Consider the following 226305-nt stretch of genomic DNA (forward strand, 5'->3'; position numbering starts at 1 on the left):
TAGGCAAGTCCGCCTAGGTTATCGGCACGGATGATCGCGTGAATATGGGCATAGCCCAGGTCACGGGCAGCTTGCTTGGTCTGTTCAAACAGTGCTGAGCCGATGCCGAAACCCGTCTCTCCTACCCGCACAAAGGTTGCGACATCCACGCCGCCCTTGGGCAGGTCGGGGTGTGGTTCAATGTACTGAAAGCCTTTCAGCGCGCCGCGCTCATCCTCGGCCAAGTGCCATGCACTGTCCGAGGCGGTCATCCAACCTTGCAACTCGCGCGGGGTGACGGGGGTGACCATGGCGGTGGTGCCCCCTTGGCGATGATCGCGTTCAGCAAGTCGGCCAAGGCGCGGGTATCAAGCGCCCCGGCACGGCGGACATGGATCACGCCATCTCGCGCAGCAGCGCCTCATGGCGTTGGGTAAACTCGGCCCGTACCTCGACCGGTGGGCGCAGCAGGATGCCCAGCCCCTCCATCAGCGCCGCGTCGGGGCGGCCAAAAAGCGCGTCGCCTCGGTTTCGGAAAAGCCTGCGATCTGGCTGGCCTCCATCCAAGCACTGACGCGATCCGCCTTTTTGATCTGTTGTTTGACGCGCGCCGGCAAGTTGGCAGGCAGGCCAAACCGGACATGCACGGCAGTGGTCAGCCGGTCATCCAAGGCGCGATAGTCCGGCCCCACAGCAGCCTTCACGGGCGAGATCATGTCCCCGATCACATATTCCGGTGCGTCATGAAGCAGCGCGGCCAAGCGCCATTTCGCAGGCGCACGGGGGGCGATCCGGGCAAATATCGTTTCGACCAATAGCGAATGTTCGGCCACCGAATAGGCATAGTCGCCCCGCGTCTGCCCGTTCCACCGCGCGACAAAGGCCAAGCCATGGGCGATGTCTTCGATCTCGACATCGACCGGGGTGGGGTCGAGCAGATCTAGCCGTCGACCTGACAGCATCCTTTGCCATGCACGTGGTTTCTGCGCCATCCGCCGGAGTCCTTACCTCGTGATCCTTGGGAACAAATCCCTGTCAAACCTGTTCATCCCACGAAGGAGATAATCATGAAACCCGTTTTTTCCGGTACGATACTTGCAGTTACCTTGGCCACCCTCGCAGGTGCCGCGCAGGCGGAAGAAGTCTGCATGCCCGCCAAGGAAATGAAGTCGGCTCTGATCGATTGGTACGGCGAAGAGCCTGTGCCGGGTCAGCGGGACGACAACAGCCAACTCTGGGCGTCGGATCAATCGGGCACATGGACCTTGGTCAAGACATTGGCCGACGGCAATGCCTGTGTGCTGGCCCAAGGCGATGACTGGATGGCGGGACTCTCGGGCGATAAGCAACTGGCCGCTCTTCAGCGTTGACCCTGCGGGGGTCATTCCCCATTCACATTGAGAATTCGCGGCGAAGGTGCTAACCGCCCTGCAACACTTCAAACAGGAGCGCCGCATGGCCCACGACTATATTGTTAAGGATATCAATCTGGCGGCCTACGGGCGCAAAGAGCTGGACATCGCCGAGACCGAGATGCCGGGCCTGATGGCGCTGCGCGATGAATACGGTGAGAGCAAACCGCTGAAAGGCTCGCGGATTGTCGGATCGTTGCACATGACCATCCAGACAGCCGTTTTGATTGAAACACTGGTCGCGCTTGGTGCCGATGTGCGTTGGGCGTCTTGTAACATCTTCTCGACCCAAGACCACGCTGCTGCGGCGATTGCTGAATCAGGCGTTCCGGTCTTCGCGATCAAAGGCCAGTCACTGGTTGAGCATTGGGATTACCTCGACAAATCCTTCATGTTCCCCGAAGGCCCGAACCTGATCCTCGACGATGGCGGCGATGCGACGCTCTATATCCTTTTGGGCGCACGGGTTGAAAACGGCGAAGACGATCTGATCGCCATTCCCAAATCTGAGGAAGAAGAAGCGATCTTTGCTCAGATCAAAAAGCGTATGGCGGAAAGCCCCGGCTGGTTCACCAAGATGCGCGAGCAGATCAAAGGCGTATCCGAAGAAACCACCACCGGCGTGCACCGTCTTTATGATCTGGTGAAGCAAGGTCAACTGCCCTTCCCCGCGATCAATGTGAACGACTCTGTCACCAAGTCGAAGTTCGATAACAAATACGGCTGTAAAGAGAGCCTCGTGGACGGTATCCGCCGCGCCACCGACACGATGATGGCCGGTAAGGTTGCTGTCGTCATGGGCTATGGCGATGTGGGCAAAGGCTCTGCCGCGTCGCTGAGCGGTGCTGGCGCGCGCGTCAAGGTCACCGAAGTCGATCCCATCTGCGCGTTGCAAGCAGCGATGGACGGTTTTGAAGTCGTGCTGCTGGAAGATGTCGTGGCAACTGCCGATATCTTCATCACCACCACCGGCAACAAAGACGTGATCCGCATCGAGCATATGCGCGAGATGAAGGACATGGCGATTGTTGGCAACATCGGCCACTTCGACAATGAAATCCAAGTTGCCGCGCTGAAGAACCACAAGTGGACCAACATCAAAGAACAGGTGGATATGATCGAGATGCCGAACGGCAATCGTCTGATCCTGCTCTCCGAAGGGCGTCTGCTGAACCTTGGCAATGCCACCGGGCACCCGTCCTTCGTGATGTCCGCCTCCTTTACCAACCAAGTGTTGGCGCAGATCGAACTGTGGGAGAACACCGACAAATACGGCAACGACGTTTATATCCTGCCCAAACATCTGGATGAAAAAGTCGCCCGTCTGCATCTGGACCGGATCGGCGTGAAGCTTTCGAAACTGAACCCGGAACAGGCCGCCTATATCGGTGTGACGCCTGAAGGCCCGTTCAAGCCCGAGCATTACCGCTACTAAATCGCAAAGAGTTCCCTCTTTGGTAAGGTTTCAACGCCGCCCCGCAGACCGTCGGGGCGGCGTTTTTGTATTAAAGTTCTGAAACTCCTCAGGAAATGCGGCCCATCGGCGGATTCAAGCACATATCTGCCGGTAGCAAATGGCGGGCGGAACATAGTCACCCGGGCGGTGTTTCTTCCCCAGACCACTGAAAAGGAGTATCGAAAATGAAACGTACATTCCTGAAATCCACCGTCGCCGCCCTTGCACTGACTGCGGGCACCGCATTCGCTCAGACTGCCGACACCGAAGCCGGTGCAGCAGCAGAGGCCGAGGCCACAATCTCGGGTGAGAGCGTAAGCGACACCGCCAACGATTTGACCGCCACTGTTGAGAAACAGGCCGAGCAAACCGCTGAGATGTCGCGTGAGAATTCTGACGATTACGAGGGAACCAACGACCCCAACAAAACCGACGAGATTCTGACCGCCCCGACGGAGAGCGCGGAAATCGAAGGTGATACCGAAGTCGACAACGAAGCGGAGCTGACCGCCGAAACCGATGGCGTGACCCCGTCGACGGATGCCGAAGCCGATCTGGCCGGGAACTCGGATTCAGAGTCGAACTCGACCCTGAGCACCGACACCAGCGGCACTGTCACAACAGAGACAGACACCGATCTGGCAGCCGATGAAGACGCCGATATCGACAGCGAAATGACTGCCGAGATCGAAGGCGAAGCTGAGACCGATCTGGAAGAGAATGTCGCTTCGGACACCGAAGCGAACATGGAAACAGACGTCACACGCACCGACACCGGCATGAGCAATGCCTTCTCCGGTATGGTTGTGGGTGATCTTGTCGGCCTGACCGTCGTCGAAGCGGATGGCGACACCATCGGTGACATCGACTATGTGATCAAAACTGACGCTGGCTATGCCGCTGTCGTTGGTGTGGGTGGCTTCCTTGGCCTTGGCGAACACACCGTCGCCGTGCCGCTTGAGGAAATCTCCATGGCCGCCGAAAACGACCTGAAGCTGAGCTCTTGGACCAAAGCCGAGCTGGAAGCCCAGCCGGAAGTTGATGAAGATACAATCGAAGGTCTCGAAGACGACGTCCGTCTTGACGACGCATCCTAAGCGACCCGCGATATCGAACTCAGAGGCGCCCCATCGGGCGCCTCTTTGCGTATGGGGGCGTGGCTGCCGGGCGTGGTCGACGGGGGCAGTCAGCCGGGGTCGCGAAATAAATCTTTTGCAAAACAGGGTTATGGCCTTAGGCTCCGGTTTCAGGAACCCCTGAAGCCGAAGTTACTGTTGGAGAGATTTATGGGCAAGCGTGACGAATGGATCGCGAAATACGCCGAGGACCTGAAGAATAAATGCGGCATGGACCCGGATATGGACCTTTTGACCAAGGTGACCATTGGTTGCGGTCCGTCGATCTACAACGCCGACGCGCAAACGGTGTCTGCCGGTGATACGGCTGAATTGAACACCGTAAAGGACAACTTCCTTATCAAGAAACTCGGCCTGCCGGATGATGAGCACCTCATGGGCGGCATCCAGAAAGTGATTGAAACCTATGGCCGGTCAGAGCGGAACAAGTACCGCGCCGTGGTCTATTACATGCTGGTCAAACATTTCGGCAAAGAGTCGGTCTACGGCTAATCGCCGGAAAGACTTACCAAAACTTTACCTCGGACGCGCGCTTGGTTAAGCGCGCGTTTCGTTTTTGATGGGGCTTTGACACAGTAGAAAGTTGAGAAATTCAATGACTTCTGCTATCAGTCTTATATCGGCTTGATGCGCTGATAAGAGTTTAAAGAACATGTGTGGTGGTTTTGGGAGCACATGGGGTGAGAAGGGTTCTGGCGGGGTGCCGGAACCCTTTTTCGTTTCCCAACCGTTAATTTTGGCCGGTCTCAGGGCCCGACCCTAGGGCGCAGTCTTACCCAAACCGCAGATAAGGTCCCATTCCGCTTCGGTCACAGGTTGCACCGAGAGGCGGGAGTTTTTCACCAGCACCATATCCTCCAGCCGTGGGTCGGCCTTGATCGTATCCAGTGTCACAGGCAGGCTGAACGACCGCACCGCTTTGATATCCACACATTCCCAACGCGGGTCATCGGTGCTGCTGTCGGGATGCGCTTCTGCGCAGACTTCGACGATGCCGACAACCTCGCGGTCTTTCTGAGAGTGGTAGAAGAACCCCAGATCGCCAACCTTCATCTCGCGCATGAAGTTGCGCGCTTGATAGTTGCGCACGCCGTCCCATTCCTCGCCCGCGTCACCTTTGGCCTTTTGGTCGGCCCAGCTCCATGTTGCGGGTTCGGATTTGAACAACCAATAGGCCATTAGCCGATCACCCGGTTCCAATGGGTCAGGGTCACGCTTTGGAACAGACCGGCCTTGGCATAGGGGTCATGCGCGGCCCAATCCTCGGCTCCGGCCATATCTGGCACATCCAGAATGATGAGCGAGCCGATCATGCCGCCTTCGGCATTCAGCAGCGGGCCAGCTTGGGCTACGGCATCGCTGGATTTGAGATAGGCCAAATGGTCGGGCCGGTTTTCCTGACGGATCGGCAGGCCATCGGCTTTGTCATGGGCGGTCAGGGCAACAAACATATCATTCTTCCTTTAGGGGGCGGGTCAGTAGTAATTTCATGGCGCCAGCCACATCTAACTGGTTGTCGAGCAGCCCGGCAACCGCACGTGTAATCGGCATATCGAGCGCAGCCTCGCAGGCAAGTGCATCCACAGCGCGCGCGGTGGCGGCTCCTTCGACCGTGGTCGACGGGTCAAACGGCGTGCCTTGGCCCAGCGATTGGCCCAGCCGGTAGTTGCGCGATTGCTCTGAGGTGCAGGTCAGCGTCAGATCGCCAAAGCCCGAAAGCCCGGCCAGCGTTGTCGGCTCCGCCTTCAGATGCGCGGCGAGGCGCTGCATTTCGGCATAGCCGCGCGTCATCAGCGCGGCCCGCGCGCTTTCCCCCAGCCCCGCCCCAATCGCGGCCCCGCTCGCGATGGCGACGACGTTCTTCAGCGCCCCGCCCAGTTCCGCGCCAATGGTATCCGTGGTGCGGTAGAGCCGCAGGTTCGCCGTGGTCAGTTCCGCTTGCAGGTATTTGCCCGCCGCCGCATCGCCACAGGCCAAGGTCAGCGCGGTGGGCAAGCCGCGGGCGATATCAGCGGCAAAGCTTGGCCCCGTCAGGATCGCGGCCGTGGCATCGGGGATGGTTTGGGTGATCACGCTCACCGGTCCGACACCGCTGCTGAGTTCGATCCCCTTGCAGCAGGCCACCAGATGTTTCCCGTGAAGCGCGCCTTTGTGGTCTTCCAAGACACTGCGCAGCCGTTGCATCGGCACGGCCAGCAACAGGATCTTGGCCGCGCTCGCTTGGTCAAGGCTATCGGTTACCGTGAGCGTATCAGGGAAAGGGCACCCCGGCAGGCGTTTGGTATTCTCACGGCGCTTGGCCATATCCCCCGCATCGCGCGCCCAAAGCGTCACCGGCCCTTTGCCCGCCAGCGAGATTGCCAGCGCCGTGCCGAATGCCCCTGCGCCAAGGACGGAAACGCTCATGCCTTGGCCCCCTTCTTGCCACTGCCCAGCATCGAAGGCCGTGCGGTATCCAGCGGCCAGCGTGGACGTGCCGAGAGTGTCAGATCATCGGCCCCGCGCAGGGCGGCTTGCTCTCCAGCAGCGAAGGCGATCATCGCGGCGTTATCGGTGCAAAGCGCCAGCGGCGGAGCGACGAAAAGCGCCTGCTGTTCCGCTGCAACAGTCTCTAACGCGGCACGGATGGACTTGTTTGCCGCCACCCCGCCTGCCACACAAAGGCCCCGCGCACCCTCTGCCGGATACTCCGCAAAGGCGCGGCGCGTCTTATGGGCAAGCACATCCACCACGGCAGCCTGAAACCCTGCCGCCAGATCCGCCTGATCTTGTCGGGTCAGCCCGCCACGCTCTGCCACGGATTTATCGCGAGCGCGCAGCACGGCGGTTTTCAGGCCCGAAAAGGACATGTCGCAGCCGTCACGATCCAACAACGGGCGCGGCAGGGCGAAGCGATTGGGCTCGCCCTCCTGCGCGCATTTTTCAATCGAAGGCCCCCGGGCTGCGGCAGACCCAACAGCCGCGCAACCTTGTCAAAGGCTTCGCCCGGCGCGTCATCAATGGTGCCGCCAAGACGGTCAAAACTCTCCGGCCCGCGCACCAGCAGAAACTGGCAATGTCCGCCCGACACCAGCAACATCAGATAGGGATAGGGCACATCATCGGTCAGCCGCGGCGTCAGGGCGTGGCCCGCCAGATGGTTCACCCCATAAAGCGGTTTGCCCGTCGCTGCCGAAAGTCCCTTGGCACACATCACGCCTGAGACAACCCCGCCGATCAGCCCCGGCCCCGCAGTGACGGCGATGGCATCGATCTGCGGCAGGCTGATCCCGGCCTCGGCCAAGGCCTCTTCGACACAGTGATCCAGTTTTTCCGCATGGGCGCGAGCCGCAATTTCGGGAACGACACCGCCGAAGTCAGCGTGCAGCTCGGTCTGCCCTGCGACGACCGAGGCCAGCACCGTGCCGCGCCCATCCTCACCCATACGCACCACGGCGGCAGCGGTATCGTCGCAACTGCTTTCCAAACCAAGGATCAAGCGGGTCTGAGGTTGGGTAGAGGGCATGGGGGCTTTCCGTTGCAAGGCACCTGTACCGCAGGTAACACCGCTATCACGCGCAAACAATGCCGGAGCCTTGCGATGCCACAGCCAAGATTGCTTCTGACACGTCCACATCCCGGTGCCGCGCAGTTTCTGGATCGGCTCTCGCCCGCGCTGCGGGACGGGGCGGTGATTTCCCCTTGATCGAGATTGCCCCGACCGGTGTAGAGGTCGATCTCGCGCCCTTCGCCGGGGTGATCTTTACCTCGGCCAATGGTGTGGCCCATGCGCCAAAGGGGGACGGGCGGCCCGCCTTTTGTGTCGGCCCGCAGACCACGGCGGCGGCAGCGAAAGCGGGCTGGCAGGCGCAGATGGCCGGGCTGGATGCCCAAACGCTGATCGCGACCCTCTCGGGGCAGCCGCAGATTGGCCCGCTCTTGCACCTTGCCGGACGCCATCGGCGGGCGGATGTTGCTGCAATTTTAGGCGCTTCGGGTCTGACCGTTGATGTCGCGACGATCTATGAACAGAACCTTTTGCCGCTCTCCGCCGCGGCGCAAACCCTTTTAAATGGGCCAAGTCCTGTCATCGTGCCGCTCTTTTCCCCCGCAGCGCGCAGCATTTCGCCCGCGAGGCCAGTTGCACAGAGCGGGTCATCGCCCTGTCGATCAGCCCCGCCGCCGCGCAGGCGCTTGAAGCTCTGCCGCTCTATGCGCATGATGTCGCTGCGGAACCCACTGGCGAAGCCATGGCGGAGGCCGTTGAAAAACTTTTCCGCTGCACCACCTTGCCTTGAGGGGCATAGGTATGCCGGGTAAGCTCGCCACTGCGAGCGGATGATAGGTTCAGAATCGAAAGGCGTACGGCGTGGCAAAACCCAAAAAGACGGTCAGCAAAAGCGAAGCGGACAAGACCACGGCCGAACAGACGCCCCCGCAGGCGGATAAGGCAGTAGCGGCAGAGAAAGCTGACGCGCCGAAACCATCCGAGACCGATGCCAAGGGTACGGACACGGTGAAACCCGACGCGCTGAAGACCGAAGATGTCAAACCGGACGCAGCGAAAGCCGAGCCCGGGCAAACCGACTTGGGCAAAACCGAGCCGGGCAAAACAACCAGCACTCTGCCCGTGCGGGACACTGCGCCCGCAGCGGAGAAAGCCACGGCGAAGCCGACCGCTGCAAGCGACGCGGTCAAGCGTGATGACAAGGCACCGGCTAAGGCGGAGAGCGCCTCTACCGCCAAAGATACGACACCAAAGACGCCCTTGCCCAAGGATGACCCTAAACCAACGTCCAGCGTCGTTGCGCCCAAGGACAAACCGGTTTCCCACGACAAACCAGCGACCGATCCTGCGCCTTCGCGGGCGTCGGCAGCCGCGTCTAAGCCGGGTGACAGCACGTCGAAGCCCGCGCCGACCAAGACCGAAAAGCCAAGCGCTACGACCCCCAAGCCAACCCCGACACCGACCCCCGCGCCCGCGCCGAAGGAGCGCAGGCGGAGCGTGTTTTTCCCCATGCTGCTCGGTGGGGCCATTGCCGCCGGACTGGGGTTTGCCGCATCGGAATACGACGTTCTTGGCACCCGCGCGCAGGGGGCTGCGGAATTGCAAAACGCGATCGAAGCGCAGCAGGCCCGCATCGCAGACTTGGAAGCCCGCGCTGATGAGCCTGCGGCCCTACCGGAAAGCCTGCCGCAGGTCGACGCGCTCAGCGCAGAGTTGACCGCCGCACGCGAAGAATTCTCGGCGCTTCAAAGCCAATTGGCCGAGATCGACAGCCGCCTCACCACGGTTGAGAAACAGCCCGTAAGCGGTGGCGAAAACGAGATTGCAGTCGCGGCCTTTGAGCGTGAAATGGAAGCCCTGCGCGTCTCTGTCGCTGAGCAGCGCCGCGAAATCGAAAGCCTGCTGGATAACGCCCAAACCGCCGAAGAGGCGACCGCCGCCGCTGCAGAAGCGGCCCGCGCCCAGACCGGCATCACCCAGATGAACGCCGCGATCAGCGCCGGACGCCCCTTTGAGGCCGCGCTGGCCGAGTTGCAGGAAGCCGGGGTTGAGAACATTCCTCAAGCGCTGACTGAGACCGCTGCGGGCGGTGTGGTCACCCTCGCCAATCTGCAGGCGCGTTATCCCGACGCCGCGCGGCAGGCCTTGGCCACCGCCCGTGCCGCCGTGCCGGAAGAAGGCGAAGGCGGCTTTGGCAGCTTCCTGAAACGGCAGCTTGGTGCCCGCTCGGTCGCGCCCCGCGAAGGGACGGACCCCGATGCTGTCCTCTCCCGCGCTGAAGCGGCGGTGCGCGATGGCCGTTTGACCGATGCGCTGGCCGAGATCGAAACGCTGCCGGCCCCTGCGCAGGACGCGATGGCGGAATGGCTTGCCGATGCCCGCGCGCGTCAGGCGGCTGAAACCGCCGCCAATGAACTCTCCCAACGCCTGACGGCCAACTGAGGAACGAAAAATGCTCTGGTCTCTTATTAAAATCGTTCTTTTCGTCGTGCTCGTCGCCGCTTTGGCATGGGGTGCGGGCTTCTTGCTGGAAAGCGAGGGCGGCATTCAACTGACCGTGGCGGGCACCGAATATACCCTCGGGCCGCTGCAATCGGTCATCGCCGTTTTGCTTTTGATGTTCGCGGTCTGGGTGCTGCTCAAGATCGTGGCGCTGCTGTCGGCGGTCTGGCATTTCCTGAACGGGGATGAGACCGCCCTGTCGCGCTACTTTGACCGCAACCGCGAACGGAAGGGCTATGAGGCGCTGTCGGACGGGCTGATGGCGCTGGCCAGCGGTGAGGGGCAGGTTGCGATGGCCAAGGCCGCCAAGGCGGACCGCTATCTCAAACGCCCGGCGCTGACCAATCTGCTGACTGCGCAGGCCGCAGAGCTTGCAGGCGACCGCCGCAAGGCAGAGCGGACCTATCGCAAGCTGGTCGAAGACGAAAAGACCCGTTTCGTCGGCGTGCGTGGCATCATGAAACAAAAGCTGGCCGATGGGGATACCGAGACCGCGTTGAAACTGGCCGAGAAGGCCTTCGCGCTGAAGCCCAAACACGAAGAAACCGGCGATACGCTGCTGAAGTTGCAGGCCGAAAAGCATGACTGGACCGGCGCGCGCGGCACCTTGCAGGCCAAGTACAAAAACGGCCACCTGCCACGTGATGTTCACAAACGCCGCGATGCGGTGCTGGCGCTGTCGGAAGCCCGCGAAGTCATCGCTGAGGGCAACAGCATTGAAGCACGCGAAGCCGCGATCGAAGCCAACCGCCTGTCGCCTGATCTGGTGCCTGCCGCCGTAATGGCCGCGCGCAGCTATATCGCGCAGGACAAACCGCGCTATGCCTCGAAAGTGCTGCAAAAAGCGTGGAGCGTGCACCCGCACCCCGACCTTGCCGCCGCCTTTGCCGAGGTTCAGCCCGATGAGACCCCGCAGCAGCGCATCAAACGGTTCCGCGCGCTGACGAAATCACAGCCCGACCATCCCGAAACCAAGATGCTGCTGGCCGAATTGCACATCGCCAACGAAGATTTCCCCGAAGCGCGCCGTGCGCTTGGCAATCTGGTTGAGACCGATCCCTCCGCGCGTTCCGTCACGCTGATGGCCGCGATCGAGCGGGGTGAGGGCGCGTCTGATACGGTGGTCAAAGGTTGGCTGACACGCGCGCTCAATGTCTCGCGCGGGCCGCAGTGGATTTGCGAGAATTGCCACCACATCCACGCCGAATGGAAGCCGATCTGCGAAAACTGCAAGAGCTTTGACACATTGGAATGGAAGACCCCGCCGCTCTCGGAAGTCGCCATGCCAAGCGGTGTGCAGATGCTGCCGCTGATCGTCGGTGCCCCGGAAACGACACCGCCAGAAGGCGCGCTGACAACCCGGACCGACGACATCGAAGAGGCAGAGTTGGTGACTGACCCAGACGAGCCGACCAATCCCGAGGCCCCGAAAAAGGCGCCTGACCCTACAGCTTGATGTCGTAGGTGACCCAGTTGGTCCGGGTGGCCAGCTTGTCATACACCCCACGGCCGCGGTAATTATCCTCGGCCGTGATCCAGCGCACGAGGCTCCAGCCGCGTTTCTGGGCGATCTTTTTCACCTCACCGATCAGCGCGTCGGCAGCCCCGCTGCCGCGTGCTTCGGGAGCCACGAATAGATCGTCGAGGAAGCAGCCCGTCGCCGCCGCCAAGGGGCGCGCGAAATGGCGGAAATGGGTCAGGCCGATCACCCGTCCTTCGGCGTCTTCGCAGACCAGCCCTTCGACTTCGGTCAGCGGATCATGCAGCCAAGACCAGACCCGCGCGCGCATCTCTGGCGTCTGCTCGACTTTGTAAAATTCGGCATAGCCTTGATAGAGCCGCTCCCAATCGGCGCGGTCATGGTCTTTCACGGTTCGGATGGTAAGGTCGGACATGGCGGGGCTCCCTTCGCTGGCTGCGCGATCTTTGCGCCAGTTGGTTCAGAAATCCAGCCCAAGGTCCAGCGTTGTCGCAGAATGTGTGAGCGCGCCCATGGAGATATAGTGCACCCCCGTCGCCGCGACCTCGGCCAGGCGGGGCAGGGTCATGTTACCCGAAGCCTCAAGCACGATGCGCCCATTGGCAATTTCCACAGCCTGAAGCAGCGTCTTTGTGTCCATATTGTCCAACAGCACAACATCCGCGCCGCCTTCGTCCAAGACCTCTTCAAGCTGCGCCAGCGTGTCGACTTCGATCTCGACGCGGATCATATGCGAGGCGTTACTTTTCACTGCTTGCAAGACAGGCCGAATGCCACCGGCTGCCGCAATGTGATTGTCTTTGATCAGGATCGCATCCGAGAGGGAAAAGCGATGGTTGAACCCGCCGCCATGCAGCACCGCCTGTTTTTCGACCATCCGCAGCCCCGGCGTGGTCTTGCGGGTGCAGGTGATGCGGGCCTCGGTGCCCTCGGTTTCGGCCACGCAGGCTGCCGTCAGCGTGGCGATGCCCGACAGCCGCCCGGCAAAGTTCAACGCCACACGTTCTGCCGACAGGATCGCGGCGGCAGAGCCTTCGATCTCCATCAGCGTGTCGCCTTTGGCGATCGTGCTTCCGTCTTCTTTCAGCGTGCGAACATCAAGCGATGGGTCGACGAGATGAAAGGCCAGCCGTGCGATCTGCATGCCAGAGACGACGCCCTCTGCGCGGGCGCGCAGCTGCGCCGCATAAGTCGTGCCCTCGGGGATCACGCTGCGCGTGGTGACATCGCCATAGGTGCCGAGGTCTTCCATCAGCGCGGCGCGGACCAGCGGCTCAAGGATCAGGTCGGGCAGGGCGGTGGTCATGCGGGAAGTTCCTCATGGTTGGAGCGGAATGCGGTCGCCTCGGCCAGTGTCAGAAAACTGCGCGCGGCTTCGGGGAGCGTGTCAGGATAATCAGTGCGGCAATGCGCGCCCCGGCTTTCGCGGCGCGCGAGGGCGGCGGCGGTGATCAGTGTCGCGGTGGCGGTCATGTTTTGCAGCTGGGCGCAGTCGGGTTGTGCGGCTTCGATCTGTGCAATCGTGGCAAGGGCACGTTGGAGCCCTTCCGCATCGCGCAGAACGCCGACATGGGCGGTCATGGTTTGGCGTAACTGGGCGACGAGGGTCTCAGCGGGTGTTTCGCCAGCGGGCAGGTCTGGCAGGGCCACCGTTCCGCTGTCGCCGGTGCTGCATTCCTCAAGCATGTCCTGCGCCGCGCGGCGGGCAAAGACCAGCGCTTCGAGCAGCCCGTTCGATGCAAGCCGGTTCGCGCCGTGCAGCCCGGTCGAAGACGCCTCTCCACAGACCCAAAGCCCGGCGAGGCTGGAACGCCCATGCGCATCCGTGGCCACGCCGCCCATATGGTAATGCGCGGCGGCGGCCACGGGGATCGGTTGGATCACCGGGTCAATGCCGTTGCGGGCACAGGCGGCTGCGACGGCGGGATACTCGGCCAGCACCGCAGGGCCCAAGGCCGCACGGGTGTCGAGCATGGGGCGCTGGCCCGCTTGGGTCTGGGCAAAGATCGCGCGGGCCACGATGTCACGCGGGGCGAGTTCGGCCAGCGGGTGGACCTCGGTCATGAACCGCGCCCCCTCGCTGTTGATCAGATGCGCGCCGGCGCCGCGCAGGGCTTCGGTTGCCAAGGGGCGGGGTCTTCGCCGCAGTCGATGGCGGTGGGGTGGAACTGCACGAATTCTGCATCGGCGATGAGCGCGCCTGCCCGTGCCGCCATCCCGATCACCTGCCCGCGAATGCGAGCCGGATTGGTCGTCAGCGCATAGAGCCCGCCCGAACCGCCACCCGCCAGCAAGACCCCCGCGCCGCGCAGCAGGACGGGGGCGGAGCCTTCGGCTCGGGCCAATTCAATCTCAACGCCGGTGACTTTGCTGCCGTCGCTGTCCAATCCGCGCGCCAACACGCCTTCAAGCACTTGGATCGACGGGGTATTGCGCACCCGCTCGATCAAGGCGCGCATGATCTCGGCCCCGGCCTGATCGCCCTGCACCCGCACCACACGCGCGAAACTATGCGCCGCCTCGCGGGACATGACATAGCCGCCATCGGCGCTGCGGTCGAAAGCGGTGCCAAAGTCTGTCAGGGCAATGATATGGGCGCTGGCCTCTTCCGTCACGGTCGCCGCGACGCGCGCTTCTACCGTGCCAGCACCGGCGGCGATGGTGTCCAGCGCATGCGCCTCGGGGCTGTCGGCCTGCGCCATCGCGGCGGCCACCCCGCCCTGCGCCCAAGCGGAACTGGCCCCTGATCCCAAGGGATCAGGCGAGATCAGCAAAACGGGGCGCGGCGCAAGACAAAGCGCGGCATAAAGCGCGCCGAGGCCCGCACCAACGATGATGATCCTGCCGGTTGTGATCTCTTGCACCGGCGCGGCCCTCAGAGGCCGAGTTCGCGGGAGAGGTCGATCATCCGCTGCACCGCGACGCGCGCTTTTTCAGAGACTTCCGCCTCGACCTCGACCGCGCCAGACATGGTGTGCAGCGACCATAGCACCTTTTCGAGCGTGATCTTCTTCATGTAGGGGCACATGTTGCAGGGGCCGACGAAATCGACTTCGGGCAGCTCATCCGCGATGTTCGACGCCATGGAGCATTCGGTGACCAGCATCGCTTTCGCCGGTTTCTCGCGGTGCACATAGTCCAGAATGCCGCTGGTCGAGCCCGAAAAATCAGCCTCGGCCACCACATCTGGTGGGCATTCGGGGTGCGCGATGATGCGGGTGTCGGGGTTCCACTCGCGGTAATCGGCGATATCCTTGGCGGTATAGCGTTCGTGCACGATGCAGGCCCCGTCCCACCAGACGATGCGTTTCTCGGGCACCTGTTTGGCGATGTTCTGAGCGAGGTATTTGTCGGGCGTCATGATCACCGTGTCGCTCTCCATCGCGGCGACGATCTGCGCGGCGTTGGAGGAGGTGCAGCAGATGTCCGACGCGGCTTTTACCTCGGCCGTGGTATTCACGTAAGTCACCACCGGCGCGCCGGGGTATTGCGCGCGCATCTGTTCGACACCCTCGGCGGTGATGCTTTCGGCCAGCGAACAGCCGGCTTCCATGTCGGGGATCAGCACGGTTTTCGACGGGTTCAGGATTTTCGAGGTCTCGGCCATGAAATGCACACCGCATTGCACGATCACATCGGCCTCAACCTCGGTCGCTTTGATCGCCAGTTGCAGACTGTCGCCCACGAAATCGGCGATGCCGTGGTAGATGTCAGGCGTCATGTAGTTATGCGCGAGGATGACCGCGTTACGCTCTTTTTTCAGCTTGTTTATCGCGGCGACATAGGGCGCGTGAATGGCCCAATCGGGGGGCGAAACGACACGGTCCATCTTGGCGTAGATATCGGCCATTTCAGCCGCCAGCGCTGGCGATGGCGCGAGGTCATAATGGCTCTCAAGCTCGCTGGGCGAAAAGATTTCATCACGCATGGTCGGTCCCCCTCCGGCCTTGGCGCGTGTCACGGCACCGCGCTGGACACCACACCCGGCGTGCTGGCCATAGACGACTGGCGGGGTTTGGGCAAGCCAATACCCTTTATGACAGGGCGCTCGGCCTTTGTGGATCAGGTGAATTTGCGGAACAATCGGGTCTGATCGAACATCTCTTCCAGCCGCTCGGCCCGGTCTTTGGTGTCGGCCCAGTTGATGTCCTGCATGGCCGAGATCACGCTTTCCACCAGCAAAAGCGTCGCCGCCGCACTGTCCCAAGCCGAGGGCGCGACGATCCGGCTGGAGAAACAGATATCGGCAAGGCTATGCACCGGAGAGCGCCACTGGTCGGTAAAGAGGATGATCTTGGCCCCCGCGCATGGGCCATCTCAGCCAGTTTCAGGGTGTTGTTCTCATAGCGGCGCACGTCAAAGATGACGAAAACATCGCCTTCGCCCACGTCCAGGAGGTAATGCGGCCATGCGTTGGAGGTGGACTGGATATGGGTCACTTTCGGGCGGATGATCTGCGCGTGCAGAAACAGATATTCCGCCATCGTATGCGTGATGCGCCCGCCCACAATATAAAGCGGGTGCGCGGTATCGGCGATCATGGCGCAGGCACGATCAAAGGTGGCCGGTTCAATCTGGCCGAGGGTATGACGGATATTGTCGATCACCGCGTCGGTGAAACGGTTCAGCACATGGCCCGAGGGCGCGCCTTCGGTCCATGTGTCGTGTTTGGCGATGGGGTTCTTGGCCTTGGCCTTTAGCTCTTCGCGCAACTCGTTCTGAAACTCAGGGTAGCCCTTGAACCCCAGCTTTTGCACCATTCGCGCCACGGTGGGGGTAGAGACATTGGCATCCTTGGCCAGCGCCGTCAGCGGGCCGAGGCCAGAGGCGGGGTAATTCTCAAGAATCGAATGGGCAAGTTGGCGTTCCGCACGGGTCAGCCGGTCCAGTTCTTGCTGGATACGGTCGGAAATGGTCAGCGTCGGTTCAGCCATGGATGCCCCTCTTTTGACGAGTAATAACACAAACTGAACGGCGTTGTAATAAATTTGACATTATTCTGTTGACAGAAGCCCCCGCCCGAATGAGGTTTGATCAACTGAGGGGGACAAGGTGTCAGAGCAGACAGATCTTTCGAATGAAGCCGTCGAGGTAATCAACGCCGGAGCCAAGGCGCCGCTGGTGTTGGTCTGCGAACATGCGGCGCGTGAGATACCGGCCTGCTTTGACGGTCTTGGTCTGGATGCTGCGGCCCGCGAAAGCCATGTGGCGTGGGATCCCGGCGCTCTGGCCGTGGCGCAGACGATGGCGCAGGATTTAGACGCCGTGCTGGTTGCCGGGCGCGTTTCGCGGCTTGTTTACGACTGCAACCGCCCGCCCGAAGCCCCCGGCGCGATGCCTGCCCAGAGCGAGATTTTCGCGATCCCCGGCAATGCCACGCTTGATGACGCGGGCCGGGCCGAGCGGGTGACGCGCTATTACGAGCCCTTCCGCGCGACCCTTGCCGCGACGATCAAGCGGGTCGATGCGCCCGCGATCGTGACGGTGCACAGTTTCACGCCCATCTACCACGGCAAACCGCGCCGCGTGGAAATTGGCATCCTGCATGACAGTGACACACGGCTGGCGGATGCGATGCTGGCGGTGGCGCCAGAGTTCACGGACCTAACGGTCGAGCGCAACGCGCCCTATGGCCCCCAAGACGGGGTAACCCATACGCTCAAGGAACACGGTTTGGCGCATGGCCATCCGCATGTCATGCTTGAGATCCGTAATGACCTGATCACAACCGAGGCCGAGCAACAGCAGATGGCCGCGATGATCAGCAATTGGTTGCGTGCCGCGCTGATGCGGCCCGAAATGAATGACGCGATGAAGGACGCCAAACCATGAAATTCATGCGTGGCTATATCCGGGGCATCGACGCGATGAACCGACGGATCGGGCGGATCATGATGTATGGCATCTTTGTCCTGATGGGGGTGCTTTTGTGGTCGACGGTCAGCAAAGCGTTTTTCGTTCCCTCGCTTTGGACGCTGGAAATGGCGCAGTTTGTGATGGTGGGCTATTATATCTTGGGCGGGCCCTATTCGATCCAACTGGGCTCGAACGTGCGGATGGACCTGCTCTATGGCGATTGGTCGCTCCGCCGCAAAGCGTGGTTTGACCTGTTCACTGTTTTCTTCCTGATCTTCTATCTCTGCGTGCTGCTCTATGGGGCGGTCAGTTCCACCGCCTATTCGCTGGGCTATTGGGGGACCGAGCCGTTTAGCTTTTTCGGTGGGTTGGTCACGGGGACCGAAGAGATCGGCCATATGGAGAAATCCAGTTCCGCTTGGCGGCCCTACCTCTGGCCCATCAAGGTCGTGATGATCGTCGGTATCTTTCTGATGCTGCTGCAATGTCTGTCCGAGCTGTTGAAAGACGTGCTGCGGCTCAAGGGTGAGGCCATCTGATGTCCTATGAAATGATTGCGACATTGATGTTCTCATCGATGATGCTGATGCTGCTGACCGGCCAGCGGGTGTTTGGCGCCATCGGCTTTATCGCCGTGGTCTCGGCGCTGCTGCTTTGGGGTGACAAGGGCGGATATGACATCGGCTTTGCCGCCGCGATGAAGCTGATGAAGTGGTATCCGCTGCTGACCCTGCCGATGTTCATTTTCATGGGCTATGTGCTGAGCGAGAGCCGCATTGCCGATGACCTTTACAAGATGTTCCACGTCTGGATGGGCGGCGTGCGCGGCGGGCTGGCGATTGGGACGATTGGCTTGATGGTGTTGATCTCGGCGATGAACGGGCTGAGCGTGGCAGGCATGGCGATTGGCTCGACAATCGCGCTGCCGGAACTTCTCAAACGCGGCTATGACAAGCGCATGGTGACGGGGGTGATCCAAGCGGGGTCGAGCCTTGGCATCCTCGTGCCGCCCTCGGTGGTGCTGGTGCTTTACGCGATGATCGCGCGGCAGCCGGTGGGGCAACTGTGGCTCGCGGGGGTGATCCCGGGGCTGATGATGGCCGCGATGTTCATTGCCTATATCGTGATCCGGTGCCGCATGAACCCTGAGCTTGGTCCCATCCTCTCAGCCGAAGATCGCGACATCCCCCGCGCCGAAAAGCTGCGCCTGCTGCGGGCTGGCATCCTGCCGCTGGTGATCTTTGCGGTGATGATGGTGCCGTTTGTGCGCGGCTGGACCAGCCTTGTGGAAAGCTCTGCCATTGGGGCAGGCGCGGCTTTTCTTGCCGCCGTTCTGAAGGGCCGAATGACCCGCGAGGTTTTCGAGAACTCGGTGCGCAACACGTTGGGCATCACCTGCATGTTCATGTGGATCATCCTCGCCGCCTTGGCCTTTGGCGCGGTCTTTGACGGGCTGGGCGCGGTCAAGGCGATTGAGAGCCTCTTTACCGAGAAGATGAACCTCAGCCCCTGGATGATCCTGATCATGATGCAGCTCAGCTTTATCATCATGGGCACCTTCCTTGATGACACTGCGATGCTGGTGATCGTGGCCCCGCTTTATGTGCCGCTCGTCGGTGCGCTGGGCTTTGATCTGATCTGGTATGGTATCCTGTACACGATCACCACGCAGATCGCCTATATGACGCCGCCGTTTGGCTATAACCTGTTCCTGATGCGCGCCATGGCGCCGCCGGAGATTACCCTGCGCGACATCTATGCTTCGATCACGCCCTTCGTGCTGGTGATGGTCTTGGCGCTGATACTCGTCATGGTCTTCCCGCAGATCGCGACTTGGCTGCCGGATTACATCTACGACAAATAACAACGAGAGCCGCGCAAAGACGGCCTGATATTGCAACAAAGGAGAGACGTATGACCACTCGCAGAAAGTTCTTATCCGGGGCCGCCGTCGCCGCCCCAGCGGCCCTTGCCGCGCCGTCCATTGTCCATGCCCAAGCGCCGATCAAATGGCGCATGCAGACCTATGCCGGTGCTGCCTTGGGCGAGCAGGTGACCAAACCCGCCGTCGATTACATCAACGCCGCCGCCAATGGCGAGATGGAGATCGAACTGTTTTACGCCGACCAGATCGTGCCCACCGGCGAGCTGTTCCAAGCCATGCAGCGCGGCACCATCGACATGGTGCATTCCGATGACGACTCCATGGCATCGCCCACGCCCTTGCAGCAGTTCGGCGGCTATTTCCCCTTTGCCACCAAGCACATTCTCGACGTACCGGTGCTGTTCAACCAATATGGGTTGGCCGACATCTGGAAAGAAGAATACGCCAAGGTCGGCGTCGAATGGCTGTCGGCTGCGGGGCAGGACCCCTGTAACTTCAACACCACCAAAGAGATCAAATCGGTCGCCGATCTGGACGGTCTGAAGCTCTATACCTTCCCCACCGCGGGCCGTTTCCTGTCGAAGTTCGGCGTGGTGCCGGTGAACATCCCCTACGAGGACGCCGAGGTCGCGGTGCAAACCGGCGAGCTAGACGGCATGGCGTGGTCGGGCATCACCGAAGACTACACCGTCGGCTGGGCCGATGTGACCGACTACTTCCTGACCAACAACATCTCAGGTGCTTGGATTGGCTCCTTCTTCGTCAACCAGCAGCAATGGGCCGATCTGCCGGATCACCTCAAGCAGTTGGTCATGGCGGGGATCGAAGCGGGCCACACCTACCGCAACCAATGGTACTGGGGCGGCGAGGCGCGTCTGCGCGCACAGGGTGACAAGCTCAAGCTCAGCACCGTGCCTGCCGACGAATGGGCCGAGGTCGAAAACGCGGCCAAGGACTTCTGGACAGAGATCGCCGAAGAAGGCGAAGTGCACGCCAAGATCGTGCAGATCTTCCGCGACTATAACGACGTTATCAACAAAGCCGGTCCGCCCTACACAAACGGCTGAACCGACAACCGGGGGCGTGCTATACGCGCCCCCGCCTTACCTCTTGAAGTGGACTGAACATGCCCGGCACCCTGACATTCGATGCGCTGAAGAAAATGGTCAAAGACGGCTCGGTGGATACCGTCCTTGCCTGCCTTGTGGACATGCAGGGCCGGCTGATGGGCAAGCGTTTCCACGCCGTGAACTTTGTTGAGACCTCCTACAAAGAGACCCATTGCTGCAATTACCTGCTGGCGACGGACCTTGTGATGTCCACGCCCGAAGGCTTTGCCTCTACCTCATGGGAAGCAGGCTATGGCGACTATGTCATGCAGCCTGACCTTGAGACGATCCGCCCAGTGCCGTGGCTGGAAGGGACCGTGATGGTGCTTTGCGATGTGCTGGATCACGATACCCATGCGCCGGTGCCCCATTCCCCCGCGCCATGCTGAAAAAGCAGATCGCGCGGCTGAAAGAACTGGGCTTTGACGCGATGATGGCCACCGAATTGGAGTTCTTCCTTTTCGAGCAGAGCTTTGACGCGTTGCGCAAAGATGGCTACCGCAACCTCGTGCCGTTCAGCGGCTACAACGAGGATTACAACATCTTCCAGACCACCAAAGAAGAGAACGTGATGCGCCCCGTGCGCAACCACCTCTTTGCCGCCGGTCTGCCGATTGAGAATTCCAAAGGCGAGGCCGAAGCGGGGCAGGAAGAGCTTAACATCCGCTATTCCCCGGCCCTTGATTGTGCCGACTACCACACAATCGCGAAACACGCGGTCAAGGAAATCGCATGGCAGCAGGGGCAGGCGGCCAGCTTTTTGCCCAAGTGGGACAAGGACCGGGTGGGCTCCTCCAGCCATGTGCACCAGTCGCTGTGGAAAGACGGCAAGCCGATGTTCGTTGATGGAGACGATGAACTGGGCATGTCCGACCTGATGCGCCACTACATGGCCGGCCTGATCGCCTATGCGCCGGAATACACCTATTTCCTCGCGCCCTATATCAACAGCTACAAGCGTTTCGCCAAAGGCACCTTTGCCCCGACCAAAACCGTCTGGTCCGTCGACAACCGCACCGCTGGGTTCCGCCTATGTGGGGCGGGGACCAAAGGCGTGCGTGTCGAATGCCGTATTGGCGGATCGGACTTGAACCCCTATCTGGCACAGACGGTCATGCTGGCCGCCGGGATCAAAGGGATCGAAGACAAGATGGAACTGGCCCCGCCCACACGCGGCGATGCTTACGGCGAATCCGATGCTGTCGATATCCCCCAGACCCTGCGGGCAGCAACCGAGACCCTGCGCGGCTCGACGTTCCTGCGCGAGGTCTTGGGCGACGATGTAGTGACCCATTACACCCGCGCGGCGGAATGGGAGCAGGAAGAATATGACCGGGTGGTGACCGATTGGGAAATCGCCCGCGGCTTTGAAAGGGCCTGAGAATGACGACGGTAAAATGTATCTCTCCGATTGACGGTTCGGTCTATGCGGAACGCGAAACCCTGAGCAATGACGCGGCGCTTGAGGCTGTAGCCCGCGCCCGCAAAGCGCAAAAGGCATGGGCGGCGCGGCCTTTGCAGGAGCGCGTTGATTTGGTGATGGGCGCGTTGAAAGAGATCGAGAATTCGACCGACCGGATGACCGAGGAGCTGGCCCATCAGATGGGCCGCCCGGTGCGCTACGGCGGCGAATTCGGTGGCTTGCAGGAGCGCACCAGTCACATGGCAAAGATCGCAGCCGATGCGCTTTCGCCAACGGTGATCGAAGACAGCGCGGCCTTCTCGCGCAAGATCATGCGCGAGCCGCATGGCGTAGTCTTTGTCGTGGCACCCTGGAACTACCCCTATATGACCGCGAACAACACCATCGCGCCTGCGCTCATTGCCGGGAATTCGGTGATCCTAAAGCATGCCTCGCAGACCATTTTGGTCGGTGAACATCTGGCCGATGCCTACCGCGCGGCGGGCGTGCCCGAGGATGTGTTTCAGAACGTTGTGCTGAGCCATGACACCACATCGGCGCTGATCGCGGACAATGCGTTCGATTTCGTGAACTTCACCGGCTCCGTCGGTGGCGGGCAGGCGATGGAGCGCGCGGCGGCGGGCACCTTCACGGGCGTCGCGACAGAGTTGGGCGGCAAAGACCCCGCCTATGTCCGGGCCGATGCCAATCTCGACGCGGCAGTCGATGGTGTGATGGACGGCGCGATGTTCAACGCGGGCCAATGCTGCTGCGGGATCGAGCGGATTTATGTGCACGAAAGCCTCTATGACGCTTTCGTCGAAAAGGCCGTGGCATGGGTGAACAACCTAAACCTCGGTAACCCATTGGAAGAAGCCACGACGCTTGGCCCGATGGCCAATGTTCGCTTTGCCAATGAGGTCCGCGCGCAGATTGATGAGGCCGTTGCGGCAGGTGCCAAGGCGCATATCGGAAAGATGCCCGCCGACGATGGCGGTGCCTATCTGACGCCGCAGGTGCTGACGGATGTCACCCATGAGATGCGCGTCATGCGCGACGAAAGCTTTGGCCCCGTGGTCGGCATCATGCCAGTCAAGGACGACGAAGAAGCCATCGCGCTGATGAACGACAGCCAATTTGGTCTGACCGCTGCGATCTTTACCGCTGACGCTGATGCCGCCGAAGCCATTGGCCAGCGGTTGGAAACCGGCACCGTCTTCATGAACCGCGCCGATTACCTCGACCCGGCGCTGTGCTGGACCGGCTGCAAGCAGACCGGGCGCGGCGCGGGCCTGTCTGAACTGGGCTATCACGCGCTGACACGCCCTAAATCCTACCACCTCAAGAAAGCCTGAGACATGTCCCTGACTGCCAATTGGTCTTACCCCACCGCCATCCGCTTCGGCGCAGGCCGAATTAAAGAGATCGCCGAAGCCTGCGCCGCCGCAGGTATCAAAAACCCGCTGTTGGTCACCGACAAAGGGCTGGCCTATCTGCCGATCACCCAGTCCACGCTCGACCTGATGGAGGCGGCTGGCCTTGGCCGCGCGATGTTCTCGGACGTTGACCCGAACCCGACCGAGATGAACGCCGAAGCGGGCATCAAGGTCTACCGCGACGGCGGCCATGACGGCGTGATCGCCTTTGGCGGCGGCTCGGGGCTTGATCTGGGCAAGGTCATCGCCTTCATGGCAGGCCAAACGCGCCCCCTGTGGGATTTCGAAGATATCGGCGACTGGTGGACGCGCGCCGACCCCGATGGCATCGCGCCGATCGTGGCCGTGCCGACGACGGCTGGCACCGGGTCGGAAGTGGGCCGCGCCAGCGTGATCACCAATTCCCAAAGCCATGAGAAAAAGATCATCTTCCACCCTAAAATGCTGCCCGCCGTCGTGATCTGCGACCCGGAGCTGACCGTCGGCATGCCACCGATGATCACCGCAGGCACCGGGATGGATGCTTTCGCCCATTGCCTCGAAGCCTTCTGCTCGCCGCATTACCACCCGATGAGCCAAGGCATGGCGCTGGAAGGCATGCGTCTGGTCAAGGAATATCTGCCGCGCGCCTATGCCGATGGTACTGATCTTGAGGCGCGCGGGCATATGATGTCTGCCGCGGCCATGGGCGCCACGGCGTTCCAAAAGGGTCTGGGCGCGATCCATGCCATCAGCCACCCGATTGGCGCGGTGCATCACACGCACCACGGCACCACCAACGCGGTTGTCATGCAGCCCGTCCTGCGCATGAACCGCCCCGCGATTGAGGGCCGTCTGGCCAAAGCGGCAGCCTATCTTGATATCGTCGGCGGCTTTGACGGGTTTTACGATTTCGTCGGCAAGCTGAACGAAGAGTTGAACATCCCAAGCTCGCTGACCGCCCTTGGTGTGACGGACCCGGATATCGACGCGCTGGTGGCCTCGGCCCTGCAAGACCCAAGCTGTGGCGGCAACCCGATTGAACTGACCAAAGAGAATGTCACGCAGCTGCTGCGCGACTGCCTTTAAAACGCAAAACGGGGGCCGGATCATCGGCCCCCGTTGATATAAATCAGTGAAACGTCGGATTATTCGGTCGTTTTGGCTTCTTCCATATCCGCTTCAGTAACCTCGGGCCCGACCGAGACCAGATACGCCCAAACATCCTTGGCGTCTTCTTCATCTTTCAGACGGTAAGACATCTTGGATTTGGCGCGGTTCGTGTCGAGATAGCTGGCCAGAAACTTCTTGGGATCGGCAACATATCCGGTGAAGTCTTCTTCGTTCCACGCCAGCCCGGCTTCGCCGGCTTCAACGATGGAATCGCCATAGCGGTAGTCTTCGACCGACCCCGCCACGCGGTTGTAGATTCCATAAAGGTTCGGCCCGGTGCGGCCGCCTTTTTGGATGTCATTGCCCTCATCATCTTGGATCATGTGGCAGCTTTTGCATTTACGAAAGACCTTTTCCCCGGCTTCGGCATCACCGGAGGCATGGCTTTCCGCCCAAAGGGGTGTGGCCCCGAGGCAAATGGCGAAGATCGACGCGATACGCATGTTCATTGTGAGTTCCTTTGTCTGGCTGATTTGAAACTAGCGTTTGGGGCGAGGGGGTAAAGCATATCGGCTGCGCCAAAAGGTAGCACGGGCGGGCTGCGGGCCGGTTAGCGGTTGAGACCAAGAGGAATTCCTCCGATAACTGCCGGTGAATTTCTTCTGCTTCGAGGGTGAGATGAACACAACGGCGAGCCGCCTCTGATGGAGATCATGGTCCCCGCTTGGGTCGACGGCACCCTGCAACCGGTTGAAAAACTCGCCGCGCATGAACGCGGTTTGCGGCATATGGCGGTTTCGGTCTTTGTCATCGCCGAGGGCAAGATGCTGCTGCAGCAACGCGCGCTTGGCAAATATCACACGCCGGGCCTTTGGGCGAACACCTGCTGCACGCACCCGCAATGGGACGAGCCGCCCAACGTCTGCGCCACGCGGCGGTTGGACGAAGAACTGGGGATCACCGGACTGGACCTTCAGCATCGCGGCCAAGTCGAATACCGCGCCGATGTTGGTGGTGGGCTGATTGAGCATGAGGTTGTTGAGGTCTTTCTCGCCCATGCAGACCGGGCACTGTCGATCACGGAAAACCCCGAAGAGGTAATGGCGACGCGCTGGATCAGCCTGAGCGATCTGCACACCAATCTCGCGCAGAACCCCGAAGAATATACGCCTTGGTTGCGGATCTACATGGCCGAACACGAAGGTCTGATCCTCGGCGGCGGGGCGATTAAATAACAGCAAAGGCGGGCCAGAGATGACCGAAGACATGCAAGACCAAAAGACACGCGCGGCAGATTGGTTCCGCAAGCTGCGCGATGACATCGTTCAGGCGTTTCATGACATCGAAGCACGTCATGTGGGCGAGGAGGAGGCCGGGCGGTTCGTGGTCAGCAACACCACCCGCACCGCGCCTGACGGATCAGACGCTGGCGGCGGTGAGATGTCCGTCATGCGCGGCGGGCGCGTGTTTGAGAAGGTGGGCGTGAATATCTCCACCGTCTACGGCACCTTGGGCGAACGGGCGCAGGCAGCGATGGCCGCGCGCAAAGGGCTGCCGGGCATGGCCGATGATCCGCGCTTCTGGGCGTCGGGGATCAGTCTGGTTGCGCATATGCAAAACCCGCATGTGCCTGCCGTGCACATGAACACCCGCATGTTCTGGACCCCTCATGCATGGTGGTTCGGCGGCGGGGCGGATTTGAACCCTTGCATCGAATATGACGAGGACACCGCGCATTTTCATGCCGAGATGAAGGCGGCCTGTGACCCCCATAGTGCCACGCTCTATGACGAGTTGAAGACTTGGGCGGATGAGTATTTCTACATCCCGCACCGCAAACGCGCGCGGGGTGTGGGCGGGATTTTCTATGACGACCGCAACAGCGGTGATTGGGCGGCGGATTTCGCCCTGACGCAGGATGTGGGCCGGGCATTTCTGCCCGCCTATGTGCCACTGGTCGACAAACGGCGCGAGATCGAGTGGGACATGGACGATAAGGACGTGCAACTGCGCCACCGTGGGCTCTATGCGGAGTATAACCTCGTCTATGACCGGGGGACGAAGTTCGGGTTGGAGACGGGGCATGACCCCGATGCGGTGCTGATGAGCCTGCCGCCTATGGCGAAGTGGGTTTGAGGTAGCGTTCAGCCCGGAATCAAGCCGCAGGCGCCGGGCCATCGCCTGCCCGCCCGTCACGCCGGAGGCGTGCCGTGTTTTATGCGCACCTTCGGTACGACCGGGTAGGCGATTTGGTGAGGCTGGGCGTAACCTCGTGAGTTCGCACCAAGGCTGAGGCATATAGTGGCATGAACCAACGTGACATCGCCCACCCGCGGGCAGGCGATGGCCCTCATCTCTTAGCGCGAGTGTTCAGCCGCGCGTCCCGCGCACGGTATCAATCATCAATTGTACATTCTCCGGGTCCGCATCCGGCGTAATCCCGTGGCCAAGATTAAAGATATGCGGCCCCTTCGACAACGCATCGACAATCGCCCGCGTCTCCTCGACCAACGCATCCCCGCCCGTCACCATATGCGAGGATTTCAGATTGCCCTGCACACAGCCATGCGGCTGCACGTTCTCGGCGACCCATTCTGCGCTCACCGCATCATCCACGGCAATGCAGTCCGCCCCAGTCGCGGCATGCAGATTGGCAAACCGCGCCCCGGCACCGCGCGGGAAGGCGATGATCGGTACGCCCGGATGGCGGGCCTTCAGCGCACTGATAATCTGGCGCAGCGGCTCGGTCGAATAACGGTCGAAATCGGTGCCTTGCAGCGATCCGGCCCAGCTGTCGAAGAGCTTCACCACCTCGGCCCCGGCTTGGATCTGCATATCGAGGTATTCTATCGTCGCCAGCGTAATCCGCTCCATCAGCGCATCGAACACCTCGGGGTTCTCATCTTTCAAGGCATGGGCTGGCCCCTGATCCGGCGTGCCTTTGCCCGCGATCATATAGGTCGCCACGGTCCAAGGTGCGCCGGCGAAACCGATCAGCGTGGTTTCCTCGGGCAGTTCGCGCGACAGGATGCGCACGGTCTCGTAAATCGGGGCGAGGTGGTCGTGAATGGCATCCGCCGGTTTCAGCGCTTCCATCTCGGCCTTGGTGGTGATCGTCGACAGACGCGGCCCTTCGCCGGTGACAAACCACAGGTCCGCGCCAAGCGCCTGCGGCACCAGCAGGATGTCGGCAAAAAGGATCGAGCCATCAAACCCATAGCGGCGGATCGGCTGCAACGTCACCTCGGCGGCAAGTTCAGGATTGTAGCACAGCGACAGGAAATCCCCGCTTTGGTCCGCGTCGCGCGGTACTCCGGCAGGTAGCGCCCAGCTTGCCGCATCATCCAGATCGGTGGGGTCGGCAGGGTTTCGCCCGCAAGGGCGCGCAGGATGGTCTTATTCGCAGTCATTATGGCGTTCCTAATTGTGGCAAACCCGTAGGTAGCGCAGGTACAGCAGTTGTCAGTTCATGTCGACGGGGGTAGGGATGCGTCATGACGTATCAGCTCCCCACCCCGGCCCGGCCCCTCAACATCGGCACACGCGGATCGCTTCTGGCGCTCGCGCAAGCGAATGAGGTGCGCGACCGGCTCGCCGCCGCCTTTGACCTGCCGTTTGAAGCGTTTACGATCGTGGTGATCAAGACCACCGGCGACAAGATCATCGACCGCCCGTTGAAAGAGATCGGCGGCAAGGGGCTGTTCACCCGCGAGATTGAGGCCGCGCTGCTCGACGGCTCCATCGACATCGCGGTGCATTCGATGAAGGATATGCCGACGCTGCAACCCGGTGGGCTGTTGATCGACACCTATCTCCCGCGCGAGGATTGCCGCGATGCGTTTATCTCGCCGCATTTGAAATCCATCGCCGACCTGCCGCAGGGCGCGGTCGTTGGCACCTCCAGCCTGCGCCGTCGTGCGCAGGTCAAACTGCGTCGGCCTGATCTGGAAGTGGTCGAGTTTCGCGGCAATCTGCAGACCCGTTTGAAAAAGCTGGATGACGGCGTGGCCGAAGCGACATTCCTTGCCATGGCCGGGCTGAACCGGCTGAAAATGGACGATGTGCCGCAGGCCGCCGTGCATCCCGATGACATGCTGCCGGCCATCGCCCAAGGGGCGATTGGGGTTGAGCGCCGCATCGACGACAGCCGCGCCGCCGACATGTTGGCGGCGATCCATGACCGCGCCACGGGCGAACAACTGTCCGCCGAACGCGCGTTTCTGGCGACGCTTGACGGCTCTTGCGAGACGCCCATCGCTGGGCTGGCCGAACTCAACGGCACCGAGATGCGCCTGCGCGGCCAGGTGCTGCGCCCGGACGGGTCAGACGCCATCGGCGACGACGTGACCTGCGCCATTTCCGACGGCGCCGCGGCGGGCGAGGCGATGGCCCGCAAGCTTCTGGCCGAGGCCGGACCGGGTTTCTTTGACTGGCGCGAATGATCGGCAATCTCTTCACGCTGAAACAGCTTGAAGCGCTGATCTGGGTCGCGGACCTTGGCAGCTTTCGCCGCGCCGCTGCACATCTGAACACGACACAGCCCAATATCTCGGCCCGGATCTCCGGGCTGGAGGCGACGCTGGGCGTTACCCTGATGCAACGCGACGCCGGGTCGATCCGGCTGACCGAAAAGGGCACCGCCCTGCTGGCCCAAGCCCGCCGCGTGCTGCGCGAAGCCGAGGCACTGGTCGAGACCGCCGCGCGGCCTGACCTGATCGACGACAGTCTGCGCCTTGGGGTGACCGAAGTGGTCGCCAGCACATGGCTGCGCCCCTTCCTGCGCGCATTGGCCGAGGTCTATCCCAATCTCACCGTCGAACTTACCGTCGATCTGTCACGCGATCTGGATCAGGAGCTTGCCGCCCATGCGCTTGACCTGACGTTGCAAACCGCGCCCTTCTCGACCCCCGCAAGCGGGCAGGTGGACTTGGCGACCTATGACTACATCTGGGTCGCTGCCCCTGAATTGGCCGCGCAGATCGGCCCCGCCCCCGACTTTGCCGCGATGCTGCGCCATCCGGTGCTGGGCCATGCGCGGCACACGCAGGCCCATTCCGATTTGATCCGCCGTTTCGATGGCACCACCGCGCCCAAGGCCCGTTTGGTGCCTTCGAGCAGCCTGTCGGCGGCGATGAACATGGTGCTCGACGGCATGGGCGTGGCGGTAATGCCGCGTGTCATGGTGGCAGGCGCTCTGGCCGATGGGGCGTTGCAAACCCTGCCCGCCGCATGGCATCCGCGCCCCTTGCAGGTCGCCGCGCGCTATCACGCGGATCGCACGCCCGCCTATGTCACCCGCGCCGCCGAACTGGCCCGTGACTGCGCCCGGGCTTTCGATGCAGAGGATCGAAAAAACCTTTCACACCCATAGAATATAATAATTTGCACCGATGCTGCGCCCGCCCCTATCCTGCGCCCAAACAGGAGAATGACATGGCGGCATCAACCATCCGACTGGGCGTAGACATCGGCGGCACCTTTACCGACGTGGTGCTGGAAAAGGGCGGAGAGAGCTTCTCGACCAAGGTGCTGACCACCTATGCCGCGCCCGAGAACGCGATCATCGACGGGATGCATCAGGTCTGCACCAAGGCCGGGGTCACCCCTGCCGACCTGACCCAGATCATCCACGGCACAACGCTGGCCACCAACGCGCTGATCGAGCGGCGCGGGGCCAAGACGGCGCTGATCACGACCCAAGGTTTCCGCGACGTGATCGAGATGCGCACCGAAAGCCGGTTCGAGCAATATGACCTGAACCTCAATCTCCCCGAACCGCTGCTGCCACGGCAGATGCGCTACACGGTCAGCGAACGTGTCGATGCCACCGGGGCCGTGCTGGTCCCGCTGGACCGGGCCGAGGTTGAGGCGCTGGCCGACCATATCGCGGACGCCGGCTATGACAGTGTCGCCGTGGGACTGATCCATTCCTATCTGAACGACACGCATGAGCGGATGATCCGCGAGGTGTTGGAAGAGCGCCTGCCGGGGGTCATGGTCTCGATCTCTTCCGAGGTCTCACCGCAGATGCGCGAGTATGAGCGGTTCAACACCGTGGTCGCCAATGCCTATATCAAGCCTCTGATGAAGAGCTACCTCGGGCGGCTTGAAGGGCGGCTTCAGAAGGAAGGTGTCTCTTGCAACATCTTCCTGATGCATTCGGGCGGCGGCATCATCTCGATCGAAAGCGCCGCCGAATTCCCCGTGCGGCTGGTGGAATCCGGCCCGGCGGGGGCGCGGTCTTTGCCGCCAACATCGCCGCCGGCTACGGGCTCGACAAGGTGCTGAGCTTTGACATGGGCGGCACGACGGCCAAGATTTGCCTGATCAAGAACCAGACACCCAAGACCAGCAGAGTGTTCGAAGTGGCGCGGACTTATCGCTTCAAGAAAGGGTCGGGCATGCCGATTTCGATCCCGGTGATCGACATGGTCGAGATTGGTGCAGGGGGCGGCAGCCTTGCCCATGTGGACGCCATGCGGCAGATCCGTGTGGGGCCGGAAAGCGCGGGCTCCGAGCCCGGCCCCGCCTGTTATGGCCGGGGTGGCGCGAAACCCGCGGTGACCGATGCTGATCTGGTGCTGGGCAAGCTTGACCCCGACAACTTCGCGGGCGGCTCAATCCGGCTGGATACCGCAGGTTCCGAGACGGCGTTGCATCAGGTCATTGGGCAGGAACTCGACATGGACGCCGCCACCGCCGCCTTCGGTTTGGCCGAGGTGGTGGACGAGAACATGGCCAATGCCGCGCGGGTCCATGCGGTGGAAAACGGCGAGGATCTCAGCGACTACACGATGATCGCCTTCGGCGGTGCGGCTCCGCTGCACGCGGGGCGGCTTTGCGAGAAGCTGGGCGTGGAACGCCTGCTGGTGCCGCCCGGTGCCGGGGTCGGCTCGGCGATCGGGTTCCTGCGCGCGCCCTTCAGCTTCGAGGCCAACCGCTCGGTCTATATGAAGCTGTCGGATTTCGATGCGGATCGCATCAAGACGCTGCTGGCCGAGCTACGCGACGAGGCCACCGGCTTTGTCCGCAACTGCGACGCCGGGGCGGAGATTCTGTCGGAATACAAAGTCTACATGCGTTACAGCGGGCAGGGCTGGGAGATCCCCATCGTGCTGGATGAGGCAGACGCCCTAAACCCCGATGCCGTCCGGTTCGAGGCGCTTTTTGAGGCGGATTACGCCAAGCTTTTCGGTCGTACCGTCGAGGGGTTGGATATCGAGATCACGGTCTGGTCGGTCAATGCCACCACCCCGCCCGAGGCGGTCGCCCGCACCGCAGAGCAGTCCCCGGGTACGGCGGCAGATGTGGCTCTAATACGGCGTATGTTCGACCCGGCGCTCGCCGAATACTGCGATGCCGACGTGGTCCTGCGCGCCCAGATGGCCCCCGGCCAGACCGCCCAAGGCCCCGCCGCGATCACCGAGGATGAGACGACGATCATCCTGCCCGCGTCACGCCGCGCCATTTGCCAGCCGGACGGCTGCATCGACATCACCGTGAAAGGGTAAGCCCATGGCACAGACACATTCCAACGTCGCCTATCAGGTCATGTGGAACCGGCTGATCTCGGTCGTTGAGGAACAGGCGCAGGCGCTGGTGCGCACCGCCTTTTCGACCTCGGTGCGCGAGGCGGGCGATCTCTCGGCCGGGGTCTATGATACCGACGGTCAGATGCTGGCGCAGGCGGTCACCGGCACGCCCGGCCACGTCAACGCCATGGCCGACGCGGTGGCGCATTTTATCCGCCGCATCGGGCGGCAGAACATCCTTGAGGGCGACGTTTATATCACCAACGACCCTTGGGAGGGGACGGGCCATCTGCATGACATCACCATGGTCACGCCGTCTTTTCACCGTGGCAAGCTGGTCGGCTTCTTTGCCTGCACCGCGCATATCGTCGACATCGGCGGGCGTGGCTTTGGTGCGGATGCGGCGAGCGTCTACGAAGAAGGGCTTTACCTGCCGATCATGAAATTCGCCGATGCGGGCAAGGTCGACGCGACACTGGTGCGGATCATCCGTGGCAACGTGCGCGAGCCGGATCAATTGGTCGGCGACATCTACGCGCTGACCACCTGCAACGAGATCGGCCACCGCCGGTTGATCGACATGATGGAGGAGTTTGCCCTCGACGATCTCACCGGCATCGCGGGTTTCATCCTCGACAATTCCCGCCGCGCCACGCTGGAGCGGATCGCGGCGCTGCCACGCCAGCAGGCGACCGGCGAGATGACGATCGACGGCTTCGACACGCCGATCACGCTGAAGGTCACGGTGAGCATCAAAGAGGATCACATCCTGTCGGATTTCGCGGGCACCAGCGGGATCGACAAGAAGGGCATCAACTGCCCGCTGGTCTATACCAAGGCCTATGCCTGCTACGCGTTGAAATGCGCCATCGCGCCGGAGATTCCCAACAACGCCGCCTCGCTAGAGCCGTTTCGGATCACCGCGCCCGAAGATACCATCGTAAACGCCGTGCACCCGGCACCCGTGGCCCTGCGGCACATCGTGGGTCACTTCGTGCCCGATACGGTCTACGCGGCGCTGGATCAGATTCTGCCCAATCTTGTCCCTGCCGAGGGGGCGGGCTGCCTGTGCAACTTCCAAGTCAGCCTGCGCCCCCGCACCGATGCGCAGGCGCCTAAAGGTGCGCGCCGGGCCGAGGTGCTGACCTTCAACTCCGGTGGTTCGGGCGCGCGGCCGCAGCATGATGGGCTGAACGCCACAGCCTTCCCCTCGGGCGTGATGACCATGCCGGTGGAGGCCACGGAACATGCCGGTCCTGTGGTGATCTGGCGCAAAGAACTGCGCCCCGACAGCGGCGGCGCGGGTCGCCAGCGCGGGGGCTGGGGCAGTACATGGAAGTCAGCGCCCGCGCGGGGCATGAGTTCGACATGCAGGCCATGTTTGACCGCGTCGATCACCCCGCCCGTGGGCGGCAGGGCGGCGCCCCCGGTGCCCCGACCACCATCGCCCGCGACGATGGCACGCCGATGCGCGGCAAGGGCAAACAGTTCGTGCCGCATGGGGCAAAGGTGATGATGGCCTTTCCGGGGGCGCGGGCTACGGCCCCGCCATCGAGCGCCCCAAGGACTTGGTGAAACGCGACCTTTTGCGCGGCTATATAAGCGCCGAGGTGGCTGCGGCGGACTATGGGCTGAGCGCCGAAGACATCCGCGAGGTGCAAGAGGCGATCCGCAAGGGCACGGACCTGTGAAAGAGTTATCGCTCAAGGGTTTATAAGCGCACGGGGGTCATTGACTGTTACAAAGCGCGGGTGTTCCTTGGCCCCATCATGCCAAGAGGAACCCAGTGATGTATGTGATTGAACCCCCAAAGCAAAGCAGCCTTGCCGTTCAAGGCACCAGCGACCGTTTCCCGGTGCGCCGCGTCTTTTGCGTGGGCCGTAACTATGAGGCGCATGTGCTTGAGATGGGCAATGACATGCGCGACCCGCCGTTCTTTTTCACCAAACCCGCCGATGCCACGCTGGATACGCCCTGCACCGTGCCCTATCCGCCGCTGACGGAGGATTTCCACTTCGAGGCAGAGCTTGTCATCGCCATCGGCAAGGGCGGCGCAAACATCGCAGAAGCGGATGTAATGGATCACATCTGGGGCGCATCTGTGGGCATCGATTTCACCCGCCGCGACCTTCAGGCACAGGCCAAGAAGATGGGCCGCCCGTGGGACTGGTCCAAAGCCTTTGACAATTCCGCGCCCATCGCGCCGATCCTGCCCATCGCCGATGTCGCCTCGGTGGAGAAGGGCCGCCTATGGCTGGCCGTGAACGGCGAGATGAAACAGGAGGCCGATCTGTCACAGATGATCTGGTCGGTGCGCGAACATACCGCGACCCTGTCGCAGGCCGTGACACTGGCACCGGGTGACATCATCATGACCGGCACGCCCGCCGGTGTCGCGGCGGTGAAGCCCGGCGACGTGATCACCGGAGGTGTCGATGGCATCGCCGAATTCGAGGTCACCGTCGGCCAGCGCGGCTAAGGCGCGGCCCGGTCTAGGCCCCGGCCAGCGTGCGTTCTGCACGCGCGCGGGCTTGGGCGGCCAGATCGGGCAGGCCAGTCTTTTCATATACGTCGCCCAGCATCAGGTTGAGCGGTACGCCATCGGGGTCATAGGTCCGGCGCATCTCCAACACCTGCTGCGCGGCGGAGGCCCGGCCATCGCGCACCAGCGCATCAAGGTGGATCTGCTCGAAAAGATCGCGCTGCGCATGGCTGCCACCGCATTCGGCCATGCGGGGCAGGGCCATGCCAAGCTCACGGATCGCTGTGGCCCAATCCCCCTTGGCATGGGCGGCGATGCCGCGGGCGGCGGGCAGCGCGACCTCGGCCCATGCGGCATGGTCATGGGCGGCAGTCTCACTCGCGCGGGCCTTGATCGCAGCAACCATCTCTGCCGCCTCGGGCCGCCCTGTGCGGCAAAGGGCATAGAGATATTGCAGCGTCAGGAAGGGGCTGACCGTATCCGCCCCCGTGCCGCCACATGGTCGGCCACATCGCCCCAACGGTCGCCCACATCGACGCCCGCGAACTCCATCCGCGCCAGCAGGGACACCGCGCCGACTTGGTCTTGGGAATAGTCTTTCTCAAGCCCCCAGATATGCTGGTCATAGGCGGCGCGCACGTCGTCATGGCGGCCTTGCGACAGATAAAACAGCGCCAGATGCCACCAATTGTGGCTGCGCATGAACGAGTTCAGATCAGTCCATGTCTCGGCCACGCTTTCCATAAAACGCGCGCCTTCCGCCACGCGGCCTTGCGTTAGCATCACATGGGCCAGCGCGTGATGCGCCCAGGGCTCATCGTGGCGCAACTCCATCGCGCGGCGGGCGGCGGCCTCGGCCCGGTCAAGCAGGTGGCACTGCTCGTAGCCAAAGGCGATCATGCCGTGGGTATAGGCGATGTCTTCGGCCTCGGGCAGGGATTTTAGCGCCATGCGCAACATTCCGGCGGCATCGCCTGAGTTGAACAGGTGGTATTGCGCCAGTTTGAGCATCGCCAGATCGCGCGGCCATTTGTCGGTGATGGCGTCACAGGCAGCGACGAGGGCGGGCACATCGCCGTGGATCCAGTGGCTTACAGCGCGGATGATCTCTTGCTCCCGGGCGTTGGCCCCGGTCGCGGCTGTGGCGCGTTCCAGATAGGGGCGGGCTTTTTCCGGAGCGATGGGGTGCTCAAGGAACATCCACAAAAGGGCGGCATAGGCATTGACCAGCGGCCCCTCCGGGTCGGCATCGGCTGCGGCGATGATGCCTGCGGCTTTGGGCTGGTAGGACAGAAAGCCGTGGATGAAATCGTTGATCGCCTGCAGGGGTTCCGGGCGGCTGGCAGAGGTTTCCAATCCGTAAAGGTCTTGTGTCATCTCGGGTCTCCGGCGGTGGCGTGGAATTGGCGCAGGTGTTGGGCGACAGCTTCGGCAGCGTCCCAATGGATCGAGTGGCCTGCGTTTGGCAGGGTGGTCTGCGTCACGTTCGGGATCTGCGCAAAGGCGTCCTCGGCGGCGGCGCGGGGATCAGCAGGTCTTCGGCGCCGTGCAACACTTGGGTTGGGCACCGAAGATCGGCAGGGCGCACCGTGGGGCGAAAGCCGCGCAGCGCTTCGAGCTGATGGGCCATGGCATCCGCGCTTTGCGCATGGGGATAGGCCAAGGCGGCGGCAAGGGCGGTCTCAGTATTTGTCGGATCGGAAAAGAAGCCGGGGGTAAAGACCCAAGGGTAGAGCGCGCGCAGCCAAAGCTGCGCCCCTTCCGGTGCGCGGCGCACGGCCAGCAGCGCGTCGAACACCGCCATGGTGCGCGGCGCACGGACCGGTGCAGAGGCGAGGATGCTCATCGCTTGGATGCGCTCGGGCGCAAGGCTAAAAAGCTCCATCGCCATCAGGCCGCCCATGGAATGGCCGACAACGTGAAACTTTGCGTGCCCCAGTTCATCCATCAACGCCAGCGCATCACGGGCCATCTGCCCGACGGAGGTTTCTGCGTCCCAAGGCGTTGTGCGCCCGGTGCTGCGGTTGTCAGGCCGGATCAGCGTGAAATGATCCGAAAGCAGCGGTGCCAAAGCGCCCCAGCTTGCACTGTCGCTGAGCATGCCTGCCAGCATCAGCAGTGGCGGGCCGCTGCCGTCGACCTCGTAATGAAGGGAGATATCGGAGAGGGGTAGATCAGGCATTCAGCGTGCTCCAACAAGGCAGAAGATCCCCTTGGGCGGGGGAGGCGGCATAGATCGCGCGGGCAATGGCGCGCGACAGGCAAAGCGCGGCGGCATGGCCGATCATCGCCACATCCCCCGCAGGTCGCGCCGCGGTCGAAAGGGAGAAGACCAGATCGCCGTCATTTGGCATATGCGCGGGCACCACCGCGCGGGCGATTCCGTCATGGGCGGCCACGGCAACGCGCTGGCATTCGGCTTTGGTCAACGTGGCATCGGTGGCAACGATGGCGATGGTGGTATTGGCGCGGGCCGACATGGCCGCCATCTTGCGGCTTTCAAAGAAGAGGCCCAGCCCGGCGGAGGGGTCGGGCCCCAGCCCGCCAAACTCTCCTTCGATCTCAAAGGGGGCGGCGTGGAAATGGCGGTCGCCGGGGGTGGTGACGGCGCCCACCGGATTGGCCCCCACCAGCGCACCGACCATGCTGCCATCGGGCAGTTGCAAACTGGCCGAGCCGAGCCCGCCTTTGACCATCGCGCTGAGCGCGCCGGTGCCCGCGCCGACAGAGCCTATTTCAAACTCTTCGCCGGCCGCTTCCATGGCCTTGCGGCCCAGATCGGCATAGGGGTTCTGCGCCCAATCCTTGTCTCCGCCGTTGAGCAAATCAAACAGGATCGCGCCGGGCACCAGCGGGATCAGCGCGTCTCCCACGCGAAAGCCGCGGCCCTGTGCGCGCAGGGCATCCACCACCCCCGAACAGGCATCCAGGCCATAGGCAGAGCCGCCCGAGAGCACTAGCGCATCGACCGCCGCCACGGTCTTGTCAGGGGCCAGCAGGTCGGTCTCGCGCGTGCCGGGGGCACCGCCCATGACGTGGACGGAGGCGGTGAAGGGCGTGTCGCCGATCAGCACGGTGCTGCCGGATTTCAGCCGCGCGTCCTGCGCGTTGCCGACCTTCAGCCCTGCCACATCGGTGATCAGGTTGCGCGGGCCGGGGCGCATCGGCGCGGTCATTGGGCGCATCCGCGGGCTGCCGCGCTATTCACGTGAAACATCCCCGTAATGGTGCAAATGGGCGAGGGGTCTAACAGTGGCATCGTCACTCCGGCATTGATTTCAGGCGGAGTTTGCGCGCTTCCCCAGCGGATGCCAAGGCCTGTGCTGCCAGAGATCTGCCCCACCAGTTGCGCGCCATAAAAATGGGCGCGCAGGTTGCCCCGCGCGCCCGATCCCTCCGGCATGGCCGGTTGGTTTATTTTTGCTCTTCGGCGACAGCGGCGGCGACGGCTTCTTCAAAGATCGCGAGGCCCTCTTCGACGATGGCGTCAGATGCGGTCAGCGGAACCATCACGCGCACGGCGTTGCCATGCATGCCACAACTCAGCAGCAGCAGGCCGCGCTTGAGGGCGTGGGCGATGACGCGCTTGGTGAAATCGGCATCGGGTTTGGCGCTGTCAAAGTCGGTTACGAATTCGACGGCGACCATGGCACCAAGGCCGCGGATATCCCAGAAGCGGTAGGGCGCCGACCGCGCGCCGATTTCGGCAAAGCGGGCTTTGAGCGTTTCGCCCATCGCGGTGGAGCGGGCCAGCAGACCTTCGTCTTCGATCGCCTCAATCGCCGCCAGCGCTGCAGCACAAGCCACCGGGTTGCCGCCATAGGTGCCGCCCAGACCGCCGGGGGCCATCGCGTCCATCACATCGGCGCGGCCAATCACACCGGCCAGCGGGTACCCACCGGCCATGGATTTCGCCACGGTAATCAGGTCCGGCGCGACGCCGGAATGCTCAATCGCGAACCATGTGCCGGTGCGGCCAAACCCGGCCTGCACTTCGTCGGCGATCAGCAGGATGCCGTGCTGGTCACAGATTGCGCGCAGTTCTTGCAGCATGTCGAAAGGCACAGGGGTATAGCCGCCTTCGCCGAGCACTGGCTCGATGATGATCGCGGCAACGCGCTCGGGTTGGGCATCGGTGAGGAAGAGGTTCTTCAACCCGGTCAGCGCGTCCTGCACGGTGATCCCGTCGCGCACCGAAGGGAAAGGCGCACGGAAGACATCTGCCGGGAAAGGGCCCACGTCTTTTTTGTAGGGCGTGACCTTGCCGGTCATGCCCAGCGTCAGCAGGGTGCGGCCATGGTAGCCGCCGGTGAAGGCGATGATGCCCGGACGACCGGTGGCAGCGCGGGCGATTTTCACTGCGTTCTCAACGGCTTCGGCGCCGGTGGTGACAAGCAGCGTCTTTTTGGGTGCCTCACCCGGGGCCAGCGCGTTCAGTTTCTCAGCCAGTTCGATGTAGGGGCCGTAGGGCACGACCTGAAAGCTGGTGTGGGTATAGTGATCTTCTTGCGCCTTGGCGGCTTCGACCACTTTGGGGTGGCGATGGCCGGTGTTCAGCACGCCGATGCCCCCGACGAAATCGATGTAGCGGTTGCCTTCGACATCCCACAGTTCGGCATTCTCGGCGTATTTCGCATAGATCGGCGCGGCAGAGGCCACACCGCGCGGCACGGCGGCGTCGCGGCGCGCGACGAGGTCGGCATTCGTCTGACCGTCGGGTTTGGTGGCGGGATTTGCTTCGACCACTGTCATCTGCGGCGCGGCTTTGGCCTTGGCAGAGGATTTGCGGTGCGATTTCTTGACGGTGCTGGACATGGAACAGATACCTTATTGCGAAAGAGAGAGGGGCAGTGACGTGTCGTTTAAAAAATCCATATTCCGTTTAATATAATTGTCAATCGCGAAGGCAGAGCCTATCTAACAATTCCCAAAATCATCGGTTGCCCCTCCGCCACGATGCCCGGTCGCAACGCCGATGCCCACAAAGGACAAGTCATTGAACGTCGGCGATAAACTTAGAGCGATCCGCAAGAAACATGGGTTGTCCCAACGTGAGCTTGCGGCCAAGGCCGGGCTGACCAATGGCACGATCTCGCTGATCGAAAAGAACCGGACGAGCCCATCAGTCGCATCGCTGAAAAGTCTGCTGGACGCGATTCCCATCAGCATGGCGGAGTTCTTCTCGATCCTTGAGGAGGACGACAGCGCCAAGGTTTTCTACCGCGCGCAGGAACTGACCGAGATTTCGCCAAGCCATCAGGGCGGCGTATCGCTGCGCCAATTGGGCAATGCCGCGCATCACGCGCTTCAGGTGCTGCATGAAACCTATGAGCCCGGCGCGGATACCGGGCCGGAGTTTCTGAGCCATGAGGGCGAAGAAGCGGGCGTGGTGGTGCGCGGCAGCATAGAGGTGACGGTCGACGGCGCAGTCAGCCTGTTGAACGCCGGGGATGGCTACCTGTTCGACAGCCGCCTGCCACATCGGTTCCGCAATATTGGCACCGACCCTTGTGAGATTGTCAGCGCCTGCACGCCGCCCAGCTTCTAAAAGGCACCCTATAAATATCGACCGCCCCGAGCGTTCTGCTCGGGGCGGTCGATAGGGGTGTCAGGTCTTAGTAGTCTGACCGGTAGTTCGACCTTTGGGTCTCCGGTTGCTGTTTGTCGCGCCCGGCACGGTCCTCATCTGGATGAAGTTCCCGTCGGCCCGTCGTGAGGGCCAAGATGATGACCGCGGCTAAGGTCAGGATGGTCAGACCGCCGAGAAAGAGCTCTGTGGTCATCTCCGTGTTCCTTTTTGCACTGCGTTTCAGGTGCTCAACCGCGCGCAAGCCAAAGGGTTCCGACAAATTTTTCGCCTGTAACGAGTCTGTGACCTGCGGGCCACGTTTCCGGCCAGATTCCGCTGACCGATAGCGCGTCAGTAGTCGTAGATCATCTTGCTGTCGGTCGGGACGTGGAAATTAACCCGGATTTGGTATACGCCATCCGTGGTTTCAACCTCGACCTGACCGTTCAACTGGCGGGTAAAGGCAAGGATCAAACGAGAGCCGAGCCCGGTGCCGGATTTCACCTCTTCGGGGTTGCCGATGGTGTTGCGGACTTCAATCATCGCCTGTTCCGGCCCGGTCTGGATCAGCTTGAGCGAAATGAACCCTTTGCCATGTTCGACCGTCGAGACGTATTTCAGCGCGTTGGTCAGCGCCTCTGACACCAGCAGGGTGAGGGGGCCGCATCGTCGGCGTCAATCTTGATCGGCTCAAAGGATTGCTCAACCTGCACGCCCGAACCAGAGGCCAGCCCGACCGATAGCATCTGGCCTACAATCTCGTTCAGCAGTTCGCTGGCGTTGACCCGCACCAGATCGTCATTCTGGTAGAGGTTCTTGTGCACGGTGGCGAGGCTGAGGATACGATCCTGCAAGCGCCGCAGAACAAAACGCGCGTCTTCGCTTTTGGCCTGCCGGATCTGCATGTTCATGATCGACGAGATAAGCTGAAGGTTGTTTTTGACCCGGTGGTGGACCTCTTTCAGCAGGATGTTCTTTTGCCGAAGACTGTCTTCGAGCGTCGCCTCATCTCGCAGGATCGATTCCGCCATGCCGACAAAAGCGGATTCCATCTCGACCAATTCGGTGGGCACCGAGGGGCCAAGCGTCCCGCGCGGCAGGGTGCGGTTCAGCGCAAAGCGACGCATCTGCCGGCCAAGCTTGCGAATGTGGTTGATCGCCAGCCGGTTCAACGCCCAGAAGGCCACGATCAAGCTGGCCAGCCACATGACGATGGGCAAAAGCGCGCTCAGGCGGGTGGAAACGCCCGTGTCCAGAAACGGGGTGTTTTTGGGCCACACGCTCAGCGCAAAGACCGTGTCTGGCACGATTGGGACGATCACATAGGCGCGGTCTTGGCCATCGAAATTCTCTGAAAGGAAGACGTTGGGTTCTTTGGTGGTCAACAGCGACAAGGCGACATCGCTGGGGTATTCCTTTTTGGCAACGGCCAGCCCGTTTTCCGTGGTCAGGATGTGGCCCATCTTGTTGAGGGTCATCATCGCGACGCTGCTGTGTTTGCTCTTGGGTTCGCGTATCGCGTTGATAGCGTCTTCGGGAATGCTGAGCGCCATGAAGCCGATCAATTCGCGCTCTTCGTAGACCGGCGCGTTGATCAGCGTGACCATCTGATTGCTGACCGCCCCTTGCAACACCGGCATCGCACGACGGACCGGTGTTTCCACCAGTGTTTGAAAGTTCTCATCCTCGGAAAAGTCATGATCCTGCCCCGTGTAGGAGCAGGTCATTTTCCCGTCTAGCCCGATGAAACCCACAAGCGAATAGATGTCTGACGCTTGTTTGTATTCCTTAAGGAAGGCGGTGCATTCCTCTGGGTCGTCCCGCCTGAGACGCACGATAGAGGTAAGCGCTTCGGCGGCGCCGAAAGCCTCTTGGATCACCCGGCGTTCCGCGGCAGAGGCCTGTTCTGTGACGGCGATCAGCGATAGCTCTGCGCTTTGGCGGCTTTGATCCGCAATCTGCCGTGTCTGCACAACCGCGATCAGCCCGATGGGCAAAAGCGCGAGAGACAGAAACAGCAGAATACGGATCGTCAGCCCACGCATCAGATCACCGCTGAAGAAGCCAGACGTCATATTTAGAAAGAAGAAACTTTAGAAGCGGATAGGACTGACATTGTCGCGTCATCGGTCATTTCAAGCGACTCGTCGTCATGGTGACCCAGCAGTTCAGCAAGGCGGGCACGAGCCCGGTTGGTGCGGCTTTTGATGGTGCCTACGGCAACGCCACACATGTCTGCAGCTTCCTCGTAGGAGAAGCCAGAGGCCCCCACAAGAAGCAGCGCTTCGCGTTGCTCATCCTTAAGCAGGGCAAGCGCCTTGCGGAAATCCGTCATCTGCATGTGGCCATCATGTGCAGGCTTTTCGGCCAACCCATCGGTCAACACGCCATCAACGTCTGAGACTTCACGTTTCGCCTTGCGGCGCGAGGAATAGTAAGTGTTCCGCAGGATCGTGAAGAGCCAAGCACGCATGTTCGTGCCCTCTTGGAACTTTTCGATGTTGGTCCACGCCTTGACCAAGGTGTCCTGCACCATGTCGTCTGCCGTGGCACCATTGCGTGTCAGGCTGATGGCAAAGGCCCGCATGGCCGGCAGATGTTCTACCAGCTCGTCGCGCGGATCGGGACGGGTCATTATGACGTTCCTTTTTCTGAATCCTGTTCCTTCAACTTCTGAAGCAGATCCTTGAAACGATCAGGGATGCCTTCATCGAGCGTCTCATCGAAGACACGCTTGAGGTTGTCGTCGATGACGCGCTCGCGCTCGTCCTTGTTTCCTGAATTCACTAACATCACCTCTGGCATCGTCGTCTCGTTTGAATAATTATGTACGCATACTGGAACCAAACACAATGTGGACGTGTTTGGTTCCAAGAAAAGTAAAAAAGGATCGACTAGATGAACGATGCGACACAAAAGACCAGCATCAGCGATGAACTGGGTGCCAATATCCCCTACCTTCGCCGGTTCGCGCGGGCGATGACTGGCAGCCAGACCAGTGGTGACACCTTCGCCGCGGCGGCGCTGGAAGCCATCCTGGTTGATCGCTCGGTGCTCGATGGAGTAGACACAAAGACGGGTCTTTTCAAGGTTTTGTACGGTATCTGGGCCAGCGCAGGTGCCCCGGTGGAAGAAGGCGAAAGCGGCCCCCGCGCCAAGGCGCAGCGGCATCTGTCGAGCCTGACCAACAACAGCCGCGAAGCGCTGCTGCTGCACACGATCGAAGGCTTTTCGCATGGTGAAATCGCCAAGATCATTGGCGTGGATGAGGCCGAGGCCGATGAGCTGATCCAGATCGCACACCGCGAAATGGCCGACAGCACCTCCGGTTCGGTGATGATCATCGAAGACGAAGCCATCATCGCGATGGACATCGAGTCTATCGTTGCCGAGATGGGCCACCGGGTGACTGGTATCGCGCGCACCCGTGATGAAGCGGTGAAACTGGGCAAAGCCGATGTGCCGGACCTGATCCTCGCGGACATCCAATTGGCCGATAACTCTTCGGGTATCGATGCAGTGAACGATCTGCTGAACGAGCTTGGCATGCGTCCGGTGATCTTTATCACAGCCTTCCCCGAGCGTCTGCTGACCGGTGACAAGCCAGAGCCTGCATTCCTGATCTCCAAACCCTATTCGGTGGATCAGGTCGTCTCGGCTGTCTCGCAAGCGATGTTCTTTTCCTCCACGGAAACGCTCAACGCCTAAGCCGGGCCAGAAAAACAGGGTTCCCCGCGCTTTGCTTTGCGCAGGGAACCCTTTGCATTCAGCGCCCGCGCTGCCTATCGTCAGTCAAACATTCAGGAGGCCCACATGGCCAAGACCCCGACCGCTGCCGCAAAAGATCTGACCATCGACGATCTGTCGGATCAGATCGCGCTTCTTAAAAAAGACATCGCATCGCTGACCGAAACCCTGGGCGAATACGGCAAGGCCAAGTCGGAAGAGATGCGCGACAACGCCCGCAACGCGGCGAATGATTTTGCCGACACAGGGCGCCTGAAGGCGATGGAGGCCCAAAAGCAAGCCGAGGAATTCCTGCAAGCCCAGCCCGGTACCGCCCTCGGCATCGCCGCAGGCATCGGTTTCCTTGTCGGTCTTGTGACGGCCCGCCGCTAAGATGCTTTCCTCGGTGATGAACCATCTGCGCGGCTCCCTGCGGCGTGCGCTGCGCACCGCGATGCTCAGCGCCGGGGCCGCGCTCTTTCTGCTGATCGGGCTGCTGTTTCTCACGCTTGCGGCATGGCTTTATCTCATCACCGTCACCACAGCGCTCACCGCCGCGCTGATCCTCGGCGCGGTCTATTTTGGTGTTGGTTTTCTCTTGCTTGCCATGGCCGGATCCGATCGCGCGCCCGCCGCTCAGGCCCCCGTCAGGAAGACCCCTCCGCGACCGAACATGACGGTCTCAAGAACTTGGTCATGGCATTTCTGGCTGGCATAACCGCGGGTCAGAAAGCGCGCCGTTAACAGCGCTGAGCAGATTGCCACTGGAAAAGGGGCGGGTGATGAACCTCAGCCTCCTTTCGGCCTCCGCCAATCGGGGCGTATCGTTCATGATACAGACGATTGGAAACCACTCCCGCAGGTTCGACAAATCCGACAGATGCTGGTGCAACTGATCGCGCCGCAGCGACAGGACCGCGAATTCGATGTTGTCGATGTTTTCCACCAGCTTGCTGAGATCAAACGTCTCTAAAAGGCGAATTTGCGATTGCGGAAACGCAGCAGAAAGCGTTTCATTTATGTCTGAACAGACCAACGGGTCCGGTTCGTAGATCAAAATCGACATGGTCTTCCCCCGGGTTAGCAAAGTTGTCGATTTAGGGGCGCGCCACGAGGGCGCATTAAACTAAGACATAAGAAGGCAAATTTTATCTGATGACGACACAATGCCGCTATTGCCCTCTCCGTCGCAAAGATGCCTTCCTGCCGATGTCGAAAGATGAAGTGAACTTCATGGAGAAGTTCAAGTCCGGTGAGCTGACGGTTGAGCCGGGCACGCCGATCCTGCTTGAGGGGTCAAACTCACCCCAGCTTTACACGGCCCTGACCGGGATGGGCATCCGCGACAAGACCTTGGAAAACGGCAACCGGCAGGTCATCAGCTTTGTCTTCCCCGGCGATTTCATCGGCCTGCAGGCAGGCATCATGGGTGAAATGGGCCATTCCGTCGAAGCCCGGACCCATATGCGGCTTTGCGTTTTCAACCGCAGCGAGTTCTGGAATTTCTTCAAAAACCACCCCGAACGCGCCTTTGACATCACTTGGTTGGCCGCGATCGAAGAGCATTTCATGGGCGAAGTCCTTGCCACCATTGGCCAACGCACCGCGATGCAGGCCATCGCTTGGGCGATGGTCAAGATTTTCGAACGTGGCCAGTCGCTGGGGATGGTCACCCACAACCAGATGCTGCTGCCCTATTCACAACGCGATCTGGCCGATGCGCTTGGCCTGTCGGTAGTGCACACCAACAAAACCCTCGGTGCCCTGAAAGAACGCCAGTTGCTTTCGTGGTCCGACAGGGTGCTTCAGATCAACGACCTCGCCGCCTTGGCGAAAGCGGGGGTGACCGAACTTGAGGGTCGCCAAAAGCGCCCCCTGCTTTAACAGCTACTCTTGCGTGATATCGATAAAGGTATCTGCGGCCTCGGCCCCACGTTGCCCGCGCGGTTTGGCCGGGCCGATGGTGCTGTCCGGGCGCGTCCGGCGTTCGACCTGCGCGTTCAGGGCCGCGCCGAATAGGATCAGAAAACTGCTGATCCAAAGCCAGACCAACATCGCAATCACAGCCCCGATCGAGCCATAGACCTGATTGTAGTTGCCGAAATTGGCGACGTAATAGGAAAACCCGATCGAAAGCACCGCCCAAGACATCACCGCCAAAATCGCCCCGCTGCTAAGCCAAGGCAATCGCGCCGCGCGCCGGTTCGGCCCGAAACGGTAAAGCACACCCACACCGGCAAACAAAACCGCCGTCGCAACGGTCCAGCGCAGCAGGTCGGCCACGGCGTTGCCAAAGGGTCCAAGCGGGATGAACGCCAGAATGATGGGTGCGACCACCACCGCCAGCAGCGCCACAATTCCGACCCCCACAAGGCTCACCGTCAACATCAAGGCATGCAGGTAATGTTTCGCAGCATTGCGGTTGCGCTCGTTATAGACAGCGTTCAGACCGATCACCATGGCACCCACACCGGCCCGCGCAGACCACAGCGCCACCAGCAGCGATACAATACCGGCCCAACCCAAGGTATCGGCCCGCGCGGTAACCAGCCCGGTCACCTGCGTATTGATAATGTCATAGACATCATCCGGCAGCAGCCCGCGCACATCCTCCAACTGGGCAATGACCACAACAGGGTCCGAGATCAGCCCCAAAAGCGCAATCAGCGCCGCCAGCGCGGGAAACAACGACAGCATCGCGAAAAACGCCACCCCGGCCGAGATCAGCGCAAGGTTATCGTCGGCCGCTTGCTTTAGGCTCGCCTTGAAAGCATCCCAATAGATCGCCGGTCGGGTCGGAGGTCTGCGCAGCACCAATGCCAATCCTTTCAATTCGGCCCCGGCCAAAACCGGGACCGCTTCGCGTTAGCTGTCCTCCACATCGTCGCGGACCTGCCCCCAAGCAACAAGGGTGAAGATCAACGTGCCGCCGATGATGTTGCCGACAAGCACCGGCAGGAAGAAGCCAAAGATCGCCTGACCAAGCCCCAGCCCGCCATGCAGAATGAGCGCTGCCATCTCGACTGACCCGGCGACGATATGGGTGAAATCCCCCGCAGCAATAAGCCAGGTAAAGGTCAGGATCAGGAAAAACGCCGCCTCATCCGCTTCGGGCAGCATCCAGACGATCAATGCCACGATGACCCCCGCCGGAATGGCCCGCCAAAACCCCTCCGCCGCCGGCATGCCCGTCGCGTGTTCCGAAAGGCTGATGATGGCGGGCAAAACCTCCGCCGGGATGGCGGGCGTATAGATAAACAGCGCGGCCGCCGCGAAGGCCCCGATCACATTGGCCCCCAGCACAACGGCCCAAAGCCGCATGAGCCTGCACAGAATATTCAGGCTACGTTCCTGCATCAGGGGCAAGACCGTGGTGATGGTGTTTTCGGTAAACAATTGCATCCGGCCCATGATGACCGCGATGAACCCCAATGAATAGCCGAGGTTCTCCAGCAGAAAACGCCAGCCTGCATCTGGCAAATAGGTTCGGAAAATCGCCTCCCCCAAGACCGAAAGACTGATCAGCATCCCCGCGGATATCCCCGACCAGATCAACGACCGGTTGGTGCGGTTCAACTCATCGCGCCCCTCGCGCCGGATCACCTCATAGATCAGCTTGGGCGACAGCGCCGCCGCCTCACTGACAGAGCGTTCTTCCGCCTCTTCCTGCACGGCAGAGGTAGGGGGCTTTTTCTGGATCAGTGGGGCCATTCGCGTTCTTCCTGAAATTCATGGACATGATGAACATAGCCCGCCGAAGCCCCCTGCACAGTAAAAAGCCCCAGGCTGCTTAATCCGCGCGCCCCAAACAACAACGCCCCGCCAATCTCGCCCCCACCGGGGGGAGTGTCCCCCCTTCAACTTCATCCTTTCTTAAATACCGATCCCGCACCCTCAATCAGACGGATCAGCCGCGTTCTCCCCCACCGGCACTCAACGCCAACCCCTCGACAATAGCCGTCAGCGCCGCCCCCCGATGCCCTTCCGCGTGCGGAAAGCGTGTGCGCATTTCGGCCTCGACCACCTCCATCAGGCTCGACCCGCCGACAAAGATCAGCCGGTCCACGGCGCCGGGCGCGATGCCTGCGTTCCGCGCTGTCGTCTCCGCTGCATCCCCCATCTGTGCGGCCAGTTTCGAAAGCCGCTTGCGCATCCAGTCACGGGGCAGGGGCAAAGTTGCGCGGGGTTTGAGCATCGACACGTCGATTACCGGCTCTGCATCCCCTCGGCCCCTGCGCCATTGGCGCGGATTTTGCCCGCTTCGACGGCAAAAGCAAGATCATGACCAAGCTCTTCATCAAGCACTTTAACCAATCGTGCCAGACGCTTGGGGTGTTCGGCAAACTTATGCAATTCCGCCGCCGCCTTGCGGGTGTCAGCGCCGTAGAGAAACGGAATTTTCGCCCAAGTGGCCAGATCGTTGAAGATCGCATTGGGCGCGATGTGGGTGTCGCCTCCGAAAGCATGGCGAATTTCGCTGCCCATCCCAAGCTGCGGCATCACCCGCCCGATGGACAAGGACCGGTCAAAATCGGTCCCGCCAAGGCGGATGCCGTGGCTTTCCAAAATGTCGATCTCATCATTCCCGCGCTGGCGGAAAAGCGTGAAATCAGAGGTGCCGCCGCCGATATCGATCACCAGCCCCAGATCCCCCGGTCGCAGCGCGGCGCGGTTGGCAAGCGCGGCGGCTTCGGGTTCGTTCATGAAATCCACATGGTCGAAACCGGCCCGGCCATAGGCCTCGCGCAGGTCTGTCAGCGCTTGCGCATCGCGCGCGTCATCGGCTGAATGAAAGCGCACCGGACGGCCAGAGAGTGCTGTGTCGAACTGCATCCCCGTGGCGGCTTCGGCTTGCGTTTTCACCCGCGCCAGAAACCGCGCCACGATGTCGATAAAGTCCAGCCGTTCACCTAAAAGCACCCGCCGCTCGCGCATCAGCCGGGTGCCAAGCAGGCTTTTCAGCCCGCGCATATAACGGCCCTCGGCCCCGGCCAGCAGCGCGTCAGAGGCGGCGGCGCCGATCCGCATTTCACGCGCTTCGAAATCAAAAATACCGCCGTCGGCAGGGTCTGCGCCTCGGCCTCTAGTGCGATCAGTTGCGGGGTGCCGTTGACGGCGATGCCCGCCGCGGTGTTGGACGTTCCAAAATCAATCCCCAGCCTGGCCATGACGTTCTCCTAATGCCTTCTCACGGGCGGTCCGATGCGCAGCGCGCCCGTGCAAAGCACCCGCGATACCCTTCTCGCGCGGGCTTGGCAACGAAGGCTGGCGCGTCGCGCGGCTTTTGGCTAGCCTCGCAAAAAAATACGCCAATATGGGAGAACTTCATGAACCGTTTGAACCGTTTGATGACCGGTGTGGCCAGTGCTGCATTGGTTGTCGCCGCCACCAGCGCCTTCGCCAAGGACGACATCACCGTCGCCATGCAGCTTGAGCCGCCGCACCTTGATCCGACCTCTGCCGCGGCCGGGGCCATCGACTCGGTGCTTTATACCAATGTCTTCGAAGGGCTGACCCGTTTCATGGGCGATGGCTCTGTCGTGCCGGGCTTGGCTGAGTCCTGGGAGATTTCCGAAGACGGGCTGACCTATACGTTCAAGCTGCGCGAGGGGGTCACCTTTCACGATGGCACCACGATGGACGCCGAGGACGTGAAATTCACCCTCGACCGGATCAACGCCGAAGACAGCGCCAACGCGCAAAAGACGCTCTATGCCGCAATTTCCGAAGTGAACGTCATTGACCCGCAGACCGTTGAGGTCAAACTGAGCGAACCGAATGGCAACATGCTGTTCAACCTCGCTTGGGGCGACGCGGTGATCGTCGCACCTGAAACGGTCGAGGCGATCAAGCAAACCCCGATTGGCACAGGCGCGTTCAAGTTTGAGAACTGGAATCAGGGCGACAAGATCACTCTGACCCGGAATGACGACTATTGGGGCGAGGCGCCCGCGCTGGCCAGCGCGACCTTCAAGTTCATCTCGGACCCGACAGCGGCTTTCGCTTCGGTCATGGCCGAGGATGTCGATGTTTTCACCGGCTTCCCCGCGCCGGAAAATATCCCCCAGTTCGAAGCGGACCCGCGTTTCCAAGTGCTGATCGGCTCGACCGAGGGGGAAACGATCCTATCGATCAATAACAAGCGCGAACCTTTCGATAACGTTAAAGTCCGCGAGGCCGTGGCCCATGCCATCGACCGTCAGGCAATCATCGATGGGGCAATGTTTGGTTATGGCACGCCCATCGGCACCCATTTCGCGCCGCATAACCCGGACTACGTCGATCTGACTGAGATGAGCAGCTACGACCCTGAAAAATCCAAGGCGCTGCTGGCCGAGGCCGGTTTCCCCGATGGGTTCGAGACGACGTTGCACCTGCCGCCCCCATCCTACGCCCGCCGCGGCGGAGAGATCATCGCAGCCCAGCTGGCCGAAGTTGGCATCAAGGCGCAGATCACCAATGTCGAATGGGCACAGTGGTTGGAAACGGTGTTCAAAGGCAAGGATTTCGGTCTGTCGATCGTCAGCCATACAGAGCCGATGGACATCAACATCTACGCCAACCCGGACTATTACTTCCAATATGACAATGCTGAGTTCCAGTCGCTGATAACCGAGTTCAACAAGACGGCAGAACCCGCAGCGCGGACCGAGATGCTGGCCAAGGCGCAGCGCATGATCGCCGAAGACTATGTGAACGGCTATCTGTTCCAGCTCGCTTTCCCGACGATTGCCAAGGCGGGTGTCGAGGGGCTTTGGGTAAACGCGCCCACGCAGGCCACCGACCTGACCGGTGTAAGCTGGGCGGAGTGATCCATAGGATCGCGTTTAAGCATTAAAGAAGGGCGCGCCGTGAGGCGCGCCCTTCTTAATTAAATGCGAAGACCTATTAGTCTTTGCCACGCAGGTTTGCTGCGGCTTCGCTAACCAGCGCGTCGGGGTTCTGGTTACAGACGACCATGAAGTCTTCCATTTCCTGCTCCATTTCCGTGTCGGCCATCTCGTCAGCTTCTTCGGAATCTTCGACGGCTTTTGTATCGTCGATCAGGGAATCTTCGGTTTCTTCAGCGTCTGTCGCTTCAGCAGCAGAGATGTCGCTCGGCTCGGAACCGTCGTTTTTGGTTTCGGTGATCATGGAGCCACCGTGGTCGCCATCTTCCAGCTCGGCAATTGCCATGGAAGCGACTTTCATTTTGTCTTCATCGCTCAATTCTTGGTACTGGGCGCAGGTCATGGTGGCCATGTCCATGTGAGCAGCGGCGAAGGCGGGTGCGGAAACGGTGCCCAGAAGGCCGGCGATCGCAAGTGTTTTCAAAGTCGTTTTCATTTTTATTCTCCAGTTTTATCTGTTCTCCCGAAGACAACACCGCATAACGGATATGGTTCCAGCGCATAGCGATTAGGAACGGGAAAACGGCAGTTTCAGTGCATAACATGCTCACAATGCTGGATTCTTTCGATGTGCACCCCGGCCCCGCGCTGCCTGGGCCTTAAAAATTCAGCATTTCTCTCTTTCTCCTCTGGGAAACTGCACGCGGGCTCTGGACCCTCCCGAGCGTGCCGCCTAACCTCCGCGCTATGTTGCGCTATGCGTTGAAAAGATTTCTCTCCCTGCTCATCAGTCTCGCGGTCGCGTCGCTGGTGATCTTTATGGTGATCGAGGTCGCCCCCGGCGATCCGGCCTCCTTCATGCTGGGCCTGAATGCACAGCCAGAAACATTGGCCGCGCTGCGCAGTGAACTGGGGCTCGATCAGTCCCGACCGGAGCGTTACCTTGAGTGGGTCGGTGGCATGCTGCGCGGCGATTTCGGCACATCCTACACCTATCGCACCCCGGTGACCGAGATGATCGGTGACCGGCTTTGGGTCTCTGTGCCCTTGGCGCTTTATGCGCTTTTCCTCTCTGTCATCGTGGCCTTTCCGGCGGGCATCTACGCCGCCTCCCGCCGGGGGCGGGCGGGCGACGTTGGCGTCATGGGGGCAACGCAATTGGGCGTGGCGGTGCCGAACTTTTGGTTCGCCATGATCCTCGTGCTGATCTTTTCGATCAACCTGCGCTGGTTTTCGGCAGGCGGTTTCGTCGGCTGGGACAAGGGGCTTTTCGCCGGGCTGCATGCGCTGACCCTGCCTGCCATCGCGCTGGCCTTGCCGCAGGCGGCGATCCTCGCGCGGGTCATGCGCTCGGCCCTTCTGGATGTTCTGGGCGAAGATTTCATGCGGACCGCGCGGGCCAAGGGGCTGACCGCGCGACAGGCGCTTTGGCGGCACGGGCTGCGCAATGCGCTGATCCCGGTGCTGACGATCATCGGCCTGCAGTTCTCTTTCCTGTTGGCCGGGTCGATCATCATTGAGCAGGTTTTCTATCTACCCGGCCTTGGGCGGCTGGTGTTTCAGTCGATCTCGGCGCGGGATTTGATCGTGGTCGAGTCGGTGGTGATGCTCTTGGTCTTTTCGGTGATCTTGGTGAATTTCCTTGTCGATCTGGCCTATGCCGCCGTCGATCCCCGGCTGAGGGCGCGCACATGAACCGCAATTTGATCCTTGGTGCTGCGCTGACTTCGGTCTTTCTATTGGCTGCGCTGATTTCCTTTGTCTGGACGCCCTATGACTATGCCGGGCTCGACATCGCGAACAAGCTGCACAGCCCTTCGCTGGCGCATCCCATGGGCACCGATCACTTTGGCCGCGATATCCTCAGCATGATCATGGTCGGCGCGCGGACCTCTATCGCCGTAGCGTTGGTGGCGGTGGGCATCGGCATGGGCGCGGGCGTGCCGCTGGGGCTTTGGGCCGCAGCGCGGCGCGGGAGCCTCGTGGATGAGGTCATCATGCGCGGCAATGATCTGGTCTTTGCCTTTCCGGCCATTGTCATCGCCATTCTGATCACGGCGGTCTTTGGCGCCGGGGCGATCAATGCGATCATTGCCATCGGCATCTTTAACATCCCCGTTTTCGCCCGGATCACACGCGGGGCGGCGCTGTCTTTGTGGCAACGTGAATTCATCCTCGCCGCGCGGGTCGCGGGCAAATCCGCCGCGCGGATCTCGGCTGAGCATATCCTGCCCAATGTCGCCAATCTGCTGATCGTGCAGGGGACCATCCAATTCTCTCTGGGTATCCTTGCCGAAGCGGGGCTGAGCTACGTCGGCCTTGGCGCGCAGCCGCCGGTGCCGTCATGGGGCCGGATGTTGGCCGATGCGCAGACGATGGTCAGCATCGCGCCGCATATGGCCTTGATGCCCGGTTTCGCAATCATTCTGACGGTGCTGGGGTTGAACTTGATGGGCGACGGGCTGCGGGACATGCTTGATCCCCGCCTGAGGGTGGCACGCACATGACGCTTTTGACTGTCTCCAATCTCTCGCTGTCGATCCACGGGCTGCGCATCCTCGACGGGGTGACCTTCTCTGTCGCACCGGGAGAGATCGTGGCCGTGACCGGGGAAAGCGGCTCGGGCAAGTCGATGACCGCGCTGGCGGCAATGCAACTGCTGCCAAAGGGGGCCACGACCACCGGCCATATAATGCTGGGCGATGATGACCTGAGCCAGATGAGCGAAGCGGCCCTGTGCGGCGTGCGCGGCAATGACATCGGCATGGTGTTTCAAGAGCCGATGACCGCGCTGAACCCGGTGCAGACCATTGGCCGCCAAGTGGCCGAAACCATCCGCGTGCATGAACCCGGCGTGTCGCGCGCCGAGGCTGAGACCCGCGCCGCCGATACGCTGACCCGCGTCGGCTTGCCGCAAGATCGTTTCCCCCTGTCGCGCTATCCGCATGAGCTGAGCGGCGGGCAACGTCAGCGGGTGGTGATCGCCATCGCCATCGCCCTGCGCCCCCGTCTGCTGATCGCCGATGAGCCGACCACGGCGTTGGATGTCACCACGCAGGCACAAATCCTTACCCTGCTGACCCGTCTGGCGCGCGAAGACGGTATGGGGCTGTTGATGATCACCCATGACCTTGCCGTCGTGGCCGATATGGCCGACCGCATCATCGTCATGCGCAAGGGTCAGATCGTCGAGCAGGGGGAAACCCAAACCCTGCTGCATGACATGCGCCACCCCTATACCAAAATGCTTTTCGACGCCTCCCGCCATGAGGTGAACCTGCCCGAGCCGCCCGCGCCCCAGCCGCTGTTGGAGGTCAAGGGCGTCTGCCGCGATTACCATCTGCCGCGCAAAACGCTGTTTGGTGCGCCCGGCACATTCCGCGCGGTGAACAACCTCAGCTTTACCCTGAACCGGGGGAGCGTTTGGGGCTGGTCGGGGAATCCGGTTGCGGGAAATCGACCCTGACTCGGGCGATTTTGGGTCTGGAACAGGTGCAAGAGGGCAGCATCACCGTCGATGGTCAGCCCGTCTTCACCGGGACCAAGCCGAACCTTGCCGTGCGCCGCAAGATGCAGGTGGTGTTCCAAGACCCTTTCGGCAGCTTCAATCCGCGCCACCGCGTTGATCGGTTGGTGACCGAGCCTTTCCACCTGCTCGACAGCGCGCCGCAGGGGGCGGAGCGGACCCGCGCGATTGACGAAGCGCTGACCGCCGTGGGGCTGCGCCCCGCAGATGCGCGCAAATACATTCACGAATTCTCGGGCGGGCAGCGGCAGCGGATCGCCATTGCCCGCGCGCTGATCATCCGGCCAGAGCTGATCCTTTTCGACGAGGCGGTCAGCGCGCTGGATGTCTCAGTCCGCGCGCAGATCCTTGATCTGCTGGCCGAGCTTTGCAGCCATTATGATCTGACCTATCTCTTTATTTCGCACGACCTGTCGGTGGTGCGCACGGTGACGGACCGGGTGCTGGTGATGCAGTCCGGCAAGATCGTAGAGGCCGGAGAGACCGCGCTGGTCTTCGATGCGCCGCAGCATGAATATACCAAATCACTCATCGCCGCCGCGCCGGTTCTGCCGGATTTGCCCCAGCCTGTAGGGTAGGCTTTTGGGGTCGGGTTACGCCATGAAAGGGAGTTGCATTGATCGCGATGGCAATCCGACCTAACCTGAATTCGGGGATTCCCGCCACAAGGGCATGTCTGCTTGGGCCTGAACGGCGCGTTAGAAATTTCCCTGCCCAGTCAATTGCCTAAAGGCTGCGGCGCTCTACTTGTGCATGCAATGGTGTCCGCCTAAAGGGTGGTCCGCCAATATAACAATGGGAGACATCTTATGAAAATGTTCAAAATGCTCGCAATGACCGGTGCCATGGTGGCCGGCACTGCGGCCATGGCGCAGGAAAAGTTCATCACCATCGGCACCGGTGGCCAGACGGGCGTTTACTTCGTCGTCGGTCAGTCGATCTGTCGTCTGGTGAACCGCGGCACAGCGGACCACAACCTGAAATGCACCGCGCCGTCGACCGGCGGGTCCATCGCCAACATCAACGCGATCAAAGCGGGCGACATGGATATGGGCGTTGCCCAGTCCGACTGGCAGTTCCATGCCTATAACGGCTCCTCGCAGTTCGAAGGCGACAAGTTCGACAACCTGCGCGCGGTCTTCTCCGTGCACGGTGAGCCGTTCAACGTCATCGCCCGTGCCGACAGCGGCATCGAGTCCTTTGATGATCTCAAAGGCAAGCGCGTCAACATCGGCAACCCCGGTTCCGGTCAGCGCGCCACCATGGAAGTCGTGATGGACGCCAAGGGCTGGACGCTGGACGATTTCGCACTGGCTTCCGAACTGAAACCAGCCGAGCAGGCCGCCGCTCTGGGCGACAACAAAGTGGATGCGATCATCTACACCGTTGGCCACCCGAATGGTTCCATCCAAGAAGCCGTGTCGACCATCGACGCCAAGCTGATCCCCGTGGATGGTGATGCGATCCAAGGTCTGATCGACGACAACCCCTATTATGCCGAGGCCACCGTGCCGGGCGGCATGTACAAGGGCACCGACAGCGACATCAAAACCTTCGGCGTGAAAGCGACCTTTGTGACATCCGCTGATGTGGATGACGATGTGGTCTATCAGGTCGTGAAAGCTGTCTTTGACAACTTCGACCGTTTCAAGCGTCTGCATCCGGCGTTCGAGAACCTGACCCAAGAAGAGATGATCTCGGGCGGTCTGTCTGCGCCGCTGCACCCCGGTGCAGAGAAGTATTACAAAGAGCAAGGTTGGATCGAGTAATCTTCGCGTGACATGATAGCTCTGGCGGCGGTACGCTGCCGTCAGAGACCCGAAAAAAACAATATGCGCATCCACCCCAAGGTGGAGCCGACAGGGGACGATATGTCTGAGAAGGACCAGCAAAAGGCGGCGGCTGTCGAAACCGCCGCAACCGGTGACCGAGGCGGACTGAGCCAGGCGGAACTGGACGAACTTGTCGCTTCTTCTGATACGGGCGGCCGTGCTGTAAGCGGGCTGATGGGCACCTTGCTGCTGTTGGTGGCACTGGCTTGGTCGCTGTTTCAACTCTACATCGCGTCACCCATTGGTCTGTTCAATGATACGCTGGCCCGCTCCATTCACTTGGGCTTTGCTGTATTCCTTGGCATCATGGTGTTCCCGGCCACGCGCACGAGTTTTCAGGTGGCACTTGGTGTCATCGTTCCGGCCGTTCTTGCCGCGCTCTTTATGGTCAGCACCAAAGATTCGACCGCGATTTGGTGGATCCCGATCCCCGCACTTTTCGTGATTGCGACAGTGCTGCTCGGCTCGCCCAAGAACCGCGTTCCAATCTGGGAATGGGCATTGGCGATCGTTGGCACCTTTTGTGCGCTTTACCTCTTTATCTTCTACCGCGAAATCGCCAACCGCGTCGGCGCGCCGATCCTGCCAGACTATATCGCAGGGGTTACCGGACTGTTAATCCTGCTCGAAGCCACCCGCCGCGCGCTTGGGCCTGCGTTGATGATCGTGGCGAGCATTTTTCTTTTCTACACCGTGCTTGGCCCTTCTATGCCCAGCATCATCGCCCATAAGGGCAATAGCCTGTCGGAGATCGTGAACCACCAGTGGATCACCACCGAGGGCGTCTTTGGCATCGCGCTTGGTGTGTCGACCTCTTTCGTGTTCCTCTTCGTGCTGTTCGGCTCGCTGTTGGACCGTGCGGGCGCGGGCAACTACTTCATTCAGGTCGCGTTCAGCCTCATGGGCCACATGCGCGGCGGTCCGGCGAAAGCGGCGGTTGTGGCATCGGCCATGACCGGCCTGATTTCGGGCTCCTCCATCGCGAACGTTGTGACCACCGGCACATTCACCATTCCGCTGATGAAGAAAGTGGGCTTCAACTCCGAGAAAGCAGGCGCGGTCGAGGTGGCCTCTTCGGTCAACGGTCAGATCATGCCGCCTGTGATGGGCGCTGCGGCGTTCCTGATGGTCGAGTATGTCGGCATCCCCTATTTCGACGTGGTCAAACACGCCTTCTTGCCTGCGGTTATCTCTTACATCGCGCTGGTCTACATCGTGCACCTTGAAGCGATGAAAGCCGGGATGCAGGGTCTGCCCCGCGCCTATACGCCCAAGCCGCTGGTGCAGCAGTTGATCGGCATCGCCTTTGCGATCATCGCCATCTGCGCCCTGTCTTTCGCGGTTTACTACCTAATGGGCTGGATCCGCCCGGCCTTCCCTGAGACGGCGGGCTACATCATCTTTGTCTTCCTCACGGCGGTCTATGTTGGTCTGCTCTATGTCGCCAGCAAAGAAGAGCCGCTGAAGCTGGACGATCCCAATGCTGAGGTGACATCGCTGCCGATGCCCGGACCGACCGCGCGGTCGGGGCTGCATTTCATCCTGCCCGTGGTCGTGCTGGTCTGGGCGCTGATGGTCGACCGTCTGTCGCCCGGCCTCTCGGCCTTTTGGGCGGCGGCTTACATGATCTTTATCCTGCTGACACAGCGCCCGCTGATGGCGATGTTCCGCGGCGAAAGCCAGTTTGTGAACGACGTGAAGGCGGGTGTTCTTGACCTGATCGACGGGTTGGTCACCGGCGCACGCAACATGATCGGTATCGGCATCGCCACGGCAACGGCCGGTATCATCGTGGGCGCGGTGAGCCAGACCGGCGTCGGCTCGGCGCTGGCGGATGTGGTTGAGGTGCTCTCGGGCGGCAATATCCTTGCGATCCTCTTCCTGACCGCGGTCCTGTCGCTGATCCTTGGCATGGGCTTGCCCACCACTGCGAACTACATCGTGGTTTCGGCGCTGTTGGCGCCAGTGATCGTGACATTGGGTCAGCAGAACGGGCTGATCGTGCCGCTGATCGCTGTGCACCTCTTTGTCTTCTATTTCGGCATCATGGCCGACGTGACCCCGCCGGTGGGTCTGGCAAGCTTTGCCGCCGCCGCCGTTTCGGGCGGTGATCCGATCCGCACGGGTCTCGTGGCCTTCTTCTACTCCCTGCGCACTGCGGCGCTGCCGTTCCTGTTTATCTTCAACACGGAACTGCTGTTGATCGGGGTCACATGGGGGCAGGGGCTGTTCATCTTTGTCGTGGCAACTGTGGCGATGTTGCTTTTTGCCGCCGCGACCCAAGGCTGGTTTTTGGCGCGTAACCGTTTCTATGAAACCATCGCGTTGCTGCTGATTGCCTTTACCCTGTTCCGCCCGGGGTTCTGGATGGACATGGTCTATCCGCCCTATAGCGAAGAAGCGCCGACCGAGATCGTGCAGGCGGCTGAGGAAACGCCCGCCGGTGAGCGGCTGCGCCTGCGCGTTGCGGGAGTGAACGATCTGGGCGATCCGCTGGAATTCGTCGCGCTGCTGCCGATTGGCGCGGGCGAGACGGGGGCCGAGAAGCTGGAAGCCGCAGGTCTCATGTTCCGCGAGGATGGCGACAAGATGATCATCGACGATGTCCTCTACGATAGCCCTGCGCAGGGCGCGGGCCTTGATTGGGACCAAGAGGTGCTGCGCGTGCTGAAACCGATGCCGCAACCCAGCAAATATTGGATGTTCATCCCCGCGCTGTTGCTGCTGGCACTGGTCGTCTTCCTGCAACGGGGCCGTGCCGCGCGTGACACCCGCAAGCCCGCGACAGCCTGAGGAGGGCGCACCATGTTTGACAATATCTTGCTGACTGTTGACCTGAGTGACCCAAAATCATGGGAGAAAGCGCTGCCGCAGGCGGTGGATATGATCCGCCTGTCCAAGGGCACCCTGCATATCCTGTCGGTCGTGCCTGACATGGGCACGCCGCTGGTCGAAGGGTTCTTTCCCGCAGATTACGAAAAACAGGCCACAGGCCGTGCGGCCAAGGCGCTTGAAAAGCTAGTCGAGCGTGAAGTGCCTGATGACGTAAAGGTGAAGCAGCACCTCAAGTTCGGCAAAATCCACCGCGAGGCGCTGAAAACGATAAAGAAATCAAACGCCGATCTGGTGGTCATGGGATCAGAACACCCCGACAGCCTGCGTGAATTCCTCGTTGGCTCCAATGCCGACCGCATTGTGCGTCGTTCGCCTGTTTCCGTTTTGGTCGTGAGGGCGTAAGACACGTGCGTCGCGGAGATAAGCAGGGAAATGGTCCATTGCGCCGCGTTGTTCGGAGTATTCACGCATGACCCCTTTCGCGATTGCCGGCGTGCAGATGTACGTCAATGCCTTGCAGCCCAATGTCGATGGCATGATCCAGCGGCTCGACATTCTGATGGCACGCTTCCCTTGGACGCAGATGGTGCTGTTCTCTGAACTGGCGCCTTTCGGCCCGCTCGACCGGTTTGCCCTGCCGCCCGAGAACGAGACGATTGAACAGTTTCAGGCCGCCGCGCGGCGGCACCGCGTCTGGCTGATCCCCGGTTCGATGTTCCTAAAGCATCCCGAAGATGGCCGGGTCTATAACACTTCCGTCGTCATCAACCCCGAAGGCGAAGTGGTGCGCCGCTATGCCAAGATGTTCCCATTCCGGCCCTATGAGGCCGGGATCGCGGCGGGCAATGAATTCTGCATCTTCGACGTGCCAGATGTGGGCCGCTTTGGCCTGTCGATCTGCTATGATATGTGGTTCCCCGAGACGACGCGCCAGCTGACCTCTCAGGGTGTCGAAGTGCTGTTGCACCCGGTTTTGACTGGCACCACGGACCGCGACGCAGAGCTTGCCATCGCGCGGGCCACGGCGGCGCAGTTCCAGTGCTATATCTTTGACGTGAACGGCCTTGGCGCTGGCGGTGTGGGCAAGTCCTGTGTCGTTGATCCGACCTCGATGGTGCTGCACCAGTCGGCAGGCCAAGAAGACATGTTCCCGATTGAGATCGATCTCAACATGGTGCGCCGCCAGCGTGAGACGGGGATGAAGGGCTTGGGCCAGTTGCTCAAATCCTTCCGTGATCGCCCGACCGATTTCCCGGTCTATGACCGCGACAGCGGCGCGGATGCTTTCCTGCACACCCTCGGCCCGCTCGAAGTTCCGCAGCAGGGCAGCCGCGCGGGGCTGCATGTCGATGTGCCCGCCCAGCAGGTGCCTGCCGAGATCCCCGCCTATAAGGGCAAGAACGGTTTCCCGCCGGAACCGCTTGCCAGCGCCACCGCCGGCACCGCGCCGGAAGTGGCACAGACACCGGCGCCCGCGGCACCTGCTGCGGCCATGCCAGACCCACAAACAACGCCCGAAACACCCGGGCAGAACGACAATACCAGCGGCTAGGCCGAGGTTAGGTTCGCACACAGCGGTACCTAGGCATCGGTCGGCCCTCCAGCAGAGGACGACTGATGCATTCTATGAACGACTATTCCTCGGCCATTCAACTGCGGTCGGATCGGTGGAGCGCCCTGCGCGCCGCCGCCGCCGCCATGTCGCGTGACCCTAAGGGCAAAGGCGCGGCGCAGGGCCGCAAGGAAATCGAGGCGCTGTTCGACTCGCTGGCCCTGATCGAGCCCTATTGGGCCTTTCCGGGCATGTCCGCCTTTGACCACATGCGCCGTCAATTTGCCCATGGCAATTTCGAGGATCTGGCCTTTGCCGTGAACCGGGTGACCCGTGCGCTGACCACCGGCGCTTACCGGCGGCGCACGATCCCGCTGGAACGCGACAGTCTGGATCAAGACGAACATGACGACGAGGCGATGCTCCCACCCGAGGCGCGCGCTCTGGCCAAGCCCTATTTCGAAGTGCTTATCGTTGACAATGTGAACGAACAGCAAGAGCGCTGGCTGCGCAGCAATGTCACCCGCATGCGCCGCAGCGAAGACCCGTTTATCTACGAAGCCGTCGTGGTGCCGAGCCTCGAAGACGCGCTGATTGCGGTGATGTTCAACCACAACATCCAAGCCATCGTCGTCCGCCCCGGCCTGACATTGAAATCAAAGGTCGATCAGCAGATCCTGACACGCTACCTCGCCCGCGCGGGGGCAGGATGAGATCGACGCGCTTGAACCTGAAAGCTATGGCCCCGAACTTTGCCGGATGATCGCCAAGGTCCGGCCCGAGTTGGACGCCTATCTGGTCACCGAACGTTCGGTCGAGGATATCGCCGGGCTGGATCTGGGAATTTGTCGGCGGGTTTTCTACAACCAAGAAGACTTCATGGAGTTGCACCTCAATATCCTGCGCGGGGTGCAGGCGCGCAACAAGTCGCCCTTCTTCACCGCGCTGGTGGAATATTCCAAGCAGCCCACAGGCGTTTTCCACGCCATGCCCATCAGCCGCGGCAAGTCGATCACCCGCAGCCATTGGATTCAGGACATGGGGGCGTTTTACGGGCCTAATATCTTCTTAGCGGAAACTTCCGCCACGTCCGGCGGTCTCGACAGTCTGTTGGAACCGCATGGCCCGATCAAAGAGGCACAGGAACTCGCCAGCCGGGCTTTCGGCTCTAAGCAGACGTTTTTCGCCACCAACGGCACCTCAACCTGCAACAAGATCGTCGTGCAGGCGCTGGTGCGGCCCGGTGACATCGTGCTGGTCGACCGCGACTGCCACAAGTCGCATCACTACGGCATGGTGCTGGCCGGCGCGCAGGTCAGCTATCTCGACAGCTATCCGCTAAATGAATACTCGATGTATGGCGCGGTGCCCCTGCGCGAAATCAAGCACCGGCTGCTGGAGCTGAAAGCGGCGGGCAAGCTTGATCGGGTGCGGATGCTTCTGCTGACCAACTGCACCTTCGACGGGCTGGTCTATAACGTCGAGCGGGTGATGGAGGAATGTCTGGCGATCAAGCCCGATCTGATCTTCCTCTGGGATGAGGCGTGGTTCGCTTTCGCCCGGTTTAGTCCCACATATCGCCAGCGCACGGCGATGAACGCGGCCAACACCCTGCGCGAGAAATTCAAGTCTGACGCCCATGCCGACGCCTATGAAGCGCAGCAAAAGACGCTGAAAGACGCGGATGATGAGACCCTGCTCAACACCCGGCTGATCCCGCCACCGCAGGCGCGGGTGCGGGCCTATGCCACGCAATCGACCCATAAAACCCTGACCTCCCTGCGGCAGGGGTCGATGATCCATGTCAACGATCAGGACTTCAAAGGCGAGGTCGAACAAAGCTTCCACGAAGCCTATATGACGCACACGTCAACCTCGCCAAACTACCAGATCATCGCCTCGCTGGATGTGGGGCGGCGGCAGGTCGAACTTGAGGGCTTTGAGTTCGTGCAGCGGCAGGTCGAAGCGGCGATGTCGATGCGCCGCGCGATCAGTGAACACCCCTTGCTGCGCAAATATTTCAAGGTGCTGACCGCAGGCGACATGATCCCCGAAACCCACCGCGAAAGCGGGGTGACCAGCTATTACGACACCGAACAGGGCTGGACCGACATGTGGGATTGCTGGGAACAGGACGAGTTTGTCCTCGACGCCACCCGCGTGACGCTTGCCGTGGGCGGCACCGGCTGGGATGGCGATACCTTCAAGACGCAGATCTTGATGGATAAATACGGCATCCAGATCAACAAGACCTCGCGCAATACCGTGTTGTTCATGACCAACATAGGCACCACGCGCTCTTCGGTCGCCTATCTGATCGAAGTGCTGGTCGAGATCGCCAAATCGCTCGACGATCTTTTGGACGATGCCAGCCGGATGGAACGGCTATCGTTCGATCGGCGTGTCACCAACCTGATGGAAAACTACCCCCCGCTGCCGGATTTCAGTTGCTTCCACGAAGCCTTCCGCGCCGCGGATACGCCAGAGGGGGACATTCGCACGCCCTTCTTCCTCGCCTATGATGAGAAAAACTGTGACTACCTCGACCTGAACGGCTCACTCCAAGAGGTGATGGACGCGGGCGATACCGTTGTCTCGGCCAGTTTCATCATCCCCTATCCGCCCGGCTTTCCGATCCTTGTCCCCGGACAGGTCGTCAGTCAGGAAATTCTCGACTTTATGCGTGCCTTGGACGTGAGCGAGATCCACGGATACCGGCCCGATCTGGGCCTGCGCGTCTTTACCGCGGAGGCGCTGAAACGCGTGCGCCGCAAAGACCTTTCTTCTTCACCCGTTTGACCAAAAGGACCCACGACATGGTAAAAATTCTCAAGAATATCTCCGAAATCCGCCGGTTCTTTCACCGAAACGAGGACCCGGTCTATTTCATCTCGGCCACCAACTTCAATCTGTTGGGCCTTGATGAATGGGTGAAGAATTTCAAATACATCTGCTATATCGACTGCTACGGCGGTAAGCACCCCAACGTCTTTTGCCCCTCGGAACAGCCCCATGCAGAGTTCCAGAGCATCGAGGACATCAACAACTACTTGCTGCAGCACAAAGAGGTCATCGACTTTATCAAGCGCCGCGGCGGCAAGCCCAAGTTCGTCTTTTTGATGTTCGACGAAGAGACCGAGCGTCTCAGCAAGGAGTTGGGCGCCGAGGTCTGGTTCCCGAAAGCCAAGCTGCGCCAGTCGATGGACAACAAGATCGAAACCGTGCGCATCGGCAACAAGGCGGGCGTGCCCTCGGTGCCGAACGTTCTGGCCGAGGTGAAATCTTACGACGACCTGAAAAAGACCTGCGAGAAGGCCGGGATCGGCCATGATCTGGTGTTGCAGTCGGCCTATGGCGACAGCGGGCACACGACCTTCTTCATCAAGTCCGAAGCCGACTTCCGCCGCCACGAGAGCGAGATCATCGGCGAGGGCGAGATCAAGATCATGAAGCGGATCGATTGCCGTGGCGCGGCGATCGAGGCCTGTGCGACCAAGGAGGGCACCATCGTCGGCCCGCTGATGACCGAACTTGTGGGTTTCAAAGAACTGACCCCCTATCGCGGCGGCTGGTGCGGGAATGAAATCCTCGCCACCGCCTTCCCGCCGAAGGTGCGGGAGAAGGCCCGCGATCTGACCTTCAAGTTCGGGGAGCAGCTGCGCAAGGAGGGTTATCGCGGCTATTTCGAGCTCGATTTCCTGATCGACAAAAAGACCGGCGATCTGTGGCTGGGTGAGTTGAACCCGCGCATCACAGGCGCGTCTTCGATGACCAACCACGCGGCCTTCGCCCATGCCGATGCGCCGCTCTTCCTGTTCCACCTGTTGGAGTTCAGCCGCAAGAAGTTCAACCTCGACGTGGATGAGTTGAACGCCCGCTGGGCCGATCCGGACAACATCGACGGTTGGAGCCAGATGGTCATCAAACACACCGATGACAGTGTCGACATCTGCACCGAAGCGCCCGAGACCGGCATCTACAAGATGAAGGAAGACGGCAGCGTGGTCTTTGACCGCTTCGACTATCACCGCCGCGCGGTGGAGAGCGAGAACGAAGCCTTCTTCCTGCGCATCCTGCAACCGGGTGATTACCGCTACGAAGGCGCGGATATCGGCATCCTTGTGACGCGGGGGCGGTCGATGACCAAGTCTTTCCAGTTGAATGAGCGCGCGAAAAAGTGGATCCATGGGATCAAACGCAGTGTGGACGGCAAACCCCTGCCCACCGCGTCTGCTGGTCCGGAGCTTTCTGATCCGGCGTTCAAGATCCTGTAGCAAGATGAAAGGCCGCGATGTACTGGCGCGCAATGTCCGAAGATCAGCCCGGCCCCAAGTGGGCCGGTCTCTTCGCAGCCTATTGGCCTGACTACCATGCATGGTGGCTGAAGGAAGGGGAGGCCGCGCGCCCGACCTATGCCCAATGCCGTCGCGCCTTGGGCAAACATATGCCCGAGATGCTGCCGCTTTATGATGAGCTTTGCACCCTCGCGGGCGGCGGCGATCACGCGGCGCGGTTTCTGAGCTTCTATTGCCCGCCGCCCTATCTCTCGGCCTGTTCACAGGCGATCTGGGCCGGGAAAGAACCGGTCATGGTGCGCAACTATGACTACAATCCCAATGCATTCGACGCGATGGTGCTGCGCTCGGGCTGGCAGGGGCGGCAGGTCATGGGCACATCGGATGGGCTATGGGGGCTGGTCGATGGGGTGAATGATGCGGGGCTGTCGATCTCGCTAACCTTTGGCGGGCGTCGTGTGGTAGGCGAAGGGTTCGGCGTGCCGCTGATCCTACGCTATGTGCTGCAGACCTGCGAAACCGCGCAAGAGGCGGGAGAGGTGCTGGCACGGGTGCCGACGCATATGAGCTATAACGTCACCGTGCTCGATCGGAAGCGGAGCTACCTGACCGCGATGATGGCCCCTGACCGCCCGGCTGTCACCACCCGCGCCGCGGTGGCGACCAATCACCAGGAAAATGTGGAATGGATCAGCCACGCCCGTTTTACCGCCACGGTCGAGCGGGAGCGCTATCTTTTGCAACGTCTGCGTCTGCACCGCGATCCGGAAGAGAAATTCATCGGCGCCTTTCTGAAACCTCCGCTTTATTCCACGGCATTCAACGCCGGGTTCGGCACGCTTTACACCGCTGTTTACCGTCCACGAAAACGCGAGATGGAATTGCGCTGGCCCGGCACGACCTGGGCGCTGTCGCTGTCGGATTTCACCGAAGGCGCGCGGCAGGTCTTGGTACCGGGGGCGGCATGAGCAGGGCGGCGCGCAAAGGGCCGCTGTCGTCGCTGCGGGTGGTGGAGTTCTCCGGCCTCGGCCCCGCCCCATTGGCGGGGCAACTGCTGGCTGATCTGGGCGCGGATGTCATCACGGTCGACCGCAAAGCCGCCCCGGCGGACCCGTCCGATATCAACCGCCGTGGCAAGCGGTCGGTGGTGGTGAACTTGAAAACCCCCGAAGGGATCGCGGCAGCGCGGGCGCTGATTGCCTCTGCCGATGTGCTGATCGAAGGGTTTCGCCCCGGCGTGATGGAGCGTTTGGGCCTCGGCCCAACAGATTGCTCTGACAAGCTGATCTATGGCCGCATGACCGGCTGGGGTCAGACCGGCCCATGGGCGCAGACGGCGGGGCATGACATCAATTATCTGGCTCTAACAGGGGCCTTGCACGCCATGGGCAGCGCGGGTGCGCCCCCGGTGCCGCCTTTGAACATGGTGGCGGATTACGGCGGCGGCACGATGTTCTTGCTGTTTGGCATCCTCTCGGCAGTGATCGAGCGGGGGTGACCGGCAAAGGTCAAGTTGTCGATGCTGCGATGGTCGACGGGGTGCCTGCGATGATGGGGTTGATCCACGGCATGTTGGCCCAAGGCACATGGACCGAGGAACGCGCTACCAATTGGCTTGACGGGGCCGCGCCCTTCTACCGCTGCTACACCTGCGCCGATGGAAAATTCATCTCTGTGGGCGCGTTGGAGCCGCAGTTCTACGCGATCCTGTTGGAGAAGCTGGGTCTGCCTGCGGACCTAGCCGCCAGCCAGAACGACCGGGCGACTTGGGAGGCGCGGACCGCCGAATTCGCCGCGATATTCGCAACCCGCGCCCGTGATGACTGGGCCGCGCATTTCGACGGTTCGGATGCCTGCGTGGCCCCCGTGCTCAGCTTTTCCGAAGCGCCGGACCACCCGCAGATGGCGGCACGCGGCAATGTGGTGCGGGTAGACGCCGTGCTGCAATCGGGCCGTGCGCCGCGTTTTGGCGCAACTGCGCCCCAGATGCCCAGCCCCCGCGTGCCATCGGGGCGGACACCGATGCGGTGCTGGCGGAGCTTGGCCTACGTTTGGACCGCGCATGAAAAACCCCGGCGCGAGGGCCGGGGGTCAATCTTGGAACGAAAGCTCAGGCTTAGGCCGCTTTGCGGTCGTGTTTGCCTTCTTCGATCTCCTCGACGATCTTGGCGACGAATGCGTCGAGATCCTCGGGCGAGCGGCTGGTCACGATGCCTTGGTCGGCCACCACTTCGCTGTCTTCATACTGCGCGCCAGCGTTCTTCACGTCGGTCGCGATGGAGCTAAAGCAGGTTGCCTTGCGGCCCTTGATAATGCCCGCTTCGATCAGCAGCCATGGGGCATGGCAAATCGCGGCGACGGTCTTGCCGCTGTCGTGGAACTTGCGGATCAGGGCCACAGCGTCATCGTTGGCGCGCAGCAGGTCAGGGTTGATCTGGCCGCCGGGCAGCACGATGCCTTGGTAGTCATCAACATTTACGTCCCGAAGGGCGAGGTCTGCGGGCACGGTGTTGCCCCAGTCGTCTTCGTCCCAGCCCTTGATCTCATTCCCGTCGGGGGTGGCCACATGGACAGTGGCGCCGCGGTCGCGGAGATCGTTCAGGGGTTTTTCCAGTTCGGACTGCTCAAAACCGTTGGTGGCGAGGATCAGGATCTTTGCATTGGTGATATCGGTCATTGCTTTCTCCTTTGTGATTTCTGCTGGACCAACGATGTGCATGGTCCCCTGTTCCGCTCACATTCGCGCGAGGGCAGTGATCCGCCGGTGCAGATGCGCCACAGGGCCGCGAATATTTGTTGATACAGCCAAGAGCGGCATCATATATGCGTTCAGAATGGATCACCCCGACACCCCCTCGCCGAACTGCCCATGGACGAATTGATCGTCTGTCCGCAATGCGACGCCGTCTACCGGCTACGCCGCCCCGCCCATGGGGAACGCGCGGCTTGTGAGCGGTGCCACACGGCCCTGATCACGCCGCGCAGGAATGCAGGTTTGCAAATCATCGCCGTGGCGGTTGCAGTCATGGTGTTGATCATCGGGGCGGCGGTCTTTCCCTTCCTTACGATTGACGCGGCGGGGGCCCGCAACGCGGTGTCGGTGCTGGATGCGGCGCTTGCCTTTTCAGGGGGGCGATGATCTTTCTGTCGCTGGCCACGGCGGCGCTGATCTTTTTCATTCCGCTTTTGCGGGTATTGCTGACGCTCTATGTGTTGATCCCCGTGGTGCTGGATCGCCCGGCCGCGCGGCATGCCGTCGCCGCCTTTCGCCTGTCAGAGGAACTGCGCCCTTGGTCGATGGCCGAGGTCTTTGCCATCGGCTGTGCGGTGGCGCTGGTTAAAGTGGCCGATCTGGCCGATGTCGGCTTTGGCCCGGCGTTTTACATGTTCGGCGCGCTGGTGATCCTCGTCATCGCGCAGGACAGATTCTTATGCAAATGGTCTGTATGGAACTCTCTGGAACATCCCAAGACATCCTGAGCGCGCGGGAATTGGGCGTCGTGGCCTGCACCCGTTGTAGCAAGCCCGCGCCGATGGGCACGCAGACCTGCAGCCGCTGCGGCAGCAAGCTGGTCTCACGCGATCGGTTGAGCCTTCAGCGTGTCTGGGCGTTCTGGACCGTTGGGCTGATGTGCTACATCCCCGCCAACACCTACCCGATGCTCAAGACCCGGACGCTGTTTCAGGTCGAGGAAAGCACCATCATCGGCGGCGCGGTGGAACTGGCGCAATACGGCAATTGGGGGATCGCCTTTATCATCCTCTTTGCCTCTGTTGCCATTCCGCTGGCCAAGTTCATGGCCGTGGCCTTTCTTGCGATCAGCGTCAAACGGCGCTCTGTCACCTCGCAGCGGCAGCGGCACTACCTTTACGAAGTGGTTGAGTACATTGGCCGCTGGTCGATGATCGATATCTTTGTGGTTGCGATTTTATCCGCTCTGGTGCAACTCAAGACACTGGCCGCCATCAATCCCGGTACCGCGAGCATCTTTTTCGCCCTCTCCGTGATCTTTACCATGCTGGCGGCGCAAGCGTTTGATACCCGCATGATCTGGGACGCTCAGACCAAGGACGAGGGCCTGAAAACCGATGACTAAGACGCCTCCCGACGTACCGATTTCTCCGACACGCAAGATGTTCCTCAGCGGGGCGTCGGTGATCTGGATCATCCCGATCCTTGCCCTGATCGTGGCGCTCTTCGTGGCGTATCGCTCTTATAGCGAACGCGGCCCGGTGATCATTGTGGAGTTCGAAGAGGGCGCGGGCATCTCTGCTGGAGAGACCGAATTGCGCTTTCGCGATGTGACGGTCGGTGTGGTCGAAAAGGTCGGCTTCACCTCGGATCTGGACCGGGTGACGGCGCATATCCGGCTCGACAAAGATGTGGCCCCCTATATCGACAACGGTGCGGTCTTTTGGGTCGTACAGCCCGAAGTCACCGCGCAGGGCATTACCGGCCTCAGCACGGTGCTGAGCGGTGTCTATATCGAAGGGTCATGGGACCAGCAGGTCGGCCCGGCGGCGCAGCGTTTTCAGGGGTCATCGACCGAGCCTTTGATCCGTGGCGGTCAGGGCGGGCTTGAGATTGCCTTTCGGTCCACCGCCAATGGCCAGCTGACCGACAATGCGCCGATCCTTTACAAGGGCATCGAAGTGGGCCGCGTAGGCTATGCCAAGATTGCCCCGCGGGGCAACTTTGCCATTGTTGAGGCGCTGATCTTTGAAGAGCACCGCCAACTGATCAATGAATCCACCCGTTTCTGGGACGCCTCCGGCTTTAGCGTCAACATCGGCCCGGCGGGGGCCGAGATTGACTTTTCCTCGCTCGCTACCCTCGTGGGCGGCGGCATCACCTTTGACACCTTCGTCTCGGGCGGGGCGCAGGTGTCTGACGGGACGGTGTTTGAGATCTACCCCGACAAGGAAACCGCGCGGAACTCTGTCTTTAACGCTTCCGAAGTGGATCCGCTCAAGTTGAGCGTTGTGTTCGACGACAATATCTCAGGGCTGATCGTCGGCGCCCCGGTTGAAATGAGCGGGCTTGAGATCGGTGAGGTCGAGACCCTGTCGGGCCTCGTGGATTTCGAACGCTTTGGCGATAGCCGGGTTCGGCTCAACGCGATCTTGTCGATCCAACCGGCGCATCTGGGGTTGCAAGACGACGTAACCGCCGAAGCCGCGCTGGCCTTCTTACAAGAGCGTGTGGAAAACGGCCTGCGTGCGCGGCTGGCCTCGGCCAGCTTGTTGACCGGCGGCTTGAAGGTTGAGTTCGTGACGGTGGAAGACGTGCCTGAGGCATCGTTGGAAGCGGCTGATAACGGTCTTGCACTGATGCCGACCACTGAAAGCGATGTTTCCGATGCGGCGGCCACGGTCGAAGGGGTCTTTACCCGCATCAACAGCCTGCCGATCGAAGAGTTGCTCAACAGTGCGATTACTTTCCTTAATTCGGCAGAGGCTTTCGTCTCAGACGAAGACCTGCGCGAAACGCCGCAGGATGTGCGGACCCTTTTGGGTGAACTGACGGGGCTGGTCTCCTCCGAAGAGGTCAAGAACGTGCCGGTCGCCTTGAACGGCACGCTGGTGCGGATCGAAGAACTGGTGGCCCAGCTTGAGGAAGAGCGGATCGCCGAGCGCCTGTCCACCGCGCTTGAAGGGGCATCGGAGGCGGCGAACGCGGTATCGTCTTCGGTTGAGGGCGTGCCAGAGTTGGTAGAGCGCATTCAGGCCGTGGCGGCCAAGGCCGAAACACTGGAAGTCGAAGAGTTGGTCGTCGCGCTGACGGACCTCACCGAATCCGCCGATGCGGTGATCGGCACTGAAGACGCGGTGGCCCTGCCGGGCGCGCTCAAGCGAGCATTGGATGAGGTGAACGCCACGTTGGTAGAATTGCGCGAAGGCGGCGCGGTTGAGAATGTGAACCGCACCTTGGCCTCGGCCCGCAATGCGGCGGATAGCATCGCCGTCTCGGCCCGCGATCTGCCGCAGGTGGTCGAACGTTTGACCGCGCTTTTCGCGCAGGCCAGCCGCACCATAGAAGGCTATAACCAAGGCGAACAGCTAAGCCGCAGCGCCGAGCGCACCCTGCGCGACATCCAGAAAGCCGCCGATGCGCTTGCATCTTTGGCGCGGACCATCGAACGTAACCCCAATTCTCTATTGCTGGGACGGTAAAGCATGAATGTTGCAAGACCTCTGATCACCCTCGGCCTGCTGGCAGCCTTGGCGGCCTGTGGCGGCGCTGCTGAGCGTTTCACCGTGCGCGCCCCGGCGGTCACAGAAAAGACTTCGATCGCTTTTAGCTCGGTTGAGGTGCGCGACGTGTCCCTGCCAACCTATGCCGCCGCCGAAGAGATTTCGCTGCAGATGGCCGACGGCAGTCTGGTCAGTTCGACCGATGTGCTGTGGGCCGATGCCCCCGAACGGGCCGTGGCGCTGGAGCTGAGCCAAAACCTCGCGCGGATGACCGGGCGGCGCATCGCGTCTGAGCCTTGGCCTTTTGAGGCTTTCCCCGATGCCCGTCTCGAAGTGCGCTTTGCCGAAATGGTGGCCACCGAAGCCGGAGAATTCCGCGCCTCTGGTCAGTATTTCGTGGCCGTCCCCGATGACCGTCGGGAGCGTTCGGGCCTGTTTGACCTCAGCGTGCCGTTCAACCCCGAAGGCGGGGCCAATGCCATCGCCACAGCGCGCGGCCAGCTTGTGCTCGATCTGGCCCGCTACATCGCGCAAAACGGGTTGAAGTAGGGCAGTTCGCCCGAAAATGACCTTGCGGCATGTCGTGTTCAGTCTGTTCGGAATTTTCTGAATAGACTTGATTTGTGCCGGGCCTTGTTTATCTACCGTCAACGCAGCGTGTCGTTGACGGGGAACAGATGGATACCACAGACCAAATCGACCAAGTCCGCGATGATTTCATCACGCGCATGGGCGTGATCGCCATGGGCGAGGGCCTGCCGCGCATGTCGGGACAGGTCTTTGCCATGCTCGTTTTCGAGGGCGAGCCGATTGCCTTTGGCGCGCTGTCGCGCCGTTTGTCCGTCAGCCGCGCCACGATCAGCACATCAATCCGTGTGCTGGAAGAGCGGGGCCTGATCCGGCGGGTGAACAAAACCGGCGACCGGCAGGACTACTTTCAACTTGCCGATGACGCCTATGCCGCGATGACAAAATTCGCGCTGGCAGGCACGCGCCACGCCAAGGCCGAGATTAGCGACACGATCAGCAAACTGCCCGAAGAGGCCGACGGCGTACGCGCGAGGCTCGATTCCTTTGCCGAGTTTTACGACGCGATCAGCACCGCGCTTGCTGATGTCGCAACCCGGGTGAGCAAACCCAAGAATTGACGCGCGACCTGCAAACAGGAACGCGGTGATGGAGTTCGATCAATGAGTGACACATCTCAAGAGCGCCAGACGCTTTCATTCGACAGCGATGCTGGCTCGAAACGGTCGAAATTCATCGCCGGTGGAATCGCGCTGTTGATCGGACTTTGGATGGGCAGCGGCTATATCATTCCCGCCGAAGAAACCGAGGAAGCCGCACCTGCCCCCTCTCGCCCGAGGCGGTGACAGTGGCCGTGCGCGGCTCTCAAGCCAAAAGTGTGACGCAGGTCTTTGTGGCCGAAGGTCAGGCCCTGCCGGACCGCGACACGATGGTCCGCGCCGAAGCAGGCGGAGAAATCGCCGAGGTGCTGGTAGCCAAGGGCGATGTGGTCGACGCGGGTACGTTGATCGCGCGTCTCAGCACCACGGCGCGGGATTCCGATCTGGCCCGCGCCCGCGAGGAATTAAGCCGCGCACAGCGGGAATACGACAATGCCGAAGCCCTACTGGACCGGGGCGTCTCGACCGTGGACCGGGTCAGCCAAGCGCGGGCGACCTTGGCCGCCGCGCAGGCGTCGGTCACTTCAGCCGAAGAGGCGCTGAACAACACCGAAATCCGCGCCCCCTTTCCCGGTCGGTTAGAGATGCTGGATATCTCTGCCGGAGAGTTCGTCTCCACTGGTGAGGAAATCGCACGTCTGGTCGACAACTCCCCGCTGACGATCCAAGTGCAGGTGCCTCAGCAGTCGCTAAAAGACATCAAGGAAGGGCAAAGCGCCGAGGTCGTGTTCATCACCGGGACAGAGGCGCAGGGGAAGGTGCAATTCGTCTCAAGCAGCGCCAGCGCCGAAACCCGGACCTTTACCGCCGAGGTTAGGGTCGAAAACGCCGATGGTGCGATTCCTGCCGGTATCTCGGCCCGCGTGCGTATTCCTACGGGCGAGACCCGCGCGCATTTCGTTTCTCCGGCGATCCTGTCCTTGGACACCAATGGCACATTGGGTGTCAAAACCGTGAATGACGAGGACAAGGTCGTTTTCAACAAGATCGCGATCGTGCGTGCCCAGACCGATGGTATCTGGATTGCGGGCCTGCCGGATGAGGCCGAAATCATCACCATCGGGCAGGGTTTCGTGAACGACGGAGAGACCGTTAACCCCCAGCCCGAAACCGGCACGGATTCAAGCCCCGAGGGGCAGCCGATGGCGGGCGTGCCTGAGATTGACGAATTGGAGGAACAGCCAACCGGTGACGGGCAGATCACCGGCAGCGCCGATGCCGCCCAGCCGGAGCAGGTGGAATGAACGCGCTGATCGACGCCGCTTTCAGCCGCGCCCGCGTGGTGATCCTGAGCTTGGTGATGATCTTGGCCGTCGGTGCCTATGCCTATATCGGCATCCCCAAGGAAAGCTCGCCCGAGATCCGATCCCGACACTCTATGTCTCGACCTCGCTCGAAGGTATCTCTCCGGAAGATAGCGAACGGCTATTGGTCGAACCGCTTGAGACCGAACTCAGTGCCATTACCGGGCTGAAACAGATCACCTCCAACGGCGCCGAAGGTCATGCCTCGGTGCAGTTGGAGTTCGAGCCGGGTTTTGATTCCGACGAGGCGCTCGACAAGGTGCGCGAAGGCGTGGACCGGGCCAAGTCGGACCTGCCCGAAGACGCCACCGATCCGGTCGTGACCGAGATCAACACCGCGCTTTTCCCGATCCTGACAGCGATCCTGTCCGGCCCGGTGCCGGAACGGACGCTCAACACCATTTCGGAGGAGTTGAAGGACGCGATTGAGGGGCTGTCAGGCGTGCTTGAGGTCGATGTCGGCGGTGAGCGTACGGAACTTCTGGAGGTGCTGATCGACCCCACAGTGTTCGAGACCTACAACATCTCTTTTGAAGAGCTGATCAGCCAGATCAACCGCAACAACCGCCTGATTGCGGCGGGGGCGATTGAAAGCGGCGCGGGGCGGCTGGTGCTCAAAGTGCCGGGGCTGATCGAGAATGTCGAAGATGTCATGTCGCTGCCGATCAAGGTGCGTGGCGATACGGTGGTGACCTTCGCCGATGTCGCCGCGATCCGCCGAACCTTCAAAGACCCCACCGGTTTTGCCCGTATCGACGGCCAGCCCGCACTGGCGCTTGAGATCAAGAAACGCTCCGGCGCGAATATCATCGAAACAGTCGCCGCCGTGCGTGAGTTGATCGACGAGATGCGCGCGGAATGGCCCGACAGCATCACAGTCAAATACACCCAAGACGAATCCGAGCAGGTCCAAGACATGCTCAGCGATCTTGAGGCCAATGTCATTGCGGCGGTGATCCTTGTGATGATCGTGATCGTCTGGGCCTTGGGCGTCCGCTCGGCGCTGCTGGTGGGGCTGGCGATTCCGGGGGCGTTTTTGGCCGGGGTCACGGCGCTTTGGGTCATGGGCTATACGATGAACCTTGTGGTGCTCTTCTCGCTGATCCTTGTGGTGGGGATGCTGGTGGACGGGGCCATCGTGACCACCGAACTGGCCGACCGCCGCCTGCAAGAGGGGCATGCGCCCCGCGCTGCCTATGCCCATGCCGCCAAGCGCATGGCATGGCCGATCATCGCCTCTACCGCCACGACGCTCAGCGTGTTCTTTCCGTTGCTGTTTTGGACCGGCACGGTGGGCGAGTTCATGAAGTTCCTGCCCATCACCGTGATCCTGACCCTGACCGCATCGCTTTTCATGGCGCTGGTTTTCATTCCCGTGGTTGGCGGGATCATCGGCAAACGGCCCCCGCAATCCGCTAAGGATAAGGCCACGCTCTATGCCGCCGAACAGGGCGATCCGCGTGACCTGAAGGGCTTCACCGGCGGCTATGTCAAACTGCTGCAATTCGCCATTCTGCGGCCATGGATGACGCTGATCCTTGCCATTGCCATGCTGATGGGCGGCTTCACCGCCTATGCGCAATTTGGCAACGGCATCACCTTTTTCCCAGAGGTAGAGCCTGATTTTGCGCAGGTACAGGTGCGCGCGCGGGACAATTTCTCGATCTACGAACAAGACGCGCTGGTGCGGCAGGTCGAGCAACGTCTCTTTGCCTACGACGAGATTGCCAGCGTCTATGCCCGCACCGGCAGCAGCAACCGCGACAGCGCCGACCTGATCGGCACCATTCAGGTTGAGTTCACCGAATGGGACGAACGGCGGACCGCTGCCATGATCGGCGAAGAAATCCGGACCGAGATGGCGGCCATTCCGGGGATCGACGTACAGGTGCAGACCGCCTCGAACGGCCCATCGGCGGGCAAGCCGGTCAATCTGCGGGTCCAAGCCCATGATCCTGAGGTGCAGCAACAGGTGGTCGACCAAATCCGCGAAAAGATGGCCGATATCGGCGGCTTTACCGACGTGACCGACTCGCGCCCCCTGCCGGGGGTGGAATGGCGCATCGCGGTGAACCGCTCTGAGGCGGCGCGGTTTGGGGCCGATATCTCGACACTGGGGCAGGCTGTGCAACTGCTGACGCGGGGCATCACCGTGGCGGATTACCGGCCCGATGATGCCGAAGGGTCCATCGACATCAACGTGCGCTTTCCATCGGATGAGCGCACGCTGGAAGAGTTGCAATCGCTGCGGGTGCCGACCTCGGCGGGGCTGGTGCCGATCTCGAACTTCGTGACCTTTGAGCCAAGCCCCCGCACCGGTACGATCACGCGGGTGGATCAAGAGCGGGTGGTGACGATTGAGGCCAATGTCGCACCGGGCGTTCTGGTGAACGACCAAACCGTCGCCCTACGCAGCGCGATTGACGCGATGGACCTGCCGCCGGGTGTCGAAGCCTCCTTCGCCGGGGAGGCGGAGGACCAGCAGGAATCGATGATTTTCCTCGCGGGGGCGTTTATTACCGCGATTTTCCTGATGTTCGTGATCCTCGTGATCCAGTTCAACAGCTTCTACCAAGCCTTTGTCGTCATGTCGGCCATCGTGTTTTCGATTGCCGGGGTGCTGTTCGGCCTGTTGATCACCGGGCGGCCCTTTGGGGTGGTCATGGGGGGATCGGTGTGATCGCCTTGGCGGGGATCGTGGTGAACAATAACATCGTTTTGATCGACACCTATAATGACCTCAAAAAGCGGGGCTGTCGCCGCTGGAGGCCGCGCTGCGCACCGGGGCGCAGCGTTTGCGTCCGGTGGTGCTGACCTCGGTCACCACGGCGCTTGGCCTGATGCCCATGGTGATCGGCCTCAACATCAACTTTTTCACCCGTGAGATCGTTTATGGCGCGCCCTCTACCCAATGGTGGACCGAGCTGAGTTCGGCCATCGCGGGCGGTCTGGTGGTGGCCACTGTGCTGACGCTGGTGGTGACACCGGCGATGCTGATGTTGGGAGAAAAGAAAGCGAAACGCGCCGAGCCGACCCCGCAAGAGCCGGAACCGGTCGCGATCTAAGCCAAGGTCATGCGGCCCAAGATCAGGCGGCCCAAGATCAGGCGGCCCAAGATCAGGCGGCCTTGTCGGCCTTGTCCTCGGTCAGGATGGTGTAAAGCGTGGCCGGGTCGGGGTTCGACCGCAGCTTGGTGCAGATGCTGGTGTCGCGAAGCGTGCGGGCCACCAGCGCCAGCGCCTTGAGGTGCTCCACCCCCGCATCTTCGGGGGCGAAGAGGGCAAAGGCCACATCGACTGGCTGACGATCGACCGAAGAGAAATCAATCGGTTTGTCCAGCAGCACGAAAGCACCGACAACCTTGTCGATCCCGTCCATCCGCGCATGGGGCAGGGCGACGCCGTGGCCGACACCGGTCGGCCCGAGGGTTTCGCGCGTCATCAGCGCATCCACCACTTGGCCGGCCGGCAGCCCATAGGCTTGCTGGGCGAGTTCGCCGATATCCTGCATCAGACGCTTCTTGCTCGAAGCCGAAGTCAAAACCTTCACGGCCTCTGGCTTGAGGAGTTTGCCGAAATCCATTCCGCTCGCCCTGCTCTTTGGCGGATATTACCGCCGTGGGTTACGAAGGGTCGATCCAGCCGATGTTGCCGTCTTCTCGACGGTACACGACGTTCATCCCTTCCTGGCCTTCCTTGCGAAACAGCAGCACCGGGTCGCCCGACAATTCCATCTGCATCACCGCTTCACCGACAGACAAAGTTGGCACCTTCGTCTGCATCTCTGCAATGATCATGGGTTGGAGGGTATCAGGTTCCTGCGCATCTGAATCGCTGTCTGACGCGAGGATATAGGAGGACGCACCCAAAAGTTCAACCGGTTCGGCGCGTTCTTTGTGATGGTCCTTCAGGCGGCGCTTGTAGCGGCGCAGCTGTTTTTCCATCTTTTCGCAGCAGCTATCGAAGGCGGCATAGATCTCTGTCGCCTTGGCCTTGGCCGACGCATTGAGACCGGTGGAAAGATGCACGGTGGCCTCGCAGGCAAATTCGTGACCTGTTTTGGAAAACACCACCAGAGCATCTGTCGGGCGTTCAGCATATTTGCTGACCGCCTCGTCCAGTTCGGTCCGGACATGTGTCCGGAGCGCATCGCCAATGTCGATCTGTTTGCCACTGATCTGATACCGCATATCGTCTCCTTGTCTTTCTTGTTCCGAACATTGCCAAACGGTCCACATGCGTGGAGCGCGACAACTTTCAGATATGGAGGAATGGTGCTGCGACCAGGATGATTTTAACCGTTCCTTCGCGGGAAGGGCGATGCAGGATCAAACAGGAACGCGATGTCACCATAGGTCAATGAGGCCGCGTTTCCGTTTGAAAGTCAATGGCGCCGATGCACCCGCCATTCTTTTATCGCTACAATCAGAGCGGTTTTCCGCAAAGTGCAGGCAGGGCCCTGCCGAGGGCTGAAAGGCCGGGCGAAACGCGCTAAGTCTTAGGAAATACGGAAGTTATCGCCAAGGTAGACGCGGCGCACATTCTCGTTTTGCACAACTTCTTCGGGCGTTCCGGACATCAGAACTTTGCCCTCATGCAGGATATAGGCGCGGTCCACGATCTCTAGGGTTTCGCGGACGTTGTGGTCGGTGATCAGCACGCCGATGCCACGTTTTTTAAGGTCGGCAACCAATTGCCGGATGTCCCCGACTGAGATTGGATCGACCCCGGCAAAGGGTTCGTCAAGCAGCAGATAGTTGGGATTGGCGGCCAGACAGCGGGCGATTTCGACCCGGCGACGCTCCCCACCCGACAGGGCCAGCGCAGGCGCGCGGCGCAGGTGTTCGATGGAAAACTCGGTCAGCAGCTCTTCGAGCCGTTCGCGGCGCTGGTGACGGTGTTTGACCCGGATATCGAGAATCGCGCTGATGTTGTCTTGCACCGACAGCCCGCGAAAGATGCTCATTTCCTGCGGCAGATAGCCGATTCCCAACTGCGCGCGGCGGTACATCGGCAGGGTGGTGACATCCTTGCCATCCACCGTGACGCGCCCGCCTTCGGGCGTGACCAGCCCGGCCACCGCGTAGAAAGTCGTGGTCTTGCCCGACCCGTTCGGCCCCAGCAGCGCCACGACCTCACCCCGGTCAAGCTCCATCGAAAAGTCGCGGATTACCGCTTTCTTGCGATAAGACTTGCGCAAATGCTGAATGCGCAGGCCGGATTCGCCCCCGGCGACTTTAAGCTCGGGCGGCATCAGTTGCCGCTGCCGGGCTGCAAAATGGTCTTCACGCCGCCTGACATCTGCGCCGTGCCGTCGTTTAGGTTTACCGTCATTTCCTGCGCGCTCAGCGCACTTGGGCCTTGGGTCATCAGCACATCGCCGCTCATTACCAAGGTGCCTGCGTCGATATCATAGTCGGCCCGCTGCGATTCAGCGGCGTCTTCACCCGCGACCAAGACCACGCCGCCGGTTGCTTCCAACTTGGCGATGCCTTGATCCGACGCGCGATAGATCACCTCGACCTTGCCGGCGGACAGGGTCATTTCGCCCTGCGAAATCAACACATTGCCAGTAAAGACCGCGGTGCCCGTGGCGTTGTCGACCGATAGGTTGTCGGCGGTCACTTCGACGGGCAGGCTGGTATCTTGCTCTAGCGCGCCAAAGGCCACATCGGCAGATTGGGCAGAGACAGGGGCGGCATGCAGCGCGAGAAACAGCGGCAGCATCAAAATAATCAAATGTCTCAAGGCAGTTACTCTTTCGTTGCTTGCGGCGTGTATATCAGTTTCACACCCTTTGTGAAAAGCAATTGCGATCCGGCGCTGTTCTGGCGGTTGGTGATGGCCATGCGCCCGGCGGTGATCTCGCCCACGGGGCTGGTGGCTTTGACCGGGCCGGGTGATAGCAGATCTAGTGTGGTGAGGTTCGAAGTCATCCGGTCCGACAGAATCTGGTAGCCGGTTGAGGTGCTAACCCGCACATCGCCCGCCAGTTCCGCTTCTTCCGCGCCGGTGTCAAACCGACCTCTGTTGGATTGCAGAGTGATCTTGGCACCGCCCTGCAGGTCCAGCGTCGCCTCGATCTCTTCGGCCTCGTTGGTGCCGGTTTCCCCGCCGGGGGTGGTCAGCTTTTCCGCCGAGAATGAGATCAGATCGCCCTCCGCCGTGGTGCCGGAATAGAAGGGGCCGGTGATCTGCTGGTCGCGCAGCCGCTCTTGCACTTCTTTATCTGCAAAGGGGATCACCGCCTGCGGTTCAATCGCGCGCGACAGCAAAAACAGGGTCGACAGCAGCGCCAGCGCGATCAGCGGAAAGAGCACTTTCAGCCAAGAGACGACGCGAGAGTGGCGGTCACCCTTCATCGCAGGCTACCCCAGCCCAACGCGCAGGCAGTCGTGGATATGCAGCAGGCCCACGGGCGATTTGCCGTCGTCCTGCACAGGGTCGGTCACGACCAAGCAAGTGATCTTGCGGTTGTTCATCACGCCCACGGCTTTCTCGGCCAGTTCGTCGGGGCCGATGGTAACTGGGGCCGGGGTCATGACCTCACGCGCGGTCATGGTCATCAACCCGTCAAGGTGCCGCGCGAGGTCGCCCATGGTGATGATCCCGGCCAGTGCGCCAGCGCCATCGGTCACGCAGACCACGCCAAAGCCCTTGCGGCTCATCTCGCTCAGCGCGTCGGGCATCGGCGCGTCGGCTGCGACCAGCGGCAGGGCATCGCCCACATGCATCAGATCGGCCACGCGGCTCAGCCTTGCGCCCAGTTTGCCGCCGGGGTGGAAGTCGCGGAAATGCTCGGCGGTGAAGGCGCGGTTTTCCATCAGGGCCACGGCCACCGCATCGCCCATCGCCAGCGTCAAGGTGGTTGAGGTGGTCGGCACCACGCCGGTGCCGCAGGCCTCTGCCGCGCGGGGCAGTTCCAGCACCACGTCACTGTGACGGCCAAGGCTGCTGTCGGGGCGGCTGGTGATGCCGATGAGCGGGATCGCATAGCGGCGCGAATAGGCGATGAGGTTCGCCAGTTCCGGTGCCTCGCCCGAGTTTGAAATCGCCAGCACCACATCAGCCGCAGTGATCATCCCCAGATCGCCGTGGCTCGCCTCTGCCGGGTGCACGAATTGCGCGGGCGTGCCGGTAGAGGCCAGCGTCGCCGCGATCTTGTTGCCGATATGGCCCGATTTGCCGATGCCGGTGACGATCACGCGGCCCTTGCAGGCGCGCATCAGATCGACCGCGGCGCGAAAGCGGTCATCAAGGCTGTCGGCCAGCAGCGTCAGCGCCTCGGATTCGCAGCGGATGACGCGGCGGGCAGTGTCGAGGAAAGGTGTGTTCATGCGTGTGCGAAGATGTCCGTGTCCGGCCATCCCTCCAGATCCAGCCGGGCGCGCATCGGCAGGAAATCGAAACAGGCCTGCGCCATGTCCATCCGACCTTCGCGTATCAGGCGTTTGTTAAGTTCATCGCGCAGACGGTGCAGATAGAGCACATCCGACGCGGCATAGTCGATCTGCGCTTGGGTCAGCTTTTCAGCCCCCAATCGCTGGATTGTTGTTGTTTCGAGATGTCGACGCTCAGCAGTTCTTGGCACAGCTTCGCCAACCCGTGCCGGTCGGTATATGTGCGCACCAGACGGCTGGCGATCTTGGTGCAATAGACCGGCGCTGCGGTGGCGCCAAAGGTGTTGCGCATCGCGGCGATGTCAAAACGGCCGTAGTGGAACAGTTTCAGCACATGCGGATCTTCCAACAGCGCGCAGAGGTTCGGCGCCTCGGTCTGGCCCTTGGCGACCTGCACCAGATGCGCGTGACCATCGCCGCCCGAAAGCTGCACAACACAGAGCCGGTCGCGATGCGGATGCAGCCCCATCGTTTCGCAGTCAATGGCGACCATCGGCCCAAGGTCGAGGTCATCCGGCAGGTCGTTCTGATAGAGGAAATTTGTCATGAGCACGTCTATATCGTGCTTGTCCGGCATGGGAAAGCGGAGGCTTTGCCCCGGGTCAGGCGGTGGCCAGATCCTGCAATGCGGGGCGGGGATAGCGGCGCAGCAAGCGGTCGACCAGTAGATGGCACCGGTAGCCGGACCACTCGGGGCGGATCAACCCGCCGGGCAGGGCGGGGTGTTTCAGCACCAGCCGCCGCCAGTTGTGCACGATCAGACAGCGCAGAACCGCGACATCCAAGGCGCTCAACCTGTCTGCATCCGGCAGTTTGGCGTCCAAGGTAGAAAGCGCAGCCAGCAGCGCGGCATAGTCGGCCTCAAGCTCAGCAGGCTCCACCGCGCGGCGCAGCCAGTCGGGCGGCGGCGTGCCGGGCAGGGCAAGACAGCCTTTGGGCACCGCGCTATCGGCCCGCCCGACATAGGCGCGGGGCAGGGCGGCGATAAAACCCGCGCCCCGCAGGGCGCTGTCGGTCTCGCGCCCGTTCTCTTCGGTCACCACCATCTGCCATGGCTCTGACAGGTCGGGCGGCGTGGCGTAGATGCGGGGGCTGGCGGCGGCACTTTCCGCGCGGCCTTGGGCGGTCAGGCTGTGCTGGCTGATCCGGCCCACTTTATGGGACTGCAACCAGCCGTCATTCCGCAGCCTGTGCAGCGCCACGCGACTCGCCTCTGGCCGCACGTCGAGCGCGCCCATGATCGTCGAGAGCACCGGCCCGTCGATCGCATCACCCTCTCCCTGCGCCAGATCGCCGAAAAGGCTGACCATCAGCGACCAGACGCGCTGGCCCCCAAGCCCGCAAAGGCCGCGATGACGGGAAGGGAGGGATCAGAGGGCATTCATCGTCAGCAGTTCATATTCCGCGACCGCCTCCTCGCGTTGGTTGGTCAGGGTCACATGCCAGCGCACCTCGCCATATTCCTCGTTGCGCGGCGTCTTGTGCTTAACCGAGAGCCGCACCTTGATGCTGTCGCCTGCCGAGACAGGCTCAAGAAAGCGCAGGCTGTCGAGCCCGGTATTGGCCAGCACCGGGCCGGGGTCGGGCTGCACGAAAAGGCCCGCGGCGAAGCTGAGCAAGAGGTAGCCGTGTGCCACGCGGCCCGGAAAGAAGGGGTTCGCGGCGGCAGCCTCGTCGTCCATATGAGCGTAGAAAGTATCGCCGGTGAAATGGGCGAAGGTCTCGATATCCTCCAGTGTGACTTCTCGGGTGGGCGAGTTGAAGGTCTCGCCCAGATCCAGCTCGGTGAAACGGCGGGTGAAGGGGTGCGCGCGGTCGGTGATCTCTTCCGCCCCCGGAACCCACTGTTTGCCGATGGCGGTGAGGATGTCGGGGCTGCCCTGAATGGCGGTGCGCTGCATGTAATGCATCACGCCGCGAATGCCGCCCAGTTCCTCGCCGCCGCCTGCGCGGCCCGGTCCGCCATGCACCATATGCGGCAGCGGCGAGCCGTGGCCCGTGGCCTCCCCCATCGACGTGCGGTTGTTGAAATAGAGCCGTCCGTGGAAGGCTGCCGAACCCATCGTCAGCTCGCGCGCCACCTCACCGTCATTGGTGATGATCGAGGCGACAAGAGAGCCTTGGCCGCGGTTCAGCAACTGCGAGGCATGGGCCAGATTGCGGTAGGGCATGAGGGTGGAAACGGGGCCGAAAGCCTCGGTGTCATGCACGCGCTCGGCGCTGTCGGGATCAGCGCAGTGGAACAGCATCGGCGGCAGGAAGGCGCCTTTGTCTTTGTCGGCGCCGTTGACGGTAAAGTTGTCGGGGTCGCCAAAGACCCGTTCCGCCTCGGCACTCAGCAGCCCCACCTTTTCCAGCACATCGCGTTTTTGGCTGCCCGAGACCAGCGCGCCCATGCGCGTATCCTCGGCGCGGGGGTCGCCGATGGTGGTCTTGGCGAGGCGTTCTGACAGAGCAGAGATCACCGCGTCGACCTGCGCCTGCGGCACCATGATGCGGCGGATGGCGGTGCATTTCTGCCCCGCCTTCGCAGTCATCTCGCGCTGCACTTCCTTGACGAAGAGGTCGAACTCTGGCGTGCCGGGAACGGCGTCGGGGCCAAGGACCGAGGCGTTTAGACTGTCTTGCTCCGAGGTGAAACGCACGGAGTTCTGCAGCAACAAGGGATTGCTGCGCAGTTTCAGCGCGGTATCGGCAGATCCGGTAAAGGCCACGGCATCCTGACAGTCGAGGTGGTCGAGCATGTCGCCCAAGCCGCCGCTGACCAGTTGCAGCGCGCCCTTCGGCAGCAGCCCACTGTCGAGCATCAGCCGCACGCAATGTTCGGTGACGTAGCAGGTTGCGGTGGCGGGTTTGACAATGGCGGGCACGCCAGCCAGCAGCGTGGGCGCGAGCTTCTCAAGCATACCCCAGACCGGGAAGTTGAAGGCGTTGATATGCACCGCCACGCCCTGCAGCGGGGTGCAGATATGCCGCCCCATAAACTGCCCGGCGCGGCCCAGTTGCTCGGGCGCACCGTCGAGATAGACATGCGCGTCCGGCATCTCGCGCCGGCCTTTGGAGGCGAAAACCAGCATGGTGCCGATGCCGCCGTCCACGTCGATCTTGTGGTCCGACAGCGTCGCGCCGGTGTCGTAGCTCAGATCATAAAGCGCCTGCTTGTGCTCCATCAGGTGCAGCGCCAGCGCCTTCAGCATGCGCGCGCGGTCGTGGAAGGTCATGGCGCGCAGGGCGGGGCCACCGTGGTCGCGGGCAAAGCCGAGCATGGCCTGCGCGTCGAGCGCATCGTTGCCGGCCTGCGCGATGACCTCGCCGGTGATGGCGCTGGCGATGTTGCGGGCGCCCGCGCCCGGGGCCAGCCATTCGCCTGCCGCGTAACTGTGAATATCGCGCATGTCGGCTCCTTTAGTGCGTGTCGTAGTCGATGGTGAGCGTGTCGCTCAGCGGGTAGCTCTGGCAGGTCAGCACATAGCCGCGCTCGACCTCGTAATCCTCCAGCGCGTGGTTCGAGAGCATCTCAACCTCACCGTCGAGCACCTTGCCCATGCAGGTCGAACAAACCCCGGCCTTGCAGGAAAACGGCGCTTCCTGCCCGTTCTCTAGTGCGGCTTCCAGCACCGATTGGCCCTTCTGCATGGTGAAACTGCGCCGCGCGCCGTCGATGATGACGGTGATTTCGGTGCCGCTTTGGCCCTCGCTGCGCTTGGCCATTTCCTGTTTGGCCAGACGGCCCTGCTGGCTTTCGCTGAAGAGTTCAAATTTGATCTGTTCGTCGGTCAGCCCATTGGTCTTCAGCGCCTCGGCAATCGCCAGCATCATCGGTTCGGGGCCGCAGATGAAGGCGGTGTCGATATTGTCGATCTGAATCCAATGTTTAAACAGCGCATCGCATTTCGCTTGATCGATACGGCCCTCAAACAACTCCATATCCTGACCGGATTCGAGGATGTGGATCACCGTCAGGCGGCCCATGTAGCGGTTTTTCAGATCCTCCAGCTCCTCGCGGAACATGATCGTGTTCACCGCGCGGTTGGCATAGACCAGCGTGAAGGTCGAGTTCGGCTCGCGTTTCAGCACGGTTTTCAGGATCGACAGCACCGGCGTGATGCCCGACCCGCCCGCAAAGCCGAGGTAGTTTTTCGCCACCTCCGGCTCGATCGCGGTGAAGAATTTGCCCTGCGGCGGCATGGCGTGGAGCGTATCGCCGACCTTCAATTCGGTATTGGCATAGGTCGAGAATGCCCCGCCATCGACGCGCTTAATGCCGACCTTTAGCTCGCCATCGTCCAACCCGGCGCAGATCGAATAGTTGCGGCGCAGCTCGGTGCCGTCGAAATCCTGCTTGAAGGTCAGGTATTGGCCTTGGGTAAAGGCGAAGGCGCCGGGGTCCTCCGGCTTTAGCGTCAGCACCACCGCGTCGCGGATGGTGTGGTGGATATCAGTCACTAATAAGGGGTGAAACTGGCTCATCGGGGCCTCAGATACATTTGAAATAGTCGAAGGGTTCACGGCATTCGGTGCAGCGCCACTGCGCCTTGCAGGGGGTCGAGCCGAACTGGCTGATCCGCTCCACCGCGGTAGATTTGCAATGCGGACAATGTTGCGGCCCACCGGCGGGACGGGGTGGCGCGATGCCGTAGGCTTCCAGCTTGGCGCGGCCGGTGTCGGTCATCCACTCGGTGGTCCAGGGCGGGGAAAGCTGGCGTTTCAACTCCAGCTTTTCGATCCCATGGCCGTGCAGCGCCATCTCGATATCGAGGTTGATGATGCTGGTGGCCGGGCAGCCCGAATAGGTCGGCGTGATGGTCACGACCAGCGAGTTGCCCTGCCACGCCACATCGCGGATGATGCCGAGATCGGTAAGCGAAATGGCCGGGATCTCCGGGTCCGGGATCGCCGAAAGCCATGCCCAAACCGTCTCTAACGTGGGCTTTCCGGCCAACGCGGCACCGCGCGGGGCGGTATCGCGCACCACCCCCGGCACCGGCGCGGGGGCCGGCCGGCTGTGGGGGCTGGGTTTCACCATGTGGCGTCCGGGTAGGCGCGCTGCAGCCATTGCATCTGGGTCAGCATATGGCCGAGATGTTCGCTGTGCCGTGCGCCGCTTTTCCCGCCTTTGTGGGCGAAATCGTCTTCGGGTTTGGTCAGGGTCGCGGCTACCAGCGTGTCGCCGACGAGTTGGTCATAGCTCGCGCGCAGGCTTTCCGGTTCGGGCGCGATGCCCGCCTCGACCATCGCCGCGTCGACGTCATCACCAAGGAACATCTCACCGACATAGGGCCAGAGCAGATCAAGCGCCGCCTGCATGCGGCGGTGGCTCTCCTCGGTGCCGTCGCCAAGGCCGATCACCGTGTCCGAGGAGCGTTCGAGGTGGTAGGTCACTTCCTTCGCCGATTTCTCGGCGATGGCAGAGATTTCCTTGTCGCTGGAATCGATCAGCGCGGTCAGCTGCGCCAGATGCCATGCGTCGAAGAGGAACTGCCGCATCATGGTCTGGCCGAAGTCGCCGTTGGGCTGTTCCACCAGCAGGACATTGCGGAAATCCCAAACGTCGCGGTGAAAGGCGAGCTTGTCCGCATCGCGGCCTTCGCCCTCAACCTCGCCCGCCAGACCCAGCCACAACTGCGTCTGGCCGATCAGGTCGAGCGCCACGTTCGCCAGCGCGATGTCTTCTTCCAGCACCGGGGCCACGCCACACCATTCGGAGACGCGGTGGCCGAGAACCAGCGCGTTGTCCCCCATCCGGCAGAGGAATTCGAACTTAGGATCGGTGCTCACATCGCCCCCACTTCATCGGGAATGTCGAAAAAGGTCGGGTGGCGGTAGACCTTGTCGTTGGCAGGCTCATAAAGCGCGCCTTTTTCCTCGGGCGAGGAAGCGGCGATGGCGCTGGCCTCGACCGCCCAGATGCTCACGCCTTCGTTGCGGCGCGTATAGACATCGCGGGCGTTCTTGATCGCCATTTCCGCGTCCGCCGCATGCAGGCTGCCGACATGGCGGTGGCTCAACCCGTGCTGGCCGCGGATGAAGATCTCCCACAGGGGCCATTCGGTGGTCCGCGCCTTGCCGTGCGGGGCGGCTTCGGTGCCGTCGTATTCACTGGATTCAGGGCTGCTCATGTCGCTTACTCCGCTGCCATTTGTCTGCTGCGCTTTTTCTCGGCGTGGGCCAAAAGCCCCTCGCGCACCCAACGGCCTTCGTCCCAAGCCTTGTTGCGCGCCGCCAGCCGTTCGGTGTTGCAGGGGCCATTGCCCTTGAGCACCTGAAAGAACTCTTCCCAATCCGGCTCGGCGAAATCGTAATGGCCGGTTTCCTCATTGAACTTGAGGGTTTCGTCGGGGATCGTGAGACCGAGGTATTCGGCCTGCGGCACCGTCTCGTCGACGAACTTCTGGCGCAGCTCGTCGTTGGTGTTCATCTTGATCTTCCACGCCATCGACTGCGCGGAATGGACCGAATCTTTGTCTGAGGGGCCGAACATCATCAGCGCCGGGAACCAGAAGCGGTTCAGTGCGTCCTGAGCCATTTTGCGCTGCGCTTCTGTGCCGTTGGCCATCTTCATCATGATGTCGAAGCCCTGCCGCTGGTGGAAGGATTCCTCTTTGCAGATCCGCACCATCGCCCGGGCGTAAGGACCGTACGAGGTCCGCTGCAGCGGCACTTGGTTCATGATCGCGGCGCCATCGACCAGCCAGCCCACCGCGCCCATATCGGCCCATGTTAGGGTCGGATAATTGAAGATTGACGAGTACTTCATTTTGCCCGACAGCAGGTCGCGGGTCATCTGGTCGCGGGTCACGCCCAGCGTCTCGGCCGCGCAATAGAGGTAGAGCCCGTGGCCCGCCTCGTCCTGTACCTTGGCCAAGAGGATTGCCTTGCGCTCCAGCGTGGGCGCGCGGGTGATCCAGTTGCCCTCGGGCAATTGGCCGACGATTTCGCTATGCGCGTGCTGACCGATCTGGCGGATCAGGTTCTTGCGGTAGCCGTCGGGCATCCAGTCCTTGGGCTCGATCTTGCCGCCCGCATTGATGCGCTCCTGAAAGGCGCGTTCTTCGGGGTCCATCTCGTCGAGGGATTTGATGCCCTTGCCGGTGGATTTGATCATCTGTGCATACATCGTTCTGTTCCTTTCTCGGAAAGAAGTCTCAGCCTGCGTTTTCGAGGATCAGTGCAACGCCCTGACCCACGCCCACACACATTGTACATAGCGCGTATTTGCCGCCCGTCCGCTTGAGTTGCAGCGCCGCCGTCATCACCAGACGCGCGCCGGACATGCCCAAGGGGTGGCCGATGGCGATGGCGCCACCGTTGGCGTTCACATGGGGCGCGTCGTCTGCCACGCCCAAGGCGCGCAGGGTGGCGAGGCCTTGGCTCGCGAAAGCCTCATTAAGTTCGATCACGTCCATCTGCTCGATGGTGAGGCCCGCGCGATCCAACACCTTGCGCACCGCCGGGATCGGGCCGATGCCCATGACGCGGGGCTCGACACCTGCGGCAGACATGGCGACGACGCGGGCGACGGGGGTGAGTCCGTGGTCCTTCACGCCTGCCTCTGACGCCAGCAGCATCGCCGCCGCGCCGTCGTTGACGCCCGAGGCATTGCCTGCAGTCACAGTCAGGTCAGCGCCATTGATGCCGCGCAGTTTGCCGAGTTTTTCCAGCGTGGAGCCGGGGCGGGGGTGTTCGTCGCGGTCGACGATCACATCATCGCCTTTGCGCTGCGGGATGGTAACGGGGGCGATTTCCTCGGCAAAGATGCCTTTCTCATCCGCATCGGCCCAGCGTTGCTGGCTGCGGGCGGCGAAAGCGTCTTGGTCCTCGCGCGACACATCATGGTCGGCGGCGACGTTGTCGGCGGTTTCGGGCATGGAATCGACGCCGAACTGCGCCTTCATTTTGGGATTCACAAAGCGCCAGCCGATGGTGGTGTCATAGACGGCGTTGTTGCGGGAAAAGGCGGTTTCGGCCTTGGGCATGACGAAAGGTGCGCGTGACATGCTCTCTACCCCGCCTGCGATGGCCAGATCCATGTCACCCGCGCGGATCGCACGGGCAGCGGCACCGACGGCGTCCATGCCGCTGGCGCAGAGGCGGTTGATCGTGGCGCCCGGCACGTCGACGGGCAGACCGGCCAGCAGGGCGGCCATGCGCGCGACGTTGCGGTTGTCTTCGCCCGCTTGGTTGGCGCAACCCATGATGACATCATCGACGCGCGCCCAATCCACCGAAGGATTCCGCTCCATCAGCGCCTTCAACGGGGTCGCGGCCAGATCGTCGGCGCGAACCGAAGAGAGTGCGCCGCCGTAACGGCCAATGGGGGTGCGCTGCGCGTCGCAGATGAATGCCTGCATGGGGGTGCTCCTGTTGTTGCCCCACAATTTACACATCAGGGCGATTCGTTTCAATCAAAATGTTACTGAATAGAATTGCGGAGTTAATTTCGGTAACACGTTACAGCGCTGTCGCCAAAGCTTTGCCAAAGAGTCACGCATCTGTCGGCGCTCTGTCACGCGGCGGGGGTTCTGTGCGGCCATCGCCACCCTCAGAGGAAGCCAAAGATGACCAAATTGATCCGCCCGACCCGTCGCGCTGTGCTGGCGGGCTCCACCGCCTTTGCCGCAAGCCTTGCCATGCCCAGCCTCAGCCGTGCCGCCTCGCGCCCGGTGTTTACCCATGGGGTGCAATCGGGTGATGTCGACACGCAATCCGGCATGATCTGGACCCGCACCGACCGCCCGGCACGGGTGCAGGTTGAAATCTCTACAACCGAAAGCTTCGCCAACGCCCGGCAGCTTGCACCGATGAACGCGCTGCCGAACCACGATCTGGCCGTGAAACGTCTGGTCGAAGGGCTGCCGTCGGATCAGGATATCTTTTACCGCTTCACCGCTGCCGACCTGAGCGACATCAACGCCACTTCAGAGCCGATCATCGGCCAGTTCCGCACCGCGCCCACCGCGCGCCGCGACGTGCGCTTTGCCTGGTCGGGCGATACCGCCGGTCAGGGCTGGGGCATCGACGATGAGGGCATGCGCACCTATGCGACCATGGCCAAACACCGCCCCGATTTCTTCCTGCATTCCGGTGACACCATCTATGCCGATGGCCCGCTTGAGGATGAGGTGCAGCTTGAGGATGGCACGCTGTGGAAAAACACCACGATCATCGATGAGAAACGCAAAGTGGCCGAGACGCTGGACGAATATCGCGGCCAGTGGAAATACAACCTGATGGACGATCATGTGCGCGAGATGAACGCCCATGTGCCGACCTTCATGCAGTGGGACGACCATGAAGTCGTGAACAATTGGTCCTCTTCGCGCAGCCTGATGGAAGACGACCGCTATAGCGAAAAGTCGATCCACGTCCTCGCCGCCCGCGCCTCGCAGGCCTTTCACGAGATGACCCCGCTGCGTATCACCCCCGCCGAGCCGGGCCGGGTTTACCGCAAGATCAACTACGGTCCGATGCTGGATGTCTTCTTCCTTGACCTGCGCAGCTACCGGGGGCCGAACAGCGAGAACATGCAGACCGAGATGTCGCAGGCCACAGAGATCCTCGGGGCCGAGCAGATGGCATGGCTCAAGCGGGAACTGACCAATTCGTCGGCCACATGGAAGGTCATCGCCTGCGACATGCCCATCGGACTGGTCGTCGGCGGCGGGGCCGAAGCGGTAGCCAATGGCGACAACGGTGCCGCCAAGGGGCGCGAGCAAGAGATCGCGGGGCTGCTGCGTTTCATCAAGACCGCGCAGGTCGACAACGTCGTCTGGTTCACGGCAGATGTGCATTACACCGCCGCGCATTACTACAACCCCGACAAGGCGCAGTTTCAGGATTTCGACCCGTTTTGGGAGTTTGTCTCGGGCCCGCTGCACGCAGGCACGTTTGGCCCGAACGAATTGGACGGCACCTTTGGCCCCGAGTTGAAATACGTCAAAGCGCCGGAGGAGGGTCAGGTGAACCTGCCGCCTTCTGCTGGTCTGCAATTCTTTGGCTTGGTCGATATCGACGCCAAGACCCAGCAGATGAAAGTGCGCCTGATGGACCGTGCCGACACCGAGATCTACTCGGTGACGCTCGACCCCAAGGGGGCCGCGATCTAAAGACCCGTTTGAGCGGTCGGATTGAGAGGATCGCCCAGAAGCGGGCGATCCTTTTCGTTTCAGTAGTCGACGCCGCGCTGTGCTTTGATGCCTGCTTTGAACGGGTGTTTGACCTCTGACATCTCGGTCACCAGATCGGCATAGTCGCAAAGCTCGGGCCGGGCGTCGCGGCCTGTCAGCACGACCGCTGTGCGCTTGTCGCGGGCATCAAGCCCGGCGATGACGTCTTCGATCTTGAGGTATTCATAGCGGATGGCGATGTTGATCTCATCCATCACCACGAGGTCATAGTCCCCGCTCGCCATCATCTCGCGCGCCTTGCCAAATGCGGCCTCGGCGGCGGCGATGTCGCGGTTGCGATCTTGGGTGTCCCAGGTGAAACCTTCGCCCATCGTGTGCCATGTCACCTCATCGAGTTGTTCAAAGAACAGCCGTTCGCCGGTCTTCCATTTGCCCTTAATGAACTGCACCACACCGACGCGCTGTTTCCAGCCAAGCGCGCGTACGACGACCCCGAAAGCAGAGGAGGATTTGCCCTTGCCCGGCCCGGTATGGACCAGCACAAGACCCTTGTCAGGGTCTTGCAGCTCGGCCACCTTGGCGCGCTGTTCGGCCTGACGCTGCTGCATCTTTTCCTTGTGGTCTTGCGGATCCGCGTCGCTCATCGGTCATCTCCTCTATCCGGTTTCGGGGCACCATAGGGAGAGGGCGAGCCGGGCGAAAGCCCGCAATGAATCACGCCTTGGGATCGGTGACAGACCGCGCTTTGCCGCGCTCCATCCCCAACTGCCGCTCGCGCCAGATCACCAGCGCGCCCGCGCTGATCACCAGCGCCGCGCCTGCCAGCATCATCATCGTCGGCAGTTCGGCAAAGAAGACGTAGCCCAGCAAGATGGCAAAGAGCATCGAGGTATAGTCGTATGGCGCCAGCATCGAAGCCGAGCCAAAGCGATAAGCCGAGGTGATAAGAATCTGCGCCACTCCGCCGATTAACCCTGCCAACACCAGCAAGCCAAAGGTTTGCAGATCAGGCATGACCCAGCCGAAGGGCAGGGTGAAAAGCGCCAAGACCGATGCAGTGACGGAAAAGTAAAAGACGATCGCCGCCGTGTCTTCGTTCTGCACCAATTGCCGGATGTGGATCTGCACAAGGCTGCGCACCATCGTCGCCATCAGGATCAACAGCGCACCAATCGTGGCTGTCTGTTCCATCGTACCGATGCTGCTGAAACGCGGCCAGAGGATGATCATCACCCCGACCAGCCCGATCGCCACGGCAGTCACGCGGATCAGACGGATCTGTTCGCCCAGCAACACGGCGGCAAGGATCACAGTGAAAATCGGTGTGGCAAAGCCGATGGCGGTGACCTCGGGCAGGGGCAGCAGGCCAAGGCCGGTAAAGGTCAGCCCCATTGCCGTGGTGCCGAAAAGCCCGCGCCAGACATGGCCCATCGGGTTTTTCGTCTTCAGCCCGCTTTTCAGTTTGCCGCGTTGCGCCAGCCAGATCAGGATCACCGGAATGGCAAAGAAGGAGCGGAAGAAGACCGACTCGCCCGCGGGCACATCGTCGGCCAGCGATTTGATGATCGCAGACATGCAGGTAAAGAGCAGGATCGCCGTGATCTTCAGCCCGACGCCAAGGGCGGGGCGGGCGGAGAAATCATCGACTTTCATGCTCTGGTCCTCATGCTTCGGGGCCGATCCGTCCGCGGTTAGTGCCGATCTGACCGCGGTGCAGCAGCAGGTGATCCAGCAGCACGCAGGCCATCATCGCCTCGCCCACCGGCACCGCGCGGATACCAACACAGGGATCATGGCGGCCTTTGGTGATGATCTCGGTCTCTTCGCCTTGTTTGGTGATGGTGCGCCGCGTGGTCAGGATACTTGAGGTCGGCTTCACCGCGAAACGCACGACCACATCCTGCCCGGTGCTGATCCCGCCCAAGATGCCGCCCGCATGGTTGGAGGAATATTCCGGCCCCTCTGGCCCCATGGTGATCTCGTCCGCGTTCAGCTCTCCGGTCAGCATCGCGGCTGACATGCCTTCGCCGATTTCCACGCCTTTGACGGCATTGATGCTCATCATCGCGGCGGCCAGATCGGTGTCGAGCTTGCCATAGACCGGCGCGCCGAGCCCCGCAGGCACGCCGCGCGCGGTGACTTCGATGATCGCACCCACGCTGCTGCCGGACTTGCGCAGCCCGTCGAGATACGCGGCCCAGTCGTCCGCCGCCTTGGCATCGGGCACCCAAAACGGGTTCTGCTCGATCTGGTCCCAATCGAACGCATCCCGGTCGATCTTATGCGGACCCATCTGCACCATATAGCCGGTGATCTGCAGGTTCGGGGCCAGCGCCTTGATCGCCTCGCGCGCCAGACCGCCCGCCGCCACCCGCGCCGCCGTTTCGCGCGCCGAGGAACGCCCACCCCCGCGATAGTCGCGGATGCCGTATTTCTGGAAATAGGTGATGTCGGCATGACCGGGGCGGAACTTGTCCTTGATATCGCCGTAGTCTTTGGAGCGCTGATCGGTGTTTTCGATCATCAACTGGATCGGCGTGCCTGTCGTGACGCCCTCAAAGGTGCCCGACAGAATCCGCACCTCATCCGCCTCACGCCGCTGCGTGGTGTATTTGTTCTGGCCCGGTTTGCGCTTGTCCAACCACTGCTGGATCATGCCCTCGTCAATCGGCACGCCGGGGGGCAGCCATCAATCGTGGCGCCAAGGGCGGGACCGTGGCTTTCGCCCCATGTGGTGACCCGGTAAAGATGGCCAAAGCTGTTGATCGACATGGGCGGACCTCCTGTTGTCAAACCCTTAGCCGGGGCAGCGCCCTGCCTCAAGGGGATTTGCCTTGCCAATTGTGTGGGGGGCATCTACCCCTGACGCTACCTCGGGGGCCTTTGGGCTGAGATGTACGTGTTGTGCGGACCCGTTGAACCTGAACCGGTTAACACCGGCGGAGGGAAGGTCCGGACAGACATCCACCTTTTACCTTTCGCCGCAAAAGGAGGATGCAATGAAGTATCTTACACTTGCTGCGGGCGTCTTGGGCGCATCGGCTGCATGGGCCGAAACGCCTGAATTGACGGTCTATACCTACGACAGTTTCGTCACCGAATGGGGCCCCGGCCCGGCCATCGAAGAGGGGTTCGAGGCCGAATGCGGCTGCGACCTGAAATTCGTTGGCATGGGCGATGGCGCGGCACTGCTGGCGCGGCTCAAGCTTGAGGGCGCGCGCTCTGACGCGGATATCGTACTGGGGCTCGACACCAGCCTTGTCGCGGCGGCGAAGGAGACTGAGCTGTTCGCGCCGAGCGGGTTGCAGGCTGACTATGATCTGCCGATCACTTGGGAAGATGACGTCTTCGTCCCCTATGACTGGGGCTACTTCGCTTTTGTCCATGGCACGGACCTCTCCGCGCCCACCGATTTCAAAGCGCTGGCCGAGAGCGATTTGAAGATCGTCATCCAAGACCCGCGCTCCTCAACCCCCGGTCTGGGTCTGCTGATGTGGGTCAAAACGGCCTATGGCGATGAGGCGCCCGAGGTTTGGGCGGGGCTGGCCGACAATGTCGTGACCGTGACTAAAGGGTGGTCCGAAGCCTACGGTTTGTTCCTCGAAGGCGAGGCCGATATGGTGCTCAGCTACACCACCTCGCCTGCCTATCACCTGATCGCAGAGGAGGATGACAGCAAGACAGCGGCGCTGTTTGACGAAGGCCACTACATGCAGATCGAAGTGGCGGGGAAGCTCGCGGGGTCGGATCAGCCGGAGCTGGCCGATCAGTTCCTGCAATACCTCGTCTCTGACGCCGCGCAATCGGTGCTGCCGACGACCAACTGGATGTACCCCGCCGTGACGCCCGAAGGCGGTCTGCCCGAAGGGTTTGACGGGATGATCCAGCCCGGCAAGGCGCTGTTGGTGCCGAACGGCGAAGTCCCCGCGCTCCGTAAAGAGGCTTTGGACGAATGGCTGACCGCGCTGTCGCGTTAAGCGGCAAGACGGGGCTTTTCGCCGCCGCACTGGTCGCGGGCCTGATCCTTGCTGCGTTGGTTGCCGTTTTCATGGCAGCCGATGTGGCGGCGGGGCTGGGGGCGGCGGATTGGGCGGCGGTGCGTTTTACCGTCACGCAGGCGGTGTGGTCGGCGGTGCTGTCTGTGCTGCTGGCGGTGCTGGTCGCGCGGGCCTTGGCGCGGCGGCGGTTTTGGGGGCGTGGGGCGTTGATTACATTGCTCGGCGCGCCGTTTATTCTGCCGGTGATCGTGGCGGTGCTGGGGTTGCTCACGGTTTTTGGGCGGTCTGGTGTGCTGAACCAGTTTGGCGCGGCTCTGGGCCTGCCACCGGTGTCGATCTACGGGCTGCACGGCGTGGTTCTGGCCCATGTTTTCTTTAACCTTCCGCTGGCAACACGGCTTTTGCTGCAAGGCTGGCAGAGCATACCGTCCGAGCGGTTTCGACTGGCCGGGCAGCTGCAGATGACGCCCCGTGCACTGTTTCTGGCGCTGGAATGGCCGATGCTGCGGCAGGTTCTGCCCGGCGTGGCGGCGCTGATCTTCGTGATTTGTCTGACCAGTTTTGCCGTGGCCCTGACACTGGGTGGCGGGCCACGCGCGACGACGATCGAGCTGGCGATCTATCAGGCGTTTCGGTTTGATTTTGACCTTGGGCGGGCGGCGCTTTTGTCGGTGGTGCAGCTTGTGCTCGCGGGTGCTGCGGCGGTTGCGGCGCTTTGGCTGATCCCGCCGATCAGCTTGGGCGGTGGGCTGGACCGCCCCCTGCGCCGCTGGGATGCGCTGGGCGGGGGGCAGCGAGCGTTGGATATCGTCGTTATCACGTTGGCGGCGCTGTTTCTGCTGCTGCCACTGGGGGCTGTGGTGCTGCGTGGTTTGGCGGGGGTAGGGCAGTTGCCACCCTCGGTTTGGCAGGCCACGTTGAATAGCAGTCTGGTTGCGGGCCTCAGCGTGATAGTACTCGCCGCACTGGCCTTGCCGATGGCAGGCTGGATCGCCACCCGGCGGCGCGGCGGGGTGGAGGCGATTGGCCTGATGGGGCTTGCGGCCTCTCCGCTGATGATCGGCACGGGCTGGTTCATTCTGATCAACCCGGTGCTCGAACCGGCGCGGCTGAGCCTCCCCGTTACGGCCCTCGTGAACGCGCTGATGGCGCTGCCTTTCGTGCTGCGCATTCTGGTGCCGCGGCTGCGTGAGACGTTGCAGGATTATGGCCCGCTGACGCAGACCCTCGGCATGAATGGTTGGGCGCTTTGGCGTCTGTTGGTCTTGCCGCGCTTGCGTCCACAACTGGGCTTTGCCGCCGGGCTGACCGGGGCGCTGTCGGTGGGTGACCTCGGCGTGATCGCGCTGTTCGCCGATCAGGACCGTGCGACGCTGCCCTTACAAATGTACCGTCTGATGGGCGCTTACCGGATGGAGGCCGCAGCAGGTGCGGCGCTGTTGCTGCTGGTCTTGGCGCTGGCGGTGTTTTTCATCTGCGACAAATGGGGGCGCTGGCATGCTGACGCTTGAAAAGATGCGCATAGAGCGGGGCGAATTCAGCCTTGTCGCCGATATGACCCTCGCACCGGGGCGCAGCTATGCGGTGATCGGCCCCTCTGGGTCGGGCAAGTCGACGTTGCTGGCGGCGATCTGTGGGTTTGTGCCGGTGGCGGCGGGGCGGTTGTTGCGGGATGGCGCAGACATCACCGAACAGCATCCCGGCCAGCGCGGCATGACGATGCTGTTTCAGGATAATAACCTGTTTCCCCATCTCACCGTGCGGCAGAACGTCGGCCTTGGGCTGCGCCCTGACTTGCGGCTGAAGGCGGCGGATCAAGGGCGGATCGATGCCGCCCTCGCGCGGGTGGGGCTGAGCGATCACGCCGCCAAACGCCCCGGTGCGCTGTCGGGTGGGCAGCAAAGCCGCGTGGCGCTGGCGCGGGTGCTGGTGCAGGCGCGGCCTTGGGTGCTGTTGGACGAACCCTTTGCCGCGCTCGGCCCGGCGCTGCGGATTGAGATGCTTGATCTGGTCCAAGACCTCGCCCGAGAGACCGGGGCGGGGCTGATAATGGTGACCCATGCGCCGGATGACGTGCGGCGCATCGCGGATGAGGTGATCTTTGTCGAAGGCGGGCGCGCCCATGCGCCGGGGCCAGCGGCGGAGCTTTTGGACAACCCGCCTCCGGCCCTGCGCGCCTATCTCGGCTAGGCGGCGGAAATTTTTGAAATTTCCGGGGCGTTTTCTTTTGAAGAAAACACCTCCAGCGCTTGGGTCATGCCGAGGGCGGCTTGGGCGGCCTCGCGTCCTTTGGTGACAAAATGCGCGCGGTAGATCGCGTTGTGGTGGTCGGTTTCCTGATAGTGATGCGGGGTGAGCGAGACCGACAGCACCGGCAGGTCGCAGTCCAGCCCCACGCGCATCAGCCCATCGACCACGGTCTGCGCCACGAAGTCATGACGGTAGATACCGCCATCGACAACGAAGGCCGCACAGACCACGGCGTCATAGCGCCCCGTTTTGGCCAAGCGCTGTGCCATCAGCGGCAATTCAAAGGCACCGGGAACGGCAAAACTGTCGACCTGCGCGGCGTCGATAATTTCGGTAAATCCGTCATAGGCGCGGTCGACGATATCCGCATGCCAACTTGCGCGCACAAAGGCGAAACGGGCGGAACGATCTTGTGTCATGGTGATCTCCTTTAGGTTCAGACACGTCCACCCAAGGCGATCACGAGCATAGGCAGGGCCAAGGCCCCACATCTGTTCGCATTCTCTTCCATCCGGACTGTGACCGTCGGCTCTGGAGTCGCACCAGATCTGCTGACACCCCGTGGGGCCGCTCGCGGGCTTGCGGGAACCGCTTACCGCCGGTGGGGAATTTCGCCCCGCCCTGAGAATGATGCTAGGTTGCCAAGTTGGGGAAGGCTCTGCAATACCAAAAGAAACGCCCGAGGAGCCGCCATGCATCCCAACCCGATCTACCGCAAAGAGGGCCGAGACAGGAACCTCGCTTTTGCCCGCGACATGGGCTTTGGCGTGCTGGCGATCAACGCCGCCGACGGGCCGCTGATGGCGCATGTGCCCTTCATTCTGAACGCTGCCGGGGATCTGGCGGAGCTGCATCTGGTGCGCTCAAACCCCATCGCGCGGGCGCTGAAGGCCCCGCAGCCGGTGCGATTGGCGGTGACCGGGGCCGACAGCTATGTCTCGCCCGATTGGTACGGCATCGAAGTCCAAGTGCCGACATGGAACTACGTCGCCGTGCATCTGACCGGGATGCTAGAGGTGCGCCCGGCAGAGGAACTGCCCGATCTGCTGGCGCGGCAATCGGCGATCTATGAGGCGCGGCTGGCGCCCAAGACCCCGTGGACGATGGACAAGATGACCCCCGAGGCGCGCGACAAGATGCTGCGTATGATCGTGCCCTGCCAGATCCGCGTGACCGGAATCGACGGCACATGGAAGCTGGGCCAGAACAAGGATGAGGCTGTGCGTCTGGCGGCGGCGGATCAGATGGCGGCGCATGGGTTCGGGACAGAGCCTGCGGTGATGGCGGCATTGATGCGGGGCGCTTGAACGCCGTTGCGTCAGGCGCGGCCCCGTTGAATAGTGCGGGCAACCAAGGGGGACTTCACGTGAAACTATTTTATTCTCAAACCTCGCCCTATGTCCGCAAGGTCATGGTGCTGCTGCACGAAACTGGCCAGCTTGATGATGTCGCGCTGGAGCCGACCTCGGGCACGCCGCTGGCCCCGGCCGAGGGCTTTGCCGTGCGCAACCCGCTGACCAAAGTGCCCGCACTGGAGCGACCGGACGGATGCACGCTTTATGACAGCCGGGTGATCTGCGCCTATCTGGATGACCGCGCCGGAGCGGGCTTTACCCCCAAGGCGCAAGCAGGTGGGACACTTTGACGCTGGAGGCCACGGCGGACGGGATGCTCGATGCAGCGCTCGCCATGGTCTACGAAGGCAAGCTGCGCCCCGAAAACAAACGCATGGCGGAATGGGTCGAGGGCCAGTGGGGCAAGGTTGAACGCGCCTGCAAGACGCTGAACAATCAATGGGCAGCGCATTTGGCGGGGCCATTGGATATGGGGCAAATCGCGATTGGCTGCGCGTTGGGCTATGTCGATTTCCGCCATGGCGCACGCGATTGGCGTGCTGGAAACCCTGATCTGGCGGCCTGGTTCGATGCCTTTGATTCGCGTCCCGCGATGATGCATACGGCGCCGCCGCAGTAATCGGGCCGTAATGATATTGCCACAATCGCGGTATTTTTGCCGCGTTGTGGCGCGGTTGATCCCAGATGCGCGGCTTTGACATCTGGACGGGCGCGGTCCATCCCGGTAGATAGCGGCGAGAAGTCAGGTGGCAAGGTGACGCCACCCCTATGTCTGACGGCCAGATTTGGCCAAGAATTGGAGTAAACCCGTGTCCCAAGCAGAAGAACACGCAGGCACCCGGAGGGATTTCCTGTATTACGCGACAGCCGGTACAGGTGCCGTCGCCGTTGGTGCCGCCGTCTGGCCGCTGGTCAACCAGATGAACCCCTCTGCCGACGTAAAGGCGCTGTCGTCCATTCGTGTGGATGTGTCCGGCGTTGAAGTCGGGACGCAGCTGACTGTGAAATGGCTGGGCAAGCCGGTGTTCATTCGGCGCCGCACCGAAGCCGAGATCGAAGAGGCGAAAGCCGTCGATGTATCGACGCTGCCCGATCCGATCGCGCAGAACGAGAACCTTAGCGGCGACGTGCCTGCCACGGATGAGAACCGCGCGCTGGATGAAACTGGTGAATGGCTGGTTCAGATGGGCGTTTGTACGCACCTTGGCTGTGTGCCTTTGGGTGATGCGGGTGACTTTGGCGGCTGGTTCTGCCCTTGCCACGGGTCGCACTACGATACCGCAGGCCGCATCCGTAAGGGGCCGGCCCCACGCAACTTGCCGGTGCCTGTCGCCGAATTCGTGGACGAGTCCACGATTAAACTGGGTTAAGGGAGCGGAAGAGAGATGTCTGGAATTCCTCACGACCATTACGAGCCGAATTCGAACGGCGAAAAGTGGCTGCACCGCCGCCTTCCCATCGTTGGCCTTTTGTACGACACATTGATGATCCCCACGCCCAAGAACCTGAACTGGATGTGGATCTGGGGCATCGTGCTGACTTTCTGTCTGGCACTGCAGATCATCACCGGCATCGTTCTGGTGATGCACTACACGCCGCATGTCGATCTGGCCTTCTCGTCGGTTGAGCACATCATGCGCAACGTGAATGGCGGCTATATGATCCGCTATCTGCATATGAACGGCGCGTCGCTGTTCTTTATCGCGGTCTATGCGCATATTTTCCGTGGTCTCTACTATGGCTCCTATAAAGCCCCGCGTGAGATCACATGGATCATTGGCATGCTGATCTACCTGCTGATGATGGCCACCGGCTTTATGGGCTACGTTCTGCCTTGGGGTCAGATGTCCTTCTGGGGCGCGACCGTGATTACCGGCCTCTTTGGCGCGGTGCCCTTCGTCGGTGAAACACTGCAGACATTCCTGCTGGGTGGACCTGCCGTTGATAACGCGACGCTGAACCGCTTCTTCTCGTTGCACTATCTGCTGCCCTTCGTGATTGCGGGTCTTGTGGTTCTCCACATCTGGGCCTTCCACACGACCGGCAACAACAACCCCACCGGGGTCGAAGTGCGCCGCACCTCGAAGGAAGACGCCAAGAAAGACACGCTGCCGTTCTGGCCCTACTTCGTGATCAAGGACTTGTTCGCGCTGGCCGTGATCCTGACGCTGTTCTTCGCGGTTGTTGGCTTCATGCCGAACTATCTGGGCCACCCGGACAACTACATCGAAGCCAACGCTCTGGCGACGCCTGCACACATCGTGCCGGAATGGTACTTCCTGCCCTTCTACGCGATCCTGCGGGCCTTCACGTCTGAGGTTTGGGTTGTGCAGATTGCGTCCTTCGTGACCGGTGGCATCATCGACGCCAAGTTCTTCGGCGTGCTGGCGATGTTCGGTGCGATTGCCGTGATGGCGCTGGTGCCGTGGCTGGACACATCCTCTGTGCGTTCGGGCCGGTATCGTCCGATGTTCAAATGGTGGTTCGCTCTGCTGGTGATCGACTTCTTCGCCCTGATGTGGCTGGGTGCGATGCCCGCAGAAGAGCCCTATGCGAGCTTCTCACTGATCGCTTCGGCCTATTGGTTCGCCTACTTCCTCGTGATCCTGCCCCTCTTGGGCGTGATCGAGAAGCCGCTGGCGCAGCCTGAAACCATCGAAGCCGACTTTGACGCGCATTACGCGCCCAAGGCAGGCGGCACCAAGACGCTTGTGAACCCGGCGGAATAAGGATCATGACCATGATGAAGACCAACCTCCTTTCTGCCGTGGTAACTCTGGGCCTTGCCCTGCCGGGAACGGCGGTGCTGGCGCAGGACACAGCGACAGAAGAAGAACTGCTAACAACTCCGGCGGAAACGCCGGAGGCCGAAGCCGAAACCGCGCCTGCTGAAGCGCCAGCGGCGGAAGAAGCACCTGCCGAAGCTGACACCACCGCAGCCGAACCCGAGGTCGACGCGGCCCCGGCAGAGGAACCCGCGGTTGAGGCAGCTCCTGCTGAGGACACCGCAACCGAAGAGGCACCTGCTGCCGAGGCTCCGGTTGAAGAAGCTCCAGCTGAAGAGGCGACAACCGAGGAAGCTCCGGCTGAAACGGTGCCTGCCGAGGAAGCACCAGTAGCGGAAGAGGCCCCGGCCGAAGAAACCGCCACTGAGGATGCTGCCACCGAGGAAGTGCCCGAAGAGGTTTCCGCCGAAGACGCAGAAGAAGCACCTGCCGAGGAAGTCGAAGCCTCGGACGAAGCGCAATCGACAGCCGAGAAAAACGCTGAAAACGAAGTGATCGTCGAAGACGACGTCGACGGCCAAGCGCATGGCGATGACCCCAACGTTGGCGTCATGGAAGCGGATGATCACGGCGAAGAGCACGCCTCGGACGATCATGCCGGTGACGATGACCACGGCGGCGATACCCACGCCACACCGCATATCGACAACATCGATTTCTCTTTCGATGGTCCGTTCGGCGGCTATGACGTAAACCAGCTTCAGCGCGGTCTGCAGATCTACACCGAGGTTTGCGCGGCCTGCCACGGTCTGGAGTATGTCGCGATGCGGACATTGTCGGACGAAACCGGTCCGAATATGCCCGAAGAGCAGGTGATCGAATACGCTAAAGGCTATGACGTCTATGACGCCGAGCTGGACGATACCCGCCCCGGCACCCCGGTTGACCACTTCCCCGGGTCCAACCTGCCGAACGCACCTGACCTCTCGCTGATGGCCAAGAAACGCGCCGCGTTCCACGGCCCCTACGGTCTGGGCATCAACCAGTTCCTGAAAGGGATCGGCGGGCCGGAGTATATCACCGCGCTGCTGACCGGTTATACTGGCGAAGAGAAAGAGCAAGCAGGCACGGTTCTTTATGAGAACACTGTCTTCCCCGGCGGCTGGATCGCCATGGCGCCCCCGCTGTCGGATGAGCTCGTCGAGTTTGCGGATGAGCATGCCAACGACGTGCAGCACATGGCCGAGGATGTCTCTGCCTTCTTGATGTGGACCGCCGAGCCAAAACTGGGCGCGCGCAAGCAGGCTGGCTTTGCCGGGGTTGTGCTGTTGGGTCTGTTGTCGGTGCTGCTGTACCTGACCAACAAAAAGCTCTGGGCGCCGGTCAAGAACCGCCGCAAGGACGACTGATCGGGCCACGGCTTTTGGAAATGAGAAGGGCGTCGGGAAACCGGCGCCCTTTTTTGGCCATGGGTAATGACGGCGGCCATTTGGCCAAAAACCTCTCAATAGGGTCCCCCGGTGGCACACCGGGCATCGCCCTCCCTCCCCCGGAGGGCGATTTAGCGAGGTTTCATGATGCGGAGTCGTTTCGAGTACGGCAGCCGTTCCGACGACAGCCTCGTTCCATCGCCCCCAGGGAGGGCGATGCCCTTCGCGCTAGGCAGTCAGCTGCGCGCCTGAAATTCCGGTGATCTCGGCCCGCACGATGTCGCCCTCGACCTGTGGCGCGGCAAAACTCACCTCGGTGAACTGCGCCGTGCGCCCCATGTGAGGGTTCTCCATCAGCACATCATGCGTTTGCCCCACCTGCGCCTCCAGATGCCGCTGCACTTGCCGCTCTCCCGCCGCGCGCAGCCGTGCCGCGCGGGTTTTAATCGCAGCACCGTTCACCGCGGGCATCCGCGCCGCGGGGGTGCCGGGGCGGGCGGAATAGGGAAAGACATGCAGCCACGTCAGGTCGCATTCCTCGACGAGCTTCATCGAGTTTTCAAACATCGCCTCGGTTTCAGTCGGGAAACCGGCGATGATGTCGGCGCCGAAGGTCATGTCGGGACGCAGGGCGCGGGCCTCTTGGGCGAAACGGATCGCATCGTCGCGCAGGTGGCGGCGTTTCATGCGCTTGAGGATCATGTCGTCGCCGTGCTGCAACGACAGGTGCAGATGCGGCATCAGGCGTGGCTCAGTCGCGATGGCCTGCATCAGGTTCTCATCCACCTCAATCGAATCGATCGAGGAAATCCGCAGCCGCGGCAGATCGGGCACCAGACGCAAGATCGCATCACCAGATCGCCGAGCTTTGGCGTGGCGGGCAGATCGGCCCCCATGATGTCAGGTCGACCCCGGTCAGCACCACCTCGTTAAAGCCTTTGTCGACCAGCCGCTTGATCTGATCCACCACGACCCCTGCGGGGACCGACCGGGAATTGCCGCGACCGTAAGGAATGATGCAGAAAGTGCAGCGGTGGTCGCAGCCGTTTTGCACCTGCACATAGGCGCGGCTGCGGGTGCCGAATCCGTCGATCAAATGGCCTGCCGTTTCGGTGACTGACATGATGTCGTCGACCTGCACGGTCTCGGTCTCACCGATGAAATCGGCGGCCATGCCCTGCCATGTCGCGCCCTGCATCTTTTCGGTGTTGCCGATCACGGCGTCGACCTCGGGCATGGCGTTAAAGGTCTCGGGCTCGGTCTGTGCGGCGCAGCCGGTGACGATCAGCCGCGCATCGGGGTGCGCCTTGCGCAGCTTGCGGATGTCTTGGCGCGCTTTGCGCACGGCCTCGGCGGTGACGGCGCAGGTGTTGACCACCACGGCGTCTTGCAACCCGGCCTGTTCGGCCAGTTCCTTCATCGCCTCGGTCTCATAGGCGTTGAGACGGCAGCCCATGGTGCTGAAGATCGGGGCGCTCATGTCAGGCTCTCCAGAAAGTCGGGGGTGAAGGTGCCGGAAAAGACATGGGCGGTCGGCCCCGTCATCCAGACGCCATCCTCGCGCCAATCGATGTGCAGTGTGCCGCCGTCGAGGTCGATACGCACGGCGCGGCCCGTCAGGCCCCGGCGCGCGGCGGCCACGGCGGTGGCGCAAGAGGACGAGCCCGAGGCCAGCGTCACCCCCACGCCGCGCTCCCAAACGCGCATGCGGATGTGATCCGGCCCGACGATCTGCGCGACTTGCACATTGGTGCGCTCAGGGTAAAGCGGATCATGCTCGGCGCGGGGGCCGAGATCGGAGAGGTCCATCGCCTCGGCATCATCGACGAAGAAGGTGCAATGCGGGTTGCCCATGCCGGTGGCGACGGGGTCGCCGTTTATCGGCAGGTGCAGCGTGTCCATTTCGCGCGCCAGTGGCACCTCGTCCCAATTCAACTGCGGGTGGCCCATGTTGACGGAGGTCAGGCCGCCCCCGGCGTCTTTCGCTGCCAGATCGCCCCGCGCGGTGGTCAAATGCAGCGAATCGCGCCCCGACTCATCCATCAGGTAGCGCGCGATGCAGCGGGTGGCATTGCCGCAGGCAGCAGAGAGGGATCCGTCGGAATTGTAAAAGGTCAGATGCGCGTCGCCCGTGCCTTGCGTGATGACCGCAAGCTGATCGAATCCCACACCAAATTGCCGGTGCCCGATGGCCTGCGCCATCGCCGGGGTCACGTCGATTGCCTCCGCGCGTGCGTCAAACACGACGAAGTCATTGCCTAGCCCATGCATTTTCATGAAGGGCAATCCGGGGGTCTGATCGCTGTACATTCGGGGCATATAACCCCGGCATGAAAACTAATCCAGCATCTCGCAATATTTTCGCGATTAAGGGCTTGACCCTGCCGCCCGTAATTTCTAGTTACCCGCCTAGTGGGCCGTTAGCTCAGTTGGTAGAGCAACTGACTTTTAATCAGTAGGTCGATGGTTCGAACCCATCACGGCTCACCACTCATCCTCCCCCGAATATGGTTGTGGATCAGGTGTTTGGTGCCGCCCGCGGGCGGTTTCGCCTATTCCTGACCGCGCAGCCGCGCCGAGCGTCGGCGCAGGGCTTCCAGCACGAAAAGCATCGTCGCCGAGAGCACCACCAGCAGCGTCGCCACCGCTAGAATCGTCGGGTTGATTTGCTCACGCAGGCCCGAGAACATCTGTCGCGGAATCGTGCGCTGTTCGGGGCCTGCCAGGAAGAGCACCAGCACCACCTCGTCAAAGGATGTGACAAAGGCAAAAAGCCCGCCCGAGATCACGCCGGGGCGAATGAGTGGTATCACCACGTCCCAGAACACTTTGATCGGAGAGGCCCCAAGGCTCAGCCCCGCCACGAAGAGTGAGCGGTCAAAGCCGCTGAGCGTGGCGGTGACGGTGATGATGACAAAAGGCACGCCGAGCGCCGCATGGGCGATGATCAGCCCGGTGAAGGTGCCGACCAGATTGAACTGCGTGTAGAAAAAGAACATGCCCGCCGCGATGATGATCAATGGCACGATCATCGGCGACAGCAGCAGCGCGGTGATGACCCGTTTGAACGGCATCCAAGGCGAGGCGAGGCCGACGGCGGCCAGTGTCCCCAGCACCGTAGCGATGCTTGCCGCAGCGATGCCGACAAGGAAGGAGTTGCGGATCGCGATGCGCCATTTCTGGTCATCCACAATCTCTTGATACCAGCGCGTCGAATAGGCGTCGGGGTCGAGCGACAGCATGCCTTGGGTAAAGGTAAAGAACGGCTCGGCATTGAACGACAGCGGCATGATCACGAGGATCGGCAGCATCAGAAAGATGAGCACCAAGGCCGCCATGACGCGCAGGCCGTAGTGGCCCGCTTTGTGCCAGATCGTGTAATAGTCGGGCAATGGGCTCATGGCGTCATCCCAGCTTGAGGTTGTCGGTGCCGACGAAACGGTCGAACAGCCAGTAAAGGACAAGGATCAGGATCAAGAGGAGCGAGCCAAGCGCCGCCGCCAGTTCCCAGTTGTTTGAGACCTGCATGTGGAAGGCGATGATGTTGGAGATCATCTGACCATCGGTGCCGCCCACCAGCGCCGGGGTGATGTAGTAGCCGACCGAGATGATGAAGACCAACAGCGCCCCGGCAGACAAGCCCGGCAGGCTCATCGGCAGGTAGATTTTGTACCACGCGCCGATGGGGTTCGAGCCCATCGAAATCGCGGCGCGCATGAAGCTCGCGTCGATCCCGCGCATCACCGCATAGAGCGGCAGCACCATGAAGGGCAGCAGGATGTGGGTCATGGCAAGGATCGTAGAAAACTCATTGTAGAGCAGTTCAATCGGCTCATTGATCAGCCCCGCCCAGATGAGCGTAGAGTTCACCACGCCGCCCGCTTGCAACAGCGCGATCCAAGCGGTGGTGCGCACCAGAAGCGAGGTCCAGAACGGCAGTAGCACAAAGACCATCAGGAAGTTCGCCGTCGCCGGAGAGGCTTGGGACATATAGAACGCCAGCGGATAGCCCAGCAACATGGTCAGCCCGGTGATGATCAGCGCCATCTTCAGCGTCTTGGTATAGAGCTGTTTGTAGATCTGCGTGTCGCGCATGACGATCTCGCCCTCGGCATCGTACTCCAGATCGACGGCGGTAAGATAATAGCTCGAGGTATAGGCCTGCCCGGCGCTGCGGATTGCGCGCCATGTGGCGGGCTTGGCCCAGCGGTCATTCTCGGCCAGCAGCATCTCGGCCCCGTTGGCGGCGAGTTCCGCATCATCGGCACGGCGCAGACCGCGGGCGGTGGATTTGATCACGCTCGACATGCCCGGCAGGGCGCGGTTGATCTCATCGGCGAATTTGCCGGAGGTGCGGTTGCCCGCCATGCGCTTCATGTCGATGGCCATTTGCGTCACCACAGCCGGATCGGGCAGGGTCTCACCCTCCCAGTCTTCCAGCATGGTCAGCGTCTCAGGCACCAGTTCGGCGACGGTCGGGTTATAGACACTGCGAAACAGCATCGTGGTGATCGGGGCCACAAAGGCAAAGAGGATAAAGACCAGCAGCGGCACCACGAACAAAAACGCCTGCGTGCGGCGTCTGCGCAATTGGCGACGGGCGTTGGCGGCGTCTTCGGAACTGAGGCTGGGCACGCGATTACTCATCTGTAAGGTGTGGGGTCCCCGCGCCCGGAAAGGCGCGGGGCAGGGTGCTTATTGCAGCAGCCATTCGTTGAACTTCTCGCCAAGGCTTTCGCCATAGTCGGCCCAGAAGATACCATCGGCCTTCACGCCCTCATCAAGATGCGCCGTGGGCAGGTCTTTCTTGACCTCTTCGGGCAGCAGCGCCTGAGCAGAGGCGCGGGTCGGGCCGTAGGCCACGTCTTGCATCCCCGAGAGCGGCACGGTGCCTGTGGCGAACTTGATGAACTCCATCGCCTCTTCTTTCTTCTCGGTGCCTTTCATGATCGCCCAGACGTCGAGGTCATAGATGTGGCTGTCCCAGACGATCTCGAAGGGGGCGCCATCGTCCTTGATCGCGGCAAAGATACGACCGTTGGCGGATTGCACCATGGTGGCACCGCCGTCGTTCAGCAGAACGGGGGCCTGAGACCAGCTGTCGTACCAAGTGATCTCATCCTTGATGGTGTCGAGCTTGGCAAAGGCTTGGGCTTGGCCCTCTTCGGTGGCCAGCACCTCATAGACTTCCTCGGGGGCAACGCCATCGGCCAGCAGCGCCCATTCCATGTTCACTTGGGGGCGTTTGCGCAGACCACGTTTGCCGGGGAAGGCTTCGGTGTCAAAGAAGTCTTCGATGGTTTTCGGGCCTTCGCCGTTTTCTGTGTTCACCGCAAAGACGACGGACCAAACGATGTTACCCACGCCACATTCATTGGCCAGCGCGTCTTCGATGAAGTCATCCGCCGCTGCGGTGCCATCGTCGCCATCGGGCAGGACGGATTGGTCGATCACTTCCAGATAGCCTTCGGCGCAGGCGCGCTCGAGGTCGATCACTTCGATGTCGACCACATCCCACAGGATGTTGCCAGCTTCGACCTGCGCCTTCATCTCGGCCACGCCGCCGCCGTAGTCTTCGAACAGCACGTTGGTGCCGGATTCCTTCATGTAGGGTTCAATCATGTGCTCCATCTGTGCCGCGCCATAGGCGCCGCCAAAAGATGTCACTGTCAGATCCTGGGCCAGAACAGGGCTGGCAAGCAGCGCCGTCGTGGCCAGATACGTCAGATGTTTCTTCATCGGGTCTCTCCTTGTTGTGTCCAGGTCTTTTGCGGGGCCCCGGTTTGCCCTCGGTCGCCTTTAATTGGCAAAGGCGATGCAATCTTTCGTCAGGGACAACAGCTGCGCCGTCGCGCCGTCTTCGAATTCTGGCGCGGACAGATCGTTGAGCACTTTGACGATAATGTCGGTGCCGTCGGGCAGGCGGAAATAATAGCGGATGAAATCGCCCACATAGATGCGCGTGACAAAGGTCGCCGTCAGCGCGTTGTCATGGGCGTGGGTCGTGGGGTGAATGAACAGCTTCTCAGGCCGGATCGACACGCGGCATTGTGCACCTTCGGTCAGCCCTTCGGAGGTCTGGGTGGTGATGGTGCCGGTGTCTGTCTCAACCTTGGCAAGGTCGCCATCGATCTTGCTGACCTTGCCCTGCACGAAGTTATTCTCGCCGATGAACTCGGCCACGAAGGCATTGACCGGGCGCTCATACAACTCCGCCGGTGGGGCGCATTGTTGCACGACGCCATCGTTGAAGACCGCGATCCGGTCCGACATCGACAGCGCTTCGGTTTGGTCGTGGGTGACGTAGATCACGGTAAAGCCGATCTGCTTGTGCAGGCGGGTGATTTCAAACTGCATCTGTTCGCGCAGGTTCTTATCAAGGGCGCCCAAAGGTTCATCCATCAGAATGAGCGTCGGCTGGAAAATCATCGCGCGGGCCAGCGCCACACGCTGCCGTTGGCCGCCGGAAAGCTGACCGGGGCGGCGGTCGCCAAAGGCCGAAAGCTCGACCAATGCGAGATATTCGGCCACGCGCTCCTTGATATCCGCCTTGGACATTTTGCGCACGCTGAGCGGATAGGAGAGGTTTTCGGCCACCGTCATATGCGGGAACAGCGCGTAGTTTTGGAACACCATGCCGATGTTGCGTTTGTTGGGCGCAGTCTTGTTGATCGATTTACCGTTGATGGCGATATCGCCCGAGGTGACGCTTTCAAACCCCGCCAACATCATCAGAACGGTGGTTTTGCCCGACCCGGAGGGGCCAAGAAGGGTGATGAACTCCCCTCCTGCACATCCATGTCGAAGCCTTTGACGACGAGGTTTTCCTGATCGTAGCTCTTCTTGACGTTGTCAAAACGCAGAAAAGTCTCTGCTTTGGTGTCTTTCATTGTGTCGCGGCTCTCCCTGTCGCTGGGGGAGTTAAGCAGGTGCGATGATTCTAAACAATATCTTGTATCGTTTAAGAGAATCGGCCCCGCGCTTTGAGCGCTTATCGGGTGATCATGTGACCATTTTGGCGGCACAGTCGGCGGGTTTTGGCATCCCGGGCGGGAAATTTATGCACCCGCGCCTATGTGGATAGCCAACCGCAAGGGCAAGATTGTCCGGCAGACTGGGATGACCACAAGGAGACAGCACCGATGGGCAAACGTATCGCAATCGTAGGGGGCGGGTATCTGGGGGCGGAACTGGCCAAGGCGATGGACGACATCGCCGATGTCACATTGATCGAACCGCGCAGCCATTTTGTGCATGCCTCTGCGATGATCCGCGCCGTGGTCCAGCCCGGTTTGGTCGAGGACTCGCTGATCCCCTATGACCGCTTGCTGAAGCGCGGCCGCGTCGTTGCGGCGCGGGCGACGGGTGTGGATGGGGAGGGTGTGACCCTCGATAGCGGCGCGCGGGTCGACGCAGATTACATCGTCGTCGCGACCGGCTCAAACTATGCCGCACCCTTCAAGCCCAAAGGCGCAGACATCGACGGGCTGCGGGCCGCGAGCCAAGCCGCGCATGAAAAGCTGCAGGCGGCCAAGACCGTCGGCATCATCGGCGCCGGGGCTGTGGGGGTTGAGCTTGCGGGCGAGATCGCCGAGGCCATGCCCGACAAAAAGATCACCGTGATCACCATGGACGACAAGCTCTTTGCGGCCAAGCCGGACAGCCTTGGGGTTTCGCTGAGCAAGAAGTTAAAGGCCAGCGGGGTGGAGCTTATCCTCGGCAAAAAGGTCGAAGGGCTCGCCTCTATGACAGAGCCGCATGCGGGCAGTGTGACCCTCGAAGGGGGACCTGAGCGCGCATTCGATCTGATCTTTCCCGTGTTGGGGGCGCGCGCTTGTTCTGACCTGCTGAAGAACCTGCCCGGCGCAGAGGTCACCGCCGCAGAGCGGATCAAGACCGATGGCCATCTGCGCCCCTCGTCCTTGCCCAACGTCTTTGCCGCCGGGGACGTGGCGGACCCCGGTGACAACATGACCATCGTCGCGGTCAGCCGGCAATTGCCTTGGTTGAAAAAGACCCTCACCGGGCTGATCACGGGCCGCAAACTGGCGGATATGAAAACCTATCGCCCGTGGGGCACGGAGGCGCCGATCGTGCTGCCCTTGGGGCCGGAACGCGGCAATAGCTTTTTGATGCTGTTCACAGCAGGCGATTGGATAACGAAAAAGGTGAAAGGCGCGGATCTGTTCGTGCCAAAGTACCAAAAGCTGCTGAACCGTCGCTGACGGGGCGCTTTTCGTGGTCTGAAAGTGACGTGGCATATACCTAAGAATAGGGCCGTTATCCTGACGCCAGCAGGCATTGAGCGGCGACATGTGTGAAGGTTGATTAACGTCAACTCAGGAGCACAAGCCATGTCCATTCAGTTCAGCCACAGTTTCGATGCCGCCCAAAACGTCACAGAGATGACCCCGATCACCGCCTGCGTCAGCATGGGCAAATACGCGACCGCGCAGGGGGAGCTTGTCTGGCAAAAGGGTGAGATCGCCTGCATCCGTTCCGACACTGCGCTGTTTGTCGGCAAACGCATTTAAGCATTCACACGATATTAAGTGCCGCACCGCTACGGTGGCCCTCGGGGCGTTATTTAGAATGTAAGGTGCGGTGAAATGAACTGGAATGCTATCGTTATCGACGATTCAGAGATTGCGCGGCAGTTCATTCAGGCGTCCCTCGCCGAAGTCGGATTTTCATGCGTGGCGGATTATGGATGCCCCGCCCAAGCCTTGGATGCGCTGGCGAAGGAGCGGATCGCGACAGACGTGATCATCACGGATTTCATGATGCCCGCGATGGACGGGCTTGAGTTCTGTAGCCATGTCAGAGGTCTGCCATTCTACCACGGCGTTCCGGTCGTCATGATCTCAACTCGAAAAGACGCAGATCTGCTGCGCCGCGCTTTGGCCGCGGGGGCAAGCGACTGTTTGAAAAAGCCTTTTAGTCTGCCAGAGCTTGAAAGACGGCTGCAGATATGTCTGAAAAACGCAGGCATTGCCGTGCAATAGGGGTGCGTCTGCACGCAGACTGGGCGGCATAACGCCCCTTGCGGGGCGCGTATCATCGGGGTCGGTTAAGACCTGATCTACAGTCAATCATCTGTCGGGGAATATTGGTGCCCAGGAGAGGACTCGAACCTCCACACCGTTGCCAGTACTAGCACCTGAAGCTAGCGCGTCTACCATTCCGCCACCTGGGCACGTATCGTGTGGGGTGCTCTAAGGCTCAGCCGGGTGACTGTCAATCGCAATTTGAGCGAAATCTAGAAAATCCTGCGCGGGGATCGCTACAACCGGGGGTTTGGCCTTGTGACAGCGGCGGCGCACGGGTACATCCTGTCAGAGAATTTATCTACAGGAGCGGCAGAATGTCTAAGCTGGTCACGATTTATGGCGGTTCGGGGTTTGTCGGACGCTATATCGCGTATCGCATGGCCAGAGCTGGTTGGCGGGTACGGGTGGCGGTGCGCCACCCCAACGAAGCGCTCTTTGTGCGGACCTATGGTGTGGTTGGCCAAGTCGAACCTGTTTTGTGCAATATTCGCAACGATGGCTCCGTGCGCGACGCTCTGCGTGGGGCGGACGCGGTCGTGAACTGCGTCGGCATTCTGGTCGAAACCGGCAAGAACAGCTTTGACGCGGTGCAATCCGAAGGGGCGGAGCGTATCGCCCATATGGCCGCAACCGAAGGAGTTGCGCGTTTCGTGCATGTCTCTGCCATCGGCGCGGATATGGAGGCCGAGAGCGACTATGCCCGCACCAAGGGCGAGGGCGAGGCCGCCATTCTCAAACATATGCCTGAGGCCGTGATTCTGCGCCCCTCGATCATGTTTGGCCCCGAGGATGAGTTCTTTAACCGCTTTGCGGGCATGACCCGCACCGGCCCGATCCTACCGGTCGCCGGTGCCTCTACCCGGTTCCAGCCGGTCTTTGTCGATGACGTTGCCAAAGCGGCCGAAAAGGCTCTGGAGGGGCAGGCCCCCGCGGGTGTCTATGAGCTTGGTGGCCCTGATGTGGATACTTTCCGCGGCCTGATGCAGCGTATGCTTAAGGTGATTCACCGTCGGCGTTTGGTGCTCAACATGCCGTGGTTCTTAGCCAAGATCGTCGCCTTTGGGTTCGACATGGTGCAGGCCGCGACCTTTGGTCTTTTCACCAACAAGATGCTGACCCGCGATCAGGTCAAAAACCTACGCAATGACAACGTTGTGGCAGAAGGGGCGCGCGGCTTTACCGAGCTTGGCATCACCCCCACCGCGATGGACGCGGTGCTGCCCGACTATCTCTGGCGGTTCCGACCCTCGGGGCAATATGACGCCATCAAAGCATCGGCACGTAACCTGCGGCAGGGATAATGGAACAGTCGACCACTCTGATCGCCGCCTTTCTGGGTTTGCTGGAGGGGCTGACAGAGTTCATCCCCGTATCTTCGACCGGGCATCTTCTGTTGGCCGGTCACTTCTTGGGCTTTGAGAGCGCCGGGCGGACCTTTGAAGTCGTGATCCAATTGGGCGCGGTGCTGGCGATCCTGACGGTTTATTCCGCACGGCTTTGGGCGGTATTCTCGGCCGCGCCGCATGATCCGCAGGCGCGGCGGTTTATCTGGTCGGTGCTTCTGGCCTTTCTGCCTGCGGTGTTCATCGGGGTTTTGGCCCATGATTTCATCAAGACGGTCCTGTTCGAAACACCTTTGCTGATCGCCATCATGTTGGTGCTGGGCGGGGTGGTGCTGTTGATCGTGGATCGCATCGCACCTGCGCCGACCTATTCCGACGCGACCAAATTCCCCCTTTCCATGGCGTTCAAGATCGGCGTGATCCAATGTCTTGCCATGGTGCCGGGCACCTCGCGGTCGGGGGCGACGATCGTTGGCGCCCTGTTGCTGGGGGCCAGCAAGCGCGCCGCGGCGGAATTCTCGTTCTTTTTGTCGATGCCGACGATGGCGGGCGCCTTTGCCTATGACATCTACAAGAACCGCGACGTGCTGGATGCCTCTGCCATGGGCGAGATCGCCGTGGGCTTTGTCATGGCCTTTATCTCTGCCGTCTTCGTGGTGCGTTGGGTGCTCGATTACATCAGCCGCTATGGCTACGCGCTTTTTGGGTGGTGGCGAATCCTTGTGGGTGGTGTCGTGATCATCGCGCTTTGGGCGGGGTTTTGATAGTTAGGTCCGCATCGGACCTTAAATGACGCATAAAAATGACCTCCGGGCGTTCCATTTGCCCGGAAAGAGGTAAATAGGTCAGCGCTGCTGTCTTTTATTTACTTGGTGGCTCTCGTATACGAGCCTTCTGACGGAATTTGTCGAAGGAACGGGTATATGGCGAAGCAGGTCATGCTAAAATTTACAGACATTGCGCGGGATATGCCCGAAAAACGCCCGCCTGATTTGCGCCGGACGGATTTCGACGAAATTTATGCCGAATATGCGGATGCGAAAGCGGCTGAACAGTCCAGCCGGTGCAGCCAATGCGGCGTGCCCTACTGCCAGACCCATTGCCCTTTGCACAATAACATCCCCGACTGGCTTCGCCTGACTGCAGAAGGGCGTCTGCAAGAGGCCTATGAGATCAGTCAGGCGACCAATACCTTCCCCGAGATCTGTGGCCGCATCTGCCCGCAGGACCGCCTGTGCGAAGGCAACTGCGTGATCGAGCAGTCGGGCCATGGCACCGTCACCATCGGCTCGATCGAGAAATACATCACCGACACCGCATGGGAGCAGGGCTGGGTCAAACCCGCCGCCCCGCGCGAAGAGCGCGCTGAAAGCGTTGGCATCATCGGCGCCGGCCCCGGCGGTCTGGCAGCGGCGGACATGCTGCGCCGCGCGGGGGTGCAGGTCACCATCTATGACCGCTACGACCGTGCGGGCGGCTTGCTGACCTATGGCATCCCCGGCTTCAAGCTTGAGAAAGACGTGGTCGAGCGCCGCAATGCGCAGCTTGCCGAAGGTGGCGTGACCTTTGAATTGAACTGCGATGTGGGCGTCGACCTTAGCTTTGGCGCGATCCGGGGCAAACATGACGCGGTGATCATTGCCACCGGCGTTTACAAAACGCGCGAGATCGAAGCCCCCGGCGTGGGTGGTTTCGGCGTGGAGCGGGCGATCGACTTCCTCACCGCCTCCAACCGCAAAAGCTTTGGCGACTCGGTCGATGAGTTCGAAAACGGTCGCCTGAACGCCGCGGGTAAGAAAGTCGTTGTGATCGGCGGTGGCGACACCGCGATGGACTGCGTGCGCACCTCGATCCGCCAAGGCGCGGAGAGCGTCAAATGTCTCTACCGTCGGGACCGGGCCAATATGCCGGGCAGCCAACGCGAAGTGCAAAACGCCGAGGAAGAAGGCGTGATCTTTGAATGGCTCAGCGCACCCAAGGGCTTTGTCGGTGACCCGGTGACCGGGGTCATGGTGCAAAAGATGCGCCTCGGCGCGCCGGATGTCACTGGCCGTCAGGCCCCGAGGTGATCGAAGGCGCGGATTACGTCGAAGACGCCGACCTCGTCATCATGGCGCTTGGGTTCGAGCCCGAAGACCTGCCGACCCTTTGGGATGAGCCGGAGTTGCCGGTGAACCGCTGGGGCACGATCAAAGCCGATTACGTCACCGGGGCAACGGCGCTTGATGGTGTCTATGCCGTGGGCGACATCGTGCGCGGGGCGAGCCTTGTGGTCTGGGCCATCAAGGATGGCCGCGACTGCGCGCAGGCGATCCTTGATGATTTCAACGGGGCGCAGCGCATCGCTGCGGAATGAGATGAGTGCTGGTGCAGCCATCAAAGCGGACAACGCCATGGGGGTGAAGCACACCACGGCCACTGTCTGTGTGGCGCGGTCACGGTGGATGTGACCGGGCCGTTGGCTGCGATTTCGGCCTGTCATTGTGACCTCTGCACCCGGTGGAGCGGCTCTGTCCAAATGGGGATCGAAGTGCCACGCGCGCGGGTTTCCTACAAGGGGCCGATCCGGACCTATGCCTCATCCTCCTTCGCCGAGCGGGCGTGGTGCGAGACCTGCGGCACGGCGGTTTGGTTTGCCGATACCGAAGGCGAGAACGCGGAGCTGCTGGAACTGGCTCCGGGGCTCTTCGACGGGTTTGGCGGGGCAAAGCTGGCGCGTGTGGTCTATGCCGATCGCGCCCCAAGCAACTTTGCCCTGGCCGGAGAACTGGAGCGGGTGAGCAAAGCCGATTACGAGGCCCGCGCCCTGCATGTGGAGGACAAGCGATGAGCCTTTTGAGCGGTCATTGCCTTTGCGGGGCGGTCACGGTCAGCTTTGAGCCGTTGAAAGACGCGCTTGGTGCCTGCCACTGCGAGATGTGCCGCCGTTGGACCGGCAGTGCGTTCCTTGAGATTGACGCGAAACCGGGCAGCCTGACCTATGACGGCCCGGTGAAATCCTATGCCTCTTCGGACTGGGCTGAGCGGGCATGGTGCGACAGTTGCGGCAGCACGCTTTGGTATCACCTCACGCTGCCGGGGCATGACTATTACTCACTCTCTGCCGGATTGGTGGAGAATGCGGGCGGCCTGCCGCTCAAGACCGAGATTTACATAGATGTGAAGCCCGACGGCTATGCCTTTGCCGGGGACCACGAGATCAAAACCAAGGCCGAAGTCGAAGCAGGATTTGCGGCGTTTGTGGAAGGAACCAAGCCATGACCAAATATGATGACGCCTGGGTGGCCCGCGAAGAAGCCAAACGCGCGATGATGGCCGATAAGGGCATGTATAGTTTCGAGGAAGAGCATTCTTCCTGCGGCGTGGGCCTTGTGGTCAACATCAACGGTGAGAAGACCCGCGAGGTCGTGCTGAACGGGATCAACGCGCTCAAGGCGATCTGGCACCGCGGCGCGGTTGACGCAGATGGGATGACCGGCGATGGCGCGGGCATCCACGTGCAGATCCCTGTGCCCTTCTTTTATGAGCAGGTCCGCCGCACCGGCCACACCCCGCGCGAGAACGAGTTGATCGCCGTGGGCCAAGTCTTCCTGCCGCGCACCAACTTTGCCGCGCAAGAAACCTGCCGGACCATCGTGGAGACCGAAGTGCTCCGCATGGGCTATTACATCTACGGCTGGCGGCATGTGCCGGTGGACATCTCCGTGTTGGGCGAAAAGGCCAATGCGACCCGGCCCGAGATTGAGCAGATCCTGATTTCCAACGCCAAAGGTGTCGACGAAGAGACCTTTGAGCGTGAGCTTTATGTCATCCGCCGCCGCATCGAGAAAGCCGCCATCGCCGCGCAGGTGCCGCAGATGTACATCGCCTCGATGTCCTGTCGCAGCATCATCTACAAGGGCATGATGCTGGCCGAACAGGTGGCCGAATTCTATCCCGACCTGAAAGACGACAAGTTCATCAGCGCCTTCGCGATCTATCACCAGCGTTACTCCACCAACACCTTCCCGCAGTGGTGGCTGGCGCAGCCTTCCGCATGTTGGCCCATAACGGTGAGATCAACACCCTCAAGGGCAACATGAACTGGATGAAGAGCCATGAGATCCGTATGGCCTCTGCCACCTTTGGTGACATGGCCGAGGACATCAAACCGATCGTGGCCTCGGGGTCCAGCGACTCTGCCGCACTGGATTCCGTGTTCGAGGTGCTGGTCCGCGCGGGCCGCTCCGCGCCGATGGCCAAGACGATGCTGGTGCCAGAATCGTGGTCGAAACAGGCGGTGGAACTGCCTCAAGCATGGCGCGACATGTATTCCTACTGCAACTCCGTGATGGAGCCGTGGGACGGCCCCGCCGCATTGGCGATGACCGATGGCCGCTGGGTTTGCGCCGGGCTTGACCGGAACGGCCTGCGCCCGATGCGCTATGTGGAAACCTCCGACGGCATGTTGATCGCCGGGTCCGAGGCCGGGATGGTGCCGCTGGACGAGGCGCGGGTCGTGCGCAAAGGCGCGCTTGGCCCGGGGCAGATCATCGCGGTCGATATGGAAGAGGGCAAACTCTTCAACGATACCGAGATCAAGAACAAGCTCGCGTCGAACCAGCCCTTCGGCGAATGGGTCGGCAAGATCACCGAGATGGATGATGTCCTCGGACGCGTCACCGAAAAGCCGCTGTTTGACGGGGCCGAACTGCGCCGCCGTCAGGTGGCTGCGGGCTATACCATCGAAGAGTTGGAACAGATCCTCGCGCCCATGGCCGAGGACGGGAAAGAGACGCTGGCCTCAATGGGCGATGACACGCCCTCGGCGGTCTTGAGCGGCCAGTACCGCCCGCTGAGCCACTTCTTCCGTCAAAACTTTAGCCAGGTTACCAACCCGCCGATCGATTCCTTGCGCGAATTCCGGGTGATGAGCCTCAAGACGCGCTTCGGCAACCTCAAGAACGTGCTCGACGAAGACAGCTCCCAGACCGAGATCCTCGTGCTCGACAGTCCCTTCGTCGGCAATGCGCAATTCGAAGAACTGATGGCGCAGTTCAAGGTGCATACCGTCTCCATCGACTGCACCTTTGAGGCGGGCAACGGCAATCTCAGCGCCGGGCTGGCGCGGATTCGGGCCGAGGCGGAAGACGCCGTGCGCTCTGGCGCGGGCCATCTGGTGCTGACCGATCAGCACAGCGGGGCCGACCGGGTCGCGATGCCGATGATCCTTGCGACCAGCGCGGTGCACAGTCACCTCGTGCGCAAGGGTCTGCGGACCTTCACCTCGCTCAACGTGCGCGCGGCGGAATGTGTCGATCCGCATTACTTTGCGGTGCTGGTGGGCTGCGGCGCGACCGTGGTGAACGCCTATCTGGCCGAAGATTCCTTGGCCGACCGGATCGAGCGCGGGCTCTTGGACATGACTCTGACGCAGGCGGTGCAGAAATACCGTGAGGCGATTGACCAAGGTTTGCTCAAGATCATGGCGAAGATGGGGATTTCCGTGATCTCGTCTTATCGCGGCGGCCTAAACTTCGAGGCCGTGGGCCTTTCGCGCGCCATGTGTGCCGAGTACTTCCCCGGCATGACCAGCCGTATCTCCGGCATCGGTGTCGTCGGCATTCAGCGCAAAGCCGAAGAAGTTCACGCCAAAGGCTGGCAGGGCGACGGGGTCGTGATGCCGATTGGGGGTTTCTACAAGCAGCGCAAGACGGGTGAAAAACACGCTTGGGAGGCGAGCAGCATGCATATGCTGCAAATGGCCTGCAACAAGGCGTCCTATCAGATGTGGCAGCAGTATTCGAAAAAGATGCAGAGCAACCCGCCGATCCATCTGCGTGACCTGCTCGACATCAAGCCCAAGGGCACGCCGGTGCCATTGGAGGAGGTGGAGAGCATCACCTCGATCCGCAAGCGTTTCGTAACGCCGGGCATGTCGCTGGGCGCGCTTTCCCCAGAGGCGCATAAGACGCTGAACGTGGCGATGAATCGTATTGGCGCGAAATCTGACAGCGGCGAGGGCGGCGAAGATCCGGCGCATTTCGTGCCAGAAAGCAACGGCGACAATCCGTCGGCCAAGATCAAACAGGTCGCCTCGGGCCGCTTTGGCGTGACGGCGGAGTATCTGAACCAATGCGAAGAGTTGGAGATCAAGGTCGCACAGGGTGCCAAGCCCGGTGAGGGTGGGCAGCTTCCCGGCATGAAGGTCACCGATCTGATCGCGCGGCTGCGGCATTCGACCAAGGGCGTGACGCTGATCTCGCCCCCGCCGCACCACGATATCTACTCGATCGAAGACCTTGCGCAGCTGATCTATGACCTCAAGCAGATCAACCCGCGCTGCAAGGTGACGGTCAAGCTGGTGGCGTCGAGCGGTGTCGGCACGATTGCTGCGGGCGTGGCCAAGGCCAAGGCCGACATCATCCTGATCTCGGGCCATAACGGTGGCACGGGGGCCTCGCCTGCGACCTCGATCAAATATGCGGGTCTGCCGTGGGAGATGGGCCTCACCGAGGCGCATCAGGTTCTGTCGATGAACAACCTGCGCGACCGGGTGACATTGCGCACCGATGGTGGCCTGCGCACCGGACGCGACATCGTCATGGCTGCGATGATGGGGGCCGAGGAATATGGCATCGGCACCGCCGCGCTGATCGCTATGGGCTGCATCATGGTCCGCCAGTGCCAGTCGAATACTTGCCCCGTGGGTGTTTGCACACAGGACGAAGCTCTGCGTGGCAAGTTCACCGGCAATGCGGACAAAGTGGTGAACCTCATCACCTTCTATGCCACCGAAGTGCGCGAGATTCTGGCCAGCATCGGGGCGCGCAGCCTTGATGAAGTCATCGGCCGCGCGGACCTGTTGACGCAGGTCAGCCGAGGTTCGGCGCATTTGGATGATCTGGACCTCAACCCGCTGTTGATCACCGTCGATGGCGCACATGAGAACGTCTATGACCGCGACAAACCGCGTCAGGTGGTGCTTGATACGCTTGATGCGCAGATCGTCCGGGATGCCGCGCGTTTCCTTGAGGACGGTGAGAAGATGCAGCTGTCCTACGCCGTGCAGAACACGCACCGGACGGTCGGCACGCGGGTTTCGAGCCATATCGTGAAACGCTTCGGTATGCGCAATTCCCTGCAGCCGGACCACTTGACGGTGAAGCTGACCGGGAGTGCCGGACAATCGCTCGGCGCCTTCGCGGCACCGGGGCTGAAGCTCGAAGTCTCGGGCGATGCCAACGACTATGTCGGCAAGGGTCTGTCGGGCGGTACGATTGTGGTGCGGCCTTCGATGGCGAGCCCAGTGGTGGCGTCGGAGAATACGATCATCGGCAACACGGTGCTTTATGGTGCGACGGCGGGCTATCTCTTTGCCGCGGGCCGGGCGGGCGAGCGTTTTGCGGTGCGCAACTCGGGCGCGCATGTGGTGATCGAAGGCTGCGGCAGTAACGGTTGTGAATATATGACTGGCGGTGTGGCGGTGATCTTGGGCGAGATCGGCGCGAACTTTGCCGCCGGGATGACCGGGGGATGGCCTATCTCTATGACCCCGACGGGCTGGCGCCGAAGCTGATGAATGCCGAAACAATCGTGACCTGCCCGGTCAGCGTCGAGCATTGGTTGGACCAGTTGCACGGGCTGCTGGAGCGTCATGTCGCCGAGACCAACAGCCGCAAGGCCGCCGATATTCTTCAGCATTGGGAGACTGAGAAGCACAACTTCCTGCAGGTCTGCCCGAAGGAGATGCTGGTGCATCTGCCCGCGCCGCTGTCGGTGGAAGAGACAGCAGTTCCAGCGGAGTAAGTTATCCCCCGCGCGGCTTCGGCCGCGCGGGAGGGACATCGCCTGCCCGTGGGGTGGCGATTGAAACGCCGCTTCGGGCCACTTTATGGCGCAGCGATGATGTGTGTTCGCGAAGGTTCGCCCAGCCTCACCAAATCGCCAGCCCGCCGGGACGGGCAGGCGATGGCCCGGCGCCTGCGGCTTGATTCCGGGCTGGGGTGGTATTCAAAAGTGTCTGCGCTACCTCTGCCTCTCCACGGGAGGCAGATCATGCGAGAAATTCTAGCGGTATTGCTGATAGTCACAGGCCTCAGCGCCTGCACCGACACCGCACCGCGTGGCGGGGGCGATATCCTCGTGCTGGGCGATTCCATCATGGCGTGGAATGGAGGCCGCTCCATCCCCGATGTCATTGCCAACCAAACGGGCCGCAGCGTCACCAGCCGTGCCGTGCCCGGCGCGCAGTTCGACAATGGCTCGACCATCGCCTCTGCCGTTGGCTTTGATATCCAGCAGCAGTTCCCCGGCGGGCGCTGGAACTGGGTGGTGGTGAATGGCGGTGCCAACGATTTGAGCGCCGATTGCGGCTGCGGGGCCTGCGGGGCCTCGGTGAATGCGCTGATCGCACCGGACGGTCAAAGCGGCAGCATCCCCGCCTTCTTGCAACGCCTCCGTGCCCAGACCGGGGCACAGGTCATGTGGATGGGCTATTACGCAGGCTCCGGCACAGGCTCCTTTGCCGGATGCCGCGATGATCTGGTCGAAATCGAATCCCGCATCGCCACTTTTGCCGCAGGCCGCCCGGGGATCCATTTCGTTGATTCCGAAGACGTGATCGACCGGGGGACCGCGGTCTATTCGCCGGGGACAACGTGCATCCCTCCGCCCGTGGCTCTGCCTGGATCGGTGCCTACCTCGCCCAAGAAATCACCGCGCGCGAGAACCGTTCACAAAAACCCGCAGACGGCCTATAGCTGATCCATGGCGACACGGAAAAAGACCGCCCCCAAGGGCAAGAAATCGAGCAAGGCAAGCCCCCGTTGAAGAAACGCGCGGGCCGCTGGGTGGTGCGTGCCTTGGCGCTGGCCTTTGTCTTGGCTGTGCTGCTGGTGTTGCTGTTCCGCTTCGTCAACCCGCCCACTGGGGTCTACATGCTTTCGGAATCGCGCCGTCTGGGTGGGGTGCAGCGCGACTGGGTGCCGCTTGAGCAGATCGCCCCCGTGATGGCCCGCGCGGCTGTCGCGGCAGAGGATGCGAATTTCTGCAACCACTGGGGCTTTGACATGCAGGCGATCCGCACCGCGATTGAAAATGGCTCTGCCCGCGGGGCGTCCACGATCAGCCAGCAGACGGTCAAGAACGTCTATCTTTGGCATGGGCGCTCGTGGCTGCGCAAAGCACTTGAGGCCGGGATGACCCCGCTGGTCGAAACCCTTTGGCCCAAGCGCCGGATCATCGAGGTCTATTTGAATGTGGCCGAGTTCGACGAAGGTGTCTTTGGCGTTGGTGCTGCGGCCCCGCATTACTTTGGCGTCGCGGCAGCAGACCTGAGCCCGACGCAGGCCGCCCGGCTTGCCGCGATCCTGCCCGACCCGAAAGAGCGTTCCGCCTCCCGGCCCGGTGACTTTACCCGCAAGCGCACGGCCCAGATCATGGACGGGGCGGCGACCATCCGCGCGGACGGTCGTGCCGCTTGTTTCGAGAGTTGAAAATCCTCCCGCCAGCAGGCATGGAAGAGTGCAATCCCTTTAACCACACGGACTTTATATGACGGCTCGCTTGTTTCACGTTCCCTTGTCCCCCTTCTGTCGCAAGGTGCGGCTTAGCCTTGGGGAGAAGAAGATCGAGGTGGAACTGGTCGAGGAGCGCTATTGGGAGCAAGACCCCGATTTCCTGCGCCGCAATCCGGCGGGCAAGGTGCCTGTGCTGCGGCTTGACGGGATCATGATGGCGGAAAGCGCCGCGATCTGTGAGTATATCGAAGAGACCCGCCCAGAGGCGTCATTGCTGCCCAGCGACCCGGTGCAGCGCTTGGAAGTGCGCCGTCTGGTCAGCTGGTTCGACGACAAATTCCACGACGAGGTGACCTCGAAACTGCTGTACGAGCGGGTCAACAAGAAGGTCACCAAACAGGGCTACCCGGACAGCAAGAACGTGAAGGCCGGGGCCAAGGCGATCAAATATCACCTCGACTATATGGCTTGGCTGCTGGATCACCGCCGCTGGCTGGCGGGTGACGTGATGACGCTGGCCGATTTCGCCGCCGCCGCGCATCTGTCGTCGCTCGACTATATCTCGGACGTGGATTGGAACCGCTCTGACGTGGTTAAGGACTGGTACGCCAAGATCAAATCGCGTCCCGCCTTTCGGTCGATCCTCGCCGACCAGTTGCCGGGCTTTCCGCCGCCGGTGCATTACAACAACCTCGACTTCTGATGCCCGCCGCCCCCGCGCCGACCCCGGGCCGGAGGCCCTCAAGGCGCGGGTGGTGGCTCGGGCGCTTGAGGAAGGCTTTGTCGCCTGCCGTATTTGCCGCCCCGAAGACGTGCCCGAAATGCCCGAAAGGCTCGCCCGCTTTGTCGAGGCGGGGTTTCACGGGCAGATGGGCTGGATGGAAGAGCGGATGCATTGGCGCGGCAATCCCGCAGCACTCTGGCCCGAGGCGCGGTCGGTCATCATGCTGGCCGAAAGCTACACCCCCGACCATGACCCCCGCGCGGTGTTGGAGCATCCCGACAAGGGGGCGATCTCGGTCTATGCGCAGGGGCGTGACTACCACGATATCGTCAAGAAACGGCTGAAACGGCTGGCGCGTTGGCTGATGGAGGAGGCCCGCGCGGCTGACCCTGAGGTGAAGGTTTTCGTCGATACCGCCCCGGTGCCGGAAAAGGCGCTGGCGCAGGCGGCGGGGTTGGGCTGGCAGGGCAAGCATACCAACCTGCTGAGCCGGCAGTTCGGCAATTGGGCCTTTTTAGGGTCTGTTTTTACCACGCTTGATCTGGCCCCTGATGCGCGAGAGGTGGATCACTGCGGGTCATGCCGCGCCTGCCTAGATGCTTGCCCGACAGATGCCTTCCCCGCGCCCTATCAACTCGACGCGCGGCGCTGCATTTCCTATCTGACGATCGAACACAAAGGGCCGGTCGATCTGGACCTACGTGAGAAGATGGGCAACCGGATCTATGGCTGCGACGATTGCCTTGCCGCTTGCCCGTGGAACAAATTCGCCGTGGCGGCCAGTGATATGCGCTATCACGGCCCCGCTGTGCAGCCGGCGGATTTGGCAGAGTTGGCGGCGCTGGATGATACCGCGTTCCGCGCGCGCTATTCCGGCTCTCCGATCAAACGCATCGGGCGGGATCGCTTTGTGCGCAACGTGCTCTATGCCATCGGCAATTCCGGGCTGGCGCGGCTGCGCCCGGTGGCGCAATCTCTGACCGAAGATGCTGACCCCACCGTGGCCGATGCCGCGCGTTGGGCGGCAGAGCTGTTGGCATAGGAGGCACGCCCATGGCGGTTTTATTGGGCGTGGACACGGGCGGCACCTATACCGATGCGGTGCTGATCCGCGATGAGTCAGAGGTGATCGCTTCGGCCAAGGCGCTGACGACCCGCGCCGATCTGGCTGTTGGCGTGGGCAATGCGGTCAGCGCAGTGCTGGCGCAGTCCGGCGTGGCGGCGGATCAGATCGCCATGGCTTCGCTCTCCACCACGCTGGCGACCAACGCGCTGGTCGAAGGGCAGGGCGGGCGCGTGGCGCTGATCTATGTCGGATTCCGCGCTCCTGATCTTGAGGCGCATGGGCTGTCAGAGGCGCTGCGGGGTGACCCTTGCCTGCTGCTGGCTGGTGGGCACGACCATGCGGGGGCCGAGGTTGCGCCGCTGGACGAGCCAGCCCTAATCGCCTTTTTAGAGACGCATAGGGCCGATGTAAGCGGCTTTGCCGTGGCCAGCCAATTCGCCACGCGCAATCCGGCACATGAGCAGCGGGTCGCGGAACTGGTGGCAGAGGTCACGGGGCGTCCGGTGTCGGCGTCTCATAGTCTTTCAGCCAAGCTGAACGGGCCGAAGCGGGCGCTGACGGCTTTGCTGAACGCGCGGCTGATTGGCATGATCGATCGGCTGATTGGCCGGGCCGAGGATCAGTTGCGCAGCTTGGGCATCAGCGGCCCGATGATGGTGGTGCGCGGCGACGGTGCCTTGATGTCGAGCGCGCAGGCCCGCGAGCGCCCGATCGAGACGATTCTCAGCGGCCCTGCTGCGTCGCTCGTGGGCGCGCGCTGGTTGACCGGGGCAGAGACGGCGCTGGTGTCGGATATCGGCGGGACGACGACCGATGTAGCGCTGTTGCGCGACGGTCGCCCGGCGATTGATCCGGCGGGTGCGCAGGTTGGCCCCTATCGAACCATGGTAGAGGCGGTGGCGATGCGGACCCATGGCTTGGGCGGTGACAGCGAAGTGCATTTCACGTCCCAAGGTCTGACCGCGGGCGTGACCCTAGGGCCGAAGCGGCTGCTGCCGGTCTCTCTCCTCGCGGTGGAGGCGGGCGAGGTGGTGCATAGAGCCTTGGACGCCCAACTGCGGCGGAGTGTGGTGGGAGAGCATGATGGCCGTTTTGTGCGGGCCGTGTCGGGTCAGGAGGTCGAAGGTCTGGCCCCGCGCGACTTGGCACTGCTGGAGCGGATCGGCACCGATGTCTGGCCCTTGGGCGACGTGCTGCGGAACCGGGTCGAACAGGGCGCTTTGAACCGGTTGGTGGCGCGCGGACTGGTGCAGGTGGCGGGGGTTACGCCCAGTGATGCGAGCCATGTCGCCGGGCATCTTGTCGCATGGGACAGCGCGGCTGCGCATAAGGCGTTGGCGTTGTTCGGACGCAAGCGCGGCGGCTCGGGCCTGCGGTTCTGCCCCGAGCCCGAGAGCCTTGCCAAAATCATCATCGACCAGCTGACCGATCAGACCGCTTTGGCCCTGTTAGAGACTGCGTTTGCCGAAGAATCCCCGCCTTTGACCTGCCGCCCGAGATCTTGGCACGGCATGTTTTGATGCAGCGTGGCCTGTCGGGGCATCGCGGCGTGCTGCGGATTGATGCGGGTCTGAACTTGCCTGTCGTGGGCTTGGGCGCTTCAGCGGCGACCTATTACCCGGCGGTAGGAGAGAGGCTGGGGAGCGAGATGATCCTGCCCGACCACGCCCATGTCGCCAATGCCATCGGTGCGGTGGTGGGGCGGGTGACCATGCGTGAAAGCGGCACTGTCACCGTCCCGCACGAAGGGGTGTTTCGCGTTCATCTGGCCGATGGCCCACAGGATTTCCCGAATGCCGAACGCGCTCTGGCCGAAGCAGAGACTGCTTTGACCGAAACCGCCCGCGCGCGGGCCCAGTCAGCCGGGGCCGCACAAATCGAGTGTCATGTGACGCGCGATATTCGTATGGCCGAGATTGAGGGGCGGGAGGTGTTTGTCGAGGCCGCGCTTACCGTCGAAGCCTCGGGGCGGCCGCGCGTGGCGGCGGGCTGACCCCCGGCGCGGTGCCGGGGGCAGCATCGTTACTCAGCCGCTGCGCGTTTGGGCAGCACCCAATCGGCGCGCGGGAAATGGCAGGTGTAGCCATTGGGCAGACGTTCCAGATAGTCCTGATGCTCTGGCTCTGCTTCCCAGAAATCGCCAACGGGTTCGATCTCGGTCACGACTTTGCCCGGCCACAGGCCAGAGGCTTCGACATCGGCGATGGTATCTTCGGCGACCGCTTTTTGTTCATCGTCGACATAGTAGATCGCGGAACGGTAGCTCATCCCGCGGTCATTGCCCTGACGGTTCATCGTGGTGGGGTCGTGGATCTGAAAGAAGAACTCCAGCAGCTCACGGTAGGAGGTCTTCTCGGGGTCGAAGTTGATCTCGATCCCCTCAGCATGGGTGCCGTGGTTGCGATAGGTCGCATTGGGCACATCGCCGCCGGTATAGCCGACGCGGGTCGAGACCACACCGGGGCGGCGGCGGATCAGATCTTGCATCCCCCAGAAACAGCCACCGGCCAATACTGCGCGTTCGGTTGTCATGTCACATTCTCCACTTGGTTGAGATACTCGCCATAGCCTTCGGCCTCCATGTCGTCACGGTGGACGAAGCGCAAAGAGGCGGAGTTGATGCAATAGCGCAGCCCGCCGCGATCCGGTGGGCCGTCGGGAAAGACGTGGCCAAGGTGGCTGTCGCCGTGTTTGCTGCGCACCTCGGTGCGGACCATGCCGAGCGAGGCGTCTTCCAACTCTTCGACATAGGCAGGCACGATCGGTTTGGTAAAGCTGGGCCAGCCACAGCCGCTTTCGTATTTGTCACCGCTGGCGAACAAAGGCTCGCCCGAAACGATGTCGACGTAGATGCCCGGCTCTTTGTTGTTCAGGTATTTGCCGGTGCCGGGGCGTTCGGTGCCGCTGCGCTGCGTGACGTGGAATTCTTCGGGGCTCAGCGCATCAATCGCGGCGTTGGTTTTCTCGTATTGGGGCATGGGGTCCTCCATTCATGGGCTTGGCCTATTAGATGGTGTGTGGCGGTGAAATTCAAAGGGTTTGCGGCTCACACTGGCGTTACGCCTTGCGTTGCCGCGAGACCTGCACGGCAAGGATGCCGCCTGCGATGATGGCGACACCAAGGATGTCGCGCGGACCCAGCGTTTCGCCCAGCAGCAGGGCCGCGATGGCCACGCCGAAGAACGGGTTGAGAAAGTGGAAGGTCGCCGCCCGCGTGGCGCCGATGCGGTTCACGAGCCAGAACCATACCACGGTGGCGGCAAGGCCGGGGACAAGGCAGGTATAGGCGAAGGCGAGCGTCAGGCGCAGGCTGGGGTCGATGCGGGGTGTCTCAAACAGCAGGGTGGCGATGGAGAGGGCCACGCAGCCGACAAGCATTTGCAAGCCGACGACCATGAGGAAGTTGCCGCCCGAGGTCGCGCCGCGCACCAACAGGGTGGCTGCGGTGAGGGCCACCACGCCGATGGCGCAAAGGATGAGACCATAGAGGTCGACTTGCCCGCCGAGGCGCGCGCCCATGATGATGGCGACGCCAATGACACCGGCAAACAGTCCCGCAATGCCCAAAGGGCGCAGCTTCTCACCCAAAAACGCCCATGCGGCGAAGCCCACAAGAAGCGGCATGGTGGAGGCGATGATCGCGGCGAGGGACGCCTCGATGGTCTGCATGGCGATGAAGTTAAGCCCAAGGTAAACCGCGTTTTGTAGCACGCCAAAGATGATCGTCGCCCGCCACTGCGCGGGGGTGAGCCGCCAGCTTTGCCCCAGGGCCAGCGCGATGCCGACGCCGATCAGGCCAGAGATCAGGTAGCGTAGAGAGAGAGCCAGCAGGGGCGAGGCATCCATCACGATGATACGGGCAGAGGTGAAGGCCGAGGACCACATCACGGCAAAGGCCAGTCCCATGAGAATTGCGCGGATGTCCATGAAATGCCCCCTGTGCTGAACTTGCTAAGCAATGGCGGGTTTGAAGGGGGAGGGCAAGGTGGGTTTGGTGAGTTGAAGAATACCCAAGCTTTAGGAATTCGACACTGCCCGGAATCAAGCCGCAGGCGCCGGGCCATCGCCTGCCCGCCCGCCACGCCAGAGGCGTGCCGTGGTAGTTCGGGCGCACCGCTGGTGCGACCGGGTAGGCGATTTGGCGAGGCTGGACACGACATTGAAAGCGCACATTATGGCTGAACCATAAAGTGCATGGAGCGTCTGTTGGATCGCCGACCCGCGGGCAGGCGATGGCCCTGCGAAACGCAAACCTCAAACGGGAAAACGCGAGATCGCTAATCTGTGTACTGGCGCGCGCCTTCCTCCCCCAAACGAAAAAGGGCCGCCCGAGGGCGACCCTTTCGCAAACATTCAGCCCAAGGCTTACTCGTTCACGCTGTCCTTCAGCGCCTTCGCGATGGTCATTTTGACCACTTTGTCGGCGTCTTTCTTGAACTGCTCGCCAGTGGCGGGGTTGCGGACCATCCGCTCGGGGCGCTCACGGCAATAGATTTTGCCAACGCCCGGCAGGGTTACGGCACCGCCGGCGGACACTTCACGGGTGATCAGGTTGCAAACGGCGTCGAGCGCTGCGCCTGCGGATTTCTTGTCGGTGTCCATCTCTTCTGCCAGAGCAGCAACGAGCTGGGTCTTGGTCATCGGTTTTGCCATTTTATTCTCCTTAGACTGCCCGCTTTTTAGGGCCTCATGGCCGGAATGTAACGGTATGTTGTGGGATAACACAACGAATTGTGGCGCTCTAAACGTGAAAACATGCGATTTTCCGCTGTTTTAGCCCCTATAGGAACGCCGTTTCGTCGAAGGATCGAAGTTTCCGGCTGTGGATCCGCTCCAGCGGCATGCGGCGCAGCAGCTCCATGGCGCGAATGCCGATCATCAGATGGCGCGCGACTTGGGTCTTGTAGAAGTCCGAGGCCATGCCGGGCAGTTTCAATTCACCATGCAGCGGTTTGTCCGACACACACAGCAGCGTGCCATAGGGCACCCGAAAGCGATAGCCGTTGGCGGCGATGGTGGCACTTTCCATATCCAGCGCCACGGCGCGGGATTGGCTCAGCCGCTGCACCGGGCCGGATTGGTCGCGCAGTTCCCAGTTGCGGTTGTCGATGGTGGCGACGGTGCCAGTCCGCATGATGCGTTTCAGCTCATAGCCCTCCAGCTGCGTGACCTGCGCCACCGATTGCTCCAGCGCGATCTGGATCTCGGCCAACGCCGGGATCGGCACCCAGACCGGCAGGTCGTCATCCAGAACGTGATCCTCGCGCAGGTAGCCATGCGCCAATACGAAGTCGCCCAGAGCCTGCGTATTGCGCAGCCCGGCACAGTGGCCGACCATCAGCCAAGCATGGGGGCGCAGCACGGCGATGTGGTCCGTCGCCGTTTTAGCGTTGGACGGCCCCACGCCGATATTGACCAGTGTGATGCCCGAACCGTCGGCGCGTTTCAGGTGATAGGTCGGCATTTGCGGGGTCTTCAGCGTCTCTGCCAAAGGCGCATCGGGATCGGTGATCTCGGCATTGCCGGTCGAGACAAAGGCGGTGTAGCCGCTCTCGGGGTCGCGCAGCATCTCGCGGGCGTATTGCTCAAACTCGGTCACATAGAACTGGTAGTTCGTAAACAGCACATGGGTCTGGAAATGCTCAGGGTCCGTGGCGGTGTAATGCGCCAGCCGGGCGAGGGAGTAATCGACGCGCTGCGCGGTAAAGGGCGCGAGCGGGCGCACGTCGTCCTCAGGCACGTAGGTCCCGTTGACGATATCATCATTGGTGGTCGACAGGTCCGGCACGTCAAAGACATCGCGCAGGGTGAAATCGGCGGCCCCTTCTTGGGGCACGTTCAGCGCATTATCACCCGACATGGCGAAATGTACCGGAATCGGTGTGGTCGACGGGCCAACGATCACTGGCTGGTCGTGATTTTCAATCAGCAGGCCGATCTGCTGGATCAGATAGTTCCGAAAGAGATCAGGCCGGGTGATCGTCGCGGCGAAGGTGCCGGGAGAAGAGACATGGCCGAAGGACAGGCGCGTATCGACATGGGCATAAGACGAGGTGCGAAACCGCAGTTCGGGATAAAAGGCACGCACGCGGGCATCGGGGGCCGAAGTCTCCATCGCCTTGGCAAAGGCATCATGCAGGAAGGTCGTGGCCTGCTGATAAAGTTCGGTCAGGCGGTCCACGGCAGCTGTCGCATCGCGGAAGCTTTCCGGGTTCGGGGTGTCCGGGGTCAGGATCGTTGTCATGTTTGCGGCTCTAACAATGGGATGATTTCAAATTTCTGCACATCGACCAGCCCGAGGTCCGAGATCCGCAACTCAGGGATCACCACAAGGGCCAAAAGAGAATGCTGCATATAGGCGTTGTTCAGCTTGCAGCCACAGTCGATCATCGCCTGCACAAGGGCTTCGGCATCGGCGGCGACTTCAGCGGCGGGGCGGTCAGACATCAACCCGGCGATGGGCAGGGCGACAAGCGCCAGTTCCTCGCCTTCGCGGAAGATCGTGATGCCCCCGCCGACTTCGCGCAGTCGGTTGGCGGCCAGCGCCATCTGCTCGGTATCGGTGCCCACGACGATCATGTGGTGGCTGTCATGCGCCACGGTCGAGGCCATGGCCATGCGCCCCTCATAGCCAAAGCCCGAGACGAAAGCGTTGGTTACCGTTCCGGTGGCGCGGTGGCGTTCGACCAGTGCGATCTGGCAAACCTCGCCAGTGCCCTGCACGCGGCCTTCGGTCACGGGCAGTTCAAACTTCAGCGCGCGTGTGGGCGCTTGGTTTTCGACCACGCCGATGACATTGGCGGTGACTGCGTTCGCGCCTTCGGGTGCGGCGATGTCGAAGTCATCGGCGCTCAGGTCTCGGGCCATGTTTACGGTCTGGCGAGCATTGTTAGGCCAGTCGAAATGCGGGCAATCGACAAGGCATTTGCCATCTTCCGCCACCACGTCGCCGCGTGCGATCACCGTCTCTACCGGGAAGCTCGCAAGATCCGATGTCAGGATCACATCAGCTCGGCGGCCCGGCGTCAGTGAGCCGATCTCCCGCTCCAACCCGAAATGCGTCGCGGTGTTGATCGTCGCCATTTGCAAGGCAATTAACGGATCGCAGCCGCAGTCGATGGCATGACGCACCACCCGGTTCATATGCCCTTCGTTGGTGATGGTGCCCGAGTGGCTGTCATCGGTGCACAGGATCATGTTGCGCGGATCGAGCCCTTTTTCGGTGATCGCGGTGATCTGCGTCTTCACGTCATACCACGCCGAGCCGAGCCGGATCATTGAGCGCATGCCCTGCCGCATCCGCGCCACGGCGTCGGCTTCGCAGGTGCCTTCGTGGTCATCCGCCGGACCGCCCGCCACATAGGCGGCAAAGACGGGGCCGAGGTCGGGGGAAGCGTAATGTCCGCCCACGGTCTTGCCCGCCCGCTGCGTCGCCGCGATCTCGGCCAGCATTTGCGGGTCGGCGTTGCTGACGCCGGGGAAATTCATCATTTCGCCCAAGCCGACGATGCCGGGCCAGGCCATCGCCTCGGTCACATCCTCGGCGGTGATCTCGAATCCGGTCGTTTCCAGCCCCGGTGCCGAAGGTGCGCAGGAGGGCATTTGGGTAAAGATGTTAATGGGCTGCATCAGCGCTTCGTCATGCATCATCCGTACGCCGGTGAGCCCTAGTACATTCGCAATCTCATGCGGGTCGGTGAAGGCCGATGTTGTGCCATGCGGGATCACCGCGCGGGCGAATTCCGCAGGGGTGAGCATGGTGCTTTCGATATGCATATGCCCATCGCAAAGACCGGGGATCATATAGCGGCCATTCGCTTCGATGATCTGGGTGCTGTCGCCCCGGCAATGGCCTGCATCCGGCCCGACAAAGGCGATGCGCCCGGCGGCGATGGCGATGTCGTGATCGGGCAGGCATTCGCGGGTGTGCACATTCACCCAAATGCCGCCGGTGATGATCGTATCGGCCGCGCGCCGCCCGGCGGCGACCTCGACCAATTGTGCGGCCACATCGGGCCAAGTGGGGAACGTTTTATCTGTCATGTCCAAAGGTGCCATAGGGCCGGGGGAGGTTCAAGCGGGCCCGCGATATGAAAGGGCGCGGGATGTTGCCAGAACGCGCCGCTTGCGGCTAACTGGGGCCCAAGGCATTTACGGAACCATCTGATGAATTTTCTCTTTGTGCACCAGAACATGCCCGGCCAATACCGGGAGTTGGTGCAATGGCTGGCGCAGGCGGGCGGGCATCGGATTTATTTTCTGACCCAGCGTCAGAACGCCCCAAATCTGCCCGGCGTCGAAACCCGGGTCTACCGCCCCCATCATCGGCCCGACGACAAAGCCTATGGGCTCTCGCGCGTTTGGGAAGAAGCCTCGGGCAATGGTTTCGGGGCCGTCAGCGCGGCCCGGCAGATCGAAACGCAAGAGGGCTTTCGCCCCGACATCATCATCGGCCACGTCGGTTGGGGGAGTTAAGCTTTTTCAAAGAGCTTTGGCCCGATGTTCCGATCATCGGCTATTTCGAGTATTATTATAACATGACCGGTGGGATGGTCGGCTTTGATCCAGCCGAGAAAATTTCGACCCATGCGCCTTATCTTAACCATGCGCGCAATATCGTGCCGCTGGCCAATATCGAAACCGTCGATCTGGGCCACTGTCCGACCCATTGGCAACGCGACCGTTTCCCCGAAAGCTTTCACCGCAAGCTTTATGTCTGCCACGATGGCATCCGCACCGATCAACTATTGCCCGACCCGGATGTCAGCCTGCGGTTGGGGCGTTTGGCAGAGCCCGTGACGCGCAAGGATGAGATCATTACCTATGTCGCGCGCAATCTGGAAAAGACGCGGGGCTTTCACACGATGATGCGCGCTCTGCCGCGTATCTTGGCCGAGCGGCCCTCTGCGCGGGTGGTGATCGTCGGCGGCAATGAGGTGTCCTACGGCAAGCAAAGCGACCATCCCGGCGGGTTGCGCGGAGAGATGGCGGCAGAACTGCAGGGCAAGGTCGATTGGGAGCGGGTGCATTTCGTCGGCAAAGTGCCATACCCCGATTTCAAGAAGCTTGTGCAGATCAGCCGCTGTCACATCTATCTGACGATGCCCTTTGTGCTGTCTTGGTCACTGCTCGAAGCCATGTCGATGCAAGCCACGATCGTGGCCTCTGATGTGGCCCCGGTGCGCGAGGCGGTGAGCCATGGCAAGACCGGGCTGCTGGTGGATTTCTTTGACCCCGATGCGCTGGCGGCGCAGGTGGTGGAGGTGCTTGCCAATCCGCAGGATCACGCCCATCTCGGCCCGGCGGCGCGGGCGCATGTGGTTGAGCATTACGATTTCCTTACCCGCTGCCTGCCCGAACACCTCGCGCGGATCAACGCATTGGTGCCCGACAGCAAACGGATAAGCTAGCGAGGATCAGTTGCCAAGGTTTCCAGCGGTGTTCACCAGCCCAAAGACCGATCCGACGAGGCCCAGAATGGTGCGCGTGTCCGACAGTGGGCTTTCGGTTGCAAGCACCAGATCGCCGGATTGAATGTGGAAATTCCGCGCCGAGAACAGCCCGTCAGATGTGGTCAAATCCAGTGTGAACACCACCCGCGTGCGGCGCGGGCCGCGCACCCCGGCGCTGACCGCGCTGGCGGGGTATTCGCGCAGGATCAAAATGCCCTCGGGGTCGGCGCGGGATTCGTTTACCCCACCGATGATCGCCAGCGCATCCAGAGCAGAGACCTCATCGCGGTTGAAGGGAAACTGTGCCTCCCTTCCGGCGGCACCCAGCGACAGGAAGTAACGGCGGTCATCCTCGATGATCAGTTTGTCGCCCCCGATCAGCCGGGTATCAAGGCTGGGGTTTTCGTAAAGCCGGTCGATCGACGTGGTATAGATGTTTGGGCCGCGCAGCAGTTTGACCTGCGGGTTTTCGATGCCGCTTTGCACCCCGCCACCAGCCGAGATCGCCGCCAGCACGGTAAAGTTATTGTCGGGCATCAGGATGTTGCCGGGGCTGCTCACGCCGCTCACCAGATCGACGGAGTTGCTGCGCCCTTCGGTCATGGCCAGTTGCACCTGTGCCGAGGGCACGATCGTCTCAAGCCGACGCTGAAGCAATTGCCGCGCTGAATCCGGGGTCCGGCCCGAGACCTGAACCTTGCCGATATAGGGCATGAAAATCGTCCCGCTCTCCGAAACGCGAATGCCGGACAGGGTGGCAACCTGTTGGCTTGGTGAAGTCAGCAGCGAGTTATCGCTGCTGTCCCAAACCAGAATGTCCAGCCGATCACCGGGGCGGATGACTTGGGCGCTCGACCCTCGGCTGGCACCGATCCAGCCATGGCGTCTTTCGCCGGTGCGGGGCCACTGAGCAACACTGGGCAGAAAGGCACGGGTGACGGGATAAACGGCGATATCGGCATCCGGCGCGGCCGCTTCCTCTGTGACCTCTTTTTGGATGGCTGCACCACGCGGAAGGTTGCTGCATGCCGCCAGCGAGAAGGTCATCAGGGCCAAGAGGAACAGTTTGCTCAGGTGCTTCATGAGATGCGCAGTCGCTTTCTGGTGTTTCACCGGTAAACCGGGGTACTTGTGCCTGTATGCAGTGTTAATTGGCGGCTTGCAAAGGATGTTGTAAACCCGGCCCCCATCCGAAATTCTAGCCCCTCAGGATAGAGGCTGAACCTATGGCGTCAATGACTACAAAAGACAGCGCGGTTTCAAGCGGCCCGGCGGATTTTGACGGGGTTCTCTTGTTGGGCGCGACGGGGCGTTTGGGCAGCATGCTGCGCCGTCATTGGCCTGAACCGCAGGCTCTGCGCAGCCAGTCGCGGCAGCCTCGACCCGGATTTTACAATTTCGATCTGCCAGCAGCGGGAGAGGGGCCAAGTGATGCGGCGATATCCACCGCGCGTGGGGCGCGGGCGGTGATCGCTTTGGCCGGGGTGACCCCGGCCCGGGCGGGCCTGCGGCGCACCGTTGGAGGACAACGTCACCCTCGCCCTCGCCGCGCTGAAATTGGCAGAGGCGGCGGCGGTCCCCCGGTTTTTTGTCGCCTCTTCGGCAGCGGTCTATGGCGCGCAAGACGGTCCGCTGCGAGAGGATATGCCCTGCGCTCCGCTTTCGGAGTACGGCAGGCAGAAGCTGGCGATGGAGCAGGCGGTGCGAGAAGCACAAGGCAAGACCGCCATCACCGCGCTGCGGATCGGCAATGTGGCCGGCGCGGATGCGATCCTTGGCGGCTGGCAACCGAAAATGCAGATTGATCGCTTCCCCGATGGCGCCACGCCAAGCCGCAGCTATATCGGGCCGGTGACCTTGGCGCGGGTGCTCTGCACGCTCTGCCATGTGGACGACCTGCCGCCTGTTTTGAATATCGCGGCCCCCGGCGCGGTGCAAATGGGGGCGCTGCTCGATGCGGCGGGGCTGGCGTGGCAGCCCAAACCGGCCCCGGCCACCGCCATTCCTGAGGTGCGGCTGGATACGAATGCGCTTGAATGCCACGTCGATTTCACGCCAGAAACTCAAACGCCCGCCGGTATGGTACGTGAATGGCAGCAGGATATGAACAAACGATGAAGACCCTTCAATGACGTGGCGCAAGCGCATCTTCGATCTGTTCTTCGCCAGCCTGCTTGTCATCATCTTGGGGCCGATCCTGCTGGGGTTGCTGGTCTGGTTGCTGCTGAAAGAGGGGCGGCCGCTTTTTCATGTGGCCGAGCGGATGAAAACGCCTGAGCAGAGTTTCAACCTTTGGAAACTGCGTACGATGACCGTGGCAGAGAAGGATCAGGGCGTATCGGGCGGCAACAAAGCCGCGCGGATCACCCCCACCGGCGCATGGCTCAGGGCGCGGCGCTTGGATGAGTTTCCCCAGCTTTGGAATATCCTGCGCGGCGATCTAAGCTTTGTCGGCCCGCGTCCGCCGCTGCGCGAATATGTGGAGCGTTTTCCCGAGGTCTATGCCGAGGTTCTGAAATCCCGGCCCGGCGTGACCGGGTTGGCCACGATCCGGTTTCACAAACATGAAGAACGGCTGCTGTCGCGCTGCGAGACCCCGGAAGAGACCGACCGTGTCTATTGTCGTATCTGCGTCCCGCGCAAAGCCCAACTAGATCTGATTTATCAGCGCCATCAAAGCACATGTTACGACTTCGATTTGGTGTTTCAAACTATCAGCAACCTTTTTAGACGCAGATGAAGGTGGCGGTGGCCCGCGGCGTGACCGGGGGCAAATAGTTAAAAATTGGTGTTTTTTACAAAATCGTGGCATTGTTTGCTGAAAATTTAAGCGAATCCAGATTCGATTGATGACACATTGAGCGCTATTTACTGTTTTTACGCTTGCTGGTGCTCAGAAAGAGCTCCATGGACGAAAGAGAGCTACTAATACGTTTCGGGCGCATCGCGGTCGCTAATATACACGTAGACAGGAGACGGCGCATGCTGAGCATCATCAAGTCGCTGACCAAACGGCAAAAGCGCGTGATCATGTTGGCGCTCGACTCCTTTTAATCGTTGTCTCCACGATTGCCGCCTTGGCTGTGCGCGGGCTGCCTGAGCATCTTCTCGAAACACTCGCCAACTATGCCCCGGTATTACCTCTTACCCTGATTGTTGGTGTGCTCGTATCGATCCGCTTGGGGGTCTGTAGCACACAATTGAACGCCTATGAGACCGCAGCGGTCGGTAGCACCGCTATTTTGGGGACCACCCTGGCGGGCGTATCCCTGCTGGGCGCGTCCCTTCTGGGGCTGGATTTCCCGCTGGGCGTGCATATCATGTTCGGGGCGATCTTTTTCTCTCTGGTGGTGCTGTCGCGGGTAATCTTGTTGCATATCGTGCTGCAAATCTACCGTACCGGCGACGCGCGCTGCCGTGTCCTGATTTATGGCGCGGGCACCACGGGGACACAGCTGGTCTCGGCGCTGCGCGGCCATGAAACGATTGAGCCTATTGCCTTTGTCGATGATAACATTGCGCTGCAAGGGCTCAACGTCTCAAAACTGCCGGTCTATTCCTCGCGCGGCATTGCTGAACTTGTCGTCGAGAAACAGATCGACCGCGTGTTGCTGGCCGTGCCCTCGCTAAGCACCCCAAAGCAGGCGCAGATCGCCCGACGGCTGGAGAAGCTGGGTCTGGAGGTGCAAACCCTTCCGTCCTTCGCGCAATTGATCGGGGAAGAGGCTTTGGTCGACAAGCTTTCCCCCGTTTCTCCGCGTCGGTTCCTGAACCGCGATGAAATCACCCCTTTGATCAACGAAGGCGGAGAGAGCTATGCCGGTAAGGTAGTTTTCGTCTCAGGTGCGGGCGGCTCCATCGGGTCGGAGCTTTGCCGTCAGGTTCTGCTTTGTCGGCCCACCAAACTGGTGCTTTTCGAACTGAGCGAACTGGCCCTCTACAACGCCGACATGGAGATCCGGCAGTTGGCCGAGGGCAGCGACATCGAAATCGTCTCGGTTCTGGGTACGGTCACGGATACCCGGCAGCTGCGCAAAGTGCTGTCGCAGCACGGGGTCAATGTGATCCTTCATGCCGCCGCCTATAAGCATGTCCCGCTGGTCGAGGCGAACCCGCTTTCGGGGCTGGTGAACAATGTTTTGGGCACACAGGCGCTGGCCGAGCAGGCCGCCCGCGCAGGCGTGGAGCGTTTCATTCTGGTATCAACCGACAAGGCCGTGCGCCCGACAAATATCATGGGTGGGTCCAAGCGGCTTGCCGAACTCGTCATTCAGGATATGGCGCGCAAATATGGCGGCGAGGGCGGTGTCATCTTTTCGATGGTCCGTTTTGGCAATGTGTTGGGGTCGTCCGGGTCTGTCGTGCCGCTGTTTCAAGAACAGGTTAGCCGCGGCGGCCCGTTGACGGTGACGGATCGGGGCGTGGCGCGCTACTTTATGACGGTGGAAGAGGCCGTGCGTCTGGTTTTGCAGGCTGGATCGCTGGCCCAAGGAGGCGAGGTCTTTGTTCTGGACATGGGCAAGCCCGTGCCCATCTTGAAACTTGCGCGGCAAGTGATTGAAACGGCTGGTTATACCGTCCGGGACGAAGACAACCCCGATGGCGATATCGAGATCGAGATCACCGGCCTGCGCCCCGGCGAGAAGATGACAGAGGAGTTAACGCTGAGCGGTTTGCTCATCAACACGGCGCATCCCAAGATCTATTCCGCGCGGGAAAACGGATTGAACGAACTGGAAATCGCCTCGGTCCTGCGGGACTTGCGCGAAGCACTTGTTGCCAATGACGAAGATCTGGCCCGTCAGGTTGTCTACCGCTGGGTCGAAGGCTTCGCCCCGCCCGAGGCGCTGAGAAAATCCTCCTGACCGGACCGTCACATGTCGCGATATTGCCGCGGTCGCGGCGCGCGGCAAAACGGTGGCGGGACAGAGATTGATTTGCAGGGGCTGTCCGTGCCAAATCTAGCCAACAATATCGCAGGTAAGGGGCGCTTTGTGGATCAGCGGACGAAATTAGGAATGCGTAGGCTGAACCGTGGGCCGCTGGTGTCGATGCTCTTGGCGGGGGTGGCGCTGCCCGGTGTTGCGCTGGCTGATCCGACTTACGACATCTTTGAAACCCTCGAGCGTCCTTCGCTCAACTTTTACGGCTCGCCGGGGCTGGTCGATATGCCAACCGCCCATGCACTGCCGGATGGGCAGCTTGCCATCGGGGTCTCAAACTTTGCAGGCATGACGCGCACCACCTTGACCTTTCAGGCCACACCGCGCCTGTCGGCCAGCTTTCGCTACGTTGGAATTCGGGATTGGACCGATGTCGTTCCCGGCAATTTCGATACCTATCGCGACCGAAGCTTTGACCTGCGCTATATGCTGAAAAAGGAAGGCGCTTTCTGGCCTGCGATCACCGTAGGTTTGCAGGATTTCGCAGGCACTGGGATCTACGCGGGCGAATATGTCGTCGCGACCAAGACTTTCGACAACACGCTGCTGCCCGGGCGCGTCAAGGTGACCGGTGGTCTGGGCTGGGGGCGTCTGGGCAGCTACGGCAGCATCGGTGCGCCCTTTGGTGGCAACCGTGGCTCCTTTGTCGGAGGCAGCACGGGGGGCAAACCTTCGTTTGATCAATGGTTTCGCGGGTCGGCTGCGCCCTTCGCCGGGGTAGAGTGGGCGGTGAATGACCGTTGGACCCTCAAGGCGGAATACAGTTCCGACGCCTATGAGACCGAAGACGGCTCGCGCGAGATCTTTACCCGTAAATCGCAGTTCAACTTCGGCACCGAATACCAATATTCCGACGGGCTGCGGTTGGGGGCCTATTATCTCTATGGGTCCGAGATCGGGGTGAACCTGCAATACCAGTTGAACCCCCGCAAGCCGCTGACGCCGGTCAAGATTACGCCGGTCGCGCCGCTCAAGGTACGCCCCAGCCGCGCGACCTCTCCGGCGGCTTGGGATACGCAATGGGCCGCCAGCACCAACCAGCAGCGCAGCCTGCGCGATCAGGTGAAAGAGGTGCTAGATGCCAGCGGTCTTTCCCTCGTGGCGCTGACGCTTGATTCCGCCAAGGCCGAGTTGCGGTTGCGCAATGACCGGTATCAGGCCCCGGCGGTTGCTGTGGGGCGTGGTGCGCGCGCGCTGGCTTGGGTGCTGCCCGCCTCGGTTGAGACCTTCCGCATCGTCTTGGTCGAAGAGGGTTTGGCGCAATCCGCCGTGACCCTGCGCCGCTCTGACCTTGAGGCTTTGGAGTTTGACCCGCAGGCCGCCGACGCGCTGCTGGCGGTGGCGGGCATCGGTGAGGCCACTCCCCGGCTGCCCGGCGCGATGGAAAATGACGACCTCTACCCGGATTTCGCCTGGTCCATCGGCCCCTATCTGTCGCCCAGCTATTTCGACCCGGAAGAGCCGGTCCGACTGGATGGCGGCGTGGAGGTCACGGCCAGCTATCGCCCCGCGCCGGGCTGGACCGTCGCAGGCGGTCTTAAGCACCGTCTTTTTGGCTCAGTGGGCGATAAGACGACGCCGAGCAATTCAAGGCTTCCGACCGTCCGCACCGAGGGGCCGCGCTATGCCCGCGAAGGCGAGACGATCATCGACAATGCCTATGTGAGCAAGCAATGGAAGCCCGGCAATGACCTCTATGCGCGGGTCACAGCAGGCTATCTTGAACGGATGTTCGGGGGCGTCTCGGCCGAATTGCTGTGGAAGCCTGTCAACAGCAATCTCGCTCTTGGGGTTGAGGCGAATTACGTGAAGCAGCGCGATTATGACGGTGCTCTGGGCTTTCTCGATTACAGCGTGGCGACGGGCCATGTCTCAGCCTATTACGCCTTTGGCGGCGGCTATCATGGTCAATTGGACGTGGGCCGCTATCTAGCCGGTGATGTCGGTGCGACCGTGACCCTGACGCGCGAATTTACCAACGGCTGGAAGGTCGGCGGCTTTTTCACCATCACGGATGTCTCGGCCGAAGAGTTTGGCGAGGGGTCTTTTGACAAGGGCATCAACCTGACGATCCCCATCGGTTGGTTCTTGGGCGAGCCGGACAAACGCAGCTTGTCTACCACGATCCGACCGATCCAGCGGGATGGCGGGGCGCGGCTTCAGGTGCCGGGCCGGCTTTATGAACAGGTGCGCAGTGGCCATCGCAATTCACTGGAAGATCAATGGTCGAGGGTCTGGGAATGAAGCATTTTGCAACCGGTCTTTTGTTGATCGCCAGCCTTACCTTGAGCGCCTGTGCGGGCGGAGGGCGCGAAGAGGAACGCAGCCCGCTGCTCAGCGCGGGCAGCACGTTGTTTAGCATTCTCAAAGACCGCACCGGGCCCGATGCGCCAGCCAAGGGGCGGGTGACAGTGACCCGCACGCTGCTGGATCAGACGCCCGGCGCGGTCATGCAGGTGGTGCCGGAAAACACCGGGCTGCAGGACTTTCTGAAACGTGTCGCTCGGCGGTCTGATGGCACGCCGGGGATGGTTGAGGTCTGGCAATCCACGGATCAGGCTCAGATCGTCCTGCGCGAAGGCGTGCTGGTCGGCACCAAGGGGCTTGGTGGCGATATGCGCTCGGCCCAAGCGCAAACGGTGATTGCGGCGCTGGACGGGCAGGGCGGCGGCGGCGAAAGGCTGATCACGCTGGCGCGGCTGGATGGCACGGCACAGACGGTGCCCTTTGCCTGCGATGTGACCCATCTGGGGCCGGAAACGATCCAGATCGTGGACCGTCGCCTGTCCGTGCGTCATTTTCGTGAGGACTGCGTTTATGGCGCAACGACCTTCAGCAATGACTATTGGGCCGAGGTCGGCACCGGCAAACTCCGCCGTTCGCGGCAATGGGCCGGGCCGCAATTCGGCTATATGGCGATCGACCTTCTGAAAGATTAAAATCCCTGCTTGGCGCTTGTGATCGCAGCCCGCGCGGGCCAATTTGGCGAGATGGATAAAACGCTTCTTTCCCTTGGGCATGGCTATAGCGCACGCGCATTGGCCGCCCGGTTGATCCCGCAGGGCTGGCGCATCATCGGCACCACGCGCAGCCCCGAAAAGCTTAAAGAGATTGCCGCGACGGGGGTGGAGCCGATGCTCTGGCCCGGCGACGATCTGAGCGCGCTTTTGCAAGAGGTGCCGAACTTGCTGGTCTCTGCCGGGCCGGGGCCGGAGGGCGATCCGGTCCTGCTGGAGTTGCAGGATCAGATCACCGCCGCCGCCCCGCATCTGCGGTGGGTGGGCTATCTGTCGACCACTGGTGTCTACGGCGACCACGGCGGCGATTGGGTGGATGAGACCACGCCGCTTGCCCCCTCTACCCGACGCGGCGCGGCGCGGGTGCAGGCCGAGGCGGCATGGGGCGCGATCCCCGATCTGCCGCTACATATCTTTCGGCTGGCGGGCATCTACGGCCCCGGACGCGGGCCATTTGCCAAGGTGCGCAAGGGCACGGCGCGGCGCATCATCAAGCAGGGCCAAGTCTTTTCGCGGATCCATGTGGAGGATATCGCTCAAGCGCTGGAATTGTCGTTGGCAAAACCGCAGCCGGGGGCGATCTACAACCTGTGCGACGACGACCCCGCTCCGCCCCAAGATGTGATCGGCCATGCCGCCGCGCTTTTGGGCCTGCCGTTACCCCCGGCGGTGAACTTCGACGAGGCCGAGATGACCCCCATGGCCCGCAGCTTTTATGCGGAGAGCAAGAAGGTCCGGAACGATCACGCCAAGGCGGCGTTGGGCTGGCAACCGATCTACCCTGATTATCGCTCGGGTCTGGCCGCGCTGCTGGGGGCGGATGACTGAACCCGTGGCACCGCCCGAGGCACCGAATGCGTCAAGACGAACACACGTTGGCCTATCTGCTCGACAGTATGGAGCGCGCGGCAGAGAAGGAGACGGTGTCGATCAACGATGTGCTGCATGAGATCGGCGACCGTTCCATCACACCGCTGATCCTGATTGTCGCCTTGCTGCTGGTCTCGCCCCTGTCGGGAATCCCCGGCGTCTCGACCCTAGCGGCGGTGACGATCATCCTTTTGGCGGTGCAGGCCGTTACCGGGCGGCGCAGGCTTTGGATGCCGCAGTTTTTGCTGCGGCGCGAAGTGGCGGGCCATCGGTTAAGCGGCTGCGTGCGCTTTTTGCGTCGTCCCTGCGCCTTTGTCGACGGGCGCTGCAAGCCGCGTCTTCAGTTCCTCACCACCGGTCCGATGCGTTTCATCACGCTTGTCGTGGTCACGATCATCCCGCTCGGCTGGCCCTTTATGGAGGTCTTGCCGATGATGTCGTCGCTCGGCGCTGGCACCGTGGCGTTACTGGTTTTCGGCCTTTTCACTCGCGACGGGCTGTTCGTGCTTTTGGGCTATCTCTGCGTGGCGATCACGCTGAGCGCGGGCGCCCTGCTGGTGTTGACCGCCGCCAGCAGCTAGGCGCGCTGCGCGTCCAGATCGCCGATACCGAGCACCTCAAGCACTTTGGCGATGATCTGTTCCGCGTTCATACCGGCCACCGCATACATATCCGCCGGGCTGGCCTGATCAATGAAAGTATCGGGCAGCACCATGGAGCGGAATTTTAGCCCCTTATCAAAAACAGCCTCATCCGCCAGCAGTTGCGCCACATGGCTGCCAAAGCCGCCCACGGCACCCTCTTCGATGGTGATGAGCGCTTCGTGGTCTGCGGCCAGTTTCAGGATCATGTCGCGGTCCAGCGGCTTGGCAAAACGCGCATCGGCGATGGTGGGGGTGATGCCCTTGGCCGCAAGCTGCTCTGCGGCTTTCTCAACTTCTTCGAGCCGCGTGCCAAAGGACAAGAGCGCAACCTTGCTGCCTTCCCGGATCATCCGGCCCTTGCCGATTTCCAGTGGCGTGCCGCGCTCTGGCATCTCGACCCCGCGCCCTTCACCGCGCGGATAGCGGAAGGCGATGGGGCCTTCGTCATGGGCGGCGGCGGTGGCGACCATATGGCGCAACTCGGCCTCGTCTGCGGCGGCCATCACCACGAAACCCGGCAGGTTGGCAAGGAAGGCCACGTCGAATGCGCCCGCGTGGGTCGGCCCATCAGCCCCCACCAGCCCGGCGCGGTCGATGGCGAAACGCACCGGCAGGCGCTGGATCGCGACGTCATGCACGACCTGATCGTAGCCGCGCTGCAAGAATGTTGAATACATGGCGCAGAAGGGCTTCATCCCCGCCGCCGCAAGCCCCGCGCAAAAGGTCACGCCATGCTGTTCGGCGATACCTACGTCGAAACAGCGGCTGGGGTAGCGTTCGGCAAAAAGATCAAGCCCGGTGCCATCGGGCATGGCGGCGGTCACGGCGCAGATCTTGTCGTCCTCGGCGGCCTCGGCCAGCAGGCTGTCGGCGAAAACGCGGGTATAGCTCGGCGCGTTGGAGGGGCTTTCTTTTGCTCGCCGGTCACCACGTTGAACTTTGCCGTGGCATGGCCCCGATCACGCGCGGCTTCGGCAGGGCCATAGCCCTTGCCCTTTTGCGTCTGGATATGGATCAGGATCGGCCCCGTCGCGCGTTGATGAACGGTGCGCAGCACGGGCAGCAACTGGTCCATGTCGTGCCCGTTGATCGGGCCGAGGTAGGAAAAGCCGAGGTTCTCGAACAGGGTGCCGCCGACGGCCATGCCCTTGAGCATATCCTTGGCGCGTTTGGCGCCTTCGCGGAACGGTTCGGGCAGCAGGCTCACCGCGCCTTTGGCGGCGGCTTTGAAGTCCTGAAACGGCGCTTCGGCATAGAGGCGGCTGAGGTAGCTCGACATTGCGCCGACGGGCGGGGCGATGGACATCTCGTTGTCGTTGAGGATGACGATCAACCGTTTTTTCAGGTCGCCCGCGTTGTTAAGCGCCTCATAGGCCATGCCCGCGCTCATCGCGCCGTCGCCGATCACGGCAATCGCGTCGCCCAATCCTTCGGGGATCACGCCACCCAGATCGCGGCCGACGGCAAAGCCGAGCGCGGCCGAGATCGAGGTCGAGCTATGCGCCGCGCCGAAGGGGTCATAGGGGGATTCGCTGCGTTTCGTGAAGCCCGACAGCCCGTCCTTCATCCGCAGGCTGCGAATACGGTCGCGGCGTTCGGTGAGGATTTTATGCGGGTAGCATTGGTGGCTGACGTCCCAGATGATTTTGTCGCGCGGGGTGTCAAAGACCGCATGCAGCGCCACGGTCAGCTCCACCACGCCAAGCCCTGCGCCCAAGTGTCCGCCGGTTTCCGACACGGCCGAGATCGTCTCGGCCCGCAACTCGCGCGCGACTTGGGTCAGTTCGGCATCGGACAGGCGTTTCAGGTCCGCAGGGCGGGTGACCTGATCAAGCAGGGGGTGGCGGGTTTGTCACTCATCGGGGCCTCTCTGGTGCCGCATTGGCGCATGTGCCGCCCGGCTAGCTGTCGCGGGCAATAACGAAGGCGGCAGCGGCTCGCAAGCTCTGCGCCTCTGGTCCATATTCAGATAGAGCGTCACAGGCCATGTCCACCAATTCGGCGGCACGGGTTTTGGCCCCGGCCAGACCGAGGTGGGACACAAACGTGGCTTTGCCCGCCGCGTCGTCCTTGCCGACGGCCTTTCCGACCGTTTCAGCGTCGCCTTCGACGTCAAGGATGTCATCGGCGATCTGAAAGGCGAGGCCGAGGTGTTTGGCATAAGCGCCAAGGGCGGTGGCATCGGCCCGGGCCATCCGTGGCCCGGCCATGGCAGACCATTCGATCAATGCGCCGGTCTTACCGGCCTGAAGCGCCGTGATCTCGGCCAGCGAGAGCGGCGCGGAGGCGGTTTCGGCGGCGATGTCCAGCGCTTGGCCGCCGACCATGCCGCCCACACCTGCCGCTTGGGCAAGGCTGGTCATCAGGGTCAGACGCGCCTCTGCAGGGCAGGGCGCTTGCCCGAGCAATTCAAAGGCCAGCGTTTGCAGCGCGTCACCGGCCAGAACGGCGGTCGCCTCATCCCACTTGCGGTGCACCGTGGGCTGGCCCCGGCGCAGATCGTCGTCGTCCATACAGGGCAGATCGTCATGCACCAGCGAATAGGCATGCAGCGCCTCAATGGCCGCAGCGGCTGGGGCAGCCATACCGGGGGCGATGCCATGCAGCCGCGCAGATTCGATCACCAGAAAGCCGCGCAGCCCTTGCCGCCGCCGCAGGCATAGCGCATCGCCTCGGCCACCGGGCCCTGGCGCTCGGCCAAGGCCGCTTCGATCTGCGCTTGCGCCAGATCACGGGCATGGGCAAGCGCCTCTGCCAAGGGAAGGGGGTGGGCTGGAAGGTCATGCAGGCGGTCAAAGCCCTTCGACGGGTTTCAGCCCATTGGGGTTGCCATCGCCATCAAGAGTGATCGCGGCGACCTTTTCTTCGGCCTCTTTCAGCTTGGTCTCGCAGCGCGCCTTAAGCTTGGCCCCGCGTTCGTAAAGCGCAATGCTTTCGTCCAGCGCGACATTGCCATTTTCAAGTTGGCCCAGCACTTTTTCAAGCTCGGCCATGGCGGTCTCAAAGTTCATCTCTTCTACGGGTGTGTCAGACATTGCGCGCCTCGTTGTCGGAATTTCGCGCGACAATAGTGCTTCGCGCCGGGCATTGCCAGCGGGCTGGCATTATGAATTTTACCTATGTGTTTCGCTAAAAGGGCCGGGTCAGTCCGGGGCCAGCATATAGCCCGCGCCGCGCACGGTTTGCAGGTATTGCGGCTGTTTCGGATCGCTTTCGATCTTGCGGCGCAGGCGGGTGATCTGAACATCAACCGCGCGTTCCTGCGCTTGGCCCCGGTCGCGGCCCAATTCTTCGACAAGTTTTGACCGGCTGAGCGCGACACCGGGCTGCGCGGCGAAAATCTTCATCAGTTGCACTTCGGTCGCGGTGAGACGTACCAGATCGTCGCCCTGCCACATCTCACCCCGCTCCATGTCATAGCGGATCACGCCGAGCGACAGGACTTTTGGCGCGGCGTCGGCGGCTGAGGTGTCGGGCATACGGCGCAGGATCGCGTTGATGCGCAGCAGCAGTTCTTTGGGTTCAAAAGGTTTGGGCAGGTAATCATCCGCCCCGGCCTCCAACCCTTCGATGCGGTTGTCGGTCTCGCCCTTGGCGGTCAGCAGCAAGATCGGCGTTTGCAGGGTTTCGCGTAGGGATCGGGTCAGCGCCATGCCGTCTTCGCCGGGCATCATCACGTCGAGCACGATCAGATCAAACTCTAGCCCCGCCAGCACCCGGCGCGCATGGGCCGCGTCGCGGGCCGTGCTGACCAGAAAGCCGTTCCGCATCAGGAATTTCTTTAGCAGGCTGCGGATGCGCTCATCGTCGTCGACAACCAACAGGTGCGCGTCAAGCTCGTTCATGGGGCGCTTTCGCGGAGCCGGTCAAAGCTCTGGCGCATTTCGGGGTCCATCATGGCCTCCAATACCGTTCTGAAACCTGCCACGGCTTCGGGCCCGGCGGTGCGAAAGGCCAGCCGCATGCGCGCGCGCTGAGCATCGGAAAGCTCTTGTTCCAGCTTGCGACCATCGTCGGTCAGGAACAGATGCCGCTCGCGCTTGTCATTGCGGCCAACCTTGCTTTGCACCAGACCATCGGCGATCAGCGTGCGCAAGACACGGTTGAGCGATTGTTTCGTGACCCCGAGGATGTTGAGCAGGTTGTTCACCGTTGTGCCGGGGGCGCGGTTGATAAAGTGGATGGCGCGGTGATGTGCGCGGCCATAGGCCATATCGGCCAGAATCCTGTCGGGATCGGCAGTGAAGCCGCGATAGGCAAAGAACATCGCCTCGATCCCTTGCCGCAGTTGTTCGTCGGTCAAAAACAGCAGGCTGTCGCCGCTGCTTGGGGCCATCATCCGCCCGTCAGCCATAGTATCTCTCATTCTCTCTCGGGCCTGTTGGGGATCAGTTTACGTCAGCGTTGTTGACATTCCAATAGTGAAAGGCTATCGAATCCCGTGTTTCGCGCAATTAAATGTCTGCATATGCCGATTTTTGCGCAATTTTTGAAAAGATAGCGCGTCATTTGGGAGGGAAATACCATGGCAGGCGGATATGACAACCGAGATGGGCACATCTGGATGGATGGCAAAATGGTGGACTGGCGCGAGGCCAATGTCCACATCCTGACCCATGCGATGCACTATGCGTCTTCGGTGTTCGAGGGCGAGCGCGCCTATAACGGCAAGATTTTCAAAAGCCGCGAGCATTCCGAGCGCCTGAAGCGGTCGGCCGAAATGATCGATTTTGAGATCCCCTACACCATTGATGAGATCGAAGCCGCCAAGGCCGAAGTCCTCGCCGCCTCTGGCCTGCAAGACGCCTATGTGCGCGCGGTCGCATGGCGCGGTGTGGGCGAAGACATGGGTGTCGCCTCGGCCCGCAACCCGGTGCGCTTGGCCATCGCGGCATGGGAATGGGGTGCCTATTACGGTGACGCCAAGATGAAGGGCGCCAAGCTCGACATCTCCAAATGGAAGCGCCCCTCACCAGAGACGATCCCGAGCCACGCCAAGGCGGCAGGTCTCTATATGATCTGCACCATGTCCAAACACGCCGCCGAAGCGAAGGGCTGTTCGGACGCGATGATGTACGACTACCGCGGCTATGTGGCCGAGGCGACGGGCGCGAATATCTTCTTCGTCAAGGATGGCGAAGTGCACACGCCGACGCCCGATTGCTTCCTTAATGGCATCACCCGGCAGACCGTCATCGGCATGCTGAAGGACAAGGGGATTACAGTCCACGAGCGCCACATCATGCCCGAGGAACTCGAAGGTTTCGAGCAGTGCTGGCTGACCGGCACCGCCGCCGAAGTGACCCCGGTGGGCCAGATCGGCGACTGGAAATTCGAGGTGGGCGCGATCACGCGCGAAATCGCCTTGGACTATGAAAAGCTGGTGCGCAGCTAAACGCTGCCGCCGAACTTTGCCAAAGTTACCCCGCCGTCCTGCAAACCCTTGCGGACGGCGGTTGCGATTTGAACGGCCTCTGCCGTGTCGCCATGCAGGCAGATCGTGTCGATCCGCGTGGGGATGTGTTTCCCGCTTTCGGTGATGATCGCGCCGGCTTTGACCATCTCGACCATTCTGGCGGCGGCGTGATCGGCGTCATGGATCACCGCGCCCGGTTTGCTGCGATCGACCAGCGTGGCGTCGTCGTTATAGGCGCGGTCGGCGAAGATTTCTCCGGCCCATTTGCAGCCCAGTGATTTCACCGCCTGTTCCTGCGCCGTGGCGGCCAGCACCATGACGATGAGGTCAGGGGCCACGCTGAGCGCCGCTTCATAAAGATCACGGGCAAGTCCCTCATCTTCGGACGCCATATTCGCCAGCGCCCCGTGCAGTTTCAGATGCCTCACCTCGGCTCCGACGCTTCGGGCCATGCCGGTGCTGGCGGCGACCTGATAGCGGATCTGGTTCTGCAAGGTCCCGCGCGGCACCGAGAGGCGGTTGCGCCCGAAGCCAACCAAATCCATGAATCCCGGATGCGCGCCGATGCCGACGCCGTTTTCATCCGCCATGCGCATGGTCGCCGCCATCACATCCGCATCGCCCGCATGGCCGCCGCAAGCGATGTTGGCCGAAGTTACGACCTGCAACAGCGCCGCGTCGTCGCCCAGTTTCCATGGCCCAAAGCTTTCGCCCATGTCGGCGTTGAGATCGACGGTGGTCATGTCTTGTCCTCTTCGAAAGGGTCGGCGGTGGCCGAAACCACGCCGGAGATCAATTGGTATGCCAGCAGGTCGCGGATACGTGCGGGATCGCGCAGCAGCGGCTGACGTTGTTTGGGCAGGGCGGCGAGGTCGGCGCGGTGGCGTGTCTCGGCGGCCAGCGCTTCGTCGAGGTCGATGAACTCGAACCGCAGCGCAGCGCCGGGCTGCGCCTGCGCCACGATGGGCAGGTCACAGGGGATCACCGTGCCGATGCGGGGGTAGCCGCCGGTGGTCTGACATTCACACATCAGCACAAAGGGCGCGCCATCGCCGGTAATCTGGATATCGCCGGGGGTGATGACCTCTGAGACGATGGTCAACTGCCCGCCGGTGGCGAAACCTTCGCCCTCGTGATCCATCCGTGCGCCCATGCGGTTGGCGCGAGCGTCACGTCGAAAGGTGGTATCGGTAAAGCGCGCACGGGTTGCCTCGTCAAAGGCGTCGGTCTGCATGGAGACGACGATGCGCACACGCTCCGCGCCAAAGCGGCTGTCACGGGGCAGGGTCAGGTTCGTCTCTCCGCCCTTGTCCGCCCCCAGCGGCAGGGTCTCCCCGCTTTGCAGCAGGGTGCCGATGCCAGCGGCCAGATGGCTGGAGCGCGACTCCATCACCGGCTCAACATCAAAGCCGCCGCCCACATGCAGGTAACCATAGGCCCCATCCCGCGCACCGCCGATGGTCAGTTTGGCCCCCGCAGGCAGCAGGTGGCTGGCGTTCCATGCAATCGGCTCGCCGTCGATGCTCACTTGCATCTGCGCCCCGGTCAGCGCGATGCGGATGTCTACATCGGCTTGGAAACTGCCACCGCTGCCCGCCATCTCAAGCGCGGCACAGTTTGGGTCTTGCCCCAACAGGGCGGCCCCTTCGTGCAGGGCGGTCGGGTCCGCCGCGCCGCCATGGGTCAGGCCAAGGGCACGGTAGCCGGGGCGGCCAAGGTCTTGGACCGTCATCGCCGGGCCAGCTTGGAGGATGGTCAGCGTGCCGCTCATGTCTGCGCCTCCCGCTCGGCCCCGCCGGTGGGGTCATCGGCGATACGGTCGAACTCTTGCCGGGTGATGGATGGGAAAATCAGCTCATCGCCCGGCGACAGGGGAAGGGCATGTCGCTGCCGGGGCGGAAGGTGCGAAAGGCGGTCTGGCCGATGTGCCGCCAGCCGGTGGGGGAGGCATTGGTGAAGATGATCAACTGCCGGATCGCCACGACCAGCGCGCCGGAGGGCACGGATTTTGTCAGCCCCTGCTGGCGCGGGATGTCCCAATGCGAGGGCAGTTCACCCATATAGGGCTGGCCGGGGGCAAAGCCGATGGTGAGGACGCGCACGCGAGCCTGCGACAGCTCGGCTATGGCCGCGTCGGGGTCGAGGCCCGCGGCCTCGGCGGCTTCCTCCAACTGCGGGGCGAGGTCGGTGCCATAGACGGTCGGCACATGCCACAGGCTGCGCCCGGCGGGCAGGGCTTCGGCGAACCAATCGCGGGTTTCAAGCAAGTTGCGCAGGCGGTCGGTCATCTGTGTGATGGCGTCTTGGCTGACCTCAAACTGCACGAAGGTTGATACCAGCGAGGTGCTGGTCTCGCGCACCTCGGGCCAGTCCTGTTCCTCGACCGCCGCGCGAAAGGCGAGGGCGGCGCGGTTGGCCGGTTCGGACATCTTCTCGGCGAAGGTGATCAACAGGCCAGAGAGACCGACGCTGCGGATGCGGGGCCAGTCAGTCATTGGAGAGCATCCTTTCGTAAATGCGCGGCAGCAGCACCGGGGTCAGATACATCGGCAGTTGCCAGCAGCCGATAAAGATCATCAAGGGCGCCAGAACCTCGGGCGGGAGTGCGACGAGGAACAGCGCAATATTGCGGTTGCCCGCGCCGATCGCCAGCGGGCCGGCCACGGCATGCAGGGGGCCACGGCGCGTCAGAAGCAATGTGCCCGCCTGCAACAGATAGCTTAGGGCGAAGGCCAGCACCGTCCAGCCCGCCACCGCCCAAGGATCGCTCCGCAGCGCGGGGTTGAGTGCCGCCATGAGCCCGATGACGTTGACCGAGAAGGCCAGCACCGACGCCCCGTCGAGCGCCTCGATCTGACGCGCTGAGGGGCGCGGCAAGAGGACATGGCGCAGGGCAAAGCCCAAGCCCGTCGCCCCAAGTATCACCGCCAACAGACGCAGCGCGGCTTGGGCCACGTCCGAGGCTGGTCCGAGTTGCGGCAGCAAGGCCAAGACCGGCAGTACCGTCAGCGGAAAAGCCGCGGTGCCCAGCACCATCAGCTGCATCATCCGCCCGGCGTCGAGCCGCAGCAACAGGGCAAGGTTGACGCTGCCCGTCAGTGCCGGGGCCGCGGCGGCCAGCGTCACCGCCAGTGCCGCAGGGGTCTGCCCCAGCCCGGCCAGCACGAAGCCCCCAAGCAGCGCCAGCGGCAGTGCCGTCTGCAATGCCAGTACCGAGGCCAATCCCCAAAGCAGATCCCGTACAGCCCCAAGGGCCTCGCGATGCCCGATCCTGAGCGCGGTGATCGTCAGCAGCGCGGCGACCATCTGCGGCAACCACTCGGCCAGCGCCGCCGCAAGGTTGGGTAGTCCCAGCCCCGCCAGCAGCCCCACGATCAGGCAGGCCCGCGCATGGCGCGAGGCCAGTCTGAGGATATGCAGCATGATGGATCACCCGCTGGCCGGGCCGCTGCGCAGGTTTTCAGGCAACCACGTCGCCACTTCGGGGAACCAGATCAGCACGAAAACCATGAAAACCATGATCGCAAACATCGGCAGCGCGGCCTTGGTGATATAGCCCATTTCGTGATCGGTCATGCCTTGCAGCACGAAAAGGTTAAAGCCAATCGGCGGGGTGATCTGCGCCATCTCAACCACGACCACAACGAAGATGCCGAACCAGATCAGGTCGATGCCTGCGCCGCGCACCATCGGCTCCACCACGGCCATGGTCAGCACGACCGAGGAAATCCCGTCGAGGAACATACCCAGCACGATATAGAAGACCAAAAGCGCCATCAGCAGCTCAAACCGTGACAGCTCCATCGCCGCGATTCCGTCGGCCAAGGCACGGGGCAGGCCGGTGAACCCCATCGACAGTTTCAGGAACGCCGCGCCCGCAAGGATCAGCGCGATCATGGCGGAGGTGCGCATCGCGCCCATCAGGCTTTCGCGGAAGCTGTGCCAGTTCAGCGAGCCTTGGAACAGCGCCAGCGTCAGGGAGCCGATCACGCCGATCGCGGCGGCTTCGGTCGCCGTGGCAAAGCCGAGGTACATGGAGCCGATCACGACCGAGATCAGCGCAAAGACCGGCAGCAGGAAACGCGAGTTGCGCAGCTTGTCGGCAAAGCTCATGTCGGTCTCGATATCGGGGTTCCAGTCTTTCGACAGCTTACTGGTGATCGCGACATAGCCCATGAACATCAGCGCCAGCAGCAGGCCGGGCATGACGCCGGCAAAGAAGAGCTTGGTGATGCTTTCGTTCACCGTCACCCCGTAGACGATCAGCGCCAGCGAGGGCGGGATCATCAGGCCCAGTGTCGCGGCCCCGGCCAGCGTGCCGATGATCATCTTCTCAGGATAGTTGCGCGCCCGAAGTTCGGGGATCGACATTTTGCCCACGGTCGTCAGCGTCGCGGCGGAAGAGCCGGAGACGGCGGCAAACACGGTACAGCCCACGATATTGGTATGCACCAACCCGCCCGGCAGTTTCGCGAGCCACGGCGACAGCCCGCGAAACATGTCTTGTGACAATCGCGTGCGGTAAAGGATTTCGCCCATCCAGACAAAGAGCGGCAGCGCGGTCAGCGTCCAGCTAGAGGAGCTGGCCCAGATGGTGGTGATCATCGCGTCGCCAACAGGGCGCGTGGTGAACAATTCCATCCCGACCCATGCAACGCCCATCAGGGCCAGCCCGACCCAGACACCGGTGCCGAGCAGGAAAAACAGGACCATCAGAAATAGGGCGATGGCGTAAATCTCGGTCATGGCGTCATTCCCCGAAGCTTTGATCGACAAGATCACGGGTGACGCGGTGGTCGCCCTTAAAGATGAGATGCAATAGGTTGTCTGTCAGCGCGATGGCGAGGATCCCGCCGCCGATCACCATGACCGATTGAGGCATCCACAGCGCGGTGGCATCTTGGTCTTGGCTAACCTCGTTGAACTTCCACGACCAGTAGACGAACCAATAGGCGTAATAGGTGAAGTACCACGCGACCGCCGCCGCCACGGCGAAACACCAGATATCAAGCAGCCGCTTCCCGCCCGTGCTCAGCGCATTGAGCAGGATCGACACGCGGATATGCGAGCCGCGGTTCAGCGCATTGGCAAAGGCGAGGAAGCTTGCCCCGGCCATGGCATAGCCCGCATAGCTGGCTGCGCCCGGAAAGACATTGCCGGTCCAACGGGCGACCATCTGGGCCACGATCAAGGTGAGGATGGCCACCAGACAGAGCGCCGCCAGCGCCCCCGCCCCGATGTAAAGCCCGTCCAATAGTCTGCGCAGCGCCTTCATCTGGCTCTCCCTCAGTCAAGTCATGCCCCGGCATGAGAACGGCGGCCCGAATAACGGACCGCCGCAGGTTTCGTGATTATTGCATCGCCTTATAGTCGTCGACGATCGCCTGACCGTCTTCGCCCGCGGCTTCGAGCCATTCTTGCGTCATGGTCTCACCCACTTCGCGCAGGCCGGACATCAGCTCTTCGCTGGCAGGCTCCACGTTCATGCCGCCTTCGCGCAGCCCGTCATAGGTGAACTGGGTGTAGTCCTTGGAGGCTTGCAGGCCACGTTCTTCGGCCTCGGTGGCGCAGGTGGTGATCGCCTCTTTGTTGGCGTCCGTGACTTCGGCCCAGACATCGGCGTTCACCATCACGTAGTTGCGCGGCAGCCAAGCGTCGACCTCGTAGAAATGCGTCAGGCTTTCCCAGACCTTCTGGTCATAGCCGGTGGCCCCCGACGAGATCATCGATTCCGCAACGCCCGTGGCGAAGGCTTGGCTGACTTCGGCGGCTTCGATGGTGACGGGCGACATGCCGGTCAGTTCGGCCAAACGCGCGGTGGTGTTGTTGTAGGAGCGAAACTTGACGCCCTTCATATCCTCGACCGAGCCGACTTCTTTCTTGAAGTAGAGCCCTTGAGGTGGCCATGGCACGTTATAAAGCAGGACGAGGTTCTGCTCTTCCAGCACGGCTTCGACTTTGGGCTTGGCGGCTTCCCAGAGCTTCGCGCTCGCCTCGAAAGAAGGCGCGAGGAAGGGGATGGAGTCAAAGCCGAAGACCGCGTTCTCGTTCTGGTGGCCAGAGAGCAGACGCTCCCCGATCTGAACCTGACCGGTCTGGATCGCGCGTTTGATGTCGGCCCCAGCGAAAAGTGCGCCGCCCGGATGCACAGTGATCTCGATCTCGCCGCCGGTGGCTTCGGTCACGCATTCGGCGAATTGCACGCCGTTCTCGGAATGGAAGTTCGAGGCCGAATAGGCCATCGGCATGTCCCATTTCTCGGCCGCGAAGGCAGGCATGGCGGTGCCGAGTGTCAGGGCGGTCATCGCCGCGCCGGCCATCAGTCTTGCTGTCAGTGTCATGTGGTTTCTCCCTTGTTTATTTGCGTGCGCGCTTGGCGTTATCTGTCAAAGCGCTGGGGGTGATACGGGGTCAGATCCGTGTTTGGCGGCTGCCCCGTGATCAATCCGGCGATCAGTCGGCCCGTTTTCGGCCCGCCCGTCAACCCGATGTGGTGATGCCCGAAGGCGGTATAGACCCGGCTCGTCCCGATCTGCCCGATCAGGGGCAGCGAGTCGCTGGGGGCGGGTCGGTGCCCCAGCCATTCGATCTCTTCCTCGGCGGTGAGGTTGGGAAAGGCGGCCTTGGCCTGACGGCGCAGCAGCGCCAGTGGCGCTTTGGATGCGCCCGCCTTCAGCCCGCCGAATTCGACGATCCCGGCGCAGCGCAGCCCCTCGGCCATCGGCGTGGCCACGAATTTGCCCGCTGCCATCATGGTGGGGCGCGACGGGCCGCCCTCAGCATCCTTAAACACGATATGATAGCCGCGTTCGGATTCCAGCGGCACATTGATCCCCAGCTTGCGCATCAGCGGTTTCGACCAGACGCCGGTGGCCAGCAGCACGTCGTCGCAGGGCAGGGGGCCTTGATCGGTGAGGACCGAAGTGACCTCTTCATCAAGGACCGTGATGTCCTCAACCTCGGCCCGTCTAATAGTGCCGCCCATCCCCTCAAACGCTTTTGCCAAAGCCCGAACATAGCCGCCGGGGTCGGCGATGAAACCGTGGTCGGCCAACCGGGCGATGCAGGTGATCTGCGGGCCATAGGCCGGGTCAAATTCCCTGACCGCGCCGCCTTCGATGATCTCCGGCTCGAAACCCGCCTCGCGGCGGAGCGCCCATGTATAGGCTTCGGCCTCAAATGCCGCGCGGCTGGTATAGGCAAAGCAATAGTCGCTGTCGCGCACCCAATCGGCCAGCCCCAGATCGGCGCAGAGGGCTTTGTGTTGCGCCACGCTGTCGCTCACGATGGGCACCAGCCCGGCAGAGATGCGGCGGGTGTCGGCATCGTTGGCGTGGCTCATGTAGCGGCGTAGCCATGGCAGCAGACGTGGGAGATAGGGCCAACGCAGGAACAGCGGAAACTCGGGGTCGCGCAGCATCCCCGGCGATTTCCGCATCAGGCCCGGCCCGGTCACCGGCGCGACGCCCGCCGCCGCCAGCACGCCGCCGTTGCCATGCGAGGTGCCCCGCCCCGGCTCAGACCGGTCCAGCAGCGTCACTTCCGCCCCGGCGCGGCGCAGCCAGATCGCGGCAGAGACGCCGACAATTCCGGCGCCGATGACGACGACATGCTGGCTCATGGGTGGCGGCTTTCGTTTTCGCGTTGGGTCATGGCTGGGTTCCTTTGGGGCATCTTTACACAAAAAATCACCACGTCAACAAAATGCTGATAAAATGTCATCGTTAGGGTTTCGCTTGTCTCGCGCTGCCCGCAAATGCACCCTGCGCCCAAACGGAGGGCATATGGCAAACGAGACAGGCGCGCGGCTGGGGATACTGATGCTCGACACGCGGTTCCCCCGCATTCTGGGCGATGTCGGCAATGCGGGGAGCTGGCCCTTTCCGGTGCGCTATGCCGTGGTGCCGGGGGCCACGCCCGAAGCCATCGTTTGCGATGATATCGAACCCTTTGTGCAGGCATTCATTGCGGTGGGGCGGGACTTGGTCGCGGAAGGCTGCACTGGCATCGCCACCACCTGCGGGTTCTTGGCCCTGATCCGGCCCCGTCTGGCCGAGACGTTGGACGTGCCCGTTGCCGCCTCGGCGTTAGAGCAGGCCGAACAGATCGCGGCCTGCCTGCCGCCCGGGCGCAGGGTGGGGATTTTAACGATCTCGGCCAGCACCCTTTCGCCCGCCCATCTGCGCGCGGCGGGCGTGCCCGAAGGCAGCCCGGTGATGGGGTTGGAAGGCAGCAGTTTCGCCCGGACGATCCTTGGCAATTTGCCCGACCTTGAAGTGCCGCAGGCGCGTGCCGAGATGGTGCAGGCGGCGCAGCGGTTGGTGGAGGCCCATGCGGATGTCGGCGCGATCCTGTTGGAATGCACGAATATGGTGCCCTACGCCCCCGATATCGCGGCGGCGACCGGGCGGCCCGTGCATTCGATCCATAGTTATCTCAACTGGTTTCACGCAGGGTTGCAGCCTCCCCGCTTCGCCTAGACCGGATCGCGCAGCCAGTTGTCGGCAAAACAGACTTGGCTCACCCCGGCGAGCGGCAGGAGACGGTGCACTTCCGCCTCAAACGCCACCTGCCGTCCCTTGCCCCAGCGGATGCCACGCTCGGGCCACAGCGCAGTGATGCGCAGCTCATCCGCGTCTCGATGCGCTTTCATATCAACGCGGCCCACCAGCCGGTCGCCCTGTAGCAAGGGGAAAACATAGTAGCCGTATGTACGCTGCGCCTCGGGCACGAAGACTTCGATCCGATAGTCAAAACCGAAGAGCCGTGCCGCGCGTTTGCGGTCGCGCAGGGCGGGGTCGAAAGGGCTGAGCACCCGAAGCCGTTTGGGCGGTTCGCGGGTAAGGGCGGGGTCTTCGGCCCAACCGGGGCGAACAAAGGCAGGGCGCAGGCTGCCATCGGCGGCCTCGATATCAATCTCCTCCAACCGCCCGGCGGCCTGTTCGGCCGCGCACCATCCGCGCGCCTCGGCGGGAGAGATATGGGCCCAGAAGGCCGCGAGCTCCCCCGCCGTGGCAAAGCCTAAACGCGCCAGCGCCTGATCGCAGCACCAGTCGATTGTCTGCCCTGTGTCGGGGGCATTGGCCGGATCGTGCAGCACGGCGGGCACCGCACGTTCGGTCAGATCATAGCGTTTGCGAAAGCCCTCGCGCCCGGTCACCGCCAGCGCGCCGCTGCGCCACAGATATTCCAGCGCGGTTTTCGACGGATGCCACTGCCACCAGCCCCCGCTGCTGCGCGGCTCGTCCCGGCCCACATCTGATGAGGTGACGCTGCCCTCCGCGCGGACCTGCGCCAGCACGCTTTGCATCTGCGCTTCGAAATCATGGCGCTGCCAGTCCTTCCAACGGCCCAGCAGCTTTGCCGCATCGCGGGTGCGGCGCAGGTGCCACTGGGGGTAGAATTCCATCGGGATGACGGCGGCGTCATGGGTCCAATGCTCAAACAGCGCGCGGTCTTTTTCATAGAGCCGTTTCAGGGCGGCGGGGCGATACCGAGGACGCCGTGCAAAGAGGATCAGATCATGCGCCCGCGCCACGGTATTGATGCTGTCGAGCTGCACAAACCCCAAGTCATGGATCAACTTGAGCAGTGCCGCGCCCTTGGCCGGGCCCTGCGGCGGGTCGGACAGCAGGTGACGCGCCAAAAACAACCGCCGCGCGGCGGCATTGGCGAGCCTTGGGCGGCTCACCCCTGACGGCGGCGGCGCAGGGTGTCGCCCAGCGACAGCGTCGGGGTCAGGGTGATCTGGGTCTGCATTTCCGGGTCCGGCTCGGGCTGGGTCTGGTTGAGGATGATCCGCGCCGCTGCCTGACCGATCTCGTTCCGGCAGGCATCCATCGTCGCCAATTGACGCGGCAAACCTTGCAACAGTTCGACGTTGTTGAACCCCGCCAAACCGATCTGACCGGGGATATCGATGCCTTGATCGATCAGATGCAACAGCCCGCCTGCGCCAATCATGTCATTGGAGTAATACAGGAAATCGAGGTCGGGTGAGCGTTCCAACATTTCTTGCGTCATCTCACGACCCTTGGCCAGCGCGGAGCCGCCGGAGTAAAAGGCGCGGTCTTCGATCTCCACCCCTGCCTTGGCGAGCCCTTCGGTGAAACCTTCGAACCGTTTGCGGGCGCGGTGATCCAGCGGCATTTTCGTGCCCATGAAACCGATCCGCTCATAGCCTTCGCGCAGGATCGCCTGCGCCATCTCGCGCCCCGCGCGACGGTGTGAGATACCCACCATCGCATCGACGGGTTTGCCGTCGGTGTCCATGATCTCGACCACCGGAATGCCTGCATTGCGCAGCATGGCGCGGGTGGCGTCGGAATGTTCCAGCCCCGCGATGATCACCCCCGAAGGCCGCCACGAGAGCATCTCATAGAGCACCCGCTCTTCCTTCTCGGGGAGGTAGTCCGTCACCCCCACGACCGGCTGCAGCGGGGTGTCTTCGAGCACCTGATTGATGCCGTTCAGGACTTCGGGAAACACCATATTGCCCAGCGACGGGATCACCACCGCCACAAGGTTCACGCGCTGGCTGGCCAGCGATCCGGCGATCTGGTTGGGCACATAGCCGAGCGCCTTGGCGGCGGCGAGAACACGGTTGCGGGTGGCCTCTGACACGTCGCCGCGTTTGCGCAGGACACGGCTGACCGTCATCTCGGAAACGCCACAAGCATCGGACACATCGCGTAGGGTCAACGGGCGTTTGGGGGTGTGGTCAATTTGGTTTTCCTGTTTGCCTCACCCATAGGTAGCGCGAAGCGGGACGCGCGATCAAGCACTGCCGCAGTCTGGCCGTGCAGTCAGGTCGTGCAGTCGGGCCGGGGCGCCGCACCAATCGGTGGCCATTCTGCCGATGACATCGCCCCCTGCTTGCGCTAAACCGCCCCTGTCGGCCCCGTGGCTCAACTGGATAGAGCAGCCCCCTCCTAAGGGGCAGGTTGCAGGTTCGAATCCTGCCGGGGTCACCATGCGCCTTGCGCGATGCCAACATCTGCCCCATTCACCCCGTTGTTGCTTGAAATCCCCAACCGGTCTGTCAGATTGCGCGGGATATAATCAGGAATGGCAGAGGCTTTGATGAAAACAGGAACTTTTGTGATCGGGGCGGCCTTGCTGGCTGTTGCCGGATGTACGGTGCCCGCGACCGCGCCACAGGGCGGGTCGGCACGGGTGGGCAATCTGCCAGAGTCGGTGGTGCGCCTTGCCGCGCCGAACCAAGACCTATCCACGGCGCGTTTGCTGCCCGAAGATGGCTGCTATTGGTATCAGCACAGCGGTCCGGTTGAGACGACGATGGTGCCGCTGCGGGCGGTGGGCGGCAATCCGATCTGCACCAAACGTCAAGCCTAATGAGAACGGGGACCGCCTGTTCGCGGTCCCCGTCCTGCGTCGCGGCTTAGCTGCGCGCGACGACGCTTTCTTCTGCCGAATAGAGATAGGCCGTCGAGCCGGTCCGCACATTCGGGTAGAGTTGGTTAATATGCGCCATAATCATCCGCACACAGCCAGAGCTGGCCCGCCCACCAATGCTGCGCGGCTCGGGTGTGCCGTGGATACGCAGATAGGTGTCACGGTTGCCTTCGAATAGATAAAGCGCCCGTGAACCGAGGGGGTTCTCAGGGCCGGGGGCACGCCGTCTTCGAGGCCCGCGTAAAGCTCGGGATCGCGCTTGATCATGTTCTGGGTGGGCGTCCAATGCGGCCATTCCACCTTGCGCTTGATCGTATAGGTGCCCGGCTCATAAAGGTTGCCGCGCGCAATCGCCACGCCGTAGCGCATCGCGGTGCCGCCTTCTTCGATATGGTAGACATAGCGTGCAACGGCATCGACGTGAACGTCACCGACGCGCAGATTGTCGTTCGCCACAACCCGCTGAGGCAGGAAACGCGGGTGGACGCCCCAAGGGTTGCTGGTCGCCGGATCAAACCCTGTCGGGGTGATCCGCGCGTCCCATGCGGCTTTCTCCGCTTCGCTGGGGCGGGTGCGTGCCATCAAAGGAGTGGCAATCGCGCCGGAAAAAAGCGCTGTGGTGGTCTGGATGAAATGACGTCTTGTCAGCATGTGGTCGCTCCGTGGTTGACCTCTCTGCGCAGGGCAGGGTCGTATGCGTGTATGAAAGACTAACGGCCTTTCCCCGCCGGAGGTTCAAGGAAGAAGGCCGTTGCTAAAGAGAATGTGATCTAAAACACACGGTTTTCACGAAAACAGGGGCGCGCAGGGGGCCGCGCGCCCCGAAGGCACTGGGGGTGAGGGTGGGGTTGGCGGTGCCCGCTCAGCCACGGCCCCGGTAGGGCGGCACGCCCTGATCGGGGATCCAGACGCCCTCGGGCAGGGGGCCGGTCTGCCAGAACACATCGATGGGGATGCCGCCGCGCGGGTACCAATAGCCGCCGATCCGCAGCCATTGCGGATCAAGGAAATCGGCCAAGCGGCGCGCGATGGAGACCGTGCAATCCTCATGGAAAGCGCCGTGATTGCGGAACGAGGTCAGGAAGAGTTTGAGCGATTTGGATTCCACCAGCCACGGGCCGGGCACATAGTCGATCACCAGATGCGCAAAGTCCGGCTGGCCGGTCATCGGACAGAGCGAGGTGAACTCGGGCGCGGTGAAACGCACGTTATAGGCCACATCGGCCTGCGGGTTCGGCACCCGCTCCAACTCGGCCTCTTCGGGGCTGGCGGGAATGCGGGTCTCACCGCCGAGTTGTTTGAGATTGCTGTAGATGTCTTCGGACATAGGTGTCTCCATCGGTCAGACGCCGCGCTTGTTGCCCCAGATCAGGACATGAAGCTGCGGCAGGATGCGGGGGCGAACCAGTGATCGGTCATGGCAAGGTCGGTCAGCCAACCAAGACGGTCGGCCAGCGCCTGCGGGTCAACCGGCGTGGCGGGGTCGACCTCGGGATTGCCGGGCTGGAGGTAGAGCGGGATATCGGGGTGATGCGCATGCACTTCGCGGGCCCAGTGGTAGTCGATCTCATCGAAGATCACGATCTTCATCACCTGTTGGCGCGCCTGAGCGCCGAAGGCCCGGCAGGCGTCGAAGGCATCCCAATCGACAGTCTCACCGCTTGAGGGCGGTTTGGGAGAGAGCACCAGCGTATCAAGATCGGCAAACCATGGGCGCGCGATGGAGCCTTGGGTCTCGCAGGCGAAACGGTAGCCCGTGGCCTGCCCCATCCGGATCAGCGGGCCGAAATCCTGAATTGCCGGGTTGCCTCCGGAAAGGGAAACGGTCAGCGGTTGATCCTTGGAGAGTTTGCGGATCCGGCGCCAGATATCCTCGGTGGACATGGGGGCCCAGCTATGGCGGTATTGGCTGTCGACGGCGTGCAGGCTGTCGCACCAGCTACACCGATAGTCACAGCCGCCCGCGCGAACGAATACCGTCGGTTCCCCGATCAGCGCGCCTTCGCCCTGAATGGTGGGGCCGAAAATCTCGGCTATGCGCAGGCTCATGGCCGGTATTCCGCCCATGTCTTGGGGGTCTCGCTGACCAGCACGGCACTGGTCTCAGGCCAGCGTGCAGCGCACCAATCATAGAAGTGTTTTGCCATGTTCTCAGCGGTGGAGGGGCCATTCATGACATCGTTCAGATGCCGGTGATCAAAGTGATCGTCGATATAGATCTTGAGCGCCTTCAGGTCGTGATAATCGCGCACGAAGCCATCGGCATTCAGCGCCTCGGCGGCCAGTTCGACCACGACGATATAGTTGTGCCCATGCAGCCGCGCGCATTGGTGGTCGTCGGGCAGGTGGGTCAACTGGTGGCTGGCGGAGAAGTGGAATTCCTTGCGAATACGGAACATCAGCCTTCCCCTCGTGTGGCGAGTGCCGTGGTCCAATAGTCCGGGTCGGCATAAACCGTCGGGTCGGTGACCTCGGCCAAATGAAAGGCTTCGCGCCGCTCGACACAGGTGCCGCAGCGCCCGCAATGGACCGCGCCGCCTTTGTAGCAAGACCACGTCTCGGCGAAAGGCGTGGTATGGCGCGCGCCTTGGCGGACGATCTCGGCCTTGCTTTGCTCGACGAAGGGCGTGCGCAGGCGCACATTGGCATAGCCGTCGAGTGCGGCCTGCTGCATCGCGTCGAAGGCGCGGGTGAAGCCGGGGCGGCAGTCAGGATAAATGAAGTGGTCGCCACCATGCACGGCGGTCGCCACGGCCTCATCGCCTTGCGCTGCCGCGATGCCAAAGCCGATCGACAGCATGATCGCATTGCGGTTTGGCACGACGGTGATCTTCATCGTGTCTTCGGCGTAATGCCCATCGGGCACGTCGATATCATCGGTCAGGGCGGAGCCTGACAGCGCAGCACCGATGCCGCGCATGTCGATCAGGTGGAACGGCACGCCAAGCCGTTTGGCGGCGGCTTCGGCGAAGTCGACCTCCTTGCGGTGGCGTTGACCATAGTCGAAAGAGACAAGCCGGGTGAGGTGATGCTCAGCGGCGGTGATATGCGCAAGCGACACGGAATCGAGTCCGCCTGAGCAGATGACAAGTGTTTTCATTCTGGGGCCCTTGTTTTGATGTCCGGGTAGGCTGCGACCGGATGGCGGGGCTTATTTCAGAATTTTCAGAGATTGCAAGGCTTCCGGGCAGCGGCGCCGGGTCGCAGGCATAAGGGCAGGAGGGTCGCTGTCGGAGCCCGTTAAAATAAGGGATTTGGCCTTAACGATTAAACCTAAGTTAACTTTAGCCAGGTCCGAATCCGCGCTAAGGTGAGGATATGTTGAAAAGCAGCCAAAGCGTCACGCTTGACGCCAGCCATTATGAATTGATCGAGGCGATGACCGACGAAGTGGTCATCCTTGACGCCACCGGCGAGATTGTCGCGGTAAATATGGCGTGGAAGATCTTTTGCGAAGAGAACGGCGGGGACGCCGGGTCGCATTATGTCGGGGCCAATTACTTTGACATCTGCAAAGCGGCGGTGATGGATTCCGTGGTGCAGGCGGAAACCGTTCTGGACGGGCTGCGACAGGCATTGAGAACCGGTGCCGCCTTTGAGGGGGAATACCCCTGTGATGGGCCGGGCGTGCGGCGCTGGTTTCAGCTGAACGCCAACCGCATGACAATCCAAGGCGCGCCCTGTCTGCTTTTGCAGCACCGCAATGTCACCACGCGCCGCATGGCCCATGACGATATCGAGCGTGCCCATGTGCGTGCTGAAACCTTTGCCGCCCTCGTCGCCACCACGGGTGAAGCGATCCTGACCTATGATATGGATGGCCGTATCATCAGCTGGAACCCCGCCGCCGAGCGGCTTTATGGTTATACCGAAGAGGAGGCATTGGGCCGGTCGGTCGAGCTTTTGTATCCGCTGGATTGGCCGACACGGGTGCTTGAATATCGCGATCAGATTATGGCGGGTAAGTTGCGCCAGTTCGATGCGGTGCGGGTCGCCAAGGACGGCACCGAGCGGCATGTCACAATCGCCTGCACGCCCATCCGGACGCTGTCGGGGGATATCGTTTCAATCTCGAATATCCACCACGATGTGACCGCGACGCGCAAAGCCGAAGAGGTGCGCGATCTCGTCTCGCGCGAGGTCATCCACCGCGCCAAGAACATGCTGTCTTTGGTGACTGCGATGCAGCGTCAAACGGCGAGTTCGGCCGCCTCGCTGGCGGAGTTCAACAAATCCTTCGGGGACCGTATTCAGGCGCTGGCCCGTTCAACCGATTTGCTGGTTGATGGTGGATGGTCCTCTGTGGACCTTGCACAACTGGTCCGGGCGCAATTGGACCCCTTCTTGCATTTGCAAGGCAAGGGGGTGGATGTGGCAGGCCCCACCGTCGCATTGGGGCCGCAGGCTTTGCAATTGATCGGCATGGCGCTGCATGAACTGGCGACGAATTCCACCAAATACGGTGTGATGAGCGGCGGGCGCGGCGATATCCGGTGCCATTGGTCGCACACCGAAAAGGGCGGTCTGCGTTTCCAGTGGGTCGAGACCGGCATCACATTTGATTCTTCCGCCAAAAAAGCGTCTGGCTTTGGCAGCAAGGTGCTTTCCGTATTGGCCCCCGCCATGGTCAATGGCTCGGCGGATACGGTGACCAGTGAAGACGCGCTGACTTGGACCGTGACGATCCCCGCCGCGCATCTTGTCAAGGTGACCTGAAGGTCACGAAACCTTGCTCCTCGGGGGATGTATGCCCGCAAGGGCCGTTCCCGGTGGCGCAAAATGGCGCTTTTGCGGAACTCTCCTGCGCTGGAAACTTGTTCCTTCCCCAGACACGTCGTTTGGAAAAGCAATAGGAGGCTAGGATGGCCGAAGGACAGGACAAGACCGCAAAGCTTTACCGCATGGTGATGGAGCAGCACCTCTGTCCCTTTGGGTTGAAGTCTAAAGACCTGCTGGAGCGGCAGGGCTATCACGTCGAAGATCACCACCTTACCACGCGCGAAGAGACCGACGCCTTCATGGCAAAAGAGGGTGTGGAAACCACGCCGCAGACCTTTATCGATGGTGAGCGGATAGGCGGCTACGACGATCTGCGTGTGCATTTCGGTCTGGACAAGCCCAAGGAAGAACAGTCGGACACCAGCTATCAGCCCGTCATCGCCATTTTCGGCGTGGCCTTCCTGATGGCACTGGGCCTTTCTTGGTACGCCTTCGACAGCATCTTCACCCTGCGGGCATTTGAATGGTTCATCTCGATCTCGATGTGTTTCCTCGCCGTACAAAAATTGCAGGACATCGAGAGCTTTTCCACGATGTTCCTGAACTACGACCTGCTGGCGCAGCGTTGGGTGCCCTATGGCAAGGTCTACCCCTTTGGCGAGGCGCTGGCCGGTATCCTGATGACAGCCGGCGCGCTGACATGGCTGTCGGCCCCCGTCGCGATTGTCATCGGCGCGATCGGCGCGGTGTCGGTGATCAAGGCGGTCTATGTCGACAAGCGCGAGCTGAAATGCGCCTGTGTGGGTGGCTCAAGCAATGTGCCGCTTGGGTTCGTCTCGCTCACCGAGAACGTTATGATGCTGGGCATGGGGATTTGGATGTTAATCAAGGTCTACGGCTAAGCGGAACGGGGCGCGCCGAGGTTTGGGCGTAGGCTGGTATCAGGGGGATATCTGGTCGGGCTGAGAGGATTCGAACCTCCGACCCCCTGCTCCCGAAGCAGGTGCGCTACCAGGCTGCGCTACAGCCCGACCGATGTGCAGCGCATAGCGCAGCGTGGCGTAATTGGCAATTGGTCAGTTGTAGGGATTTTGCGGTGCGGATGGGGAGATCGGGCGCAGTTGGGGGCGCTGCCCCCGCAGCCTTTGGCTGCTCCCCCGCGGGTATTTGAGAAAGAATGAAGGGGAAGCGGCGGGGCGTGAACCCCGCCGCGGTTCTTTAGAGGCTCGCGTCGAGCGCTTTGAGGATCGCGTTACCCATTTCTTCGGTCGTGATGGGAGTGCCGCCTTCGGGGCCCATCAGATCGGGGGTGCGGGCGCCGTCGGCCAGTGCCTGTTCGACGGCTTTTTCCAGGCGCGCGGCTTCTTCGCCTTGGTCGAAGGAATAGCGCAGCGCCATGGCGAAGCTGAGGATGCAGGCGATCGGGTTGGCTTTGCCTTGGCCCGCGATGTCGGGCGCGGAGCCGTGGACGGGCTCGTAGAGGGCTTTGGGCCGGCCATCGGCATTGGGCGCGCCGAGGCTGGCGGAGGGCAGCATGCCGAGGCTGCCCGTGAGCATGGCGGCGCAGTCGCTGAGGATGTCGCCGAAGAGGTTATCGGTGACGATGACGTCGAATTGTTTGGGGGCCCGGACCAGTTGCATGGCGCCGTTGTCGGCATACATGTGGCTAAGTTCGACATCGGGATATTCGGCGTCACGAACCCGTTGGGTGACTTCACGCCACAGGATGCCGCTTTCCATGACATTGGCTTTTTCCATGGAGCAGACTTTGTTGCCCCGGCGGCGGGCGAGTTCAAAGGCGGAGCGGGCGACGCGCTCAATCTCGCTTTCGGTGTAGCGCTGCGTATTGATGCCGACGCGCTCGTTGCCTTCCTCGAAGATGCCGCGCGGTTCGCCGAAGTAGACGCCGGAGGTCAGTTCGCGCACGATCATGATGTCGAGGCCCGCGACGATGTCTTTCTTGAGCGAGGAGAAATCGGCCAGCGCGTCAAAGCATTGTGCCGGGCGCAGGTTGGAGAAGAGGTCCATTTCCTTGCGCAGGCGCAAAAGGCCGCGTTCGGGTTTGACCGAGAAGTCGAGGTCGTCGTATTTCGGGCCGCCGACGGCGCCCAGAAGCACCGCGTCGACTTCGAGGGCGCGGGCCATCGTGTCGTCGTGCAGGGGCGTGCCGTGTTTGTCATAGGCCGCACCGCCGACCAGATCATGCTCTACGTCGAAGGCCAGATCGCGCTTTTCGCCGAACCAATCGATGATGCGCGTGACCTGCGCCATAACCTCGGGACCGATGCCGTCGCCGGGGAGGATGAGCAAGGATGGGTTGGCCATGGGAAACTCCTGAAAATACGGTTGGAGATTGGGTAGCCTGCGGGTTCCGGAGGGTCAAGATAGCGGCGCGTCAGCGGGTGAGGTCGACCCAGACCAGTGCATGGCGGCTGGCGTCTTCCCCTCGGGCCAAATGAGGCCAGCGTCGAGCACCTGCCAGTCGCGGGAGGGCAGGATGTAGTCGACGCGCATCGGGCCGGTTTGCGACCAGTCGACTGTAGATTGGTCGGGCAGCGGATCTTGCAAGGTGGGGTGAGCGAGCAGCCTGGCGATGGCGTCACCGCGTCCTTCACCGCGCGTAGGATCAAGGTTGGCATCGCCGAGGAGGATGAAAGCATCTTGGGGCGGGGTGCCGATCACTCCGGCAAGGTGGTGAGACCAGAAGGCTGTTTCATCGTGGTTGCGGCGGCCGTTGCGGTCTTCGGGGCCGTCGAAAACGGGTGGGGTGGCGTGGTAGGTCAGCAGGGTGACTGGGCCGTCGGGCAGCTGGACGGGCAGGGCCCAGTGGCTGTTGGACGACAGACGTTGCGTGGCGTGGGCCTCGGCTCCGGCGAAGGGCTTGCCGTCGATCATCGGGTAGAGCGAGCCGGGGAGGTCGCGCCAAATGAGGGTGCTGAAGTCCTGTAGGTCTTCTGTCAGGATCGGGTGGCGTGAGAGGAGCGCCATGGCGCCTTGGCCAAAGAAACGGCCATAGCCTTGGGCGTCGCGCGGGCCACCGAGCTTGCCGTCACCGTTCAGATCTACATCGCTTTGGCGGCCTGCGTTGGGGGGTGCGGCAAAGCGGTGGGGGTAGGGCGCGCCTGCGGCGGTGAGGGCATCGGCGAGGGCATTAAGGGCGCTGCGTTCGAGATCGTAGTCAATGCCTTGGAGGGCGATGATATCGGGATCGGCGGCGGCGATGGTCTGCACCACCGAAGCGATGCTTGGGTCATCGCCGCGCAGGATGTCGCGCAGCAGAATGCCCGGCCCTTTGCGTGACAATTCGGTGTTGAAGGTGGCGATGCGCAGCGGCTCGGCCTGTGCGAAACCAGTCAGCAGGAAAAACGCCAGCAGCAGTCTGATCAGGCGGCCTGCATATGCGCTTCGGCGTAGGCGCGGCGGCGTTTGTCGTGGATCATCTCGGCCACGCGCCCCATGGCGATGCCCCGCATAATCATACTGGCCGGAAGGAATGCCCATGCGCTTATTGTCCAGATCATGGTTTGCGGATTGCTGAGTGAGATCGGATCTAGCAGATCGGCAGTGGCTTTGACCACTGCGGGGATGATGAAGGGCAACAAGAACCCAAGCGCGATGTTGATCCGTGCATCGCGTTGCAGACGGTAAAGCACGTCGCCCCCGGCGGTCGGATCAAAGAGCGGCAGATTCACCCAGACGTTAAAGGCGCCTTGGCGGGCGGGCCAGCCCATGACCCGCACCAGCACCACGAAGGTCGCCAATGCGATGAGCGAAACGAGGTAGGCCAGCCCCGCTGCCGTGCGGATCAAATTGACCGCCTCATAGGGGGCATCGGCGGGCATCATCAGCACGACCAGCCGCACCGGAGAATAAGGGAAATCGAGCGCGTTGCCCAAGATCACGCCGAGCGAGGTCAGTGCGCCTGTCAGCAGGGTGGGGGCCGCTTGGCCCCGTGCGATCAGTGACAGAACGACGATGGTGAACAGCAGGCTGATGAAGCGCAGCCGATTGAAGGGTGGCGCATCGCGAAATTCGACGATGCTCGGTTGGCGCGAGTTGTATTCCATGAAGGTCAAAATCGACGCGATACAGGCGAGGAGCAGGGTGATCTGGCTCGATTCCGCATCGGCGCCCGGCAAAAGGAGCGCAGGTGTGGCTATCAATAGCGCCACCAATAGGCCACGCGTCGCCGCGCCTGTCATTCGTCCGATCACTGCTCTGCCCTTCCAAACTGGCCAGACGCGATACATTGCCGCGTGCTTGTTCCAACTTGATGGCCCCGGTTGCTGGGGCTCGCCTCATTATTGTCCAATTTTTGCCTTCTTTCCGCGCGCGCCTCAAGGCTCCGCGTGGAGAAGAGCAGGGTTATGGGGTATTTTGAGGGAAAGGGTGGTGCGTTCTTGCATCAATTTCGTGGCAGGTTGATGGCAGGCCGCAACATCTTGTGGGCGCTGGATTTACGCCCACAAGTTGAGTTTAGAAATGGCCCTTAGACCCAAGGACGGCTCTGGTTGAGCGAATCCTCATAGGTGTCGATCGCCGTGCCCTTTTCAAGCGTCAGGCCGATGTCGTCCAGACCGTTGAGCAGGCAGTGCTTTTTGAAGGCATCGACTTCGAAGGGGAACTTCTCACCGTCCGAAGTGGTGACAGTCTGGCCTTCCAAATCAATGGTCATCCGCGCGTTGGAGCCCTTCTCGGCGTCCTTCATCAGCACGTCGACTTGCTCTTGCGGGAGAACGATCGGCAGGATGCCGTTCTTGAAGCAGTTGTTGTGAAAGATGTCCGCAAAGCTGGGCGCGATGACGCAGCGGATGCCGAAATCCTTGATCGCCCAGGGCGCATGCTCGCGCGAGGAGCCGCAGCCGAAGTTGTCGCCTGCGACAAGGATTTGCGCGTCGCGGTATTGTGGTTGGTTCAGCACGAAATCGGGGATTTCGTTGCCTTCGCGGTCATAGCGCATTTCGTCGAACAGGTTCACGCCAAGGCCCGAGCGTTTGATCGTTTTGAGAAAGACCTTGGGGATGATCATGTCGGTGTCGATGTTCACCAGCGGCATGGGAGCCGCGGTGCCGGTGATTTCTGTAAACTTTTCCATCGGGTTATCCTTCGGAGATTGCGGGAACCGCGCCGCTGACCGGCGCGTTCTAGGCAAATGGGGTATCAGGAGGGCATGGCATGTCGTACCAAACTGGCACGAAAGTGGAATGGGACTGGGGCAATGGCACCGGGACCGGCAAGATCGTCAAGAAATACACGCAGAAGATCACGCTGAAGCTGCAGGGCAGCGAGGTGACCCGCAAAGCGAGCGATGACGAACCGGCCTATAAGATCGAACAGGACGACGGCAGCGAAGTGCTGAAGTCTGGCAGCGAGTTGCGCAAGGCCGACTGAGCCCTGCGCAACGCGCCCGGTATCCACGCCCCGGTCGGTCACGCCAATTCGCGCACGTCGGTCAAATGACCGGTGAGAGCAGCCGCCGCGGCCATGCCGGGCGATACGAGATGCGTGCGCCCTTTATAGCCCTGACGCCCCTCGAAGTTGCGGTTCGATGTGGCCGCGCAGCGTTCGCCGGGGGCAAGCTGGTCGGGGTTCATCGCCAGACACATCGAACAGCCCGCAAGACGCCATTCGAAACCGGCCTCGCGGAAGATGTCCGCCAGACCTTCTTCTTCGGCCTGCGCACGCACGAGGCCTGAGCCGGGTACGACCATGGCCCGCAAACCGTCTTTGATCTTCTTGCCTTTCAGCACGGCGGCAGCGGCGCGCAGGTCTTCGATGCGGCCATTGGTGCAGGAGCCGATGAAGACGGTGTCGATCTGGATGTCGGTCAGTTTCTGGCCCGGTGTCAGGTCCATATACTCCAGCGCGCGTTTCACCGCGTCGACCTTGCCGCCTTTAAAATCCTCGGGCGCAGGAACGACCGAAGTGATCGGCAGCACGTCCTCGGGCGAGGTGCCCCACGTGACGACCGGCGCGATGTCTTCGCCTTTCAGCGTCACGACCTTGTCCCAATGGGCGTCTTCGTCAGAGAAGAGCGTTTTCCACCAGTCCATCGCCGCTTCCCATTGTGCGCCTTTCGGGGCGTGGGGGCGGCCTTTGCAATACTCAAAGGTCTTTTCGTCTGGCGCGATCAGCCCCGCGCGCGCGCCGCCCTCGATCGCCATGTTGCAGACGGTCATGCGGCCTTCCATCGACAGGTCGCGGATCGCTTCGCCGCAATATTCGATGACATAGCCGGTGCCGCCCGCGGTGCCGGTGGCGCCGATGACGGAAAGGGTGATGTCCTTGGCCGTGACGCCGGGGCGCAGCTTGCCGGTGATCTCGACCTTCATGTTCTTGCCCTTGCGCTGGATCAGCGTCTGGGTGGCGAGAACGTGCTCAACCTCCGATGTACCGATGCCATGGGCCAAAGCGCCGAAAGCGCCGTGGGTCGCGGTGTGGCTGTCGCCGCAGACGACGGTCATGCCGGGCAGGGTCCAGCCCTGCTCGGGGCCGACGATATGCACGATGCCTTGGCGCACATCCGAGACGGGGTAATAATGCACGCCGAACTCGCGCGCGTTTTTGTCGAGCGCGGAAACCTGAATGCGGCTGTCCTCGGTCATCGCCTCGGGGTCTTCGCGGCCTTCGGTGGTTGGCACGTTGTGATCCGGCACGGCGATGGTTTTGTCCGGCGCGCGCACGGTACGGCCCGACATGCGCAGCCCTTCAAAGGCCTGCGGGCTGGTCACTTCGTGGACGAAGTGACGGTCGATATAAAGCAAGCAGGTACCGTCATCGGCTTCGTGGACGACATGGGCGTCCCAGATTTTATCGTAAAGCGTCTTGGGGGACATGATGGTCCTCTCCCGTGGTTTGGAATGGCTATGGGTGTGGCTGAGAGGGCTGGCTTATAGTCGGGCCAGAACGCTATGCGTCGCGCCGAAAAAGCGTTCGCGCAGACGCGCACGGTCGCAAAGATCAAACACCAGTATCATGGGGCCTTGGATATAGACCCTGAGCGAGTCTCGCAAGGTGGCATCGTGGGGCGGTGTGCGGGGCCGGTCGCGCGGCGGTTCTTGCTCTGGCGAGGAGCCTGTGCAACCGTGATCTTCCTGAGTTGCAAAGGCCGTACATGATCCCTGAGTCCCACCCTTTCTCGAACTTCCTTCTATCGCTTCAGGCTTTGTTCGATGGGGTGCTCGGCTTTGGTGAGAGCGTCCTAAGCCCCGGTTGGCGGCAGAACCAGATTTTGATCTTGCTGGCCTTGGTTGCGCTGGCGTGGATCCTGCATCGGGTCACCGGCGTGATGCTGCAAAACTGGGTCCGCTCGCGCGAAGGGTGGTCCAAGTGGCAGTTGCGGGTGGTGGTGCAGGTCAAGCGGCGGCTGGGGCTGATGTGGTTCGCGCTGCTGGCGGGGCTGTTGTATCAGGTGATGCAGAACGTCACTTGGCCATCCCGGTCTTATCTTATCGGCTTGGCGGCGACATTGGCGGCGATCTATGTCGGCATCGCCTTTGCCGCGCGTCTGGTGCGCAACCGCCCCCTACGGCGCATGGTGACATGGGGGCTGTGGATCTATGCCACGCTCTACATGCTGAATGTCGCGGACGATGTGGCGGTGTTTCTGGATGACGTGGCGCTGACGATTGGGGAGTTCCGGCTGTCGGTATTGACCGTCCTGACGGCTTTGGTGGTGGTCGGCGCGTTGCTGACCATGGCGCGGCTTGCCAGCACGACAACCGCCGCGACGATCCGTAAAAACGAAGACATCAGCCCGTCGATGCAAGTGCTGGCGGTAAAGGGCGTGCAGATCCTGCTCTATGGTTTGGCGTTCTTTATCGGTGTGCGGGCCGTGGGGATTGATCTGACGGGGCTGGCGGTGCTCTCGGGTGCGATCGGTGTGGGCCTTGGTTTTGGTCTGCAAAAGGTCGTGTCGAACCTCGTCTCGGGCGTGATCATTCTGCTCGATAAGTCGATCAAACCGGGCGACGTGATCAGTCTGGGGGAGACCTTTGGCTGGATCCAGACACTGGGCGCGCGCTATGCCTCTGTGGTCACGCGGGACGGCAAAGAATACCTGATCCCGAACGAAGACCTGATCACCGGGCAGGTGGTGAACTGGTCTCATTCCAATGACTTTGTGCGCCTCGATATCTATTTCGGCACAGCCTATTCGGATGATCCGCATGTGGTGCGCAAACTGGCGGTCGATGCGGCCAAGGGCGTCGACCGGGTGTTAAGCTACAAGGCGCCCGTTTGCCATATCGTCGGGTTTGGCGATTCGTCGGTGGATTACATCCTGCGCTTCTGGATCAAGGATCCGACCGGCGGGCTGACCAACATTCGCGGCAATGTCTATCTGGCGCTTTGGGATGCGTTCAAGGAAAACGACATTTCCATCCCCTTCCCGCAGCGCGAGGTGAAAGTCATCGAAGACAGTCAATTGGCGCTCTCAAGGGTGGCGGCGGCGGAGAATTTGCCTGACTAGGCGGGGATTTGCGCCCCGGTTCACGCGGAGCGCATAGGGTCCATTGAAAAATCTGGCCTATATCGCTAAATTAGGGGGCTCGGCACCGGGGCAAGCGTTCAGCATTGGCGGTGCATTACGAAGGAGGACAATGTCCTGTCTCTTAACGTTGACGCAGCGCAGGCTGCTGACCATGGGGCCGCAATGACTGCCGCCTCGCAAATCGCAACCAGCGACGACCTGCTGGCGCTTATCCTTTCCTCGCTGAATGACGACAAGGCCGAAGACATCGTGCAGATCGATCTGCGCGGCAAAACGGCCATCGGCGACTATATGGTGATCTGCTCGGGCCGCTCCACGCGGCAGGTTTCGGCGATCTCGGAAAAGCTGGCGCAGGCCGTCAAAGACGCCACCGGACGTACGTCCAAGATGGAAGGCCGCGAAACCGGCGACTGGGTCTTGATCGACACAGGCGACGTTGTTGTGCATGTCTTCCGCCCCGAAGTGCGTGAGTTCTACCAGCTCGAAAAGATGTGGCTGGGCGGCGAAGACGCGGCTGCGGTCATGCCGCACTGATCCTGCTTTTGCGGGACTAAGCCATGCGGGTACATCTCTGCGCCATGGGCCGGCTTCGCGCCGGTCCCGAAAAACTCTTGTCGATGATTATCTCACCCGGTTCGACCGGACCGGGCGCGGTCTGGGCCTTGGTCCTGCGCGTGTGGTCGAGATGGAAGATAAGAAAAACGGCGGCATGGCTGCCGAGGCCGTTCTGCTGCGGCGCGCCATCCCCCAAGGGGCGGTGATCTGCGTGTTGGATGAGCGCGGCAAGGTCGAAACCTCCCCCGCTTTCGCCGAACGTCTTGGCACATGGCGTGATGCCGGGCGGGGCGATTTGGCCTTTGTCATCGGCGGGGCGGATGGCATTGATCCCAGTCTCCGCGCCGAGGCGGATCACGCGCTGTCCTTTGGCAAGATGGTCTGGCCGCATATGCTGGTGCGGGTCATGCTGGCCGAACAGCTATACCGCGCCGCCGCGATACTATCGGGCGGGCCTTATCACCGGGTCTGAGGCTTAGGGATCAAGGGGCGGGGTCAGGGCAGCGGGATCGTCACCAATTCCGGCGACCAGCCACTCACACTGTCGCGCGCCTGAATGCTCACCTCAGTCATCCCATCCGGGATGCGCACGCCCGACAGCGAACGGGTGAAAGGCTGCTCTTTGGTGTGCGGATGCGCCAGATTGCGCGTGCCCAAAGGCTCCCCCTCGGGGTCCAGAATGCGCCAAGCATCGGCATAGTGATCCCAACCGCTGTCGTTGTGGCGGATGGTAACGTCAAATTTCCACAGATCCCCCTGTCGATCGACCGTGACATTCAAAATGTCTGGCGGATCGGCCAAGGCCGGCATGGCAAGAGCCAATAGGATGAGAATGAGGCTGCGTTTGAACATGTGGCACCAATAAAACAACAAACTGAATATAGCGCATTTCGGATGGGTTCCAAGGTAAGCACAGCGCGGCTCCGCGCAATTCACCGTGAGGCTGCAAATTAGTGGTGCAATTGCACCAAGCGCGCGGCAGTCTGGTCAAACCTGTGGCATAGTCTTTATGCTGCGGGTAAGAGGAGGGACCGCGATGCAGATGCCAACACCGGATGCCGGGATCATTGCGCGCAAGGCGCGAGTCGTGGCGCGGCTGCGTGCGGCGCTGCCCCGCAATGCCGTGATTGACGACCCGCATGAGACCCGCGCCTATGAATGCGACGCGCTCACAGCCTATAAATGCCCCCTTTGGCCGTGACCCTTCCGGCCAGCACCCAAGAAGTCTCCACCGTGCTGCGGATATGTCATGAGGAGGGCGTGCCTGTCGTGCCGCGCGGATCGGGCACCTCGCTCGCCGGTGGGGCGCTGCCCACAGCCGATAGTGTTGTGCTGGGGGTGGCCCGCATGGCCGAGGTGCTTGAGGTAGACTATGACAACCGGCTCATGCGGGTGCAGACCGGGCGCACCAATCTCAGCGTGACCGGCGCGGTAGAGGAGGATGGGTTCTTCTACGCGCCAGACCCTTCCAGCCAGTTGGCCTGCGCCATCGCGGGCAATATCGCGATGAATTCAGGCGGGGCGCATTGTCTGAAATACGGGGTCACCACGAACAACCTGCTGGGCGTCACGATGGTGATGATGGATGGCGACGTGGTTGAAATCGGCGGCGGCTATATGGATGCAGGCGGGCTGGACCTTCTGGGGCTGGTCTGCGGCTCCGAAGGACAGCTGGGCGTGGTGACCGAAGCCACCCTGCGCATCCTGCCCAAACCCGAAGGCGCGCGGCCCGTGCTGATGGGCTTTGACGATAACGCCGTGGCGGGGGCCTGTGTCAGCGACATCATCAAGGCGGGTGTGCTGCCGGTTGCGATCGAATTCATGGACCGCCCCTGTATCGAGGCGACGGAGGCTTTCGCCCATGCAGGCTACCCGATGTGCGAGGCGCTGCTGATCGTCGAGGTTGAAGGCTCCGACGCCGAGATTGATCACCAGCTTGCCCTGATCACCGAGATCGCCCGCCGCCACAACCCGGTGGAACTGCGCGAAAGCACCAGCGCCGAAGAAAGCGCGGCGATCTGGCTGGGGCGCAAATCGGCTTTTGGCGCGATGGGGCAGATCAACGACTACATGTGTCTGGATGGCACGATCCCGGTGAACGAACTGCCGATGGTGCTGCGACGCATTGGCGAGATGTCGGACAGCTATGGCCTTAAAGTCGGCAACGTCTTTCACGCAGGCGACGGCAATATGCACCCGCTGATCCTGTTTGACGCCAACAAACCAGGCGATTTGGAAAAATGCGAAGCCTTCGGCGCGGATATCCTGCGGCTTTGTGTCGAGGCGGGCGGCTGTCTGACCGGGGAGCATGGCGTGGGCATCGAAAAGCGCGATCTGATGCATGTGCAATATGCCCCGGCGGATCTTGAGGCGCAGTTGGCGGTGAAAGATGTGTTTGACCCGGCGTGGCTTTTGAACCCGGCCAAGGTCTTTCCGTTGGATGTCACGGAAGGGCGGCGTGGCAGCGGCGCATCGGTGGCTGCGTGACGGTAACCTCTGAGGCAGAATTGGTCGAGGCGATCCGCAGTGCGCAGGCGCCCTTGTCCCTGCGGGGCGGCAATACGCGCGGCATGGCCGGGCCGGGGGCGGACCTGTCGCTTGCCGGATTGCGGGGCATCAGCCTCTATGAGCCGGGCGCGCTGACGCTGGTGGCGCAGGCAGGCACGCCGGTCTCCGAGATTGAGACGACATTGGCCGCCGAAGGGCAGCGGCTGGCCTTTGAACCGATGGACCACCGCGCGCTTATGGGCTGCAGTGGCACGCCGACCATCGGCGGGGTCTTTGCGGCCAACGTTAGCGGCCCGCGGCGGCTTGCTGTGGGGGCCGCGCGGGATTTCCTGTTGGGCGTGCGTTTTGTCGATGGGCAGGGGAACGTTATTAAGAACGGGGGCCGGGTGATGAAGAACGTCACGGGCTATGATCTGGTCAAGCTGATGGCCGGGTCGCGCGGTTCCTTGGGGGCCGTGACCGAGGTGTCGCTAAAGGTGCTGCCCACCCCGGAAACCAGCGCAACGCTCGTGCTTTCGGGGCTGGACGACGCCGCTGCCATCGCCGCCATGGCGCTGGCCATGCGCAGCCCCTTTGAGGTTACCGGCGCGGCACATGATCCGGCGCAGGGGCGGTCGTTTCTGCGGTTGGAGGGGTTTGAGACCTCGGTCTCCTACCGGACGGGGCGGCTGAAGGATTTGCTGGCCGCAACGGGGGCCGAGCTTGAGGTGCTGGACGCAGAGCCCTCCGCGACCCTCTGGCGCGATTTGCGCGATGTTGCGACCTTTCATGGGGCGGCGGGGGATGTCTGGCGGGTGCACTGCCGCCCGACCGAGGCCCCCGCGCTGGCGGCAAAAGCCGGGGCCGAGGCACATCTTTATGACTGGGCCGGGGGCTGATCTGGCTGCGCATGGCGCCCGGCACCGACCTGCGCGCGCGGTTGGGGCGGTATGACGGTCACGCGACCCTATTGCGGGCCGAAAGCGCGGCGCAGACTCTGCTGCCCCGGCAGGAACCCGAAGCGCCGGGCGTGGCGCGGTTGACGGCGGGGCTGAGGGCCAAGTTCGACCCGCGCGGCATCTTCAACGCCGAAGCCTTGGCGCTGACCCCATGACATTGATGCTGGTCTTTCTCATCGTTTTTCTGATCGGCCCGTTTCTGTTTAAGGCGTTGATCGCCGTGCCGCCTTCCCTGCGGGCCGTCCGCACCTTGGGGGCGATGGTCTTGGCCGCCTTTTTATTCGCCACCGGCCTGCGCTATGGACTGCTGCGCTATTGGAGCGACAGCCCGTGGTTGCTGGGGGTCATCGCCCTCACCCTCTGGGCCGCTTGGATCGGGGTGATCGCGCTGGTGGTCCAAGCACTGCGCCGCGCCGATCCGCGCCCCGCCATGCGCCGGTGGAGCGGGGTTTTGGGGGCCGTAGGCACGACGGTTCCTTGGTTCGGCCTTGTCCTCGCCAATCTGATGCGCAGCACATAGTAACGGAGCATCCATGCAAACCACCTTTACCCCCGAGCAATTGCAGGATCCTGACACGCAGCGCAGCAACGACATTCTGCGCGCCTGTGTGCACTGCGGTTTCTGCACGGCGACCTGCCCGACCTATCAGGTCTTGGGCGATGAGTTGGACAGCCCGCGCGGGCGTATTTACCTGATCAAGGACATGCTTGAGAATGACCGTGATCCTGACCCAAAGACGGTCCAGCACATCGACCGCTGCCTGTCCTGCCTTGCCTGTATGACGACCTGCCCCTCGGGCGTGCATTACATGCATCTGGTCGATCACGCCCGCAGCTATATCGAGGAACGGTATAAACGGCCCCTAGGCGAACGCGCGCTGCGCTGGATGCTGGCGCGGATCCTGCCCTATCCGACACGCTTTCGACTGGCGCTATTGGGGGCCAAGATCGGGCGGCCTTTCGCGCGGCTGATGCCCGACGCCCGGCTGCGCGCAATGCTTGAGATGGCGCCAAAAACGATCCCTCCGGTCAGCCGCAATGACGATCCGCAAAGCTTCCCGGCTCAGGGCAAACCGCTGCGGCGTGTGGCCCTGATGACCGGCTGCGCGCAAAAGGCCCTGAACACCGATATTAATGACGCCACGATCCGGTTGCTGACCCGCGCGGGCTGCGAAGTGGTGGTAGCCGAAGGCGCGGGCTGTTGCGGCGCGCTGACCCATCACATGGGCAGGACCGATGAAAGCCACGCCCATGCCGCCCGCAACATCCGCGCGTGGTGTGCTGAGATGGACGGCAAGGGGCTGGATGCCATCGTGATCAACACCTCGGGCTGCGGCACCACGGTCAAGGATTACGGCCATATGTTCCGCAATGACCCACTGGCAGAGGATGCCGCGCGGGTTTCGGCCTTGGCAAAGGATGTGACGGAGTTGCTCGCGGAGTTGGACCTGCCCTTTGTCGAACCGGCTGAGCAGGGCATGGTCGTCGCCTATCACGCGGCCTGTTCGCTGCAACATGGGCAACAGATCAAGGCCACGCCGAAGACGCTGCTAAAACAGGCGGGATTTACGGTGGTAGAACCGGCGGACAGTCACCTCTGCTGCGGCTCGGCGGGCACCTATAACCTGATGCAGCCCGAGATTTCGGCAAAGCTGAAAGAACGCAAGATCAAGACGCTAGAGGCGAAATCCCCAGACGTCATCGCGGCGGGCAACATCGGCTGCATGATGCAGATCGGATCGGGCACCGGGGTGCCTGTGGTGCATAGCGTCGAACTGCTGGATTGGGCCTGCGGTGGGCCAAAACCACCCGCGCTCAGCCGTGATCCCGATGCGCCCGCGCAGGTGCCGCGTTTGCGTTAAGCCTACGCCGTATTTTCGCCGCAACTCCCCTATATCCGCCAAAGTGGACATGGTTTTGAGGTGCATTTTGCGACAATTGTTGGCGGCTATTCTCGGCGTATTTACCTTCGCCACGGCGGCGCTGGCCCAAGACAGTGCGCTCAAGGCGCTTGACAACGGTGTGGACGCCGCCGCTTGGGAGGCCGTGGGCCGTCTCGACATCGGCGGCACCGGGTTTTGCACCGGCACGTTGATCGCTCCGCGTCTGGTGCTGACCGCCGCGCATTGCCTGTTTGACCGCGAAACCAAGGCCCGGATCGACCATGGCGAGGTGCAATTCCTTGCCGGTTGGCGCAATGGCCGCGCCGGGGCCTACCGCGATATCCGCCGCGCCGTGGTGCACCCCGACTACGTCTATGATGGTGAGGTCTCCTCGGGCCGGGTGCGCAACGATCTGGCGCTCTTGGAACTCTCCCGCCCCATCCGCAACACGACGATCCGGCCCTTTGGCACCGCCGCACGTCCGCGTCCCGGCGACAGCGTGGGCGTGGTCAGCTATGCCCGCGACCGGGCCGAGGCGCCGTCCTTGCAAGAGGTCTGCAAGGTGCTGGCCCAGCAGGAGGGGGTACTGGTGACCTCCTGCGCGGTCGATTTCGGCTCCAGCGGCGCGCCGATCTTTAGCATTGTCGCAGGTGAGGCGCATATCGTCTCAGTCGTTTCGGCCAAGGCCGAGGTCGAGGGCACGCAGGTATCCCTTGGCACCGCTCTGGGCGCGCCCTTGGCGTTGCTGCAAGCGGAACTGGTGGCGGGCAAAGGTGTGTTTCTGGATTCCAACCCGGCAGGCAAACGCATCCGGGTCGGAGAAGAGCGTGGCACCGGGGCGAAATTCATCCGCCCGTAAATCTGTGGCCCAAGACTTGAAAGCGCGCAGAACCCATCCCACATGAGCTTTGCCGAGGTGCCTCAATAGGGCTTCGGCACTTGAAAAACCGGGTCTGTCCAATGGTGGAAGGCCCGATATGTCAATCGCTCACTGATGAGGATGAACACATGCGTAGTTTTGATTTCGCACCCCTTTACCGCTCCAGCGTTGGTTTTGACCAGATCGCCAACATGATGGACCGGGTTCTGACAAATGATGGGGCCACCCCCAGCTATCCCCCCTACAACATCGAAAAGCTCGACAACGATGCCTACCGCATCTCGATCGCCGTGGCTGGTTTCTCCGACAGCGACCTGAGCGTCGAAGTCCGTGAGAAGGCGCTGATCGTTTCGGCCCGCAAGGCTGATGAGGATGAGGCCAAGTCCTACCTGCACCGTGGCATCGCCACCCGCGCCTTTGAACGCCGCTTCCATTTGGCGGACCACGTTCAGGTGATCGGCGCGGCCCATGCCAACGGCATGCTGCATATCGAGCTTGAGCGTCAGGTGCCTGAGGCCCTGAAACCACGCCAGATCGCCATCTCTTCCGAGGTGAAGTCGATCGACAAGGACGTGGTTGACGCCAAATCCGTGAACTAAGCCCGGTTCCATGCCGAGCTTTATGAAGGCCCGCTATCCAGCGGGCCTTTTTTGTTGGCAACGGCGCTTGAGGGGGCCCCTTCGTGGGAGAATATCTGCCGAAGGTGGGGCGCGAAAACGGCGGCTTTCTGCTGCGCAGCAGGGCGGGGGAAACCATGCGAAAGCTGTCGGGTTGAGTGGGGGACCGGGCAGGCGTGCTCGGGCAACAGCGTGCAGAGTACCGCACGCGCAATGAAAGGAAGAACCATGACTAACTATGCAAATTCCCTACGCAAGCTGACCCTGACCACGGCTGTCACGGCGCTTATGGCCGCCCCGATTGCTGCACAGGCTCAGACCGCCGATGTCGGCGTTGGCGCTGATGTGAATGCCGAAGCAAACGCCGGTGTAGGCGCCGATATGGCCGACACTGCGACCGGTGCTGCCGATAGCGCCATCTCGGCCGACACCGATCTGAACGTCGAAGACCGGGTCGCTGAGACAATGCCGAGCGAGAGCGACACGGATGTCGATATCGCGCTGGATGGCAGCACCGTGGCCGTCGCGTCGGACAACACTGTCATCGGCACGATTTCCAATGCGGAACCACAGGCCGATGGCTCTGTGCGCTATTCCATCGATCTGGCCAATGATTTCGCCGCCGATAGCGACCGCGCAGTCGTGCAGATCGACCAAGATGTTGACGCCGAAGGCCAACTTGTCATCGGCATGACAGGCGAAGAATTCGCCGCAGCCCTGACCCAGCAAGTGAATGCGGGCAGCGCGGCGCAGACCCGGACCAACTAAGACGGGTCACTCCCAGGGCGTTTCTCTCCCCGCCCGGAGGCCGGCAGCACGAAAGTGCTGTCGGCCTTTTTGCGTTCGGGGGTCGGGGGTTTGTCGGCTTGCAAATGTCTTGGGGGGCGGGTACCTCGCAATAGTTATGGTATAACATATCGAATCATGACCCACGTTACATCACGGAGAACGACATGCCCCACACATCCGCATCCCCGCTTTTCTTTCTGACACTCAGCGCGGGCATTGCCCTTTCGGCCCCCGCCTTAGCCGATACGAAAGAGGCGTCGCATGACCACGATCATTCCCATGCGCATGTGACCACGCCCACGACCAAGACGACATCTACAAAGGCTATTTCGATGACGCACAGATCAAGGACCGGCCCCTGTCAGATTGGGCGGGTGAATGGCGATCGGTCTACCCGCTCTTGCAGCAGGGCGCGCTGGACGAGGTGATGCAGCACAAGGCCGAAGACAGCGACAAGACGGCGGCGGAGTACAAAGCCTATTACGATGTAGGCTATGCCACGGATGTGAACCGCATCACCATCGAGGGCAACGCCGTGACCTTCTTTCGGGACGGTGATCCGGTGCAGGGGCGCTATGCCAGTGATGGCTACGAAGTGCTGACCTACGAAAAGGGCAACCGCGGCGTGCGCTATGTCTTTGCCAAAGAGGGTGGCGATGCCGAAGCGCCGGGCTTTATCCAGTTCAGCGACCACATCATCGCACCGCAAAAGGCCGATCACTACCACCTCTACTGGGGTGACGATCGCGCCAAGGTTCTAGAGGAATTGACAAATTGGCCGACCTATTTCCCCGCCGAGATGAGCGCGTCTGAGATCGCGGCGGATATGCAAGCGCATTAAGGGCGGCCATCCAGCATGTCTGGCAGAAAGCGAAACCTGCGAAGCGGGCTGAAACAGCGGCGGCGTCAGGGGGATCCGATGGCGGCCTATGACCGATTGCCGCCCCCGCTTAGGGCATGGCTGGCGCAGGTGGCGCTGCCATGGTCGCCGCAGTCAGCCCATCGGCTGTGGTGTCGGGACTTGCAGCGTTGCGAAGGCGATGCGGTGGGGGCCGCCCTCCACCTAAGCCGCGCAGAGCACCGGATGCTGGCGCAGGACCGGTTGCAGAACTGAGCAAAAACAAACGGGGCGCGCCCTAGGCACGCCCCGTTCTATCGATCGTCTCAGGTGCTTAGACCGACAGGCAGACGTATTTCATCTCAAGGTAGTCTTCGATCCCGTGGTGGCTGCCTTCGCGGCCAAGGCCGGATTGCTTGACCCCGCCAAAGGGCGCAAGCTCGGTCGAGATGATGCCGGTGTTCACGCCAACGATGCCATATTCCAGCGCCTCGGCGACCTTGTACACACGGCTGAGGTCTTTGGCATAGAAGTAGGAGGCAAGGCCAAAGATCGTGTCGTTCGCCATGGCGATCACGTCGTCCACATCGTCGAACTTGAACAGCGGCGCGAGGGGGCCGAATGTCTCTTCCTTGGCGACCTTCATGTCTTGCGTCACGCCGGTCACGATGGTCGGGCCGAAGAAGTTGCCGCCCATGTCGTCCTTGGCGCTACCTAAAATGATCTCGGCCCCGTTGTCGACCGCATCCTTGATGTGCTCGCGTACCTTGTCCGAGGCTTCGGGGTTGATAAGCGGGCCAAGGTCAGTGCCCTCTTCGAGGCCGTCGCCGACCTTCATCTTGCTCACCCGGTCCTTCAGCTTGGCCGCGAAGTCGTCATAGACGCCCGCCTGCACATAGATCCGGTTGGCGCAGACGCAGGTCTGGCCATTGTTGCGGAACTTGCACATGATCGCGCCTTCGACGGCGGCATCAAGATCGGCGTCGTCAAAGACGATGAACGGCGCGTTGCCGCCCAGTTCCATGGAGCATTTCATCACCTGATCGGCAGCCTGCTTCAGCAGGATGCGCCCAACTTCGGTGGAGCCGGTGAAGGTCAGTTTGCGCACGGCGGGGTTCTCGCAGAACTCCTTGCCCACAGCCGAAGACGAGGAGGACGGCAGCACGTTGAACACGCCCGCCGGAATGCCCGCACGTTCGGCCAGCACACCCATGACGATGGCCGAGAGCGGTGTCTCAGCCGCCGGACGTGCCACGAAGGAACAGCCCGCCGCCAGCGCGGGGCCGCCTTGCGGGTGATCATCGCATTGGGGAAGTTCCACGGCGTGATCGAAGCGGCAACGCCGATGGGCTGCTTCATCACCATGATGCGCTTGTCGCGCTGGTGGCCGGGGATCATCTCGCCGTAGACGCGCTTGGCTTCTTCACCGAAGAACTCGATGAAGGAGGCGCCATAGGCGATCTCGCCCTTGGCTTCGGCCAGCGGTTTGCCCTGTTCGGCGGTGAGGATGGTGCCCAGATCGTCTTGGTTCTCCATCATCAGGTCGAACCATTTGCGCATCACTGCCGCGCGTTCCTTGCCGGTCCAGCTGGCCCAGTCTTTTTGCGCCTTTTCGGCTTGGGCAATCGCACCCGCGACCTGTGCACGGCTGAGGTCGGCGACCTGTGCGATGACATCGCCCCGCGCGGGATTGGTCACGTCAAAGGTGCCGTCTTCACCGTCGACCCATTGGCCACCGATATAGGCGCGGGTTTCAAGCAGGCTGGGGTCTTTCAGCAGTGATTTCAGATCCGTCTTAGCATCAGTCATGTCATCTCTCCGCTATTCTCTATAGCCTCCAAAGCAACAACGAGTATGATTGTCCAGTTCAGTTTGATCAAATCCGGGGTGGGAGACCCAAATGATGCTAGATGACGCCTATGCGAATGCTGCCTATATCGACGGGGCCGACGGCTTTCCGCCCCGCTGGGAAAAGGAGGCGGAGGCATTCCGCGCATCATTGGGGGCGCGGGCGCAGTTGAATGTGCGCTACGGCCCCTCGGACCGTCAGAAGTTCGATTTCTTCCAGCCCGAGGGCGTCTCGCGCGGCACGGTGGTTTTCGTGCATGGCGGCTATTGGAAGGCCTTCGACAAGAGCTATTGGTCGCATCTGGCCGCCGGTCCGCTGGCGCGGGGCTATGCCGTGGCGATGCCGTCTTATGACCTTTGCCCCGATGTGCGTATCTCTGAGATCTCCACGCAGATCGCCGCTGCGCTGACCGAAGTGGCGAACCGCACGCAGGGCACCATCGTTCTGTCGGGCCATTCGGCGGGCGGGCATTTGGTGGCGCGCATGACCGACCCCCTGCTGCTCGGGGCCGAGGTGCGCGACCGGATCACGCGGATCGTGCCGATCTCGCCCGTGGCTGACCTTGCCCCGCTGCTACAGACCCAGATGAACGACACCCTGCGGCTGGACGAGGCCGAGGCCGAGGCCGAAAGCCCGATGAACATGACCCCGCCGCACGGCGTTGATGTCACCGTCTGGGTGGGCGCTCAGGAGCGGCCCGCCTTCCTTGAACAGGCCGAGAATTTCGCCCGCAGTTGGGGCGCGAAACAGGTCGTGGCCGAGGGCAAGCACCATTTTGACGTGATCGACCCGCTGGCCGAGCCGGACAGCGACCTGACCAAAGCGCTATTGGGCAGCTAAGCCCCAAATTTTACGGCAGATGCCCTGCGTTAATGCACGTAAGGCATTTGCCGCAGTGCCGCAGAAACACTATGTCAGAGGGGCAAAGGCCCCTGTTCGGCCACGCGACGCAATTGAAAGGGCCGAAGATGAGAATCGTTAAATGGGTGTTCTGGGTGACCGTCTGGGTGCTGGTGGCGGCGTTCTTCCATTATACCCTGCCGCAGACCGATATCGTCCGCGTCACGGACACCTATGAAAAGCGGATCGACTTCGGCAACAGTTCGATCTTCTGGGCCGGCTCTGCGACGGATAGTGCCGGGCTAGCGGTCAACCGCGATGTCTTTTTCATCCAGACCCGCCGCGCCAAGGGCGATGTCATGGTTTACCGCAACGAAGACACCGGCTGGGGCTGGCCGCCCTATTTCAAATTCGACACCGCCAACCTTCAGGCCGAGGCGGCGGATGCCCGCAGCACCACCGGCGCGCCGCAGTATTATGCGCTGAAACATTACGGTTGGCGCAGTGAGCTTTTGTCGATCTACCCCAATGCCATCTCGCTCCGCGCGGTCGAGGGGCCGGAGGCGAGCAAGGGTATCCCCTTTGTGACCATCATCGTGCTGACCCTCGTGGCGGCCCTGTTCTATGCCATCTGGGTGCGCTGGCGGCGGTTCCGTCGCGCGCGGTTGGACCCAAGGATCGAGGCGATCGAGGATGACTTCGCCGCGCGCCGAGGGCGCTTTGCCCGGTGGCGTGCCGAACGACGCGCGCGGAAGTAACCTCACCAAGAACTGTAAACGCTGAGCGGGGCAGGTAGCGTCCCGCATTCAGCTAAATTCTGGTATTCCATCCTATATGGACATCATCCTCGTCACCACAATCATTGCGTCGCTCTTTGTCGTTATCGGCTTGGCGGAACCCTTTGCCGCGCGGTTGCAACTGCCATTCAGCGTGATCCTTGCGGTCGTGGGGATCCTCATCGGGGCCTCGGCGATCTTTTTCCTGCGCACCGATCTGACGGATGCGCTGAATCCGATGGCGGCGGCCATTCTGGGGCTGCCGATCCGGTCTAACGTCTTCCTGTATGTCTTCCTGCCGACGCTTTTGTTTCAGGCGACCCTGGGGATGAACCTGCGGCGCATGGTGGATGACTGGGTGCCCATTCTCGTGCTGGCCGTGGTGGCCGTGGTGGTGGCGACCGTTAGCATTGGCTACGCGCTGTTTTGGGTCAGTGCCATTCCGCTGGCGGCCTGCCTCCTGATCGGGGCGATCGTTTCGACCACGGACCCTTCGGCGGTGGTCTCGATCTTTCGCTCGATCTCGGCCCCGCGGCGGTTGGCGCGGATCATTGAGGGTGAGAGCCTGCTGAACGACGCCGCCGCCATCGCCCTTTTCGGTCTGTTCATGGGCTATGTCATGCTGGGCATTCCCGACCCGGAACTGGGCAGCGCACTTGCGCAATTTCCGATGTTGATCGCGGGCGGGGCACTGGTGGGCTGGCTGGGCGCGCGGGTCGCGGTTTGGGTCATGGCGCTGTTCGCACGGCATGAATTGGCGCAGCAGTCGATCTCGGTCGCGTTGCCCTATCTGGCTTATATCGTGGCGGAGCAAAGCGTTGGTGCGTCTGGGGTGATCGCCGTGGTCGCGGCAGGGCTGACGCTGAACCTGACCGCGCCGGGACGGCTGCCGCCGCAGGCGCTGACCAACCTGCGTGAGCTTTGGGATGTGTTGGCCCATTGGGCGGGGGCGCTCATCTTTATCCTCGCTGCCCTGCTGATCCCGCGTCTGCTGGAGGAAGTCCGGCTAGAGGACTTTTTCCTCATTGCCGTGGTTGTGATGGCTGCCATCTTCGCACGCGCGGTGATCCTTTTTGGTCTGCTACCTTTGCTGACCGCGGCAAAGCTTTCTCCGCCAGTTGAGCGGCCGTACCGCGCGGCGATCCTTTGGGGTGGGCTGCGCGGGGCGGTCACGCTGGCGCTGGCGCTGGCGGTGACGGAAAGCGTGCGGGTGCCGGATGATATCCAGCGGATCGTGGGTATCTTGGCCACCGGTTTTACGCTGTTCACCCTGCTGGCCCAAGGTACGACGCTGCGTTGGATCATCGGGCGGCTGGGGCTGGATCAACTGTCGCCCATCGACCACGCGCTGTCGCGGCAGGTGATCGCCGTGGCCCTGCAGACCGTGCGCGAAGACGTGGCCCAAACGACCGAGAATTATGATCTGAACCGGGATATCGTGCGCTCCGAAGCCAAACGCTTTGGCGAACGGCTTGAGACGGCGGTCAAGACCGCGGAGGAGGCGACCGATATCCTTGACCGGGACCGGATCGCGCTTGGTCTCATCGCGCTGGCAGGGCACGAGCGCGACACGATCCTCGCGCGGGTGCGGGAGCGGACGATCTCGGCCCGGATGGCTGATCTGGTGCTCTCGGATGCGGACCGGCTGATCGAAGGGGCGCGGACCCAAGGCCGCAGCGGGTACCAGCGCGCGGCGCGGCGCAGCGTGGCCTATGGGCGCACCTTTCGCGCGGCGGCGGTGCTGCACGGGCGCTACGGCGTTTCGGGGCCCTTGGCGCGGATGACGGCGGACCGCTTTGAAATGCTGCTGTCGCAGCGGCTGATCCTGCGCGATCTGGGCACCTTTATCGATGGGCGTATTCGCCGGATTCACGGGCGGCGGGTGGCGGAATTGCTGCACGATCTGCTGGCGCGCCGCATCGAAGGGATCGAAACCGCGCTAGAGGGGCTGCGGTTGCAGTATCCGGGCTATGCCGAGGAACTTGAGCGGCGTTTCATCCGCCGTACAGCGCTGCGGCTGGAAGAACGCGAATACACGTTGATGCGCGAAGACGGGCTGTTCGGGGCTGAGGTCTATACCGCGCTGATTCAGGAATTGGCCACGCGGCGCACGGCGGCAGAGGGGCGTCCGGGCCTTGACCTTGCCGTGCGGCGCGGCGCTTTTATCGAACAGTTTCCGCTGTTTACGGATCTGGGTGAGGGCGCGCTCAAACGGCTCGGTCGGGTGCTCAAAACCCGCTATGTAGATATCGGCGATGTGGTTTTGCACAAGGAAAGCCCTGCACGCAGCGTGTTTTTCATCGCCTCGGGCGCGGTCGAGTTGGAAAGTGCAGGTCAGACTTGGCGATTGGGTCGGGGGAGATGTTTGGCCAGATGGCGATCCTGACGAACCGTGTGCGCCGGGTGGACGTCCGCGCCATCGCACCGACAACGCTTTTGGTGCTGGACGAAGACCGCTTTCGCCGCCTGCTGGAACGGAGTGCGGCACTGCGCGACGCGGTGCGGGCCAGCGCAGAAAAGCGCGGCATCGATCCGGTGGATTTGATTTCGGGGGCGGGGCTGGATAGGCTGCTTGGCAATCGCGGACGGGGTGTTTGGGGCCGGTGTTGCGCACCGGTATTTGAAAAAGGATGAAGATAGGGGGTGCGGCCGGTAGGGGCGGCCGCACCTTGGGGGTGAGGTTAGTCGTCTTGGGTGATTTCGCCGGTGGAGGCGTCAATCAGCACCTCGCGTTCGCCTGTCGCATCGGTCAGTTCGACCTCATAGACCATGCGGTCATCTTCATCGTCGAGCGAGAGTTCCTCGATCCTCGTGCCGTCTTGGCCTTCGAGTTCGGCCAGCGCTTTCATCAGCACATCGCGGGAGGTGCCAGCGGCGCGCAGTTCATCTTCTTGGAAGAGGCCGCTGAGGAAGCTGGTGAGCTGTTCTTCGGATTGCGAGATCACCTCGCCGGTTGCGGCGTTGACGGTGATTTCGTAGACAGCCTCGCCGCGGACAAGGTCAATTTCATAGACCAGCGCGTCGCCTTCGGTTTCGATCTCGGCTTCCAGTACGCCGCCGTCGATGCTGCTTTGTGCGGCTTTGATGGCCTGGGACATGCTGACGCGCTCGGCCTCTGGGGCGGTCTCTTGGGCGAAGAGCGCAGCGGGGGCGATCAGGAGAGATGCGGCAAGGGCGGTGAACTTATGTGGCATGGGAAACCTCATGAAATGTGTTGCGGTTTGCCGGCCCCCTATTGGGCGACGGCGTTCGCGGTTCAACGCTTGGCAAAGCGGGGTGTTCCATGGGGCAGGGAGGCCCGCGTTAATCCGCGAAGAGGTTGTCGCTCTGGGCGATTGCGCGGGCCTTGTCCTCGCTCACGTTGAGAAAGCGCGCGAGGGCTGCGGCGTTCGTTTCGGTGTCGGCGTATTCAGAGAGGCGCGTATAATTTTCAAACTGCGCGTCACGGATCTGGTCGACCTCATGCAGCATGTTCCCCCGGATTGTAGGCAGCAGGCGCGAGAGGTTTTCCTGCGAGGTCTGTTCCCCGGTCAGGCCGATGCGCAGGGCGTGGCCGGTGAGATAGGCATCTGTCAGCTTGCATTCGACTTCGAGCATGCGCACCTGTGCGCGATCTGAGGCGAAATCGCGCAGCAGGTCGAGGTTGGATGTATCAATGCAGACGATTAGCCGCCTGCTGTCGTAGTAGTCATAAAGCATCCGCATCAAGGCGCGCCGGTGGCGGGTGCGTTTTTCCAGCGAGGTTTGAATGCCGCCGAGATCGGGCAGGGGGTGTCTTCTTCGTTGAAGAGGAAATCCACCGCCGGGAGGCCGGTTTCCTGACGTATCCGACCGACGAGCCGTTTGGCGACATGCCATTTCTTGGCGAGGATGATCAGCAATTCACGCTCGCGGCCAAGGCTGGCTTCGGTCTCCCAAAAGCGGGGGCGAAGCGGCGGCCGATGCGGCCCCTTGCGGTGAGGAAGTCGAATAGGTTGCGGCCTTCGTCGCTGATCTGAAATTGCACGCCTTGGGCGGCATAGAGCAGGCCGAGGCGGCGTTTGAGGTCCAGCGCTTCGGGGCTGATTTTGCGCGCGAAGAGGTGGTTTTGACCGAGCAGCAGATCGTAGTGATCGTTGTAGAATGTGACCGGCATGCCGTAGTCGGAGAACAGCAGGAAGGTCAGGCTGCGGTTGGAGATTTCGGCCTCGGGGACGAGGTGGCGCACGAGGGTTTGAAAGAAGGTCTCATCCGGGATCCATGTGCTGCGGAAAAGGCGCATCACGTCGCGGCGGCGATGGGTGAATGCCATCAGCGCCTCGATGGTGCGGCGGCGCAGGCACCACCATTGGCTGCCGATTTGCACCTGAAGGTCGGCGGGGATTTTGCGGGTGAGGCCAAGGCGTTTCTGGGCCTCGAACATCGCGTAGAACCGCTTGCGCTGTGTGCGCTCGTTGAACCAGTGGCGATAGATCAGCCGCTCTTCTTTCCAGCCGGTCTTGATCCAATCGCTGTCGAAATAATCCACGCTTTCGATGAAGTCGGTGTCATTCTCATCAAGAAACTGATGCGCGTATTCTGCCGATTTGATCGCCATGCAATCGCCGGACATCAGGTAGAAATGCGTGGCGCGGGGGAAGCTTTGCAGTGCGGCGGTGAGCGTATCCAGCGTGGCCTGCACCAAAGACCATTCACCCCAGCCGCAGCGGGTGCGTTTGCGCGGGAAGGTGACGCTGGGGTTGTCGCCAAGGGCGGCGGTGATCTGGGCGTAATCCTCGGCACTGGCGGAAGCGTCAAAGTGGATCGCCATATAGTCGCCCACGGCGGTCAGCCGCTCGGCCTGCCGGATAACAGCCTCCGGATCCTTGTGGCACAGCAGGATATAGGCAATTTTCGCCATGCAGGATACCGAATGTCCTTGTCGCGGCCCGCTTGCATCGGCCTTTTGTCGTGGATCACTTACCTAGTTAATCGTGAAGACCGATTGAATAAACAGCATTTCTTTGCTTTTTTGCGCGAAGGCCAGATTGTTGCTTAAAACAGTCAGCGCCAGCAGGAGGCGAGTGAGCATGGGTTTTCCCGGAACATGGATGACGGAGAGCGAGAGCATGGTGTACCGGGTGGTGCCCAAATGCGCCTGTTCGACCATCGGGCAGATCATGTTTTATTCCGATCATGGCGAATTCTTTGACGGCGACATCCATGATGCCAAGGCAGGCATCCACAAATGGGCCTTGGATGCATCGCAGGGGCCGATCACCGATAATGTGACGGCGCGCAAGTCCTATGCCTTTACCTGCGTGCGCAATCCCTACACGCGGGTCCTGTCGTCCTTTTTTGACAAGATTTGCGGCATCCAGCGCAATGGGCGGCGGTATCGCGGCAATTTGGTGCCGCTGCTGGTTCAGAAATACGGGATCGACGTGGGCGGCGATGACGGCAAGCAGGAGTTTGACCAGATCGCGAGTTTCCGGCGTTTCTTGCTGTTTGCGCGTGATACCATTCGTTGGCGGCGGCCGATGGACCCGGACATTCACTGGTCTGCGGTGTCGGGGCACGTCAGCACCTTCATCATCAACGGTGGCACCTACGATAATATCTTTTGGACCGAGCAGTTTAACGACGGCATGCAGCAGGTGCTCGATGCCGTGGACACGCCGCATAAGGTTGATCTGGCGGCGATCCCCCGGTTCAACGAAAGCGAGGGCCACGGGCCCAAGCGGGCGCATCCGGTTGAGGATTACTTTGACGATCTGTCGATGCATCTGATGCGCGAGATCTATAAGCGCGACTTCGATCTGTTCAAATATGACTTCGACAATCCGGGGAACAAGCTGCCCGTGGGTGAGATTGATCTTGATGAGGTGCACGCCAAACTGGGTGACTGAGCGGCTGCATCTTGCACCGGGGCGGGGGCGCTCTACATGCTTTGGCATGTCACAGGTCAAATCCAGCTCCAAATCCGATCCGAACTACAAGGTGATCGCCGAAAACCGCCGTGCGCGGTTTGATTACGCTATCGAAGAAGACATCGAATGCGGCATCATCCTTGAAGGGTCCGAGGTGAAATCTCTGCGCGAAGGCGGGGCGAATATCGCCGAGAGTTACGCCGCCGTGGAGGATGGCGAGCTGTGGTTGGTGAACTCTTACGTGGCGCCCTATAAGCAGGCCAAGACCTTTCAGCATGAGGAACGCCGCCGCCGCAAGCTGCTGGTCAGCCGCAAGCAATTGGCGGACCTGTGGAACGCGACGCAGCGCAAGGGCATGACGCTGGTGCCGCTGGTGATGTATTTTAACCATCGCGGCATGGCGAAGATCAAGATCGGTGTGGCCAAGGGTAAGAAGCTGCATGACAAGCGCGAGACGGCGGCGAAACGTGATTGGTCGCGGCAGAAGCAGCGGTTGTTGAAGGATCATGGCTGATACGCACGGCAGGCCCGGAATCAAGCCGCAGGCGCCGGGCCATCGCCTGCCCGTACCGGCGGGCTGGCGATTTGGTGAGGCGGGCGCCTCCTTGACGGCACACATCAAAGCTGAACCATAAAATGTTGCCAACAGCCCGTAGCATCGCCACCCCACGGGCAGGCGATGGCCCTCCTTACACCTCTCAAACCCCCTTCCACTTGCCAGCATCCCCTACCGGTTATAGTCAAGGGCAACGCCCGCGACGAAGGAGGCCCCGATGGCCGACGATCCCAAGACATTGGTTTCAACCGACTGGTTGGCTCAGCACCTGAAAGACCCGGACCTGCGCATCCTTGATGCCTCGTGGTATCTGCCCGACGCCGGACGCGACCCAAAGGCCGAATATGACGCCGCTCATATCCCCGGCGCGCGGTTCTTTGACATTGATGATATCTCTGACGCGCGGTCGGACCTGCCGCATATGGCGCCGCCGATCGAAAAATTCATGTCGCGCCTGCGCGCGATGGGCGTGGGTGATGGGCATCAGGTGGTGGTCTATGACGGCGCCGGGCTGATGTCGGCGGCGCGTGTCTGGTGGCTGTTCCGCCTGATGGGGCAGGAGAATGTCGCCGTGCTTGATGGTGGTCTGCCCAAATGGCAGGCCGAGGGGCGCGAAACCGAAGATATGCCGCCCGTGCCGCGCGACCGCCACATGACCGTGCGCTTTCAGAACCAGTTGGTGCGCGATGTGACGCAGGTCGCCCATGCCTCGAAACTCGGCGATCCGCAGATCGTGGACGCCCGCGCAGCCGCCCGCTTCCGCGGCGATGCGCCAGAGCCACGCGAAGGGCTGCGCGCAGGCCATATTCCCGGCGCACGCAATGTGCCCTTCACCGAATTGCTCAACGACGACAAAACGATGAAGACCCCCGAACAGACCCGCGCCATTTTCGAGGCGGCGGGCGTGGACCTTGCCAAACCCGTCATCACCTCTTGCGGGTCGGGCATCACCGCCGCCGTGCTGGCGCTGGCGCTGGAGCGGGTGGGTCACCGCAAATGGTCGCTCTATGATGGCTCATGGGCTGAGTGGGGCATGTTCCCCACCGTGCCCGTCGCCACTGGCGCAGCTTAACCCTTTTTAGTTACCTTCCAACCGGAGAACCCCATGTTCGAGACGCTCAAGGCGCAACCCGCTGACAAGATCCTCGCCCTTGTACAGGCCTACCGCGAAGACCCGCGTGACACGAAGATCGACCTCGGCGTCGGCGTTTACAAAGACGCCAGCGGCAACACCCCGGTGATGCGCGCCGTCAAAGCCGCCGAGCAGCGCATCTGGGAAAACCAAGACACCAAGGTCTACACCGGTTTGGCTGGTGATCCGGCCTATACCAACGCGATGGCCGCGCTTGTGCTGGGCGATGCCGTGCCGCGCGGTGCGATTGCCGCCGCCGCCACCCCCGGCGGGACCGGCGCGGTGCGTCAGGCGTTTGAACTGGTGCGCATGGCCAACCCCGAAGCGCGCGTTTTCGTCTCTGACCCGACATGGCCGAACCACCTGTCGATCCTGTCCTATCTGGGCATGGAAGTGGTCAACTACCGCTATTTCGATAGCGCGACCGGCGGCGTGAACTTCGATGGGATGATCGAAGATCTCAAAACCGCCAAAAAGGGCGATGTGGTGCTGCTGCATGGCTGCTGCCACAACCCAACCGGCGCGAACCTTAACAGCAGTGAGTGGGACGCGGTGATCGAAGTGCTGCAAAGCACCGGTGCCGTGCCGATGATCGACATCGCCTATCAGGGCTTTGGCGACGGGCTGGAAGCCGATGCCGCCGCGACCCGCAAAGTGGCGTCTTCGGTGCCCGAATGCCTGATCGCGGCAAGCTGTTCCAAGAACTTCGGTATCTACCGAGAGCGGACCGGCATCCTGATGCTGGTCGCTTCTGAGGCGGCCCAAGGGCTGAACCAAGCCACCTTGGCCTTTCTCAACCGCCAGAACTACAGCTTCCCGCCCGACCACGGCGCGCGGATCGTTTCGACCATCCTGACCGATGACGCGCTCAAGGCCGACTGGCAGGCCGAGTTGGAAGACGTGCGCAACGCCATGCTTGCCCTGCGTGAGCAGCTCGCCGGTGAATTGCAGCGCCTGTCCGGGTCGGACCGCTTTGGCTTCCTCGCCCAGCACCGGGGCATGTTCTCGCGTCTTGGCACCACCCCGGACAAGGTCGAAGCGCTGCGCGAAAAGCATGGCATCTACATGGTTGGTGACAGCCGTATGAACATCGCAGGGTTGAACCAAAACAGCGTGCCAATTCTGGCCCGCGCGATCATCGACGTAGGCATCTAACGCTATTTCGGGCCGCGCCTGCCGCGGCCCGAACATCCTGCCGACCCAAGCGTTGATAACATAACTGGGCACTATGCCCCCGTAATGTCTACATTAAAACAGAACTTGGTCGGATTGCCCGGATTGAGTACCTTGAGCGAAAACTTAAGGTCAGGCAAATTTTAGAATCAATTTTTCAATGCATTCGGTTGGATGTTGGCATGCCAGCCGTACAGCTCGTGATTGTGACGGCATCGGTTGTCACCGTCTTGGGCTATTGGGTGCGTGGCCACAGCAGTCTGCCCGGCAAACATTGGTTCTTGCTGGCGATCTTGGCCATGGACATGTGGCTTCTTTCAGTCGGGGTCGAGCTTTCGGCCACCACGGCGGCCTGTGCCTTTGGAGTGAGCCGTTGGGCATGGATCGGCTTTGTGCTGCTGCCGACCTTCTGGGCCTTTTTCCTCTACGAATATGCGCTCGGGGCCAAGGTGCCGCGGTATCTGGTGCCGATCTGCGCCGGGGTTGCGCCGGCGCTGATCACCCTCGCGGCAGTGACAAGCGGCTGGCATGAGAAATTCTACGGGCCGGAAACCAAGTGGATTTTGAGCGAAGAGGGGGCCTACGTCCAATCTGACCATGGCCCGCTCTTTTTCATCGCGATTGCCTATCTTTACATGGTCATCGTGGCTGCGGCGGTGGTGGCGGGCCGTGCCGTACGGACGGCCAACCCCGCGGTGCGCAGCTTTTTCCTAAAGCTCTTCGCCGCGACGCTGATCCCCATGGTGGCCAATCTGGGCTATATTCTGGGCGGGATCACGCTGTTTCACACCGATCCGACGCCCTTTTCCTTTGCGCTTTCGCTGACGCTGGTGGTTTGGCTGGTGGCTGACAACCGCTGGATCGATGTCAACGCGATCGCGCGGGAGCTGTTGTTCTACAACAGCACCGACCCGGTTTTCGTGGTCGACCCATCAGGGGTTGCGATTGAGACGAACCCGGCTGCGGCCGACCTGTTGCGCCGCGGCGCAGAGCCCGAAGCACCGCTGAGCGAGTTCGGAGAGCTGGGGCCAGTCATTCGCCATCTCGCGGCCCACGGTAGCCTGCCGGACGTGACCGATATCCAGTTGGGCCACCGCCATTTCGCCGTACGCGCTCATGCGATTTCCTTGGGTGTCGGGCAAAAACAGGTCGGTTGGGCGGTGGCGCTCTTGGATGTGACGGTGCAAAAGATCGCCGCTCAGAAAGCGATCGCCGCCGAGCAGATGCAGATGCAGTTCCTTGCCACGGTGAGCCATGAGTTGCGGACCCCACTGACGGTGATCAACGGCGCGCTTGGCCTGCTGTCACAGGGCGGCGCAAAGCTGAGCGATGCGCAAAAGGCCCGTTTGCTTGGAAAGGCCACAGACGGTTCCGAGACGCTGACGACGCTGGTTAACGATCTGATCGACACGCAAAGCCTGAGCAGTGCGGCGTTCAGCATTGACCTTCAATCTGTGGCACTTGGCCCGCTGGTGCAGGGCGCTGTGGCGCGCGCGGAAAGCCTGCAACCCGACAAGGATATCCGTTTCACCTGCGCGTTGTCTGATGCCCCCTGACCGTGCAGGCGGATGCAGAGCGGTTGGGTCAGGTTTTTGGCAATGTGCTCTCGAACGCGGTGAAGTTCTCTTTGCCCGGCGGTTTGGTAGAAGTCAGCCTTGAGCAAGCCGAAGGCATGGCGCTGGTGCAGGTAAGCGATAGCGGCTGCGGCATTCCTCCGGGGGCGGAAGAGCAGGTCTTTGCCCGTTTCTCGCAGCTTGACGGCTCCGACACGAAAACTGCCTATGGCAGCGGTCTGGGGATGCATATCACGCGGCAAATTCTGGACCGGCACGGCGGCAGTATCCGCTATGTCAGCGCGCCGGGTGTCGGCACGACCTTTACGATTTCTTTACCCTTGGTGGCCTAACGCAAACCGCCCGGCCATTGCTGGCCGGGCGGTCAATTGCTTGGCGATGTGGCTAGGGCTTAGCCCTTGGCGAACTCAGGATAGGCTTCCATCCCCAGTTCGGACATGTCCAAACCGGTGATCTCGGCTTCTTCGCTGACGCGGATGCCACCGGCAGCTTTCAGGATCAGCCAGACAACGAAGCTGACGACGAAGACAAAGAGGCCAACCGCGGCAAAGCCGATGATCTGTGTGACGAAAGATGTGCCCTCGGTATAGACTGGCACAACCAGCGTGCCCCAGAAGCCAGCGATCAGGTGAACCGGGATCGCGCCGACCACGTCATCGATCTTGAACTTGTCGAGCATGGGCACGGTGAAGACCACGATGACACCACCCACGGCACCGATCCAAAGCGCGCCGAACAATGTCGGGTCAAGCGGCCCGGCAGTGATCGAGACGAGGCCCGCCAGCGCGCCGTTCAGCACCATGGTCAGGTCGACCTTTTTGTACATCACCTGTGTCAGGATCAGCGCAGCAACAGCACCGGCGGCAGCGGCCATATTGGTGTTGGCAAAGATCTGCGCCACGGCGTCGACATCTTCGATTGTGCCCATGGCAAGCTGCGACGCACCGTTAAAGCCGAACCAGCCCATCCACAGGATGAACGTGCCCAAAGTGGCGAGCGCAAGGTTGGAACCCGGCATCGGCACAACGCGGCCATCTTTGCCGTATTTGCCCAAACGTGGCCCCAGTACGATGGCACCAGCGAGGGCGGCAAAGCCACCAGCGGCGTGCACAAGGGTCGACCCGGCAAAGTCGCTAAAGCCCATTGCGGAAAGGAAACCGCCGCCCCACTGCCAAGATGCTTCGATCGGGTAGATGAAGCCGGTCAGCACGACCACGAAGATCAGGAAGGGCCAGAGTTTGATCCGCTCGGCCAGCGCGCCGGACACGATGGAGGCGGTGGTGGCGCAGAACATCAACTGAAAGAAGAAGTCGGAAGCGTTGGAATAGCCGCCTGCGTCAATCTCGGTCTTGATGTCTTTGGTGGCGAAGGTGCCAAAGACGCCTTCCATGATCCAATTGCCGTCACCGGGGTACATGATGTTGTAGCCCACCAGCCAATACATGACCGCCGCAATGGCAAAGAGGCCCATGTTCTTGGTCAACTGCGTTGTGACGTTCTTGGAGCGGACAAGTCCGGCTTCCAGCATGGCGAAACCCGCCGCCATCCAAAAGACGAGGAAACCGCCGATCAGGAAAAGCAGGGTGTTGAAGATGAAGGTCGTATCCGCCAGCGTCGCGTATTCCGCGTCCTGTGCCAGCGCCAGCCCGGGCAGGGCGATGACCGCCGCTGCGAGGGGAAGTATTAAGGTGGGTTTCATATGGTCGTTTCCTGTCTGCGGGTCCGAATGCGTGCTTACCGAAGCGGGCGGCTGCCCGTGCAGCATGAGAAAACCGGATATCGGGCGCTCTTGGACAGGTTTGCTTGCCATATTTGCGCCATTGCTTGGCAGTGCTGCCTAAAAAGCGGGCGCCGGCTGGAATCTGCCTATAAATTAATCAGACATTTGACGCCGATTGGACCTTGCAGCGCTAAACAAACCGCTGCAGTCAGGCTAAAGTGGCGAAAAATAGGGCCGAGCAGGCGATTTTATGACTGACAAGAACAAGCGCAAACGCCCTCTGGTCGCCGACAGGCGGTATCCGGGCAAGGCCAAACCCAAGCCCAAGACCTCTGCGCGGGCCAAACCGGCCACGCGCAAGGCAGCACCGGCCCGCCGCAAGGCCGCGCGCACCAAACGCCCTCGGCGCGGGGGAATCATTGGTTTCTTTGCTGGCTTGGCCCGTTGGATTTGGCGTTTGATCTGGACGATCACATGGCGCGTGAGCCTTGTGGCCTTCCTCGTTCTCGCCTTGGCTGTCGGCTATATCTATACCACCATTCCGCCGCTCGAAGCGCTGTTGGATGGCCGCGCGCGCGGCTCTGTCACCATGCTCGACCGGGAGGGAGAGGTCTTTGCCTGGCGCGGCGACCAGTTTGGCGGCGTGGTCTCGGCAGACTCGGTGTCCAAACATCTGCGAAACGCGGTCATCGCCACCGAAGACAAGCGATTCTACAACCATCTCGGGGTCAGCCCCCGGGGCATCGCCTCGGCGGTGCGGATCAACCTAAGCGAGGGCCGCGGCCCTCTTTCCGGCCATGGCGGGTCGACCATCACCCAGCAGACGGCCAAACTGCTTTGCCTGGGCGAGCCCTATGACCCCAGCAGCGGCATGACGGAAAAGGAATATGAGGCGGAATGCCGTCGCTCTTCCTTGGGCCGCAAAGCCAAAGAAGCGCTTTTTGCCGTCGCAATGGAGATTAAATACTCCAAGAGCGACATCCTTTCGATCTATCTGAACCGTGCCTACATGGGCGGCGGTGCCTTTGGCGCAGAGGCCGCGGCGCAGCGATTCTTCGGCAAGCCCGCCGCGGCGCTTTCGCCGTCTGAGGGCGCGATGCTGGCCGGTCTTTTGACCGCGCCCACAACCCTATCGCCCACCAACAATCTGGATCGCTCGCAAAGCCGTGCCGCCACGGTGATCCGCCTGATGGAAGATCAGGGCTATCTGACCGCAGCCGAGGCTGACGAAGCCATCGCCAATCCCGCGCAACTGTCCGAGGCGGCAGAGGCCGAGGCGGGCGGCTATTTCGCCGATTGGGTCATGTCCTCGGGGCCGGAGTTCTTTACCCGCAACACCACCGAAGATGTCATCATCAAAACCACCCTCGACCAGCGCATCCAGCGCGCGGCAGAGGAGGGGCTGAAATGGGTCTTTGAAAACAAGGTGCGCGACACCTCCAAAGCGCAGGCGGCCATCGTGGTGATGTCTTCTGATGGGGCGGTGCGGGCGCTGGTCGGCGGGCGCAAGACCAAGGTCGCGGGCGCGTTCAACCGTGCCACGCAGGCGATGCGCCAGACCGGGTCGGCGTTCAAACCCTTCATCTATGCCGCGGCGCTTGATCTGGGCTATTCGCCCGAAGACATCATCGTGGACGAACCCTACTGCCTGAACATCCCCGGTTCGGGTGAGTGGTGCCCCAAGAACTACACCAAGAACTTCAAAGGCCCGGTCTCCCTGACAGACGCGCTGAAAGACTCGTTGAATATCCCGGCGGTCAAAGTCTCGGAAAGCGTAGGCCGCGAGACGGTGAGTGCGGTCGCCACGCAGTTCGGCATCAAGAGCGATCTGGCCGCAGGCCCGGCGCTGGCACTTGGCGCATCGGAAAGCACCCTGCTCGAGATGACGGGCGCCTACGCGGGCATCCTGAACGGCGGCTCTTCGGTGACCCCCTACGGGCTGGTCGATCTGCGCCTCTTGGGCGAGACGGAGCCGCTGATGGGCACCGGCGGCGGTATCAACGAACGGGTCATCCAAGAAGATGCCGCGCGCCAGTTGGTCTATATGATGGAGAAGGTGATCTCGGAGGGAACCGGCCAGCGCGCCCAGTTTGGCGACCGTCAACTGGCAGGCAAGACCGGCACCACCTCGGCCAACAAAGACGCTTGGTTCGTCGGCTTTTCGGCGGATTATGTGGCCGGGGTCTGGATGGGCTATGATGACAACACGCCGCTCACCGGGGTCACAGGCGGTGGCCTGCCCGCAGAGATTTGGCGCGAAACCATGAGCCGCGTGCATGATGGGCTGCCCCTCAAGGAGTTGCCGATGCAGGCGCCCGCCCCGCCCAGCAACCTGAGCGAAGCGCAGCCCGAACCGCAGCCACAGCCGCAGCAACCGCAGGGCGGGGGCAATCAGGGGAGTGGCGGCGCGGACAATGTGATCGACCGCGTTCTGCGTGACATCTTTGGCGGCGGCAGCAGCGGCAGTGGCGCCAGCGCGCCTGCACCCAGTTTCCTCGACCGCTAAGGCGGTCGGGGCGGCGGCCCGAGAAAAAATGGCACTGGGTTATCAAAATCATTATCAATTCCCCATAAGCGGGAAGCGTGTCGGGTTCTGTGTGGGCAGCTTCGAAAGGGATTGATGCAAAGCGATGTGGTGAACAGGGGGCTGTCCGAACTGCGTCGCGTGCGCGGGCGCAGCCGTGGGCTTTATTGGGCTGTGGCCTTGTTCAGCCTATTCGCCAATATGCTCATGCTTACCGGCCCGCTGTATATGTTGCAGGTCTATGACCGGGTGCTCGGCTCCGGCTCCGAAGAGACGCTGATCGCCCTCTCGGTTCTTGTGGTCTTTCTTTATGCGGTGATGGGGCTCTTGGATTACACGCGCGGCCGGATCATGGCGCGGGTGGGCGCGCGGTTTCAATCCGATCTCGACCGGCGTGTGTTCGACGCCGTGGTGCGCAAATCCGCCGTGGCCCCGGATGTGAAGACCAACGCGGGCCTTGCCGATCTTGAAGCCGTGCAACGGCTGATGACATCGCCGGTTCTGATGGCCGCCTTCGATGCACCTTGGACGCCGATCTTTTTCGCGGCGATCTTTCTGTTCCACCCGATGCTGGGGTGGCTGGCGGTGAGCGGCGCGGCGGTGCTGGTGGTGATCACCATTGCCAACCAGTTGCTGTCGCGCGAAAGCCAAGCGCGTGCAAACCTCTCGGGGCAGGCAGCGAACGCAATGTCGGACCAGATCAGGGTCGAGGCTGAGATGGTGCAGGCCATGGGGATGCGTGACGCGGCATTCTCGCGCTGGCAACAGGTCCGGGGTCAGGCGTTGGAACAGCAGGTCAAATCGACCGACGTGGGCGGCACGTTCACCGCGATGACCAAGACGCTGCGGTTGTTTCTGCAATCCGCCATGCTGGGGCTCGGCGCGTGGTTGGTTTTGAAAAACCAAATGACTCCGGGCGCGATGATCGCAGGCTCGATCCTGCTGGGCCGGGCGCTGGCGCCGGTCGAACTGGCATTGAACCAATGGCCGGTGGTGCAGCGGGGGCGGTCCGGTTGGGCCAATCTGGCGCAGCTTCTCGGCGCCGTGAGCGAAGAACCCCCGCGCACCGCGCTGCCGCAGCCCAAAGCGCGGCTGGTCGCCAAGGCGCTGACCGTCGTGGCACCGGGCGAGAAACAGGCAGCGCTCAAGTCGATCAATTTTACCGTCGAGCCGGGGCAGGCGGTGGGCGTGATCGGCCCGTCGGGGGCGGGGAAGTCGACATTGGCGCGCACGCTCACCGGGGTCTGGCCGCCTGCGGGCGGGTCGATCCGGCTGGATGGGGCCGCCCTTGAGCATTACGGGAGCGAAACCTTGGGGCGGCATATCGGATACCTGCCGCAGCGCGTCCAATTGTTCGATGGCACCATCGCCGAGAATATCGCCCGGCTGTCCCCCGACCCCGACGATGCCAAAGTGATCAAGGCCGCCAAATTGGCGGCGGCGCATGAGATGATCCTCGAATTCCCCAAGGCTATGACACGCCCATTCGCGCGGGGCAGGTGCGGCTTTCTGGCGGACAGATGCAGCGCATCGGGCTGGCACGGGCGCTTTATGATGACCCGGTGATCGTGGTGCTGGATGAGCCGAATTCGAACCTCGACAATACCGGTTCTCAGGCGTTGAACCACGCAATCCGGCAGATGAAGGCGAGCGGGCGGTCGGTGCTGATCATGGCACATCGCCCAGCGGCCATTCAGGAATGTGACACGCTGCTGGTTCTCGATAACGGCATCCGCAAAGCCTTTGGTCCCAAGGATGAGGTGCTTGCCGGGATGGTGCAAAACCACCGCGAGATTCAGCAGGCCCCCCGCGGTCGGGGGCGTGGTATGACCGATCACGGCGACAAACGCTGGTCGGCAACCCGGCCCCTGATCCTTGGGTTCTTCGGGCTGATCTTGCTTTTCGGCGGTTTTGGGACTTGGGCCGTGACCAGCCAAATCGCCGGGGCGGTGGTGGCTTCGGGCCGGATCGAAGTCGACCGCAACCGGCAGATCGTCCAGCATGAAACCGGTGGTGTGGTGGCCGAAATCCTTGTGGATGAGGGCGACAGTGTCGCCGCCGGTGACGCTTTGCTGCGTCTGGATGCAGAGCAGCTGACCTCGCAATTGGCCATCGTCGAGGGCCAGCTTTATGAGCTTATGGCCCGCCGCAGCCGTCTGGAAGCGCAGCGCGATGAGGTGGAGGCGGTCACCTTTGACGAAGAGTTGCGAACCGCCGCCTCCGAAAATCCCGACGTGCAGGAACTGGTGGACGGCCAGCGCAACCTGTTTGACGCGCGCCGCGTCAGCGTGGCCCAAGAGCTTGAGCAATTGGGCAAACGCCGGGCGCAGATCAACGCGCAAATTCGCGGGGTCGATGCGCAAGAGGCCGCGCTATCGCGCCAGTTGGAGCTGATCGAAGAGGAGTTGGGTAATCAGCAGTCGCTGCTGGACCGTGGCCTGACGCAGGCCTCTGCCGTCTTGACGCTGATGCGCGAGCAGGCCCGTCTGCGCGGCCAGATCGGCGAGTTGTCGGCGCAAAAGGCGCAATCCCAAGAGCGGGTGACAGAGATTGACATCGAGCGGCTGAAACTGCGCTCCGCCGGGCGGGAAGAGGCGATCACCCAGTTGCGCGACCTGCGCTACCGCGAGTTGGAGATGGCCGAACAGCGCCGCGCGCTCAGGGCCGAGATTGACCGGCTTGATATTCGCGCGCCGGTGTCGGGGGTGATCTATGGGATGCAGATCCAAACCCCGCGGTCGGTCGTGCGCGCGGCGGAGCCGTTGATGTACCTCGTCCCCCAAGATCGCCCGCTGGTCATCGCCGCGCGGGTCCAGACCATCCACATCGATCAGGTCGCCGTGGGCCAAGAGGTCAATCTGCGTCTTTCGGCGTTGAACCAGCGCACCACGCCGGAACTGGTGGGCAAGGTCTTGCAGGTCTCTGCCGATTCCATTGACGACGACGCGACCGGGCAAACCTATTACCGGGCCGAGATTGCGCTTAACCCCGGCGAGATCGACAAGCTGGAAGAGGGCACGATCTTGCTGCCCGGCATGCCGGTTGAGGCGTTTATCCGCACCGGCGAACGCTCTCCGATGGCCTATCTGTTGAAACCGATGGCCGACTATTTTGCGCGCGCGTTCCGCGAAAGCTGATGCGCGGCGCCGGGCGGGCGGCAAAGGGGCTTTTCCTCGGGGCGGAGGGCGGTTAGCGTCCGCTTGAACCCGCAACCAAAGGAAGCCCGTCATGTCCCTGACCGCCCGCCTTGCCGATCTCGGCATCACCCTGCCCGACGCGCCCGCACCGGCCGCGAACTATGTGCCCTTTGTGGTCACCGGCAATACCGTCTATGTTTCGGGCCAAATCTCCAACGGGCCGGATGGGTTGATCACCGGGCGTTTGGGCGACGGTATGGATGTCGACGCCGGGGCCGCCGCCGCGCGCAGCTGTGCGCTGAGCCTTTTGGCGCAGGTCCGCGCTGCTTGCGGAGGCGATCTGGACCGTCTCATACGGGTTGTGAAACTGACGGGCTTCGTGAACTCAACCGCCGATTTCACTGACCAGCCCAAGGTCATCAACGGGGCCTCCGACTTCATGGTCGAGGCTTTGGGCGACGCGGGCCGCCACGCCCGCTCGGCGGTCTCTGCCGCATCACTGCCACTGGGTGTCGCCGTCGAAATCGAAGGCATTTTTGAGATCGAATGACCCTTCCCGCCGCCTTTCTGGACATTCCGCTGGCGCATCGCGCGCTGCATGATCTCTCTGCCGGGCGGCCCGAGAACAGCCGCGCCGCCGTGCGGGCGGCTGTCGATGCAGGTGTCGGCATCGAGATTGATGTACAACTCAGCGCCGATAACAAGGCGATGGTGTTCCATGACTATGCTTTGGAGCGGCTGACACCAGAGCGCGGCGCGGTCCGGCTGCGTGAGGCCAGCGCCCTTGCCGCCATCCCGCTAAAGGGCGGCGACGAGGGGATTCCAACGCTTGAGGAAATCCTCGACCTCATCGCTGGGCGCGTGCCGCTTTTGGTGGAGTTCAAGGATCAAGACGGCGCCATGGGGCCGAACGGGGGCCCGCTTGAGACCGCCGCCGCCGAACTGCTTGGCCGCTACCGGGGCGATTTGGCGGTCATGTCGTTCAATCCGCATTCGGTCCGCGCACTTGCCCATCTTTTGCCCGACGTGCCACGCGGTCTGACCACCAGCGCCTACCGCCCCGATGAATGGCCGCTGCCCGCAGCCACCTGCGATCGGCTGCGGGGCATACCCGACTATGCCGACACCGGCTCCTGTTTCATCAGCCATGAGGCCGATGACCTGAACCGCCCCCGTGTGGCTGAGCTAAAGGCCGAAGGGGCGGCGGTGCTCTGTTGGACGATCCGCAGCCAAGCTGAGGAAGACATCGCGCGTCAGGTGGCGCAGAACGTGACCTTTGAGGGGTATCTGCCGCGTCCGCGCTCTTGATCTGCGAGGCCGAGGCCACACATAGGACGCAAGACAGGCAAGGCTCAGATGAACGCGCAGGAAATCGAGATTACCGTGGTGCCAGAACTGGCACAGATCGGCCAAAAGGACTGGGACGCCTGCGCCTGTCCCGAGGCCGCGGGCGGGGGCCGTCCGCGTGACCCGTTCACGACCTATCGTTTCCTGTCGGCGCTAGAGCAGAGCGGATCGGTCGGCCCCGGCACGGGCTGGCAGCCGCAGTATCTGGTGGCGCGGATTGCGGGCCAAGTGATCGCCGTGGCGCCGATGTATGCCAAATCGCACAGCCAAGGCGAATATATCTTCGACCACAACTGGGCCCATGCCTATGAGCGCGCGGGCGGGCGGTATTACCCCAAACTGCAGATCGCCGTGCCCCACACCCCCGCCACCGGGCGCCGCTTTTTGGTGCGGCCCGAGTTTGAAGAGGCGGGCACCGCCGCGCTGGTTCAAGGCGCGGTGCAGCTGACCGATAATAACGCGCTGTCGTCGCTCCATGTGACCTTTTGCACCGAGCAGGAGGTCGCCCGGGCCGAAGCACTGGGCCTGATGAGCCGCAAAAGCCAGCAGTTTCACTGGCACAACCGCGACTATGCGGATTTCGACGGTTTCCTCGCCAGCCTGTCTTCGCGCAAGCGCAAGAACATCCGCAAAGAACGCGCACAGGCGCAGGATTTTGGCGGCACGATCCACACCTTCACCGGCGACCAGATCGCGCCCGAGCATTGGGATGCCTTTTGGCAGTTCTACCAAGACACCGGCGCGCGGAAATGGGGCTCGCCTTACCTCACGCGGGAATTCTTTGACCACGCGCAAGAAAACCTGCGCGACGATATCGCGCTGGTGCTGGCCGAACGAGAGGGGCGTTGGGTTGCCGGGGCGCTGAACTTCATCGGGGCAGAAACGCTCTTTGGCCGCTACTGGGGCTGTACCGAACACCACCCCTTTCTGCATTTCGAACTGTGCTATTATCGCGCCATGGATTTCGCCATCGCCCATGGGCTTTCCCGTGTCGAGGCGGGTGCGCAGGGCGAACACAAGCTCGCACGTGGCTATCTGCCGTCACCCACATGGTCGCTGCATTGGATGCGCGATCCGGGCTTTGCCTCTGCCGTGGGGGAGTATCTGCAGGCCGAACGCGACGCCGTGGATGAGGAAATCAGCGTGCTGACCGACTACGGCCCCTTCAAAAAGACGACGATCGAGGAACAAGAATGACCGAGAGATTAAGCATCGAGACCCGTAAGACGCTGCTGCAACCGCTGTTCAATACCGGCTGGGAGATGGTCGAAAGCCGGGATGCGATCCACAAGACGTTCAAGTTCAAGGATTTCGCCGACGCCTTTGGCTGGATGACAAGGGTGGCTATTTGGGCGGAAAAGTGGAATCACCATCCCGAATGGAGCAATGTTTACCACCGCGTGGAGGTGACGTTGATCACCCATGACGTGGATGGGCTAAGCTCGCTCGACGCGAAATTGGCGCGCAAGATGGATGGTCTCTTTGGGGCCGGGAAAGACTGACGGAGAGACCGGATGCAAGATTTGTTTGAAACGGAACTGTGGCAGGGCAAGACGATTGCCGATCTGCTGACACTGGAGTTTCTTGCCAGCGCGGCAGGCTCGGTGATCGGCGCGATTGTGATCCTGTTGCTGGGGTGGGTCATCTCAAGTTGGCTGCAACACCGTGTCGAAAACCTTGGCAAGCGGAACAAGCACCTCGACGAGATGCTGTTCGAATTTCTGGCTTCCATCGTGCGCTATGTGGTGCTGGGCTTTACCGTTTTGTTCGTGCTCAACACTTTCGGGGTCAAGACGACCTCGGTCGTGGCGGTTATCGGTGCGGCGGGTCTGGCGATTGGTCTGGCCCTGCAGGGCACCCTGTCGAACGTGGCCGCCGGGGTCATGCTTATCCTCTTTCGTCCGATCAAGATCGGCGATTTCGTGGTGATCGCGGGCGAGATGGGCACGGTCAAACAGATCAACCTGAACTACACCGTGCTGGCCGACCTCAGCAATGTGCAGGTCATCGTGCCGAACTCTGAGGTTTGGGGCAATGTCATCACCAACTATTCCGTCAACCCGACCCGCCGTGCGGAATGGACCTTTGGCGTGGGCTATGGCGCGAACCTCAAGACCGCCGAAGAGATCATTCGCAGCACGATCATGGCGGATGAACGCGCCCATGCCGATCCTGAGCCCTTCATTCAGGTGAACAATCTCAACGACAGTTCGGTCGATTTCCTTGTGCGGGTCTGGTGCAGCGCGGGGGATTATTTTGCCTTCAAGGCCGATATGACCCGCAAGGTCAAAGAGGCGTTGGATGAAGGCGGGGTGGATATTCCGTTCCCCACACGCACCATCGTGCAGGCTGCGGAATAGGCCTTCGCGTCTGTGGCCCTTCGCGGGGCACCCCCATCAGTAAAACGCCCGGCCAATCTGGCCGGGCGTTCGCATTTTACATATTGTCCAGCAGTGCTTCGCCGCCGGAAATCTCGCAGGTGCCGGGGCTTTCCTCGGGCTGCCACAGTGTTACCTTGCCGTCTTCGACGAGCATCGCATAGCGTTTGGACCGGCTGACCAGCCCGGCACCTTCGGCGTCGAACTCCATGCCGATGGCGCGGGTGAATGCGCTGCTGGCGTCGGCCAACATGGTGATCCCGGCCTCACTCGCGCCGGTCGCTTCGCCCCACGCTTTCATCACGAAAGGGTCGTTGCAGGAGACGCAGATCACCTCATCCACGCCTTTGGCGTCGAACTGATCTTTGGTGCGCACGAAGCTCGGCACATGGGCAGAGTGGCAGGTGGGCGTGAACGCACCCGGCACGGCAAAGATCACCACTTTGCGGCCCTTGAGCTTGTCGGCCATCTGTACCGGCTCGGGCCCATCCGCGCCCATCTGAACCAGTTTCGCGTCCGGCAGCGTCGAACCTTGAGAAATCGTCATGGGATAGCCTCTCCTGTCATTGCGGTTGTCTTGGGGCCAGATATAGGCTTTGACCGCGACTGAGACCAGATCAATTGGGGGTAGGCAAATGCAGCATGTGGTGGTGATCGGAGCCGGGCAGGCGGGGGCCTCTTGCGTGGCCAAACTGCGCAATGGCGGGTTCGAGGGCAAGATCACCCTGATCGGGGCCGAGCCTTGCCCGCCCTACCAACGGCCACCGCTGTCCAAAGGGTATCTGCTGGGCGATATGACACTGGAGCGGCTGTTTCTGCGGCCCGAGGCGTTCTATGCCGACCAAGGGATCGCGCTCAAGACCGATTGCTGCGTTACCGCGCTTGACCCCGAGGCGCGTGTTCTGAGCACGACCGAGGGCGAGGTCGCGTATGACGAACTGGTGCTCGCTACCGGCTCCCTCCCGCGTCGGCTGCCAGCGGCGATTGGCGGCGATCTGGATGGCGTCTTTACCGTGCGTGATCTGGCGGATGTGGATGCCATGGCGCCGCGTTTCGTGAAGGGCGCGAAGGTTCTGATCGTCGGCGGTGGCTACATCGGGCTGGAAGCCGCGGCTGTCGCGGCCAAGCTGGGGCTAGAGGTCACGCTGGTGGAAATGGCCGACCGCATCCTGCAGCGCGTCGCAGCGCCCGAGACCAGTGATTATTTCCGCGCCCTGCATGAAGGCCACGGCGTGACCCTGCGCGAAGGCGTGGGGCTGGAGCGGCTCTTGGGCGAAGGCCACGTCACCGGCGCACGGCTGAGCGATGGGACAGAGATTGCCGCCGATTTCGTCATCACCGGCGTGGGCATCGAGCCCGACATCGCGTTGGCCAAAGCAGCAGGGATCGAGATCGACAACGGCATCAAGGTCGACGCGCAGGGCCGCACGACTGTGCCGGGCATCTGGGCGGCGGGGGATTGCACCTCTTTCCCCTATCGCGGCGGGCGTATCCGGTTGGAAAGCGTGCCCAATGCCATCGATCAGGCCGAGGTGGTCGCTGAAAATATCCTCGGCGCGGGTAAGGAATACATCGCCAAACCGTGGTTCTGGTCGGACCAATATGACGTGAAACTGCAAATCGCCGGGCTGAACGCAGGCTATGACCGCGTGATCACCCGCCTTGGCGAAGGCAGCGCGTCGTTCTGGTACTACCTTGGCGAAACGTTGCTGGCCGTCGATGCCGCGAACGATCCGCGCGGCTATATGGTGGGCAAACGGCTGATCGAAGCGGGAAAATCGCCAGACCCGGCTTTGGTCGCGGACTCTCAGACAGACCTAAAGGCATTGCTGAAACCATGAGGATTATCGCTGGGAAATACCGTGGCCGACCGCTTGCCGCGCTTGGCAAGGGCGACGCCGGGGCGCATCTGCGACCGACCTCCGACCGGGTGCGCGAGAGCCTTTTTTCGATGTTGACCCATCACGATGTGATCGAGGGCGCGCGGGTGTTGGACCTGTTCGCAGGCACCGGCGCGCTTGGGTTCGAGGCCCTGTCGCGCGGTGCTGTGTCGGTCTGCTTTGTTGAGAATGGCCGGACAGGTCAGCAGTTGATCGGGGAGAACATGCGCAAACTAGAGGCAGAGGCGGAAACGCGGCTGCTGCGCAATGACGCGACGCGGCTGGGGCCATGCGCACAGGACCCTTTCGATCTGGTCTTCCTTGACCCGCCCTATGGCAAATCCTTGGGACAAAAGGCGCTTGTTGCGGCAGCCGAAGGCGGCTGGTTTGCACCCGGCGCGATGATCGTTTGGGAGGAAAGCGCACCCATGCACGCGCCCGAGGGATCGCCCGGATCGACACGCGCAAATACGGCGATACCCATGTGACGCTGCTGCAACGGTCTGCAAGCTAACGGCTTTTTGCCGAGCGCTATCCCCTCTCAGGTTGATCCTTGTCTTTTCCGACAGAATAAGTCACCTATTGCCCGAAGGCCCGGCGCGCCCTGCGTCGGGACCAAGGTGATTTTCAAGGAAGGACATTCGATGCGCCTCAAAGCGACCACGGCCATTGCGCTGATCACATGCGCCGCCGCTCCGGCATTTGCACAAGACAAGGCCGAGGTGCTGGGCACCTATGCCGACATCGCGCAGGCGGGCTACGAAGACAGCCTGACTACCGCGCAGACGCTGCAAGCCGCCGTCGAGACGCTGATCGCCACCCCCTCGGCCGATGCGCTTCAGGCTGCGAAAACCGCATGGCTGGCCGCCCGCGTGCCCTACCAGCAGACCGAGGTTTTCCGCTTTGGCAACGCCATCGTCGATGACTGGGAAGGCAAGGTAAACGCTTGGCCGCTGGACGAAGGTCTGATCGACTATGTCGACGCCTCCTATGGCGGCGAGACGGATGAAAACCAATTGGCGGTTCTGAACGTCATCGCCAACCCGACCTTCACGCTGGGCGGGGAAAAGGTGGACGCCACCGAGATCACGCCTGCGCTCCTCGAAGGGCAGTTGCATGAGGCGGGCGCGGTCGAGGCCAATGTCGCCACCGGCTATCACGCCATCGAATTCCTACTCTGGGGCCAAGACCTGAACGGGACTGAGCATGGCGCGGGCAACCGCCCTTGGACCGACTACGCAACCGGGGAAGACTGCACCGGCGACAACTGCGACCGCCGTGGGCAATACCTGAAAGCCGCGACCGATCTGCTGGTCAGAGATTTGGAATGGATGGCCGCTCAATGGGCCGAAGGCGGTGAGGCACGCGCCGCCGTGCTGGCAGACGAAGACGCCGGGATCGACGCGATCCTGACTGGCATGGGCTCGCTCTCCTACGGTGAGCAGGCGGGTGAGCGGATGAAGCTGGGCGTCATGCTCAACGACCCCGAAGAAGAGCACGACTGCTTCTCCGACAACACACACAACAGCCACTATTACGACGGTTTGGGCGTGCGGAACGTCTATCTGGGCGAATACCTGCGCGTCGATGGCCGCGTGGTTTCCGGCGCATCGCTGGCTGACCTCGTGGCCAGCGCCGATGCCACCGTCAACGAAGACCTGCGCGCCAAGCTGAACGCCTCCATGGTGGAACTGGGCCAGATCAAAACCGCCGCCGAAGCGGGTTTCAGCTATGACATGATGCTTGAGCGCGGCAATGCCGAAGGCGAAGCGCTGATCATGGGCGCGGTCGATGCGCTGGTGAACCAGACCCGCGCCATCGAGCGTGCCGTGACGGTTCTGGGCGGTGACGAAATCGCCTTTGAAGGGTCCGACAGCCTCGACGCGCCGGAGGCGGTCTTCCAGTAATCCTAACCCTTCCTCTGGGCCGCTGCGGCGGCCCGGGGCCAGCCAAGGAATACGCAAAACCATGATTGTTTGTCACTGTCAGAACATCACCGATCGCGACATCAACAATGCCATCGACTGGATGCGCGCCTCTGATGCGCGCACGGTCATTACTGCGGGCAAAATCTACCGTGCCTTGGGCAAAGCAGCCGATTGTGGCGGTTGCATGCCTCTGTTCTTGTCTACCATGCGCGGAAATGGCAACTTTTCCGTGCCTGTGCTGACAACCACTCTAAGTCAGGCAAAACCAAACAAGGAGACAGGTTCATGAAGGGCGACGACAAGGTCATCGAATATCTCAACGCGGCATTGCGCAGCGAATTGACAGCCGTGAGCCAGTACTGGCTGCATTACCGGCTGCAAGAAGACTGGGGCTATGGTCGGCTTGCCGATAAATCGCGCGAGGAAAGCATCGAAGAGATGAACCACGCCGACAAGCTGATCGAACGGATCATCTTCCTTGAAGGGCACCCCAACCTGCAAAAGCTGGACGCGCTGCGCATCGGTGAAACGGTCAAGGAATGTCTTGAGTCCGATCTGGCCGCCGAACATGAGGCCCGCACCCTGTACATTGAGGCGCGCAATCACTGCGATCAGGTGGGCGATTACGTCTCAAAGAACCTGTTCGAGGAATTGATTGCCGACGAGGAAGGGCATATCGACTTCCTCGAAACTCAATTGTCGCTTCAGGCCGAACTGGGCGAGGCCGTCTATGGCCAGCTTCAAGCCAAGCCGACAGACGACAGCAAGTAACTTCGACTGGCAGGCCCGGTTTTGGGCCTGCCGCTATCCAAGGCATTCCCCATGCGATTCCTCATTCCGATGCTCACGGCGGCCGCCGCGAGCATGGCCGCCGCCGCCCCGCAAGCACTGGAGGAACCGCATCTCAAGGTGATCCCCCGCACCGCAGAAGAGACCGCCCGGATCGCCAAGGTCACCGCCCCCGCGACCGAATTCGACAGGCCCGAACCCTTTGAGACGAACCCGGCAGGGGCCGCAACGGTCAGCCCGCGCGGCAATGCCGATGCGTTTTCGCTGCCTTCGGGTAACATTCCTTTTGAGCGTGAGTTGGATTTCAAGGTCGGCAATGGGCTGTTCAAAAAGCTCTGGGTGTCTTCGCCGTCCTCGACGCTGGCCTCTGACGGGCTGGGGCCGCTTTTCAACGCGCGCTCTTGCCAGCGGTGCCACCTGAAAGACGGGCGCGGCCATCCCCCGAGGGGCCGGAGGATGACGCGGTGTCGATGTTTCTGCGCATCTCGGTCCCCACCGCCCCCGAAGAGGCAATGAGCGAGATCGAGGCGTTCCTGCTTTCGGTGGGCGATACCACCCCCGCACGCGGCCCGATCCGGTCTATGGCGGGCAATTGCAGGATTTCGGGGTGGCGGGGCATCCGGCGGAATACCGGCTGGGCCTGCGCTATGAAGAGGTGGAGGTCGCGCTCTCCGAGGAGAGACCGCCAGCCTGCGCCGCCCGACCTACAGTGCCGAAGACCTCGGGTATGGCCCCTTGGCCGAGGGCGCGATGCTCAGCCCCCGTGTAGCCCCGCCGATGATCGGTTTGGGCCTGCTCGAAGCGATCCCAGCCGCAGATATCTTGGCCCTCGCGGACCCCGAAGACGCCGACGGCGATGGCATCTCTGGTCGGGCGCAGATCGTCTGGTCCTTTGAGCACGCGCGCCCGATGTTGGGCCGTTTCGGCTGGAAATCCGGCGCACCGACGATCCGCGAACAATCCGCCAGCGCCTTTGCGGGGGACATCGGCATTTCCTCCCCATCTTCGATGCGGCATGGGGCGATTGCACGACCGAGCAAACCGCCTGCCGCGATGCCCCGCATGGGAACGGTGACGCGCGCGGGGCAGAGATCGACGCCGAAGGGCTGGATCTGGTGACCTTCTACAGCCGCAACCTTGCCGTGCCGGCCCGCCGCGATGTCGGCGCACCTGAGGTGCTGCGCGGCAAGGCGGTGTTCCATGAGGTCGGCTGCACCTCCTGTCACCAGCCGAAATTCGTGACCGAACGACTGGAGGATCAGCCCGAGCAAAGCTTTCAGCTGATCTGGCCGATGACCGATCTTTTGCTCCATGACATGGGCGAAGGGCTGGCCGACAACCGTCCCGAGGGCCGCGCGAATGGGCGCGAATGGCGCACCGCGCCGCTCTGGGGCATCGGCTTGACCGAGCAGGTCAACGGCCATACCCAATTCCTGCACGACGGGCGCGCGCGGTCGCTGCTCGAAGCGGTGCTCTGGCACGGCGGCGAAGCCCAGCCCGCCCGTGATGCCGTGGTGGAGATGCCCAAAGCCGACCGTGACGCCCTGATCCGCTATCTGGAGAGCCTCTGATGCGCAGCCTGCTTACCGCCACATTCCTTCTGACCGCCGCCCCCGCCCTCGCCGGGGTGGAGGAGGTGATCCAAGACCACGCGCTGCCCGGCACCGCCCGTTTCGCCTCTGCCACTGCGGCGCTCGACGCTGCAGCGCAGGCCAATTGCACCGACACGGCCCTGCGCCCGGCCTATCAAGAGGCTTTCGACGCATGGCTCGGCATCGCGCATCTGACCCTTGGCCCGCTAGAGGAAGACGGGCGCGGGCTGGCCATCGCCTTTTGGCCCGACACGCGCGGCATGGTGGGGCGCAGCGTGGCGCGACTGGTGGCCGAAGAAGACCCGATCGCGACAAGCGGGGATTACGCCGAAGTCTCCATCGCCGCGCGGGGGCTCTTTGCGCTGGAACGGCTGCTTTATGACGATGACTTCGCAGGCTACGGGGCCGAGAGCTATAGCTGCGCATTGGCCCGCGCGATGGCGGCCGACCTGGCCAATTTGGGCCGCGAGGTCGACACCGCATGGCGTGAGGGTTTCGCCGCCGCGCTCCGCAGCGCCGGGGAGGCGGGCAATGACCGTTTCCTCAGCCCGCGCGAGGCATCGCAGGCGCTTTACACGGCTTTGGCAACCGGGCTCGAATTTGTCGCGGACCAACGTCTAGGCCGCCCGATGGGCAGTTTTGATGCGCCGAAGCCGCAGGTGGCCGAGGCGCGCCGTTCGGGCCGCAGCCTGCGCAATGTGGTGTTGTCACTCGAAGCATTGCAGGGTCTAGCCGACACGCTGTCGGACGCCGCTACCCCCAAAACCGACGCCGCATTCGACCGCGCCTTGAGCGCCGCGCGCGCGTTGGAGGACCCCGTCTTTGCCGGGGTGGCCGACCCGATAAGCCGTATCCGGGTCGAGGCGCTGCAAAATGATGTGCGGGCCATTGCCGAGGCCGTGAGCGCTGAGATCGCCCCGGCGCTTGGCGTTTCCGTCGGGTTCAACTCGGCGGACGGCGATTGATGCCCTCGCGCCGCCACTTCCTTGCGGGTCTCGCCGCCGCGTCGAGCTTGCCGGCGATGGGTTGGGCCGCCGCTGGCAGCCCTGCCTACCTTGCCGCCGCGCGTGACCCTTCGGGGGCCTATGCGCTTTTCGGGCTGGACGGGACGGGCCACGACATTTTCCGGATTCCGTTGCCCGACCGGGGCCATGCCGCCGCCGCGCATCCCACGGCGCCCGAGGCCGTGGCCTTTGCCCGCCGCCCGGGGCGGTTTGCACTGGTGATCGACTGCGTGAAGGGCCGTGTCGCCCATCGCCTCGACGCGCCGGAGGGGCGGCATTTCTACGGACATGGGGCGTTTTTGCAGGGCGGGGCCATCCTCGCCACCAGCGAGAATGAGATCGACACGGGCGAAGGGCGCATCGGCCTGTGGTCCCGTGCCGAGGGCTATGCCCGGATCGGAGAGATCGCCTCAGGCGGGGTCGGCCCGCATGAAATCCGCCGCTTGGCCGAGGATGTGCTGGTGGTGGCCAATGGCGGCATCCGCACCCATCCCGACAGCGGCCGGGAGAAGCTGAACATCGACGATATGCGGCCCAATCTGTCCTATGTCAGCCTCTCGGGCGAGATGCTGGAGCAGGTCGAACTGCCGGATGACCTGCACAAGAACTCGATCCGCCATCTGGCCTTGGCGCCGGACGGGCAGGTGGCTTTTGCGATGCAATGGCAGGGGAGCCGAACGACGCCGTGCCGTTGTTGGGCCTCCACCGGCGCGGGCAAAACCCGGTATTGGCCGAGGCCGATCTGGCCGAGCAAATCGCGATGCAGGGCTACGCGGGCAGCGTGGCATTCGCGGCAGATGGCGGGGCGGTCGGTATCACCTCCCCCGGGGCGGGCGGCTGCATCTGTTTGACAGCAAAGGTGATTTCCTTGCCAGCCACCGCCGTGCCGATGTCTGCGGACTGGCGCCGGGGCGGGGCGGTTTCGTCGCCACGGATGGGCTGGGCGGTATCCTGTCGCTGCAAGAGGCGGCGCTGTCGCGGCTCACTACCGCCGCGCGGGCGTGGGACAACCATCTGGTTGCCATCGACGGATAGGCGGGCGGGGGCACTGCCCCCACCGGGTTTTAGTCGGTCTTATACGTCGGGTGGAACAGCCCGCCGGGCGAGAGGGTAAAGATCTCAACCCCGTCTTCGGTCACGCCGACCGAATGCTCAAACTGCGCCGACAGGGATTTGTCGCGGGTCACCGCGGTCCAATCGTCGGCGAGTGTCTTGGTCTCGGCCCGGCCAAGGTTCACCATCGGCTCAATGGTAAAGAACATGCCCGGCTCTAGCACAGCACCGGTGCCCGGACGGCCATAGTGCAGCACGTTGGGCGGCGCGTGAAAGACCTGCCCCAGACCGTGACCGCAGAAATCCGTCACGACGGACATGCGGTGGCCTTCGACAAATGTCTGGATGGCATGGCCGATGTCGCCAAAGGTATTGCCCGGCTTCACCGCCTCGATCCCGTGCATCAGGCTGTCGTGGGTCACGTTGATCAACCGCTCGGCCTTGCGCGAAAGCTTGCCCGCCACATACATGCGGCTGGTGTCGCCGAACCAGCCATCGACGATCACGGTCACGTCGATGTTCAGGATGTCGCCGTCTTTCAGCTTCTTGTCGCTGGGGATCCCGTGGCAGACCACATGGTTCACCGAGATGCAGCTGGCGTGCTGATAGCCTTTGTAGCCGATCGTCGCGGATTTCGCGCCGGCGGCGTTGACCTTCTCTTCGATCAGGCGGTCAAGCTCTCCGGTGGTCTGACCGGGGAAGACATGCTCTGCGATCTCGTCGAGGATCGTGGCGGCCAGACGGCCCGCCGCTTGCATCCCGGCGTGATCCGAAGGCTCGTAAATGCGAATGCCGTCGCGTGTCTGGCGGCCTCGGTGTGCGTTGTTCACCGCTCTCTCCATCCTTTTGTTCGCTCCTATTTAGCGTGGCTTTCCGGCAAGGGCCAGTGCAGCTCAGCCCGTAAAGGGGATCGGTTGCGCCAGTGTGACGGCTTGGGGCGTGATATGAGTGCCGATGGCGTAGATTTCCAGCCCCGCCGCCCGCGCGGCTTGGGACGCGGCGGCATAGGTCGGGTCGATATCGGCGGCGAGGGTCATCTGCGTGCAATCGGTGCGCTGCACCAGATACAGCAGCACGGCGCGGTGCCCGGCCTGCGCCATCCGCGCCAGTTCGCCCAGATGTTTCGCCCCGCGTGTGGTGACGCTGTCGGGGAATTCGGCCAGACCCGTTTCGCGTGAGAGGGTGACCGATTTCACCTCGACATAGGCATCGGGCAGGCCATCACCGCGCAGCAGAAAGTCGATGCGGGAGTTTTCGCCGTATTTCACCTCCGGTCGTACCTCGGCATAGGCGGCCAGTGGCATCACCTCACCCGCGACCAGCGCCGCTTTCATCGCGCGGTTGGGCAGGGCGGTGTCGACCCCGGTGAAATGGCCATTTTCATGATCAACTAGCCGCCAGCCGTAGTTCAGCTTTTTCTTCGGATCGTCGTTCGGCTCGAGCCAAATCCGGCTGCCCGGTTCCGCCAGCCCCATCATCGAGCCGGGGTTGGCGCAATGGGCGATCACTTCCTCGCCCGTTTCCTCAAGCGTGCAATCGGCCAGAAAGCGTTTGTAGCGGCGGATCAGCCGGGCGGGGACAAGTTGGGTTTGAAAGCGCATGAGGCGCGGCCTATACCGAAGGGACGCCATCCTCAAGGAGCCGCCCCCATGTCAAACCCCACCGCCGCGATGATCGTCATCGGCGACGAAATCCTTTCGGGCCGGACCCGCGACAGCAATATGCATCACCTTGCGGGGGAGTTGACGAAAGTGGGGATCGACCTCAAGGAGGTGCGCGTGGTGTCGGACGATCATGGCGCGATCATCGCCGCCGTGCAGGCGCTCTCAGGTGCCTATGCCCATGTGTTTACCTCGGGCGGCATCGGGCCCACGCATGATGACATTACCGCCGATTGCATCGCCGCCGCCTTTAACCGTGATATCGACGTGCGCGACGATGCGCGCGAGATTTTGGCCGAACACTACGCCCGCGCGGGCACCCAGATGAACGACGCCCGCCTGCGCATGGCGCGCATTCCCGAGGGCGCCGCGCTGATCGAAAACCCGGTCTCTGCCGCACCGGGCTTTGTGGTTGAGAACGTGCATGTCATGGCCGGGGTGCCGACGGTCTTTCAGGCGATGGTTGCCAGCGTCCTGCCGGGGCTCACAGGCGGCCAACCCCTGATCAGTGAGACGCTGCGCATCGACCGGGGCGAGGGCGATATCGCCGGACCACTGGGCGCGCTGGCTGAGGAATATCCGCATTTGTCGATGGGCAGCTACCCGTTTCAGAAAGACGGCATCTTTGGGGCGCATGTGGTGATCCGCGGCAGCGATCCGGGGATGGTCGAAGCGGCGATGGTCAAGCTCAAGGCCGCCTTCGCATGAGCGAGGCGCAGGCGTTTTTCGACGCGGGTGACGCGACATGGCCCGCCGCGCGGCGGTTTGATCACGGGCCATGGACCCTGCGCGAAGGGCAGGGCGGCGGGAAACGGGTCTCGGCGGCGACAGCGCGTGGGGCGATAACCGACGCCGACATTCCGACCGCCGAAGCGGCGATGCGCAAGATGGAGCAGCGCCCGCTTTTCATGTTGCGTGCGGGCGAAGATGATCTCGACGCGCTGCTGGCCGCGCGGGGCTACGGCGTGGTCGATCCGGTCACGGTGCTGAGCGCGCCGATTACCCGGCTGACAGATGTGCCGATGCCCCCGGTCACCGCCTTTTGCATCTGGGAGCCGCTGGCGATCATGGCCGAGGTCTGGGCCGCCGGAGGGGTCGGCCCTGCGCGTCTTGCCGTGATGGACCGCGCGGCGACCAAAACAGGCATCCTTGCGCGCTGGAACGAGAAACCGGCGGGCGTGGCCTTTGCCGGGGTGCACGAGGACATCTGCATGGTGCACGCCGTCGAAGTGCTGCCGCATCAACAGCGCCAAGGTGTGGCCACTTGGATCATGCGCGCCGCCGCCCATTGGGGGCAGGCCCAAGGGGCTAAGCGGCTTTCGGTGCTCTGCGTGGATACGAATGCCCGCGCGCAGGCGCTTTACGCCAAACTGGGCTTTGCCCCGGTCGGGCACTATCATTACCGTCAAAACACCGAGTGAAGGATAAGACCATGGCCAACGACATGCCCACCGCCCTTGATCTGCCGATGGTCGATCCGCTGCCCGAAGCGACGCAGAAGTATTTCGACATCTGTCAGGAAAAGCTCGGGATGGTGCCGAATGTTCTGCGGGCCTATGCCTTTGACATCGACAAGCTGAACGCTTTTGCGGGCATGTATAACGATCTGATGCTGGGCGATAGCGCGCTCAGCAAGCTTGAGCGTGAGATGATCGCGGTGGCGGTGTCCTCGGTCAACAAATGCTACTACTGCCTTGTGGCCCATGGGGCTGCAGTACGCGAAATGTCGGGCGATCCGCAATTGGGCGAGGCGCTGGTGATGAACTACCGCGTGGCCAAGATTACGGCCAAACAACGGGCCATGCTGGATTTCGCGGTAAAGCTGACCGAGGCCAGCGCCAAGGTCGAGGAGGCCGACCGTCAGGCGCTGCGCGATGCGGGTTTCACTGACCGGGATATCTTTGACATCGCCAGTGTGGCCGGGTTCTTCAACATGACCAACCGGGTGGCCAGTGCCACCGACATGCGCCCGAACGACGATTACCACGCGCAGGCGCGATGAGCCGGGCGCGGGTTGCTGCGGCTCTGCTCGGGGTGCTGCTGGCGGCTCCCGCGGCGGCGCTTGAATTGGCGCTGCCCAGCACCGCGCGCCTGACGGCAGAGCGTAACACCGCGCCGGACCGCTATGCCGCGCCCGTGGGTGTCTATGCCGAAGGGCAGGTGGCGCGGGTCAATGTGGATGGCAGCGTGCGCCGCGCTGCGTGGCGGATGGACACGCCGGGGCTGACCGCCTTGCAGGTGATGCGCCCGCTGCGGCGGCAGCTGGGCGAGGCGGGCTTTGACGTCGTGCTCGACTGTGCTGCGCGGGAATGCGGCGGCTTTGATTTTCGCTTTGCGGTGGAGGTGCTGCCGGGGCCGAACATGTATGTGAACCTGCGGGCTTTCCACTTCATCACCGCCCTGCGCCGGGGCGAGGACGGAACGCCGACCGAGGCGATCAGCATCCTTGCCAGCACGGCGGCGACCTCGGCCTATGTGCAGATCATCCAAGCCCGCAGCGGCGACGCGCCCGAAGGGGAAAGCACCCCCATCACGCCAGAGGCGACTGCCGAGGTGCCGCTTGCCACTGCGACGGGCGATTTCGCAGAAACCCTGAAGGTCGACGGCCATCTGGTCCTCAACCGGCTGGAGTTCGAGACCGGCACCTCCGCGCTTGGCCCCGGCCCCTTTGCCACACTTGAGCGGCTTGCCGAGTTGCTCAAGGCCGAGCCGGATCTGCGCGTGGCGCTGGTGGGACATACCGACGCGGTGGGCAGTCTGGATGCCAACACCGCCCTGTCGCGCAGACGGGCCGAGGCGGTGCGGGACCGATTGGTGCAGAGCTATGACGTAGCCCCCGGCCGGGTCGAGGCGCAGGGTGCCGGCTATCTCGCGCCGCGGGCCAGCAACCTAACCGAAGCGGGCCGCGAGCAGAACCGCCGGGTTGAGGTGGTGGTGCTCTCTGCCGAGTAGGCTATTTCGTGACCGTCATCTGGGTGGCCAGCAGCAGGTTCGTCTCGCTGGAACTCACCCCTGAATGCGGCGGATTTGGCCCAGCACGCTGTCCAACTCTTCGACGGTTTCGGTCCCCGTCTCGACAATCAAATCCCATTTGCCATTGGTCGCATGGATCGCCTGCACGGCGGGCATGCCCGCGAGGATACGCTTGATCCGGTCGGTGCCCGCCCCTTCGATGGCCAAGAGCGTATGGCCCCGGATCGGGCTGTGGCGCATGTCTTCTTTCAGGATCAGCGTAAAGCCCAAGATCGCGCCGGAACTGACCAGACGTTCGACCCGCGCGCGGACCGTCACACGCGACAGGCCCGTGGAGGCGGCCAGCGCGGAATAGGACATGCGTGCGTCGCGCCGCAGTTCTGCGATGATCTTGTTGTCGATCTCGTCCATGGGGGATCCCGTTTGCTTTGTTGAATAGGGTTTACGGCAGCGCGGGCAGGCTGGCCAGTCTTTGGGGATGCGCAATTGACGGCGGCGGGGAAACCCATAATCTGCCGCGGAAAGGATTTCCTCCATGCAAAGCCGCGCGCCCCTGTTCACACCGGTCCTGATGGTCGGTTGTATCATCATCATGGTCAGCTTCGCCGTGCGGGCCTCTTTCGGTGTCTTCCAGATTCCGATTGCCGAAGAATTCGCATGGGCGCGCAGCGAGTTTTCCCTCGCCATCGCGATCCAGAACCTCGCCTGGGGCATCGGGCAGCCGATCTTTGGCGCGTTGGCCGAAAAGATCGGCGACCGAAAGGCGATCATCATCGGCGCGGTGGTCTATGCGGTGGGGCTGCTTTTGTCGGCCAATTCCGCCACTCCGATAGAGCATCAGACCTATGCTTGGCTGGTGGGGTTTGGCATCGCGGGCACGGGCTTTGGCGTGATCTTGGCCGTGGTGGGCCGCGCCGCGTCGGACGAGAACCGCTCCATGTCGCTGGCCATCGCCACGGCGGCGGGCAGTGCGGGGCAGGTCTTTGGCGCGCCGGTGGCAGAGTGGATGCTAAGCTTCATGTCGTGGCAGATGACCTTTGTCTGCTTCGCGGGCGTGATCCTTGCGATGTTGCTGACCCTGCCGATGATGCGCGCGCCTGCGATGGCCAGCCGGGCCGAGCTTGAGGAGTCGATGGGTCAGATCCTTGGCAAAGCCTTCCGCGATCCGTCCTATACGCTGATCTTTCTGGGCTTCTTCTCCTGCGGGTATCAACTCGCCTTTATCACCGCGCATTTCCCGGCCTTTGTGACCGAGATGTGCGGCCCGATTTTGGCCGGAGGTGTGCTGCATAACATCGGCATTACCACCACCTCGGCGCTTGGCGCAGTGGCGATCTCGCTCATCGGGCTCGCCAATATCGCGGGCACCTTGCTGGCGGGCTGGGCGGGCAAGCGTTATTCCAAAAAGTACCTGCTGGCGGGGATTTACGTTGGGCGCACGGTGATCGCAGCGGCCTTTATCATGTTCCCGATCACCCCGGTGACGGTGATCCTATTCTCCGTCGGTATGGGCGCGCTGTGGCTGGCGACGGTGCCGCTGACCTCGGGCCTTGTCGCGCATATCTACGGGCTGCGCTATATGGGCACGCTTTATGGGATCGTTTTTTTCAGCCACCAGTTGGGCAGCTTCCTTGGCGTTTGGCTGGGTGGGCGGATGTATGACATCTATGGCAGCTATACCGGCGTTTGGTGGGTCGGCGTGGCCGTGGGGGCGTTCAGCGCCGTGGTCCATCTGCCGATCCGCGAGAAACGGTTGGAGGGGCTGGTGACCGCTTAACGCGCCCGCCAACGCTCAAGGATATGGCGCGCGGTCATCAGGTCCAAATGCGCGCCGCCGCCGTTCTTGAACAGGGTAATTTCATCGTCGCTTTGGCGGGTGAAGACCTCAAGGTCGTAGTAATCCGCGATCAGATGGTCGCGGGTGAGGGTGCCTGCCTCAAGCGGAATGTTGATTTCGCCGATATGGCCGATCGTGGTGTCGAAGCTGTCGACAAAGACCCGCGACCGCAACAGCGCCGTGTCGTCCACCTCACGCATGTCGGGGCGGTAGGCACCGATGAGGTCGATATGCTGGCCGGGTTGCAGCCAATCGCCCTTGATCAGCGGGTCGGTCGACATGGTGGCGGAGGTGACGATATCGGCGGCGCGCACCGCCTGCTCCAAATCGGTCGCCACGTTGATCTTAAGCTCCGCGGCCATCGCCTCGGCGTTCTTCGCGGTACGGTTCCAGACCGTGAAACGCGCCTGCGGGAAGGCGGCGGAATAGGCGGCGTGCAGGGCGCGGCCTTGGGTGCCCGCGCCGACGATCAGGATGTTCTCGCTGTCGGGTCGCGCCAGCCGCCGCGCGGCCAGCAGGCTGTCACCAGCGGTTTTCCATTTGGTGACGAGGTGGAAATCCACGATCGCGGCGAGCGTGCCGGTTTCGTCATCAAAGAGGGACACGCCGCCGTTGACCATCGGTACCTCGCGGTCGGGATTGCCGGGGAAGATCGTGGCGGATTTCACCGCGATGCCCAGCCCGTTGATCCACGCCGCGCGGCTGAGCAGCGTGTCCTTGCCGCGATAGAGGAAAGTGTCGCCAATCTCGGCCTTGGGCAGGTCATGGCCCGTGGCCAGCGCGTCGGTCAGGGCGATCCAATCCAGCAGCGCTTCGCCTTCGTCGAAGGAGATGTTGGGGATGTCGGTCATGCGGCCTCCTCCCGGCTCAGCAGCCCAGCGGCGACAAGACGGTCGGCCCAGCCCTGCGGCCCGGTGAAATGATGCGTCTGCCAGCCGCGCGCGGCGGCGGCGGCGATGTTGTCGGCGCGGTCGTCGGTAAAGAGCAGCGCTTCGGGCGGCAGGCCGCTGCCCTGCTCCACGGCCTCATAAATCGATGGCACCGGTTTGATCATGCCCAGGTGGCCCGAGATGAAATCGCGGTCGAACTCGCGCAGGAAAGGGTAGTGCGTGGCGGCAAGATCATAGCTTTGGATGCCAAAGTTGGTGAGCGAGAAGACCGGCACGCCGCGCGCCTGAAGCGCCTTCATCAGCCGCAGGGAGTGGTCGATCACCGGCGCGGCCATGTCGATCCAGCGGTCATGCCAGAGGCGGATTTCGTCGCCCCACTCGGGCGTCGCCTCGGCCATGGCATAGATCGTGTCGCGGAAGTTTTCGCCGCTGTCGACGCGGTCGTTCATGCCGTGCAGATCGACGGCATCGAACATGGCGCGGCGGCGATCTGCGCCGATGACGCTGTCGTAAAAGCGTTCGGGTTGCCATTCGATCAATACGTTGCCGATGTCGAAAACGACCGCCTGAGGTGTCATATCACTTGCCCTATCAATTCCTTAACGCGGGGCTAACCCCGCGCTGCCGCGCGCAATTCCCGCTCCAATGCCTCTAGGAAGCGGGAGCGGTCGGCCTTTGTAAACCCCTTGCCGCCGCCTTGGCGAAAGGGGTCGGCGGCGCGCAGGTCGGTCATCAGATCGCGGGTTGCCAGAACGTTGCCGATGTTGGCCTGCGTGAGGGCCTCGCCGTTATGTTTCAGCACCCTTGCCCCGGCTTCGACGCATTTCGCGGCCAGCGGGATATCCCCCGTGACCACCACATCGCCTTTGCCGCAGCGGTCAGCGATCCACATGTCGGCGATGTCGGGCCCGTCAGGCACGATCACCACCTCGACCAGTGGGTTCTGCGACATGCGCAGGCCCCCGTTCGAGACGAGGAACATCTTGACCTTATGGCGGGTCGCCACCCGCTCGGCCTCGGCTTTGACGGGGCAGGCGTCGGCGTCGATGTAGAGCGCGGTCATGGCTTAACCCGCATAGAGCGCGTCGGCGTGGAAGGCGACGTGATCTTCCATAAAACTCGCCACGAAGAAATAGCTGTGGTCATAACCCGGCTGCATACGGAAGCTGCCTTGCTGGCGTTTGGCGGCCATGGCCTCGGCCAATGCTTCGGGTTTCAGCAGGTCGAGGAACTGGTCGCTGCCGCCTTGGTCGATCAGGATCGGCCCGTCGAAACCCTTTTCGCGCATCAGCAGGGTGCTGTCGTGTTTCGTCCAAGTGCTTTCATCCGACCCCAGATAGGCGCTGAGTTGCTTCTTGCCCCAATCGCTCGACGTAGGGTGGGTGATCGGCGCAAAGGCCGATACCGAGAGGAACCGCCCCGGCAGGTTCATTGCCAGCGTCAGCGCGCCGTGGCCGCCCATCGAATGCCCGGTGATGCCTTGGCGCTCCATATCGAGGGCGAAGTTTTCACCGATCAGGCCGGGCAGTTCCTCGGCCAGATAGTCCCACATCTGGTAGTGTTTGGCCCAAGGCTCCTGCGTGGCGTTCACATAGAACCCCGCGCCTTTGCCGAGGTCGTAAGCGTCATCATCCGCCACATCCTCGCCCCGCGGGGAGGTATCGGGGAAGACGACAGCGATGCCATGTTCCGCCGCCCAAAGCTGCGCGCCCGCCTTGGTCATCGCGTTCTCATGGGTGCAGGTCAGGCCCGAGAGATACCACAGCACCGGCACCGGGCCGTCTTGTGCTTCGGCGGGCAGGAAGAGGCCAAAGGTCATGTCGCAGCCGCAGGCGTCGGAGTTGTGGGAGTAAACCCCCTGCGTGCCACCGAAACAGGCGTTTTCCGAGATGGTTTTCATGGCAGCGTTCCTTTCGAACTTGAATGTGTCACAGGGCCGAAACCCAGCCTACGACAAGGCTGACGGTCACGATACTGACAGTGGTTGAGACGAGAATGGCGGCAGAGACCCGCTGAGGGGCGACGCCATAATGTTGGGCGAGCATATAGACATTGCCCGCCACCGGCAGTGCTGCGGCGGCGATGATGACCCCGGCTTTGTAGGGATCGACGCCGAAAAGAAACAGCGCACCAAAGGCCACGAAAAGCGGGTGCAGCACGAGTTTGCAAAAGGTCAGCCAGCCTGCGATCTCAATCCGCTCGGCGGATTTGGAAGCCAGCGAAGCGCCGATGGCAAAGAGCGCCCCGGGGGTGGCAGCCCCGCCGAGGATGGCGAGGAATTCGTTCAGCGGCACAGGGATCGGGATGCCGAAGCCCGACCAGAGGAACCCCAAGGTGATGGCGACGATCATCGGGTTTTTCAGCAGCCCCAGTCCCACGATCTTGAGCGTCGCCAGCCGCAACTGCCCCTCGCGGGAGCCGGTGATCAGGATCACGATGAGGCTGGAAAAGATGATCATGTCGACGGTCAGCGCCAGCAGCACGGGGCCGATCGCCTCTGGCCCCAGAAGCAGCGTCAGCATCGGCACGCCCAGAAACCCTGTGTTGCCGATCACGGCGCATTGCGCCTCGATCCCGTTGGTCGCCACATCCAGCCCGCGCAGGAAGCCGACGAGGCTGGCAATGGCATAGACGAACGCCGTGCCCCAAAGATAGGCGGCGACAAGGCGGCTGTCCCAAACCTCGGCCAGTGAGAGATTGGCGGAAAAGCGGAACAGCATCGCCGAGAGGGCGAAATAGAAAACGAATTTGGTGAGATAGGCCGTCGCTTCGGCTGAGAAAAACCGCGTGCGCCCGGCCCAGTAGCCAAGGCCGATCAGCGCAAAGAACGGCAGGGTTTTCAGGAAGATCGCGACCATGGGTCAAGCATTAGCCAGCCCGCCCTTGGGGTGCAATGGGGCATGGCTCTTTGCCTTACCCTGAGCCGATCAGCACCCCGGCGGCAAAGACCAATGCGCCGCCCAGCACCACTTGGAACGCGGCGCGAAAGAAGGGTGTTTCCATGAACTTATTCTGGATCCACGCAATGGCCCAAAGCTCTACAAAGACGACGATGATCGCCACGACAGTTGCGGTCCAGAAGTCGGTGATCAGGTAGGGCAGCGCGTGGCCCAGCCCGCCCACCGTGGTCATCACGCCCGAGGCTACCCCGCGTTTGATCGGAGAGCCGCGGCCCGACAGTTCCCCATCGTCCGATGCCGCCTCGGTGAAGCCCATTGAGATGCCCGCCCCGACGCTCGCCGCAAGGCCGACGAGGAAGGTCGTCCAAGTGTTATGGGTGGCAAATGCGGTGGCGAAGATGGGGGCGAGGGTAGAGACAGACCCGTCCATCAGACCCGCCAGCCCCGGCTGGACCCATGTCAGCAAAAACTGCCGATGCGCGCGGCTGTCTTCGTCGCTGCGGCTGTCGGTGTTAAGGTGTTTCTCGGTCAAATCCTGCGCGCTGCCGTGGTGGCCTGCCTCGGCAGCGGCCAGATCGCCCAGCAGTTGCCGTGTCGCCGCGTCTGACGTGCGCGCGGCGGCGGCATGGTAGAACCGCTCGGCGTCCTGTTCCATCGCGGCGGCCTCTTGTCGGATACGCTCTAGCGACAGGTTCTCGATCAGCCAGACCGGGCGGCGCGCGTAGTAGCCCGAGACATGTTCGCGCCGGATTAGCGGGATGACATCCCCAAAACGGGCGCGGTGCAGGTCGATCAAGCGGCGGCGGTGTTCGTTCTCCTCCTCGGCCATCCCGTCAAAGACGGCGGCGCTGTCGGGGTATGCCT

192 protein-coding genes, 4 tRNA genes, 38 pseudogenes and 2 riboswitches (2 of these 236 running past the window's edge) are annotated in these 226305 nt (G+C 62.1%); of the genes and pseudogenes, 129 read left to right on the forward strand and 105 right to left on the reverse strand.

Going from position 1 to position 226305, the window contains the following annotated elements; genetic code table 11:
* Together ACFQAU_RS08065 and ACFQAU_RS08070 are read right to left on the reverse strand one after the other, a co-directional pair.
* Positions 1 to 290, reverse strand: partial view of a GNAT family N-acetyltransferase gene (locus tag ACFQAU_RS08065; protein ID WP_386281569.1) — the 5' portion only. The gene continues 100 nt to the left of window position 1, outside the view; only the first 290 of its 390 coding nucleotides appear in the window; its start codon is at positions 288 to 290; the stop codon falls past the left edge of the window.
* Positions 291 to 375: 85 nt separating this feature from the next.
* A pseudogene (locus tag ACFQAU_RS08070) lies at positions 376 to 971 on the reverse strand (HD domain-containing protein).
* A 75-nt stretch (positions 972 to 1046) separates the two neighbouring features.
* Between ACFQAU_RS08070 and ACFQAU_RS08075 the strand changes: the two are divergent.
* The 4 genes from ACFQAU_RS08075 to ACFQAU_RS08090 all read left to right on the forward strand — a co-directional run bounded on the left by ACFQAU_RS08075 (position 1047) and on the right by ACFQAU_RS08090 (position 4475).
* Positions 1047 to 1349 (forward strand): S-adenosyl-L-homocysteine hydrolase, encoded by a 303-nt coding sequence (locus ACFQAU_RS08075; protein WP_240791555.1) that lies wholly within the window; start codon positions 1047 to 1049, stop codon positions 1347 to 1349.
* 85 nt (positions 1350 to 1434) lie between these two features.
* Positions 1435 to 2826 (forward strand): adenosylhomocysteinase, encoded by a 1392-nt coding sequence (ahcY, locus tag ACFQAU_RS08080; RefSeq protein ID WP_132443980.1) that lies wholly within the window; start codon positions 1435 to 1437, stop codon positions 2824 to 2826.
* Positions 2827 to 3032: 206 nt separating this feature from the next.
* Entirely contained in the window at positions 3033 to 3944 is a 912-nt protein-coding gene (locus ACFQAU_RS08085) for a PRC-barrel domain-containing protein (protein ID WP_132443981.1), read from the forward strand.
* A 189-nt stretch (positions 3945 to 4133) separates the two neighbouring features.
* A complete protein-coding gene (locus ACFQAU_RS08090; protein WP_120349823.1) occupies positions 4134 to 4475 on the forward strand; it encodes a DUF2853 family protein in 342 nt (113 codons plus the stop codon).
* 267 nt (positions 4476 to 4742) lie between these two features.
* On the opposite strand, the gene ACFQAU_RS08095 is transcribed toward ACFQAU_RS08090, so the two are convergent.
* The 4 genes and pseudogenes from ACFQAU_RS08095 to tsaD all read right to left on the reverse strand — a co-directional run bounded on the left by ACFQAU_RS08095 (position 4743) and on the right by tsaD (position 7599).
* Positions 4743 to 5162, reverse strand: a complete 420-nt coding sequence (locus tag ACFQAU_RS08095; protein ID WP_120349824.1) for an EVE domain-containing protein — start codon at positions 5160 to 5162, stop codon at positions 4743 to 4745.
* Positions 5162 to 5434, reverse strand: coding sequence for a YciI family protein (locus ACFQAU_RS08100; RefSeq protein ID WP_132443982.1), 273 nt, complete (start codon positions 5432 to 5434; stop codon positions 5162 to 5164). The genes ACFQAU_RS08095 and ACFQAU_RS08100 overlap by 1 nt, the downstream gene beginning before the upstream one ends.
* 1 nt (position 5435) lies before the next feature.
* Positions 5436 to 6389 carry an NAD(P)H-dependent glycerol-3-phosphate dehydrogenase gene (locus tag ACFQAU_RS08105; RefSeq protein WP_132443983.1) on the reverse strand — a complete coding sequence of 318 codons (954 nt, stop codon included), beginning with the start codon at positions 6387 to 6389 and terminating at the stop codon, positions 5436 to 5438.
* Positions 6386 to 7599, reverse strand: a pseudogene (gene tsaD, locus ACFQAU_RS08110) (tRNA (adenosine(37)-N6)-threonylcarbamoyltransferase complex transferase subunit TsaD). Before tsaD ends, ACFQAU_RS08105 begins: the two are co-directional and overlap by 4 nt.
* Positions 7600 to 7664: 65 nt before the next feature.
* Here tsaD and ACFQAU_RS08115 point away from each other — a divergent pair.
* The 3 genes from ACFQAU_RS08115 to ACFQAU_RS08125 are packed head-to-tail and all read left to right on the forward strand — an operon-like array spanning position 7665 to position 11428.
* Positions 7665 to 8282, forward strand: coding sequence for a uroporphyrinogen-III synthase (locus ACFQAU_RS08115; RefSeq protein WP_386281580.1), 618 nt, complete (start codon positions 7665 to 7667; stop codon positions 8280 to 8282).
* Between the two features lie 49 nt (positions 8283 to 8331).
* Positions 8332 to 9912: a hypothetical protein gene (locus ACFQAU_RS08120; RefSeq protein ID WP_240791556.1), complete on the forward strand. Its 1581-nt coding sequence runs from the start codon at positions 8332 to 8334 to the stop codon at positions 9910 to 9912.
* Positions 9913 to 9922: 10 nt separating this feature from the next.
* Positions 9923 to 11428 carry a heme biosynthesis protein HemY gene (locus tag ACFQAU_RS08125; RefSeq protein WP_120349828.1) on the forward strand — a complete coding sequence of 502 codons (1506 nt, stop codon included), beginning with the start codon at positions 9923 to 9925 and terminating at the stop codon, positions 11426 to 11428.
* Here the strand turns inward: ACFQAU_RS08125 and ACFQAU_RS08130 are convergent.
* The 5 genes and pseudogenes from ACFQAU_RS08130 to ACFQAU_RS08150 all read right to left on the reverse strand — a co-directional run bounded on the left by ACFQAU_RS08130 (position 11418) and on the right by ACFQAU_RS08150 (position 16386).
* On the reverse strand, positions 11418 to 11867 hold the full coding sequence (locus ACFQAU_RS08130) for a GNAT family N-acetyltransferase (RefSeq protein ID WP_132443985.1): 450 nt from the start codon (positions 11865 to 11867) through the stop codon (positions 11418 to 11420). The genes ACFQAU_RS08125 and ACFQAU_RS08130 overlap by 11 nt on opposite strands.
* Before the next feature lie 45 nt (positions 11868 to 11912).
* On the reverse strand, positions 11913 to 12758 hold the full coding sequence (nadC, locus tag ACFQAU_RS08135; RefSeq protein ID WP_132443986.1) for a carboxylating nicotinate-nucleotide diphosphorylase: 846 nt from the start codon (positions 12756 to 12758) through the stop codon (positions 11913 to 11915).
* Positions 12755 to 14316: pseudogene (locus ACFQAU_RS08140) on the reverse strand (L-aspartate oxidase). The gene nadC and the pseudogene ACFQAU_RS08140 overlap by 4 nt, the downstream one beginning before the upstream one ends.
* Before the next feature lie 11 nt (positions 14317 to 14327).
* On the reverse strand, positions 14328 to 15380 hold the full coding sequence (gene nadA / locus ACFQAU_RS08145) for a quinolinate synthase NadA (RefSeq protein WP_132443988.1): 1053 nt from the start codon (positions 15378 to 15380) through the stop codon (positions 14328 to 14330).
* Between the two features lie 134 nt (positions 15381 to 15514).
* Positions 15515 to 16386, reverse strand: a pseudogene (locus ACFQAU_RS08150) (MurR/RpiR family transcriptional regulator).
* A gap of 118 nt (positions 16387 to 16504) precedes the next feature.
* Between ACFQAU_RS08150 and ACFQAU_RS08155 the strand changes: the two are divergent.
* From ACFQAU_RS08155 to ACFQAU_RS08185, 7 genes and pseudogenes are all read left to right on the forward strand, one after another.
* Positions 16505 to 17284: an N-formylglutamate amidohydrolase gene (locus ACFQAU_RS08155; protein ID WP_132443989.1), complete on the forward strand. Its 780-nt coding sequence runs from the start codon at positions 16505 to 16507 to the stop codon at positions 17282 to 17284.
* Complete coding sequence (locus ACFQAU_RS08160; RefSeq protein ID WP_132443990.1) at positions 17281 to 17847, forward strand: TRAP transporter small permease subunit; 567 nt, start codon at positions 17281 to 17283, stop codon at positions 17845 to 17847. Before ACFQAU_RS08155 ends, ACFQAU_RS08160 begins: the two co-directional genes overlap by 4 nt.
* Positions 17847 to 19172, forward strand: a complete 1326-nt coding sequence (locus ACFQAU_RS08165) for a TRAP transporter large permease (protein ID WP_067916408.1) — start codon at positions 17847 to 17849, stop codon at positions 19170 to 19172. The genes ACFQAU_RS08160 and ACFQAU_RS08165 overlap by 1 nt, the downstream gene beginning before the upstream one ends.
* A 50-nt stretch (positions 19173 to 19222) precedes the next feature.
* Positions 19223 to 20260, forward strand: a complete 1038-nt coding sequence (locus ACFQAU_RS08170; protein WP_067627959.1) for a TRAP transporter substrate-binding protein — start codon at positions 19223 to 19225, stop codon at positions 20258 to 20260.
* A 59-nt stretch (positions 20261 to 20319) separates the two neighbouring features.
* Positions 20320 to 21683 (forward strand): annotated as a pseudogene (locus ACFQAU_RS08175) (glutamine synthetase family protein).
* A gap of 2 nt (positions 21684 to 21685) precedes the next feature.
* Positions 21686 to 23059 (forward strand): aldehyde dehydrogenase family protein, encoded by a 1374-nt coding sequence (locus ACFQAU_RS08180; RefSeq protein ID WP_132443992.1) that lies wholly within the window; start codon positions 21686 to 21688, stop codon positions 23057 to 23059.
* Positions 23060 to 23062: 3 nt separating this feature from the next.
* On the forward strand, positions 23063 to 24208 hold the full coding sequence (locus tag ACFQAU_RS08185) for an iron-containing alcohol dehydrogenase (RefSeq protein WP_120349836.1): 1146 nt from the start codon (positions 23063 to 23065) through the stop codon (positions 24206 to 24208).
* 59 nt (positions 24209 to 24267) lie between these two features.
* Here the strand turns inward: ACFQAU_RS08185 and ACFQAU_RS08190 are convergent, their stop codons facing one another.
* Complete coding sequence (locus ACFQAU_RS08190) at positions 24268 to 24741, reverse strand: c-type cytochrome (RefSeq protein WP_120349837.1); 474 nt, start codon at positions 24739 to 24741, stop codon at positions 24268 to 24270.
* A 195-nt stretch (positions 24742 to 24936) separates the two neighbouring features.
* On the opposite strand from ACFQAU_RS08190, the gene idi reads away from it, so the two are divergent.
* Both idi and hemF read left to right on the forward strand, forming a co-directional pair.
* The gene (idi, locus tag ACFQAU_RS08195; RefSeq protein WP_132443993.1) at positions 24937 to 25467 is read left to right on the forward strand and encodes an isopentenyl-diphosphate Delta-isomerase; all 531 of its coding nucleotides are present in this window, start codon (positions 24937 to 24939) and stop codon (positions 25465 to 25467) included.
* 19 nt (positions 25468 to 25486) lie between these two features.
* Entirely contained in the window at positions 25487 to 26368 is an 882-nt protein-coding gene (gene hemF / locus ACFQAU_RS08200; protein WP_132443994.1) for an oxygen-dependent coproporphyrinogen oxidase, read from the forward strand.
* 234 nt (positions 26369 to 26602) lie between these two features.
* Here hemF and hemE read toward each other — a convergent pair.
* Positions 26603 to 27642: pseudogene (gene hemE / locus ACFQAU_RS08205) on the reverse strand (uroporphyrinogen decarboxylase).
* An 84-nt stretch (positions 27643 to 27726) separates the two neighbouring features.
* Here hemE and hemC point away from each other — a divergent pair.
* The 5 genes and pseudogenes from hemC to ACFQAU_RS08230 all read left to right on the forward strand — a co-directional run bounded on the left by hemC (position 27727) and on the right by ACFQAU_RS08230 (position 34243).
* A complete protein-coding gene (gene hemC, locus ACFQAU_RS08210) occupies positions 27727 to 28674 on the forward strand; it encodes a hydroxymethylbilane synthase (protein WP_132443996.1) in 948 nt (315 codons plus the stop codon).
* Positions 28671 to 29603, forward strand: coding sequence for a LysR family transcriptional regulator (locus ACFQAU_RS08215; protein WP_132443997.1), 933 nt, complete (start codon positions 28671 to 28673; stop codon positions 29601 to 29603). The genes hemC and ACFQAU_RS08215 overlap by 4 nt, the downstream gene beginning before the upstream one ends.
* A 62-nt stretch (positions 29604 to 29665) precedes the next feature.
* Positions 29666 to 31743: pseudogene (locus ACFQAU_RS08220) on the forward strand (hydantoinase/oxoprolinase family protein).
* Positions 31744 to 31747: 4 nt separating this feature from the next.
* A pseudogene (locus ACFQAU_RS08225) lies at positions 31748 to 33455 on the forward strand (hydantoinase B/oxoprolinase family protein).
* 98 nt (positions 33456 to 33553) lie between these two features.
* Positions 33554 to 34243: a fumarylacetoacetate hydrolase family protein gene (locus ACFQAU_RS08230; protein ID WP_132444000.1), complete on the forward strand. Its 690-nt coding sequence runs from the start codon at positions 33554 to 33556 to the stop codon at positions 34241 to 34243.
* A gap of 13 nt (positions 34244 to 34256) precedes the next feature.
* On the opposite strand, the gene ACFQAU_RS08235 is transcribed toward ACFQAU_RS08230, so the two are convergent.
* The 5 genes from ACFQAU_RS08235 to gabT all read right to left on the reverse strand — a co-directional run bounded on the left by ACFQAU_RS08235 (position 34257) and on the right by gabT (position 39061).
* Entirely contained in the window at positions 34257 to 34652 is a 396-nt protein-coding gene (locus tag ACFQAU_RS08235; protein WP_386281604.1) for a hypothetical protein, read from the reverse strand.
* Between the two features lie 53 nt (positions 34653 to 34705).
* Positions 34706 to 35623 (reverse strand): tetratricopeptide repeat protein, encoded by a 918-nt coding sequence (locus ACFQAU_RS08240; protein ID WP_386281607.1) that lies wholly within the window; start codon positions 35621 to 35623, stop codon positions 34706 to 34708.
* A gap of 103 nt (positions 35624 to 35726) precedes the next feature.
* Entirely contained in the window at positions 35727 to 36428 is a 702-nt protein-coding gene (locus ACFQAU_RS08245) for an alpha/beta fold hydrolase (protein WP_386281612.1), read from the reverse strand.
* The gene (locus ACFQAU_RS08250; protein ID WP_132444179.1) at positions 36421 to 37410 is read right to left on the reverse strand and encodes a P1 family peptidase; all 990 of its coding nucleotides are present in this window, start codon (positions 37408 to 37410) and stop codon (positions 36421 to 36423) included. Before ACFQAU_RS08250 ends, ACFQAU_RS08245 begins: the two co-directional genes overlap by 8 nt.
* Before the next feature lie 250 nt (positions 37411 to 37660).
* Positions 37661 to 39061: a 4-aminobutyrate--2-oxoglutarate transaminase gene (gene gabT, locus ACFQAU_RS08255; protein ID WP_205570888.1), complete on the reverse strand. Its 1401-nt coding sequence runs from the start codon at positions 39059 to 39061 to the stop codon at positions 37661 to 37663.
* A gap of 181 nt (positions 39062 to 39242) precedes the next feature.
* On the opposite strand from gabT, the gene ACFQAU_RS08260 reads away from it, so the two are divergent.
* Entirely contained in the window at positions 39243 to 39794 is a 552-nt protein-coding gene (locus ACFQAU_RS08260) for a cupin domain-containing protein (RefSeq protein ID WP_067623976.1), read from the forward strand.
* Positions 39795 to 39861: 67 nt separating this feature from the next.
* Here the strand turns inward: ACFQAU_RS08260 and ACFQAU_RS08265 are convergent, their stop codons facing one another.
* From ACFQAU_RS08265 to ACFQAU_RS08285, 5 genes are all read right to left on the reverse strand, one after another.
* Positions 39862 to 40029, reverse strand: coding sequence for a hypothetical protein (locus ACFQAU_RS08265; RefSeq protein ID WP_165935537.1), 168 nt, complete (start codon positions 40027 to 40029; stop codon positions 39862 to 39864).
* Positions 40030 to 40166: 137 nt separating this feature from the next.
* Positions 40167 to 40460: an ATP-binding protein gene (locus ACFQAU_RS08270; RefSeq protein WP_386281618.1), complete on the reverse strand. Its 294-nt coding sequence runs from the start codon at positions 40458 to 40460 to the stop codon at positions 40167 to 40169.
* The gene (locus ACFQAU_RS08275) at positions 40445 to 41890 is read right to left on the reverse strand and encodes a histidine kinase dimerization/phosphoacceptor domain -containing protein (protein WP_386281621.1); all 1446 of its coding nucleotides are present in this window, start codon (positions 41888 to 41890) and stop codon (positions 40445 to 40447) included. Before ACFQAU_RS08275 ends, ACFQAU_RS08270 begins: the two co-directional genes overlap by 16 nt.
* Before the next feature lie 2 nt (positions 41891 to 41892).
* Entirely contained in the window at positions 41893 to 42450 is a 558-nt protein-coding gene (locus ACFQAU_RS08280; protein ID WP_067623982.1) for an RNA polymerase sigma factor, read from the reverse strand.
* Positions 42450 to 42620: a NepR family anti-sigma factor gene (locus ACFQAU_RS08285; protein ID WP_201722086.1), complete on the reverse strand. Its 171-nt coding sequence runs from the start codon at positions 42618 to 42620 to the stop codon at positions 42450 to 42452. The genes ACFQAU_RS08280 and ACFQAU_RS08285 overlap by 1 nt, the downstream gene beginning before the upstream one ends.
* A gap of 93 nt (positions 42621 to 42713) precedes the next feature.
* Here ACFQAU_RS08285 and ACFQAU_RS08290 point away from each other — a divergent pair, with 93 nt between their 5' ends.
* From ACFQAU_RS08290 to ACFQAU_RS08300, 3 genes are all read left to right on the forward strand, one after another.
* Positions 42714 to 43523: a response regulator gene (locus tag ACFQAU_RS08290; protein ID WP_067623984.1), complete on the forward strand. Its 810-nt coding sequence runs from the start codon at positions 42714 to 42716 to the stop codon at positions 43521 to 43523.
* A 105-nt stretch (positions 43524 to 43628) separates the two neighbouring features.
* Complete coding sequence (locus ACFQAU_RS08295) at positions 43629 to 43934, forward strand: ElaB/YgaM/YqjD family protein (protein WP_067623987.1); 306 nt, start codon at positions 43629 to 43631, stop codon at positions 43932 to 43934.
* Between the two features lie 16 nt (positions 43935 to 43950).
* Positions 43951 to 44259: a phage holin family protein gene (locus ACFQAU_RS08300; protein ID WP_386283845.1), complete on the forward strand. Its 309-nt coding sequence runs from the start codon at positions 43951 to 43953 to the stop codon at positions 44257 to 44259.
* Here ACFQAU_RS08300 and ACFQAU_RS08305 read toward each other — a convergent pair.
* Positions 44236 to 44607, reverse strand: coding sequence for a hypothetical protein (locus ACFQAU_RS08305; RefSeq protein WP_132444004.1), 372 nt, complete (start codon positions 44605 to 44607; stop codon positions 44236 to 44238). The genes ACFQAU_RS08300 and ACFQAU_RS08305 overlap by 24 nt on opposite strands.
* A gap of 89 nt (positions 44608 to 44696) precedes the next feature.
* Here ACFQAU_RS08305 and ACFQAU_RS08310 point away from each other — a divergent pair, with 89 nt between their 5' ends.
* Positions 44697 to 45425: a Crp/Fnr family transcriptional regulator gene (locus tag ACFQAU_RS08310; RefSeq protein WP_067623991.1), complete on the forward strand. Its 729-nt coding sequence runs from the start codon at positions 44697 to 44699 to the stop codon at positions 45423 to 45425.
* A 3-nt stretch (positions 45426 to 45428) separates the two neighbouring features.
* Here the strand turns inward: ACFQAU_RS08310 and ACFQAU_RS08315 are convergent, their stop codons facing one another.
* The 4 genes from ACFQAU_RS08315 to ACFQAU_RS08330 all read right to left on the reverse strand — a co-directional run bounded on the left by ACFQAU_RS08315 (position 45429) and on the right by ACFQAU_RS08330 (position 48569).
* Complete coding sequence (locus tag ACFQAU_RS08315; protein WP_067936468.1) at positions 45429 to 46358, reverse strand: YihY/virulence factor BrkB family protein; 930 nt, start codon at positions 46356 to 46358, stop codon at positions 45429 to 45431.
* A gap of 48 nt (positions 46359 to 46406) precedes the next feature.
* Positions 46407 to 47252: a formate/nitrite transporter family protein gene (locus tag ACFQAU_RS08320; protein ID WP_067623994.1), complete on the reverse strand. Its 846-nt coding sequence runs from the start codon at positions 47250 to 47252 to the stop codon at positions 46407 to 46409.
* Positions 47253 to 47448: 196 nt separating this feature from the next.
* Positions 47449 to 47742, reverse strand: coding sequence for a hypothetical protein (locus tag ACFQAU_RS08325; protein WP_386281632.1), 294 nt, complete (start codon positions 47740 to 47742; stop codon positions 47449 to 47451).
* A gap of 5 nt (positions 47743 to 47747) precedes the next feature.
* Positions 47748 to 48569 (reverse strand): Hsp70 family protein, encoded by an 822-nt coding sequence (locus tag ACFQAU_RS08330; protein WP_386281635.1) that lies wholly within the window; start codon positions 48567 to 48569, stop codon positions 47748 to 47750.
* Between the two features lie 299 nt (positions 48570 to 48868).
* On the opposite strand from ACFQAU_RS08330, the gene ACFQAU_RS08335 reads away from it, so the two are divergent.
* Complete coding sequence (locus ACFQAU_RS08335) at positions 48869 to 50353, forward strand: ABC transporter substrate-binding protein (protein ID WP_132444006.1); 1485 nt, start codon at positions 48869 to 48871, stop codon at positions 50351 to 50353.
* A 76-nt stretch (positions 50354 to 50429) separates the two neighbouring features.
* Here the strand turns inward: ACFQAU_RS08335 and ACFQAU_RS08340 are convergent, their stop codons facing one another.
* Positions 50430 to 50867 (reverse strand): HdeA/HdeB family chaperone, encoded by a 438-nt coding sequence (locus tag ACFQAU_RS08340; protein ID WP_120349853.1) that lies wholly within the window; start codon positions 50865 to 50867, stop codon positions 50430 to 50432.
* Positions 50868 to 51118: 251 nt separating this feature from the next.
* Here ACFQAU_RS08340 and ACFQAU_RS08345 point away from each other — a divergent pair, with 251 nt between their 5' ends.
* The 12 genes and pseudogenes from ACFQAU_RS08345 to ACFQAU_RS08400 form a co-directional block, all read left to right on the forward strand.
* Positions 51119 to 52066 (forward strand): ABC transporter permease, encoded by a 948-nt coding sequence (locus ACFQAU_RS08345; protein ID WP_120349854.1) that lies wholly within the window; start codon positions 51119 to 51121, stop codon positions 52064 to 52066.
* Positions 52063 to 52878, forward strand: a complete 816-nt coding sequence (locus tag ACFQAU_RS08350) for an ABC transporter permease (RefSeq protein ID WP_132444007.1) — start codon at positions 52063 to 52065, stop codon at positions 52876 to 52878. Before ACFQAU_RS08345 ends, ACFQAU_RS08350 begins: the two co-directional genes overlap by 4 nt.
* Positions 52875 to 54475, forward strand: a pseudogene (locus ACFQAU_RS08355) (ABC transporter ATP-binding protein). Before ACFQAU_RS08350 ends, ACFQAU_RS08355 begins: the two are co-directional and overlap by 4 nt.
* 231 nt (positions 54476 to 54706) lie before the next feature.
* Positions 54707 to 55666 carry a TAXI family TRAP transporter solute-binding subunit gene (locus ACFQAU_RS08360; protein WP_067940950.1) on the forward strand — a complete coding sequence of 320 codons (960 nt, stop codon included), beginning with the start codon at positions 54707 to 54709 and terminating at the stop codon, positions 55664 to 55666.
* 102 nt (positions 55667 to 55768) lie between these two features.
* On the forward strand, positions 55769 to 58522 hold the full coding sequence (locus ACFQAU_RS08365) for a TRAP transporter permease (protein ID WP_067629489.1): 2754 nt from the start codon (positions 55769 to 55771) through the stop codon (positions 58520 to 58522).
* A 12-nt stretch (positions 58523 to 58534) separates the two neighbouring features.
* Entirely contained in the window at positions 58535 to 58966 is a 432-nt protein-coding gene (locus tag ACFQAU_RS08370) for a universal stress protein (RefSeq protein ID WP_067940946.1), read from the forward strand.
* Positions 58967 to 59033: 67 nt separating this feature from the next.
* On the forward strand, positions 59034 to 60116 hold the full coding sequence (locus ACFQAU_RS08375) for a carbon-nitrogen hydrolase family protein (RefSeq protein WP_067629486.1): 1083 nt from the start codon (positions 59034 to 59036) through the stop codon (positions 60114 to 60116).
* Between the two features lie 65 nt (positions 60117 to 60181).
* Positions 60182 to 62915 (forward strand): annotated as a pseudogene (locus ACFQAU_RS08380) (aminotransferase class I/II-fold pyridoxal phosphate-dependent enzyme).
* 17 nt (positions 62916 to 62932) lie between these two features.
* Positions 62933 to 64390: a biotin carboxylase gene (locus ACFQAU_RS08385; protein ID WP_067629482.1), complete on the forward strand. Its 1458-nt coding sequence runs from the start codon at positions 62933 to 62935 to the stop codon at positions 64388 to 64390.
* Between the two features lie 17 nt (positions 64391 to 64407).
* Positions 64408 to 65379: a C45 family autoproteolytic acyltransferase/hydolase gene (locus ACFQAU_RS08390; RefSeq protein ID WP_132444009.1), complete on the forward strand. Its 972-nt coding sequence runs from the start codon at positions 64408 to 64410 to the stop codon at positions 65377 to 65379.
* On the forward strand, positions 65376 to 65909 hold the full coding sequence (locus ACFQAU_RS08395) for a CoA transferase (protein WP_386281648.1): 534 nt from the start codon (positions 65376 to 65378) through the stop codon (positions 65907 to 65909). Before ACFQAU_RS08390 ends, ACFQAU_RS08395 begins: the two co-directional genes overlap by 4 nt.
* A 53-nt stretch (positions 65910 to 65962) precedes the next feature.
* A pseudogene (locus ACFQAU_RS08400) lies at positions 65963 to 66349 on the forward strand (CoA transferase); the annotation flags it as partial.
* A 178-nt stretch (positions 66350 to 66527) separates the two neighbouring features.
* Here ACFQAU_RS08400 and ACFQAU_RS08405 read toward each other — a convergent pair.
* Positions 66528 to 67088: a type 1 glutamine amidotransferase domain-containing protein gene (locus tag ACFQAU_RS08405; RefSeq protein WP_132444011.1), complete on the reverse strand. Its 561-nt coding sequence runs from the start codon at positions 67086 to 67088 to the stop codon at positions 66528 to 66530.
* 192 nt (positions 67089 to 67280) lie between these two features.
* On the opposite strand from ACFQAU_RS08405, the gene ACFQAU_RS08410 reads away from it, so the two are divergent.
* From ACFQAU_RS08410 to ACFQAU_RS08450, 9 genes and pseudogenes are all read left to right on the forward strand, one after another.
* Complete coding sequence (locus ACFQAU_RS08410) at positions 67281 to 67550, forward strand: paraquat-inducible protein A (protein ID WP_386281652.1); 270 nt, start codon at positions 67281 to 67283, stop codon at positions 67548 to 67550.
* Complete coding sequence (locus ACFQAU_RS08415; RefSeq protein WP_386281655.1) at positions 67547 to 67891, forward strand: paraquat-inducible protein A; 345 nt, start codon at positions 67547 to 67549, stop codon at positions 67889 to 67891. Before ACFQAU_RS08410 ends, ACFQAU_RS08415 begins: the two co-directional genes overlap by 4 nt.
* A complete protein-coding gene (locus tag ACFQAU_RS08420) occupies positions 67849 to 68508 on the forward strand; it encodes a paraquat-inducible protein A (RefSeq protein ID WP_201722075.1) in 660 nt (219 codons plus the stop codon). Before ACFQAU_RS08415 ends, ACFQAU_RS08420 begins: the two co-directional genes overlap by 43 nt.
* On the forward strand, positions 68501 to 70585 hold the full coding sequence (locus ACFQAU_RS08425; RefSeq protein ID WP_120349862.1) for a PqiB family protein: 2085 nt from the start codon (positions 68501 to 68503) through the stop codon (positions 70583 to 70585). Before ACFQAU_RS08420 ends, ACFQAU_RS08425 begins: the two co-directional genes overlap by 8 nt.
* Positions 70586 to 70588: 3 nt before the next feature.
* Positions 70589 to 71155 carry a PqiC family protein gene (locus ACFQAU_RS08430; protein WP_067629471.1) on the forward strand — a complete coding sequence of 189 codons (567 nt, stop codon included), beginning with the start codon at positions 70589 to 70591 and terminating at the stop codon, positions 71153 to 71155.
* Positions 71156 to 71283: 128 nt separating this feature from the next.
* Positions 71284 to 71754 (forward strand): GbsR/MarR family transcriptional regulator, encoded by a 471-nt coding sequence (locus tag ACFQAU_RS08435; protein ID WP_132444013.1) that lies wholly within the window; start codon positions 71284 to 71286, stop codon positions 71752 to 71754.
* Between the two features lie 42 nt (positions 71755 to 71796).
* Positions 71797 to 71979, forward strand: coding sequence for a hypothetical protein (locus tag ACFQAU_RS08440; protein WP_386281660.1), 183 nt, complete (start codon positions 71797 to 71799; stop codon positions 71977 to 71979).
* Entirely contained in the window at positions 71976 to 73037 is a 1062-nt protein-coding gene (locus tag ACFQAU_RS08445) for an efflux RND transporter periplasmic adaptor subunit (protein ID WP_386281663.1), read from the forward strand. The genes ACFQAU_RS08440 and ACFQAU_RS08445 overlap by 4 nt, the downstream gene beginning before the upstream one ends.
* Positions 73034 to 76162 (forward strand): annotated as a pseudogene (locus ACFQAU_RS08450) (efflux RND transporter permease subunit). The gene ACFQAU_RS08445 and the pseudogene ACFQAU_RS08450 overlap by 4 nt, the downstream one beginning before the upstream one ends.
* Before the next feature lie 52 nt (positions 76163 to 76214).
* Here the strand turns inward: ACFQAU_RS08450 and ACFQAU_RS08455 are convergent.
* The 15 genes and pseudogenes from ACFQAU_RS08455 to pcaF form a co-directional block, all read right to left on the reverse strand.
* Positions 76215 to 76679, reverse strand: coding sequence for a PTS sugar transporter subunit IIA (locus tag ACFQAU_RS08455; protein WP_067630567.1), 465 nt, complete (start codon positions 76677 to 76679; stop codon positions 76215 to 76217).
* Between the two features lie 40 nt (positions 76680 to 76719).
* Positions 76720 to 77286, reverse strand: coding sequence for a ribosome hibernation-promoting factor, HPF/YfiA family (hpf, locus tag ACFQAU_RS08460; protein ID WP_067630564.1), 567 nt, complete (start codon positions 77284 to 77286; stop codon positions 76720 to 76722).
* 308 nt (positions 77287 to 77594) lie between these two features.
* Positions 77595 to 78353, reverse strand: a complete 759-nt coding sequence (gene lptB / locus ACFQAU_RS08465) for an LPS export ABC transporter ATP-binding protein (protein ID WP_120349865.1) — start codon at positions 78351 to 78353, stop codon at positions 77595 to 77597.
* The gene (gene lptA, locus ACFQAU_RS08470; RefSeq protein ID WP_386283852.1) at positions 78350 to 78823 is read right to left on the reverse strand and encodes a lipopolysaccharide transport periplasmic protein LptA; all 474 of its coding nucleotides are present in this window, start codon (positions 78821 to 78823) and stop codon (positions 78350 to 78352) included. The genes lptB and lptA overlap by 4 nt, the downstream gene beginning before the upstream one ends.
* 26 nt (positions 78824 to 78849) lie before the next feature.
* Complete coding sequence (gene lptC, locus ACFQAU_RS08475) at positions 78850 to 79458, reverse strand: LPS export ABC transporter periplasmic protein LptC (RefSeq protein WP_120349867.1); 609 nt, start codon at positions 79456 to 79458, stop codon at positions 78850 to 78852.
* A gap of 6 nt (positions 79459 to 79464) precedes the next feature.
* Positions 79465 to 80433, reverse strand: coding sequence for a KpsF/GutQ family sugar-phosphate isomerase (locus ACFQAU_RS08480; RefSeq protein WP_132444015.1), 969 nt, complete (start codon positions 80431 to 80433; stop codon positions 79465 to 79467).
* A pseudogene (locus ACFQAU_RS08485) lies at positions 80430 to 81043 on the reverse strand (ribonuclease D). The gene ACFQAU_RS08480 and the pseudogene ACFQAU_RS08485 overlap by 4 nt, the downstream one beginning before the upstream one ends.
* A gap of 55 nt (positions 81044 to 81098) precedes the next feature.
* On the reverse strand, positions 81099 to 81806 hold the full coding sequence (locus ACFQAU_RS08490) for a PaaX family transcriptional regulator C-terminal domain-containing protein (protein WP_386281672.1): 708 nt from the start codon (positions 81804 to 81806) through the stop codon (positions 81099 to 81101).
* 60 nt (positions 81807 to 81866) lie between these two features.
* Positions 81867 to 83891: a phenylacetic acid degradation bifunctional protein PaaZ gene (gene paaZ, locus ACFQAU_RS08495; RefSeq protein ID WP_132444017.1), complete on the reverse strand. Its 2025-nt coding sequence runs from the start codon at positions 83889 to 83891 to the stop codon at positions 81867 to 81869.
* A gap of 10 nt (positions 83892 to 83901) precedes the next feature.
* Entirely contained in the window at positions 83902 to 84966 is a 1065-nt protein-coding gene (locus ACFQAU_RS08500; protein ID WP_132444018.1) for a 2Fe-2S iron-sulfur cluster-binding protein, read from the reverse strand.
* A 7-nt stretch (positions 84967 to 84973) separates the two neighbouring features.
* Positions 84974 to 85522 (reverse strand): 1,2-phenylacetyl-CoA epoxidase subunit PaaD, encoded by a 549-nt coding sequence (paaD, locus tag ACFQAU_RS08505; protein WP_132444019.1) that lies wholly within the window; start codon positions 85520 to 85522, stop codon positions 84974 to 84976.
* Entirely contained in the window at positions 85516 to 86238 is a 723-nt protein-coding gene (gene paaC, locus ACFQAU_RS08510; protein WP_240791568.1) for a 1,2-phenylacetyl-CoA epoxidase subunit PaaC, read from the reverse strand. Before paaC ends, paaD begins: the two co-directional genes overlap by 7 nt.
* Positions 86239 to 86270: 32 nt before the next feature.
* On the reverse strand, positions 86271 to 86615 hold the full coding sequence (gene paaB, locus ACFQAU_RS08515; protein ID WP_082849541.1) for a 1,2-phenylacetyl-CoA epoxidase subunit PaaB: 345 nt from the start codon (positions 86613 to 86615) through the stop codon (positions 86271 to 86273).
* A 5-nt stretch (positions 86616 to 86620) separates the two neighbouring features.
* The gene (gene paaA / locus ACFQAU_RS08520) at positions 86621 to 87613 is read right to left on the reverse strand and encodes a 1,2-phenylacetyl-CoA epoxidase subunit PaaA (RefSeq protein WP_132444020.1); all 993 of its coding nucleotides are present in this window, start codon (positions 87611 to 87613) and stop codon (positions 86621 to 86623) included.
* 28 nt (positions 87614 to 87641) lie between these two features.
* A complete protein-coding gene (gene pcaF / locus ACFQAU_RS08525) occupies positions 87642 to 88847 on the reverse strand; it encodes a 3-oxoadipyl-CoA thiolase (RefSeq protein ID WP_132444021.1) in 1206 nt (401 codons plus the stop codon).
* Between the two features lie 207 nt (positions 88848 to 89054).
* On the opposite strand from pcaF, the gene ACFQAU_RS08530 reads away from it, so the two are divergent.
* Positions 89055 to 90602 (forward strand): alkaline phosphatase D family protein, encoded by a 1548-nt coding sequence (locus tag ACFQAU_RS08530; RefSeq protein WP_132444022.1) that lies wholly within the window; start codon positions 89055 to 89057, stop codon positions 90600 to 90602.
* Positions 90603 to 90661: 59 nt separating this feature from the next.
* Here the strand turns inward: ACFQAU_RS08530 and cobO are convergent, their stop codons facing one another.
* The 3 genes and pseudogenes from cobO to aroC all read right to left on the reverse strand — a co-directional run bounded on the left by cobO (position 90662) and on the right by aroC (position 93479).
* Positions 90662 to 91267 (reverse strand): cob(I)yrinic acid a,c-diamide adenosyltransferase, encoded by a 606-nt coding sequence (gene cobO / locus ACFQAU_RS08535; RefSeq protein ID WP_132444023.1) that lies wholly within the window; start codon positions 91265 to 91267, stop codon positions 90662 to 90664.
* A gap of 70 nt (positions 91268 to 91337) precedes the next feature.
* Positions 91338 to 92276 carry a DMT family transporter gene (locus ACFQAU_RS08540; RefSeq protein WP_067935337.1) on the reverse strand — a complete coding sequence of 313 codons (939 nt, stop codon included), beginning with the start codon at positions 92274 to 92276 and terminating at the stop codon, positions 91338 to 91340.
* A 10-nt stretch (positions 92277 to 92286) separates the two neighbouring features.
* Positions 92287 to 93479: pseudogene (gene aroC / locus ACFQAU_RS08545) on the reverse strand (chorismate synthase).
* A gap of 8 nt (positions 93480 to 93487) precedes the next feature.
* Positions 93488 to 93588: riboswitch (TPP riboswitch) on the forward strand.
* 34 nt (positions 93589 to 93622) lie between these two features.
* Between aroC and thiB the strand changes: the two are divergent.
* The 3 genes from thiB to ACFQAU_RS08560 are packed head-to-tail and all read left to right on the forward strand — an operon-like array spanning position 93623 to position 96811.
* Positions 93623 to 94600: a thiamine ABC transporter substrate binding subunit gene (gene thiB, locus ACFQAU_RS08550; RefSeq protein ID WP_132444025.1), complete on the forward strand. Its 978-nt coding sequence runs from the start codon at positions 93623 to 93625 to the stop codon at positions 94598 to 94600.
* A complete protein-coding gene (locus tag ACFQAU_RS08555) occupies positions 94576 to 96132 on the forward strand; it encodes a thiamine/thiamine pyrophosphate ABC transporter permease ThiP (protein WP_132444026.1) in 1557 nt (518 codons plus the stop codon). The genes thiB and ACFQAU_RS08555 overlap by 25 nt, the downstream gene beginning before the upstream one ends.
* Positions 96119 to 96811 carry a thiamine ABC transporter ATP-binding protein gene (locus ACFQAU_RS08560; RefSeq protein ID WP_132444027.1) on the forward strand — a complete coding sequence of 231 codons (693 nt, stop codon included), beginning with the start codon at positions 96119 to 96121 and terminating at the stop codon, positions 96809 to 96811. The genes ACFQAU_RS08555 and ACFQAU_RS08560 overlap by 14 nt, the downstream gene beginning before the upstream one ends.
* Here ACFQAU_RS08560 and ACFQAU_RS08565 read toward each other — a convergent pair.
* Positions 96808 to 97290: a 6,7-dimethyl-8-ribityllumazine synthase gene (locus tag ACFQAU_RS08565; RefSeq protein WP_132444028.1), complete on the reverse strand. Its 483-nt coding sequence runs from the start codon at positions 97288 to 97290 to the stop codon at positions 96808 to 96810. The two genes, ACFQAU_RS08560 and ACFQAU_RS08565, sit on opposite strands and share 4 nt — an antisense overlap.
* Positions 97291 to 97366: 76 nt before the next feature.
* Positions 97367 to 97504: riboswitch (FMN riboswitch) on the reverse strand.
* Positions 97505 to 97563: 59 nt separating this feature from the next.
* Between ACFQAU_RS08565 and ACFQAU_RS08570 the strand changes: the two genes are divergently transcribed.
* From ACFQAU_RS08570 to ACFQAU_RS08590, 5 genes and pseudogenes are all read left to right on the forward strand, one after another.
* On the forward strand, positions 97564 to 98178 hold the full coding sequence (locus ACFQAU_RS08570) for an FMN-binding negative transcriptional regulator (protein ID WP_132444029.1): 615 nt from the start codon (positions 97564 to 97566) through the stop codon (positions 98176 to 98178).
* Between the two features lie 59 nt (positions 98179 to 98237).
* Positions 98238 to 98845: pseudogene (locus tag ACFQAU_RS08575) on the forward strand (glutathione S-transferase).
* Between the two features lie 190 nt (positions 98846 to 99035).
* The gene (gene petA / locus ACFQAU_RS08580) at positions 99036 to 99596 is read left to right on the forward strand and encodes a ubiquinol-cytochrome c reductase iron-sulfur subunit (protein WP_007118534.1); all 561 of its coding nucleotides are present in this window, start codon (positions 99036 to 99038) and stop codon (positions 99594 to 99596) included.
* Positions 99597 to 99611: 15 nt separating this feature from the next.
* Positions 99612 to 100955 (forward strand): cytochrome b, encoded by a 1344-nt coding sequence (gene petB, locus ACFQAU_RS08585; RefSeq protein ID WP_067265773.1) that lies wholly within the window; start codon positions 99612 to 99614, stop codon positions 100953 to 100955.
* Between the two features lie 11 nt (positions 100956 to 100966).
* A complete protein-coding gene (locus ACFQAU_RS08590; RefSeq protein WP_276321493.1) occupies positions 100967 to 102361 on the forward strand; it encodes a cytochrome c1 in 1395 nt (464 codons plus the stop codon).
* Positions 102362 to 102610: 249 nt separating this feature from the next.
* Here the strand turns inward: ACFQAU_RS08590 and mtaB are convergent.
* Positions 102611 to 103862, reverse strand: a pseudogene (gene mtaB / locus ACFQAU_RS08595) (tRNA (N(6)-L-threonylcarbamoyladenosine(37)-C(2))-methylthiotransferase MtaB).
* The gene (gene dapF / locus ACFQAU_RS08600) at positions 103859 to 104692 is read right to left on the reverse strand and encodes a diaminopimelate epimerase (protein ID WP_132444180.1); all 834 of its coding nucleotides are present in this window, start codon (positions 104690 to 104692) and stop codon (positions 103859 to 103861) included. The pseudogene mtaB and the gene dapF overlap by 4 nt, the downstream one beginning before the upstream one ends.
* A gap of 104 nt (positions 104693 to 104796) precedes the next feature.
* Here dapF and ACFQAU_RS08605 point away from each other — a divergent pair.
* Positions 104797 to 104872 (forward strand) — tRNA-Lys (locus ACFQAU_RS08605).
* Between the two features lie 62 nt (positions 104873 to 104934).
* On the opposite strand, the gene ACFQAU_RS08610 is transcribed toward ACFQAU_RS08605, so the two are convergent.
* From ACFQAU_RS08610 to ACFQAU_RS08625, 4 genes and pseudogenes are all read right to left on the reverse strand, one after another.
* Positions 104935 to 105783, reverse strand: a complete 849-nt coding sequence (locus tag ACFQAU_RS08610) for an ABC transporter permease (RefSeq protein WP_120349888.1) — start codon at positions 105781 to 105783, stop codon at positions 104935 to 104937.
* A gap of 4 nt (positions 105784 to 105787) precedes the next feature.
* Positions 105788 to 107017 carry an ABC transporter permease gene (locus tag ACFQAU_RS08615; protein ID WP_132444031.1) on the reverse strand — a complete coding sequence of 410 codons (1230 nt, stop codon included), beginning with the start codon at positions 107015 to 107017 and terminating at the stop codon, positions 105788 to 105790.
* A 60-nt stretch (positions 107018 to 107077) separates the two neighbouring features.
* Positions 107078 to 108121: an ABC transporter substrate-binding protein gene (locus ACFQAU_RS08620; protein WP_120349890.1), complete on the reverse strand. Its 1044-nt coding sequence runs from the start codon at positions 108119 to 108121 to the stop codon at positions 107078 to 107080.
* Positions 108122 to 108181: 60 nt separating this feature from the next.
* Positions 108182 to 109272, reverse strand: a pseudogene (locus tag ACFQAU_RS08625) (ABC transporter ATP-binding protein).
* 252 nt (positions 109273 to 109524) lie between these two features.
* Between ACFQAU_RS08625 and ACFQAU_RS08630 the strand changes: the two are divergent.
* The 3 genes from ACFQAU_RS08630 to ACFQAU_RS08640 all read left to right on the forward strand — a co-directional run bounded on the left by ACFQAU_RS08630 (position 109525) and on the right by ACFQAU_RS08640 (position 111387).
* Positions 109525 to 110607 carry an NAD(P)/FAD-dependent oxidoreductase gene (locus ACFQAU_RS08630; protein WP_132444033.1) on the forward strand — a complete coding sequence of 361 codons (1083 nt, stop codon included), beginning with the start codon at positions 109525 to 109527 and terminating at the stop codon, positions 110605 to 110607.
* Between the two features lie 129 nt (positions 110608 to 110736).
* The gene (locus tag ACFQAU_RS08635) at positions 110737 to 110916 is read left to right on the forward strand and encodes a hypothetical protein (RefSeq protein WP_120349893.1); all 180 of its coding nucleotides are present in this window, start codon (positions 110737 to 110739) and stop codon (positions 110914 to 110916) included.
* Between the two features lie 75 nt (positions 110917 to 110991).
* Positions 110992 to 111387, forward strand: coding sequence for a response regulator (locus tag ACFQAU_RS08640; RefSeq protein WP_132444034.1), 396 nt, complete (start codon positions 110992 to 110994; stop codon positions 111385 to 111387).
* Between the two features lie 105 nt (positions 111388 to 111492).
* On the opposite strand, the gene ACFQAU_RS08645 is transcribed toward ACFQAU_RS08640, so the two are convergent.
* Positions 111493 to 111578 (reverse strand) — tRNA-Leu (locus ACFQAU_RS08645).
* Between the two features lie 168 nt (positions 111579 to 111746).
* Between ACFQAU_RS08645 and ACFQAU_RS08650 the strand changes: the two genes are divergently transcribed.
* The 11 genes and pseudogenes from ACFQAU_RS08650 (at position 111747) to ACFQAU_RS08700 (ending at position 126058) form a co-directional block, all read left to right on the forward strand.
* A complete protein-coding gene (locus ACFQAU_RS08650) occupies positions 111747 to 112733 on the forward strand; it encodes a complex I NDUFA9 subunit family protein (RefSeq protein WP_132444035.1) in 987 nt (328 codons plus the stop codon).
* A complete protein-coding gene (locus ACFQAU_RS08655) occupies positions 112733 to 113539 on the forward strand; it encodes an undecaprenyl-diphosphate phosphatase (RefSeq protein ID WP_120349901.1) in 807 nt (268 codons plus the stop codon). Before ACFQAU_RS08650 ends, ACFQAU_RS08655 begins: the two co-directional genes overlap by 1 nt.
* Before the next feature lie 159 nt (positions 113540 to 113698).
* Positions 113699 to 115131, forward strand: a pseudogene (locus tag ACFQAU_RS08660) (NAD(P)-dependent oxidoreductase).
* A 63-nt stretch (positions 115132 to 115194) separates the two neighbouring features.
* Positions 115195 to 115605 (forward strand): annotated as a pseudogene (locus ACFQAU_RS08665) (GFA family protein); the annotation flags it as partial.
* Positions 115602 to 116036, forward strand: a complete 435-nt coding sequence (locus ACFQAU_RS08670) for a GFA family protein (RefSeq protein WP_067942620.1) — start codon at positions 115602 to 115604, stop codon at positions 116034 to 116036. The pseudogene ACFQAU_RS08665 and the gene ACFQAU_RS08670, both read left to right, overlap by 4 nt.
* A pseudogene (gene gltB / locus ACFQAU_RS08675) lies at positions 116033 to 120563 on the forward strand (glutamate synthase large subunit). Before ACFQAU_RS08670 ends, gltB begins: the two are co-directional and overlap by 4 nt.
* A 249-nt stretch (positions 120564 to 120812) precedes the next feature.
* A complete protein-coding gene (locus ACFQAU_RS08680; RefSeq protein ID WP_386281708.1) occupies positions 120813 to 121520 on the forward strand; it encodes an SGNH/GDSL hydrolase family protein in 708 nt (235 codons plus the stop codon).
* Positions 121521 to 121582: 62 nt separating this feature from the next.
* A complete protein-coding gene (gene mtgA, locus ACFQAU_RS08685) occupies positions 121583 to 122251 on the forward strand; it encodes a monofunctional biosynthetic peptidoglycan transglycosylase (RefSeq protein WP_386281711.1) in 669 nt (222 codons plus the stop codon).
* A 58-nt stretch (positions 122252 to 122309) separates the two neighbouring features.
* Complete coding sequence (gene fzlA, locus ACFQAU_RS08690) at positions 122310 to 122978, forward strand: FtsZ-binding protein FzlA (RefSeq protein WP_067624607.1); 669 nt, start codon at positions 122310 to 122312, stop codon at positions 122976 to 122978.
* A gap of 52 nt (positions 122979 to 123030) precedes the next feature.
* Positions 123031 to 124041, forward strand: a complete 1011-nt coding sequence (gene queG / locus ACFQAU_RS08695; RefSeq protein ID WP_386281715.1) for a tRNA epoxyqueuosine(34) reductase QueG — start codon at positions 123031 to 123033, stop codon at positions 124039 to 124041.
* Positions 124042 to 124052: 11 nt separating this feature from the next.
* A pseudogene (locus ACFQAU_RS08700) lies at positions 124053 to 126058 on the forward strand (hydantoinase/oxoprolinase N-terminal domain-containing protein).
* Positions 126059 to 126087: 29 nt separating this feature from the next.
* Here ACFQAU_RS08700 and msrA read toward each other — a convergent pair.
* From msrA to ade, 6 genes are all read right to left on the reverse strand, one after another.
* Positions 126088 to 126597 (reverse strand): peptide-methionine (S)-S-oxide reductase MsrA, encoded by a 510-nt coding sequence (gene msrA / locus ACFQAU_RS08705; RefSeq protein ID WP_067942613.1) that lies wholly within the window; start codon positions 126595 to 126597, stop codon positions 126088 to 126090.
* Positions 126594 to 127043: a peptide-methionine (R)-S-oxide reductase MsrB gene (msrB, locus tag ACFQAU_RS08710; RefSeq protein WP_067624619.1), complete on the reverse strand. Its 450-nt coding sequence runs from the start codon at positions 127041 to 127043 to the stop codon at positions 126594 to 126596. The genes msrA and msrB overlap by 4 nt, the downstream gene beginning before the upstream one ends.
* Before the next feature lie 79 nt (positions 127044 to 127122).
* Positions 127123 to 127992, reverse strand: a complete 870-nt coding sequence (locus tag ACFQAU_RS08715; protein ID WP_120349910.1) for a DMT family transporter — start codon at positions 127990 to 127992, stop codon at positions 127123 to 127125.
* 438 nt (positions 127993 to 128430) lie between these two features.
* A complete protein-coding gene (locus ACFQAU_RS08720; RefSeq protein WP_007118569.1) occupies positions 128431 to 128718 on the reverse strand; it encodes an HU family DNA-binding protein in 288 nt (95 codons plus the stop codon).
* A gap of 127 nt (positions 128719 to 128845) precedes the next feature.
* Entirely contained in the window at positions 128846 to 130309 is a 1464-nt protein-coding gene (locus ACFQAU_RS08725; protein WP_067624625.1) for an AMP nucleosidase, read from the reverse strand.
* Positions 130306 to 132108, reverse strand: coding sequence for an adenine deaminase (gene ade, locus ACFQAU_RS08730; RefSeq protein ID WP_132444043.1), 1803 nt, complete (start codon positions 132106 to 132108; stop codon positions 130306 to 130308). Before ade ends, ACFQAU_RS08725 begins: the two co-directional genes overlap by 4 nt.
* 123 nt (positions 132109 to 132231) lie before the next feature.
* On the opposite strand from ade, the pseudogene ACFQAU_RS08735 reads away from it, so the two are divergent.
* Positions 132232 to 133475: pseudogene (locus ACFQAU_RS08735) on the forward strand (glycosyltransferase family 4 protein).
* Positions 133476 to 133481: 6 nt separating this feature from the next.
* Here the strand turns inward: ACFQAU_RS08735 and ACFQAU_RS08740 are convergent.
* Positions 133482 to 134600, reverse strand: a complete 1119-nt coding sequence (locus tag ACFQAU_RS08740) for a polysaccharide biosynthesis/export family protein (protein WP_120349913.1) — start codon at positions 134598 to 134600, stop codon at positions 133482 to 133484.
* A gap of 435 nt (positions 134601 to 135035) precedes the next feature.
* On the opposite strand from ACFQAU_RS08740, the gene ACFQAU_RS08745 reads away from it, so the two are divergent.
* The 7 genes and pseudogenes from ACFQAU_RS08745 (at position 135036) to ACFQAU_RS08775 (ending at position 142928) form a co-directional block, all read left to right on the forward strand.
* Positions 135036 to 135635, forward strand: a complete 600-nt coding sequence (locus tag ACFQAU_RS08745; RefSeq protein ID WP_386281732.1) for an NAD-dependent epimerase/dehydratase family protein — start codon at positions 135036 to 135038, stop codon at positions 135633 to 135635.
* A 10-nt stretch (positions 135636 to 135645) separates the two neighbouring features.
* On the forward strand, positions 135646 to 136257 hold the full coding sequence (locus ACFQAU_RS08750; RefSeq protein ID WP_067942490.1) for a sugar transferase: 612 nt from the start codon (positions 135646 to 135648) through the stop codon (positions 136255 to 136257).
* Positions 136258 to 136499: 242 nt separating this feature from the next.
* Positions 136500 to 138382: pseudogene (locus tag ACFQAU_RS08755) on the forward strand (polysaccharide biosynthesis protein).
* Positions 138383 to 138394: 12 nt separating this feature from the next.
* Positions 138395 to 140704 carry a YjbH domain-containing protein gene (locus tag ACFQAU_RS08760; protein WP_240791557.1) on the forward strand — a complete coding sequence of 770 codons (2310 nt, stop codon included), beginning with the start codon at positions 138395 to 138397 and terminating at the stop codon, positions 140702 to 140704.
* The gene (locus ACFQAU_RS08765) at positions 140701 to 141399 is read left to right on the forward strand and encodes a YjbF family lipoprotein (protein ID WP_165935540.1); all 699 of its coding nucleotides are present in this window, start codon (positions 140701 to 140703) and stop codon (positions 141397 to 141399) included. The genes ACFQAU_RS08760 and ACFQAU_RS08765 overlap by 4 nt, the downstream gene beginning before the upstream one ends.
* Positions 141400 to 141450: 51 nt before the next feature.
* On the forward strand, positions 141451 to 142305 hold the full coding sequence (locus tag ACFQAU_RS08770) for an SDR family oxidoreductase (protein ID WP_132444182.1): 855 nt from the start codon (positions 141451 to 141453) through the stop codon (positions 142303 to 142305).
* A gap of 26 nt (positions 142306 to 142331) precedes the next feature.
* A complete protein-coding gene (locus ACFQAU_RS08775) occupies positions 142332 to 142928 on the forward strand; it encodes an exopolysaccharide biosynthesis protein (RefSeq protein WP_120349917.1) in 597 nt (198 codons plus the stop codon).
* Here the strand turns inward: ACFQAU_RS08775 and dxs are convergent.
* The 5 genes and pseudogenes from dxs to ACFQAU_RS08800 form a co-directional block, all read right to left on the reverse strand.
* A pseudogene (gene dxs, locus ACFQAU_RS08780) lies at positions 142925 to 144828 on the reverse strand (1-deoxy-D-xylulose-5-phosphate synthase). The gene ACFQAU_RS08775 and the pseudogene dxs sit on opposite strands and share 4 nt — an antisense overlap.
* A gap of 64 nt (positions 144829 to 144892) precedes the next feature.
* Positions 144893 to 145779, reverse strand: a pseudogene (locus ACFQAU_RS08785) (polyprenyl synthetase family protein).
* 4 nt (positions 145780 to 145783) lie between these two features.
* Positions 145784 to 146026, reverse strand: coding sequence for an exodeoxyribonuclease VII small subunit (locus ACFQAU_RS08790; protein WP_067264990.1), 243 nt, complete (start codon positions 146024 to 146026; stop codon positions 145784 to 145786).
* Between the two features lie 108 nt (positions 146027 to 146134).
* Entirely contained in the window at positions 146135 to 146836 is a 702-nt protein-coding gene (locus ACFQAU_RS08795; protein ID WP_067628577.1) for a response regulator, read from the reverse strand.
* Positions 146833 to 147345 carry a MarR family winged helix-turn-helix transcriptional regulator gene (locus ACFQAU_RS08800; protein WP_120349920.1) on the reverse strand — a complete coding sequence of 171 codons (513 nt, stop codon included), beginning with the start codon at positions 147343 to 147345 and terminating at the stop codon, positions 146833 to 146835. Before ACFQAU_RS08800 ends, ACFQAU_RS08795 begins: the two co-directional genes overlap by 4 nt.
* 171 nt (positions 147346 to 147516) lie before the next feature.
* Between ACFQAU_RS08800 and ACFQAU_RS08805 the strand changes: the two genes are divergently transcribed.
* Positions 147517 to 148386, forward strand: a complete 870-nt coding sequence (locus tag ACFQAU_RS08805) for a branched-chain amino acid aminotransferase (RefSeq protein WP_132444049.1) — start codon at positions 147517 to 147519, stop codon at positions 148384 to 148386.
* Here ACFQAU_RS08805 and ACFQAU_RS08810 read toward each other — a convergent pair.
* The 8 genes and pseudogenes from ACFQAU_RS08810 to ACFQAU_RS08845 all read right to left on the reverse strand — a co-directional run bounded on the left by ACFQAU_RS08810 (position 148383) and on the right by ACFQAU_RS08845 (position 156028).
* Positions 148383 to 149150: a LamB/YcsF family protein gene (locus tag ACFQAU_RS08810; RefSeq protein WP_132444050.1), complete on the reverse strand. Its 768-nt coding sequence runs from the start codon at positions 149148 to 149150 to the stop codon at positions 148383 to 148385. The two genes, ACFQAU_RS08805 and ACFQAU_RS08810, sit on opposite strands and share 4 nt — an antisense overlap.
* Entirely contained in the window at positions 149147 to 150178 is a 1032-nt protein-coding gene (locus ACFQAU_RS08815; protein WP_132444051.1) for a 5-oxoprolinase subunit C family protein, read from the reverse strand. Before ACFQAU_RS08815 ends, ACFQAU_RS08810 begins: the two co-directional genes overlap by 4 nt.
* A pseudogene (locus ACFQAU_RS08820) lies at positions 150175 to 150902 on the reverse strand (5-oxoprolinase subunit B family protein). The gene ACFQAU_RS08815 and the pseudogene ACFQAU_RS08820 overlap by 4 nt, the downstream one beginning before the upstream one ends.
* Complete coding sequence (locus tag ACFQAU_RS08825; protein ID WP_165935541.1) at positions 150895 to 151830, reverse strand: hypothetical protein; 936 nt, start codon at positions 151828 to 151830, stop codon at positions 150895 to 150897. Before ACFQAU_RS08825 ends, ACFQAU_RS08820 begins: the two are co-directional and overlap by 8 nt.
* Positions 151831 to 151836: 6 nt before the next feature.
* Positions 151837 to 153153, reverse strand: a complete 1317-nt coding sequence (locus ACFQAU_RS08830) for a TRAP transporter large permease (protein ID WP_132444053.1) — start codon at positions 153151 to 153153, stop codon at positions 151837 to 151839.
* A 4-nt stretch (positions 153154 to 153157) separates the two neighbouring features.
* Positions 153158 to 153682: a TRAP transporter small permease gene (locus ACFQAU_RS08835; RefSeq protein WP_132444054.1), complete on the reverse strand. Its 525-nt coding sequence runs from the start codon at positions 153680 to 153682 to the stop codon at positions 153158 to 153160.
* A gap of 76 nt (positions 153683 to 153758) precedes the next feature.
* Positions 153759 to 154748 (reverse strand): TRAP transporter substrate-binding protein, encoded by a 990-nt coding sequence (locus ACFQAU_RS08840; RefSeq protein ID WP_067942360.1) that lies wholly within the window; start codon positions 154746 to 154748, stop codon positions 153759 to 153761.
* Positions 154749 to 154786: 38 nt separating this feature from the next.
* Positions 154787 to 156028, reverse strand: a complete 1242-nt coding sequence (locus ACFQAU_RS08845) for an NAD(P)/FAD-dependent oxidoreductase (protein WP_132444055.1) — start codon at positions 156026 to 156028, stop codon at positions 154787 to 154789.
* Positions 156029 to 156191: 163 nt separating this feature from the next.
* Between ACFQAU_RS08845 and ACFQAU_RS08850 the strand changes: the two genes are divergently transcribed.
* A complete protein-coding gene (locus ACFQAU_RS08850) occupies positions 156192 to 156887 on the forward strand; it encodes an aspartate/glutamate racemase family protein (protein ID WP_132444056.1) in 696 nt (231 codons plus the stop codon).
* Here ACFQAU_RS08850 and ACFQAU_RS08855 read toward each other — a convergent pair.
* Both ACFQAU_RS08855 and ACFQAU_RS08860 read right to left on the reverse strand, forming a co-directional pair.
* Positions 156884 to 158098: a winged helix-turn-helix domain-containing protein gene (locus ACFQAU_RS08855; protein ID WP_132444057.1), complete on the reverse strand. Its 1215-nt coding sequence runs from the start codon at positions 158096 to 158098 to the stop codon at positions 156884 to 156886. The two genes, ACFQAU_RS08850 and ACFQAU_RS08855, sit on opposite strands and share 4 nt — an antisense overlap.
* A complete protein-coding gene (locus tag ACFQAU_RS08860) occupies positions 158095 to 159066 on the reverse strand; it encodes a LacI family DNA-binding transcriptional regulator (protein WP_386281750.1) in 972 nt (323 codons plus the stop codon). The genes ACFQAU_RS08855 and ACFQAU_RS08860 overlap by 4 nt, the downstream gene beginning before the upstream one ends.
* Before the next feature lie 237 nt (positions 159067 to 159303).
* Between ACFQAU_RS08860 and ACFQAU_RS08865 the strand changes: the two genes are divergently transcribed.
* A tRNA-Arg gene (locus ACFQAU_RS08865) sits at positions 159304 to 159380 on the forward strand.
* Between the two features lie 109 nt (positions 159381 to 159489).
* A complete protein-coding gene (locus ACFQAU_RS08870) occupies positions 159490 to 159762 on the forward strand; it encodes a hypothetical protein (protein WP_120352118.1) in 273 nt (90 codons plus the stop codon).
* 46 nt (positions 159763 to 159808) lie between these two features.
* Here ACFQAU_RS08870 and ACFQAU_RS08875 read toward each other — a convergent pair.
* From ACFQAU_RS08875 to queC, 5 genes and pseudogenes are all read right to left on the reverse strand, one after another.
* A pseudogene (locus ACFQAU_RS08875) lies at positions 159809 to 160473 on the reverse strand (L,D-transpeptidase).
* A gap of 211 nt (positions 160474 to 160684) precedes the next feature.
* Positions 160685 to 161149: a preQ(1) synthase gene (queF, locus tag ACFQAU_RS08880; protein WP_067624216.1), complete on the reverse strand. Its 465-nt coding sequence runs from the start codon at positions 161147 to 161149 to the stop codon at positions 160685 to 160687.
* 15 nt (positions 161150 to 161164) lie between these two features.
* Positions 161165 to 161871 (reverse strand): annotated as a pseudogene (queE, locus tag ACFQAU_RS08885) (7-carboxy-7-deazaguanine synthase QueE).
* Entirely contained in the window at positions 161868 to 162221 is a 354-nt protein-coding gene (gene queD, locus ACFQAU_RS08890; protein ID WP_132444059.1) for a 6-carboxytetrahydropterin synthase QueD, read from the reverse strand. The pseudogene queE and the gene queD overlap by 4 nt, the downstream one beginning before the upstream one ends.
* Positions 162221 to 162922 carry a 7-cyano-7-deazaguanine synthase QueC gene (gene queC / locus ACFQAU_RS08895; RefSeq protein WP_120349931.1) on the reverse strand — a complete coding sequence of 234 codons (702 nt, stop codon included), beginning with the start codon at positions 162920 to 162922 and terminating at the stop codon, positions 162221 to 162223. Before queC ends, queD begins: the two co-directional genes overlap by 1 nt.
* A 218-nt stretch (positions 162923 to 163140) precedes the next feature.
* On the opposite strand from queC, the gene ACFQAU_RS08900 reads away from it, so the two are divergent.
* A complete protein-coding gene (locus ACFQAU_RS08900) occupies positions 163141 to 164538 on the forward strand; it encodes a sensor histidine kinase (RefSeq protein WP_132444060.1) in 1398 nt (465 codons plus the stop codon).
* A gap of 146 nt (positions 164539 to 164684) precedes the next feature.
* A complete protein-coding gene (locus ACFQAU_RS08905) occupies positions 164685 to 165443 on the forward strand; it encodes a MauE/DoxX family redox-associated membrane protein (RefSeq protein ID WP_132444061.1) in 759 nt (252 codons plus the stop codon).
* Between the two features lie 52 nt (positions 165444 to 165495).
* On the opposite strand, the gene ACFQAU_RS08910 is transcribed toward ACFQAU_RS08905, so the two are convergent.
* The 5 genes from ACFQAU_RS08910 to leuD all read right to left on the reverse strand — a co-directional run bounded on the left by ACFQAU_RS08910 (position 165496) and on the right by leuD (position 169636).
* A tRNA-Pro gene (locus ACFQAU_RS08910) sits at positions 165496 to 165572 on the reverse strand.
* A gap of 187 nt (positions 165573 to 165759) precedes the next feature.
* Entirely contained in the window at positions 165760 to 166866 is a 1107-nt protein-coding gene (gene leuB, locus ACFQAU_RS08915) for a 3-isopropylmalate dehydrogenase (protein ID WP_067939242.1), read from the reverse strand.
* 54 nt (positions 166867 to 166920) lie between these two features.
* Positions 166921 to 168042, reverse strand: a complete 1122-nt coding sequence (locus ACFQAU_RS08920) for an endonuclease/exonuclease/phosphatase family protein (protein ID WP_386281759.1) — start codon at positions 168040 to 168042, stop codon at positions 166921 to 166923.
* On the reverse strand, positions 167925 to 168755 hold the full coding sequence (locus tag ACFQAU_RS08925) for a hypothetical protein (protein ID WP_120349935.1): 831 nt from the start codon (positions 168753 to 168755) through the stop codon (positions 167925 to 167927). Before ACFQAU_RS08925 ends, ACFQAU_RS08920 begins: the two co-directional genes overlap by 118 nt.
* A gap of 275 nt (positions 168756 to 169030) precedes the next feature.
* Entirely contained in the window at positions 169031 to 169636 is a 606-nt protein-coding gene (gene leuD, locus ACFQAU_RS08930) for a 3-isopropylmalate dehydratase small subunit (RefSeq protein ID WP_120349936.1), read from the reverse strand.
* Between the two features lie 80 nt (positions 169637 to 169716).
* Here leuD and ACFQAU_RS08935 point away from each other — a divergent pair, with 80 nt between their 5' ends.
* The gene (locus ACFQAU_RS08935) at positions 169717 to 169932 is read left to right on the forward strand and encodes a hypervirulence associated TUDOR domain-containing protein (RefSeq protein WP_067268510.1); all 216 of its coding nucleotides are present in this window, start codon (positions 169717 to 169719) and stop codon (positions 169930 to 169932) included.
* A gap of 38 nt (positions 169933 to 169970) precedes the next feature.
* On the opposite strand, the gene leuC is transcribed toward ACFQAU_RS08935, so the two are convergent.
* A complete protein-coding gene (gene leuC / locus ACFQAU_RS08940; protein ID WP_132444063.1) occupies positions 169971 to 171377 on the reverse strand; it encodes a 3-isopropylmalate dehydratase large subunit in 1407 nt (468 codons plus the stop codon).
* Positions 171378 to 171655: 278 nt separating this feature from the next.
* On the opposite strand from leuC, the gene ACFQAU_RS08945 reads away from it, so the two are divergent.
* The 3 genes and pseudogenes from ACFQAU_RS08945 (at position 171656) to rlmH (ending at position 174059) form a co-directional block, all read left to right on the forward strand.
* The gene (locus ACFQAU_RS08945; protein ID WP_120349938.1) at positions 171656 to 173011 is read left to right on the forward strand and encodes a mechanosensitive ion channel family protein; all 1356 of its coding nucleotides are present in this window, start codon (positions 171656 to 171658) and stop codon (positions 173009 to 173011) included.
* 183 nt (positions 173012 to 173194) lie between these two features.
* Entirely contained in the window at positions 173195 to 173566 is a 372-nt protein-coding gene (gene rsfS, locus ACFQAU_RS08950; RefSeq protein ID WP_067631153.1) for a ribosome silencing factor, read from the forward strand.
* A 23-nt stretch (positions 173567 to 173589) separates the two neighbouring features.
* Positions 173590 to 174059 (forward strand): annotated as a pseudogene (rlmH, locus tag ACFQAU_RS08955) (23S rRNA (pseudouridine(1915)-N(3))-methyltransferase RlmH).
* 23 nt (positions 174060 to 174082) lie between these two features.
* On the opposite strand, the gene ACFQAU_RS08960 reads toward rlmH, so the two are convergent.
* On the reverse strand, positions 174083 to 174439 hold the full coding sequence (locus ACFQAU_RS08960; protein ID WP_132444064.1) for a hypothetical protein: 357 nt from the start codon (positions 174437 to 174439) through the stop codon (positions 174083 to 174085).
* A 184-nt stretch (positions 174440 to 174623) separates the two neighbouring features.
* Here ACFQAU_RS08960 and ACFQAU_RS08965 point away from each other — a divergent pair.
* From ACFQAU_RS08965 to ACFQAU_RS09005, 9 genes and pseudogenes are all read left to right on the forward strand, one after another.
* Positions 174624 to 176074: pseudogene (locus tag ACFQAU_RS08965) on the forward strand (FAD-linked oxidase C-terminal domain-containing protein).
* Positions 176071 to 177188: pseudogene (locus ACFQAU_RS08970) on the forward strand (FAD-binding protein). The pseudogenes ACFQAU_RS08965 and ACFQAU_RS08970 overlap by 4 nt, the downstream one beginning before the upstream one ends.
* Positions 177185 to 177553 carry a hypothetical protein gene (locus tag ACFQAU_RS08975; protein WP_132444067.1) on the forward strand — a complete coding sequence of 123 codons (369 nt, stop codon included), beginning with the start codon at positions 177185 to 177187 and terminating at the stop codon, positions 177551 to 177553. Before ACFQAU_RS08970 ends, ACFQAU_RS08975 begins: the two are co-directional and overlap by 4 nt.
* Positions 177554 to 177566: 13 nt before the next feature.
* Positions 177567 to 178895 (forward strand): glycolate oxidase subunit GlcF, encoded by a 1329-nt coding sequence (glcF, locus tag ACFQAU_RS08980; protein WP_132444068.1) that lies wholly within the window; start codon positions 177567 to 177569, stop codon positions 178893 to 178895.
* A 49-nt stretch (positions 178896 to 178944) separates the two neighbouring features.
* Positions 178945 to 179775, forward strand: coding sequence for a trypsin-like serine peptidase (locus ACFQAU_RS08985; RefSeq protein WP_067631131.1), 831 nt, complete (start codon positions 178945 to 178947; stop codon positions 179773 to 179775).
* Positions 179776 to 179924: 149 nt separating this feature from the next.
* Positions 179925 to 180395: an Hsp20 family protein gene (locus ACFQAU_RS08990; RefSeq protein ID WP_067631156.1), complete on the forward strand. Its 471-nt coding sequence runs from the start codon at positions 179925 to 179927 to the stop codon at positions 180393 to 180395.
* A gap of 246 nt (positions 180396 to 180641) precedes the next feature.
* Positions 180642 to 181181 (forward strand): hypothetical protein, encoded by a 540-nt coding sequence (locus ACFQAU_RS08995; RefSeq protein WP_132444069.1) that lies wholly within the window; start codon positions 180642 to 180644, stop codon positions 181179 to 181181.
* Between the two features lie 185 nt (positions 181182 to 181366).
* A pseudogene (locus ACFQAU_RS09000) lies at positions 181367 to 182043 on the forward strand (ZinT family metal-binding protein).
* 15 nt (positions 182044 to 182058) lie between these two features.
* On the forward strand, positions 182059 to 182316 hold the full coding sequence (locus ACFQAU_RS09005; RefSeq protein ID WP_132444071.1) for a DUF6525 family protein: 258 nt from the start codon (positions 182059 to 182061) through the stop codon (positions 182314 to 182316).
* Between the two features lie 58 nt (positions 182317 to 182374).
* Here the strand turns inward: ACFQAU_RS09005 and ACFQAU_RS09010 are convergent.
* Positions 182375 to 183849: pseudogene (locus ACFQAU_RS09010) on the reverse strand (NAD-dependent succinate-semialdehyde dehydrogenase).
* A 91-nt stretch (positions 183850 to 183940) separates the two neighbouring features.
* Between ACFQAU_RS09010 and ACFQAU_RS09015 the strand changes: the two are divergent.
* The 3 genes and pseudogenes from ACFQAU_RS09015 to ACFQAU_RS09025 all read left to right on the forward strand — a co-directional run bounded on the left by ACFQAU_RS09015 (position 183941) and on the right by ACFQAU_RS09025 (position 188139).
* Positions 183941 to 184729 (forward strand): alpha/beta hydrolase, encoded by a 789-nt coding sequence (locus tag ACFQAU_RS09015; RefSeq protein ID WP_132444073.1) that lies wholly within the window; start codon positions 183941 to 183943, stop codon positions 184727 to 184729.
* 128 nt (positions 184730 to 184857) lie between these two features.
* The gene (locus ACFQAU_RS09020; RefSeq protein WP_120349950.1) at positions 184858 to 185487 is read left to right on the forward strand and encodes a DUF1523 family protein; all 630 of its coding nucleotides are present in this window, start codon (positions 184858 to 184860) and stop codon (positions 185485 to 185487) included.
* A gap of 76 nt (positions 185488 to 185563) precedes the next feature.
* Positions 185564 to 188139, forward strand: a pseudogene (locus tag ACFQAU_RS09025) (cation:proton antiporter).
* A gap of 47 nt (positions 188140 to 188186) precedes the next feature.
* On the opposite strand, the gene ACFQAU_RS09030 reads toward ACFQAU_RS09025, so the two are convergent.
* The 3 genes and pseudogenes from ACFQAU_RS09030 to ACFQAU_RS09040 all read right to left on the reverse strand — a co-directional run bounded on the left by ACFQAU_RS09030 (position 188187) and on the right by ACFQAU_RS09040 (position 190645).
* Positions 188187 to 188699: a PepSY domain-containing protein gene (locus ACFQAU_RS09030; protein ID WP_165935542.1), complete on the reverse strand. Its 513-nt coding sequence runs from the start codon at positions 188697 to 188699 to the stop codon at positions 188187 to 188189.
* 109 nt (positions 188700 to 188808) lie between these two features.
* Positions 188809 to 190384: pseudogene (locus ACFQAU_RS09035) on the reverse strand (DUF5928 domain-containing protein).
* A gap of 63 nt (positions 190385 to 190447) precedes the next feature.
* The gene (locus ACFQAU_RS09040) at positions 190448 to 190645 is read right to left on the reverse strand and encodes a hypothetical protein (protein WP_260012847.1); all 198 of its coding nucleotides are present in this window, start codon (positions 190643 to 190645) and stop codon (positions 190448 to 190450) included.
* Here ACFQAU_RS09040 and ACFQAU_RS09045 point away from each other — a divergent pair.
* From ACFQAU_RS09045 to ACFQAU_RS09070, 6 genes are all read left to right on the forward strand, one after another.
* Positions 190554 to 191372: a sulfotransferase family protein gene (locus tag ACFQAU_RS09045; RefSeq protein WP_132444077.1), complete on the forward strand. Its 819-nt coding sequence runs from the start codon at positions 190554 to 190556 to the stop codon at positions 191370 to 191372. The genes ACFQAU_RS09040 and ACFQAU_RS09045 overlap by 92 nt on opposite strands.
* A gap of 46 nt (positions 191373 to 191418) precedes the next feature.
* Positions 191419 to 191907, forward strand: coding sequence for an SsrA-binding protein SmpB (smpB, locus tag ACFQAU_RS09050; RefSeq protein WP_067266812.1), 489 nt, complete (start codon positions 191419 to 191421; stop codon positions 191905 to 191907).
* 259 nt (positions 191908 to 192166) lie between these two features.
* The gene (gene sseA / locus ACFQAU_RS09055; protein WP_067622460.1) at positions 192167 to 193021 is read left to right on the forward strand and encodes a 3-mercaptopyruvate sulfurtransferase; all 855 of its coding nucleotides are present in this window, start codon (positions 192167 to 192169) and stop codon (positions 193019 to 193021) included.
* A gap of 33 nt (positions 193022 to 193054) precedes the next feature.
* Positions 193055 to 194236 carry an amino acid aminotransferase gene (locus ACFQAU_RS09060; RefSeq protein WP_132444078.1) on the forward strand — a complete coding sequence of 394 codons (1182 nt, stop codon included), beginning with the start codon at positions 193055 to 193057 and terminating at the stop codon, positions 194234 to 194236.
* Positions 194237 to 194436: 200 nt separating this feature from the next.
* Entirely contained in the window at positions 194437 to 195810 is a 1374-nt protein-coding gene (locus tag ACFQAU_RS09065; RefSeq protein ID WP_386281783.1) for a histidine kinase N-terminal 7TM domain-containing protein, read from the forward strand.
* Positions 195811 to 195812: 2 nt separating this feature from the next.
* Positions 195813 to 196160, forward strand: coding sequence for a sensor histidine kinase (locus ACFQAU_RS09070; RefSeq protein ID WP_386281786.1), 348 nt, complete (start codon positions 195813 to 195815; stop codon positions 196158 to 196160).
* A 59-nt stretch (positions 196161 to 196219) separates the two neighbouring features.
* Here the strand turns inward: ACFQAU_RS09070 and amt are convergent, their stop codons facing one another.
* The gene (amt, locus tag ACFQAU_RS09075) at positions 196220 to 197527 is read right to left on the reverse strand and encodes an ammonium transporter (protein ID WP_132444080.1); all 1308 of its coding nucleotides are present in this window, start codon (positions 197525 to 197527) and stop codon (positions 196220 to 196222) included.
* Between the two features lie 271 nt (positions 197528 to 197798).
* Here amt and ACFQAU_RS09080 point away from each other — a divergent pair, with 271 nt between their 5' ends.
* The 8 genes from ACFQAU_RS09080 to ACFQAU_RS09115 all read left to right on the forward strand — a co-directional run bounded on the left by ACFQAU_RS09080 (position 197799) and on the right by ACFQAU_RS09115 (position 206916).
* Positions 197799 to 200054, forward strand: a complete 2256-nt coding sequence (locus tag ACFQAU_RS09080) for a transglycosylase domain-containing protein (protein ID WP_206054281.1) — start codon at positions 197799 to 197801, stop codon at positions 200052 to 200054.
* Between the two features lie 114 nt (positions 200055 to 200168).
* A complete protein-coding gene (locus tag ACFQAU_RS09085) occupies positions 200169 to 201638 on the forward strand; it encodes a type I secretion system permease/ATPase (RefSeq protein ID WP_386281791.1) in 1470 nt (489 codons plus the stop codon).
* Entirely contained in the window at positions 201593 to 203209 is a 1617-nt protein-coding gene (locus ACFQAU_RS09090) for an HlyD family type I secretion periplasmic adaptor subunit (protein ID WP_386281794.1), read from the forward strand. Before ACFQAU_RS09085 ends, ACFQAU_RS09090 begins: the two co-directional genes overlap by 46 nt.
* A 91-nt stretch (positions 203210 to 203300) precedes the next feature.
* Positions 203301 to 203759 carry a RidA family protein gene (locus ACFQAU_RS09095; protein WP_132444083.1) on the forward strand — a complete coding sequence of 153 codons (459 nt, stop codon included), beginning with the start codon at positions 203301 to 203303 and terminating at the stop codon, positions 203757 to 203759.
* The gene (locus ACFQAU_RS09100) at positions 203756 to 204517 is read left to right on the forward strand and encodes a glycerophosphodiester phosphodiesterase family protein (protein ID WP_120349961.1); all 762 of its coding nucleotides are present in this window, start codon (positions 203756 to 203758) and stop codon (positions 204515 to 204517) included. The genes ACFQAU_RS09095 and ACFQAU_RS09100 overlap by 4 nt, the downstream gene beginning before the upstream one ends.
* A 48-nt stretch (positions 204518 to 204565) precedes the next feature.
* Positions 204566 to 205753, forward strand: a complete 1188-nt coding sequence (locus ACFQAU_RS09105) for a GNAT family N-acetyltransferase (RefSeq protein WP_132444084.1) — start codon at positions 204566 to 204568, stop codon at positions 205751 to 205753.
* Complete coding sequence (locus ACFQAU_RS09110; protein WP_132444085.1) at positions 205750 to 206058, forward strand: 4a-hydroxytetrahydrobiopterin dehydratase; 309 nt, start codon at positions 205750 to 205752, stop codon at positions 206056 to 206058. The genes ACFQAU_RS09105 and ACFQAU_RS09110 overlap by 4 nt, the downstream gene beginning before the upstream one ends.
* Before the next feature lie 12 nt (positions 206059 to 206070).
* The gene (locus ACFQAU_RS09115; protein WP_132444086.1) at positions 206071 to 206916 is read left to right on the forward strand and encodes a mechanosensitive ion channel family protein; all 846 of its coding nucleotides are present in this window, start codon (positions 206071 to 206073) and stop codon (positions 206914 to 206916) included.
* Positions 206917 to 206992: 76 nt separating this feature from the next.
* On the opposite strand, the gene ACFQAU_RS09120 is transcribed toward ACFQAU_RS09115, so the two are convergent.
* Positions 206993 to 207481, reverse strand: coding sequence for a peroxiredoxin (locus tag ACFQAU_RS09120; RefSeq protein WP_132444087.1), 489 nt, complete (start codon positions 207479 to 207481; stop codon positions 206993 to 206995).
* An 88-nt stretch (positions 207482 to 207569) separates the two neighbouring features.
* Between ACFQAU_RS09120 and ACFQAU_RS09125 the strand changes: the two genes are divergently transcribed.
* The 8 genes and pseudogenes from ACFQAU_RS09125 (at position 207570) to ACFQAU_RS09160 (ending at position 215162) form a co-directional block, all read left to right on the forward strand.
* The gene (locus ACFQAU_RS09125; protein WP_132444088.1) at positions 207570 to 208775 is read left to right on the forward strand and encodes an NAD(P)/FAD-dependent oxidoreductase; all 1206 of its coding nucleotides are present in this window, start codon (positions 207570 to 207572) and stop codon (positions 208773 to 208775) included.
* Positions 208772 to 209328 (forward strand): annotated as a pseudogene (rsmD, locus tag ACFQAU_RS09130) (16S rRNA (guanine(966)-N(2))-methyltransferase RsmD). Before ACFQAU_RS09125 ends, rsmD begins: the two are co-directional and overlap by 4 nt.
* Before the next feature lie 130 nt (positions 209329 to 209458).
* Positions 209459 to 210721, forward strand: coding sequence for an imelysin family protein (locus tag ACFQAU_RS09135; protein ID WP_132444090.1), 1263 nt, complete (start codon positions 209459 to 209461; stop codon positions 210719 to 210721).
* Positions 210722 to 210782: 61 nt separating this feature from the next.
* The gene (locus ACFQAU_RS09140) at positions 210783 to 211031 is read left to right on the forward strand and encodes a (2Fe-2S)-binding protein (RefSeq protein WP_067628965.1); all 249 of its coding nucleotides are present in this window, start codon (positions 210783 to 210785) and stop codon (positions 211029 to 211031) included.
* On the forward strand, positions 211028 to 211513 hold the full coding sequence (gene bfr, locus ACFQAU_RS09145; RefSeq protein ID WP_067628967.1) for a bacterioferritin: 486 nt from the start codon (positions 211028 to 211030) through the stop codon (positions 211511 to 211513). The genes ACFQAU_RS09140 and bfr overlap by 4 nt, the downstream gene beginning before the upstream one ends.
* Positions 211514 to 211582: 69 nt before the next feature.
* A pseudogene (locus tag ACFQAU_RS09150) lies at positions 211583 to 213102 on the forward strand (di-heme oxidoreductase family protein).
* A complete protein-coding gene (locus ACFQAU_RS09155; RefSeq protein ID WP_132444091.1) occupies positions 213102 to 214088 on the forward strand; it encodes an imelysin family protein in 987 nt (328 codons plus the stop codon). Before ACFQAU_RS09150 ends, ACFQAU_RS09155 begins: the two are co-directional and overlap by 1 nt.
* Positions 214089 to 214144: 56 nt before the next feature.
* Positions 214145 to 215162, forward strand: a pseudogene (locus ACFQAU_RS09160) (DUF1513 domain-containing protein).
* A 29-nt stretch (positions 215163 to 215191) separates the two neighbouring features.
* Here ACFQAU_RS09160 and map read toward each other — a convergent pair.
* Positions 215192 to 216022, reverse strand: coding sequence for a type I methionyl aminopeptidase (map, locus tag ACFQAU_RS09165; RefSeq protein ID WP_120349970.1), 831 nt, complete (start codon positions 216020 to 216022; stop codon positions 215192 to 215194).
* 51 nt (positions 216023 to 216073) lie between these two features.
* Complete coding sequence (gene sfsA / locus ACFQAU_RS09170; protein ID WP_132444092.1) at positions 216074 to 216781, reverse strand: DNA/RNA nuclease SfsA; 708 nt, start codon at positions 216779 to 216781, stop codon at positions 216074 to 216076.
* 48 nt (positions 216782 to 216829) lie between these two features.
* Here sfsA and ACFQAU_RS09175 point away from each other — a divergent pair, with 48 nt between their 5' ends.
* The 4 genes from ACFQAU_RS09175 to ACFQAU_RS09190 are packed head-to-tail and all read left to right on the forward strand — an operon-like array spanning position 216830 to position 219793.
* Positions 216830 to 217549 (forward strand): competence/damage-inducible protein A, encoded by a 720-nt coding sequence (locus ACFQAU_RS09175; protein ID WP_120349972.1) that lies wholly within the window; start codon positions 216830 to 216832, stop codon positions 217547 to 217549.
* Positions 217546 to 218262 (forward strand): GNAT family N-acetyltransferase, encoded by a 717-nt coding sequence (locus ACFQAU_RS09180; RefSeq protein ID WP_132444093.1) that lies wholly within the window; start codon positions 217546 to 217548, stop codon positions 218260 to 218262. Before ACFQAU_RS09175 ends, ACFQAU_RS09180 begins: the two co-directional genes overlap by 4 nt.
* Before the next feature lie 11 nt (positions 218263 to 218273).
* Positions 218274 to 218843, forward strand: a complete 570-nt coding sequence (locus ACFQAU_RS09185; RefSeq protein ID WP_067939608.1) for a peroxidase-related enzyme — start codon at positions 218274 to 218276, stop codon at positions 218841 to 218843.
* On the forward strand, positions 218840 to 219793 hold the full coding sequence (locus tag ACFQAU_RS09190) for an OmpA family protein (protein ID WP_120349974.1): 954 nt from the start codon (positions 218840 to 218842) through the stop codon (positions 219791 to 219793). Before ACFQAU_RS09185 ends, ACFQAU_RS09190 begins: the two co-directional genes overlap by 4 nt.
* Positions 219794 to 219847: 54 nt before the next feature.
* Here ACFQAU_RS09190 and ACFQAU_RS09195 read toward each other — a convergent pair whose 3' ends face one another.
* Positions 219848 to 220225, reverse strand: a complete 378-nt coding sequence (locus ACFQAU_RS09195) for an Lrp/AsnC family transcriptional regulator (RefSeq protein ID WP_386281815.1) — start codon at positions 220223 to 220225, stop codon at positions 219848 to 219850.
* Positions 220226 to 220349: 124 nt separating this feature from the next.
* On the opposite strand from ACFQAU_RS09195, the gene ACFQAU_RS09200 reads away from it, so the two are divergent.
* Positions 220350 to 221591: an MFS transporter gene (locus ACFQAU_RS09200; protein ID WP_120349975.1), complete on the forward strand. Its 1242-nt coding sequence runs from the start codon at positions 220350 to 220352 to the stop codon at positions 221589 to 221591.
* Here ACFQAU_RS09200 and ACFQAU_RS09205 read toward each other — a convergent pair.
* The 6 genes in view from ACFQAU_RS09205 to mbfA are tightly spaced (at most 55 nt apart) and all read right to left on the reverse strand, a layout consistent with a single transcriptional unit that may run on beyond the window.
* Positions 221588 to 222502 (reverse strand): ornithine cyclodeaminase family protein, encoded by a 915-nt coding sequence (locus ACFQAU_RS09205; protein WP_132444095.1) that lies wholly within the window; start codon positions 222500 to 222502, stop codon positions 221588 to 221590. The genes ACFQAU_RS09200 and ACFQAU_RS09205 overlap by 4 nt on opposite strands.
* A complete protein-coding gene (locus ACFQAU_RS09210; protein ID WP_132444096.1) occupies positions 222499 to 223119 on the reverse strand; it encodes an HAD family hydrolase in 621 nt (206 codons plus the stop codon). The genes ACFQAU_RS09205 and ACFQAU_RS09210 overlap by 4 nt, the downstream gene beginning before the upstream one ends.
* A 32-nt stretch (positions 223120 to 223151) precedes the next feature.
* Entirely contained in the window at positions 223152 to 223604 is a 453-nt protein-coding gene (locus ACFQAU_RS09215; RefSeq protein WP_067622176.1) for a YaiI/YqxD family protein, read from the reverse strand.
* 3 nt (positions 223605 to 223607) lie between these two features.
* The gene (gene fghA, locus ACFQAU_RS09220) at positions 223608 to 224441 is read right to left on the reverse strand and encodes an S-formylglutathione hydrolase (RefSeq protein WP_132444097.1); all 834 of its coding nucleotides are present in this window, start codon (positions 224439 to 224441) and stop codon (positions 223608 to 223610) included.
* Between the two features lie 28 nt (positions 224442 to 224469).
* The gene (locus ACFQAU_RS09225) at positions 224470 to 225399 is read right to left on the reverse strand and encodes an AEC family transporter (protein ID WP_093927832.1); all 930 of its coding nucleotides are present in this window, start codon (positions 225397 to 225399) and stop codon (positions 224470 to 224472) included.
* A gap of 55 nt (positions 225400 to 225454) precedes the next feature.
* On the reverse strand, positions 225455 to 226305 hold the 3' portion of the coding sequence (gene mbfA / locus ACFQAU_RS09230) for an iron exporter MbfA (protein WP_067622184.1). It continues 124 nt past the right edge of the window; 851 of the gene's 975 nt are visible here — the last part of the coding sequence; its start codon lies off the right edge, out of view; the stop codon is at positions 225455 to 225457.

This window comes from Sulfitobacter profundi (assembly GCF_042661425.1).
GTDB lineage: Bacteria > Pseudomonadota > Alphaproteobacteria > Rhodobacterales > Rhodobacteraceae > Sulfitobacter > Sulfitobacter profundi.

Bases quoted from the DNA above. Each gene is read 5' to 3' on its own strand.
- ACFQAU_RS08075 (WP_240791555.1), top strand. From the start codon at position 1,047: ATGAAACCCGTTTTTTCCGGTACGATACTTGCAGTTACCTTGGCCACC.
- ahcY (WP_132443980.1), top strand. From the start codon at position 1,435: ATGGCCCACGACTATATTGTTAAGGATATCAATCTGGCGGCCTACGGG.
- ACFQAU_RS08085 (WP_132443981.1), top strand. From the start codon at position 3,033: ATGAAACGTACATTCCTGAAATCCACCGTCGCCGCCCTTGCACTGACT.
- ACFQAU_RS08090 (WP_120349823.1), top strand. From the start codon at position 4,134: ATGGGCAAGCGTGACGAATGGATCGCGAAATACGCCGAGGACCTGAAG.
- ACFQAU_RS08095 (WP_120349824.1), bottom strand. From the start codon at position 5,162: ATGGCCTATTGGTTGTTCAAATCCGAACCCGCAACATGGAGCTGGGCC.
- ACFQAU_RS08100 (WP_132443982.1), bottom strand. From the start codon at position 5,434: ATGTTTGTTGCCCTGACCGCCCATGACAAAGCCGATGGCCTGCCGATC.
- ACFQAU_RS08105 (WP_132443983.1), bottom strand. From the start codon at position 6,389: ATGAGCGTTTCCGTCCTTGGCGCAGGGGCATTCGGCACGGCGCTGGCA.
- ACFQAU_RS08125 (WP_120349828.1), top strand. From the start codon at position 9,923: ATGCTCTGGTCTCTTATTAAAATCGTTCTTTTCGTCGTGCTCGTCGCC.
- ACFQAU_RS08130 (WP_132443985.1), bottom strand. From the start codon at position 11,867: ATGTCCGACCTTACCATCCGAACCGTGAAAGACCATGACCGCGCCGAT.
- nadC (WP_132443986.1), bottom strand. From the start codon at position 12,758: ATGACCACCGCCCTGCCCGACCTGATCCTTGAGCCGCTGGTCCGCGCC.
- nadA (WP_132443988.1), bottom strand. From the start codon at position 15,380: ATGCGTGATGAAATCTTTTCGCCCAGCGAGCTTGAGAGCCATTATGAC.
- ACFQAU_RS08160 (WP_132443990.1), top strand. From the start codon at position 17,281: ATGAAATTCATGCGTGGCTATATCCGGGGCATCGACGCGATGAACCGA.
- ACFQAU_RS08165 (WP_067916408.1), top strand. From the start codon at position 17,847: ATGTCCTATGAAATGATTGCGACATTGATGTTCTCATCGATGATGCTG.
- ACFQAU_RS08170 (WP_067627959.1), top strand. From the start codon at position 19,223: ATGACCACTCGCAGAAAGTTCTTATCCGGGGCCGCCGTCGCCGCCCCA.
- ACFQAU_RS08180 (WP_132443992.1), top strand. From the start codon at position 21,686: ATGACGACGGTAAAATGTATCTCTCCGATTGACGGTTCGGTCTATGCG.
- ACFQAU_RS08185 (WP_120349836.1), top strand. From the start codon at position 23,063: ATGTCCCTGACTGCCAATTGGTCTTACCCCACCGCCATCCGCTTCGGC.
- ACFQAU_RS08190 (WP_120349837.1), bottom strand. From the start codon at position 24,741: ATGAACATGCGTATCGCGTCGATCTTCGCCATTTGCCTCGGGGCCACA.
- idi (WP_132443993.1), top strand. From the start codon at position 24,937: ATGGAGATCATGGTCCCCGCTTGGGTCGACGGCACCCTGCAACCGGTT.
- hemF (WP_132443994.1), top strand. From the start codon at position 25,487: ATGACCGAAGACATGCAAGACCAAAAGACACGCGCGGCAGATTGGTTC.
- hemC (WP_132443996.1), top strand. From the start codon at position 27,727: ATGACGTATCAGCTCCCCACCCCGGCCCGGCCCCTCAACATCGGCACA.
- ACFQAU_RS08215 (WP_132443997.1), top strand. From the start codon at position 28,671: ATGATCGGCAATCTCTTCACGCTGAAACAGCTTGAAGCGCTGATCTGG.
- ACFQAU_RS08230 (WP_132444000.1), top strand. From the start codon at position 33,554: ATGTATGTGATTGAACCCCCAAAGCAAAGCAGCCTTGCCGTTCAAGGC.
- ACFQAU_RS08235 (WP_386281604.1), bottom strand. From the start codon at position 34,652: ATGGTTGCTGCGATCAAGGCCCGCGCGAGTGAGACTGCCGCCCATGAC.
- ACFQAU_RS08240 (WP_386281607.1), bottom strand. From the start codon at position 35,623: ATGACACAAGACCTTTACGGATTGGAAACCTCTGCCAGCCGCCCGGAA.
- ACFQAU_RS08245 (WP_386281612.1), bottom strand. From the start codon at position 36,428: ATGCCTGATCTACCCCTCTCCGATATCTCCCTTCATTACGAGGTCGAC.
- ACFQAU_RS08250 (WP_132444179.1), bottom strand. From the start codon at position 37,410: ATGCGCCCCGGCCCGCGCAACCTGATCACCGATGTGGCAGGGCTGAAG.
- gabT (WP_205570888.1), bottom strand. From the start codon at position 39,061: ATGTCCAGCACCGTCAAGAAATCGCACCGCAAATCCTCTGCCAAGGCC.
- ACFQAU_RS08265 (WP_165935537.1), bottom strand. From the start codon at position 40,029: ATGACCACAGAGCTCTTTCTCGGCGGTCTGACCATCCTGACCTTAGCC.
- ACFQAU_RS08275 (WP_386281621.1), bottom strand. From the start codon at position 41,890: ATGACGTCTGGCTTCTTCAGCGGTGATCTGATGCGTGGGCTGACGATC.
- ACFQAU_RS08280 (WP_067623982.1), bottom strand. From the start codon at position 42,450: ATGACCCGTCCCGATCCGCGCGACGAGCTGGTAGAACATCTGCCGGCC.
- ACFQAU_RS08285 (WP_201722086.1), bottom strand. From the start codon at position 42,620: ATGCCAGAGGTGATGTTAGTGAATTCAGGAAACAAGGACGAGCGCGAG.
- ACFQAU_RS08290 (WP_067623984.1), top strand. From the start codon at position 42,714: ATGAACGATGCGACACAAAAGACCAGCATCAGCGATGAACTGGGTGCC.
- ACFQAU_RS08295 (WP_067623987.1), top strand. From the start codon at position 43,629: ATGGCCAAGACCCCGACCGCTGCCGCAAAAGATCTGACCATCGACGAT.
- ACFQAU_RS08300 (WP_386283845.1), top strand. From the start codon at position 43,951: ATGAACCATCTGCGCGGCTCCCTGCGGCGTGCGCTGCGCACCGCGATG.
- ACFQAU_RS08305 (WP_132444004.1), bottom strand. From the start codon at position 44,607: ATGTCGATTTTGATCTACGAACCGGACCCGTTGGTCTGTTCAGACATA.
- ACFQAU_RS08310 (WP_067623991.1), top strand. From the start codon at position 44,697: ATGACGACACAATGCCGCTATTGCCCTCTCCGTCGCAAAGATGCCTTC.
- ACFQAU_RS08320 (WP_067623994.1), bottom strand. From the start codon at position 47,252: ATGGCCCCACTGATCCAGAAAAAGCCCCCTACCTCTGCCGTGCAGGAA.
- ACFQAU_RS08330 (WP_386281635.1), bottom strand. From the start codon at position 48,569: ATGCGGATCGGCGCCGCCGCCTCTGACGCGCTGCTGGCCGGGGCCGAG.
- ACFQAU_RS08335 (WP_132444006.1), top strand. From the start codon at position 48,869: ATGAACCGTTTGAACCGTTTGATGACCGGTGTGGCCAGTGCTGCATTG.
- ACFQAU_RS08340 (WP_120349853.1), bottom strand. From the start codon at position 50,867: ATGAAAACGACTTTGAAAACACTTGCGATCGCCGGCCTTCTGGGCACC.
- ACFQAU_RS08345 (WP_120349854.1), top strand. From the start codon at position 51,119: ATGTTGCGCTATGCGTTGAAAAGATTTCTCTCCCTGCTCATCAGTCTC.
- ACFQAU_RS08350 (WP_132444007.1), top strand. From the start codon at position 52,063: ATGAACCGCAATTTGATCCTTGGTGCTGCGCTGACTTCGGTCTTTCTA.
- ACFQAU_RS08360 (WP_067940950.1), top strand. From the start codon at position 54,707: ATGAAAATGTTCAAAATGCTCGCAATGACCGGTGCCATGGTGGCCGGC.
- ACFQAU_RS08365 (WP_067629489.1), top strand. From the start codon at position 55,769: ATGTCTGAGAAGGACCAGCAAAAGGCGGCGGCTGTCGAAACCGCCGCA.
- ACFQAU_RS08370 (WP_067940946.1), top strand. From the start codon at position 58,535: ATGTTTGACAATATCTTGCTGACTGTTGACCTGAGTGACCCAAAATCA.
- ACFQAU_RS08375 (WP_067629486.1), top strand. From the start codon at position 59,034: ATGACCCCTTTCGCGATTGCCGGCGTGCAGATGTACGTCAATGCCTTG.
- ACFQAU_RS08385 (WP_067629482.1), top strand. From the start codon at position 62,933: ATGGTAAAAATTCTCAAGAATATCTCCGAAATCCGCCGGTTCTTTCAC.
- ACFQAU_RS08390 (WP_132444009.1), top strand. From the start codon at position 64,408: ATGTACTGGCGCGCAATGTCCGAAGATCAGCCCGGCCCCAAGTGGGCC.
- ACFQAU_RS08395 (WP_386281648.1), top strand. From the start codon at position 65,376: ATGAGCAGGGCGGCGCGCAAAGGGCCGCTGTCGTCGCTGCGGGTGGTG.
- ACFQAU_RS08405 (WP_132444011.1), bottom strand. From the start codon at position 67,088: ATGACCGATATCACCAATGCAAAGATCCTGATCCTCGCCACCAACGGT.
- ACFQAU_RS08410 (WP_386281652.1), top strand. From the start codon at position 67,281: ATGGACGAATTGATCGTCTGTCCGCAATGCGACGCCGTCTACCGGCTA.
- ACFQAU_RS08415 (WP_386281655.1), top strand. From the start codon at position 67,547: ATGATCTTTCTGTCGCTGGCCACGGCGGCGCTGATCTTTTTCATTCCG.
- ACFQAU_RS08420 (WP_201722075.1), top strand. From the start codon at position 67,849: ATGGTCTGTATGGAACTCTCTGGAACATCCCAAGACATCCTGAGCGCG.
- ACFQAU_RS08425 (WP_120349862.1), top strand. From the start codon at position 68,501: ATGACTAAGACGCCTCCCGACGTACCGATTTCTCCGACACGCAAGATG.
- ACFQAU_RS08430 (WP_067629471.1), top strand. From the start codon at position 70,589: ATGAATGTTGCAAGACCTCTGATCACCCTCGGCCTGCTGGCAGCCTTG.
- ACFQAU_RS08435 (WP_132444013.1), top strand. From the start codon at position 71,284: ATGGATACCACAGACCAAATCGACCAAGTCCGCGATGATTTCATCACG.
- ACFQAU_RS08440 (WP_386281660.1), top strand. From the start codon at position 71,797: ATGAGTGACACATCTCAAGAGCGCCAGACGCTTTCATTCGACAGCGAT.
- ACFQAU_RS08455 (WP_067630567.1), bottom strand. From the start codon at position 76,679: ATGGATTTCGGCAAACTCCTCAAGCCAGAGGCCGTGAAGGTTTTGACT.
- hpf (WP_067630564.1), bottom strand. From the start codon at position 77,286: ATGCGGTATCAGATCAGTGGCAAACAGATCGACATTGGCGATGCGCTC.
- lptA (WP_386283852.1), bottom strand. From the start codon at position 78,823: ATGCTGCCGCTGTTTCTCGCGCTGCATGCCGCCCCTGTCTCTGCCCAA.
- lptC (WP_120349867.1), bottom strand. From the start codon at position 79,458: ATGAAGGGTGACCGCCACTCTCGCGTCGTCTCTTGGCTGAAAGTGCTC.
- ACFQAU_RS08480 (WP_132444015.1), bottom strand. From the start codon at position 80,433: ATGAACACACCTTTCCTCGACACTGCCCGCCGCGTCATCCGCTGCGAA.
- ACFQAU_RS08490 (WP_386281672.1), bottom strand. From the start codon at position 81,806: ATGGTCAGCCTTTTCGGCGATCTGGCGCAGGGAGAGGGTGATGCGATC.
- paaZ (WP_132444017.1), bottom strand. From the start codon at position 83,891: ATGCGCGATATTCACAGTTACGCGGCAGGCGAATGGCTGGCCCCGGGC.
- ACFQAU_RS08500 (WP_132444018.1), bottom strand. From the start codon at position 84,966: ATGAGCCAGTTTCACCCCTTATTAGTGACTGATATCCACCACACCATC.
- paaD (WP_132444019.1), bottom strand. From the start codon at position 85,522: ATGGTGAAACCCAGCCCCCACAGCCGGCCGGCCCCCGCGCCGGTGCCG.
- paaC (WP_240791568.1), bottom strand. From the start codon at position 86,238: ATGGGGGACAACGCGCTGGTTCTCGGCCACCGCGTCTCCGAATGGTGT.
- paaB (WP_082849541.1), bottom strand. From the start codon at position 86,615: ATGAGCAGCCCTGAATCCAGTGAATACGACGGCACCGAAGCCGCCCCG.
- paaA (WP_132444020.1), bottom strand. From the start codon at position 87,613: ATGTATGCACAGATGATCAAATCCACCGGCAAGGGCATCAAATCCCTC.
- pcaF (WP_132444021.1), bottom strand. From the start codon at position 88,847: ATGCAGGCATTCATCTGCGACGCGCAGCGCACCCCCATTGGCCGTTAC.
- ACFQAU_RS08530 (WP_132444022.1), top strand. From the start codon at position 89,055: ATGACCAAATTGATCCGCCCGACCCGTCGCGCTGTGCTGGCGGGCTCC.
- cobO (WP_132444023.1), bottom strand. From the start codon at position 91,267: ATGAGCGACGCGGATCCGCAAGACCACAAGGAAAAGATGCAGCAGCGT.
- ACFQAU_RS08540 (WP_067935337.1), bottom strand. From the start codon at position 92,276: ATGAAAGTCGATGATTTCTCCGCCCGCCCCGCCCTTGGCGTCGGGCTG.
- thiB (WP_132444025.1), top strand. From the start codon at position 93,623: ATGAAGTATCTTACACTTGCTGCGGGCGTCTTGGGCGCATCGGCTGCA.
- ACFQAU_RS08555 (WP_132444026.1), top strand. From the start codon at position 94,576: ATGGCTGACCGCGCTGTCGCGTTAAGCGGCAAGACGGGGCTTTTCGCC.
- ACFQAU_RS08560 (WP_132444027.1), top strand. From the start codon at position 96,119: ATGCTGACGCTTGAAAAGATGCGCATAGAGCGGGGCGAATTCAGCCTT.
- ACFQAU_RS08565 (WP_132444028.1), bottom strand. From the start codon at position 97,290: ATGACACAAGATCGTTCCGCCCGTTTCGCCTTTGTGCGCGCAAGTTGG.
- ACFQAU_RS08570 (WP_132444029.1), top strand. From the start codon at position 97,564: ATGCATCCCAACCCGATCTACCGCAAAGAGGGCCGAGACAGGAACCTC.
- petB (WP_067265773.1), top strand. From the start codon at position 99,612: ATGTCTGGAATTCCTCACGACCATTACGAGCCGAATTCGAACGGCGAA.
- ACFQAU_RS08590 (WP_276321493.1), top strand. From the start codon at position 100,967: ATGATGAAGACCAACCTCCTTTCTGCCGTGGTAACTCTGGGCCTTGCC.
- dapF (WP_132444180.1), bottom strand. From the start codon at position 104,692: ATGTACAGCGATCAGACCCCCGGATTGCCCTTCATGAAAATGCATGGG.
- ACFQAU_RS08610 (WP_120349888.1), bottom strand. From the start codon at position 105,783: ATGAGCCCATTGCCCGACTATTACACGATCTGGCACAAAGCGGGCCAC.
- ACFQAU_RS08620 (WP_120349890.1), bottom strand. From the start codon at position 108,121: ATGAAGAAACATCTGACGTATCTGGCCACGACGGCGCTGCTTGCCAGC.
- ACFQAU_RS08630 (WP_132444033.1), top strand. From the start codon at position 109,525: ATGGGCAAACGTATCGCAATCGTAGGGGGCGGGTATCTGGGGGCGGAA.
- ACFQAU_RS08635 (WP_120349893.1), top strand. From the start codon at position 110,737: ATGTCCATTCAGTTCAGCCACAGTTTCGATGCCGCCCAAAACGTCACA.
- ACFQAU_RS08640 (WP_132444034.1), top strand. From the start codon at position 110,992: ATGAACTGGAATGCTATCGTTATCGACGATTCAGAGATTGCGCGGCAG.
- ACFQAU_RS08650 (WP_132444035.1), top strand. From the start codon at position 111,747: ATGTCTAAGCTGGTCACGATTTATGGCGGTTCGGGGTTTGTCGGACGC.
- ACFQAU_RS08655 (WP_120349901.1), top strand. From the start codon at position 112,733: ATGGAACAGTCGACCACTCTGATCGCCGCCTTTCTGGGTTTGCTGGAG.
- ACFQAU_RS08670 (WP_067942620.1), top strand. From the start codon at position 115,602: ATGAGCCTTTTGAGCGGTCATTGCCTTTGCGGGGCGGTCACGGTCAGC.
- ACFQAU_RS08680 (WP_386281708.1), top strand. From the start codon at position 120,813: ATGCGAGAAATTCTAGCGGTATTGCTGATAGTCACAGGCCTCAGCGCC.
- fzlA (WP_067624607.1), top strand. From the start codon at position 122,310: ATGACGGCTCGCTTGTTTCACGTTCCCTTGTCCCCCTTCTGTCGCAAG.
- msrA (WP_067942613.1), bottom strand. From the start codon at position 126,597: ATGACAACCGAACGCGCAGTATTGGCCGGTGGCTGTTTCTGGGGGATG.
- msrB (WP_067624619.1), bottom strand. From the start codon at position 127,043: ATGCCCCAATACGAGAAAACCAACGCCGCGATTGATGCGCTGAGCCCC.
- ACFQAU_RS08715 (WP_120349910.1), bottom strand. From the start codon at position 127,992: ATGGACATCCGCGCAATTCTCATGGGACTGGCCTTTGCCGTGATGTGG.
- ACFQAU_RS08720 (WP_007118569.1), bottom strand. From the start codon at position 128,718: ATGGCAAAACCGATGACCAAGACCCAGCTCGTTGCTGCTCTGGCAGAA.
- ACFQAU_RS08725 (WP_067624625.1), bottom strand. From the start codon at position 130,309: ATGACAACGATCCTGACCCCGGACACCCCGAACCCGGAAAGCTTCCGC.
- ade (WP_132444043.1), bottom strand. From the start codon at position 132,108: ATGACAGATAAAACGTTCCCCACTTGGCCCGATGTGGCCGCACAATTG.
- ACFQAU_RS08740 (WP_120349913.1), bottom strand. From the start codon at position 134,600: ATGAAGCACCTGAGCAAACTGTTCCTCTTGGCCCTGATGACCTTCTCG.
- ACFQAU_RS08750 (WP_067942490.1), top strand. From the start codon at position 135,646: ATGACGTGGCGCAAGCGCATCTTCGATCTGTTCTTCGCCAGCCTGCTT.
- ACFQAU_RS08760 (WP_240791557.1), top strand. From the start codon at position 138,395: ATGTCGCGATATTGCCGCGGTCGCGGCGCGCGGCAAAACGGTGGCGGG.
- ACFQAU_RS08765 (WP_165935540.1), top strand. From the start codon at position 140,701: ATGAAGCATTTTGCAACCGGTCTTTTGTTGATCGCCAGCCTTACCTTG.
- ACFQAU_RS08770 (WP_132444182.1), top strand. From the start codon at position 141,451: ATGGATAAAACGCTTCTTTCCCTTGGGCATGGCTATAGCGCACGCGCA.
- ACFQAU_RS08775 (WP_120349917.1), top strand. From the start codon at position 142,332: ATGCGTCAAGACGAACACACGTTGGCCTATCTGCTCGACAGTATGGAG.
- ACFQAU_RS08790 (WP_067264990.1), bottom strand. From the start codon at position 146,026: ATGTCTGACACACCCGTAGAAGAGATGAACTTTGAGACCGCCATGGCC.
- ACFQAU_RS08795 (WP_067628577.1), bottom strand. From the start codon at position 146,836: ATGAACGAGCTTGACGCGCACCTGTTGGTTGTCGACGACGATGAGCGC.
- ACFQAU_RS08800 (WP_120349920.1), bottom strand. From the start codon at position 147,345: ATGGCTGACGGGCGGATGATGGCCCCAAGCAGCGGCGACAGCCTGCTG.
- ACFQAU_RS08805 (WP_132444049.1), top strand. From the start codon at position 147,517: ATGGCAGGCGGATATGACAACCGAGATGGGCACATCTGGATGGATGGC.
- ACFQAU_RS08810 (WP_132444050.1), bottom strand. From the start codon at position 149,150: ATGACCACCGTCGATCTCAACGCCGACATGGGCGAAAGCTTTGGGCCA.
- ACFQAU_RS08815 (WP_132444051.1), bottom strand. From the start codon at position 150,178: ATGAGCGGCACGCTGACCATCCTCCAAGCTGGCCCGGCGATGACGGTC.
- ACFQAU_RS08825 (WP_165935541.1), bottom strand. From the start codon at position 151,830: ATGCTGCATATCCTCAGACTGGCCTCGCGCCATGCGCGGGCCTGCCTG.
- ACFQAU_RS08830 (WP_132444053.1), bottom strand. From the start codon at position 153,153: ATGACCGAGATTTACGCCATCGCCCTATTTCTGATGGTCCTGTTTTTC.
- ACFQAU_RS08835 (WP_132444054.1), bottom strand. From the start codon at position 153,682: ATGAAGGCGCTGCGCAGACTATTGGACGGGCTTTACATCGGGGCGGGG.
- ACFQAU_RS08840 (WP_067942360.1), bottom strand. From the start codon at position 154,748: ATGACACTGACAGCAAGACTGATGGCCGGCGCGGCGATGACCGCCCTG.
- ACFQAU_RS08845 (WP_132444055.1), bottom strand. From the start codon at position 156,028: ATGAGCCAGCATGTCGTCGTCATCGGCGCCGGAATTGTCGGCGTCTCT.
- ACFQAU_RS08850 (WP_132444056.1), top strand. From the start codon at position 156,192: ATGGCAAACGAGACAGGCGCGCGGCTGGGGATACTGATGCTCGACACG.
- ACFQAU_RS08860 (WP_386281750.1), bottom strand. From the start codon at position 159,066: ATGACGGTCAGCCGTGTCCTGCGCAAACGCGGCGACGTGTCAGAGGCC.
- ACFQAU_RS08870 (WP_120352118.1), top strand. From the start codon at position 159,490: ATGAAAACAGGAACTTTTGTGATCGGGGCGGCCTTGCTGGCTGTTGCC.
- queF (WP_067624216.1), bottom strand. From the start codon at position 161,149: ATGTCCGAAGACATCTACAGCAATCTCAAACAACTCGGCGGTGAGACC.
- queD (WP_132444059.1), bottom strand. From the start codon at position 162,221: ATGTTCCGTATTCGCAAGGAATTCCACTTCTCCGCCAGCCACCAGTTG.
- queC (WP_120349931.1), bottom strand. From the start codon at position 162,922: ATGAAAACACTTGTCATCTGCTCAGGCGGACTCGATTCCGTGTCGCTT.
- ACFQAU_RS08900 (WP_132444060.1), top strand. From the start codon at position 163,141: ATGTTGAAAAGCAGCCAAAGCGTCACGCTTGACGCCAGCCATTATGAA.
- ACFQAU_RS08905 (WP_132444061.1), top strand. From the start codon at position 164,685: ATGGCCGAAGGACAGGACAAGACCGCAAAGCTTTACCGCATGGTGATG.
- leuB (WP_067939242.1), bottom strand. From the start codon at position 166,866: ATGGCCAACCCATCCTTGCTCATCCTCCCCGGCGACGGCATCGGTCCC.
- ACFQAU_RS08920 (WP_386281759.1), bottom strand. From the start codon at position 168,042: ATGGGCATTCCTTCCGGCCAGTATGATTATGCGGGGCATCGCCATGGG.
- leuD (WP_120349936.1), bottom strand. From the start codon at position 169,636: ATGGAAAAGTTTACAGAAATCACCGGCACCGCGGCTCCCATGCCGCTG.
- ACFQAU_RS08935 (WP_067268510.1), top strand. From the start codon at position 169,717: ATGTCGTACCAAACTGGCACGAAAGTGGAATGGGACTGGGGCAATGGC.
- leuC (WP_132444063.1), bottom strand. From the start codon at position 171,377: ATGTCCCCCAAGACGCTTTACGATAAAATCTGGGACGCCCATGTCGTC.
- ACFQAU_RS08945 (WP_120349938.1), top strand. From the start codon at position 171,656: ATGATCCCTGAGTCCCACCCTTTCTCGAACTTCCTTCTATCGCTTCAG.
- rsfS (WP_067631153.1), top strand. From the start codon at position 173,195: ATGACTGCCGCCTCGCAAATCGCAACCAGCGACGACCTGCTGGCGCTT.
- ACFQAU_RS08960 (WP_132444064.1), bottom strand. From the start codon at position 174,439: ATGTTCAAACGCAGCCTCATTCTCATCCTATTGGCTCTTGCCATGCCG.
- ACFQAU_RS08975 (WP_132444067.1), top strand. From the start codon at position 177,185: ATGACATTGATGCTGGTCTTTCTCATCGTTTTTCTGATCGGCCCGTTT.
- glcF (WP_132444068.1), top strand. From the start codon at position 177,567: ATGCAAACCACCTTTACCCCCGAGCAATTGCAGGATCCTGACACGCAG.
- ACFQAU_RS08985 (WP_067631131.1), top strand. From the start codon at position 178,945: ATGGTTTTGAGGTGCATTTTGCGACAATTGTTGGCGGCTATTCTCGGC.
- ACFQAU_RS08990 (WP_067631156.1), top strand. From the start codon at position 179,925: ATGCGTAGTTTTGATTTCGCACCCCTTTACCGCTCCAGCGTTGGTTTT.
- ACFQAU_RS08995 (WP_132444069.1), top strand. From the start codon at position 180,642: ATGACTAACTATGCAAATTCCCTACGCAAGCTGACCCTGACCACGGCT.
- ACFQAU_RS09005 (WP_132444071.1), top strand. From the start codon at position 182,059: ATGTCTGGCAGAAAGCGAAACCTGCGAAGCGGGCTGAAACAGCGGCGG.
- ACFQAU_RS09015 (WP_132444073.1), top strand. From the start codon at position 183,941: ATGATGCTAGATGACGCCTATGCGAATGCTGCCTATATCGACGGGGCC.
- ACFQAU_RS09020 (WP_120349950.1), top strand. From the start codon at position 184,858: ATGAGAATCGTTAAATGGGTGTTCTGGGTGACCGTCTGGGTGCTGGTG.
- ACFQAU_RS09030 (WP_165935542.1), bottom strand. From the start codon at position 188,699: ATGCCACATAAGTTCACCGCCCTTGCCGCATCTCTCCTGATCGCCCCC.
- ACFQAU_RS09045 (WP_132444077.1), top strand. From the start codon at position 190,554: ATGGGTTTTCCCGGAACATGGATGACGGAGAGCGAGAGCATGGTGTAC.
- ACFQAU_RS09040 (WP_260012847.1), bottom strand. From the start codon at position 190,645: ATGATCTGCCCGATGGTCGAACAGGCGCATTTGGGCACCACCCGGTAC.
- smpB (WP_067266812.1), top strand. From the start codon at position 191,419: ATGTCACAGGTCAAATCCAGCTCCAAATCCGATCCGAACTACAAGGTG.
- sseA (WP_067622460.1), top strand. From the start codon at position 192,167: ATGGCCGACGATCCCAAGACATTGGTTTCAACCGACTGGTTGGCTCAG.
- ACFQAU_RS09060 (WP_132444078.1), top strand. From the start codon at position 193,055: ATGTTCGAGACGCTCAAGGCGCAACCCGCTGACAAGATCCTCGCCCTT.
- ACFQAU_RS09065 (WP_386281783.1), top strand. From the start codon at position 194,437: ATGCCAGCCGTACAGCTCGTGATTGTGACGGCATCGGTTGTCACCGTC.
- amt (WP_132444080.1), bottom strand. From the start codon at position 197,527: ATGAAACCCACCTTAATACTTCCCCTCGCAGCGGCGGTCATCGCCCTG.
- ACFQAU_RS09080 (WP_206054281.1), top strand. From the start codon at position 197,799: ATGACTGACAAGAACAAGCGCAAACGCCCTCTGGTCGCCGACAGGCGG.
- ACFQAU_RS09085 (WP_386281791.1), top strand. From the start codon at position 200,169: ATGCAAAGCGATGTGGTGAACAGGGGGCTGTCCGAACTGCGTCGCGTG.
- ACFQAU_RS09090 (WP_386281794.1), top strand. From the start codon at position 201,593: ATGCAGCGCATCGGGCTGGCACGGGCGCTTTATGATGACCCGGTGATC.
- ACFQAU_RS09095 (WP_132444083.1), top strand. From the start codon at position 203,301: ATGTCCCTGACCGCCCGCCTTGCCGATCTCGGCATCACCCTGCCCGAC.
- ACFQAU_RS09100 (WP_120349961.1), top strand. From the start codon at position 203,756: ATGACCCTTCCCGCCGCCTTTCTGGACATTCCGCTGGCGCATCGCGCG.
- ACFQAU_RS09105 (WP_132444084.1), top strand. From the start codon at position 204,566: ATGAACGCGCAGGAAATCGAGATTACCGTGGTGCCAGAACTGGCACAG.
- ACFQAU_RS09110 (WP_132444085.1), top strand. From the start codon at position 205,750: ATGACCGAGAGATTAAGCATCGAGACCCGTAAGACGCTGCTGCAACCG.
- ACFQAU_RS09115 (WP_132444086.1), top strand. From the start codon at position 206,071: ATGCAAGATTTGTTTGAAACGGAACTGTGGCAGGGCAAGACGATTGCC.
- ACFQAU_RS09120 (WP_132444087.1), bottom strand. From the start codon at position 207,481: ATGACGATTTCTCAAGGTTCGACGCTGCCGGACGCGAAACTGGTTCAG.
- ACFQAU_RS09125 (WP_132444088.1), top strand. From the start codon at position 207,570: ATGCAGCATGTGGTGGTGATCGGAGCCGGGCAGGCGGGGGCCTCTTGC.
- ACFQAU_RS09135 (WP_132444090.1), top strand. From the start codon at position 209,459: ATGCGCCTCAAAGCGACCACGGCCATTGCGCTGATCACATGCGCCGCC.
- ACFQAU_RS09140 (WP_067628965.1), top strand. From the start codon at position 210,783: ATGATTGTTTGTCACTGTCAGAACATCACCGATCGCGACATCAACAAT.
- bfr (WP_067628967.1), top strand. From the start codon at position 211,028: ATGAAGGGCGACGACAAGGTCATCGAATATCTCAACGCGGCATTGCGC.
- ACFQAU_RS09155 (WP_132444091.1), top strand. From the start codon at position 213,102: ATGCGCAGCCTGCTTACCGCCACATTCCTTCTGACCGCCGCCCCCGCC.
- map (WP_120349970.1), bottom strand. From the start codon at position 216,022: ATGGAGAGAGCGGTGAACAACGCACACCGAGGCCGCCAGACACGCGAC.
- sfsA (WP_132444092.1), bottom strand. From the start codon at position 216,781: ATGCGCTTTCAAACCCAACTTGTCCCCGCCCGGCTGATCCGCCGCTAC.
- ACFQAU_RS09175 (WP_120349972.1), top strand. From the start codon at position 216,830: ATGTCAAACCCCACCGCCGCGATGATCGTCATCGGCGACGAAATCCTT.
- ACFQAU_RS09180 (WP_132444093.1), top strand. From the start codon at position 217,546: ATGAGCGAGGCGCAGGCGTTTTTCGACGCGGGTGACGCGACATGGCCC.
- ACFQAU_RS09185 (WP_067939608.1), top strand. From the start codon at position 218,274: ATGGCCAACGACATGCCCACCGCCCTTGATCTGCCGATGGTCGATCCG.
- ACFQAU_RS09190 (WP_120349974.1), top strand. From the start codon at position 218,840: ATGAGCCGGGCGCGGGTTGCTGCGGCTCTGCTCGGGGTGCTGCTGGCG.
- ACFQAU_RS09195 (WP_386281815.1), bottom strand. From the start codon at position 220,225: ATGGACGAGATCGACAACAAGATCATCGCAGAACTGCGGCGCGACGCA.
- ACFQAU_RS09200 (WP_120349975.1), top strand. From the start codon at position 220,350: ATGCAAAGCCGCGCGCCCCTGTTCACACCGGTCCTGATGGTCGGTTGT.
- ACFQAU_RS09205 (WP_132444095.1), bottom strand. From the start codon at position 222,502: ATGACCGACATCCCCAACATCTCCTTCGACGAAGGCGAAGCGCTGCTG.
- ACFQAU_RS09210 (WP_132444096.1), bottom strand. From the start codon at position 223,119: ATGACACCTCAGGCGGTCGTTTTCGACATCGGCAACGTATTGATCGAA.
- ACFQAU_RS09215 (WP_067622176.1), bottom strand. From the start codon at position 223,604: ATGACCGCGCTCTACATCGACGCCGACGCCTGCCCCGTCAAAGCCGAG.
- fghA (WP_132444097.1), bottom strand. From the start codon at position 224,441: ATGAAAACCATCTCGGAAAACGCCTGTTTCGGTGGCACGCAGGGGGTT.
- ACFQAU_RS09225 (WP_093927832.1), bottom strand. From the start codon at position 225,399: ATGGTCGCGATCTTCCTGAAAACCCTGCCGTTCTTTGCGCTGATCGGC.